Below are 225264 nucleotides of genomic sequence, written 5' to 3' on the forward strand. Positions count from 1 at the left end.
CCCCGGTGGCTCGAGCGGATCCGACGACGGCAGCACGGGCGGCAACGACTCCGACGACACCCCGACCCCCGGCAGCACACCGGGCTCCTGAGCCCCGGGTCGGGACGGAAGCCGTGGGAACCCCCTCCGAACCGGCGTCCGTCGCGACCCGGGCCAACCATCACACGACCACCGCAGGGAGGCACGACATGGTCACGATCACCGCTCCGGCCGGCGCACCGGCAAGCCGCGCACGAGCCCGCCGCCCCAGCGCCGGCGTACGGCGGCGCCGTGCCGAGCTGTGGAGTCTCGGCGCCACCGTCGTCGTCTGGACGACCTGCCTGTACGTCGTGGCTCTGTGGGTCGCCGGCGGAGGTGTGCAGGCGCTGTTCACGAGCCGCGCCGATCTGCTGAACTCGGCCGGCCGCCTCACGGGTCTGGTCGCCTCGAACCTGCTGCTCCTGCAGGTGCTGCTGATGGCGCGCGTCCCGCTGTTCGAGCGCGGATTCGGCCGCGACGGGATGACGCGGATGCACCGGCTCGTCGGCTTCTGGTCGTTCGCGCTGCTCCTCACGCACATCGGGCTGCAGACGCTCGGCTATGCGGCATCCGCCGGGCTCAACCCGCTCGTGCAACTGTGGCAGTTCGTCGTGGACTACCCGGGGATGCTGCTGGCGGCCGCGGGCACCGCGCTCGTCATCCTCGTCGCACTCACCTCGATGAAACGCGCACGGCGCCGGCTGCGCTACGAGTCGTGGCACCTGCTGCACCTGTACGGCTATCTCGGCGCAGGGCTCGCGCTGCCGCATCAGCTGTGGACGGGGTCGGACTTCACGGCCTCCGCCGCGGCCACCTGGTACTGGTGGGGCCTGTGGATCCTGACCGCCGTCGCGGTGATCGCCTATCGCGTGATCGTGCCGCTGGTGCGCTCCCGCCGGCATCTGCTGCGCGTCGCGAGCGTCACCCGGGACGGCGCCGACGGGGTGACCGTGCGGATGCGCGGCGAGGGCATCGCGCGACTCGGCGCGCAGCCAGGGCAGTTCTTCGTCTGGCGCTTCATGGACGGGCCGGGCTGGACGCGAGGGCATCCCTTCTCGCTCTCGGCCGCGCCGACCGGCGACGAGCTGACCATCTCGGCCCGGCTCGTCGGCGACGGAACGTCGCGGCTCGCCGCCCTGCGGCCGGGCACCCGGGTGCACGTCGAGGGTCCCTACGGCGGATTCACCGGCGAGCGCAGGCGAGGTCGGCGGATGCTGATGATCGGCGCGGGCGCCGGCGTCGCGCCCCTGGTGTCGCTGCTCGAGGGAGAGTCGTACGCCCCGGGCGAGGCGGTGATCATCACCCGCGACACCACTCCCGAGGTGGCGCTGCGCACGGATGCGCTGGCCGGGCTGGTGCGCGACCGCGGCGTGCGTCACATCGCCCTGCCCGGACGCCGCGCGCGGTCCGGTGCCGTGTGGCTGCCGGAGTCGCACTCCCGCTGGAACGGTGCCGACGCTCTGCGTCACCTCGCTCCCGATGTGCTCGAGCACGAGGTGTACGTGTGCGGTCCGCCGGACTGGGCGGATGCCGTGCTGCGCGACCTGCGCGCGGCCGGTTTCCCGCCCGAGCGCATCCGCCGCGAGGCGTTCGCGATCTGAGCATCCGGCCCTGTGAACGCGGACGACGACCCTGACGACGAGGAGAAGATCATGGAACGACCGATGAAGCGCATCGCCTACGCGATGCTCGCCACCGTCAGCGGGCTGGTGCTGCTGTTCAGCTACCGCACCTCCACGGGGGCGGAGATCCCGACGGCGAACGCCGCCGCACCGGCCGCGTCGACCGGTACGTCCGGTTCGGGGACGGGGTCCGGTTCGGGGTCGACGCCCAGCGACTCGACGTCCGGCAGCGGCACCGGTTCCGGCTCCACGACCGGGGCTGACGGAACCGGCAGCACGACCGGCACCACAACCTCATCCGGTCTGAAGGACGGCACCTTCACCGGCGATGCGGCGAGCACCCGCTACGGGCCGGTGCAGGTGCAGGTCACGGTGAGCGGCGGGAGCATCGCATCCGTCGACGTGGTCGAGTACCCGAACGAGAACCCTCGCGACCGGCAGATCAACCAGCAGGCCGTGCCGATGCTGGTCAGCGAGACCACCTCCGCGCAGTCGGCGCAGATCGACATGATCTCCGGCGCGACGTACACGAGCCAGGGGTATCAGCAATCGCTGCAGAGCGCGCTCGATCAGGCGAAGTCATGACCGCCCGGCACGTGCAGGTGTGCCCCGTGATGGGCACTGTCGCCAGTGCGCACGTGATCGGCGGAGCCGCCGGTGGTGATGTCAGGGCCGCGATCGAGTCCTGCTTCGACGTGCTGCGCCGCGCAGATCGGGTCTTCTCGATGTACGACCCCGCATCGGAGGTGCGGCGCATCGCCCGCGGCGAGCTGCGGATCGCGGATGCCGACCCCTGGGTGGCCGAGGTCGAGGCGGCCTGCGACGGAGCGGAGTTCGAGACGCGCGGGCTGTTCAGCGCGCATCCGGGCGGCGTCTTCGACCCGACCGGATACGTGAAGGGCTGGGCGACCGAGCGCGCGGCCCGTGAGCACCTCCTGCCGCTGCTGAACGTGCCAGGCGTGCACGCCGTCGGGCTCGACGTCGGGGGCGACCTGCAGGTCTTCACCGCCGAGGAGTCGGACTGGACCTGGAACATCGGCATCGTCGACCCCTCCGATCGCGCTCAGGTGATCGCGACCGTTCCCGTGCGCAACGGCGCCGTCGCGACCTCGGGCGGCGCGGAGCGCGGGGCGCACATCATCGACCCCCGTACGGGCGCGGCCGCCACAGGCATCCGCTCGGCCACGGTCATCGCCGAGAGCCTCACCCGTGCGGATGTCTGGGCCACCGCGATCGTCGCCGCGGGCGCCGACCTGGACTGGCTTCCCCGCGCGACCGGCACATCAGGCCTGCTCGTCGACGCCGCCGGACGCATCCGCCGCTGGGTCGAGGGCGTGACCGTCGAGGTGCAGCCCGCCTGAGCGCGTCGGGTCAGACGGACACGGACTCGCGGATGTCGGCGCGGGTCAGCGGCACGGTCGGCGTGCCGGCGTGATCGTCCGGCAACCGTGGCGGTGCGGATGCCGTCGGCTGCGGGGCATCCTGCGCAACGATCGCCGCGCGGTCGCGGAAGCCGTCGGCGGTCACCCGGTCGAGCTCGACCTGCTTCCGGATCGCGGCGGTCTTCTCGTACAGCGACGGGTCGCCGTAGCTGGTGAGCACCTTCACCAGGACCGGCAGCAGCTCGATCATGAAGAAGAGTGCGGCGATCAGCCAGTGGGCCCAGAAGATCGCGGGCTCCTTGTCGGCCAGGCGGTTCAGGCCGGTGATCTGACTGAGCAGCCCGATCGCCCCGGCGTTGCCCTGCGCGACCGAATCCGCACGCGCGTTGTACGCGGCGAGCGCGTTCTCGTAGGTCTTCTTCGCCGCGGGCAGCTGGTCCTTGGCCTGCCGGCGGTTGGTCGACTCGGATGCCGTGGTGTTGGCCTTCTCGGCCGTCTCAGCGCTGGACAGGTCGCCGTTGGCGGCGCGCAGCTGCGCGGCCAGGGCGTCGTAGGTCTGCTGGGCCTGGGCGAGCTGGGCCTTCGCGGCATCCGAGCTGGAACCCTGGCCGTGCACGCCGGTGCAGCCGGGCACCGTGCCTGCGCCCTCCCCGGTCAGCTCGCACTGGTACAGCGCACGGGCGGAGTCGATCACCTTCTGCTGCTCGGCCATCTTGCCGGTGAGATCGTCGACGGTGGACTTGGCGGCGGCGGTCGAGGCCGAGCCTTTGTCGGTGCCTGCGACGATGCCGGTTGCGGCCTGGTTCTCAAGCGCGGCGACCCGCTTGGTCGCGGCGTCGAGGGCCTTCTTCTCCGGCCCCTTCTCGAGGGCCTTCTGGTCGGACTGCGACTGGGTGATGTTGGTGGACGCCACCTCGCGGGCGATGTCGTTGTGGAACACCTGCAGCACGAGCGGCTCCGCGACGAGGAAGCCGATCAGCGCCGCCATCGCCACGCGCGGGACGGCCAGCGCGATCAGCTTGCCGATGCTGCGCGACGACGACATGGTCGCTGTGAGGAAGCGGTCGAGGTTGAAGATGATCGCCGCCCACACGATCGCGAGCGGTACGGCCAGCAAGATCGCCACCTGCACGCCGGTCGTGAGCGCGAACAGCATCGAGATCGCAGAGACCAGCGCGGTTCCGGCGAGCACGAAGAACATCTGCACGAAGCGGGGCGTCTCGCCCGGAACACGGTCGAGGATCGGGCCGTCGGCACCGCCGAGGATCGCGAGCGTGCGCAGGCGCGAACCCGGTACGCGCTCGCGGCGGGGACGCCGGGCGCGGGCGGGCTCCGGAGCGGGCGCGGACACCGGCTCGGCGGGCATCGGCTCGACGGTCAGCGGCTCGGATGCCGCGGCCTCGTCGACGACCACCCGGCTCGGCCGGGAGGGCTCGTCGAAGAACGGGAAGTCCTCGACGTCGAACGGCTCGGTCTCCTGCGCGTCCTGCACGACCGGGTTGGGCCGCGTGGAGCGGTCTGCCGCGTCGTCGAGGGTGCTCGCGGCGATGCCGGCATCCGCGTCGGGGCCGGACGGCCGGTACTCGCGGGTGAAGAACTCGGGCACCTCGGCAGCCGACGTCGCGTCGTTCGAGCCGTCGCCGTCGACCTCGATGCGGTCCTGCGAGCCCATCCGTCCAGGGCGATGCGCGGAGTAAGACATCCCTCCAGGCTAGGAAACCCCGGCTGAGCGACTCCCGGACGAACCCTGCGAACGGCTCCCAGGAAAGGGATGCGGCGTCGCGGTCACCCTGTCAGGCTGGACGCATGAAGACGCTGCTGCTGGCCCGCCACGCGAAGTCGGACTGGGGCCTGCACGGCCTCGCAGATCAGGACCGGCCACTGAACGGCCGAGGTCGTCGTGACGCCCCGGCCATGGCCGCCCGTCTGCTCGGTGAGGGCATCGCAGTCCAGCGCATCGTGTCGAGCACCGCCGTCCGCGCGCGCAGCACCGCCGACGAGTACGCCGCGGCCTTCGGCATCCCGGTGATCGAGGAGGACGCGCTGTATGCGGCATCCGCCCGCACGATCCTCGAAGTCGCGTCAGCCCTCCCCGACGACATCGACGTGGCGATGCTGGTCGGCCACAACCCCGGAATGACGGACGCCGTCGCCGAGCTGACCGGTGCCTTCGTGGAGTTCCCGACCTGCGCCGTCGCGGAGTGCGCCGTCGACGTCGGCTCGTGGCCCGAGCTCATCGAGGGGTCGGGCCGGATGCTGCGCCTCCGAACGCCCGGGAACGCCTGAGCCTCGCCGCGGCGGAGCGCGCTCAGGCCATCGCCGCCGCGGCGGCCTCGTCCTCGGTGGTCGCGACCAGCTGACCGCAGGCTCCGTCGATCTCCTTGCCGCGGGTGTCGCGCAGGGTGGTCGGGATGCCTGCGTCGTTCAGGCGGCGCACGAACTCGTTCTGCACGTCGATGTCGGACGAGGTCCAGATCGACCCGGGCGTGGGGTTCAGCGGGATCGGGTTCACGTGCACCCAGCCGCGGCCGCGCGCATTGAGCTTCTCCGCGAGCAGGTCGGCGCGCCAGGCGTGGTCGTTCATGTCCTTGATCAGCGCGTACTCGATCGAGACACGGCGGCCGGTCTTCTCGAAGTACTCGCGCGCGGCATCCAGCGCCTCGTCGACCTTCCAGCGCGAGTTGACCGGGATCAACTCGTCGCGCAGCTGGTCGTCGGGGGCGTGCAGCGAGAGGGCGAAAGTCACTGGGATGTTCTCGTCGGCGAGCTTGCGGATCGCCGGGACCAGGCCGACGGTGGACACCGTGATGCCTCGGGCGCTCATGCCCAGGCCGTTCGGCTGCGGCGCGACCATCACGCGCACGGCATCCATCACGCGCTTGTAGTTGGCCAGCGGCTCACCCATGCCCATGAACACGATGTTCGAGACCCGCTCCATGGAGTGGTCGCTCGCCCGCTTGCCGCCCAGCTCGCCGTTCGCGATGGCGCGGTTGGCGCGCACGATCTGCTCGACGATCTCGGCCGTCGACATGTTGCGGGTCAGGCCCGCCTGGCCGGTGGCGCAGAAGGGGCAGTTCATGCCGCAGCCCGCCTGCGACGACACGCACAGCGTGATCCGGCCGGGATAGCGCATCAGCACCGATTCGACCAGGGCGCCGTCATGCAGCCGCCAGAGGAACTTGATGGTGTCGCCGCGGTCGGTGGTGAGCCGGCGCACCTCGGTCATGAGCGGCGGCAGCATCCCGCCGACGAGCTCCTCGCGCTGGTCCGCGGGAAGGTCGGTCATGTGCGCCGGGTCGGAGGTGTAGTGCGTGAAGTAGTGGGTCGACAGCTGCTTCGCACGGAAACCGGGGAGCCCCAGCTCCTTCACCTTCGTGATGCGCTCCTCGGGCGTCATGTCGGCCAGGTGCACGGGCGGCTTGCCGCGCTTGGGGCTCGCGAACTGCAGCAACGGCCGCCCCTCGGCATCCTTCTTCTGCGTCCACCCCTCCGTGGCAGGGCGCACCTGCGTGCGAGCGGGCCCGGTGGTGCGCACGGGCGTGCTGCGGGCAGGCGGGGTCTTGTCGGATGCAGGCATGCATCAAGGGTACGGGGAACGACCCGCGAGAGGGCTGGATGCCCGGTATCCGAGCCTCCGGACTGGCAGGCTGGTCGGCATGGAACCATGGATGTGGATCGTGGCCGTCGTCGTCCTGCTGGTGCTCGTACCGTGGGCCACCAAGGGGATGCGGCCGAAGGCGCCGCAGCCACCGCAGCCGACGGCGTCCATCGCACCTCGCGCCCTGTCTCCCGCGGAGTCCGCCGAGATCGACGCTCTGGTCGCCGGCGACCGGAAGATCGCGGCGATCAAGCGCCTGCGCGAGCTGCAGTCGCTGGGACTGCAGGAGGCCAAGGACGCGATCGACGCCTGGGATCCCGGAACGACGTGGACGCCGGCCGCGGCGGCATCCGCTTCCGCTTCCGCTTCCGCACCAGGGGACGCCCTGACGCCGGCAGCCCGCGCCGAGATCGCCGCGCTCATCGCCGGCGACGAGAAGATCCGGGCGATCAAGCGCTACCGCGAGGAGACCGGCGTGGGGCTGAAACAGGCGAAGGACGCCGTCGAGAACTGGTGAACTCGACTTGTAATTACAAGTCGTTTCGGCGCACAATGGAGCGACGAACGGAGCCCCCATGACCGACCGCCTCTCCCGCGCCCGCGCTGCCGGTGTCCTCGCCGTGCTGCGCGCTCCCTCCCCCGAGTCCGCCCTGGAGGCCGCTGACGCCATCATCCGCGGCGGCATCCCCGGTATCGAGGTCACGTACTCCACACCCGACGCCCCCGCCGTGATCCGCGAGCTGATCGCCCGCCACGGCGACGCGGCGTACATCGGCGCCGGCACGGTCACCACGCCCGAGCAGGCGGCGGCTGCGGCCGAGGCCGGTGCGGAGTTCCTGGTGAGCCCCGGCACACTCCCCGCCCTCACCCGCGCCATGCTCGACACCGGCAAGGTCGTCATGACCGGCGCACTGACGCCGACCGAGGTCATGGCGGCGCTGGAGCTGGGCGTCGACGTGGTGAAGATCTTCCCGGCATCCCTCGGCGGACCGTCCTACCTCGGTGCGCTGCGCGGCCCGTTCCCCGACGCGCCGCTGATGCCCACGGGTGGCGTCAAGCCCGAGAACGTGGCGGACTGGTTCGCAGCCGGCGCCGTGGCCGTCGGCGCGGGCGGGGACCTGGCGAACTCGGCGTCCATCACGGCCGGCGACTGGGCCGACCTCGAGGCCCGAGCCGCCCGCTTCGCCGCCGCACTGGCCGCGGCGCGGGGCTGACCCGTTCTCGCCCCTGCTGAGCTACCTCGCCCCTGCTCATTGACGTCGATGAGCAGGGGCGGCGGCGATCAGCAGGAGCGAGAACGACGGGAGCGCCCTTCAGTCCAGGAAGATGTCCGGGAACAGCCGGTCGTCGGGGGTGCCGGGCACGGCCGCGTACTTCGAGAAGTCGGTCACGCCGTCGGCCTCGAGCACGTCCTCGACGATGAGCGTCTGGCCCGTGTACGAGGCGGCCGGCTTGTTCAGCACCGAGTAGGCGGCGTCCGCGTAGATGTCGGCGGTGCGGCTGGCCGCCATCACCCGGTCCCCGCCGAGCAGGTTCTGCACGGCGGCGGTGGCGATCGTGGTGCGCGGCCAGAGCGTGTTGGCGGCGATGCCGGCATCCGCGAACTCGGCAGCGAGACCCAGCGTCGCCATCGTCATGCCGTACTTCGCCAGCGTGTAGCCGGTGTGGGCTCCCAGCCACTTCGCCGAGATGTTCAGCGGCGGCGACAACGAGAGGATGTGCGGGTTCGGGGCATCCTTCATGACCGGCACCGCCGCGCGCGAGAGCATGAACGTGCCGCGCACGTTGACGTCCTGCATCAGGTCGTACTTCTTGGCGGCCAGGTCGGCGGAGCGCGAGAGGTCGATGACGCTCGCGTTGTTGATCACGATGTCGATACCGCCGAACTCGCCCTGTGTCTTCAGCACGGCCTCGGTGATGTCGTCGTCGCTGCGCACGTCGCCGACGATCGGCAGGGCCTTCCCGCCCGCCGCGCGGATCGCCTCGGCGGCGGTGTGCACGGTGCCCTCGAGCTTGGGGTGCGGGGTGTCGGTCTTGGCGAGCATCGCGATGTTCGCGCCGTCGGCCGCGGCGCGCAGCGCGATGGCGAGGCCGATGCCGCGGCTGCCGCCCGACATCAGGATGGTCTTTCCTGTGAGGGACATGGGTTCTCCTTCGAGCGTGCGTTCAGGTCGGCGAATGGTCACTTCGGGGCCATGCGGATGGCGCCGTCCAGGCGGATGGTCTCGCCGTTCAGGTAGCCGTTGGCGACGATGTGCTCCACCAGCGCGGCGTACTCGTCGGGCCTGCCGAGGCGGGACGGATACGGCACCTGCTGGCCGAGCGAGTCCTGCGCCGCCTGCGGAAGGCCGGCGAGCATCGGCGTCTCCATGATGCCGGGGGCGATCGTGCAGACGCGGATGCCGTAGCGGGCCAGCTCGCGCGCGATCGGCAGGGTCATGGCGTGCACGCCGCCCTTGGACGCGGAGTACGCGGGCTGCCCGATCTGGCCGTCGAAGGCCGCGACGCTGGCGGTGCTGACGATCACGCCACGGTCGCCGTCGTCGGTCGGCTCGTTCTGGGCGATGACGGCGGACGCCTGCGAGATCACGTTGAACGTGCCGACGAGGTTGATGCGGATGATGCGCTCGAACGCGTCCAGATCGGCCGGGTTGCCGTCGCGGTCGAGCACCTTGGCGGGCGGGGCGATGCCCGCGCAGTTGACGACCACGCGCAGCGGTGCGGTCGCCTGAGCGGATGCCACGGCCGCGGCCACCTGCTCGGCGCTGGTGACGTCGGCGGGCGCGAACGTGCCGCCGAGCTCCGCGGCGATCTCGGCACCGGCCGAGTTCGGCAGGTCGATGATCGTGACCTGCGCGCCGGCTGCGGCGAGACGCCGTGCGGTCGCGAGTCCGAGTCCGCTGGCTCCGCCCGTGATGAGCGCGCCCTGTCCCGTGATCTGCATGAGTTCTCCTTCGAACGGCACTGGTTGAATCGAACGGCGGTGTTGACGGAGGTTTCACCGGACGGCGGTTCGCACCGACGGTGATTGCGACTGAGTCTCAGCATACGTGGTTCTGAGTCTCCCCACTGGCGGGATCACCGCAGGAGGGGGATGCTGAGCACATGGAACTCCGTCGGAAACGAGCCTACGACAGCGCTTCAGCCGAAGACGGGTTCCGGGTTCTCGTCGACCGGCTGTGGCCACGGGGCGTGTCGAAGGAGCGTGCCGCGATCGATCTGTGGGCCAAGGACGTCGCCCCCAGCACCGCACTCCGGCACGACTGGCATGCGGCTCCGGACGCCGATTTCGAGGTGAACGCCGATCGTTACCGTGCGCAGCTGGCCGACGAGAGCGCGCCGGCGCTGCAGGCCCTGGTCGATGAGCTCCGGGGCCGCCCCGTCGTCACGCTGGTTTACGCGGTGGCGAACACCGAGCACAACCACGCCGTCGTGCTCGAGGGCGTGCTGAAGTCGCTGCTGGACTGACCGCTACGCTGGCGACGTGCCCCTGCGTGCCGCCACAGAGCTCGACACCGCTGCGCTGACAGCATCCGTGCCCCTCGCCGAGGCGCGCGCGATCGCGCGCGAGGCGGATGCCGCCGGTCCGGCGAGCGCACGCCGGCCCCGCGCGGCCGTCCTGCTGCTGATCGTGGCGATGTTCGGGCTGACGCTGACGCTCTTCGCCCCGATGTCGGCGCGGATGCTGTCCGGCCGACCGGACGCCGCCGACATCGCGTTCGCGATCATCGGAGTCCTCATCCCGCTCGGCATGCTCGCCGTGCCGGTGTGGATCGCCGCACGCTGGCTGGCCGAGGACCGGCGGCGGGTGCGCCTTCGTGGCTTCGCGGCGGCGAACGGCTGGACCTATCGCTTCTGGGCGCCGTCCGGCGGCGCCGTCGGCCCGGCGTTCGAGGCCGGCGGCGACGAGAACCTGTTCGACGTGCTGCGCACCGCCGATCGGGGCGTCGAGTTCGGCCGCTACAAGTCGGTGACGGGCACCGGGCGCAGCCGAACGGTCAGGACCACCGAGTACGCGACCTTCTCGGTCGCGGCCGAGCTGCCGCACATCGTGCTCGACAGCCGCGCCAACGACGGCCCGTTCGGACGCAGCAACCTGGTGCTCGATCCGGTGCGCGATCAGCGCCTCAAGCTCGAGGGCGACTTCGACCGCTCGTTCCGCATGTACTGTCCGACCGGCTACGAGAGGGATGCCCTGTACCTGCTGCCTCCCGACATCATGCAGTCACTGCTCACACACGCCCGCGCGCTGGACGTCGAGCTCAGCGGTTCGACCGTGCGGCTCTACGCCCCGCAGGGCATCATCACGACCGACGGCGACAGCTGGCGGGGACTGCTCGAGACGGTCGAGTCGATCCGCGACATGGCGCGCCAGTGGGCGCAGTGGCGCGATGACAGGCTCATGCCGGAGGACGCGGTCGGTTCGTGGCCCGGTGCACGCCCGCTCGGCGTCGCCCGGCAGGGTCGACGGCTGCGCAGCCGCTTCCCCTGGTTCGCGTTCGTCTTCGGGCTCGTCGGACTCATCGTGTGGCTGATCTCGGTCATCAGCGAGGCGGCCGAGGGCATCGCCGGCTGGATGGGCGGCTGAGCGCGCCCGCGCCGCTGACGGGTCAGGATGGATGCATGTCCATTCCTGCAGCGCCCGTCGACGTCCCTGACCGCGTGCACGACCTGGCCGGTGACGCCCGGCTCGAACCCGTCTGGGCGAACGACATCGGCGGCCTGACCTTCCGCGCGAGCCCGGCCGCCGGGCATCCGTTCTACATCAAGTGGGGCCCACGCAACGACGAGTGGAACCTGCGCGACGAGGCCGAGAGGCTGCGCTGGGCGGGGCACTGGATCCGGGTGCCGGAGGTCATCGACCAGGGTCACGATGCCACCCACGAGTGGCTGGTCACGAAGGCGATCGACGGCGACAGCGCCGTGCACCCGCGCTGGGTGGCGCGCCCCGAGATCGCGGTGCGCGCGGTCGGCGAGGGCCTGCGGGCACTGCACGACGCGCTGCCCGCCGACGACTGCCCGTGGGACTGGGCGGTCGAGAGCCGCATCGCGAACGCCGAGCGCCGAGGCATCCGCGTCCCCGAGCGCTTCCATGACGCCCCGCCGATCGACCGTCTTGTCGTCTGCCACGCGGATGCCTGCTGCCCGAACACCCTGATCGGGGACGACGGCCGCTGGCTGGCGCACGTCGACCTCGGGCTGCTCGGCGTGGGCGACCGCTGGGGCGACATCGCGGTCGCCTCTATGAGCACCGAGTGGAACTACGGACCGGGCTGGGAGGACGCGCTCATCGAGGCGTACGGCCTGGAGCCCGACCGCGAGAGGCTGGCGTACTACCGGGAGCTGTGGAACGCGACCTGAGTCGACCGCCGACGGAGCCCTGTCAGCTCCACACGAAGCGGAAGACCCCCGATGCCACGGCGGCGGCGATCGCGATCACCATGATGGCCACCCCGCCCAGCACCGCGACGGCGTCTCGCGGATGCAGTCGCGAGGGCCGCGACCACGTGCGCGGGAGGCCGGAACCGAAGCCGCGCGCCTCCATGGCCATCGCCAGTTTGGTGCCGCGGCGCACGGCGAACACGAGCAGCACGAACGCCATCGAGAAGAAGCGGCGCAGCGCACCGTGATCACCGACACCGCGCGCCCTGCGGGCCAGCGCCATCGTGCGCCAGTCATCGAGGAACAGTCCCAGCATCCGCGTGCCGGCGAGCACGCCCAGCACGAAGCGGCTCGGCAGGTGAGCGACCTGCGCGAGCGCGTCGCCGAGCTCGGTGGGGTCGGTGCGCCCGAAGAGCAGGATGGTCGGCAGACCCAGCGCGATCACGCGCAGCGTCACGGCGATGGCCAGTTCGATCGATCCCTCGCTGATCGCGGCGACGCCGAATCGCCAGAACACGTGCCCCTCGGGCTCGGCGTACAGCAGCATGCTCAGCCCCGCGATCGGCGAGAACAGCGCGATGGGCAGCAGCCGGCGCAGCACCGTAAGCACTGCAAGGCCGGTGAGGGGAAGGCACAGCAGCTGCAGCGCGATCGCGACCAGCGCGCTGACCGGGTCGATCGATGCGAACAGCGGAACCGAGAGCAGGAGGGCCAGCACGAGCTTGGTCACCGGGTTGACACCATCGAGCCAGGCGGCGCGCGTCGTGCCGGCGAGAGCGGATACCCGGGTCTGCGCCCTCACGACGGTCACCTCGCCCCTCCGGATGCCGCGGCGGCGACGGCCAGTTCCACCCGATGCCCGCCGAGATGCCGCACGACCGACGCGTCATGGCTCACCGCGACCACCGTGCGGCCCGCGACGATCTCCTCCTGCAGCAGCTCGACGATGCCGATCCACCCGCGCCGGTCCTGCCCGAAGGTCGGCTCGTCGAGCACGATCACCTGCGGCGCGGAGGCGAGCACGGTGGCCACCGACAGTCGCCGCTTCTGGCCGCCGCTGAGCGTGAACGGGTTGGCGAGCGCCAGCGAGGCCAGCTGGAGCCGCTCGAGCAGGTCGTCCGCGATCGCGGTGGCCTCGGCATCCGACTTCTTCAGTGCGCGCGGTCCGACCGCGAGCTCGTCGCGCAGCGTGCGGGCGAGGAACTGGTGCTCGGGTTCCTGGAAGACCGTGCCGATGCGGGTGAGCAGCTCGCGCGAGGTCCAGCGCGACGGGCGCCTGCCGGAGCGTCCGGCCAGATCGGATGCCGCGGTCACCGCGCCCTCGAGCTCGGGCAGCAGGCCCGCGAGCGTGAGCGCCAGAGTGGACTTGCCCGCCCCGTTCGGCCCGGTGATGACCGTGGCAGCGCCGCGCGGCACGCTCAGGTCGAGTCCGGTCTGCACCGCGGTGCGCCCGTCGCGGGTCACCGCGAGAGAGGCGGTCTCGAGCACGGCATCCGCTGTCCCGCCGGCGGGCTCCAGGATCGGGAGGGGGATGCCGCGATCGGGCACCCACACGCCGGCATCCGCCAGCACGTCGCCGTAGCGGCCGAAGACCTCCGCCGGCGTCCCGTCCGCGAGCAGACCTCCGTCGGCCGCCAGCACGATCACGCGAGTCAGCAGGTCCGCCCAGATCTCGGTGCGGTGCTCGACGACGACGAGCGTGGCGCCGGTGGCATCCAGGACCCGGCCGACGCTCTCGCGCACCTCCCGCACGCCCTCGGGGTCGAGGTTGGCGGTCGGCTCGTCCAGCAGCAGCAGACCGGGGCGCATGGCCAGGACGCCGGCCAGCGCGAGCCGCTGCTTCTGCCCGCCGGAGAGCATCTTGGTCGGCCGATCCAGTGGGACGTCGAGGCCGACCGCCTCGAGCGCCTCCGCCACACGACCGGGGATCTGCTCGGCGGGGACGGCGAGGTTCTCGCATCCGAACGCGACGTCGTCACCGACCTTGGAGAGCACGACGCCGGCATCCGGGTCCTGCAGCACGAGTCCCATCGCGCCGCGGCGCGCCTCGGGCGCCGCGCCGTCGACGAGAAGAGTTCCGGTGCGCTCACCCTCCTCCGCGTCGCCGAGCACGCCGGCGAGACCGGCGAGCAGCGTCGACTTGCCGGCGCCGGAGGCACCGAGCAGCAGCACGCGCTCGCCGGGCTCGATCGTGAAGGTCGCGTCACTGACCGCGGGAAGGCGCCGGCCCGCATAGCGCCAGCCCCATCCGTCCGCGGTGACGCGAGCCGGAGCCGTCACGCTCAGACCTCCTGGCGTGCTTCCCGGCCGGCGGCGAATCGGCTCAGCGCGCCGGTCGCGGCGAGCGCGCGGACGAGCAGCCAGCCGACGAGGCCGGCCAGCAGCGCGCCCGAGACCGCCAGGGTGCCGAGGTAGATCGCGTTGAACTCGAAGGACTTCAGGAAGTTCGGCGAGGAGCCGTAGAACATCTCGAAGATCCAGGCCGCCGCGCCCGCACCGACACCGGCGAGCATCGCAACGGGCAGCGTGAACCGACGGTAGAGGAACAGCGCGAAGATCAGCTCCGCCCCCAGGCCCTGCACGATGCCGGAGAGCACGGTGGAGACGCCCCACACGTTGCCGATCAGCATCGAGATGATCGCGGCGACCACCTCGACGACCAGCGCGGCACCGGGCTTGCGGATCACCAGACCGCCGATCACGCCGCCGATCAGCCAGATGCCGACGGCGATGCCGCCGAGGCCCGGGGTGACGGCGTCGGCGGCACCGAACCAGGCGCCTCCGACGATGTTCCAGCCCCAGAAGATCAGGCCGGTCGCGACGCCGAGGACGGCTGCCACGACGATGTCGACGACGCGCCAGCGCGGCTGTGCGACAGCGGTGACGCCCTGTGCGGCGGGTGCGGACATGGATGCACTCATCTGAACTCCTCCCTGCGCCGGCATGATCCGGATCAGGTTCGACGGTCGAAGCGCGGGTCGCTTCCTCTCAGCCCGGCACGCCGGACTCCCGTGGTTGTGCCCTCGATTCTAGTCGGTTCGTTCACGGGGATGGTTGGTAGCGTGTATCGGGTGACTGTCTCCCCCGAGTCCACGCGCGCTGCCACGCGCCGTTCGCTGCGCGAGAAGGCGCGCGCGCACGCCGAGCCCGCCTCCGCGACGGCCGCCGCGTCCGCCGACACGACGCCCGCCGGGACGGCGATCATCACGACCACCCCGTTCAGCGGCGATACTGGCGCTGTGGATGCCATCGATGGGACGCCCACGCCCGATGCGGGAGCTGCGGGACCGGCGGATGCCGCACCCGACGCCGTCGCCGAGCCGACCGCGCTCGCGGATGAGCTCTCCGACCTGCTCGATGACCCGACCACTCCCGTACGCGTGATCCCCGATGCCGGCGCCGCGCGAGCAGCCGCATCCTCGTCCGGCGACGCCCTCCCGCCTGCAGAAGCGCTCGCCGACCCCCGGCTGCTGGGCGCCGAGGACGCCGTCCCCGCTCCGACCGCCGATGACTCCGCCTCCCCCGCGATCGCCGATCTGTTCGACGCGCCGGCGAAGGCCGATGCCCCCGAGTTGTTCGACGAGCCCGCTCCCGTGACCGCCGAGGAGCCTTCCCCCCTCTTCCTGAGCGACATCGAGAACGCGCTGGCCGCGGAGGCCGGCACCACCGAGGTCCCCGAGCACCCGGTCGAGGCGCAACCCGACCAGGTGACCGTGTGGGCCGATGAGCAGCATCCGATCACCGCGCTGACCTGGATCGATCCGCGGAAGGTCGGGGCGATGCCGTCGACCGAACCGGAGACTGCTCCCGCGCTGTTCGCCGGGGCCCGCCTCGTTCCCACGGGACGACGGCTCCGGCTGATCCTCCCCCTCGGGATCATCGGCACCCTGTGCGCGAGCTACGTCGGCGGTACGCTGCTCGCTCCGCTCGACAACGTCGCACCGGCCGTGCAGAACGCGCCCGTCGAGATCGCCGCGGCGCCGGCCGCGACCGTGACCTGGCCCGCCACGGGCAGCGCAGCGGTGGCCGTGCTGGGCATGAACCCGGTGGCCTCCACCTCCGACCGCGACCAGATCGCGAGCCTCAGCAAGGTCGCCTCGGTGATGATGGTGCTCGACAAGCTGCCCCTCAAGGTGGGCGAGCAGGGACCCAGCTTCGCGTTCACCAGAGCCGATCAGCGCGACTTCAGGAAATACCGCCGTTCGAACCAGTCCTCGCTGGATGTGCCCGTCGGCGGGAGCCTGACCGAGTACCAGATGCTCCAGGGCGTGCTGCTGGGGTCGGCGAACAACTACATCGACCGGCTCGCCAGGGAGATCTGGGGCTCGGAGGCCGCCTTCGCCGATGCCTCGGCGAAGTGGCTGCGCGACAACGGCATCGAGGGCATCACACTGGAGAACCCCTCCGGGTTCAGCAAGTCGAACGTCGCGACGCCCGAGGCGATGCTGCGGCTCAGCGAGCTGGCGATGCGCAATCCCGTCTTCGCGGAGATCGTCGCCACCCGCAGCGCCGAGATCCCGGGCGTCGGCACCGTGACCAACACCAACAAGATGCTCGACGACCCCGGCGTGATCGGCATCAAGACCGGCACGCTCGACCACTGGAACCTGCTCACCGCCAAAGAGGTGAAGGTGGGCGACACGACCGTGCGCCTGTTCACCTCGGTGCTCGGGCAGGACAGCAGCAAGGATCGGCTCGCCGTCACCCGGGAGCTGCTGGCCGGCATGGAGAAGTCGCTCGCCGATCAGCCGGTGTCGGTCCCGAAGGGCACGGTCGTCGGGAAGGTCACGACCGAGTGGGGCGGCGAGGTGAACGTCGTCACCGACTCCGACGTGCGGGTGGTGCTGTGGAACGGCGCGACCGCCACGGCCACCGCGGATCTCGCACTCGGCTCCAAGACCACGGCCGGCGCGAAGGCCGGCACGCTGAGCGCCAAGGGTCCGGTGAACACGGCAGAGACGACGGTGTCGCTCGCCAAGGAGGTCACCGCGCCGAGCATCTGGTGGCGGCTGACGCACCCGCTCGAACTGTTCGGCATCGACAAGCAGTAGGTCCCGCCACCGCAGACACGAGAACGCCCGCCCCGGAAGGGGCGGGCGTTCTGCACGTGCCGGTCAGGCGCGGCGGCTCAGGTCCGGTCGGACTCGGATGCCGCCGACTCCGCCTCGCGCACGGCCTCGGCCAGCTGCGGGGCGTCCGCCGCCTCGGCGACCGCTTCCTGCGCGGCATCCTCGGCCTCACCCGTCACGACCACCGGAGTGCTGCCGGTGAGGGCTTCCTCGGCGTCGATGTCGGATGCCGCCTGCTCGAACTGCGACTGGTACAGGCGCCAGTAGGCGCCCTGGGCTGCGATCAGCTCGTCGTGGGTGCCCTGCTCGACGATGTCGCCGTGCTCCATCACGAGGATGAGGTCGGCGTCGCGGATCGTCGAGAGACGGTGCGCGATCACGAACGAGGTGCGTCCCTGCCGCAGCGCCGCCATGGCGTGCTGCAGCAGCAGCTCGGTACGGGTGTCGACCGCGCTGGTGGCCTCGTCGAGGATGAGGATCGACGGCTGGGCGACGAACGCGCGGGCGATCGTGATCAGCTGGCGCTCACCCGCCGAGACGTTCGACGCGTCCTCGTCGAGGACGGTGTCGTAGCCGTCCGGCAGCGAGTGCACGAACCGGTCGACATAGGTCGCCGCCGCCGCGGCGACGATCTCGTCGTCGGTCGCGGACTCGTTGCCGTACCGGATGTTCTCGCGGATCGTGCCGCCGAACAGCCACGGGTCCTGCAGCACCATGCCGGTGCGGCGACGCAGGTCCTCGCGCGCCATCTCGGCGATGTTCTGCCCGTCCAGCAGGATCCGGCCCGAGTTCAGCTCGTAGAACCGCATGATCAGGTTGACCAGCGTCGTCTTGCCGGCACCGGTCGGGCCGACGATCGCGACCGTCTGGCCCGGTTCCACCCGGAACGACAGGTCGGTGATCAGCGGACGGTCCTCGCTGTACGAGAAGGCCACGTGGTCGAACTCGATCACGCCGCGACCGCCGTCGACGGTCGGGGCGTCCTCGTCGTCGGGCTCCTGCTCCTCGGCATCCAGGAAGTCGAAGACGCGCTCGGCCGACGCCGTGCCCGACTGCACCACGGCCGCCATGCCACCCAGCTCGCTGAGCGGCTGGCTGAACTGCTGCGAGTACTGGATGAACGCCTGCACGTCGCCGAGTCGCAGGCCGCCATTGGCGACCATCAGACCGCCGAGCACCGCGATGCCGACGTACTGCAGGTTTCCGACGAACGTCATGGCGGGCATGATCACGCCCGACAGGAACTGCGCCTTGAAGCTCGCCTGGAACAGCTCCTCGTTCTCGACCTGGAAGCTGTCGAGCGCGTCCTGCTCGCGACCGAACACCTTGACGAGGGCGTGGCCCGAGAAGGCCTCCTCGACACGGGCGTTCAGGCGGCCGACCTTGCGCCACTGGATGCCGAAGGCCTTCTGCGACCGCGGTCCGATGACGCCGAAGATGACGGCCATGAGCGGCAGCGACACCAGCGCGACCAGTGCGAGCTGCCACGAGATCGAGAACATCATGACCAGCACGCCCACGACCGTGAGCACCGAGGTGAGCGCCCCGGACAGCGACTGCTGCATGGTCTGCGTGATGTTGTCGATGTCGTTGGTGACCCGCGAGATCAGCTCACCGCGCTGCACCTTGTCGAAGTACGACAGGGGCAGGCGGTTGATCTTCGCCTCGACGTCCTCGCGCAGCCTCCACATGGTGCGCACCATGATCACGTTGATCACGTAGCCCTGCAGCCAGCTCAGCAGCGCCGAGACGATGTAGATCGCCATGACCGCCATGATGATCCAGCGCAGCGACTCGAAGTTCACGCCGTCGCCGACCTTGAACGGAGCCATCGCCGCGATCATGTCGGCGAACGTGTCCTGCTTCGCCTGGCGCAGCACCTCGACGACCTGGTCCTGGGTGGTGCCCTTCGGGAAGGCCGTCTTGCCCTCGCCGAGCGTCATGGAGATGAAGCCCTCGTAGACGATGTTCGTCGCCTCACCGAGGATCTTGGGCGCGGCGACGGACAGCACGACGCCGATGGCGCCGAACAGCGACACCAGCGCGAACCACCAGGCCGACGGCTTGAGCAGCCCGATCATGCGCCGGAAGCTCGGGCCGAAGTGATCGGCCTTGCCGGGCGCGGGCCCGTCGAACATGCTGCCGCCGTGCTGGCGGGCCTTCTCGGCCTGCTCGGCCTCCTCGCGCTCGGCCTCGGTCATCTCGACCACGGGCGCGGATGCGGCACGCGCGGCGACCATGCGCTCACGGCGGCTCATCTTCCTGTCCTCCCCGCTCATGCGTCCACCCCCAGCTGAGACACGACGATCTCCTTGTAGGTCTCGTTGGCGGCGAGCAGCTCATCGTGCGTGCCCACGCCGACGACCTTGCCGTCTTCGAGCACGACGATGCGGTCGGCATCCGTGATCGTCGACACGCGCTGCGCGACGACGATCTTGGTCACGTCCGGCAGCTCGCGCCACAGCGCCTGCCGCAGGCGGGCATCCGTGGTCAGGTCGAGTGCCGAGAACGAGTCGTCGAAGACGAGGATCTGCGGCTGGTGCACGATGGCGCGCGCGATCGCGAGTCGCTGACGCTGACCGCCCGAGACGTTCGTGCCGCCCTGGGAGATGTGCGAGTCCAGCCCGTCGGGCATGTCCTCGACGAAGTCGCGCCCCTGCGCGATCTCGAGCGCCTTCCAGAGCTCCTCATCGGTGGCGTCCTCCCGGCCGTAGCGGAGGTTGGACGCGACCGTGCCGGTGAACAGGAACGGACGCTGCGGCACCAGACCGATGCTCTTCCACAGCGAGTCGAGGTCGGCCTCGCGCACATCGACGCCGCCCACGCTCACGGCGCCGCCGGTGACGTCGAACAGGCGCGGGATGAGGGAGACCAGCGTGGTCTTGCCGGAACCGGTGGAGCCGATGATCGCGACGGTCTCGCCCGGCTCGGCACGGAAGCTGATGCCGCTGAGCACGGGCGACTCGGCGCCGGGGTAGGTGAACTCGACGTCGTCGAAGGCGACCGCCCCGGGAGCCGGGAACTCCTTCACGCCGTTCGCCGGGCGGCTCATCGACGCCTCGGCGTCGAGCACCTCGCCGACGCGCTCGGCGGAGACCGCGGCGCGCGGGATCATCATGGCCATGAAGCTGGACATGATGATGCCCATCATGATCTGGCCGATGTACTGCATGAACGCGAAGATCGTGCCGACCTCGGCGTGGCCGGCGTTGATCTCCACGCCGCCGAACCAGATCACCGCGACGATCGTCACGTTGAGCACCAGCATGAACAGCGGGAACATCAGCACGAACAGCGAGCCGATGTTGCGCCCGAGCACCATCAGGTCGGTGTTGACCTCGCGGAAGCGCCGCTCCTCGATGCGCTCGCGCACGAACGCGCGCACGACCCGCACGCCGGTCAGCTGCTCGCGCATGATGCTGTTGACGCTGTCGATCTTGCGCTGGTTGGCGCGGAAGAGCGGCACCATGCGGCCGATGATCAGCACGGCGATGATGAGCAGCAGCGGCACGGAGACGGCGATCAGCCAGCTGAGGCCGATGTCGGTCTGGATGGCGTAGATGATGCCGCCGATGGCGAGCAGCGGCGCGGTGACGAACATCGTCGCGCCCATCATCGCCAGCATCTGCACCTGCTGCACGTCGTTGGTGTTGCGGGTGATCAGCGAGCCGGCGCCGAACTGCGAGACCTCGCGCTCGGAGAAGCCGCTCACGCGCGCGAACACGTCGGCGCGGATGTCACGACCGGCCGACATCGCCATGCGGGCGGCGAAGAAGGTCGCGAGGACCGAGGCGACGATCTGGCCGAGCGAGACCAGCAGCATGAAGCCGCCGCGGGCCCAGATGTAGCCGATGTCGGCCCTGGCCACGCCCTTGTTGATGATGTCGGCGTTGATCTGCGGCAGGTTGAGAGATGCCATCACGCTGGCGAACTGCAGCACCACGACGAGGAGCAGCAGCCACCAGTATCTGGAGAGGTAGCGAACGAGGAGTTTTCCCAGCACAGGCGGACTTCCTTTTGGGATCGGGGCCCGGAGAGGGCCACATGACAGAGTGCCACGAACCGCGGACATTCGTATCCCCCTCAGGGATGACCTTCGCTGAGGGCGAAACAGGCTCCGGGACCGCTCCCACAGGGCCCGTTTTCCTGGATCCGATCGAGAAATCGGTCAGGGTGCCCCGAATAGACTCGCAGGCATGCGAACCGGTTCTGCTGTCCTGCTGGTCTGCGATTATTCGCTGAAGTACCTGGGCGGCGCGCAGACCGCGTTCGTGCGGCAGGCCGAGGCCCTGGGGAGCGAGGGAGTGCCCGTCGTGGTGCTGGCCCCTGACGCCGACGTGCTGACCGCCGACGGCGTCGTGACCGTCGCACCGCCCCGCCGCGGGACGATCCCCGTGCTGGATCTGCCGCTGCTCGGTCGCGCCGGCGACCTGGAGCCGCTGATGGCCGCGACCGTGCGCCGGCACGACGTGGGCGCGATCGTCGTGCACTCGGAATTCGCCCTGGCATCCGCCGCCCTCTCCGTCGGGAAGCGGCTCGGCATCCCCGTGCTGCACACGGTGCACACCTTCTTCTGGCGCGCGCCGGCCGCGTTGGCGCCGTTCGCACCGCTGGTCTCACGCGTGCACAGCGCGCTGACCGGCATCCGCGACGGCGACCGCTACTCCGGCAGCCATCCGTTGAACAACGCCCTGCGCACCATGACGCTGCGCGTCGCTCAGCGCGCCGACATCGTGCTCTCCCCCTCGCGTCACCAGGCCGAGGCGCTGCGGCAGGCGGGCGCAGGTCACGTGGAGGCGTTCTCGAACGTGGCGCAGCCGCTGCAGGCGACCGATCCCGCGGAAGGCGGTCCGCTGCGGCTGCTGTGGGTGGCCCGCTTCGCGCCGGAGAAGCGCGTCGAGGTCGCGCTCGACGCCATGCGCGCCGTCGTCGCGCGGGTGGGCGCGGATCGCGTGCACCTCGACGTCGCTGGCGGCACGCACCGGCCGGTGCCCGGCGTGACGTTCCACGGCCCGGTTCCCGGCGAGCGCGTAGCGGAGCTGATGGATGCCGCGGATGCCGCGCTCATCACCTCGCTCGGCTTCGACAACCAGCCGATGGTGGCGCTGGAGGCCTTCGCGCACGGGCGCCCCGTCATCGTGAGCGACCCGGTGCTGGCGACGGAGTTCGGCGACGCCGCACTGGGAACGTCGACCCCGGATGCCGCAGGACTGGCCGAGCTGATCCTGCGCCTCGAGGCCGATCGCTCGCTGCTGGACGCGCCGCGTGCCGGCGCGCTCGCCTACGCCAGCGGCCGGGTCGCCGCGGCGCACGTGGCGAAGCTGCAGGAGCTCATCGCGTCCGTGCGCGCCTGAGGCGCGCTGCGTCCTTCAGGTCGCTCAGTCGAACAGGGGCACGTCCGGGACGAACTCGCGCGCGCGAGAGCCGGGGTCCGCCGGAAGATCCGCGATCGTGGCGGGGTTCCACTTCGGGTCGCGGTCCTTGTCGATCAGCTGGGCGCGGATGCCCTCGACCATGTCCGGCTGCGTGGCGAACCACATGATGCGGCGGTACTCGCCCTCCAGCGCCTCGCGCACGCTGCGCATCCGGCGCGCCTCGCGCACGGCATCCAGCGTCACGGCCAGCCCGGTCGGGGCGAGCTCCTCCAGCACGGCGAGCGCCGCGGCAGCATCCGGCTCCTCGGACGCCCGCAGCCGCGAGACGATCTCGCCGACGGTGTCGGCCGAGAACGCCTCGTCGATCCAGGCGCGTGCGGCGAGCGCCGGCGACGGGTCGGGGGTCTCGTCGAACAGCAGCACCAGCTCGTTCGGGGTGCCGGGATCGGCCCGCCACGCCAGCGCCTCCCGCAGCGCGTCGAGCCGCTCAGAGGGGACGTAGTGGTCGGCGAAGCCGAGCTGCACGGCATCCGCTCCGGTCATGCTCTGCCCGGTCAGGCCGAAGTACTCCCCCAGCCTGCCCGGCGCGCGCCCCAGCAGCCAGGTGCCGCCGACGTCGGGGGTGAAGCCGATGCGCGTCTCGGGCATCGCGAGCTTCGAGCGCTCCGTGACGATCCGCACCGCCGCATGACCGGCCAGGCCGATGCCGCCGCCCATCGTGATGCCGTCCGCGAAGGCGACGACGGGCTTCGGGTACTCCGCGATCATCGCGTTCATGGCGTACTCCGCACGGAAGAATGCGGCGACATCACCCGGATGCCCTCCGACGAGCTGCTCGTACAGTGCGCGCACGTCGCCGCCCGCGCACAGTCCGCGCTCGCCCTCGCCGTCGATCAGCACGGTCTCGATGTCGGGGTCGTGCGCCCACGCCTTCAGCGCCTCCGTGATGCGCCCGATCATGTCCTGGTCGAGCGCATTGATGGCCCGCGGACGGTTCAGCGTGATGCGCCCGAGGGAGTTCTCGGCGCGGATGAGGACAGTGGCGGCTTCGGCATCGGTCACGCCGTCAGGCTACTCCGCTTGGCGTTTCGCCCCTATTCGGGGGCCGGGATCGCGGTTTCCGGCAAGGTGAGACCCGGATTCACAGGGTTTTCCGAGAAGATAGGGGGAACTGACTGCAACAGGGGGAGACTGTCATGCCTCAGGGACAGGTGCTCGAGTTCAACCGGGTCACGAAGCGCTTCGGCGACGTGACCGCGGTCGCCGACCTGTCCGTGCGCGTCGAACCCGGCGTCGTCACGGCTTTCCTCGGCCCGAACGGGGCCGGCAAGACGACGTCGCTGCGGATGCTGCTCGGCCAGATCCGCCCGTCCTCGGGCACGGCGACGATCGGCGGTTCCGCCTACTCGGAGCTGCGCCAGCCGCTCCGCTCGATCGGCGCCGTCCTCGAAGAGGCCTCGTACCGTCCGCGCCGCACCGCTGCGCGTCAGCTGTCGATCGCGGCGAAGGCGAACGGCATCCCGGCATCCCGCGTCGACGAGGTGCTGCGCCTGGTCGGCCTGCAGGACGATGCCGACACGCGTCTGGGCAGCTACTCGCTCGGCATGCGCCAGCGCCTGGCCGTGGCATCCGCTCTGCTCGGGGACCCGGGCGTGCTGGTGCTCGACGAGCCCGCGAACGGGCTCGACCCCGAGGGCATCCGGTGGATGCGCCTGCTGATGCGTCGCCTCGCCGACGAGGGCCGTACCGTGCTGGTGTCCTCGCACGTGCTCAGCGAGATCGAGCAGGTCGCCGACGATGTGGTGGTGCTGTCGAAGGGTCGCGCGGTGTTCGCCGGCTCGATCGACAAGCTCGCCGATCCGGCCGGCGGCGCCGTGATCGTGGATGCCGAGCACCGCGCGCAGCTGATCACCGCGCTCTCGGCGGCCAAGCTGAACTTCGACGTGCTGCGCTCCGGCGTGACCGTGCGGGACTCGGATGCCGCGACGGTCGGCGCCATCACCGCCGCTGCCGGCGTGCCCCTGACGCTGCTGCAGCAGCGCGGCCCCAGCCTGGAGGACGTCTTCCTCGATCTCGTCTACGGTCGCCGCTCGGACAGCCCGCGCCTGGACCAGGTGGCCAACCCCGTCGCGCACGCACCGCAGGACGAGGCGGCTTCCGCTCCGGCCGCCGGTCTCGCGACCGCAGGTGCCGCCGCGGTGGTCGCCGACGGCGGTCTGGTCGCGGCCGCGGGCGTCGGCTACGGCACGGCACCGGTGGACATCGTCCCCGGTGTGACGGCGGACGCTGACGGTGCCGCCGTGGATGGCGAGTCCGAGACGGATGCTGCTGCCAGCGACACCGCGGACGCTGGCGCCGCCGATACGTCGGCCGAGGACCCCGATGCCGGCGCCGCCGTGGGGGTGCTGCCCTGGAGCGCGCCGGAGTCCGCTGCGCCTGCCGAGGTGACCGACGGCGATGCGGACGAGGACTCCACCGACGAGGGCGTCGCCGCTGCGTCGACCTCGGGTGCCGAAGACACCGCCGCGGAGAGCGCCGACGAGCCGAACGACCGCGAAGACGCCGGCAGCCCTGCGGAGGGCGACGACACCGACGCCGCGACGAACCTCGATGAGGCGGACGACGCGGACGACGCGGAGGACGCCGGCCGCGAGACCGACGTCGACGAGACCGATGCCGACGGTGGCACGGTGGGGGCCGACGAGGCGAACGCCGACGAAGCGAACCTAGACGAGGCGAACCTCGACGAGGTCAGCGAAGTCGAGGACGCCGGTCACGAGACCGACGGCGACGAGACCGACGGCGACGAGACCAGTGGCCACGAGACGGACGCTGACGGCGCTGGCAGTGACTCGGACTTCGACGAGGCGAACGCCGGCGAGGCGAACGCTGACGACGCAGGCGATGCGCGCGATGCCGCCGAGGGCCCCGCGGACGGCGACGGGGGCCTGTCGCACGACGCCGATGACTCGGCGGACGACACCCACTTCGACGGCGACGAATCCGCGAACGCGGAGGACGCGGGCAGCGGACGCTCGGGCGACGCGCCCGACAACGTGATCGAGTCCGGCGACGACAGCAACAACGACTCCCGCGCCCACGACGACTCCGCCGCCCACGACGACTTCGACGCGCACGGCGACGACGACCCGTCCGAGCACGCCGAACACCCGGCATCCGACGGCGACGGCGACGCCTCCGCCCCGGATGACACCGCGACGGACGAGGCACCGGACGAGGACGATGACGCCGCCACGTCGCTGCGCGATGCGGTGGCGGGACTCTGGGCACCGCGCGTCGTGGACAGCGCCGACACCGGCCGAGCAGACGCTGGGGACGAGGACGAGACCGCAACCCGCGAGGATGTCGCTCCCGAGCAGCCCGCCGCACCGGTCGACCCGGCCGACTTCTTCACCGATCCCGACGAGCGTCCCGGCGTCCTGCCGAACGCCACCGGCGCCATCTCGATCTCGCCGCTGACCGACCGGACGACGTTCACGGAGCTGATCACCGGCATCCCGGCATCCGCGTCTCTCGGCGATACCGAGGCTCCCGCGCCGGCCACCGAGGCGATCCCCGTCTTCACGCCGCCCCTGTCGCACGACGAGGACGACGACGAGGGCGTCGTGGACGACATCCCCGAGGACGACCCGCGCCTGGCCGCGATGCGCAGCTCGCTCTCCAGCGCCGCCAGCCGGTTCTTCGACGGCCCCGCGCCCGACTACCCCTACGGCGATGTCCCGAAGCCGGATGCCGCCGATGAGCAGGAGTCAGCGGACGCCGAGCGGTCGGACGATGACAACGGCGACGAGGGCGACGAGAACCGCGAGGGCGACCAGCACCACGGCTGATCGCCGCAGACCGCGGAAGGCTGGGGTCAGGCCGGCCGAGGCCGGATGACGGGACGCTGACGCGGCTTCGTCACGGGCACCGATCCGGTGGCGATCTCGACGACGTCGGCGGGCTCGGCGCTCACCTCGAGGCGCAGCGACTGCATGAGGGCAAGACCGTGGCGAGTGGTGAGGATCAGCCGCTGGTACTGCTCGTCGCCCTCGAGGTCGATGACCACGCTGGGACGACGCTTGCGGATCAGCACGAAATCCGTCGTGCCCGCGCCCTTCCAGGTGCCTGCGGCCAGGATGCCGGGGATGTAGGTTCCGGGTCCGGGGACGCCGCGCAGCCAGGTCCACGCATCGTCGGTGAGCTGCACGCGGGTGATGTGCTCGCGCTCGACGCGCACGTTCTCGCGGTGGAACGTCGACGCGCGCTCGATCGGCGACAGGACCACCTCGAGTCGCGTCTGATCCAGCAGGAGCGTCACCATCACCCCAGTCTGCCAGCGCCGCCCTGCAAGATGCCTGCGACTTGCTCACAAGGCGGCAACGATCCGTTGTGCGGATCGACGAACGAGAGAGCGACCGGACGCGCGGACGACCGGTCGCGCGGAGTCAGGCGGTGGCGGATGCCGCGGCCGCCGCGGCCGCGGGCAGGGCGGCCTCGATCGCGGCGAGCTCCACCTCGTCGTGCGCGGCCGTGAGGAACCACGCCTCGAAAACGCTCGGGGGCAGCGCGATCCCCTGCTCGCGCATGGCGTGGAAGAACGGCGCGTACCGGAACGACTCCTGAGCCTGCGCCTCCGCGTAGGTCTTCGGCGCCTCGGCCGAGAAGGCCACGCCGAACAGGCTGCCGGCGCGCGGCACGGCGTGCACGACGCCCGCATTGGTCAGGGCGCGGTGGAGAGCATCGGCCAGGCGGGATGCCGCGGCGTCGATCTTCGCATACACCTCGGGCGTCGCCAGGCGCAGCGTCGCCAGGCCCGCCGCGACCGAGAGCGGGTTGCCCGACAGCGTGCCGGCCTGATAGACCGGGCCCACCGGCGCCAGCAGGTCCATGACCGAGGCGCGTCCCCCGAGCGCCGCGAGCGGCATCCCGCCGCCGACGACCTTGCCGAAGGTGATGATGTCGGGCAGGTACTGCTCGCCGGCCTCCTGCTGCAGGCCCCAGTAGCCGGCCGGGTGCACGCGGAACCCGGTGAGCACCTCGTCAAGGATCATCAGCGCGCCGTGCGCGTGCGCGGTCTCGGCGATCAGCCTGTTGAAGCCGGGCAGCGGCGGGACGACGCCCATGTTCGCGGACGCGGCCTCGACGATCACCGCGGCGATGCGGTCGCCGTGCTCTGCGAAGACCTCGGCGAGGGCATCCGGGTCGTTGTAGTCGATCACGAGCGTCTGCGCGGCGATCGGAGCGGGCACACCGGCCGAACCGGGCAGCGCGAGCGTCGCGACGCCGGAGCCGGCGGCGGCCAGCAGCCCGTCGGAATGCCCGTGGTAGTGACCGGCGAACTTCACCAGCAGGTCGCGTCCGGTGGCGCCGCGGGCCAGGCGGATGGCTGTCATGGTCGCCTCGGTACCGGTCGACACCATGCGCACGTGCTCGACCGGGCGCGCGTCGCCCGCCTGCACGCGATCGGCGATCAGCTGCGCGAGCTCGACCTCCCCCTCCGTGGGGGCGCCGAAGGACAGACCGCGGGTCGCGGCCTCCTGCACCGCTCGCACGACCTCGGGGTGCGTGTGACCGAGCAGCGCCGGGCCCCAGGACGCGACGAGGTCGATGTACTCCGTGCCCGCGGCATCCGTCACCCTGGCGCCGTTCGCGGATGCCAGGAACCGGGGCGTCCCGCCCACCGAGCCGTACGCCCGCACCGGCGAGTTCACGCCTCCGGGGATCACCGCGCGGGCGGCGTCGAACAGGGTGTCATTGCGGTCGGTCATGGATACAAGCCTACGGATGCCGGCTATGTGCGCGCCTCAGCGGACGCTCCAGGCTGTTTCCCTGATCCACGCTGTTTCGCACAGTGCGAAACAGATCCGGGCGCCACTCAGCGCAGCCACTCGGCCGCTTCGACCGCCCAGTACGTCAGCACGGCGTCGGCACCGGCGCGCCGGATCGACAGCAGCGACTCCAGGATGGCCGCGCGGCGGTCGATCCAGCCGTTCGCGGCGGCGGACTCGATCATCGCGTACTCGCCCGAGACCTGGTACGCCCACACCGGCACGTCCACGGCGTCGCGCACCTCGCGCACCATGTCGAGGAACGCCATCGCCGGCTTCACCATCACGATGTCGGCACCCTCGTCCACGTCGAACAGCGCCTCGCGCACGCCCTCGCGGCGGTTGCCGGCATCCATCTGGTAGGTGCGGCGGTCGCCCTTCAGCTGCGAGTCCACGGCCTCACGGAAGGGACCGTAGAAGGCGCTGGCGTACTTGGCCGAGTAGGCCAGCAGCAGGGTGTCCTGGAAGCCCTCGGTGTCGAGCGCCTCGCGGATCGCGGCGACCTGGCCGTCCATCATGCCGCTCAGGCCGAGCAGCTGCGAGCCGGCCCGCGCCTGCGCGAGAGCCATCGAGCGGTAGCGGTCCAGCGTCGCGTCGTTGTCGACGGCACCCGAGGTGTCGAGGACCCCGCAGTGCCCGTGGTCGGTGAACTCGTCCAGGCACAGGTCGGTCTGCACGACCAGGGCGTCGCCCACCTCGGCGGCGACCGCGGCGGTCGCGACGTTCAGGATGCCCTCGGGGTCGTCCGCACCCGAGCCGTCGGCGTCGCGCACCTCGGGGATGCCGAACAGCATGACTCCGCCGATGCCGGTCTCAGCGGCATCCGCTGCCGCCCGGCGCAGCGAGTCGAGCGAGTGCTGCACGACACCGGGCATGGAGCCGATCGCCGCGGGCTCGGACAGGTCCTCGCGGACGAACATCGGCAGCACCAGCTGCTGCGCCGAGAGCGAGGTCTCGCGCACCAGGTTCCGCACCGGGGCGGACTGGCGCAGCCGGCGCAGCCGGGTCTCGGGGAAGCGGGTCATGAGGTGAACTCGTCCGCCGCGAACTCGTCCGCCGCGTGCGGGAGGGTGAAGTGCGACACCGTCTCGATCAGCGCGTCCACGGTCTGCCGGTCGGCGACGACGGAGATCGGCAGACCCGCCTTCTGCGCGTCCTTCGCGGTACGGGGGCCGATGGCCGCGAGCAGCGTGGAATCGGGGATCTCGGGGAACTGCTCGCGCACCTGACTCGCGACCGAGCCGCTGGTGATCAGGATGGCGTTGATGCGGCCGTTCTCCACATCACGGCGGATGCGGTCGGTGACCGGCACCCCCACCGTGCGGTAGGCGACCACGCTGTCGACGTCGTGGCCGGCGTCGTTGAGCAGGACGGAGAGCACGGGCTTGGCGATCTCGCTGCGCAGCGACAGGACGCGACGGGGCTCCGGCTCGAGGGCGATCATCTGCTCGGCCATTCCCGCCGCCGAGTTGTCGAGCTCCGGGACGAGGGCGACCTCGTAGCCCACCGCGAGCAGAGCGGCCGCGGTGGTCTCGCCGACGGCGGCGATCTTCGTGCGCTTGGGCACCGTGACCCGGTGTGCGAACAGCACGTCCACCGTGGTGGCGCTCGTGACGGTCAGCCAGTCGTAGTGGCCCTCCTGCAGCCGCTCGAGCGCGGCATCCAGAGCATCCTGATCCGTGGTGGGGGCGAAGTTGATCAGCGGGGCCACGACGGGCACTGCTCCCTGCGCTCGCAGGCTCGCGGCGACGCTGTCGCCCCACGGGCCACCACGGGGCACGAGGACGCGCCAACCGTCCAGCGGCTTGGCCGTTTTCGTTTCGGAAGCAGTCATCAGGATCACTCTCGCGGGAGAAGGTCGGCCGCTCCCTGTTCGAGCAGCCGATGGGCTGCAGACATGCCGATGTCACGGATCGCGCGCATCGGGTCTGCACCATCGGCAGCACTTGCTCCGTTGCCACTGCCGTTCCGACGAATATACCCCCCGTTCAGGGACTCCGTGACGTCGATTCCGATCCGGCCCGTTCCGGCCGGCTCGTACACGACGCTGCGGATGCGGATGCTGTCGCCTGTGACCTGCGCGTGGGCGGCCATCGGCGCCTGGCATCCGGCCTCGAGACCGGCGAGGATCGCCCGCTCGACCGTCACCGCGATGCGGGTGTCCTCGTCGTCGAGCTCGGCGAGCGCGGCGAGCAGGTCGGCCGGGGCATCCGACAGGGTCTCGACCGCCAGCGATCCCTGGCCCGGAGCCGTGGGCCACTCGGCCAGGCCGAGGTGCTCCCGGTGCAGGGCGGAGTCCGCCCCGAGCCGGCTCAGCCCTGCGGCGGCGAGGATCACGGCATCCAGCTCCCCCGACGCGACCCGCTCCAGACGCGAGTCGACGTTCCCGCGGATGTCGACGGCCTCCGCGTGCGGCGCGCGGCGGCGCACCTGGGCGATACGGCGCGGAGCGCCGGTGCCGACCCGCGCACCGGCGGGCAGCTCATGCAGCGGGGTGCCGTCTCGCGTGATCGCGACGTCGCGGGCGTCCTCGCGGACCGGTGTCGCGGCGATGACGAGGCCGTCGGGCTGAGCTGTCGGCAGATCCTTCAGGGAGTGCACCAGGATGTCGCACTCCCCCGCCACGAGCGCTTCGCGCAGCCTGTTGGCGAACACCCCGGTGCCGCCGATCTCGGAGAGGGATGCCCGGTTGGTGTCGCCCTCGGACACGATCGGCACCAGCTCGACCGGGCGTCCGATGATCTTCGCGAGGGCGTCCGCGACGTGCCCGGACTGCGCCTGCGCGAGCGCGCTGCGCCGGGTGCCGAGACGGATGGGAGCGGTCACTGCAGCACGTCGGCGATCTCGTCGAGGCGCAGGCGGCGCCCGGTGTAGAAGGGCACCTCCTCCTTCACGAAGCGGCGGGCCTCGGTGTAGCGCAGGTCGCGCATCAGGTCGACCAGCTCGGTCGGGTCATCGGCCTCGAGCGGCAGCAGCCACTCGTAGTCGCCGAGGGCGAAGGCGGCGACAGTGTTGGCGATCACGCCGCGGTGCGCGGCCCCCTTGCGCCCGTGGTCCGCGAGCATCTGCCTGCGGTCGTCCTCGGAGGCGAGGTACCACTCGGGGGTGCGCACGAACGGGTAGAGGCAGAGCCAGCCCTTCGCCTCGACACCGCGGAGGAAGCCGGGCACGTGCGCGCGGTTGAACTCGGCGTCGCGGTGCACGCCCATCACGTTCCACACCGGCAGCAGCGGGCGCAGCAGGTCGGTGCGGCGCAGTCGGCGCAGGGCGCGCTGCAGCTCCTCGGCGGTGTCGCCGTGCAGCCAGACCATCAGGTCGGCGTCGGCCTTCAGACCGCTGACGTCGTAGAAACCGCGCACGGAGACACCGGATTCCTCGATGTCCGCGACGATGGTCTCGATCTCGACGGACTCGGTCTCGGTGACCGGCGCGTCGGGGTTTCGGCGCCAGACGGCCCAGAGGGTGAAGCCTGCAGGGGCGGATTCGGATGGGATGTCTTCACGAACTTCCGGCATGCATCCAGTCTGCCCCTTCCTGAGGGGTGCCGCGTACCTGGAGACCTCGGTCCCTAGCGGGAGACCGCGCGCGCGAGCACCCAGACGACGCCGCCGACAACGGCGGCGACCCCGGCGACGGCCGCGGCCGCGGCGATCGGGTTGCGCCGGGCGAAGGCGCGAGCCTTGAGGATGCCGCGCTCCGACGCCTCCTCGACCCGTCGGGGCACGTTGCCCTTGATCTCGATCGCGGCCAGCGCGGCCTTGAGCTCGGCACGAGCGGATGCCACCGGGTCGACGATGCCGGCGGGAACGGCCGTGCGGGGCAGGGACGCCTTGGGGTCAGAATTCGTCATCGTCGGGCTCCTTCATCAGGCGGACGTCGGTGGCCACGGCCTGTCCCGGGTTCTCCCGCTTCACGACCTTGCGGAAGCGCAGCACGCCCAGCAGGCCGAACACGGCGATGGCCACGAAGAGGAACACGAAGACCGCGAGCGCGGCCAGCCAGGCCGGCCACCACGAGGCCAGGCCGATGATCCCGAAGGCCAGCAGCACGGGGATCGCCCAGAACAGCAGGAACAGCACGATGACGAACCACAGGCTGCCGATCCCGGCATCCTTCGCCGTGCGGGACACCCAGGCCTTGGCGGCGTCGATCTCGGCTGTGACGAGGTTGCGCACCAGCTCGGGCAGATCGCCGAGCAGCGTCAGCAGGCTGTCGTCGGCGCGATCGCGGTATCCGCGGGTCATGTCACTCCGCCTCTGAGGTCTTCTTCTTCGCCGTGCCGGAGGACTTCGCGGTCGTGCTCTTGGCGGCGGTCTTCGTGGCGGTGGTGCGCTTGGCCTCGGCCGCGGCGTCCTTCGCGGCATCCGCGACATCCTCCGCGGCGTCCTTGGCCGCATCCGCGGCCGAGTGGAGCCTCTGCTCGGGCGTGCCCGCGCTGGAGACGGCCTTGACGACGTTCACCGCGCCGGTCCACAGTGCGCCCGGAACGGCCGCCGCCTGCGCCTTGGCGAAGTCCTGTGCGCGCGTGACCTGCTTCTGCACCGGGTCGAGGTGCCAGACCTTGAGCCACTGCGTCTTGATCTGCTCATAGCGCTCCCGCCCTGCGCGGGTGCCGAGCACATAACCTACGCCGAGTCCGACGACGAGTCCGATCTTCCCCTTCATGGGAGCCTCCTGACGTTTGTTGCGGCGTCTTCGCCGAAGGCCGAACCGTCTTGCCCCCGAACGATCGTGTTCCAGGGTAGTCGCATATTCCTGATTAGGCATCTACTCTTGCGCGCAGACGGACTATGGCGTAATGGGGCGTCTTCAGCGATCCCAGAGCAGCTGGCTGCGCAGCCGGTCGGCCTCTTCCGCGGCATCCGGGACGACCTGTGCCAGACCGGTGCCCGCGAGCCAGGCCCCCACCACGGCGAGGCGCGGGGTGTTCCGCACCGCCTCGCGCACCGCGGCACGGCGCTCGGTCGCGCCGATCAGCGAGGTCGGCTGCGACTGCACGAAGCGTGCGCGGTGCGAGGCGCGCAACTGCTCGGGGCGCAGCCGGACGCCGAGCAGAGCGGATGCCTCGGACAGCGCGAGCCGCGCTGCCGCGTCGTCGTCGAGCGGGGCGGTCGCGGCGGCCTCCCCCTGCGTGCCGAAGGAGACGCGCACGACATGGCGGCCGCCCGCGGCGCGACGCAGCCAGCCCCACTTCGCCGTGGAGTGCGTGAGCGCCTTGGCCGTGTGGCTGCCCGGGACGGTGAGCACTCCGCTGCCGCGGGGAGCGGAGTCGAGCTCGGGGGCGTCCAGCAGCAGCGTGACGATCTCGATCTCGGGTGCCGCACCGGGGTCGCTCAGCCCGGTCATGTGCGGGGCGAGCAGGGTGCGCGCGGAGGGCTCCGCGGTGGCGATGACCACGGCGGTCGCGGTGAGAGGCTCGGGTGCGTCCGTGGCCGGGGCATCCGGCGCCGGGACGTCCGGGGAGACGAGGGCGTCGTCGCCGCGCACGGCATCAGGTTCCACGACATCCGGTTCCGAGGCATCCGCCGCGACGGTTCCGAGTTCCTCGAACGCGACCGTCCAGCCCTCTCCGCTGCGATCGAGCCGCACCGCGCGCGTTCCGGTGCGCACGTCCGCGCCGAAGAGCGCCAGCTCGTCGCGGAGCGCGTCGACGATCCGCCCCATGCCGCCGTCGATGCCCAGCACAGCGGCGCCCGGCGTCTTGCCCGCACGGTCGCCCTGCAGGGCGAGCACCGCGCCGCTCAGCGACCCGACGCGCGTGAGGGCGGCGCTCAGGCCGGGTGCGGCGATCTCGACGTCGACGTCTTCGGGCAGTGCGGAGTACACGCCGGCGGTGACCGGGGCGACCAGTCTGTCGCGCACGCGGGCGCCCATGCGCGTCGTGACGAGCCGGCCCAGGCTCTGCTGATGCCCGATGGTCAGCGGCGGGCGCAGCCGGTCGAGGTAGGCCCGCCACACGCCCCGCCAGCCGATGATCGCCCGCACGTCCTCCTGGAACGGATTGGCAGGGATCCCGAGCAGCCCGCCCTTGGGAAGCGGAGCATCCGGTGCTCCGGGGATGCCGCTGAGCCAGGCACCGCCGCCCTCCGGCGGGGCGACCGCATCGGAGAGCCCGAGCTCGTCCACGAGTGCGCGCACGTGCCCGCCGCGAGTCGCGAAGCTCTCGGCACCGGCGTCGACGATGATCCCGTCGAGCTCGGCCGTGCGGATGCTGCCGCCGAGCTGCTCCTCGGCCTCGAGCAGGGTCACCCGCATGCCGACCTTCGCGCACTCGCGGGCGGCGACGAGACCACCGATGCCTCCGCCGATCACGACGACGTGCTGTTCGGCGGCGCGGGCGGCGATGTCGACCGGATGCTCGGAGCTCATGCTCCGATTCTTCCATCCGGCCCTATGCGCGCGGCGCGGCGGCCGGGCAGGACACGTCCGCGAGGGCGGCGCCGCGCGTCAGAGCTCGCCGTGGGCGAGACGGACGATGCGGGTGAGCTGGTCGGGGTCGGTCTCGGGCGGGACACCGTGACCGAGGTTGAGGATGTGGCCCTTCGCGCCGCGCCCGCGGGCGATCACGTCGCGGACGTGCGCCTCGAGCACCGGCCACGGCGCCTGCAGCAGAGCGGGGTCGATGTTGCCCTGCACGGCCACGTCGGGGCCGAGCACGGCGATGGCCTCGTCCAGCGGCATCCGCCAGTCGACGCCCACGGCCGAGGCGCCGCCGTCCAGGCGCATGTCGCCGAGGAAGGGCCCGGTCCCCACGCCGAAGTGGATGCTCGGCAGCCCGATCCCGTCGAGCGCGGCGTGCGAATGCTGTGCGATGTGCGCGCGGTAGTCGGCCGGGCTGAGGGAACCTGCCCAGGAGTCGAACAACTGCACGACGGATGCTCCGGCATCGCGCTGGATCTCGAGGAACCGGCGCGAGATGCGGGAGAGCCAGCCCGCCAGCCGGTCCCAGGACTCCGGGTCGGCATGCATCATGGCGCGGGCGCGCAGGTGCTCCTTGGACGGCCCGCCCTCGATCAGATACGCGGCGAGCGTGAACGGGGCGCCGGCGAAGCCGATCAGCGGGGTCTCCCCCAGCTCCGCGGTGACGATGCGCACGGCCTCCGCGATCGCGGTGCCGTCGAGGTCGGCGGGGTCGATGGCGGTGATGCGCGCTACGTCGTCGGCGGTGCGCACCGGATTCGCGAACACCGGCCCGCGGCCCGGCTCGATCTCCACCTCGACGCCCGCCAGGCGCAGCGGGATCACGATGTCGCTGAAGAACACCGCGGCGTCCACGCCGTGCCGGCGCACCGGCTGAAGAGTGATCTCGGCCGCCAGGTCCGGGGTGAGGCAGGCATCCAGCATCCGCGTGCCGACGCGCAGTTCGCGGTACTCGGGCAGCGAACGGCCCGCCTGACGCATGAACCAGACGGGGGTGCGCTCGACGGATTCACCGGCGAGCGCGCGCAGCAGATCACTCATGCTCCGATCCTTTCACCGTCAACCTATGCGGATCCTCGGTTAGGCACCCCTCAGATGCCGATCACAGATACCAGGCGTACCCTGGACAGGTGCTGCTCTGCGTCACGGCGAGTCACAAGACCGCCTCCTTCGAACTGCTCGAGCGCCTCAGCCGCCATCCCGAGACCGTTGCCCCGACCCTGGTCGAAGCCGGTGCGCAGGGAGCCGTCGTGCTCGCCACCTGCAACCGCTTCGAGGCCTACGTCGAGAGCGACGGGCTCGACACGGATGCCGTGCTGGACGTCGTCGCGCAGGCCACTGGCATCCCCTCCGCCGACCTCGACGGCTCGTACCGCGTGATCGACGACCGCCGCGTGGCCGAGCACCTGTTCGCCGTGGCATCCGGCCTGGAGTCGGTCGTCTCCGGCGAGGGCGAGATCGCCGGCCAGGTGCGCCGAGCACTGACCGGCGCCCGCAAGCAGGGCACCACCTCCCCCGCGCTGGAGCGGCTCTTCCAGCGGGCCAGCCAGGCGCAGCGCAAGGTCAAGAACGTCACGGCTCTGCAGCGCGCCGGCCGGTCGCTCGTGCGGCTCTCGCTGGAGCTCGCCGACAGCCGCATCGCCGACTGGGCCGCCGAGCGCGTGCTGCTGGTCGGCACGGGCGCCTACGCCGCGGTCACTCTCGCGACGCTGCGCGAGCGCGGTGCTGTGGACATCTCGGTCTACTCGCCTTCGGGCCGGGCGGAGCTGTTCGCCAAGAAGCACGGCATCCGGCCGGTGTTCGACGATGACTACGCCGCGATCGCGCAGCGTTCCTCGCTGCTGATCACCTGCACCACCGCCACCGAGCCGGTGCTCGGTCCTGCGCACCTGCAGCGGACCACGGCCGCGCAGGTCGCGGACGCCAAGAACGGATGCCCCGTCGCTTCCCCCGGCTCAGCGCCGCATCTCTCGTCGCAGCTGGTGATCGACCTGGGGATGCCTCGCAACGTCGACCCCGCGGTCGCACAGCTCGAGGGCGTCGCGCTGCTGGACCTCGAGACGATCCGTCTGCACGCACCGCTCGAGGAGCTTCAGGCGACGGATGCCGCACGAGCGATCGTGCACGAGGCGGCCGAGGACTTCCACGCCGTCGGCTCCCGCGCGACCGTCACCCCCGGCGTCGTCGCGCTGCGCACCCACATCTTCGGTCTGCTCGAGGCCGAGATCGAGCGCGCCCGCAACCGCGGCGACGAGGACGGCCTGGTCGAGCAGGCCATGCGGCACCTCGCCGGCGTGCTGCTGCACACCCCGACCACGCGCGCGCACGAGCTCGCGGCCGACGGTCGCGGCGGCGAGTTCCTCAGCGCACTCGAGACGCTGTACGGCCTGGTTCCGGACGCCGGTGAGGCCGCGGAATCCGAGATCGCCTGACGCACGGCATCCGCCCCTCCGACCGCATCTGAGTGACACTGGATGCATGAGCGACGCACTGGATGACGGTCCCTTCTTCCACGGCACCGCGGCGGCCCTGCAGCCCGGCGAACTGCTGACCGCGGGCTTCCCCTCGAACTACCGGCCCGAGATCACGATGAACCACGTGTACTTCACGGCGCTGCGCGACGGAGCGGGTCTCGCCGCCGAGATCGCCGCAGTCGACGGCGACCCGCACGTCTACCTGGTCGAGCCGACGGGCGAGTTCGAGAACGACCCGAACGTCACCGACAAGAAGTTCCCCGGCAATCCGACCCGCTCGTACCGCACGCGCGAGCCGCTGCGCGTGATCGAGGAGGTGCACGACTGGACGCGCCTCACGCCCGAGGCGCTGCAGGAGTGGCGGGACCGGATCGCGGCGATCGTCGAGACCCGCGGCGAGATCATCAACTGACGTGCCCGCTTCTGAAGGACGATCGACGTTCTGAAGGAGATTCCAGGCCACAGCATCCTTCAGAACGTCTGATCTCCTTCAGAGATCAGGGGTCGGCCTGGGAGACTGGTCGCATGGCCCTTCACATCACCGGAGACACCGCCGCCGACGACCTGCTCACGAACAACCCGCTGGCGCTGCTGGTGGGGATGCTGCTCGACCAGCAGGTGCCGATGGAGACCGCGTTCGCGGGTCCGCTCAAGATCCAGCAGCGCACCGGCGCGTCGGATGCCGCCGCCATCGCCGGGATGGATCCGGATGCCTTCCTCGAGGCGTTCAAGCAGACGCCGGCCGTGCATCGCTTCCCGGGTTCCATGGCCACGCGCGTGCAGACGCTCTGTCGGACGCTGGTCGACGACTGGGGCGGGGATGCCGCGGGGCTCTGGACCGCCGGCGACCCCGACGGCGCCGAGGTGCTCAAGCGCCTGAAGAAGCTGCCCGGGTTCGGTGAGCAGAAGGCGAAGATCTTCCTCGCCCTGCTCGGCAAGCAGTACGGCTTCACCGGGGCGGGCTGGCGCGAGGCATCCGCCCCCTACGGTGAGGACGGCTCGTACCGCAGCGTCGCCGACATCGTCTCACCCGAGTCGCTGACCAAGGTGCGCGAGCACAAGAAGGCGATGAAGGTTGCCGCGGCGCGGAGCAATGCGACGAAGGAGCGTTGATGCGTGACGGGGCAAGGTTGAGCGAGCGAAGCGAGTCGAAACCCATCAGGGCGAAGGCCGGCAAGTGAGGCCGACCGGCGGCAGCGTCGCCTCATTCCTGGCGAATGTCACGCCGGCGAAGCGCCGCCGGGATGCCGAGACCCTGACCGCTCTGCTGCAGGAGGTGTCCGGCCGCGAACCCGAGCTGTGGGGCACGATCGTCGGCTTCGGCAGCTGCCACTACCGCTACCCCACCGGCACCGAGGGTGACATGCCGCTGCTGGCGTTCGCACCGCGCAAGGCGGCTTCGACCCTGTACCTCGAATCCACGGCCGCCCACGCCGACGACCTCGCCCGTCTCGGCCCGCACACCACCGGCGTCGGATGCCTGTACCTCAAGGATCTCGAGGACATCGACCTCGACGTGCTGCGCGGCATCCTGACCGCCTCGCTCCGCTGGGCGGAGGGCGGCGGCGACGAGCACGCCGCGCTCACCGTCACCGGCTGACGCGGGCGCCCTCCGGGCGGTTGACCGGGGAATCGGGCGCGCCGCTCTCCTGCAGCGTCACCGCGTTCTGCGCCTGGATCCGCACGTACTCGATCTCGGTGCGCTCCGAGAAGTACGCGATGTGCGGGGTGAGCACCACGTCATCACGGCCGACCAGCGGATGCCCCGGCGACGGGGGCTCGGTGGCAAGCACGTCCAGTGCGGCGCCGCCGAGATGTCCGGCGTCGAGCGACGCGGCGAGCGCGGCGTCGTCGATCAGTGCGCCACGCGAGACGTTGACCAGCAGCGCCCCCTGCGGCATCCCCGCGAGGAACTCAGCGTCGACCATGTGCTCGGTCTCGGGCGTGAGCGGCAGGTGCAGCGACAGCACGTCGGAGGACGCCCGCACGTGCTCCAGGCTCCCGCGCTGAACGCCCAGGGCGTCGAGGTCAGCGCGCACCTCGCCGGTGTCAGGCATGAGAGGGTCGTACCCCAGCACGCGACCGAACAGGGGCCCTGCCTGCCGGGCGAACTCCCTGCCGATCCTGCCCAGCCCGATCACCCCGAGCGTCCTCTCGCTCAGGCGCGGGGGCGCCTTCGGCGCGCGCTCGTTCCAGTCGTCGGGGTTCGCACTGCCCAGGTAGAAGCGCAACTGGCGCAGGCTGTGCAGCATGATCGCCAGTGCGTGGGTCGCGACCTCCTCGGTGGCGGCGCCGGGCACGTTCGTCACCCACACCCCGTTCTCGGTGGCGGCGTCGAGGTCGACGTAGTCGAAGCCCATCGACATCAGCGCGATGATCTCGAGGTTCGGCATCGCCTCGATCATCTCGCGGGTGACGGACGCGTAGCCCGGCAGCAGGGCCACGGCGTCGCGAGCGCCCTCGACGATCAGCTGCGGGTCGCGCGTGCCGAGCACGCGCACCTCGAAGCCGTGCGCCTCCAGCAGGGCGATGCCGGGTGCCGGATCGGTGTCCTCGACGTCGGTGTAGACGGCGAGCGGTCGAACGGTGTCCACGTGCTCTCCTCGTCCGGCGCTCACTCGCCGCGTCCGCGCACGATCGCGCGTGCCATGGCGGTGAGGATCTCGTACGCCACGTGGCTGGCGGCGATGCCCGTGATCTGAGCGTGGTCATAGGCGGGGGCGACCTCGACCACGTCGGCGCCGACGATGTTCAGGTCCGCCAGGCCACGGATGATGCGGAGCAGCTCCCTGCTGGTGAGCCCGCCCGCCTCGGGGGTGCCGGTGCCCGGCGCGTGCGCGGGGTCGAGCACGTCGATGTCCACCGACACGTACAGGGGCCTGTCGCCGATGCGCTGCCGCAGCCGCTCCATGGCGGCAGGAACACCGTGCTCCTCGACGTACTCGCTCGTGATGATCGAGAAGCCGAGGCGCTCGTCGTCCTCGAGGTCGCCCTTGCCGTAGAGCGGCCCGCGCGTGCCGACATGCATCGATGCGGTCCGGTCGATGAAGCCGTCCTCGGAGGCGCGGCGGAACGGGGTGCCGTGCGTGATCGGCTCGTCGAAGTAGGTGTCCCAGGTGTCGAGGTGGGCGTCGAAGTGCACGACGGCGACCGGGCCGTGCTTGGCGCTGATCGCCTTGAGCAGGGGGTACGCGATCGTGTGGTCGCCGCCGATCGTGAGGATCCGGTCGACGCGCTCGCCGAGATCCGTCGCCGCCTCGGCGATCTGCTCGACCGCGGTGTGGATGTTGAACGGATTCGCGGCGATGTCGCCGGCATCCGCCATCTGCACGGCCTCCCAGCCGGAGAAGTCCTGCGCGGGGTTGTACGGGCGCAGCAGCCGGCTGGACGCGCGCACGTGCTCGGGTCCGAACCGCGCGCCCGGGCGGAAGCTCACTCCGCTGTCGAACGGGATGCCGACGACGGCGATGTCTGTCTCGCCGACGTCCTCGATGCGGGGCAGACGGGCGAAGGTGGACAGGCCCGCGTAGCGCGGGGTCTTCGAGGCGTCCGCCGGCCCGATCGGTGTGCTGGTCATGATGCTCCTGTCTCAGAGGGCGAACGTGGACTGGTCGAGGTGGATGACCTGCAGGCCGCCCGCGGTCTGCGCCTGCTGCACGGCCGCGGTGAGCTCGCCGGCGGAGGAGACGTGCCGGCCGGTGCCACCGAACGCCGTCCCGAGCGCGGCCCAGTCGGGCTGCACGAGGTCCACGCCGATCGGCGCGATGCCGGCGTCCGCCTCGTTCTGGCGGATCTCGGCGTAGCCGCCGTTGTCGACCACGATCACGGTGACGTCGAGACGCTGCTCGACGACCGTGATCATCTCCTGCATCGAGAACATCAGGGCGCCGTCGCCGGTCACGGCGAAGACCGGGCGCCCGGGATCTCCGAGGCGCGCGCCGAGAGCCGCAGGCAGGGCGTAGCCGAGGGTGGCGTAGGTCGCCATGTACGGCATCGAGTTCGGCTTCGCCACGCGCAGCACGTTCATCAGACCCCAGTACGCGATCTGCGACGAGTCGGTGGCGACGATCGCGTCGGCCGGGAGGGTCGACGCGATGACCTCGGCGAGAGCCGCGTTCACCGGCGACAGCTCGTGCACCTCGGCGCGCACCGCGTCGAGGGTCTCGGCGACGCGTGCGCCCGTGCGCGCGGGGCCATCGCCCAGTGCGGTCAGGAGCGCGGAGAGGGATGCCGCGGAGTCGCCGACGATGCCCACATCGGCCTTCTGGTTCTTGTCGATCTGGGAGGGGAGCAGGTCGATGCGGATCACGGTGCCGCGGGCGTCGAGCCGGTCGACCCATAGCTCAGCCTCGCCGAGCTTCGAGCCGACCACGAGCAGCACGTCCGCGTCACGGGCGCGGTCGCGCGCGGCGGCCAGGCGCAGGTTCGCCCCGAGCGAGAGCGGGTGGTTCTCGTCGAGCACGCCCTTCGCGTTCGCCGTGGTGACCACCGGCGCGCCGAGGCGCTCGGCCACGGCCCTCAGGGCGGCACCCGCGCGGCGCGATCCGCCGCCCGCGAGGATGACGGGGTCGGATGCGGCGTTCAGCAGCCGAGCCGCCTCGGTGACGGCGTCGTCCGACGGCGCGGCCGCGGGCGGGAACGCCCGCGCGGCGAGATCGTCGGGAGTGATTCCTTCGGCCTCCTGCTCGAGCAGGTCGAGGGGCACCTCGATGTACACCGGGCGGGGGCGGCCGGTCGCGAACAGCGCGAAGGCGTCGTGCACGGCGGTCACGGCCTCGGCGGCGCTCATCACCCGGCGGCCCCACTCCACGACGGCGGATGCCGCGGCCAGCTGGTCCTTGGTCTCGTGCAGCGTGCCGACGTCGGCGAACTCGCTGCCGCGGGCGGGCCCGGGTGACAGGATGATCATCGGACGCGACTCGCAGTAGGCGGTGCCGGCCGCGGACAGCGCGTTCAGCAGGCCCGGGCCGCTCGTGGTCACGACGACGCCGGGCATCCCGGTCTGCAGGGACCAGCCGTCGGCACCGTAGCCTGCGCCCTGCTCGTGACGGGTGGTGACGGGACGGATGCCGAGCGCCGGCAGCGGCCGGTAGAACTCCAGGTTGTGCGTGCCGGGGATGCCGAACACGGTGTCGACGCCATAGCCCCGGAGAGCCTCCATGACCACCCAGCCCGTGGTCCGCTTCGTGACGGTCTCCATGCCGCTCATCCTTCCCCGTCGTTCCGCTCGACCGCGGCCGAGTGCTTGAGGACGCCGTCCACCCAGGTCTCCAGCACCGGGATGGCGGCGATCTCGTCGCCGGCCACCGACAGCGGGTCGGCGCCGAGCACGACGAAGTCGGCCCGCTTGCCGGGGGTCAGGGATCCGAGCTCGTCGTCGCGGCCCAGCGAGGCCGCGCCCTCGAGGGTGTGCCCGCGCAGGGCGTCCTCGGCGCTGATCCGCAGGGAGTCGGGCCCGAGCTTGTGGCCGCGGCGGGTCACGCGCGTCACGGCCGCCTGGATGGCCTCCAGCGGACGGGGCTCGGCGACCGGGGCATCCGACGAGATCGTGACGGGGACGCCCGCCTCGAGGAACTCGCCCAGCGGATTGAACCGCTCACCGGGGGTGCCGATGGCCTGCTCCACGCCCTCGCCCCAGTTGTAGTAGTGCTGGGTCTGGTTCACCGGGCGGATGCCGAGCGCCGCCATGCGCGGGATCTCCGCCTGGTCGGGCAGGCCGCAGTGCTCGATGCGGTGCCGCGCATCGGCGTCGGGGCGGGCGGTGAGCGCCTCCTCCAGCGCGTCGACGACCATCCTGATCGCGGTGGGCGACTGCGCGTGCGTGGCGGTCTGCAGCCCGGCGAGGTGCGCCTTCTTCACGAGCCCGGCGTACTCCTCGGGCTGGTGGTAGAGCTGGCCGGTGCGGCACGGATCGCCGACGTAGCCCTCCGGGAAGTACGCGGTCCATCCCCCCAGGGTGCCGTCGGCGTAGAGCTTGATGCCGGCCGCGGAGAGGAACGCGTTCCCGAACGGACCGGTCAGGCCCAGGTCGATCACCTGGTCGAGCAGGTGCGAGAGGAAGTACATCGACACCCGCAGATCGAGGGCGCCCCGGTCGGCGAGGGCCAGGTAGGCGGCGAACTCGCGCTGCGACACCTGCGCGTCGCCGATGGCGGTCACGCCGCCGGCGAGGAACTCCCGCTGCACGGCGTCGAGCTGCCGCTGGTGCTCGGCGGGCTCGTCCCCGAGGTGGAAGTTCGGGCCGTGGTGCCCGACCTTCACGCCGTGCAGGCCCGTGAGCACGTTGCACGCGGCATCCGAGAGCTCACCGGTGAGCTCGCCGTCCGCGTCGCGGAAGAACTCGCCGCCCTCCGGGTTCGGGGTGTCGCGGGTGATGCCGTACTTCTGCAGCGTGAAGCTGTTCACCACGCCGCCGTGGCCGGAGGCGTTCATGATGTACACCTCACGGTCGGTGGCGATCTCGTCGAGCTCATGACGGGTGGGATGCCGGCGCTCGGCGAGGTTGCGCTGCTCGTAGCCGTAGCCGCGCAGGGGCGCTCCCTCCGGCAGCGTCTGCGCGCGCTCGGTCATGAGCCGTACGATCTCGGGGATGGACCCCGCGCGGTCGGGACCGATGTCGACCCAGGTCAGCATCTGGCCGTACATCAGCGGGTGCGCGTGCGCGTCGATGAAGCCGGGGACGATCGTCGCCCCGGGGTGATCGACGCGCTCGGGCTGCAGACCGGCCGCCTCGGCTGCGGCGTCGACCTCGGCGATCGACCCCACGGCGAGGATCCGGCCGCCGACGGTGAGCATGGCCTCGGCCTGCGGGCGCTGCTCGTCGACGGTGCGGATGGTCTGAGCGGTGATGATCGTCGCGGCGGAGTCGCGGAAGTCGTACGTGGCCAGTCTGCGCATCTCTCAGCCTTCGACGGTGCGGATCGCGGTGGTGCCGCGGGCGATCAGGGACTCGGTGACCGGTGCGTTGTCGGAGTGCTGCGGGGCGAAGTACGCGCCGAACACGGCGAGGATGCACAGCACCCCGAAGAACACGACCGCCGCCCAGAAGCTGCCCGTACCGGCGATCAGCGCGGTCGCGATGGCCGGAGACAGCCCGCCCCACACCGCAGCGCCGACGCCGTACGACAGCGACATGGAGGTGTACCGCGCCTGCGGCCGGAACATCTGCGCCATCAGGGTGGACAGCGGGGCCCAGGCGCCGCTGAGCGTGATGCGCAGCGCGGAGGCCAGCACGAAGATCCAGGCGATCTGGTGCCCCTGGATCACCAGCACGAGCGGTACGAACACGGCGATCGACCCCACCGCGCCGATGTAGATCAGGGTCTTGCTGCCCCACTTGTCGCCGAGCCAGGCCAGCGGCAGGGTGATCAGCAGCTCGACGAACGACGCGATGGTCATGGCCGCGAGGATGGTCTGGCTGTTCAATCCCACCTCGGGCGAGGTCGAGTAGTTCTCCACGAACGTGGTGGCGATGACGTAGCCGCCCGACGACATGGCGATGATGCAGAAGCCGAGCAGCATCGGCCACCAGTTGTTCCGCACCGCGAACAGCACCGGCGTCGACTGCTTGTGCCCCTCGATCTTCGCCTCGAACACGGGGGTCTCCTCGACGCGGTAGCGCACCCAGAAGCCGACGCCGATCAGCACGATGCTGAACAGGAACGGGACGCGCCAGCCCCAGGTCGTGAGAGCCTCGTCGCCGAGCGTGGAGAGCCACCAGAACGCGCCGGTGGCGAGCATCGCGCCGAACGGGTTGCCGACCTGGGTGAACCCGCCGTAGAAGACCTTGAACCGCGGCGGCGCGCTCTCCACCGCCATCAGGCTGGCGCCACCCCACTCGCCGCCGACGGCGAGCCCCTGCACCATGCGCAGCAGCACGAGCAGGATCGGCGCGGCGATGCCCAGCGTGGCGTAGCCGGGAAGGCAGCCCACCAGCACGGTCGCGATGCCCATCATCAGCAGGGTGACGGTCAGCGCCGGCTTGCGGCCGAGCTTGTCGCCGATATGTCCGAAGATGATCCCGCCGAGGGGCCGCATGAAGAACGCGACCGCGTAGGTGCCGAACGACGCCAGTGTTCCGGTGACCCTGTCGACGTCGGGGAAGAACACCTGCGGGAAGACGAGGGCGGCGGCGGTCGCGTAGACGTAGAAGTCGTACCACTCGATCGAGGTGCCGACCATGGCGGCGAAGCCGGCGCGGAGCGCGCGGCGGTGCGAATGCCCCGCCGGCTGGACTGCGGAGGTGGACATACAGGGCTCCTTTGCTCTGTCGAAGGGTAAGCGGCAGTGAGGGGCTGCAGCATCGGGATGAGCCGACTATAGGCCCCTCATCACCGCAGATCCACGTGGCCGGAGGGTCGTTGACCACCGATCTGCGGTATCATCACCGCTGAACGTGTTCACTCGCGGGCCGCCGGCACCTTCTCGCCGACGATCTACTGCTCCGGATCCGCAGATCCGGGGACTTCGCGGATGTTCGGAATCAGGAGGGCGACGTGGTCTCCGATGATGCTCGCGGACGGGCCGACCGGGATGTGGCGGACCTGGACAGCAGGCTGATCCACGCGCTGCAGGCCAACGGCCGGTCCAGCATCCAGGATCTCGCCCGTCTGCTGGACGCACCCCGCGACTACGTGTCCCAGCGTCTTCGCACCCTGACCGACCGCGGCGGGCTGCGGGTGGTCGCGGCGCTCGACCCCGGCTTCGCCGGTCACCACGTGCTCACGCACGCGATGGTGAGCCTCAGCGGCGCCGCTCGACCCGTCGCCGAGCAGATCGCCGAGATCGACGACGCGGTGTTCGTGTCGCTCGTGAGCGGTGCACGTCCGCTCGTCTTCGAATCCCGGCACGGCGATGAGAGCCGGCTGCACGAGATGCTCGACCTGGTGCGCCGCATCCCCACGGTTCAGCAGATCCAGGTCACCACGTACGCCGAGGTGCTCAAGGGCTTCTTCGTCGCCGAGTCGCGCACCGAGATCACGCTCGACAGCCTGGACGAGCGGCTCATCCAGGCGCTGCAGTCCGACGGCCGCGCCAGCTATCAGGTGCTCGCCGACACCGTGCACCTCTCCCCTTCGTCGGCACGGTCGCGCGTGCGCCGGCTCATCGACGCCGGCGTCATCCGCATCTCGGCCATCCCCGCGGGCGGCCTCTCCCGAAGCCGCCTCGCGGTCGGCGTCGGAGTCACGCTGCGCGATGACGCCGAGCCGGTGCGCCGGTACATCGCGGAGCAGCGATCGATCGAGTTCGCGGCCCGGACGCACGGGCTCTACGACTTCATCCTGACCATCGCCGGGTCGTCGTCGGCCGGGGTGCTCTCCGTGCTCGAGGAGCTGCGCTCCCTCCCCCAGGTCGGGGCTCTGGAGAACTGGGCGCACCTCGACATCGTCAAGGAGGACTACGCCCGCTCGCTCGGGCTGGTGGTGCGCTCCGGCTCCGTCGGCACGCCCTGAATCACGCCGCGCCGCACGACGGCCCGCTGAGCGCTCACTCCCCCGAGCTGTACACGCTCGTCGATCCGGCCACCGGCCGGGCGGCCAGCACCATGGCGAGCACGCCCAGAGCACCGACCGCGCAGATGCCGATGAAAGCGGCCAGGCTGATCACGGCGTTCAGCACGTCGGGGCTGTCGGTCAGGACGGGGACGGCGAGCAGGCCCATCGCCAGCAGCCGGGTGGCCACCACGACGGCCAGCGCCCACAGCGGTGCCCAGTTCCACGGCGCGGGCACGACGCCGCTGCGGCCGATCTGCACCACGGCGAGGATCGCCAGCACCAGCGAGACGACCTCCAGCGTCACGACCACCATGCCCGCCAGTCGGACCCGCGCTTCCCAGTCGACCATGTCGGCCATCGGATCCGGCGGCATGAGCAGCCCGTGGATCATCTGCTGGACGAGCAGCCACACCCCGAGCCCCACGAGCACGCCCGTGCCGAGCGGACGGCGCGCCGTGACGCTGCCCGACGGCCCCAGCCCGATCGCGAAGACGATCGCGCCGGCGGCGAAGAACAGGTCGGGGACGATGCCGACCGGCGCGCCGGGAGCCGAGGCGACCCAGAGGTTCAGCAGGGCGGATGCCGCCAGCAGACCGCCACCGAGCATCCAGGTGCGTCGACGCGCACGGGCATCCGTCCCGCCGGCGTCCACGTCGATCATGCCGCCAGGCTACAGCCAGCCATCCACGATTCAGCCGCGCGCGACGCGCTCCGCTTCCTTGGCGGCGACGATCTTGCGCAGCCCGGAGCTGGAGAAGCGGTGGTTCCGGCTGTTGAAGTACAGCTCGATGCCGGCCTCCTCGCAGTACGAACGGCCGGTGAAGTCGCGGTTCTCGTACTCGTCGCCGACGATGCGCACGTCGAGCTTGAAGGAGCGCAGGATGTCCTCGAGGTCCTGCTCGGTGGAGTACGGCACGATCTCGTCGACGTACTCGCAGCCGCGCAGCTGGATGTAGCGCTCCACGACGGTCTGCGTCGGGGCGTTCTTCTCGGGGCGGTCGAGGGTCGGGTCCATCTGCAGGCCGCAGATCAGGTAGTCGCACTGGCGCTTGGCCTCGGCGAGCATCATGATGTGGCCCGCGTGCAGCAGGTCGAAGGTCGAGAAGGTGATGCCCACCCGAGGACCCGGGTTGTAGTCCTGGTGCTTCTTCGTCGTCTCGCCCATGGTCTCCGTCATCGCTTCGCTCCGGTACGCCGATTCACCGAGTCCCCACAACACGGCCACAGGGATTCTACCCGGGTGGGCTGGCACCCTCGGGCAGGCCGATCGCGGCATCCGCCCGCTCGAACTCCGCCAGGGTCAGCGCGGAGCCGCCGTTCCACGTCCGCTCCGCCATGGCCCGCAGCGGTGCGCGAATGCCGTCGGCGACCTCCGCGACGGTCTGCGCACCCGGCTCATCGGACCAGACGGCGAAGCAGCTCCCGCGCAGCGAGTCCAGGTAGGGGTGCAGGATCTCCTGCCTGCCGCCGCCCGGCAGCGCCGGGAACAGTCCGGGATGCCAGTCCGCCGCCCAGATCCGCTCCGCGGTCGGGTACCGGTAGCCGGCGTGCTCGCCGAGGACGTAGTAGAACAGCCCGTCGTTGACATTGACCAGCGGATGCCCCGCGGCGACGGCATCCGCCAGGGGACGCATCTGCCGATGCCAGTTCGTCCACCAGGTCAGCTCGATGCCGGCGTCCAGGCGCACGACGGAGCCGCGCAGCATGCCGTCGTTCCATGCCCGTGCCCGGAAACCGTGTCCGCGCAGGTGCGCGGCGATACGGTTCACGAAGGCGGTGAGCAGGTCGAATCCGTTCGCGTCGGCGCCGTAGCGCGCATGCGCGGCATCGCGCAGTGCCGGATAGTCGTCGATGCGGGCGAAGTCGACGAACTCGTCGCCGCCGAGATGCCAGCGACCGCAGCCCTCGAACACGGGCGCCACGTCGTCGATCAGCCTCTCGGCGAAGGCCACGGCCTGCTCCCGAGTGATGTCCAGCGCATGGTCCGTGCCGGTGATCGCGGCATCCGCCCGTTCCCGGCCCGGCGGCAACCGCAGGTGCGGATGCTGCGCCAGCACCTGCCGCAGATGGCCGGGCATGTCCAGCGAGGGGATCACCTCGACGTGCAGGTCGCGGGCGACGTCGAGGATGCGGGCGGCATCGGCGCGGGTGATGTGCGCGGCCGACACGACCTCGGGGAACGCGGCGGATTCCAGCCGGAACCCCTCGTTCTCGGAGAAGTGCCACTGGAGGGTGTTGATGCCCACGTCGGCCGCTGCGCGCAGCAGGGCGACGATCCACTCGGCCGGGTAGTGCTTGCGGGCGGCGTCGAGATGGACACCGCGTTCGCGGACGGCAGGCGCTCCGGCGACGGAGCCCCGCGGCACGCACCCCTGCGCGCGCAGGTTGTGCAGCAGCTGACGGGTGGCGCGGAAGCCACCCGTCGCCGAGGGGACGCGGATGTCGATGTCGTCTCCGACATCGATCGCGTAGGCCTCGTCGGATGCGACGGCTCCCCCCGGAGTCGAAGCCGCATCCGACGAGGTGATCGGGGCCTCCGCCGACCGCAGGAGGATGCGCGATCCCGTGCCGGGAGGAATGCCCAGTGCGGCGAGCTCGCGCTGCAGGCGGGCCGCCTCAGCGGCCAGGCACTCATCCGCGGCGACCACCTGCGCAGTGCCCGGCCGCCAGGCTCCGCCGCCGAGCCGGACGGTCGACGGATGCGGCAGCGCGTACCAGCGGCGTGCCGCATCCGTCGATGTCATCAGAGCGCCCTGCGGGTCAGCCGCACGCCGGCACGGCGTAGGAGCGGTCGACGGTCATGGCGCCGTCGGGGCCGTCCACGCGCACGGTCACCGAGCCGTCGGCGACCGCGCCGCCCTTGGCCCGCTGCACCGCCACGCGCGTCTCGCCGTCGAAGATGCCGCTGAAGGACCGGCTGCCGATCGAGGAGGTCACGGTCGCGCCCAGTGCGGCCGCGTCGGCGCTGTCGATGCGGACCTTGAGCTTGACGTCGCCGCCCGTGCAGGTCGCGTCCGCGGCGACATCGACGTCGTACCACGGCGCCTTGTACACGGTCGCGTGACCGGTCAGCGGGGTGGTGAACGAAGAGATGTAGCCGGAGTGGTCTCCCGCGGTCAGGTTGTAGGTGACGTATGCACCGAAGCCCTCATCGACGGTGCGCTGCGCGTAGCGCGCGGCGGTGGTGGAAGACGTCGCGGTGAGGTCGATGGCCGCGGCGCCGAACTGCTGCTTCGTCATACCGGGAATCTGCGGCGGGATCCAGCTGCCGTAGTACGGGTTCCACGAGTAGTCGAGGTCGGCGCTCGCGCCGGTGCCCTGCCAGTCGGTGAGTGTGTACGACGGACCGATGTTGTAGAGCGTGATCAGCTTGTCCGGCCCGAGGCGGTCGCGCAGGGCGTCGAGCAGGTAGGCGAACGAGGTGCTGTTCGGCTGCGCGGTGCCGTTCTTGCCGTACTCCGACCATTCGTCGTCGAAGTCGATGCCGTCCAGCCCGTACGTGTCGACGGCGTCGGCGAGCTGGTCGGCGAACGCCGCGGCGCTCTCGCGCGAGGTGAAGTTCGCGAAGCCCGCGCCCTCGTGGTTGCCGAGCACCGAGAGCAGCACCCGGGTGCCGCGCTGCTGCAGCGGACGGATCTGCGTGTCGGCGTTCTGCAGCGTCTCGGTGACGCGGTCGTTCAGGTGCAGGTAGGCCTGCTGCTTCGCGGTGTCGTAGTTGATGTTGGCGGCGAAGATCATCGCCAGGTCGAACGCCGGCCGGCCCGTGCCCTCGAGCGTGTAGTCGGCCACGTTCGCCATGTCGTTGCTGTTGACCTCGACGTAGACGACCCGCTTGGGGTCGGTCTGCCCGGGCTGTTCCCGCGCGCCGGCCGCCGCGGGGACGGCGAGCCCGACCGCGGCGAGGCTGAGCGCGGCGAGCGCCGCGATCCGCGCGGTCCGCCGCGGGGTGGAGTGATCAGTCATGTTCTGTTCTTCCTTTCGTGCGTCTTCGCAGTTCCGGGGGGAGGGACTCAGAGGGTCGGGATGTCGAGCGCGAACAGCTCGAGCTGTCGCAGCGTGACGGGCTCGGATGCCAGGGCGCGCAGCATCCGTGCGGTGACGGGTGCCGTGAGCACGAACGGCGTCGTGCGGTCGGCGGGCAGCGGCTCGCTGTGGGTGGTCTCCAGGTCGTGCCAGAGGATGCCGTCGTCGCTCGCCTGCCAGCGCAGGACACCGGCGGGGGCGTCGCCCGCCCCGGTCACGGTGACGTCGCTGACCGTGACGGGCTCGTCGAACACCCAGCCTGCGGCCTCGCCCGCGGCGAGCGCGACCGCGGTGAGCGGGGCGGCCCCGTCGTCGAAGAGTGCGCCGTGGGTGCGGTCCAGCGCGTGTCCGCCGGCGCCGGTCAGATCCGGATACCAGGGCTCCACCGGCACGGCGGGGCCGTCCCAGAGCGCGCTCGCGGCGGCCTGTGCGGCATCGGCGGTGAACTCCAGCTCGAGCACGGCGTCCGCGCTCCCGCCGAGTGCGTCGACCGAGAGCACGGCACGGTCCAGCGGCGCGCCGTCGAGGGTCGCCGCGACCAGCCACCTGGCATCCGGCCCGGGCCGCCGCGACAGGATCCGCAGCGAGCCGCCGTCGGCACGTCGCGCGGTGATGTCGTCGAACAGCGGGCTGCCGATGCGCAGCTCACCCGAGGCGAGTTCGAGCGGGTAGAGCCCGAGTGCGGCCCACAGCCACCACATGCTCATCTCGCCGTTGTCCTCGTCGCCGGGGAAGCCCTGGCCGATCATCGCCCCGGTGAAGAGCCGCCCGGCGAGGGAGTGGACCAGAGCGCCGGCGCGCCAGGGCTGGTCGCCGTGCACATGCATCCACGGGATGTGGTGCGCCGGCTGGTTCGAGAGCGCGCACATCCCGCTGCGCTGCGCACGGGCCTCGCGCTGCTCGTGGATCACGGTGCCGTAGCTTCCGCCGAAGGCGGGATCGGCCGTCTCGGGCTCCGCGAACAGCCGGTCGAGGTGGGCGCGAAGACCGGCGGGGCCGCCGTGCAGCGCCGCGAGTCCAGGGCCGTCGTGCACGGCCGTGACCGACATCCCCCAGGCGTTGGTCTCGACGTTGTCCCCGCCCCAGACGCGGGGATCGAACGCCGCCGGCGCGAAGCGCCCTTCAGCATCCTTCCCGCGGAAGAACCCGGACGCATCATCGAACAGCTGCCGGTACGAGCGGGCGCGGTTGGCGAAGTAGCGGGCGTGCGCGCGATGCCTCGGGCTGTCGTCGCGGGCGGCCAGCCTCTCGGCGAACCGTGCGATGCCGGCATCCGACATCGCGTTCTCCAGGCTCCAGCTCATCCCCTCCGGGACGCCGTTCGAGACGTACCCGGTGAAGCGCGCCCGGCCGATGCCCTTGCGCCCCTTGCGGGGATCGTCGCTGGGCTCGCAGGCGTCGCGCCAGGCGGTCTCGAACGCGGCGTGCTCGTCGAACGGGACGCTCCACCGCTCGGCATCCGCGAAGATCTGGTCGCTGGAGGTGCCGACCATCGAGTCGACGTAACCCGGAGCGCTCCACCGCGCCATCCAGCCGCCGCGATCCGCCTGCTGCCGCAGACCGTCGAGCATCCGTCCGGCGAGCGGGGCGTCGAAGAGGACCAGCGCGGGCCACGCGGTGCGGTAGGTGTCCCAATAGCCGTTGTTCACGAACAGCTCGCCGTCCGCGACGGGCGCGCCCGTGGCCTCTTCCCCGTGCGGGTCGGCGGGCGTCGTCGGGTCGGCGAAGCGCAGGCGCGGCTCTTCGGCGGTGCCGGTGTTCTCGGCGGTCGTGCTCGGGTACAGGTGCAGGCGGTACAGGGCCGAGGCCAGCTGCGCCCGCGACTCGTCGTCGGCGAGGCCGCGATGCGCGCGCTCGGCCGCATCGAGCGGCGGGATCTCCACCGCGCCGAGCAGCACGTTCCACTCGTCCCGCAGCGCGTCGCGCAGCTGCGCGAACGAGCGCGTCGCGGGCAGCTCCTCCGCGAGCGACCTGCGGGCCTGCTCCACCGAGAGGAACGACTGCGCGATGCGCACCTCGAACCCGCCCCGTGCCTGCAGGAGTCCGTCGGTCGCGGTCACGTCGTCACCGCGCACGATGCCCGCGAAGTAGGCGCGCGGGGCGTTGCCCCAGTCCTCGGATCCCTCCGGAGTCCAGCCGTCGAAGGTCCCGCCGTCGTGCATGCTCACCCGCCCGGCGCCGTCGGGCGACCCGATCTCGAAGCCGACGAGCCCGCCGGCCTCCTCAGCGGTGATCCGGAAAGCGCCGCCGTGCGAGGTCGCCGTCATCTCGACGACGGCGACCTCGCCGTGCGCGGCGCGCACCCGCGCACGGTAATGGTGCGGACGCGCGTGCTCGCCCTCGGGTGCGATGCGCAGCGGCTCGCCGTCGCGGATGCCGAGGAACGGTCGCAGCTGCAGCACGCCGCGGTCTCCGATCCACGGGCTCGGCTGGTGCGAGAACTGCAGCGCGGCGAGCGGCCGGCCGCGCCGGTCGTCGTGGACGGACCAGCGATACGGCCAGCGCGTGTCCGCCGTCCTGGTCGCCGGCGTCAGGAAGCAGAAGCCGTGCGGAGCGGCTGTGATGGGGATCGTGTTCCCGCGGGAGAACCGGTCGCCGGAGTGACTGCCCCGTCGCGTGTCGACCCGATCCGCCGGCGTGAGTGCCGGCCCGCCGTCCGTGGTCGGCGGAGCCAGGGCATCCGTCCTGCTGCCGAGCACCACCTCGACGAAGCCCTCCACGGCGCCGCCGGCGGCCGCGCCCGCGACCAGGTCCGGTGCGCCCAGCACGACCTCGACCCGTGCCGCACAGCCGACCCATGCCTCGAGCGACACCGAGTCGGCGTTCCACTGCTCCGGCATCGACCAGGCCGCATCGAACTGCGCCGCCGCTGTCAGCGGCACGCCGTATCGATCGCGGGCATCCGGGTGCTGACTCAGCCGCTCCTCCGCGCTGCCCGGCCCACGCTCGAACACCACGTCGATCGTGACGGCGAGCGCCGCGTGCGGGGCGTGCGTCGCGTCAGGACCGTCGGCGTAGAACGCCCAGTGCAGCACGGCATCCGGCGCCACCTCGAATCCGCCGGGCAGAGGCATCCGCTGCACCCCGGCGGCGGGATCGAACCGGAACGCGTGCACGCGCCCGCCCAGCACGCCGGCCAGGGACCGGGACGAGGGCGGATCCGCGGGGCCTTCGGCGGGGCTCAGCGTCGCGGACGTCATCCCTTGACGGCTCCCTCTTGCACGCCCTGGAAGAAGAAGCGCTGCATCACCGAGAAGAGCAGGATGATCGGGATCAGCGCCACCATGGTGCCCGCCGCGATCAGGCGCGGGTCGGGCGAGAAGTTGCCGTTCAGGTACGCCATGCCGACCGTGAGCGTGTAGTTGTTCGGGTCGGTGAGCACCATCAGCGGCCACAGGTAGTCGTCCCACTGGCCGATGAAGGTGAAGATCGCCACGACGCTCGCCATGCCGCGCACGTTCGGCCACACGATGTGACGGATCCGCTGCCAGGTGGTGGCGCCGTCGACGGTCGCGGCGTCGAGCACGTCCTGCGGGATCATGCGGCACGCGGTGGCGATCAGCAGCACGTTCATCGCCCCGATCGCGCCGGGCAGGAACACGCCCCACAGCGAGTTCGCCAGACCCAGCGAGTTGATCGTGAGCAGGTTCGCGGTGACCGTCACCTCGCCCGGCAGCAGCATGGTGGAGACCAGGATGCCGAGGGCGATGAACTTGCCGCGGAACTTCATGCACGCCAGCGCGTAGCCGCCGAACACCGAGAGCACGACGTTGGTGATGACCGCGCCGGTGGCGACCAGCAGGGAGTGCCAGGCGTAGGTGTAGACCGGGATCAGGTCGGTGACCTTGATGTAGTTCTCGACCGTGGGGTCGGTGGGGATGAGGTTCGGCGGGAACGTGTAGAGGTCGTCGGCGGGACCCTTGAACGAGGTCGCGAGCTGCCACACGAACGGGCCGATGAACAGGATCAGCACCAGCGTCAGCAGCGCGTAACGGCCGATCAGGCCGCCGACGGTCGGCTTGGTGAAGTCGCCTGAGCCCTTGCGGCGGAACCGGCGGTCGGGGCGGATCCGCTGCTCAGCCGGCTGCGGAGCGGATGCCGCGGGGCGGTCTTCGATGACGCTCATGCCGGCACCTTCGCCTTCTTCTCACGGTTCATCAGGGCGATGGCGACCAGCGGGATGAGCGTCAGCAGGAACAGCGCGACGCTGATCGCGGCGGCGTAGCCGAGGTTGCCGCTCAGGCCCGATCCGACCTGCCGGATCAGCATGACGATCGACATGTTGTAACCACCGGGCCCGCCGGTGCCGTTGGAGAGCACATCCAGCTCGGTGAAGACGCGCATGGCCGACACGGCGACGAGCACCGAGATCAGCAGCATCGCCCCGCGGACACTGGGGATGGTGACGCTGACGAAGCGTCGGAAGCTGCCTGCGCCGTCGAGCATGGCGGCCTCGTGCAGGTCCTTGCCGACGTTGCCGAGGGCCGCGAGGTACACGACCATGTAGTAGCCGAGACCCTTCCACACGGTCAGCAGGATGCTGACGGCCAGCATCCACCAGCGGTCCACCAGGAACGCGACCGGCTGATCCGTGAGGCCCATCCACTGCAGCCCCTCGTTGATGATGCCGCGACTGTCGAACAGCCATCCCCAGATCAGCGCGACCACCACGACCGACGCGATCACCGGGAAGTAGTAGGTGGTGCGGAAGAGGGCGATGCCGGGGATGTTCTTCTCCACGAGAAGAGCCAGCAGCAGGGGCAGCACGGTGAGCAGCGGCACGCAGACGATGACGTAGATCAGGCAGGTGATCAGCGCATACCGGAACTGCTCATCGGTCAGCAGCCGCTCGTACTGCGCGAAGCCGACCCCCTTGACCGGCTGCAGGGGTCGCGCGTCGGTGAAGCTCAGCACGACCGTGTTCAGGAACGGCCAGAGCGAGAACACCAGCACCCAGATGACGGCGGGCGCCAGGAGCAGCCAGGGGGTGAACCATCTGTGCGATCTCATGGCGCGTACCTCTTCGGTGTGCTGGTGTTCTCGGTCATCGGACTCGGGGTCCGGTCACTTGTCGATGCGGTTGTCGTTGGCGTACTTCACGATCTTGTCGAGCGTGTCCTTCGCCGTCGCATCGCCGCGGATGGCGAGCGCCATCTGCTGGTTGAGGTAGTCGGTCATCGCACCGGTCCACTGGAACGGGGTCGACTTGGCCTTCGGCAGTGCGTCGAACATGACCTTCATGGCCTTCGCCTGCGCCGGGTCGACACTGCTCTCGACGGCCTTGACGACGTCCTCCGCACCCGCGGCGGTTCCGGGGGCGAAGCCGACGGCGATCTTGGCGAAGTCGACCTGGTTCTTCTCGTTGGTGACGAACTCCGCGAACGCGAGTGCGGCGGCCTTGTTCTTCGAGTCGGCGGAGACGTTCACGCCCTGGACGAACAGCGGCGGGGTGCCGGGGCGCTGAGTGGCGACGGTGTGCTCGAGCAGGGTGGGCGCCTTGGTGCGCAGGTCGCCGGCGAAGCCGGAACCACCGGTCGAGTAGGCGACCTTGCCCTGCAGGTACATCTCGGCATTGCCGCCGTAGCTGCCCGTCAGCGACTCCGGCGGCATGGCGCCGGCCTTGTAGGCGTCCGCGTACTTCTGCACGATGTCGACGGCCTCGGGAGTGTTGAAGACGAACGTTCCGTCGTCCTTCATGATCGGGATGTCGGCGGCGACGAACGTGTCGAGACCGGGCATGGACGAGACCAGCTGCACCTTTCCGTTCGACTCCTGGGCGACCTTCTTGGCGAGGTCGAGCCAGCCGTCGGTGGTGGTGGGCAGGTCGGCCTCGGTCACGCCGTAGGGCTGCAGCTGCTCCAGGTTCCACCACGACTCGTCGCTGCCGAGGTACCAGGGCAGACCGTAGGTGCCCTCCACGCCGCTGAACTTGCTGTAGGCCTCCCAGCCGCCGGCGTTGTAGACGCTCTTCAGCTTGGGGGCGGCCTTGTCGAGGTCGAGGAGCTTGTTGGCCTTGACCAGCGGGAACGCGATGTCCGGCGGCAGGTTGAGCACGTCGGGCAGGGTGTTCGAGTTGGCCTGGCTGAGGATCTTGTCCTGGTAGCCGTCGCCGGGCTGGTCGATCCAGTCCACCTTGACCTTGGGGTGCTCCTTCTCGAACGCCTTGATGAGCGAGGTGAAGTAGGGCGTGAACTTCTCGTTCTTGAGGGACCAGGTCTGGAACTGAATGGTGCCGCTGAGCTCTCCCGACGTGTCGATGGGGCCGGAACCGCCGGCATCCGGTGTGCCGCCGCCTCCGGTGCAGGCCGTCAGCGCGAGCACCGTCGCCGCGGTGAGGCCGACGGCGAGAGTCGATCGGATCTTCATGGACGTTCTCCTTCGAAGGGGTCCGGCTGCGCACCCGCTGGGGTTCGCATCCATTACTAAACCGCTATAGTGACCATAGCATTGCACAGGAGAGCGACGACGTCCACCTCGAGGGGTGACGCGCTCAGGAAGGCGTCCCCCATGCCAGCACCCACGTCCGCCGACGCACCGCTGCGTTTCGGCGCCAACTACACCCCGTCGAAGGACTGGATGCACTCGTGGCTGTCCCTGGACCTCGACGACGTGCGCCGCGACTTCGAGGGGCTGGCATCGCTCGGGCTCGACCACGTGCGGGTCTTCCCGCTCTGGACCGTGCTGCAGCCGAATCGGACGCTGATCCGCGAGAAGGCGGTCGCGGATGTGCGCGCCGTGGTCGACGTCGCGGCGGAGTTCGGACTGGACGCCGGAGTCGACGTGATCCAGGGGCACCTGTCGAGCTTCGACTTCGTCCCCTCGTGGCTGTTCACCTGGCACGACAAGAATATGTTCACGCATCCGGACGCGCTCAGCGGCCAGGTCGCCCTGGTGGAGACGCTCGGCGCGGCATTGAACGACGCCGGCAACTTCCTCGGGTTCACGCTCGGCAACGAGACCAACCAGTTCTCGGCCGAGACGCACCCGCATCAGTGGCCGGTCACCGAGGCCGAGGCGGCGAACTGGATCACCTCGCTGCTGGATGCCGCCGAGCGCGCGGCCCCCGGCCGCGATCACCTGCACAGCGAGTACGACGCCGCCTGGTACATGGACGGGCACGGCTTCACCCCCGCGCTCGCCTCGCGCCTGGGCGCCATGACCACCGTGCACTCCTGGATCTTCAACGGCACCGCGCAGCGCTACGGCGGCCGCTCGGCGGCATCCGACCGTCATGCCGAGTACATGATCGAGCTCTCCCGCGCCTTCGCGACCGACCCCGCCAGGCCGATCTGGCTGCAGGAGGTCGGCGCCCCGTCGAACTGCCTCACCCCGGAGGAGACGCCGGGCTTCCTGGAGGCGACCGTGCGCTCCGCCGCCCGCACCGAGAACCTGTGGGGCGTCACCTGGTGGTGCTCGCACGACGTGAGCCGAGAGCTCGCGGACTACCCTGAGCTGGAGTACTCGCTGGGCCTGCTGGAGAACGGCGGGGCCGTGAAGCCGATCGGCCGGCGGTTCGCCGAGATCATCCCCGAGCTGCGTGCACGCGGGGTCGCACCGGCGCGCACGACCGGCATCGTGGTCGACGTCGACGACGCCGACGTGCCGGTGAGCCGCGCCGCGCTCAGCCCGGGCGGCGCGGTCTTCCAGGCCTGGGTCGACGCGTGCGAGGCGGGCGTGGACGCGGCGTTCGTCACGTCGAAGGATGCCGCGGATGCCGCGGCGCTGGCGTCCCGCGGCATCACCGAGCTGGTCCGCCCCGACCTGTCGACCGGGGTGGGCGTCTACTCGTCCAACAACACCGTCGTCTCCTGAGTGCGGAGCTCAGCCGCGCGGCGCTCAGGAGTGCGGCGGCGCCGTGCTCTCGCGCACCGTCAGCCTCGGCTGCGGCCCGGTGCGGTCCGGCAGCACCTCGGCGGAATCCAGCTGCTCGATCAGGAAGTCGGCCGCGGTCTCCCCGAGCGTGAACGTGTCGCGGGTGAGGCAGGTGATCGACGGACGGACGAGGCCGGTCACGATCGAATCGTCGAAGGATGCCAGCGAGAGCCCGGCAGGCACGGCGACGCCCATCTCCTGGGTGATGCGGAGCCCCGCGATCGCCATCATGTCGTTGTCGAAGACGACCGCCGTCGGCCGTTCGGCTCGGCTGAGCAGCGTGCGCATGACCGCGGACACCTGCGCCGGCGAGTAGTCGGTCTGGATGACCTCGCCGACGATGTCCCGCTCGGCCATGGTGGCCAGGACGCTGCTGCGCAGCCGGACGTGCTCGTGCTCGGCGGGGCCGGAGATGTAGACGATGCTGCGATGGCCGAGGCCCGCCAGATAGCCGAAGACCGTGCGAGCGGCATCCGCGTCGTCCAGCCACAGCGTGGCGTGCATGTCGTCCGGGGACGGCTGGCCGCCGATCGTGATCGAGGGCAGCCCGAGCGAGCGCAGCAGCCCGGGGCGCGGGTCGTCGACGCGCGGGTCGAGCACGAGGACGCCGTCGACCTGGTTGGACCGGCGCCACCGCCGATACGTGTCCATCTCCTCGGCCATGCTGGGCACGACGACCAGCTGCATGCCGATGCGACGGGCTGCGAGCGCCGACTGCACACCGGCGATCAGGTCGGTGAAGAACGCCTCGGTGCCGAGGGTGCGGGCCGGGCGGTTGACCGCGAAGCCGACGACTCCCGCCCTCGCACCGACCAGCGCACGGGCGGTGGAGCTGGGCCGCCACTGGTGCTCGTCTGCGATCGCCAGGATGCGCTGCCGCGTCTCCTCGCTCACCCCAGGGCGCCCGTTCAGGGCGAAGGACACCGCACCGGGCGAGACTCCCGCCTGTCGCGCGATATCCGCGATGGTGACACGCTTGGACCGTGACATAGACTCACCGTACTAGATCGTTTTAGTATCGGCCGTCCCAGTGAACCCCGCGGCCGATCGCCCTCATTCTTCCATCTGCAAGGAGCCCCCGTGCACGAAGAGACCTCCCTCACCGTCGGCCGCGTGAACCGCGTGCTCACCGAGCGCGTGCGCCCCGCGATCCACTCCTCCCGGGTGCCGCTCGAGATCGCAGCGCACCAGCTGCCCGGCGAGCCGATCGCCCCGGCAGAGGGCCTCGCGCTCGAGTTCGAGCCGTTCACCGCGGGCAGCATGTGGGGGCCCGCCTGGAGCACCACCTGGTTCCGCGTGCGCGGGTCGGTTCCTGCGGACTGGTCCGGCCGGCGGATCGAGGCCCTGATCGACCTCGGCTTCGACATCAACATGCCCGGTTTCCAGTGCGAGGCACTCGCCTACCGCCCCGACGGCACGCCTCTGAAGAGCATCAACCCGCGCAACCAGTGGGTGGCGGTCGAGGCCGAGCCGGGCGGGGCCGTGGAGTTCTACCTGGAGGGCGCCGCCAACCCGGTGCTGCTGGACTACCACCCGTTCCTGCCGACGAAGGAGGGCGACATCCGCACCTCCTCCCCCGAACCGCTGTACCGCGTGCGGCACATGGATCTCGCCGTGTTCGAGGAGGCGGTGTTCGAGCTCGCCCTCGATCTCGAGGTCCTCCTCGAGCTGCAGGCGGAGCTGCCCGAGACCAGCCCGCGCCGCATGCGCATCCTGCAGGCGCTCGACGACGCCCTCGATGTGCTCGACCTGCAGCGCATCGTCGAGACGGCGCCGGATGCCCGCGCCCGGCTGGCCGACGTGCTCGCCTCACCGGCGGATGCCAGCGCGCACCGCATCGCCGCGATCGGTCACGCGCACATCGACTCCGCGTGGCTGTGGCCGGTGCGCGAGACCATCCGCAAGGTGGCCCGCACCACCTCGTCGATGACGACGCTGATCGACGAGCAGCCCGACTTCCTCTACGGCATGTCCAGCGCGCAGCAGTACGCCTGGATCAAGGAGCACCGCCCGGAGGTGTTCGCGCGGGTGAAGGACGCGGTCGCGGCCGGACGCTTCCTGCCCCTGGGCGGCATGTGGGTGGAGTCCGACACGGTCATGCCCACGGGCGAGTCGCTGGTGCGCCAGTTCTCGCACGGCCAGCGCTTCTTCGAGCGCGAGTTCGGCATCCGCTCCAAGGGCGTGTGGCTGCCCGACAGCTTCGGCTACTCGCCCGCACTGCCGCAGCTGATGCGCCGGGCCGGGTTCGAGTGGTTCTTCACGCAGAAGATCTCCTGGAACCAGCGCAACGTCTTCCCGCACCACTCGTTCCTGTGGGAGGGCATCGACGGCTCGCGGATGTTCACGCACTTCCCGCCAATGGACACCTACAACTCGCAGCTGAGCGGCTCGGAGGTCGCCAAGGCCAGCCGGCAGTTCAAGGAGAACCGCAAGGCGACCATGTCGATCGCACCGGTCGGCTGGGGCGACGGCGGCGGCGGCACGACCCGCGAGATGACCGGCAAGGCGGCCCGCATGGCGTCGCTGGAGGGCGCCGCGCAGGTCGAGTGGAAGCATCCGGACGACTTCTTCGACGACGCCAGGGCCGAGCTGACGGACCCCGCCGTGTGGGTCGGCGAGCTGTATCTCGAGCTGCACCGCGGCACGCTCACCAGCCAGCACGCCACCAAGGCGCTGCACCGCTGGGCCGAGCAGGCCCTGATCGAGGCCGAGCTGTGGGCCGCGACCGCGACCGTGCAGTTGGGCGCCGAGTACCCTCACGACGAGCTGGACAGGCTGTGGCAGACCGTGCTGCTGCACGAGTTCCACGACATCCTGCCCGGCACCTCGATCGCGTGGGTGCACCGCGAGGCCGTGGAGGTCCTCTCAGGGGTGCTGTCGGATGCCGAGAAGCTGTCGTCGGAGGCGCGGAAGGCGCTGGCCGGCGAGGGCGACCGCGAGCTGGTGTTCACTCCGACCTCGGTCGGCGGCGGACGGGCGCTGGGCGCCGCACCGGTCGTCCTGAGCACAGCATCCGCCGGCCTCACGGAGTCGCCCGACGGCTTCGTGCTCTCCAACGACCTCGTCACCCTCACCGTCTCGGCCGAGGGCCTGATCACCTCGGCCGTCGACAAGGCGACCGGCCGCGAGGCGATCCCCGCCGGGAAGCCGGCGAACCTGTTCCAGCTGCACCAGGACTTCCCGAACATGTGGGACGCATGGGACATCGACCGGTACTACAAGAACCGGGTCGACGACCTCACGGCGGTCTCGTCGATCTCGGCATCCGTGGTCGACGGCGCCGCCGTCGTGGTGGTCGATCGCGCCTTCTCCGAATCGCGCCTGACGCAGACGATCACGCTGCGCCCGGACTCGCGCACCGTGCTGCTGCAGAACGACATCGACTGGCACGAGACCGAGAAGCTGCTCAAGCTCGCGTTCCCGCTCGACGTGTTCGCCCGCGAGACCCTGGCCGAGACGCAGTTCGGCTTCCAGCGCCGCGTCACGCACGTGAACACCAGCTGGGAGGCCGCGAAGTTCGAGACCTCGATGCACCGCTTCGTGCTCGCGCAGGAGGACGACGGCTTCGGCGTCGCGCTCGTGAACGACTCGATCTACGGCTACGACACCTCCCGCGAGGTGGACGGCGACGACGTCACCACCACCGTGCGCCTGTCGCTGCTGCGCGCGCCGCGCTTCCCCGACCCGGACACCGACCACGGCCGGCACGAGATCGAGGTCGGTCTCGTGATCGGCGCGGATGCCGAGATCGCGACGGCCGAGGGCATCCGCCTGAACGCTCCCGCGCACGTGGTGCGCGGCGCGAACGAGGTGGAGCCGCTCGTCTCGGCGACCGGCGCCGGGATCGTCGTGTCCAGCGTGAAGCTCGCCGATGACCGCTCGGGCGACGTGATCGTCCGCGTGTACGAGTCGCTCGGACACCGCACGACGGGCACGCTGACCGTCGGCTTCGAGCACACCGGCATCCGCGAGGTGAGCCTGATCGAGGACGAGCTGGACTCCCCGCGCACCGGCGGCGAGCTGACGCTCAAGCCGTTCGAGGTGCGCACGCTCCGCATCGCCCGCGCCTGAGGCGCAGCATCCGCTCTCTCGGGAGGAGATCTCACGGGCGGGAGGAGGCGTCCCTCGGATTCCTCCTCCCGAGCCGGAGTTCTCCTCCCGAACGGATCAGACCGCACCGCCCGCCCCGGATGTCACACTTCCGGGACGGGCGGTGTCTTCATGCCGACGGCACGAGAGACGTGCCGGCTGAGGAGCAGCGATCATGAACGAGACCCGCATTCCCGCCATCCCGGTGACCGGCCTGTACGGCGCGGTGGTGAAGGCCGCCGCGAAGAAGATGCTCGGCAAGGTGCCGGACTCCCTCGGGGTGATGTGGCAGCACCGCCCGGTGATGATGGACATGATGAAGTTCGGCGGCCGCACCGAGAAGTGGCGCGAGCTGGATCAGAGCCTCGGCACGCTCGCCAGCATGGCGTGCGCCGCGACGGTGGGCTGCAGCTTCTGCCTGGATCTGCACTACTTCATGTCGCGCGACCACGGCCTCGCCGAGGAGAAGGCGCGCGAGGTGCCGATCTGGCGAGAGTCGACGCGGTTCACCCCGCTGGAGCGCCGCGTGATGGAGTACGCCGAGGCGATGAGCCAGACCCCGCCGGCGGTCACCGACGAGCTCTCCGCCGCGCTGCTCGCCGAGCTCGGCGCCCCCGCCCTGCTCGAACTGGCGGCGAAGGTCGGGTACCTCAACGCCACGGCCCGCATGAACGTCGCCCTCGGCGTCCACTCCGACGGACTCGCGGATGCCTGCGGGCTGGCGCCGCTGGCCACGGCGACGCCCGCGGGGGTAGCGTCGCACTCATGAACGGCTCCCCCGATCCGGCATCCGAGGACCCGTTCGTCGTCCACCGCGGACTGCTGTTCACCGTCGCCTACGAGATCCTCGGCTCTGCGGCGGATGCCGAGGACGTGCTGCAGGAGTCGTGGCTGCGCTGGGCGGATGTCGACCGCGGACGCGTGCACGATCCGCGGGCGTACCTGGTGCGGATCGTCACACGGCAGTCGCTGAACCAGCTGCGGACGGTGTCGCGCCGGCGTGAGGAGTACGTCGGCCCGTGGCTGCCCGAGCCGCTGCTGACCTCTCCCGATGTCGCCGACGACGTGGTGCTCGCGGAGAGCGTCTCGCTCGCGATGCTCACCGTGCTCGAGACGCTCACCCCGACCGAGCGTGCGGTGTTCGTGCTGCGCGAGGTGTTCGACGTGCCCTTCGACGAGATCGCGGATGCCGTGGACAAGACCGCAGCCGCCGTGCGCCAGATCGCGCACCGGGCCCGAGACCACGTCGCCGCGCGACGTCCGCGCATGGAGGTGGACGTCTCCGAGCACGACCGCGTGGTGCGGCGCTTCATCGCCGCACTCGATTCGGGCGACATGCAGGGGCTGATGGATGTGCTGGCGCCGGACGTGGTGTCGACCACCGACAGCGGCGGCCTGGTGCGCCATGCCGCCCGTCGCCCGCTCTTCGGTGCGGACAGGGTGGTGGCGTTCCTGCGCGGCAGCATCGCCAAGCTGGACATCGCCTACCGGGTGAGCGCGATGACCGTGAACGGCCGGCTCGCGGCGCGGATCGAGGTGGGCGGCGTGCTGATGGCGGCGGTGAGCTTCGAGGTCGAGGACGGGCGGATCTCCCGGGTGTTCTCGATGGCCAACCCGCGCAAGCTCGAGGCGCTGGGAGCGGAGACCCTGCTGGTGCGGTGACGTGCTTGTCAGTCTCCGACGGCGCTCGCCCGCCCGGCCCGCCGCTCGCGCCACGCGGCGCCGCTGAAGAACAGCACCAGCGCGAGCACCATCGCGCGCACGATCCACAGCCCGGGCATCCAGGTGATCACGTAGGCGCCGGGCAGTCCGAAGAAGGCCAGGATCAGGTTGCCGTAGGCCATCCGACCGACACCCTCGGCGTTGATGGATGCGGCGGCGATCAGGATCAGCACGCCGACGGCCAGCCACACCAGCGGCATGACGATGGCGCTCGGCTTCGCCCGGCCGCGGATGATCGCCGCCGTCGTGATCCACAGCGCGACGACCGGGCCCAGCCAGAACGCCGCCACCAGGGTGCCGAGCAGCATCGCTGCGGCCAGGAGGAACGGCATCCACAGCAGCATCCACGGCGAGTCCTCGCCGATGAAGTAGTCGGGGCTGCGCAGCACACTCACCGCCAGCGCGGCGAGCACGCCGACCGGCATGACGCACAGCGGCCACCACAGCCAGCGCCGGTCGCCGCCGAACGCCCCGCTCATGCCGGTCCGCGTCGCCACGACGATGCACAGCACCGCCACGCACAGCGCCGGCACCCCGAACAGCATCAGCAGACCGGAGGCTCCGTCGTAGTCGCTCGGCTCGACGAGCACGAGCATCCATGCGACCAGCACGGACAGCGCGGAGACCAGCGCCGCCGGGCGCAGCATCGACGCACGTGCGCGCGTCACCTCAGCATCCGTTTCCCCCACCCGATCACCCTAGCGCGGCACGGTCCTTGCCCAGAATGAAGGATTCGCGCTTCTTTCGCGATAGTTCCCTCGCAAGAGCCCGATTCTCTATCGGATGCTGGATTGAGACCCCCACGCTAGGAGCACTCATGAACGTCACCGACACCCACGATCTCTTCGACAGCGATGCCCTGCTGCACATCGGCCGCCCGCTGTGGTTCGACAAGCACCCCTCGCAGGCCGAGGGCGAGGACTTCTGAGCTCTCGCCCCCGAGCGCTCGACTGACGAGCGCAGACGAAGGCCCCGATTCCCGCGGGGGGAATCGGGGCCTTCGTGTGTCCGACGTCAGGCGCCGCGCAGGCGCTCGGCGAGGTAGGCGTGCAGGTCGTCCAGCGACACGCGCTCCTGGCCCATGGTGTCGCGGTCGCGCACCGTCACGGCGTTGTCGTCGAGCGAGTCGAAGTCGACCGTGACGCAGAACGGGGTGCCGACCTCGTCCTGACGACGGTAGCGGCGACCGATGGCGCCGGCGTCGTCGAAGTCCACGGTCCACTGGCCGCGCAGGCCGTCGGCCACCGAGCGTGCCAGCGGCGAGAGGCGCTCATTGCGCGACAGCGGCAGCACGGCGACCTTGATCGGCGCCAGACGCGGGTCGAGCTTCAGCACGGTGCGGGTGTCGGTGCCGCCCTTCGCGTTCGGCACCTCCTCCTCCTGGTACGCGTCGACGAGGAACGCCATCATCGCGCGGGTGAGACCGAACGACGGCTCGATCACGTACGGGGTGTACCGCTCGCCGGATGCCTGGTCGAAGTACGTCAGGCTCTGGCCGGATGCCTCGGTGTGGCTGGACAGGTCGTAGTCGGTGCGGTTGGCGACGCCCATCAGCTCGCCCCACTCCTTGCCCGCGAAGCCGAACCGGTACTCGACGTCGATGGTGCCGGCGGAGTAGTGCGCGCGGTCCTCCTTCGGGACGTCGAACTGGCGGATGTTCTCCGGGTCGATACCGAGGTCGATGAACCAGTTCCAGCAGGCCTCGACCCAGTGCTCGAACCACTCCTGCGCCTCGGCCGGCGGCACGAAGTACTCGATCTCCATCTGCTCGAACTCGCGGGTGCGGAAGATGAAGTTGCCGGGGGTGATCTCGTTGCGGAACGCCTTGCCGACCTGTCCGATTCCGAACGGCGGCTTCTTGCGCGAGGCGGTGAGCACGTTCGAGAAGTTCACGAAGATGCCCTGCGCGGTCTCGGGGCGCATGTAGTGCAGACCCGATTCGTCGTCGACGACGCCGAGGTAGGTCTTCACCAGGCCCGAGAACGCCTTGGGCTCGGTGTACTGGCCCTTGTTGCCGCAGTTGGGGCACGGGATGTCGGCCAGGCCGTTCTCGGCCTTGCGGCCCTTGCGGGCCTCGAAGTCCTCGATGAGGTTGTCGGCGCGGAAGCGCTTGTGGCAGCTGAGGCACTCCACCAGCGGGTCGGTGAAGGTCGCGACGTGGCCGGATGCCTCCCACACGCGCTTGGGAAGGATGATCGACGAGTCCAGGCCCACCATGTCGCCGCGGCCGCGCACGAAGGTCTGCCACCACTGCCGGCGGATGTTCTCCTTCAGCTCGGTGCCGAGGGGGCCGTAGTCCCATGCAGAACGGGAACCGCCGTAGATCTCACCCGCTTGGAACACGAACCCGCGGTGGCGGGCGAGGGCGATGACCTTGTCAAGACGGGACTGTTCGGCCACGGTGGCTCCAATGGTCGCATGCTGCGGGAAACGCCCGTGATCACGGGCATCCTCATTCTATCCGCGCGGTCTGCGCGGATAATGGCCCCTGACGGATGCCGGTTCCCTCTGTCGGTCGCCGGTGGCAGGGTGGTGCGCATGGAACAGCGCGTGAGCTTCATCACCCTCGCCGTCGCGGACGTGAGCCGCAGCAGGGCGTTCTACGTCGACGGGCTCGGCTGGGAGCCGATCTTCGAGGCCGAGGGCGAGGTGCTGATGCTCCCCGTCGCCGAGCGGCTGATCCTCTCGCTGTGGAACGTGGAGGGTTTCACCGCCGAGATCGGGGAGCCTCCGGCATCCGGCGTCGCCCCGATCACCCTCGCGCACAACCTCGCCACCGAGGCGGAGGTGGATGCGGTGCTCGCCGAGGCCGGTGCGCTGGGCGCCACGGTCTCACCCGCCACCCGTCGCGACTGGGGCGGGTACTCGGGCTACTTCGCCGACCCCGACGGCTTCCGCTGGGAGATCGCGGTCAACCCCGGTGACACCGGCGCGTTCGTGCTGCCGCCGGCGTGACAGGTCACTCGGTGAAGAGGTAGCCGCGGCCGGTCTCGAACCCGGCGAGACGACGACCCTGGGACAGCTGCTGCTCGATGTCCGCGCGCAGGCGCAGACGCCACTCATGGGCGGCACTCGGATCGGTCTCGCGCATGCCCTCGATATCCGTCGGGATCTCGACGGTCGCGACCACGGCGTCGGATGCCGGCGGCTTGGCGATGTCGGCCAGGGCCCACTCCACATCCAGTCGGTCGCTCTCGTCGCCCGCGTCGCCGCCGCCGAAGATGCCGTACTGGTTGACCGTGTAGCCGGTCGCCCGTGCCCCGAGCACCGTGAGGAAAAAGTGCGCGTTGCGGGCGACCAGCGGGTCGAAGGTCCACGTGATGCGACCGACCTCGCGGGAGAAGGCCCACTGGCGCTGGTGCTCCTTGAGCTCGCGACCCCAGCCGCGTCCGCGGTACTCGGGCAGCAGCGCGGTGATGTGCGAGTGCATGGTGCGCTTGCCCGGCTCGCCGAAGAAGGCGATCGAGGCGCCGACCATCCGATCCTCGCCCTCGGAGTCGTCGAAGAGCCCGACGACGTAGTTGCCCGACTGCTGCAGCGCGCGCAGCGTGCCGGCGTCGATGACGCGGTTGGCACCTCGGATGGAATCCAGCAGGCCCTGGGCGTCGATGATCAGTTCAACGGTGTCGAGTTCGCGGATGCTTCGCACGATCCCAGTCTGCCTCAGCTGACGAACTTGATCGACATCGGGTACTGATACCACTCGCCGTTTCCGGCCTTGATCGCGGCGATGATGCTGAACACGATGGTGACCACAGCGACCGCGAGCATGATGAACAGGCCGATGATGACGAGCGACAGGATCGCCCCGACGAAGTAGCCGATCAGCATCGTCAGCTGAAAGTTGAGAGCTGACGCCGTGTGCGCGCGCACGAAAGGGCCGCGGTCCTTCAGCACCAGGTAACCGACCAGCGCCGGGATGAAGTCGAACAGGATGCCGCCGACATGCACCAGCACCGACCACATCTTCTCGTCGGCCGGATTCATGGGCTGCGGCGCGGCCGCGTAGTACGGGCCCGGCGGTGGTGGAGGCACGTTGCTCATGGGCTCACCCTAGCGGCGGCTCAGCGGTTCGGAAACGCCTGCCCGCCGCCCGCGGCGAGCGCGTCGGCGACGATGCGCAGGTGCTCCTCGGCCATCTCCGCCGGCATGGGCGGGAGCATCTCGTCCCAGAACGCGAGCGCGGCCCCGCGCCCCTGCATCATGCCGGCCGGCCGCGCCAGCGCCCACAGGTGCAGGTGCGCGGAGCCGTCGTTCCAGCGGGCGAAGTGACAGCGGGCGACGCCCGGGATACTCTTGACCGCCTGCGAGATGCGCTGCATCAGCGGACCGTACGCCGCGAGCACCTCGTGCGGGGCATCCTCGAGCAGCCAGTGCTCGCGCGGGGAGATCGCCCCGACGAACGGCAGCCCGTTGGCGTCCCAGCCCGAGCGCACCTGCCACAGCTCGTCCTGCCAGATCGTATGCTCGCTCGGCCTGCAGGAGGAGCAGTTCTCCGGTTCGAGCTCACCGCCGCGCGGCTGCTCGGGAACGAGCATCGGCCCGAGCGGGCGCATGGTGATCTGCTCGAACGCCCAGGGCAGGCCCTCGGTGAGGGGACTGGCGTCCATCCGCTCGCCGATCGGCAGGCGGGCATGGAAGGCGGTGTCGGCCGGATGCTGCTCGTACTCGGGTGCGTCGGTCATGCGTCCATGCAATCACGGCCTCCGCGGCGGGCGATCACACGGCCCGCAGCGCGTCCCGGTCCAGCTCACCGATCGAGGTGAGCCCAGCGAGGCCGAGCGTGATGTCGAGTTCGGCCAGCACGTTGCGGATCACCTCGCGGACGCCCCGCTCCCCCGCGATCCCGAGACCGTAGGCGTACGGGCGTCCGAGCGCCACGACGTCGGCGCCGAGGGCCAGGGCGATCGCGGCATCCGCTCCGCTGCGGATGCCGGAGTCGAACACCACCGGGATCCGCCCGCCCACTCGCTCGGCGATCTCCGGCAGCACGGCCAGCGTCGGCACGGATCGATCGATCTGCCGGCCGCCGTGGTTGGACACCCAGACGCCGTCCACCCCGGCATCCGTCGCTCGCTCCGCGTCGTCGGGGTGCACGATCCCCTTCAAGATGATCGGCAGCGACGTCCACTCCCGCGCCCTGGCGAGGTCGTCCCAGGTGAGGGTGGGCGTGGAGAACACGTCGAGGAAGGTCTCGACGGCGGCGCGCGGCAACGGCGAGCGCAGGTTCTCGCGCAGGCTGCGGCTGCCGGTGAGGCCGGCGCCCCTGCGGGCGATCGACACACCGGCGGCGATCGTCCTCGGCGTGACGCGACCGGCGGCGTCCGTGGTCCGGGCCGCCTGGTCGGCCGGGGCGGCACCCGCGCGCTCCCGCACCAGTGCCTGGAACACCGGATCCGACGTGTACTGGGCGATGCCCATCCCGCGGGTGAACGGCAGATACGCCAGATCGAGGTCACGGGTGCGCCAGCCGAGCAGGTGGGTGTCGAGCGTGACGACGACCGCCTCGCATCCGGCCGCCTCGGCACGACCGAGCAGCGACGCGTTCAGCTCATCGGATGCCGACCAGTACAGCTGGAACAGCCGAGGTGCGCCGGGTGCCGACTGCGCGATGCGCTCGACGGGGAAGGATGCCTGGTTCGAGACCGTGTACGGCACGCCGGCGGATGCCGCGGCCCGGGCCACCGCGAGATCGGCCTCCGGATGCACGAGCTCCATCACCCCGAGCGGCGCGAGCAGCAGAGGGGTGGGGCGGGTGCGCCCGAGGAACTCCACGGAGAGATCGCGGGACGAGACGTCCCTCAGCGGCCGGGGCCACACCTGCCAGCGCTCGAACTCGCGACGGTTCGCCGCGACGGTCGCCTCGGAGCCCGCCCCGCCGGCGACGTAGGCGTACGCCTCCTTCGACAGGGCGGCCTCGGCCTCGGCATCCAGCGCGTCGACGCCGACCGGGACGGCGGGACGATCACCGCTGATGCCGGCGCGGAAGATGTCGGACTGAGTGCGGCGCGAGATGCCTCGGGCGGCAGCAGGGTCGTTCGGAGCCACGGTGCTCATGGCGCCCACCCTAGCGGCCGCGGATCGGCCCGGACAGGGCCGCGAATCGGCCTGCACGTAAACTGGAGGGATGACTTCTTCGCCGAGCACCACCGAGCCGACGGCCCCGGAGCACGGATTCTTCGGGCAGCCGCGCGCGCTCGCGAACCTGTTCGGCGTCGAGATGTGGGAGCGGTTCAGCTTCTACGGCATGCAGGGCATCCTGCTCATCTACCTGTACTTCAGCGTCGCCAAGGGCGGACTGGGCATGCCCGAGGCGATCGCCGGCGGCATCGTCGGCGCCTACGGCGGATCGGTGTACCTTTCCACGATCCTGGGCGCCTGGCTGGCGGATCGCCTGCTCGGCTCGGAGCGGGTGCTGTTCTTCAGCGCCATGGTCATCGTCGCCGGGCACGCCGCCCTCGCCCTCCTCCCCGGCTTCGTGGGCGTGGGCGTCGGCCTGGTGCTGATCGCTCTCGGCTCGGGCGGCCTGAAGGCCAATGCCACCTCGGTGGTGGGCACGCTGTACTCCGAGGAGGACACCCGGCGCGACGCCGGCTTCTCGCTGTTCTACCTGGGCATCAACCTCGGCTCCTTCTTCGGCCCCGTGCTGACCGGTCTGCTGCAGTCGACCGTCGGCTTCCACTGGGGCTTCGGCCTCGCGGCGGTCGGCATGACCGCGGGTCTCATCCAGTACAGCTTCGGACGCCGGAACCTGCCGGCCGCGGCCTCCACGGTTCCCAATCCGCTGCCGGCCCGTCGCTATCCGCTGGTGATCGGCATCGCGGTCGTGGCGATCGCACTGATCGTGGTGCTGACGCTCGTCGGCGTGATCCGCCCCGAGAACCTCGCGAACATCGTCATCGTGGGCGCGCTGGTCGCGACGCTCGCGTACTTCACCATCATCCTGTCCAGCCGTCACGTCGACGCGACCGAGCGCTCTCGGGTGTGGGCGTTCGTGCCGCTGTTCATCACGAGCGTGGCGTTCTGGTCGCTGTACCAGCAGCAGTTCACCGTGCTCACGGTGTACTCCGACAAGCGCCTCGACCGCATGATCCTGGGCTGGGAGATGCCGCTGGTGTGGGTGCAGTCGATCAACCCGGTGTTCATCATCGTGCTCTCCGGGGTGTTCGCCGCGCTGTGGACCAAGCTCGGCAAGAGGCAGCCGACCACTCCGATGAAGTTCGCGCTGGGGACGATCGTGATGGGCGGCGCCTTCCTGCTCTTCCTGCCGTTCGCGAACGGAGGCGAGGGCTCGACGCCGCTGCTGGCGATCGTCGGCATCCTGCTGGTGTTCACCGTCGCCGAGCTGCTGCTCTCGCCGATCGGCCTGTCGGCGGCGACCAAGCTCGCGCCCTCGCACTTCAAGGCCCAGATGGTCGCGCTGTTCTTCCTGTCGATCTCGCTGGGCACGGCCATCTCCGGCTGGCTCGTGCAGTTCTACGACCCGCAGAACGAGGTGCCGTACTTCTCGATCCTCGGTGCGATCGCGGTGGTCGTCGGACTGGGCCTGGCGCTGTCGGCCAAGCCCGTGCTGAGGCTCATGAAGGGCGTCAGCTGACGCGGAGGCCTCGTCAGCCCAGCGTGCGGCCGTCCGGGTCGCCGGGGCGCACCGGGCGCAGGCGGGAGGGCGCCGGCCAGGGCAGCGTGAAGCGCTCGGCGGGTGGACGCTGCATGTCGCCGAAGTCGTCGACCTTGACGACGACGCGTCCGGCGGCCGCCCCCTCCGAGGGCGTCACCTCGACGAAGCGCACGCGCAGCGGCTCGGGCGCCTCCCCCTCCAGCATCCAGATGTCGGCGAGCCATGCCAGCCCGACCTGCTCCAGCGCGGCCTCGGCGTCGAGCCAGTCGACGGGCGCGGAGGCGGTACGGCCGAGCACGTCGATCGCGACCCAGCCCTCGCCGTCGGGGCGGATCCAGCCGAGCAGTTCGCCGTCGTCGCGGCGGTGCGGGGTCCAGTCTTCGGGAAGCATGGTTCGACCGTAACCGACGGGCCCACTCGCACCAGCGACCTCAGTGCGTGTACTCCATGAGATCCGTGCCGAGGATGCGGAACGCGTCGTGCGCGCGCAGGCGATGGCTGATCGACAGGTCATCGAAGCACACGGTCAGCGCGTAGGCGATGCCCGCCCGCGGGCCAGCGAGCACTCCGGCCTCGGCGCGCACGCCGCGGTCGCGGCCGGTCTTGTTGATGAACAGCAGGCCGTGCGCGTCGTGATCGTGCGCGAACGGATCGAGTCCTGTCGCCGCGGCGACGAGGCTGAGGTCCTGGTTCAGGCTCAGCCACTCCGACACCTGTGCGCTGACCGCCGCGTCGACGACGGACGCGTTCACGAGAGCGGCGAACAGGTGGGCGAACTCCCGGGTGGTGCCGACCGCCACATGGGGGGCGTCGTCGGGGCCGCGCTTGTCGCGGAAGTGGTCGAGCACGGCGCTGCGCGGCATCCCGAGGCTCACCATGCGGGCGCGCACCTGCTCGTGCCCGACGGCGTCGAGAAGGGCATTGGCGGCGTTCGGGTCACCGGTGGCGGCCGCGAGGACGGCCAGGTCGATCAGCGGCAGCGCAGGCACCCGCAGGTTGCGCCAGAGGCCGGAGCCGGCGACGAATCCCTCGGTGGTGCGGTCAACGATCCGCAGCGGGTCGAGCGTGCCGGCTTCCAGCGCCGCGGCGGTCTCGACGAGCACGGGCACGAAGCCGAGGCCGGCGATCGGCAGCGGCACGTGGTCGTCGCCGGCGAGGATCTTGCGGCCGGTGTCGAGGTCGGCGACGTGCACCGAGACCTGGGCTCCGGACGCCGCGAGCTCCTCGAGCGCACGGAGCGCGGAGCTGAACGACCGGCGGCCGACAGCCGCCCGCCGCGGTGTGCGCCGGCCGCCGCGCTGCGACCGATGCGATGCGGTGGCTACCCCATCGGCGGGCACGCGCGGTGTGCCACGCGAGGGGTCAGGTACCGAAGCGGAGGGGGAGCTCACGCAGGATTCCTCACGGGTGGAGTAGTCATCGGTGACCGGAGATCCGTGCGGGGGAGCGGGATCTTCGACCGACTGGGCTATCGTAACCCCGCCGCCCGGCTGAGCGGACGGCGGGGTCGAAGCATTCACCAGATCGTGACGCGCTGGTCTTCCGGCAGATGCAGGGCGTCCCCCTCGGTCACGTCGAACGCGTCGTAGAACGCGTCGATGTTGCTGAGGATCTGGTTGCAGCGGAACTCGTTCGGCGAGTGCGGGTCGATCGTCAGCAGACGGATCGTCTCGGCATCGCGGCTCTTCTGCTGCCACACCTGCGCCCAGCTCAACAGCAGGCGCTGGACGCCGGTGTAGCCGTCGATCACCGGCGCCTCGGCACCGCCGAGCGACAGCTCGTACGCCTTCAGCCCAATGCCGAGCCCGCCCAGGTCGCCGATGTTCTCGCCGATGGTGAGAGCCCCGTTCACGTGGTTCTCGGCACTCAGCCCGACCGGCACCAGCGCGTCGTACTGCGCGATGAGCGCCTTGGTGCGCTCCTCGAACGCCTCGCGGTCGGCATCCGTCCACCAGTCCTGCAGGCGGCCGTCACCATCGTAACGGCTGCCCTGGTCGTCGAACCCGTGGCCGATCTCGTGGCCGATGACCGCACCGATGCCGCCGTAGTTGGCGGCCGCGTCGCGGTTCGGGTCGAAGAACGGGTACTGCAGGATCGCCGCCGGGAACACGATCTCGTTCATCAGCGGGTTGTAGTACGCGTTGACCATCTGCGGCGGCATGTGCCATTCGTCGCGATCGATCGGACCGCCGATGCGGGAGACCTGGCGGTCGTGCTCGAAGACGGTGGCGCGACGGGCGTTGCCGATCAGGTCGGAGGGGTCGATCTCGACGGCGGAGTAGTCGCGCCATACGTCGGGGTGACCGATCTTCGGGCGGAAGGTGGCGAGCTTGGCCAGCGCCTTCTCGCGGGTCTCCGCGCTCATCCACTCGAGCTTCTCGATGCTCTGCCGGTAGGCCTCGATGAGATTGGCGACGAGCTCGTCCATCGCGACCTTGGATGCCGCGGGGAAGTGCCGCTCGACGTAGATCTTGCCGACCGCGTCGCCCAGCGAGCCCTCGACCAGCGAGACCCCGCGCTTCCAGCGCTCGCGGATCGACGGGGTGCCGGTGAGCTCGGTGCCGTAGAACGAGAAGTTCTCGTCGATGATGTCGTCGGTGAGGAAGCCGGCCAGTCCGTGCACGATCTTGGCGCGCAGCCAGGCCTTCCAGTCGTCCAGGCGCTCCTCGACCAGCAGGCCGCCCAGGCCCTCGAAGAAGCTGGGCTGGTAGACGACGAGCTCGTCGAAGGCGGTGGGGTTGGCCACCGACACGGCGTCCCGCCACGGGGTGAGGTCCACGCCGACCAGCGTCTGGAACTCGTCCCAGGTCTTCAGGTTGTAGGTCTTCACGGCGTCGCGCGAGGCGACGTTGTCCCAGTGGTGCCCGGCGATCGCGTGCTCGAGGCCGAAGGCGCGGTCCGCGGTGCCCGCCGCGTCCGCGACGCCGGCGAGGGTCAGGATGCGCTCGAGGTGGGCGCGGTACGCGGTGCGGGTGCCCTCGAAGCTGTCCTGGCGGTAGTAGCTCTCGTCGGGCAGCGACAGGCCGGCCTGCAGCGCGAACGGCACATAGCGCTCGGGGTTGCCCGGGTCGGGCTCGATGAACACGCCGATGAGTGCGGCGACGCCCTCGCGGTCGAACGCGCCGACCGTGGCGAGGAAGGAGCCGATGCTGTCGATCGAGTCGACCTTCGCCAGCTGCTCGTGCAGCGGCGTGAGGCCGAGCGCGGCGATGCGCTCGGTGTCCATGAAGCTGGTGAACAGGTCACCCACCTTGCGGTTCAGTGTGCCGGGCTCGGCATCCTGCGACTCCTCGATGATCGCGCGCACGTCCTTCTCGGCCTGCTCGGCGAGCAGGTGGAAGGAGCCCCAGCGCGCCTTGTCGGCGGGGATCTCGGCCGACTCCAGCCACGTGCCGTTGACGTGGCGGTAGAGGTCGTCCTGGGGGCGGATGTCGGAGTCGAACTCGCTGATGGCGAGACCCGAGGGCAGAACGTCAGTCATGCGGTCCAGCTTAGGCATCCCCGCGGACATCGAAGAAGACCCGAGGACCGATGAAGCGGCGCCTCGTGCTCAGCGGGCGAGATGGGCGACGATCGCGTCCGGCTCCGTCCCCACCAGCGTCTCGCATGCCTGCGCGAGACGCATCGCGAAGGCCGCGGCGTCGGTGCCGCGCGTGAGCGCGTGCGCGGAGATGCCGTCGATCATTGCGAGGATCTGCCAGGCGACGGCTTCCGGTGCATCGGTGCGGAAGAGTCCGCCGGCGCGGCCGTCCTCGATGATCCCCGAGATGAAGGCCTGCCAGGCGCCCATCTGCTCGTCGATGGCAGCTCCGAGCGCCGCGCTCCCCCGACCCAGCGACCAGGCGTCCACCCACACCAGCGTGATGTCGTCGTGATCGCTGGCGAGCACCGTCGCGATCATGCGCGCCAGCCGGGCCGGCGGATCCTCGACGAGCGCGACCTCGGCTCTCACCTGCTCGAGCTCGGACGCCACGAGCTCGCGGAACGCGCGCGCGACCAGATCGTCCATGCTGTCGGCGTAGTGCGCGACCAGGCCCGGAGCGACGCCTGCCCGCGCGGCGACGGCCCGCAGCGTCAGCGCCGACAGGCCGCTCTCGCGGGCGATCTCGACGGCGGCGCTGTGGATCTCCGCCGAGCGCTGGTGCGGGCTCTTGCGCGTGCGGGTGCGGGTTCCGGGTGTTGACATGGTGACTCCAGTGTAGGAACATTGCGTATTGATCACATGATCAATATGGCTCCACCCGAGGGCCGCACGATTACAAGGAGGTAATCATGACCCTCACGAGCACCCCGGCAGGACTGCATCGCAACCTCAGGCAGCGGCACGTCGTCTTCATCGGACTGGCCTACATGTCGCCGTTCGCCGTGTTCGACACGTTCGGCATCGTGTCCGAGGCGACGAAGGGGCACGTGCCCATGTCGTACATCATCATCACGATCGCCGTGCTGTTCACCGCGTTCAGCTACGCCAGGATGGTGCGCGTCTACCCGTCCGCGGGCTCCGCCTACACGTACACGCGCCGCACGATCGCCGCTCCGGTGGGATTCCTGGTCGGCTGGGCGTCGCTGCTGGACTACCTGTTCCTGCCCATGATCAACGCGCTGCTGGCGAAGATCTACCTCTCGGCGGAGTTCCCCGGGGTGCCGGACTGGATGTGGATCGTCGGCCTGATCGTGGTGATCACGGTGCTGAACATCATCGGCGTCCGTGTCAGCGCGGTGGCGAACATGATCATGGTCGTGTTCCAGGCGCTCCTGGCGATCGTGTTCGTCGTGCTGACGGTGCGGGCGATCCTCTCCGATGACGCGCTCGCGTTCACGTTCGCGCCGTTCTACTCGGTGAGTGCGGACATGGCGAGTCTGGTCGGCGGCGCCTCGGTGCTGGCGCTGGCGTTCCTGGGCTTCGACGCGGTCACCACGCTGTCGGAGGAGACCGTCGACCCGCGTCGCACCGTGCCCCGCTCGATCATGTGGATCGCAGCCCTGGGCGCGGCGTTCTTCGTCTCCGTCACGTACGTGATGCAGACCCTGGTGCCCGACGTCGACGCCCTGAGCGCCATCACCCCCGACATCGAGGGCGCCTCGCCGTACATCGCGCTGTTCATCGGCGGCATCCTGTTCCAGACGATCTTCCTGGCCGGCGCGACGGTGTCGGTGATCTCCTCCGGCCTGGCCTCGCAGCTGAGCGCCTCGCGCCTGCTGTATGCGATGGGACGCGACGGCATCATCGCCCGCAGGCTGTTCGGCTACGTGCATCCGCGGCTGGGCACGCCCGTGATCAACATCGTGCTGGTGGGTGCGATCGCGCTGACCGCGCTGCAGCTCGATCTGAACGCGGCGACCTCGCTGATCAACTTCGGTGCCTTCACGGCGTTCGCGTTCGTGAACCTGTCGGTGATCGCGTTCTGGATCCGCCACCGCCGCACCGAGCACACGCACGGGTCGTCGATCGGTTGGACGCTGATCCCGGGCATCGGGTTCCTGATCAACGTGTGGCTGTGGCTGAGCCTGGACCAGGTTGCGATGACGGTCGGCCTGATCTGGTCGGGCATCGGCGCGCTGTACCTGGTGTGGCTGACGCGGGGCTTCCGCCGGCCGACGCCGGACGTGGCGTTCGAGGAGGCGGAGGACCTGCCGACCGGCGTGGTGCGCGTGGGGGCCTGAGCTGGCGGTCGTGACCGAGCGCCGGTAGCCGCGGACTCAGCCCTGGTCGCAGGCGCGCGGAGCAGCCTTACCCGCCAGCCGGTCCGCGGTCCAGGCGAGCGCATCCGCGATGGCCGGGGAGTGCTGCTCGGCGAGGTCGACGTGGCCGTAGCCCGCGTAGTCGCGGTAGTCGACGTCGCCACCCGCCGCGCATGTCTTCGCGGCGTAGAGCAGCTGCATGTCGGGGTCGACGAGGGTGTCGGCGCCGCCCTGACCGAGCAGAACCGGGGTGTCGGCGGGTGGCGCCGGCGGGATGTTCTTGGTCAGGCGACTGCCGAGGGGACCGGTGTTCGGGCTCTGAGCGAGGATGTTGGGGTCGTCGGAGAGCGCGAGCACCGTGAGCACGGAGACCAGCATATCGGGCGCGGCCAGGCAGCGGCCCGCCATCTGCCGCACGGTGACATCGGCGCCGGCGCGGATGTACTCGTCGAACGCCACGTCCGGGTAGACGTCGCTGTACGCGGAGATCACGAACGAGGCGAAGACGCTGCCGCCCGTCACCTCGGGGAGGTGCTCGACGAGCCCGTTCAGGTCGCTGGCCGGAGCCAGGGCGACCGTGCCCGAGAGAGGGACGTCGGGCGCGTAGTCCTCGGCGATCACGGTCGACCACAGTGCGGCGCCGCCTCCCTGCGAGTGGCCCCAGGCGACCGTCTGGTCCGACAGGCGGGCCCCGTCCAGCTGCCGTGCGGCCCGGACGGCGTCGAGCTCGGCGCGGGCGCTGTCCTGGCCGATCAGGTACGGGTGGGGCCCTTCGGTGCCGAGGCCGATGTAGTCGGTCGCGACCAGAGCCCAGCCGTTGCGGACGATGTCGTCGACCACGAACATCGCCCCGGATCCGAAGGGGTCGGATGCCAGCGACGGCGCGCACGCCTGGGCGAACCCCGTCGTGCCGTGGTGCCAGGCGATGGCGGGGTGATCGCCGTCGGTCTTCGGCGCGACCACGATGCCGGAGGCGACGGCCGCGCTGCCGTCGCCATGGGTGGTCGTGTAGAGGATGCGCCAGCCCACGGCATCCTTCGGAACACCCCGCGTGAACGGCTCGGCGCGGATCAGCTCGCCCGGCTCCCCCGGCACGGTGCGGGGTGCGGCGTAGAAGTCATCGACGACCGGCGTTCCGCCGCGCAGCGCGATGCTCGTGACGACGGCGCCGGCGGCCAGCAGGACCGCGGACACCGCGCCGATCGTGCGCATCCAGCGGCGCACCACGGTGTCGCGACGAGGGGCCCTCGGATGCCGACGGCGCGAGCGCAGCATCCGCCACAGCGCCGCGATACCGGCGATCGCGAGGGTCGCACCGAACACGGCTGCGACGACGAGCAGGGTGATGTCCGGCCACACGATGGCCAGGATGCCGAAGGCGATGCCCGCGAGGCCCAGCAGCACCTCCGCGACCCGGCGGTCGGCGGGCTGCTCCCGACCGGTGACGATCGCGCTGACGCCGATCGCTCCGCGCACGATCAGGGTGACGCCGACGATGATCGCCACGGCCCGCACCGTCAGGCCGGGGAGCACGAGCACGACCACTCCGGTGATCATGAGGGCGATCGCCAGCAGCATCCGAACGCTTCCGCGGCGGACGGCCGGGAACAGCAGCTCCAGCAGCCCGCCGAGCACGAGACCGGCGCCGATCAGCAGCGCGAGCACGCCCAGAGCGGTGGTCGGGCGCACGAACAGCACGACGCCGAGCATGACCGCCACCACGGCGAGCACGGCGATGATCGGCTGCGGGATCCGGCGGGCCAGGCGGATCAGCGCAGGGTCGTCGGCGACGGGCTGATCGGCGGGCGCTTCGGGCGTCATGCGGTCAGCCTAGCCAGGCGCGATCGCCCCTGTTCGGAACCGCCCCGCCGCCGTAAGATGATGCCACGACGTGCGCTCTGCTGGGGATGCGGGCGTCTGCAGGCTGGGGACGCCTGCGGGAATGGGGCCATCGTGCGAGGACTCGCGCATACTCTCGTGCTGACCGGGGCCGCCCGGGCGGAAGACGTCTCCGCTGCGCTCGCGGAGGTCGGCGACGGCGATCAACTCGCGCCCCACCTGGTGCGATCCGGCGCGGTGACGGATGCCCAGGTCGCCGAGGCCGTCGCGCTGGCGACCAACCACCGCTACGTCGACCTGTCGACCTACGACCTCGATCCGGACATCATCGCCCTGGTGCCGGGCAACCTTTGCCGCAGGTACCGCCTGCTCCCGCTGCGGCTGATGCGCGACGAGCTGACGGTCGCGATGCTCGACCCGACCGACATCATCGCGCTCGACGACGTGGCGAGCCTGACCGACCTGCGGGTGACGGCCGTCGTCGCGGCGGCGGACGCCCTGGCGCAGGCCTTCGAGCGCTTCCTGCGCTCGGACGGCGAGCTGACCGACCTGTCGGAGCAGATCGGGGAGTCGTCCTCGGCATCCGACGTCGTCTTCACCGAGCATCTCGACGACCAGGATGCGGATGCACCCGTCGTCCGCTTCGTGAACCTGCTGATCACCCAGGCCATCAACGACCGAGCCAGTGACATCCACATCGAGCCTGGCGAGCACCGGCTGACCGTGCGGTTCCGCATCGACGGCGTGCTGCATGAGATGCAGAGCGCCGACCGCAGCATCCAGGACGGCGTGATCTCGCGTCTGAAGATCATGTCCTCGATCGACATCGCCGAGCGGCGCGTGCCGCAGGACGGGCGCATCACGGTGCTGCACGAGGGGCGCTCGGTCGACCTGCGCGTGGCGACGCTGCCGACGGTGTGGGGCGAGAAGATCGTGATGCGCATCCTCGACAACACGGGCCAGGTGATGACGATGGAGGATCTGCGCTTCGCGCCCACGAACCGCGAGCGCTTCCACGACGCGATCACCCGTCCGCACGGCATGGTGCTGGTGACGGGCCCGACCGGATCCGGCAAGTCGACCACGCTGTACACCGCACTGCGCACGGTCGCGAACCCGCGCGTGAACGTGATCACGGTCGAGGACCCGGTGGAGTATCGCATCCCCGGCATCAACCAGGTGCAGGTGAACCCGCGCGCGGGGCTGACCTTCGCGACCGCGCTGCGGTCGATCCTCCGCTCCGACCCGGATGTGGTGCTGGTCGGCGAGATCCGCGACCGCGAGACCGCGGCGATCTCGGTGGAGGCCGCACTGACCGGCCACCTGGTGCTCTCCACGCTGCACACGAACGACGCTCCGAGCGCCCTGACCCGGCTCACCGAGATCGGCACCGAGCCGTTCCTGGTGGCGACCGCGCTGAGCGCGGTGGTCGCGCAGCGCCTGGCCCGACGGCTGTGCACGAAGTGCCGCCGGCCGTTCGACGGCGACGCCGAGACGCTGCGCCAGGTGGGCATGCCGGAGGAGATGATCGCGGATGCCCAGGTGCACACCGCCGTCGGATGCTCGGCCTGCTCGAACACAGGTTACCGCGGACGCGTCGCCCTGCACGAGGTGATGACCGTGACCGACGAGATCGAGCAGCGCCTGGTGGCACGCGCGACCGGCGCCGACCTGCGCGAGCTCGCGCTGGAGCAGGGCATGGTCGCGCTGCGCGACGACGGCTGGGTGAAGGTGTCCGACGGCATCACCACGATCGAAGAGGTGCTGCGCGTCTCGGTGTGAGGCACTGGACCCGGTCCCGTGGCACCGGTTCCTGAGCGAGCGCAGCGGGACCCAGGATCACCCCTGCTTCGCGATGTCTCCGTACAGCGTGAAGATCGGCAGGTAGAGCGAGATCACCATGCCGCCGATGATCACGCCCAGGCCCACGATCAGCACCGGCTCGATCAGCGAGGACAGCTGCTCGGTGGCGGTCTCCACCTCGTCCTCGTAGAAGTCGGCGATGCTGCCGAGCATCTGCGCGAGGGTGCCGGACTCCTCGCCGACGGCGACCATCTGCGACACCATCGGCGGGAAGACCCCGGCCTTCGCCAGCGGCACGGCGAACGAGCGACCGCCGCGGATCGACTCCTGGATGTCGCGCACGGTCTGCTCGATCTTCCAGTTGTTCGACGCCTGGCCGACGATCGACAGCGCCTGGATGATCGGCACCCCCGCGTCCAGCATCATCGACAGGTTCCGGCTGAACCGGGCGACGGCCATCTTGGTGATCAGCGGGCCGAAGATCGGCAGCCGCAGCTTGACCGGATCGACCACGCGCCGGTAGCCGTCGGTGTAGCGGTTGCGCACCCACCAGATCCAGGCGATCACGATCACCACGACCAGCAGGGGCAGGATCCAGATCATGTTGTGCGAGATCGTCACCAGGATCTGGGTGGGCAGCGGCAGCTGGCCTCCCAGCCCGGCGAACATCTTCTCGAACACCGGGACGATGAAGGTCACCATCACGAGCACGCCGATCAGGGCGATGACGAGCACGACGGCCGGGTAGGTGGTCGCCGAGCGGATCTTGCCGTGCAGCTCGGCCTGCTTCCGGTAGTTCTCGGCGATCGAGTCGAGTGCCGCGCCGAGGAATCCGCCGGACTCGCCGACGCGGACGATCGAGACCATCAGCGGAGGGAAGATCAGCGGATGCCGCTGCAGCGCCGCCGACAGCGAGGAGCCGCTCTCGACATCGGCCGAGACCGTGGTCAGCACGGCCTTGAGCCGCTTGTCCGAAGTCTGATCGGCGAGCACGTTCAGGGTGCGCATGAGCGGAAGGCCCGCGTTGATCAGAGCGGACATCTGCCGTGCGAAGATCGCGAGCGTCTTCGCCGAGACGCCGCGGTTCAGGCTCGGCAGGGTGATCTCCCGGCGCAGACCGGTCTTCTCCACCAGGGCCACCTGCACGGGCATGAGGCCCTGCGCCCGGAGCTTGGCGGTGACGGCGCTGTCGCTGGTGGCATCCATCGTGCCCTTGACCGTCTGCGTGGTGGCGGGATCGATCGCCTGGTACTGCCATTCCTGCATGGTGGCCATCAGGAACCCCACTCCTCGAGCTGCTGCTCGACCGCGTAGTGCGACCAGGACTCGGCATCCAGGTCGGTCGGCCGCACGAACACGCCGTCCAGGGATGCCGGGTCGGTGGCGAAGGTGCGGGCCACAGCGGCCGAGATCGCGCCCTCCCCCACCAGACGCCGCAGATCCTGGTCGAGGGTGTGCATGCCGTCGGTGGCCCCGGCCTGCATGGCCGTGTACAACTGGGCGACCTGGCCCTCTCGGATGAGATTCGCGACGGCCGGGTTGTTGATGAGCACCTCGGTGGCGATCGTGCGGCCGTTCGACTGCGCGCGCGGCAGCAGCGTCTGGCTGATGATGCCCTGCAGGGTGTCGCCCAGCTGCGTGCGGATCTGGTGCTGCTGGTCGGCCGGGAACACGTCCACGATGCGGTTGACCGACTTCGCGGCGCCCTGCGTGTGCAGGGTGGAGAGCACCAGGTGCCCGGTCTCCGCGGCGGAGAGAGCCGTCATGATCGACTCCGGGTCGCGGAGCTCGCCGACCAGGATCACGTCGGGGTCCTGCCGCAGCACGCGGCGCAGCGCCTCGGCGAACGAGTTCGTGTCGCTGCCCACCTCGCGCTGGTGGATGAGCGCGCGGCGGCTGGTGTGGTGGAACTCGATCGGGTCCTCGATGGTGACGATGTGCACCGGTCGGATGCTGTTGATGATGTCGACCATGGCGGTCAGCGTGGTCGACTTGCCCGACCCGGTGGGGCCGGTCAGCAGCACCAGGCCGCGCGGGCGCAGGGCCAGGTCGCGGGCGATGGCGGGCGCGCCGAGCTCTTCGAGTGTGAAGACCCGGTCGGGGATGAAGCGCAGCGCCATGGCGATGGCGCCGAGCTGACGGAACACGTTCACGCGGAACCGGCCGATGCCCTCGGCAGCGTGGGCGAGGTCGACCTCGTGGTGCCGTTCGAAGTCGGCGCGCTGGCCGGTGTTCATCAGCCCGAAGGCGGCGGCGCGCACCCAGTCCTCGCCGACGGCATCCGGATGCCCGGGGATGCCGACCAGGTCGCCGTCGACGCGCATCAGCGGGACGGCGTCGGCGGTGATGTGCACATCGGATGCGCCGGAGCGGGCGCCGATGCGGAGCAGCTCGGTGAGGGTGGTCATCTCACTCGCCTCCAGTGCTCTGCAGGAACGCGATCGCGGTGATCTGCATCTCGAACGCGCCGCCCGACTCGGTGGTGGTCGCCGTGTCGATGGCGATGGCGCGCGGGCCCGCGCGCAGCCCGTCGAGGAAGGCGAACGTGCTGGCGATGTCGGGGGCCGAGATGCGGACGCTGAGCTGCACCTGCTGGCGGGTGGACGCTGCAGGAGCGGGGGTGCCCGTCGCCGGGGTCGCCCCGCTTGCGGCATCCGTCGCCGCGGCGTTCGCGTTCGCCTGCCCGGCGGTGTCCTTGGCCGCGTCGATCGGCGTCCCGGTCGTCGGGGTCGGGGTCGGGGTCGGCGCCGGGGCGGGTGCGGCGGTTGCGGCCGCGGCATCCTTCGCCCCGGTCCGGGCGGCGAAGGTCTCGAGGTCGCCACGGCTGGCATCCGTCACGGTGACCCCGGCGTCGGTCGCCGCGCGGGAGATGCGCTCGAACACCTGATTGAGGAGCTGCTGCTCGGGGATCTGCCCGCGCAGCTGCGTGACGGCACCCTGGATGTCGGTCAGGTGCGCCTTCTGCGTGGTGAGGGAGGCGATCTGCTTCTCGAACCCCGCGTTCGTCGCGGCGACCTGCTCGCGCTGGCTGTCCGCGGAGACCACGCCGCCGATGAGCGGGACGACGCCCACGAGCACGGCGACGACGATCACGGCCGCAGAGATGAGGGCCCCGATGAGGGTGATCAGCTGCTTGGTCATCACTTCTTCCCCTCTGCGGCGAATCGTCCGGTGTAGATGCGCTGATCGAACGAGACGTCGATCGTGTAGGTGTAGTGGCCGTCCTGGGTGGTGCTCTCGACCATCGCGTTCGCGTCGCTGAGCATGATGGCGCCGACGGTGCGCAGCCGCTCGGCGATGGACGCGATGTCGAGCGTGTTGGGGCTGTCGAGCGTGACCGTGCCTTCGAGGCCGACGGCCTTCTTCGCGTCGTCGTCGCTGAGCTTGGTGGCCGCGGGGGCGCCGGGAGTGAGCTCGAACCCGATCAGCGTGACGCCGCCGGGCAGGGCGGATTCGACGGCCGAGCGCACGTCCTGCCAGGCGATGTCGGAGCCCATCGCCTCGGCGAGATAGGCGCGCAGGTCGCGGTCGGCGGCGAGCGCGCCGCTCACCTCGGAGAGTCCGCCGATCTGCTGGACGAGGGTCGTGGTGCGGTTCTGCTCGGCGGCGAGCTGCTGCTGCGCCAGCTGGTTCCACAGCCATGCGCCGGCGACGAGCGCCGCCGAGAGGACCACGGCGGCGATGCCGACCCAGATCCAGCGGCCGGCGAGGGTCTCCCGCTCACGGCGGGCGACCTCGGAGGGCGGCAGCAGATTGACCCGGGGGATGCCGAGCGTCGAAGCGGGTGCGGTGCGGGACATCAGCTGTCCTTTCCGAAGGCCAGGCCGGCGGTGCCCACCAGGTTCATGGCGAGGTCGCCGACCGGTGCGGCGTCCTTGACCGCCGCGACGTCGGTGAGCGAGATGACCCGCACGGGTGCGTCGGCGCGCTCCGCGAGGCCGGTGTGGATGCCTTCGACGGCGGCGCCCCCTCCGGTCAGCAGCACCTGCTGGATGGCGGTGGCGCCGGGGCGGTTCAGATAGAAGGAGAGCGTGCTGCGCAGACGGGCGATCAGGTCCGCGACCGGGCGGCCCCCGACGTCCGCGCGCAGGGCGCCGCGCGGAACGATGCCGGCGGCGCCGACGGCATCCTCCGGGTTGTGCAGCCGTGCCGGGTCGACCGTGTTGGCGATGTCAGTCACGGTCGAGAGCGGGCGGCCGTCGTCGGTGATCGACAGGAGCGCCGAGCGGCGGCGGACCGCAGCCGTCTCGAGGTCCGCCGGAAGGATGCGGACGAACTCAGGGATGCCGTCGCGCATGATCACCACCTGCGTGGTGTGGTCGCCGACGTGGACGACGGCGACGGTGCCCTCGGGGGCCGTGACGCGGGCGGCGCGGGCCAGTCCGAAGGCGGTGAGGTCGACGCTCTGCACCCGGATCTTGGTGCGCGTGAACGCGGCGATGAGCTGCTCGACGGTCTCGGCGACGGCGGCGACCAGCAGGCCGTGCAGCTGATCGCCCTGCTGCGTGGTCGGGTAGTAGTCGAGCACCGCCTGATTGACGGGGACCGGGAGCAGGTCCTGGACCTGGAACGGCAGGGCCCGGCGCAGCACGTCGGGCGGCATCACCGCGGTGCTGTACTCGCGCACGAGCACGCGGCGGCTCGCGATGCCCAGGGTGACGGAGCGGCTCTTGATGCGCGCGCCCGTCCAGAGCTGGCGCAGCGCGACGGCCACGGCGCCCTCGTCGACGATCTCGGAGTCCTTGGCGGCATCCGGTGGCAGCGCCACCTCGCCGTACGCGAGCACACGCGGCGATCTGCCGGTGCTCACCTCGACGGCCCGCACGCTCTCCTCGGTGATCTCCACACCGACACTCGTGCTGCTCATTCCCCTTCTCCCCTTCTCGAGCCCCTCAGCTCATGAGTCCCAGGTACCAGCGGCCCACCGGCTCGCCCACGACGATCCCCACCCACGCGCCCGCGATGATCCACGGGCCGAAGGGGATGGCCGATCTTCGCTTCGCACGGCCGGTCAGCAGCAGGATGCCGCCGAAGATCCCGCCGAGCAGGAAGGCCGCGAAGGCGCCGAAGACCAGGGCTCCCCAGCCGAACCAGCCCAGCACCGTGCCGACCAGGCCGGCCAGCTTCACGTCGCCGCCGCCCATGCCACGCGGGCTGATCAGGCGGACGATGAGGTAGAAGAGGAAGAGTGCCGCGCCGCCGATGAGCGCGCGGAGGAACGGCCACCAGTCGATGCCGGCGGTCGCTGGGCCTGTCGAAGCGTCGCCGCTCACCGGTTCGAGCCCCGCGAGCAGTGTCGTGACGAGCAGCAGTACGACGATCGCCGCCCACCCGGGCAGCACGATCGCATCGGGGAGCCGCTTGACGTCGAGGTCGATGAGCGTGAGCGCCACGCTGAGCGCGGCGAAGACCTCGAGCGTGATCAGGGTGCCCCAGAACTCCCCCGATCCGAACCACAGCGGTCCGTCGACCGGGCGAAGATCAAATGGCTGGCCGAGGGTCACGCCCGCCGCCACCAGCGCGAAGAAGACGGCTGTCAGTGCCTCGACGATCGGATAACGCGGCGAGATGCCCCGCCCACAGCTCGCGCACCTGCCCCGCAGTGCGAACCACGAGACGACCGGAACGTTCTGATACCAGCGGATGCCCGCGTCGCACCGCGGGCACCGGCTCTCCCGCACGAGCGGGATCCCCGCCGGAACGCGATACGCGACCACGTTCAGGAACGATCCGATCGCGAGCCCGAACAGGACCGCGAAGACCGTGATGAAGAGGATGGCGGGGGTCATGGGTTGGGAACCTCACGCTGCACGACTCGCGCGCCCAGCTTCTGCACCAGGGTCGTGTCTCCGCCGACACCGTCATCGCCCTTGATCGTGCAGCCGAGCTTCTCGAGCGCACCAGGCCACGACATGGTGGCGCAGGTGTAGGAGGAACCGGCGTGAAAGTTGGTGGTGTCATTCGAGTAGAGCTGGCCGGAGAAGCTGGCCGTGACGGTTCCCGTCAGACCGCAGGGCGAGTAGACCATCACCTTGAGGTTGCTGCTGACGACCGCGGATGTGCCGAAGCTGTCGTTCTGATTGCCGTTGCCGCAGGTCGGCTTCGGGAAGCCATCGGCGTCGACGTCGGTCAGGCTGGCGTCGGAGTGCACGAGGAACAGCTGATGCGCGCCGTTGCTCGTGGTTCCGGCGAGATCGACCAGCATCCGCTGCCCAGGCGGCACGATGATCGTCACATCACGGGTGAGCTTCGCGCTGGAGGTCAGCTTGATGTCCAGTGCCTTCGTGCAGCCTGTGAAGTCGAGGACGAGGGGTGTGGTTCCTGCACCGACAAGTCCCGTCACGTACGGCGATGCCGTGCCCGAGTTCTGGAGTTTGGAGCAGTCGCCCGGCGTGATGGTCCCCCAGCCCGACGTGTTGTTCAGGTCGAGCCACTTCGTCGCCTGGAGCAGCCAGTCGAGCGGGGGGACGAAGGTCGGTGCGGGGCCGCTGCCGCTTCTCGCGCCGGTCGTCCACGCCGTCGTATCGACGTTCGCCGCCACGGACGAGGTCACAGTGCCGCCGACGGTCGCAGTGCCGCCACCGCCCGCGACGAGGTCGATGCGCTCCTTCGCTGAGATTCGACCGTCGATCGACGGGTTCCCGTTGGAGCTGAAGTTCACGAAGCTGTTCGTCGTGATGTCGCCGTGCGCGCCGGTGCGGGGGTTCGCCGTCACCTTCCAGCTGCTGGAGTTGCTCGATACCGACTTGGCAGCCCAGATGTCGCCCTTGATCGTGCAGTTGTTGCTCATCGAGACCGTGCCGGAGAGCACGTACAGGTCGCCGTCGAGCGTGCCGTCGACCGTGCACGACCAGTTGCCGTTCCGCAGCACCATGTCGCCCGTGTAATGAGAGACACCCTGGGAGACGTTGCCGGAGAAGTAGGTGACGACACCGCCGGGCACACTGCTGAACGACGCCGACCAGCGATACACCGACTGGATCGTCGTCCTGTCGCCGCTCGGGCCCGTCCCAGTCGATTCGATGAGGACGTACGCGGTGTCGGCGGTCGGGCAGGTCGGAGTCAGACCCGTCGTGCTGATCTGGCCGTCGGAGGCCACCGGGTATGCGTTCGCGACGTACTCGGGCGATGTGGACGAAGCCGTCATCCTGCTGTCGGAAGCGCAGCCGTCCGCGATCTGGGACACGACGGCATCCCGCCCCGACTCGGCCGCGATGAAGGCCTGGGTGCTGCTGCGGTTGTCGGCGTTCGCGCTGATCGTGAACATCACCGCCGCGGCGACCGTCGCCGCGATGATGAAGCCGACGAGCATCACGACGACGACCGCCACGAGGATCGCGCCGCGCTCCTCGCTCCCCGCGGTGCGCCGCGCCCACGCCTGCAACCTGCGTTTGATCACCAGCATGTGTTCGCGCCTCCCGTCGAGGGGAACCGACGCGCTGCCGACCCCGTGATGGTCACCGGCGCAGCATCCGTCTTGATGTTGAAGGAGAACGAGACGCGATCACCGCCACTGGCGAAGTACACGCCGCTGCCGCCTGTTGCGACGCCTCCCACTTCATGCCACGGCTTCGGCCAGGACGAGGTGAGCGCTCCCGGTAGCGCCGATGCGCTCGAAGTCATGTACAGCGCATCGTCCGAAGAGCCCGACGGCGCCGTGATCCAGAACGCCTGGCACTGCTTGGCCCCGGCGAGGCTGGTCTGCACGCGAAGCATCCGGCCGCCGTCCGTCACGTCGAACGCCTGAGCGTTGCGCATCGCGCGCTCGATGCTCTGCCCGTACAGCTGACCGCTGTTGGTCGCCTCGGTGGTGGTGGTCACGGTGTCCTGCGCTTTGACGGAGTTGATGAAGATCATGCCGATCGCGACCCCCAGCACGCCGATGAGGAGCACCACGATGATCAGCTCGATGAGCGAGAGCCCGTCGTCATCCCGGAGGTTCATGGCACGAACACCTTGCCGTGCACGCTCGCGATGCTCTTGCCGTCGAGCATCGCCTCGAGCGGAAGGTCGATGAGGTTTCCCGGGGTGCAGCTGAGCGCCTGCCCGTCCTTCAGCCGCACCGTGATCGACCCGTTGCGCCCGTCCGGCTTCGCCACCGCGGCGAGATCGAGCTCGTGCTGGATGTCCGTGCAGGTGGGCTTCTCGTATCCCCGGATCTGCTCGACGACCGCGTTCACCTGCCGGGTGGCCGTGGCGACGCTCGACTGCTCGGCCGAGTAGCGGATGCCGTTCCACAGCGCAGGCAGCAGCGCCATGGCGATGATGGCCAGGAGCACCATTGCGATGATGACCTCGACCAGGCCGAAGCCGTCATCCGCTCGGGAATGCGGAGACATGAGGAGTCCTCAAAGGAGGTTGCCGAAGCGGAGGCCCGAGGAAGGGCCTCCGCTTCGAAGGTCAGGAGTCGATCAGCAGCCAGGGCCGGCCTTGACCGCAGTCACATCCCAGCTGGAACCAGCGACCTTATCGGCCTGCATACAGACCTTGTCGATGGTGGTGAATGTCCCAACGACCGTGACGCTGATGTCGGTCGTCGTCATCTTCGTCGCCACAGATGCCGGGGTAGTCGTGGTGTCAGAATCCGCGAGCGCTGCGGCAGCTGCCGATGCAGCACTGGAAGCAGCCGTAGCGACAGAGTTCTGTTGAGCGGTCTTCTGGATGTTCCCGAAGATCGGAATCGCGATCGCAACCAGGATGCCCAGGATCACGACAACGATGATCAGCTCGATGAGCGAGAAGCCGGCATCCTTGCCCTGCTCCTGCCGCTCAGCCTTCTTTGCCTCGATGAGGCGGTGGATAGTGCCCATGACAGAGTTCCCTCCGGGACGGCGGGTAGGGGAAAGCCCTCTGTGCGCCGGCGCGCCCCAGCAGCGCCTGTCGATTACCGTCAGTCCCGGTCCCCAGAGTTCGGAGCCGCCGCCATCCCAGTATTGAGCGGCTCCTTGAGCACATATTGGACCCACAGCATCCGCTCCACAAGACCCAAAAGTCACGGTCCGGTCACGGCGATGAACTGGACGCCGTCCAGCATCCAACGCCCTCCGCCCGTCGCCGTGGGAGCGCGCCCATCCGCGCCATCTCGGGCGACCTGACAGAAGCGACCTTCCCTGGCTCCCATCGGCGTCGGGAGCGGTGGGCGCGTCCGGTCAGATCGTCGTCACCGACCGAGCCGCCGCCGCGTCACGCCGAGCGCCGCCACCATCCGCGGCGGCGTCGCGGCTGCGCATCCGCCTGCTCCGCAGCATCCGCATCCGCGACCGCCCGCGCAGTGGTGCGACGCTCGCGCCACGCCGCCACCTCGGCGTCGACGTCGCGCGTCTTCGTGACGACCGGCGGGCCGCCGAGCAGCTGGCGACGCGCCTCGATGACACGGCGGTTGAAGTCCTCGAGCACGCCGCGGACGTCCTCCTCACGGCCGAGCCGATCGAGGTCGTCGTCGAGTCCGCGGTCCTCGACGCGCAGCAAGAGCGCAGGCGGGCCGAGACCGGAGAGGTTCTCGGTCTCGATCTTCCTGCGGATCCACCAGTCCGGATCGTGGTGCGTGCCGAGCCCTTCGAGAGGCTTGCCCGCGCCGGGCAGGTCATCGAAGACGCCCTGCCGGATCGCGAGCTGGATCGCCGTCTCGACGAACTCCGACTTGTTCTGCGCATTCAGCACCATCGGCGCCTCGGCGGGCTGCTCGGGCTCGGGCTGCTCGCCCGCGTCCCGCTGCGCTCGATAGCGGGCGGCATTGCTCATCGCGTCGGACATCGGATCACCTCCGGTGCTTCCAGGGTATGCGACGGCCGTGTCGGGAGGCGCAGATAGTGTTCGGATCGGGCTCGGGAGCGGATCCGCCGTAATCGTATCTATGTTCTGATTTTAGATGATTCTTGTCGGCTTAGTGTAGAATAAATGCTTGATAGACGGCGCGAGGCTCCGTATCGTTGTGGTATGTCAGCTCCCCTGGTCAACCTGCACGAAGCCGTCTCGGTCCTCGATGCAGTGTGGGCGGATGCTGACGATGATGACCGGTTGGCTCGGGCCGATCTGATGGCCTTGAATGCGGCGATCGGGTCGGCTCGACGGGCTCTGGATGCCCTCCAGGCACGGGTCGCGGCCGGTATCGCGCATGAGTCGCGTGCGGAGCTGGGGGCGGAGTCGCTGGCGAAGCAGGCCGGGTTCCGGACGCCCGCAGCTCTGATCGCTGCGACGACCGGGGTTTCGACGGGGGATGCTGCGCGGCTGGTGAGGGTCGGGGAGGCGGTGGCGCCCCGGGTGGATCTGGTCGGTGAGCGGATGCCGGCGAAATACCCCGCCGTGGAGGTGGCGCTGTCCGCCGGTGAGGTGGGTGCTGCCGGGGCCGCGGTGATCGTGGAGTTCCTGGACCGTGCCCGCATCGGAGGCGACCGGGACGTCGTCGCGGACGTGGAAGAGCGGCTCGTGGAACGCGCAGTCGGACTGTCCCTGGATGATGTGCGCCGACTCGTCAAACGAGCCGAGATCGTGCTGGAGCAGGACAAGCTCGAAGCACGTGAGGAGGAGCGCCGTGCGTCCCGGTCACTGACCTTCTTCGAACGCGACGGGATGCTGCACCTGAGCCTTGTCACCGACGTGGAATCCGGTGCACCGATCCGCACCGCGATCGACGGATACGTCACCGCCCAGTTCCAGGCACGCAAGGACGCCGAGGCCGCGGCGGTCGCCGCACGCAGGGCGGACGGGGATGCCGGGGCCGATGGCGCCTCGACCGCTCCCGGGGCGGGCCTCACGGGCGCGGGCGGGGTGGATGAGGACCGCCGGACGGTCGCGATGATGCGCGCCGACGCGCTCACCCTGTTCTGCGGGCACGTGATCGGCTGCGAAACCTCCGCCCCCGTCGCAGGCGCGACCGTGATCGTCAGGGTCGACCTCGGCGACCTCGAGACCGGCACCGGGCACGGCACCATCGATGGGACCGACCAGCCGGTCTCCGTGACCGCGATCCGGCGGATGGCCGCCGCCGGTGGTGTCATCCCGTGCGTGCTCGGCTCCGATGGTGAGATCCTCGACCTCGGACGCGAACGACGCCTGTTCACCCGGGCCCAGAAACTCGCCCTCATCGAACGCGACGGCGGGTGCGCACGATGCGGACTCCCACCCCACATGACCAAGGTCCACCACATCAACTGGTGGAAACGCGACACCGGGCCGACAGACCTGTCCAACGGCGTCCTGCTCTGCGAATCCTGCCACCACCGCATCCACGACAACGGGTGGAACATCAGAATCGACAGCCCACCCGGAGCAGGCGCGAGCCAACCCGCCGGCGGCGGCACGGGTCGGCATCACGGCACCGGAGTCAACGTGCACGCGAAAGTCTGGTTCATCCCACCCGCCCACATCGACCCCACCCGCACCCCACAACTCGGCGGACGCGCCCGCTACGACATCGCCGCCTGAGTTCGTGGCCGGCAATCCAGGGACCGGCGACTACGCGACCTCGCCGGCCCAGCACCGAAGCCCGGCTGGAGACGACCCCTCCGCCCGCACGCCATAGGCTCGTGAGGTGGCATCCCCCGCATCCGCTCCCCCGTCGCTGAACCGCGAGATCCTGCACCTCGCCGTGCCGGCACTCGGAGCACTCGTCGCCGAGCCGTTGTTCCTCATCCTCGACGCGGCGATGGTCGGCCATCTCGGCACCACCCCGCTCGCGGGCCTCGGAATCGCCAGCGCCGTCCTGCAGACCATCGTCGGCCTGATGATCTTCCTCGCCTACTCGACCACCCCGGCCGTCGCCCGCCGATTCGGCGCGGGCCGCCCCGGCGACGCCGTCTCCGTCGGCATCGACGGCATGTGGCTCGCCCTCGGCCTCGGCGCCGTCCTCGCGATCGTCGGCGCCCTCACCACCCCCTGGCTGGTCAGCCTGTTCGGCGCCGCCGACACCGTCGCCGTCGAAGCCCGCACCTACCTGACGATCTCCATGTGGGGCCTGCCCGCCATGCTCATCGTCTACGCCGCCACCGGCCTGCTCCGCGGCATGCAGGACACCGTCACGCCGCTCTGGATCGCCGGCCTCGGCTTCGGCGCCAACGCCCTGCTGAACTGGATCTTCATCTACGGCTTCGGCTGGGGCATCGCCGGCTCCGCGTTCGGCACCGTCACTGCGCAGTGGGGCATGGTCGCCGCCTACGTGCTCGTCATCCGCCGTCTCGCCATCCGGCACGGCGCCTCGATGAAGGCGCAGGGCGAAGGCATCCGCGGCACCGCCCGCTCCGGCGGCTGGCTGTTCCTGCGCACCGTCAGCCTGCGCATCGCCCTGCTCGCCACCGTCGCCATCGCGACCGGCATCGGCACGCAGGAGCTCGCCGGCTGGCAGATCGCGTTCACGATCTTCTCCACCGCGGCCTTCGCGCTCGACGCGCTCGCGATCGCCGCGCAGGCCCTGATCGGCAAGAGCCTCGGCTCCGGCGACCTCACCCAGGTGCACCGCGTGCTGCGCCGCACCACCGCCTGGGGCGTGTGGTTCGGCATCCTCGTCGGCGCGCTCGTCGCAGCACTCTCCGGAGTTCTGGGGATCGTCTTCACCGGGGATGCCGCGATCGCCGCCCAGGTTCAGCCGGCGTTGATCGTGCTCGCCGTCGCCCAGCCCATCGCCGGCGTCGTCTTCGTGCTGGACGGCGTGCTGATGGGCGCGAACGACGCCCGCTACCTCGCCATCGCGGGCGGGCTGAACCTGGTGCCGTTCCTGCCGGCGCTGTGGATCATCGCCGCCACCGGCATCGACGGCACCGTCGGCCTGCTGTGGCTGGCCGTCGCATTCTTCGGCGTCTACCTGCTCGCCCGCCTCGGCACCCTCGGCTGGCGCGTCCGCACCGACCAGTGGACGAGGGCGGCCGCTTAGTCAGGCGACCTCGCCCGCCGCCACCGTCTCCGCCAGCATGTGCACGCGCGGCAGGTGGTGGGCGCCGTAGAAGTCCGCGGACACCAGGCGCGCGGCATCCACCTCATCGACAGAAGCGTGCGCGAGCACGGCGAGCACCGCGAGCCCATGCATCCAGCCACCGGCGAGCGTGCCGAGCAGCATCAGGTACGGCACGCTCACGCCGTAGGCGTCGCGGGTCTGGCCGAAGCCGACCACGGATGCCGTCGCCGCACGTGCTGCATCGACAGCCCGCGACAAGCGATCGGCGGTGCGCGCAGCCACCGGGTTATCGACAGCGCGCAGATCGGACACCGTCGCCGAGATCGCGGCGAACAGTTGCTCCGCCGTCGCGCCGCCGTCGCGGATCACCTTGCGGCCGATCAGGTCGTTGGACTGGATCGCCGTCGTGCCCTCGTAGATCGGCATGATGCGCGCGTCGCGGTAGTGCTGCGCGACGCCGGTCTCCTCGATGAAGCCCATGCCGCCGTGCACCTGGATCGCGTCGCTGGTCAGCGCCACGGCATCCTCCGTCGCCCAGCCCTTCAGGACCGGCACGAAGAACTCGGCGAGCGCGCCCGTCCCGTCGGCCTCGGCCCGGTCGAACAGGTCACCCAGGTACACGCCCAGCGCACGCATCGCGAACAGACGGCTCTGCATCGACAGCAGCAGGCGGCGCACATCCGGATGCCCGGCGATCGGCGTGCCCGCCGGACGGTCGAGCACCGCCCCCTGCAGACGCGAATCCGCGTACGCGACAGCCTGCTGATAGGCGCGGTCCGAGATGCCGGTCGCCTGGAACCCCATCCCCGCACGCGCGGAGTTCATCATCACGAACATGCCGGCGAGCCCGCCGCCGACCTCGCCGACGAGATACCCCGTGGCGTCCTCGTAGGCGAGCACGCAGGTCGGGCTGCCGTGGATGCCGAGCTTATGCTCGACGGCCACCGTCGTGACCGCATTGCGCTCGCCCGGGTCACCGGCGGCATCGGGCAGGAACTTGGGCACCACGAACAGCGACAGCCCCCTGGCCCCGGCGGGGGCGTCGGGCGTGCGCGCGAGCACCAGGTGCACGATGTTCTCGGCCACGTCGTGGTCGCCCCAGGTGATGAAGATCTTCTGGCCGCTGACGCCCCACGAGCCGTCGGCGCGCGGCGTCGCCATCGTGCGGATCGCGCCCAGATCGGTTCCGGCGTCGGGCTCCGTGAGGTTCATCGTGCCGGTCCAGGTGCCGGCGACGAGCTTGGTCAGGTACGTCTCGCGCAGCTCGTCGGATGCCGCGGCATCCAGCGCGTGGATCTGGCCCGCCGTCAGCAGCCAGCACAGCGCGAACGCGGCGTTGGAGCCGTTCCAGATCTCGCCGAGACCGGCGCGGATGCTGCCGGGCAGCCCGTCTCCGCCTGCGGACTCGGGCGCCTCGGCGCTGACCCACCCCGCCTCGACGAACGCCTGATACGCCTCGGCGAACCCGGCCGGAAGATGCACCTGACCGTCTTCGAGGCGCGCACCCTCGCGGTCGCCGACGGTCTCGAGCGGAGCCAGCACCGATGCGGCGAACTCGCCCGCACCCGCGATGATCTCGGTGGCGTCCTCGGCGCTGAACGCGCCTCCCGTGCCGCGCGCGACCAGGTCGAGGCCGAACGCCTCGCCGAACAGGAAGCGGTAATCGTCGACCGGCGGGGTGTAGTCGGATGCCATGGCGGACTCCAATCCGTTTGAGACTGAGCGTCAGTTTACGCGAGACTGCGTCTCAAGGGAATCGGATGTTCCTCTCCGGCTCCCGTGAACACGTCCGCAATGCGAAGCACTCGCCGTCCCGGGCATGCACCAGCGCATCGATCGTCTCGTTCAGACGTCGATGCGCTGATGACCTCGGCCTGCGCGGCGGGTGATTCAGCCGGCAGCGACCGCCTCGGCAGGGTGCGGTGTCTGCGACCGCTCGCCCCGGCGATGCATCGCGTAGCCCCACGTCGCGAGCGCGAGCAGCGGGCCCCAGAGCCAGAACGGGAGCATGAGCGCCATCTCCAGCACCCCGGCGACCACCTTCGGCCCCGTCGCGGCCATCACCAGGAAGTCGATCCCGCCGAACGTGAACAGCACCGCGACCAGGCTCGCCGGCACGACCGCCAGCCCGACGGGCACGCGGCGTCCGCCCAGACCCGCCATCCAGCGCGGGAACCGCTCGCCCCACGGCCGCACCAGACCGAGCGTGAGCACGCCGCCGGTCAGCATCCCGAGACCGAGCACCAGCCCCAGCAGCCGCATCGACGGATCGGCGTCGAGCACCTCGGCGTTGGGCGCGAACAGCGGCCACGGCGTGAGCCAGCTGGCACGGGCGATGACGTACGGGGCTGCGCACAGCGCCGCCGTGACGGTGATCGCGACCCGGTGACGCCGCACCCACGCGGCGAACCCGTTGCGCGAGGCGCCGGCGTCGAGCATGGTCCACAGCACGATCGCCGTGGCCGCACCGATGTGCGCGAGAGAGACGAGCATCGCGGGGACGGCCGCCACGAACCCGCCCGAGACCGAGGCGAACAGGGCGGGTGCGTCGAACCCCAGCACGGCCACCGCAACGACGGCGCCGAGAAGCCCGGCCACGACGATGCCGGCCAGCGGGCGACGCAGCACCAGCAGCACGGTCGCCGCGACGATGCCGGCGAGCACCGAGAACGCGAAGAGGTAACCGGCCAGCGGGATGATCCCGCCCGGTGAGGTGAGCGCGACCAGCACGCCCGACAGCACAGCGGCGACGCGCTGCGGCCAGGCGGTGCGCGGTGCGCCGCGGGATGCGGACGCCATCGCGACGACCACCACCGCGACGACGGCGAGACCGCCGGCCAGCCCGACGGTCTGCTCGGCGATCACGCCGAACAGGGTGCCGACGACGCCCGGATCGAGGTCGTCGAGAGCGTCGACCGCCCCGGACAGCAGCAGCCGGAGCAGGCTGACGACGGCGACGGACGCCGCGGCGACAGCAGCCACCGCGAGGACAGGGATGCGGAGTCGAATGTTCATGACTCCATGCTCGAGAACCGGCGGCAGGCTGCCATCGCCCGCGAGGGGCATCCGCTCACCCGCACGGGTGATCTCGCGACGACGGCCTCCGAGCGCGAGGCCGGTCTGCTGACCCATCGCTGCGCGAAGCACGAGCACTGAGCCCTCTCGGCACGACCTCACTGCTGAGGAATCTCCGCTCACCTGCACGGCGAACCGGTCACGGAACCGTGCGGGCGCGACGCCGATGCGATCGCGCATCATCCGGCGGCTGGACCGGGCAAGGTTCCAGCCGCCGTCGGCCCGTCGTCACGCGCCGGGCCGCAGCACGCCGTTCTCGTACGCCCAGATCACCACGTGCACGCGGTCGGGCAGCCCGAGCTTCGCCAGCACCGCCTTCACATGCGTCTTGACCGTGTTCTCGGAGAGGAACAGCCGCTGCGCGATCTGCTCGTTCGAAGCCCCGGTCGCGAGGGCGCGCGCCACATCCTGCTCGCGCGCACTGAGCACGTCGAGCGCCTCGGATGCCGCGATCGGAGTGCCTCCGCGCACGAACCCGAGCAGCGCCCGCGTGGCGCTCTCCGACATGGCCGAGTTGCCCGCGGCGACCGCGATCACGGCATCCGCGAGCTCGGCCGGCGAGACGTCCTTGGTGAGGAATCCGCTCGCGCCGGCGCGGATCGCCTCGTACACGTACTCGTCGAGGTCGAACGTGGTCAGCACGATCACGCGCGCACCGGGCCTCATCCGCAGGACCTCGCGCGTCGCCGCGATGCCGTCGATCGCGGGCATCCGGATGTCCATCAGCACCACGTCGACACCGTGCGCGCGCACGTGCTCGATCGCCTCGGCGCCTCCCGGGACGGCGACGACCGAGGCGATGCGCGGATCGCGCCCCAGGGTCAGCGCGATCGCGTCGCGGAAGAGCTCCTGATCGTCGACGATCAGCACGCGGACACTCATGCCGCCCCCTTCCGGTCGGGCACGACCACCGGGATCCGCGCGGCCAGCACCCACCCGCGCGGCCGCACCGGACCCGCGGCCAGCATGCCGCCGACGGATTCCACGCGCTCGGCCAGGCCGATCAGCCCCGCCCCTGTGCCGAGGCCCGCCTCCGCGGGCCCCGCACCGCCGTCGTCCGTCACGGTCGCGCGCAGCTCGGCATCCGCCCACTCCAGCACCACGTCGATCCGCACCGGATGCCGGGCATGACGCACCGCATTGGTGAGACCCTCCTGCACCACGCGGTGCACGGCGACCACCGCAGGCACGGGCAGCGGCAGACGCGCGCCGCGCTCCTCCAGAGCGACCTCGCAGACCGGACTGCGGATGGCGTCGACCAGCGCCGGCAGATCGTCGAGGGTGGGAGCGGGCGCCCTGGCGGCATCCGGATCCGTGCGCACGACCGATCGCATCCCGCGCAGCGCCTCGCGCCCCGTGTCGGCGACCGTCGCGAGCGCCGCGTCCGCACGCACGGGGTCGTCGCGCAGCAGTGCACGGGCGACGTCGGCCTGCGCGATCATCACCGTCATGGAGTGCGCGACCACGTCGTGCAGGTCGCGGCTGATCCGCATCCGCTCGTCGTCGATCGCCTGACGCACCCGCGCCTGCGTGCGCTCCTCGGCCTGCGTCCTGCGGGCACGCAGCAGCAGACCCACCGCCGCCGCGGCCGTGACGGCGGCGGCGAGCCCCGCGAACGCGCCCATCCGCAGCCCGGCATCGGCCGGAACCCCGGAGACGAACTCGAGAGTGGTCAGCGCGATCAGCCCGGCGCCCAGGATGCCGCTTCCCCAGGCGACCAGCGTCCACAGTCGCGGCGAGCGCGACGCGACCTGGCCCAGGCACAGCAGATAGCCGACGCCCGACGGGTACAGCGCCGCGGAGACAGCCACCGCCGGCGGCAGCACCGCGAGCAGAGCCATGACCGCTGTGGCGACAGCGAAGCCCGCGACCGGATGCCGCACGGCGAGCAGCGGCGCGGCCAGCAGCAGCGCGAGCAGGGCGGCGACCACGACGGTCGGGGCCGTGTCGACGGGCACGCCCAGCTGCACGAGCGCGGCGATGCTGGCGGGAAGCAGCAGCACGATCGCGCCGACCGCGATCAGCACGTCGGGGCGCAGCCAGAACGCCCACCCGGAGGGGCGGGGCGCGGCGGCGGACGGCGTCGACATCGCCCTCATGCTCTCACGCGCCCTGCGCGAGGGGATCACCCGCGCGGGTGAGGTCCGCCCTGCACCGCCGCGGAATCGCGGCGGACCCGATCAGGCCTGCCGGGCGTACCGGCGGCACCACTCGTACATCACGACGGCCGCCGCCGCGCTGGCGTTGATCGATCGGGTCGACCCGTACTGGGTGATCTCGATGTGCCCGGATGCCGCGGCCAGCGCCTCTTCGGAGAGCCCCGGGCCCTCCTGGCCGAACAGCAGCACGCAGCGCTCCGGAAGCTCGGCCCGGTCGACGGGGACAGCATCGCCCACGTTGTCGACCGCGATGATCGGGATGCCCTCGCCGGAAGCCCAGGCGGCGAAGGACTCCACGTCCGGGTGGTGCACGACGTGCTGGTACCGGTCGGTGACCATGGCACCTCGCTTGTTCCAGCGGCGGCGGCCGATGATGTGCACAGTGTCGGCGAGGAACGCATTGGCGCTGCGCACGATCGAGCCGATGTTCATGTCGTGCTGCCAGTTCTCGATGGCGACGTGGAACGGATGCCGCTGCAGGTCGAGATCGGCGACGATCGCCTCCATCCGCCAGTACCGGTACCGGTCGATCACGTTGCGGGTGTCGCCGTGCTCGAGCAGCTCGCGGTCGTACCAGTCCCCGACCGGCCACTCCCCCTGCCAGGGTCCGACGCCGTGCGTCGTGCGCTCAGGCGTCGGGTCGGGGGCGTGCTCTTCCACTCCGCAAGGCTATCGGGCGGCCGCTGGGTCGCAGTTCGTGCCGGATTCCCGGCTGCGCTGGCATCCAGGTCGCGATTCGCCCCGGAATTCGCGCGTCAGAGCGGGACGAACTGCGACCTGGAGATCCGACGGCGCGGAGAGCGGGACGAACCGCGATCTGGCCACCCGACATGACTTTTAGGCATACCGAAAACACGCTAGGATTTCGGTATGCCTAAATCAGCGCGGATCGAGGAGACCGGGGTCGACCAGGAGGTGCCCCGACGCGGCATCCGTGTGCCGTGGACCGGCTTGAGCCTGCTCGGACCGGCGCTCGTCGCCGGCGTCGCGTATCTCGACCCGGGGAACGTCGCCAGCAACATGACCGCCGGCGCGCGCTACGGCTACCTGCTGGTGTGGGTCGTGCTGGCGGGCAACGTGATGGCCTGGCTGATCCAGTACCTGTCCGCCAAGCTCGGCGTCGTCACCGGCAGGAGCCTGCCCGAGGTGCTCGGCGCCCGCATCCGCAACCCGTGGGCGCGTCGCGCCTACTGGCTGCAGGCCGAGCTCGTGGCGATGGCCACCGACATCGCCGAGGTGCTCGGCGGCGCCGTCGCACTGAACCTGCTGTTCGGCATCCCCCTGCTGCTGGGCGGAGTGATCACCGGAACCGTCTCGATCGTGCTGCTGGCCGTGCACTCGCGCCGCGGCGCCCGCCATTTCGAGTTCGTCATCATCGGCCTGATGGCCCTGATCGTGGTCGGCTTCGTCGCAGGCCTGGTGGTCGCCCCGCCGGACCCGGCGGGAGTCGTCGGCGGGATGCTGCCCCGCTTCGCGGACAGCGGCTCCGTGCTGCTGGCGGCATCCATCCTCGGCGCGACGATCATGCCGCACGCGATCTACGCCCACAGCGCCCTGGCCAGGGACCGGTTCCCGGCCACGGTCTCCCGCTCCCACAGCATCCGGACCCTCCTCACCGCCACCCGCTGGGACGTGACGATCGCGATGCTCATCGCCGGCTCCGTGAACCTCGCCATCCTCCTGGTGGCCGCCGCCAACCTGGCGGGGGTCGAGGGCACCGACTCCCTCGAGGGCGCGCACGCGGCGATCACGGCGAACCTCGGCCCGCTCATCGGCACCCTGTTCGCGGTCGGACTGCTCGCGTCCGGCCTCGCCTCCACATCGGTGGGCGCCTACGCGGGCGCCGAGATCATGCACGGGTTGCTCACCGTGCGCATCCCCCTGCTCGCGCGCCGGCTCGTCACGCTGATCCCGGCGCTGGTCATCCTCGGAGTCGGGTTCGACCCCACGCTCGCGCTGGTGCTCAGCCAGGTCGTGCTCTCGTTCGGCATCCCGTTCGCGCTGATCCCGCTGGTCGCGCTCACCGCCCAGCGGCGCACGCTCGGCGAGCACGCCAACCGCCGCCTGACGACGTTCCTCGGCATCCTGTTCTCGGTGCTGATCATCGCCCTGAATGCGGTACTGCTCTGGCTGGTCGCCACGGGCTGACCCGGCCGGCAGCCTGCGGACACGCACTCGCTCCCGTCGCACAGGCACGTGCGACGGGAGCGAGACGCGCCCCAGGCAGAGGACAGCCGATCAGCGGTCGCCGAGGGTCGCCGTCCACTGCGACGCGGCGCCGTCAGCGATGCGGTACCAGGCGTCCGGAACCGCGACCACCGACACCTCGCCGGTGGCGCGCACCTTCGCGTTGGCCGCGTCGGCCTTCACGCCGTTCACGTAGAACGTGACGCCGGCGACGCGAGGCAGCCGAACCTCGTCGTGCGCGGTGCCCGGCCTGTCCTTGAACACCGGCGCCGCAGGCGTGACCGGCGCAGTCAGCACCGGAGCCTTCACCCAGTCGATGTCGCTGGCGAGATAGAACGACGTGTACGCGGGCTGGTTGTACACCGTCTGCTGCCGTGCGGTCTCGACGCGGTACTGCACGTCCTGCATCAGCGTCGCCAGCTTGTGCGACGTCGGCTCGGTGGTTGTGTAGAAGCGCAGCGCGCTCGAGTCCGCGGTGCGCACGAGCAGCTCCTCACGCCAGTCTCCGAGCACATCGGCGACGAGCGACGGGTTGCCCTTCGTGCCGTTGTTGGTCAGCGTGCCGTCCGCGGTCAGCAGCCGGCCGCGCGTCCAATCGTCGATGGTCGGCGTCTGGGTGCCGCTGCCGTTGACGATCTGCGTGGTCAGGTCGCCGGCCCAGCGGATGGACATGTTGGTGCCGGGAGTCGCCGTTGAGAGGATCTCGCCCTTCGCACTCAGCAGTCCGCTGGCATCCGTGCCGCCCGGCATGCTCGACCACACCTCGATGCCCGGCACGTCCAGACGGACGTCGCCGATCATCGCGCGGCCGGTGTCCTTGCCGGAGTACGCACCGAACAGAGCCTCGCCGGTCGCGGCATCGCGCAGCACCGAGCCGTACGGCGCGTACGCGCCGCCCTCGTGCGCCGTCCAGATCTCCAGGCCGGGGCGGGAGGGATCGATGTCCGTCACATGCATGGCGTCACCGTGTCCGAGGCGGACGTCGGCACCGGGGTCGGCGCTGCCCTCGGGGAGGACGTCATGCGAGCTGTACAGCAGGCTGCCGTCGTCGTCGATCGTGGCGGAGCCGTAGACGAGCTCCTGCCTGCCGTCGGAGTCGACGTCGGCCAGGCTCAGCGAATGATCGCCCTGAGTCGTGATGCCGCCGTACACCGGGTCGGTGCCGTCCCGCCCGTGCGGCGAGTCGTTGAACGGGTTCGTCATGGGCACCTGGCCGCTGTCGACCTGCCACCGCTGGGTCAGGCGCTTGCCGTCCCAGTCGAGCGTGGTGATCGTGGTGCGCGTGTAGTAGCCGCGGGCGAAGACGGCCGAAGGATGCTGTCCGTCGAAGTATCCGACGCCCGAGAGGAAGCGGTCGACGCGATTGGCCGGCTCGATGCGGGCCATCGCGTAGTCGCCCCAGAGCAGGCCGTCGTCTCCGCGCTCGGTGGGATACGCGATGGTCTGCAGCTCCTTGCCGGTCGCGCTGTCGAAGACGCTCAGGTACTCGGGACCGTCCACGATGAAGCCCTCGAACTCGCGCAGCAGGTTCTTGGCGCTGCGGCTCGGCGCATACACGTCGATGAACGTGTCGGCGAGCTCCTCGGCATCCGCACGGCTGAGCGGGTACTCGTGCGTGACCGGCATCCCCCACGCCTCCTCGAGCGTGGCGGGCCATTGTCCGGAGCGCACCTCGGGCCGGTCGCTCCAGCCCAGGAACATGTCGACGAGATGCTGCTCGTAGTCGGCGGCGCTGAGACGGTAGTCGTCAGTGTTCGAGTAGCCCGCCTTCACGTCGCTCTTGGGCATGGTGATGTAGCGCTCGGAGGCGATCGAGCCGTCGGCGGCGTAGCGGATCGTCTTGGTCCCCGGCGCGGTCTTCAGCATGGTCTCGGCCCTGCCGTCGCCGTCGAAGTCGTAGACGAGGAACTGCGTGTAGTGCGCGCCGGCGCGGATGTTCACGCCGAGGTCGAGCCGGTTCAGCAGGGTCCCGTCGAGTTCGTAGGTGTCGAGGTAGACGCTGCCGGTGTACCCGCGCTGCGACACGTCCTTGGAGTTGGACGGGTCCCACTTCACGACGTACTCGTACTGCCCGTCGCCGTCGACATCACCCACCGACACGTCGTTCGCGGAGTAGGTGTACGCCTCGCCCTTCGGCGTGACGCCGTCGGCGGGCTTCTGCAGCGGGAGGTCGTAGTGACCCTGCGCCCACACGGTGACCGGATCGGATGCCGCCAGCTCGACGCCGTGCACGACGGGCACGACCGTGTACTCGGACGAGGCCGTTCCGGCGGCATCCGCGTAGTTCGTGCTGTCGGTGACCACCGCGACCCGCTCGCCGTCGCGGTAGACGGCGAAGTCGGGCCCGGCCTGACCGGTGTCGGTCGTGCCGGTGACCTCCGACGCGAGCAGACGCCAGCTGAGGAAGACGCCGTCGCTCGTCGAGACGGCCACCAGGCCGCGGTCGAGCGTCTCCAGCTGCGGCGCGCTGGATCGCGCCTGCGGCGCGGCGGGGGATGCCGACGCGGATGCCGATGCCGATGCCGATGCCGATGCCGATGCCGATGCCGACTGCACTCCGCCGGCGAGCAGGCATCCGACCGCCACCACCGCCAGTGACGTGCGGAAGGGAAGGGATCTGGGATTCATCATTGAAACTCCTCTGGGCTGGGCCCCGTTGGATAGCGCTTTCCGCGCGACCTGAAACTATCGCGCGCAGCGTCGGGGATCAAGAGATTTGAGACGATTCATTACATCGATGTACAAAGGTCGACGTCCGCTTGCCCGAACGTCCCGGGTAGGCTCGAAGCCATGCCCTCCGCCCCCGCCAAGAAGCACCGCGACGACTCGCAGGCCCGTCGCGCGATGCGCCTGTGCACCTGGTTCGCGCTCATCGCCGGCGCGCTGGGCGTGGTGCTCATCGCCTGGCCGCGCCTGCTGCCCGCCGGTGGCCCGTGGGTGCAGCTGGTGCTCGGCGCGATGACGCTGTTCCTCGCCTTCCGCGCGCGGGCGATCGGCACCAGGGGCGTGAACGACTACGACGGCCGCCTGTCGCTGCTGGCCGCGATGGCCGGCTTCGCGACCATGTTCTTCGCCGGCAGCGCCGCCTTCGGCGTGCTCGCCGCGCTGGGAGGGTGACGTGCCCTCCCCCGCGTTCGACGACTATCTGAAGACGGTCTACGCGCACACCGAGTGGCAGGACGCCCCGATCACGCCCTCGCAGCTCGCGACCGCACTCGGCATCGCCCCGTCGAGTGTGACCGAGATGGTCAAGAAGCTCTCGGCCGCAGGGCTCGTCTCCCACCAGCCGTACGGCGCGGTGCGGCTGACGGATGCCGGGCGCGAGCGCGCCCTGCAGATGTTGCGTCGACACCGCCTCATCGAGACCTGGCTCGTGCGCGAGTTCGGCTACGCCTGGCACGAGGTGCACGACGAGGCCGAGGTGCTCGAGCACACCATCAGCGACCGTCTGCTCGAGGGCATCGACCAGCGGCTGGGACGCCCGCGATTCGACCCGCACGGCGATGCGATCCCGGATGCCGAGGGCCGGGTCGACCGGGAGCCATTCGTGCTGCTCGCCGACGCGATCGACGGCCACTCCGGCCGCGTGCTCCGGGTGAGCGACCGGGACCCCGAGCTGCTGCAGGCGCTGGAGGACGCCGGCATCGCCGTGGGCGTGGAGCTCACGGCGTCCCCCGACGGCGTCCGCGTCGACGGCACCGCCACCGCGCTCCCCGACGGCGCCGTCGACGCGATCTGGGTCACCGCCTGACGCGACGCCCCCTCAGGCCGGGGCGCCCTCAGGAATCGGATGCGCGGCCAGCCAGGTGCGCGCGGGGTCGAAGGCGTCGCGCACGCGCCGCATCCGCTGCGCCGTGTCGGGTGCGTACGCGGTGCTCGTGTCGGTGATGCGGTCGAGGAAGTTCAGGTACGGCGCACCGTGAGCCCAGCCGCGCATCGCGTCGGCGATGGCGCAGACCCGCGCGGTCGCCGCGTGGATGAGCTCCGGCACCGGCACGAGGTCGACAGCGAACAGCGCGTACTCCCCCGCGAAGCCGGGCACAGCGGCATCCTGCGTCTCGGCGAGCGCCCCGCCCAGATGCCGCAGCTCGGCGAACAGCGGGGCATCCTGGGCATCCGGTCCGGCCGCGTCGAGCAGAGCCGCGAGTGCGGCGTCGTCGAGTTCACCGAGCATCACGTGATCGCCGACCGCCGGCGACGGGACGGGCGGGTCCATGTGCACGTCGACCAGCCCCGCCGCGGGCATCCGCGCGAACGTGTCCAGCTCGGGGTCGAGCGCGCGCAGCGGTGCGAGGAGATCGGCGGATCGCGCCTCGTCGGCGAGGACGGCGCCGTCGATCACGACCACCGCGCGGCCGCTCAGGAACGGAGGCAGCTCGGGAATCGGGGGGAACCGCATCAGCCGCAGGCTGGTGGTCGCGCAGCGGTCCAGATCACGAGTCCAGTCGCGCCAGGCCTGCAGCACGGCAGATGCCGCCGACATGTCCCACAGCATCATGCCGGCGTGCACCTCGGCGACCAGCAGGAGCTCGATCTCCAGCGCCACCACCGCGCCGAAGCTGCCGCCACCACCGCGCAGCGCCCAGAAGAGCTCGGGCTCGGAGTCGGCGGAGGCGCGCACCAGGTCACCCTCCGCGGTGATCATCTCGAACGCGCGCACATGATGCGCGGCCAGCCCGTGCTCGCGCGCGTAGAACGACAGCCCGCCGCCGAGCACGTACCCCGACACCGACACATCCGGCGAGCTGCCGTGTCGCGCCGCGAGTCCGTGCGCCGCGGCCGCGTCGACCACCTCCCGCCAGATCGTGCCGCCGATCACGCGGGCCACCCTGCGCTCGGCATCGATCGAGACGCCGGTCAGTCGGTGCAGGCGCAGCAGCACGGCATCCGACAGCCCCCGCTCCGCGAGCGGCATCGCGCCGTGGCCGCTCGCCTGCGGGGCGATGCGCAGCCCGAGGGCGGCGACGGCGCCCACGATGCGCGCCGCGTCGGCGATCGTCGTCGGTTCCGCGACGGCGATCGGATGCTGGTCCGCAGCCAGGTTCCAGGGTGTGCGAGCCTCGTCGTATCCGGGGTCGCCGGGCAGGATCAGCCCGGGGATCGCACGCAGCGCGGCAGGGTCCAGGGCAGGCGTGAGGATGGTCATGGCTCGAGTGTGCGCCGCCGGCTGCGCTCCGGACATCCCGGAGAACACGGAGATTCCGGAAGGATCCGGCCCGCGATCGGGCACGGAGAACGGCCGTCGTCCGGCCCCAGCTCCGGACGACGGCCGCGATGCACTCCCGGTCAGCAGTGCAGACTCGGGTTGAACGGGGTGAAGATCCCCGCCGGGTTGTGCTTGCCCACCCACACGTGAAGGTCGTAGTGCGTGGGCATCCCGGGCTCATGACCCGGCATGGGGCCGTCGAAGGGCACCGAGCCGAGCATGGGGTGAGGCTGCCCCACATCGGGCTCGAAGAACTCCGCCGCCCACAGCTCCATCCCGCCCGAGGGCGAGGGGCCGAAGGTGAGCATCGCGGGTGCCGACGGATCGACCACGGCGCCCGGCCGGACCAGCGCCGGGTTCATGAAGTGCACGCCCATCGCGCCGTCAGGCGACTCGGTGCACTCACCGAGCGGCACGTAGCCGGCGTCGAGGGCGCGCTGCACGTCGTGGTACTTCGCGACCGCGGCGCGCACTGTCGCGACGGTCCTGTTGGTGTCGGACGGATTCTGCGCGGGCGCGGCCTGCGCGGGAACCGCGCTGACGAGCGCCAGCACGGCGGCCGCTGCGAGCGCGCCCAGGGTGCGGTTTCGGAACATGTGCTTCTCTCTTCCTGTTGCTGCGATGATCCGTCAGACCGCGGGTGCAGGCCGGCCGGGCATCGCGGGGAGCGGATGCGCGGCGCACATGCGCCGCATCGGGTCGTAGAGCGCGCGCACGCGGTGCAGCCGCTCGATCACCTCGATCTGGAAGGAACCGGCGGCACCTCCTGCGGCCTCCACGAAGTTGAGGTAGGGGGCGCCGTCGGCCCACGGTCGCATCGCCTCGGCGACCGCGCTGACGCGCGCGAGGGCCCCGGGAATCATCTCCGGCACGGGGACCATGTCGATCGCGAGCAGCGTGTACTCGCCGTCGAGGCGCGACAGCGCGGCATCCTCCGGCTCGGCGAGCGCGCCGCCGAGCTGACGCAGCTCCACGATCGCCGGTGCACCGATGGCATCGGGGCCGGCTGCCGCGAGCAGGTCCGCGAGCGCCTCGTCACCGAGGGCTCCGAGCATGAGGTGATCGCTGACGCCCGCCGACGGGACCGGCGGGTCCATGTGCACATCGAGCAGGCCGATGGCCGGCATCCGGGCGAAGGTGTCGAGCTCCGGCTGCAGCTCACGCAGCGGCCCGAGCAGCTCCGCGGCTCGATGGTCCTCCGCGAGCACGGCGCCGTCGATGATGACGAGCGATCGTCCGCTGAGGAAGGGCGGCAGCTCGGGAAGCGGCGGGAAACGCAGCATCCGCAGGCTCGTGGTGACCGCGTGGTCCAGCCCTTCGGTCCAGGACCTCCACGCCGGGAGCACGACGGGCGCCGCGGAGATGTCCCAGAGCAGGAAGCCCGCGTGCACGTCGGCGAGGGGCAGCAGGTCCAGCTCGATCGCGACGACCACGCCGAAGTTCCCGCCGTCGCCGCCGCGCAGAGCCCAGAAGAGACCGGCGTGGGAGTCAGGAGAGGCGTGCACCAGCTCGCCGGACGAGGTGACGACGTCGAAGGAGCGGACGCTGTGGGCGGCGAGCCCGTGCGCGCGACCGTAGAACGACAGGCCGCCGCCGAGCACGTACCCGGCCACCGCGACGTCGCCTGCGCTGCCGTGCAGCGCGGTCAGTCCGCGCGGAGCCGCCGCGGCGATGACATCGCGCCACAGCGTGCCGCCGATCACCCGTGCCGTACGGCGCTCGACGTCGATGTCGACACCGGTGAGCGCGTGCAGCCTCAGCAGCAGTGCGTCGTCGAGGCCGCCCTGAGCGAGAGGCATCGCATTGTGGCCCGTGCTCTGCGGCGCGATGCGCGCACCGGCGAGGGCGGCCGCGCGGACGATGCGCAGCACGTCGCCGAGGTGCTCCGGTGCCGCGATGCCGGCGGGATGCTGGTCGGCGGCGAGATTCCAGGCGAGACGCGCCTGGTCGTATCCGGCGTCGCCGGGTGTGAGGATGCCGTCGATGCCGCGCAGGGCGGATGCGACGGCGCCGGCCGTGTGCGGCGCGGTCTCGATGCGGACGGGGGAGGACATGGTCAAGCTCCTGATGGGATTCGGGGCGCAGCGGATGCCGCGCCGATCGCTCCACTGTGCGGCCCGTGGCATCGGCGCGAACATCCCAGATGAGCGGGCACTCTCATCTCCCAGAAGAATGGGATGTCGCTCCTGCGGACGGCGGGCCATACTGGGGCGATGCTGGGGACTCTCGCGGCCGAGCGCGCCGCAAATGACATAGAAGTGCTCTCGCGTGCGGGCCTGCCCGTGGACGAATTCCTCGACGAGGCCCGCACCGTGCTGGGGACCGTGGTTCCGCACCTCGCCGCGTGCATCGGCACGCACGACCCCGTGACGGAGATGCTCACCAGCGGCCGCAAGTTCGGGGATCTCGCGCTGCACGATGCCTCGGACCCGCTGTTCGCGATCCTGGAGTACGGCGGCGCCGAGAGCACGACCTTCAGCGCGATCACGCAGGCGGTGGGGATGCGCGCCGCGGGGCTGGGTGATGAGGGCTCGTCGGTGCGTCTGGACCGGCTGATCCGCCCGATGTTCGGCTACGACGACGAGCTGCGCCTGGCGTTCCGTGACGGCGCCGGTCTCTGGGGCGGGATCGCGCTGTTCCGCGGCGCGGACGATCGGGCCTTCGACGAGCGGGAGGTGGCCTGGGCGGCCGGACTCTCCGGCGCGTTCGCCCGCGGAGTCCGGGTCGGCACGCTCGCGCAGCTGGGCGGCGCGCCGATGATCGACACCTCGGTCGACGGCCCCGCGGTGGTGATCATCGATGCCGCGGACGAGATCGCGCGGATGAGCTCCGGCGCCCAGCAGCGTCTGCTGCAGCTGGGCGAGGCGGCCGACAGCACCGACCCCATCGGCACGGTCTACGCCCTGGTCACGGCGGCGAGGCGGATGGTCGCGACGCCGGATGCCGCGCTCCCCCGAGCCCGCGTGCGCACGCGCTCCGGGATCTGGCTCGTGCTGCACGCGTCGCCGCTCTCAGCGTGCGACGGCGTGACCGGTGAGGTGGTCGTGACCATCGAGGAGGCGCGTCCATCGGAGGTCGTCGACCTGGTGGTGGCCGCCTTCGCGCTCACTCCGCGCGAACGCGACGTGACGGCGATGGTGCTGCGTGGCGCGGAGACCAGGGACATCGCCGGCACCCTGCACCTGTCCGCCTACACGGTCCAGGACCACCTCAAGTCGATCTTCGACAAGGCGGGCGTCCGCAGCCGGCGGGAGCTGATCACGAAGGTGTACCTGGACCAGTACCTCACCAGGAACGACCAGCCGGTGGGCCCGTCCGGCTGGTACCTGCCGGGCTAGGCTGGTCCCATCGAGAGAGGACGCCGATGACTCAGCAGGACATGCTCTTCCTGGTCATGCTCGTCATCGGCCTGACCGGCCTGACCGTGCTGACCCTGCAGCTGCTCAAGCGCCCCAAGCGCGACCAGAAGGGCGAGTGGTACGAGGGTCCCTGGGACGACGACGACCGTCCGCGGGGCCCCCACAACGGCTGAGCCCGCCGCGACCGGCGCGCATCCCGGCGGACGTCAGTTCGCGTCGTGCTCCACGGCCGCGGCGAACCACGACGTGATGGTCGCAGGATGCGTGATCGCGGTGCCCACGACCACGGCCGTCGCGCCGGCGGCCATGGCATCCGCCGCCTGCTGAGGGGTGTGGATGCGCCCTTCCGCGAACACGGGGAGCGCGGTGGCGCGGACGATCTGCGTGAGCAGCTCGAGGTCAGGGCCGCGCGTGCGCTCCCGTTCGGGGGTGTACCCGGCGAGGGTGGTGCTGATGACGTCCGCTCCGGCGTCCTCGGCGTGACGGGCGTCTTCGAGGCTGCCCACGTCCGCCATCACCAGGGCATCCGTCTGCTCGTGCACCCCGGCGACCACGTCGGCGAGCGACAGGCCGTCCGGTCGCGGGCGGCGCGTGCCGTCCACGGCGACGATGTCGGCGCCCGCCCGGGCGCACGCCAGGGCGGCCTCCAGGGTGGGAGTGATGAAGACCCCTTCGGTCCCGATCTTCCAGAGACCGATGAGGGGCACGTCGACGCAGTCGTCGATCATCGCGATGTCCTCGATCCCCTGGGCGCGGATGCCGGCCGCACCTCCCGCCACCGCCGACAGTGCCATCCGGGTCATGGAGTCGGGTGTGCGCAGCGGTTCGCCGGGGTACGCCTGGCACGAGACGACCAGACGTCCGGCCAGTGCGGTCAGCATCTGCTCCGGGGTCACTTCTCGTGCTCCCTGGTCACCGCGAACTGGAACGAGTACCGATCACCGCGGTACCACGTCTGCCCGTGCTCGACCAGCAGTCCGCGACGGGTCGAGCCGACCCGGGTGACGTGCAGGCAGGCGCCTCCGGCCGCCAGACCCAGCAGGTCGGCGGTCGCGGAATCGGCCGAGACCGCCTGCACCTCCTGCTCCGCCCGGTAGACGTCGAGGTCGCGTGCGGCGAACTGCTCGTAGAGGGAGGCGGTCATGTCGAAGTCCTCCACCTCGAGGAACCGCGCCGGGATCGTGACCTCCTCGAGCGCCATCGGATGCCCGTCCGCCAGACGCAGACGGCGGATCTGCGTGCACTTCTCATCCGCGTCCAGCTGCAGCATCGCCACCGTCGCCGCCGACGCGCGCACCGAGCTCACCGAGAGCACCCGCGACGAGGGCTCGAACCCGCGGCTGCGCATGTCCTCCGTGAAGGACGTGAGCTTCGGCGACTTGGTGAACAGGTCGTTCGAGCCCGCGAAGGTGCCGGAGCCGTGCACGTTGTAGAGGCGCCCCTCGTCGACGAGCCGGCCGATCGCCTGGCGCACCGTCGCACGGCTGACTCCGTAGCGCACCATGAGATCTCGTTCGGAGGGAAGCGGCTCGTGCGCCGACATCGTCGCCACGAGCGACCTCAGGTCGGTGGCCAGCACCTCGTACTTATGCATCCCTCAGCCCTTCACCGCTCCGGACGAAAGTCCACTCACAAGGTAGCGCTGCGCGAACACGGCGAAGAGCACAGGCGGGATCACGGACAGCACGGCGGCTGCGGAGATGTCGCCCCAGCGGATCCCGGTGCTGGTGATGAAGTTCGCGGCCCCCAGCGTGACGGGCGTCGCCTCGGAGGTCGACAGCACCAGGGCGAACAGGTAATCGTCCCAGCTGAAGATGAAGACCAGAACGCACACCGCGACCAGCGTCGGCGCCAGCATGGGGATCACGATCCGCCACAGCGTCGCGAGGATGCCTGCGCCGTCGACGGCGGCGGCCTCCTCGACCTCGATGGGCAGCTCGCGGATGGCGCCGGTGAGCAGGATCAGTGCGAGAGGCACGTTCAGGAACGTGTTCGCGAAGACGAGACCTGCCACGGTGTCGGTGAGCCCGACCAGGTTGAACATCACGAAGAACGGGACGATGAAGAACACCGCGGGCAGAAGCCGGAGTCCGGATGCCGCGTTGACGACCGCGTCCCCGCCGAATCGCAGCCGGATGATCGCATAGGAGGCCGGCACGCTGATGATCAGAACGAGAAGGACCGCGCCCAGCGAGATCAGGATCGAGTTGAGGAAGAAGCGCGGGAAGTCGTAGCCGGCCTGATACAGGACGTTCAGGTAGTGGTCGAGCGTGGGCCCGGACGAGAATCCGAGCGGGTCTCCGGCGATGTCCCCCTCCGTCTTGAAGCTGACGATGAGGGAGTTCAGGAACGGGGCGTTGAGGAGCAGCGCGATGACGGCGGCTGCGACTGCGGCGACGACAGCGCCCGTCGTGTGGCGACGATGACGGCGGAGGGTCTGCTCAGGCATTGCGTCCTCCCGACTGGGTGATGCGCTTGACGATGACGGGGACCAGCGGAAGCACGCAGACCAGCATGACCAGGGCAGCGGCGGCGGCCTTGCCGAAGTCGCCGGAGACGAAGGCGGTCTTGTAGATGTAGATGCTCACCGTGGTCGTCATGCCGCCGGGCCCTCCCGCCGTCAGCACGTAGATGACGTCGAACGTGCGGAGCGCGTCGATCATCCGGAGGAACATCGCGGCGATGAACACCGGGGCGATGACGGGGAGCACCACGCTGCGCAGCGTGCGCCAGTACCCGGCCCCGTCGACCGCGGCCGCCTCGCTGAGCTCCAGCGGGAACGACTGCAGGCCCGCGTAGATGATGAGGAAGGTGAAGGGCGTCCACTGCAGGATGTCGAGGACGATGAGCAGCGGGATCACGGAGCCGGGCGAGAACAGGCTCACACTGACCCCGAGGTGCTCCAGAATGGCCGGGACGGCGCCGATGTCGCCGTTCAGCAGCAGACGGAACATCACACCGAGCATCGCGGGCGCGATCATGATGGGCAGCAGGATGAGCGTGAACCACAGCTTCTTGCCCGGCATCACGCGGTGCATGAGCAGCGCGAGCCCGAATCCGAGCACGACCTCGACGGCGACGACGACGACCGTGTAGAGGACGGTGAAGACCACCGCCTGCACGAAGTCGCCGTCGCGGAACAGCGCTCCGAAGTTCTTCAGGCCGCTGAACGTCTCCTCCGGGGAGTACACGGTCTTGTCCTGGAAGGCGGTCAGTGCGCCGGTCACCAGGGGGTAGGCGACGAAGCACACGGCGAAGATCAGCAGCGGTGCGGCGAGCAGCGCCGCGGTCCATCGGCGCTGGCGCATGGCCTGGGATTGCATTCAGGTCTCCTCGGAGCTGGCTGGGTGGACGAGAGCGGTGCCGGCGGGAGCGCTCGCGCGCCCCCGCCGCACGGTCAGGGCAGCAGGTCCTGCAGCTTCGCGTTCGCCTGCTTCACCGCCTCGTCGGCCGGCTTCTGCCCGACCCACGCCGGGCTGAGCGCGTCGGCCAGCTCCTTGTACGCCTCGAAGGTCTTGGGGAAGACCGGCTCCGCATAGCCCTTGCTGACGGCGTCGATGACCACCGGGAACGCGGCGTTGAGGTCGGTGTTCTGCTTGAGCACATCGGGCATCGCCGGGATGCCGCCGGCCTTGGCATAGGCATCCATCGCCTCCGGGGTGGCGAGGTACTCGAGCCACTTGCGCGCTGCGGCCTTGTTCTTGCCGTACTTGTTGATCGCGACGGCCAGGGCGTGGACGTGCGATGCCCCACCCGGCACGGGAGCGATCGCGATCTTGTCGGCGATCTTGGGCGACTTGGCAGCATCGGCCAGATCGGCGTACGCGGCCGACCACTGCAGCGCCACGGCGACCTGTCCGGACTGCAGGGCCGCCTGCGTCTCGGGGAACTCGGCCTGTGCGCTGTCGGGCGAGGTCCAGCCGTTCTTGTAGATGTCGGCGTACAGCTGCACGGCCTTGCGTCCGGCCTCCGAGTCGATCGTGGCCTTGCCCGAGTCATCGGTCCAGGATCCGCCGTAGCCCCAGAGCACGTCGTTCCAGATCATGGTGTTGTACAGCAGGTCCTTCGCCTGCAGGATCGTGCCGTACTTCGTCGGGGATGCCGGGTTCTCCGCCTGCGAGAAGTACGCGACCGTGGCCTTGAAGTCGTCCATCGACCAGTCCTCGGGCTTCTTCGGGACGAGCGCCTCGCCGACGACCTTCTTCGAGATCTCGGCGTACCTCGCGGTCTGCGCGGGGTCGCTCGCGAGCGCGTCGAGCAGATCGGTGCGGTAGTACAGGAAGTGGTTGGACACGTCCAGCGGCAGCGCGTACAGCTTGTCGTTGTACTTGAGCCCGTCGACGGCGACCGGGAAGTACGCCGAGGTGTCGATCCCGTCGAGCGGGTCGAGCGATGCCGAGAACTGCCCCACGTTGTAGGTGGCCGTGAAGTACACGTCCATGCTGGAGTCCTTCGCCGTCATCAGCGCGACCTCCTTGTTGAAGGTGTCCTCCCGCGAGATCAGGACGTTGTCGACGGTGATCCCGTCCTTCTTGCCCTGACCGGCGTTGTAGGCCTTCACCACCTTCGCCATGGCGTCGCCTTCAGGGCCCGGCCAGGTCACCATCTTCACGACTCCCTTGGCGTCGCCCTCGCTGCCCGTCTTCGGGCCGCAGCCCACGAGCGCGGCGGCAGCCACGGCGCCGACGGTCGCGATCACGACGACTCTCTTGAGCTTTCGCATGCATCCTCCTTGATGACTGGTACGAACCACCTTGTCGGCAAGGTTGACAGAATTCCGCGAGAAGGTCAAGAGCGCACAGCAAGGACAGCAAAGGAAAGGGGAGCCTGGTACATACCAGACTCCCCTTCGCGTCCTGCGCGGTCCCGGCTCAGGACTTGACGGACCCGCTCATCAGTCCGCCGACGAAGTACTTGCCGAGCAGGATGTACACGAGCAGCGTCGGGATCGACGCGATCAGCGCACCGGCCATCGACGCGCCGTAGTTCGACAGCTGAGCGCCCTGCGACAGGTTGACCAGTGACAGCGAGACAGGCCCCTGATTGGCATCCGAGAGGAACAGTGCGAACAGGTAGTCGTTCCACGCCGACGTGAACTGCCAGATGATCGTCACGACGAACCCCGGCAGCGACAGCGGCAGGATGATGCGCCAGTACGAGCCGAGCATGCCTGCGCCGTCCATGCGGGACGCCTCCATGAGCTCCTCGGGCACGCCCTCGTAGTAGTTGCGGAAGATCAGCGTGCAGATCGGCAGACCGTAGATGATGTGCACGAACAGCAGCGTGACGATGCTCGACGGCAGCCCCAGCGAGGTCTTCATCTGCACCAGCGGCACCATGATCGCCTGGTACGGGATGAACATGCCGAACAGGATCAGCGTGAACACGACGTTGGCGTAGGGGAACTTCCAGCGCGAGAGCACGAAGCCGTTCATCGAGCCGAGCATGGCCGAGATCAGGGCTGCGGGGATCGCCAGCAGGAAGGTGCGACCGAGCGGCGCAGCCAGCGCGTCCCAGGCGGTGGCCCAGTTGCCGAAGCCGGTGCTGCCGTCTCCGTCGGCCTGCCACGGCCAGCGTGACGGCCAGGCCCACGAGGTGACGGCGCTGACGTCGGACGGCGGCTTCAGGCTGGTGACCACCAGCACGTACACCGGCATCAGCACGATGACGATGAACAGCAGGAGCAGCACGTACTTGGTGGTGCGGCCGATGCGCGCGCGGGTCCGGTGCGCGGTCGGGATGCTGCCGGCGGTGGTGGCGCGGCGCTCGATTCCGGTTGCGACGGTCACTTGCGTGCCCTCCTCTCGGCGCGGGCCGTGGAGATCAGGTACGGCACGATGAAGATGCACACCAGCAGCAGCAGGACGGTCGCGATGGCGGACGCCTTGCCGTACTCGCCGCCGGTCAGCGCGGTCCACATGTAGGTCGCCGGGACCTCGGTGATGTACACCGGCCCGGTGACGGCCATGATCAGGTCGAAGACCTTCAGCGACATGTGCGCGACGATCACGAGGGCCGACAGGGCCACCGGGCTCAGCTGCGGGAAGATCACGTGACGGTAGAGCTTCCACTCACTGGCGCCGTCCATGCGGGCGGCCTCGCGCAGCTCCTCGGGGATGCCGCGGAACCCGGAGAGGAACAGTGCCATCACGTAGCCGGCGAGCTGCCAGATGGCGGGCATGGCCATGGCGGCCATGCCCCACAGCGGCTGGTTGTACCAGTCGTTCTGCAGGCCGCCGAGTCCGATGGACTCGAGCAGGCGGTTCAGTCCCGAGGCGCGGTCGCCCTGCGCTGAGCTGAGCAGCCACCGCCAGACGACACCGGATGCCACGAACGAGACGGCCATCGGGAAGAGGTAGACCGAGCGGAACACGCCCTCGGCCGTGACGCCCTTGTCCAGCATCCAGGCCCAGAGGAACCCGAAGAGCATGGTCCCGACCATGAAGAACACGGTGAAGATGCCGAGGTTGGCCAGCGAGTGCAGGAACCGCGGTTCGGTGAGCAGGTCGGTGAAGTTCTCAAGGCCCACGAACTCGGATGCCGACAGGGCGGAGTCCCTGGTCATGGCGGTGTAGAAGTTCTGGCCGATCATGACGTAGACGAAGATGCCCAGCAGCACGATCGTCGGCGAGATCAGCAGCAGCGGCGGCCCCCAGTTGCGGATGCCCTTGCGCATCGGCGCCCTCCTTCAGACGGGGATGCGAGCGGGGCGGCGCCGGTGCGCCGCCCCGCTCGGAGGATGGATGTTACTTGCCGAGGCCCTTGGTCTGCGCCTGGACGAGCGCGTCCTGCAGAGCCTTGCCGTCCTTGGTGGAGACGAACTGCCCGATGGCGGAGGTGATGTCGTTCAGCCAGGAGACCTTCACGGCCGCGCCGTGCGCCAGCGAGCTGACCACGGTGTCCTTGGCGAAGGAGGCCATCGCGCCCTGCTGGTACTCGGGGTAGTCGGTCGCGACCGCGTCGGTGCGCGCCGGGATCGAGCCCTTGGCGAGGTTGAACGCCTTCTGCCCGTCGGCGGAGCTGATCGTCTTCAGCCAGTTCTTCGCGCCGCCGGCGTGCGGAGCACCGACCGGAAGAGTGAAGGAGTCGGCGAGGAAGTCGAACGTGCCGTCGGTGCCCGGGGTCGGCCAGGTGGTGTAGTCGGTGCCGTAGGTCTTGTTCTTGGCGTCGAACTCGGCCAGAGCCCAGTCGCCCATCACGTTGTACGCGGCGGTGCCGTCGATGACCATGTCGGTCGCGACCGGCCAGTCCTGACCCGTGCCGTCGGTGTTCGCGTAGCTGAGCAGCGAGGTGTAGTCCTTGATCGCCTTGGTCACCTTGGCGTCGTCGAACTTGGTCTTGCCGTCCCACAGGCCGGTGTAGCCGTCGGCGCCGAGGTCGGCGAGCAGCACGTTCTCGAACAGCTGCACCTGGGTCCAGTCGGTCGCCACCGAGAGCGGGGTCTCGACGCCGGCATCCTTGAGCTTCTTCATGTCGGCGAGCCACGCGTCGATGTCGGCGGGCGCCGTCTTCGGGTCGATGCCGGCCTTGGTCAGCACCGCGTTGTTGACCCACACGACGTTGGCGCGGTGGATGTTGCTGGGCACCGAGTAGATCTTGCCGTCGACGGTCAGGCGGTCGAGCAGCGTCTTCGGGAAGACGTCGTTGAGGCCGTTGTCCTTGTAGAAGGAGCTGAGGTCCTCGATCTTGTTCGCCTCGATGTAGTCGGTGAGCTCGGCACCGGCGTGCGCCTGGAACGAGTCCGGCGGGTTGTCGGCCTTCAGGCGCGAGGCGAGCGCGTTCTTCGCGTTCGAGCCCGCACCACCGGCGACGGCCGCATTGACGAACTTCGTCTTCGGGAACTGCTCGCCGAAGACCTTGACGAGCGCGTCCAGGCCCGTCTTCTCGGAACCGGATGCCCACCAGGTGAACACCTCGACCTGGCTGGCATCGTCGGAGCCGCCCTTGCTGCCGCCGTCGCCAGGGCTGCCGGAGCAGCCTGCCAGGACGAGAGCCGCGACACCGAGACCCGCTACTGCTGCGAGCGCTTTGCGCATGTGATCCTCCATCGGATGAAGACGGCCTGCTGTGCGCGGGCCTTCTGTCATCGAATCTGAAAACGTTGCCAAACGCAACGGGGTCGGGGTCACAACCCGGTAACAGCCCCAGGTGGCGTCTCACCCGAGCCCCGCTCGACCATCCGCGTGCCCAGTACGATGCGGCGATCCGGGCCGACGAGGCCGGCGATCCGGTCGAACAGCAGGTCGGCGGCGGCATCGCCGATCGCCCACGGGTCCTGCGCGACGGTCGTCACCGGCGGACTCATCAGCTCGGCCAGGTCGAAGTCGTCGAAGCCGACCAGGGCTGGATGCGCGTCGAGCAGCCGCAGCGCCTTGAGCACCGCCTTGGTGGTGCGGCTGTTGGTCGTGAACAGCGCGGTGGGCGGGTCGTCCAGAGAGGCGAGTTCGCTCAGCGCCTCGACGCACGCGTCGACGTCGTCGTCGACGGCGACGATGAGTTCGGGACGCGTCGGCAGCCCGGCATCCCGAATGCCCTGCCGGAACCCGGCCTGCCTCCGCTCGGAGGTGTAGCGGCCGGACGTGTGCGCGAGGCAGGCGATGCTGCGATGCCCCGCCTGCACGAGATGGGCCACGGCGGTGGCGGCACCGTGCTCGTTGTCCACGATGACGAGGTCGGCGCTCAGCCCTTGCGGTGGCCGGTCGACGAACACGATCTTCGTGCCGGCGGCCTTCTCCGCCGCGAGGAACGACACGTCGACCTCCTCGTGGGCGACGACGATCAGGCCGTCCAGCCGGCGGCTCAGCATCCTCCGCAGCACCCGCTCCCCCTCGATCGGGTCGTCGCCCCCGGAGGCGACCAGCACCAGCAGGTCGCGTTCCTGTGCGCGCTGCTCGATCGTGAAGACCAGTTCCGAGTAGAACGGGTCGGAGATGCGCGTCACGACGACGCCGATGGTCCGCGCCGACCCGGTGCGCAGCGTGTGCGCGAAGTCGTTGCGGCTGTACCCGAGCTCGGCGATCGCGCGCTCGACCGCCTTGGACTTGGCGCGGCTGACTCCGCCCTTGCCCGCGACGACGCGCGAGACGGTCGACAGCCCGACGCCGGCACGCGCCGCCACGTCCTTCATGGTGGGGCGACCCGCGGCATCCGCGTTCTCGTCGCTCATCTTCGCCATAGTCAGAACAATTTCATGAAAACGTTGCCAAGTCCATGTCGACGGCGCGCCCTAGGCTGGGCCCACGGCGACACGGAGGTGCGGATGGGCGTTCTCGACGAGGGCGAGCGGGTGAAGGCGGCAGATGCCGCGACCTGGCGCGACTGGCTGGAGGCCAACCACGCCACGGCGCCCGGCGTGTGGCTGCTGAACGTGCGCGGCTCCGCGGCGGACGGCATCGACTACGAGGACGCGGTGCGTCATGCCCTCTGCTTCGGGTGGATCGACGGTCCGGTGCGCACCTTCGCCGAGAACTCCGTCGGCCAGTGGTTCTCACCGCGCCGCAAGGGCAGCGGCTGGGCCGCGACCAACAAGGCCCGGCTCGCCGAGCTGGAGGCCACCGGGCTGCTGGCGCCCGCCGGCATCCGCGTGATCGAGGCGGCCAAGGCCGATGGGTCGTGGACCGTGCTCGACGGCCCGGAGGCCGGCATCGAGCCGCCCGAGCTCACCGCGGCGCTGGATGCCGTGCCCGAGGCGCGCGCGGCCTGGGACGGGTTCCCGAAGTCGGTGAAGAAGCTGGGGCTCACGCTGATCGCGACCGCCAAGCGCACGGAGACCCGTGACGCGCGGATCGCGAAGATCGTGGCGGATGCCGCGGTGGGCAAGCGCCCCTGATCACGCGGCGCAGCTCTGCAGATCGGCGCAGCTCCGCGGGCGAAAGCCGCAGAACCGCGAGGTCGTCAAGAACTGCGAGGTCACGGACGCCCGGCGTGGGCGCTACTGCGGGTCGAGGCCCAGGTCGTCCAGGTCGAACGCGGCGAGCCACTGCAGACCCTCGGCCTCGATGGCGGCCTGCGCGCCGGTCTTGCGGTCGACGATCACGGCGACGGCGAGCACCTCGGCGCCCTCACGGCGCAGCACCTCGACGGCCTTGAGGGCGGACTGCCCCGTGGTGGAGGTGTCCTCCAGCACGATCACGCGCTTGCCCTCGACGCTCGCGCCCTCCACCTGACGTCCGCGGCCGTGGTCCTTGGGCTCCTTGCGCACGACGAACGCGTCCAGCGGGCGGTCGGTGCCGACCGAGGCGTGCATGACGGAGTTCGCGATCGGGTCGGCGCCGAGCGTGAGACCGCCGACCGCGGAGATGTCGTGGTCCTTGATCAGGTCGAGCATGATGCGCCCGATCGCGGGAGCCGCGCGGTGGTCGAGCGTCAGCTTGCGCATGTCGACGTAGTACGTGGCCTTCTTGCCGCTGGAGAGCGTGAAGTCGCCGTGGAACACCGCCTCGGCGGTGATGAGGTCGAGCAGGGCCTGGCGGTCGGCGGCGAGATCAGTCACGGGTCCAGTGTATTCGGGGGGTGGTTCCGCCGCGCGTGCGCGATTAGCGTGGCATCCGGAGGTCTCATGTTCTCGTACGATCCCTACGCCGCTCTCGCCGAACTGCGCCCCGTGCCGCCGCTCGAGCTGACCAGCCCCGACCTCGAGGCGGGCGGCGCGATGCCGCTGTTCGCCTGGTCGTCCAGCCGGGGCGGTGAGGACCGGCATCCGACGCTGGAGTGGTCGCAGCCGCCGGCCGGCACGAAGAGCTTCGCGATCTCGTGCTTCGACCCGGACGCGCCGACGGGCTCCGGCTTCTGGCACTGGGCCGCGTTCGATCTGCCCGCCGACCTGCGCCGTCTCGAGGCGGGCGACGGCGATGCCGCGTCCCTTCCCGCCGGCGCGAAGGTGATGCCGAACGAAGCGCGCCTGGAGCGCTACATCGGGTCCGCGCCGCCGGCGGGCACCGGCGTGCACCGCTACTTCTTCGTGATCGACGCGCTGGACGTCGAGAGCCTCGACCTCGACGGCGACGAGACGCCGGGAACGCTCGGATTCCACCGGCACTTCCACACGCTCGCCCGTGGCATCCTGATCGGCACCGCCGACCCGGCAGAGCGCTGAGGGCCGAAGCACCTGTCGGCTCAGAACACGGATGCCGTCAGACGCCGGCCGCGTTCACCGCGGAATGCGCACACCCGCCTCGCGCATCCGAGCCTCGATGAGCAGCACCAGCCGTGTGCCAGCATCCTGCGCGTCGACGCCGAAGTCGCGCAGCATCCCATAGCGCGCAGCGGTGTCGGTGCGTGCTTGCATCCCTGAGACGATCGCCAGCCGGTCCGGGTCGGCGAGATAGTGCGCAGCGAGTTCATCGGCCAGGCCAGGGATGCGAGGATCATCAACCTGCCAGTGGGCAGCCTCGGCGGCGCGACGGCTCATCTCGATGAACTCCGGGTCGCTCATCGCCCGCTCGATGTGGGCGATGTGCTCGTCGAATCCCTCGGGCACGAGCGCCCTGGCGAGAATCATCCCCTCGCGCATCGCTGCGATCTCGTCCGGATCGATGCCCTGCGCCGCCACGGAGTCGAGCACGGCGATCGCCCGCTCGGGCAGCAGCGCTCTGTCGCCTTCCGCAAGGCGACGCAAGGTCTTGCGCCGCTCGATCAGCTCGTCGATCCTGGCCGTCAATCGCCGCTCGACGTCGACGATCTCGGCAGCGAAGTGCTCGTCGTCGGCATCCAGCAGCGGCGAGATCTCACCCAGCGGCACGCCTGCAGCGGCCAGGGTCCGCGCCTGCACGAGTCGCAGCAGATCGGATGCCGTGTAGCGCCGGTAGCCGGAGCTGTCACGCTCCGGCTCCGGCACCAGGCCGAGCCGATGGTAGTGCCGCACGGTCTTCACGGTGACTCCTGCGAACGCCGCGGCTTGGCTGATGGTCACTCCGTCGTGCATGCTCCCATCCTCACGGACGACGGAACATCGCGTCGAACAGTCGCTGCTGACCCTGCTGGAACACCGGAGCAATCGTCATCGCCGGGTCGTCGACGTAGTTGATGCTCGCTGTCAGCACGCGACGAGCACCTGCAGTGGCGTACATCAGTGCAGCGTGGCCGGCCATCCCCCCGTTGTGGCTGAACACGGTGCCGTGCTCGCCGAGGTCCTGCACGAAAAGGCCCAGCCCGTAGCCCGTCTCGGGGATCGGCGTCTCGTGCGCGCGCGTCATCTCCGCGAACTGCGCGGCCGGAACCAGCCCACCGCTGACCAGCGCGGTGATGAACGTCTGCAGGTCGGCGGTCGTCGAGATCATGTCTCCACCACTCGAGACCCACGACGGGTCGTGCCGCGAGACGTCGATCGTGCGCTCGACACCGTCGTCGTCATAGCGGTAGTACGCGTGCGCATACGGCTCGGCGATATCCGGCTCATCGGTCGGCTGCACGGTGCGGGTGAGGCCCAGGGGGCCGCTCACCACTCGCCGCAGTTCGTCGGCCAGCGGATGCCCGGTGATCTTCTCGACGAGCAGACGGAGGATCACGTAGTTCGTGTTCGAGTAGCTCCAGGCCGTTCCGGGGACGAAGCGCAGCGGCTTCGACAATGAGACGCGGGCGAGTTCGGCCGCGGTGTGCGATGTGGTCAGCGAGTCGACCCACACCTTGCCCATCGGCGGTGAGGGCACCGCGAACTCCGGCCCATCCACGGTGTACTCACCGGTGTGGTTGAAGACGCCGCTGGTGTGCTGCAGCAGCATCCGCACGGTGATCCGCTCGTCGATGCCGAACTCGGGCAGCATCCGCGAGACAGGAGCGTCGAGCTCGATCCGTCCCTCGGCGACCAGGGCGAGCACGATCGTCGCGACGAAGGTCTTGGTGTTCGATCCGATGCGCACACTCCCGTCGATCGGCGGCAGTGCATCGCCGTCGAGGGCGGCGCGTCCGGCGGCAGCAGTCCAGTCGCCGTGCTCGTCGCGAATGCGCAGTGTCATTCCGGTCATGCCGGCGGCGACCATGTCGTCGAGGATGCTCTGCAGCTCAGCGCGGTGGGCGGTTGCCTCGGGGGCGAGGGTGGGGGACATGTTCTCTCCGATCGTCATGCGGCCGGGTGCCGGCCGCGGAACGAAGATGAACCCTGACCATAGGTCAAGGTCAAGAACTTTCTTCAGAACCGGCACTGTCGGCGCCCGCCAATAGGCTGGACGCATGCGTCTGGCCACCTGGAACATCAACTCGATCCGCACGCGCGTGGGGCGCGCCGTCGACTTCGCAGTCCGCGAGGACATCGACGTGCTCGCCTTCCAGGAGATCAAGTGCAAGCCCGAGCAGTTCCCCTATGCGCCGTTCGAGGAGGCCGGGTACCACGTCGAGGTGCACGGCCTGAACCAGTGGAACGGCGTCGCGATCGCGAGCCGTGAGCCGATCACCGAGGTGTCCACCTCGTTCGCGGGGATGCCGGGCTTCGCGAAGGGCCACGAGGGTCCGGATGCCCCGCTCGAGGCGCGCGCGCTGGGCGTGACCGTGGGCGGCGTGCGGGTGTGGAGCCTGTACGTGCCCAACGGCCGTTCGCTGGACGACCCGCACATGGCGTACAAGCTGCACTGGCTCGACGCGCTGCGCACCGCGACCGCCGCCGAGATCGCCGCGAACCCGAGCCGCCCGCTGGCGCTGGTCGGCGACTTCAACATCATCCCGTTCGACCACGACAACGGCGACCCCGACATCGTGGTCGGCCGCTCGACGCACGTCTCGCCCGAGGAGCGCGCGGCGTTCTTCGCCCTGGAATCGGCCGGCCTGTCCGATGTGGTCCGCCCGCTCATCCCGGAGGGCTTCACCTACTGGGACTACCAGCGACTCAAGTTCCCCCGCAACGAGGGCATCCGCATCGACTTCGTGCTCGGCTCCGACACCTTCGCAGGAGCCGTCACCGCGGCATCCATCCACCGCGAGGAGCGCAAGGGCGAGCAGCCCAGCGACCACGTGCCGGTGGTCGTGGAGCTCGACCTCGGCGGTCCGGAGGAGGACGACGACCTGCCGATGATCTTCGCGTGAGCATCCGCCTGATCGCGACCGATCTCGACGGCACCCTGCTGGGCGGCGACGGCGCGGTCTCGCTTCGCACGCGCGGGGCGCTGGACGCGGCGCGGGAGGCCGGGATCGCGACGATCCCGGTGACGGCGCGTCAGCCGATCGGGCTGCGGCCGATCGCCGCGCAGGCGGGCTTCACCGACTGGGCGCTGTGCGGCAACGGAGCATACGGTGTGCACCTGACCACCGGTGAGCACCTGTTCGCCGAGGAGATCCCGCCGGCCGTGCAGCAGGAGCTCGCCGACGCGCTGAACAGCGTGCTGCCCGGCCTCGTCTACGCGAGCGTGCGGGATGCCGGAGAGGGCTTCGTCGCGCAGGAGGGCTACGCCGCCCTCGCCAGGCTGAGCGACCACAAGCGCGATCCGGAGACGATGGGCGGTGTACCGCTGGCCGATGTGCTGGCGCTTCCCAGTCTGAAGCTCGTGATCCGGCATCCGTCGGTCTCGATCCCGGAGATCTACGCCGCGCTGCAGTCGCTGGGGCTGACAGGCTTCGAGGCCACGCTGTCGGGTGCGCCCTTCGTCGAGGTGATGGCGCAGGGCGTGACCAAGGCGACCGGCGTCGCTCAGGTGTGCGAGCGGCTCGGCATCGATCGCAGCGAGGTGCTCGCCTTCGGCGACGCGCTGAACGACCTCGAGATGCTGCGCTGGGCGGGCCGCGGCGTCGCCGTCGGGAACGCCATCGACGTGGTGCGGGACGCCGCCGACGAGGTGGCGCCGTCGAACGCCGACGACGGCGTCGCGCAGGTGATCGAGCGGATGCTGGCGGGCTGACGGCGAACCTCGCATTCCATACGCGCTGTGCTGCGTTGCAGAATGGATAGGCATGTGCCACCGTGAACGGGTCCCCGAGCTGGCGCCGATGGTCATCGCCGCGGCCGCCGACATCTCCCGGCGCATGGGCGCCCCCGCTTCCGCACGGAGGTCATTCGCATGACGACGCAGTCCGAATACCCGCAGCCCCCGCTGAGCCTGACCAAGGGCCTCGGCCCCGCGCTGGCGCACGACGACCCGGCGCGGCTCATCGGCAGCTCGCTGTTCGCCGCCGATCGCGACTTCCCGCAGCTCACGCTGAACGGGCCCGCCATCGCGCACAACATCGAGGCGATGATGGGCTACGTCCGCGACCGCGGGGTGTCCATCGCCCCGCACGGCAAGACCGCCATGTCGCCCCAGCTCGCCCAGCAGCAGCTCGACGCCGGCGCATGGGGCATCACCGCCGCGACGCCCTTCCAGCTGCGCGTGTACCGCGCCGCCGGCATGCCCCGGCTGCTGCTGGCCAACCAGCTCGTCGAGCCGGGCGCGATCGCCTGGATCCGCGGCGAGCTCGCGGCCGACCCCGACTTCGAGTGCCTGGTCTACGCGGACTCCACCGCGGGCCTCGACCTGCTCGCCGATCCGGCCGCCGCTGACGCGGACCGCCCGCTCTCGGTGCTGCTCGAGGCGGGCAACCCCGGCGGCCGCACCGGTGCCCGCGACGAGGCCGCCCTGCGCGCGCTGGCGGAGCACGCGGCCCGCACCCCCGGCATCCGCGTCGTCGGCATCGCGACCTACGAGGGCACGCTCGGCGGCGACACCCCGGAGGAGAGCGCCGCGCGGGTGGTCGCCTTCGCCGAGAACCTCGGCGAGATCGTGGGACGCCTCGAGGAGGCGCAGCTGGTCCCCGCGGACTGCACGGTCTCGATCGGGGGCAGCGCGTACTTCGACGCCGCGGTCGACGGCCTGATCTCCGCCGGCATCGCCGCGCACCGGATCCTGCTGCGCAGCGGCGCCTATCTCACGCATGACGACGGGTTCTACTCCCGGCTGACCCCGCTCGCCCGCGGCAACGCCGCCGCGCCCGCGCTGCGCCCCGCGATCACCGTGTGGGCGCCCGTGCTCAGCATCCCCGAGCCCGGCCTCGCGATCGTGCTCTGCGGGCGGCGCGACGTCGGCTTCGATCAGGGGATGCCCGTCGTGCACGGTTCCCGCGGCCGGGACGGCTCCGACCCCCGCCCGTTCAGCGGCACGATCACGCAGCTCGCCGATCAGCACGCGTTCATCCAGTTCGATCCCTCCGGCGACGCACCGCGCGTCGGCGACCTCGTGGAGCTGGGGATCTCCCACCCCTGCACCACGCTGGACCGGTGGGGTCTGGTCCCGCTCGTCGACGACGAGGCGCGCATCGTCGACCTGATCCGGATGCACTTCGCATGACCGGCTCCGCTCCCGACCTCGTCACGATGGGCGAGTCCATGGGACTCTTCTTCGCTCCGCTGGGCATGCCGCTCGTGTCGGGCCCCGCGTTCCATCTCTCCTTCGGCGGTGCGGAGTCGAACGTCGCGATCGGCCTCGCCCGCCTCGGACACGAAGCCCTGTGGGTCGGCCGTCTCGGCGACGACGAGATCGGCAGGTACATCGAGCGGGAGCTGCGCGCCGAAGGCGTGCGCACCCGCGGACTGACCGGTCCGACGCACACCGGCATGATGGTGCGCGCGCAGCGCGGCTTCGGGCGCAGCTCCGTCCAGTACGCACGCCTCGGCAGCGCGGGCGCGCAGCTCGCCGTCGACGATCTCCCGCTGGATGAGATCCGCCGCGCGCGGATCCTGCACCTGACCGGGATCACCGCCGCACTCGGCGATGGCCCGCACCAGGCGCTGGTCGCGGCCGCGCATGCCGCCCACGACGCCGGCGTGCTGGTGAGCCTGGACCTCAACTACCGCGCGACGCTGTGGAGCGCCGAGGAGGCCGGGCCCGCGCTGCGCGAGCTCACCGAGCTCTCGCACCTCGTGTTCGCCACCGCCGACGAGGCGCAGGTGCTGCTCGGCGACGCCCACGACGGCGGGGACGATGCGGCATACGCCCGTCGCATCTCCGCCCTCGGCCCCGCCGAGGTGGTCGTCAAGCGCGGAGCCGACGGCGCCCTGTCGCTGGTGGACGGCGAGGTGTTCGAGCAGAACGTCACCGCCGTCGTCGAACGCGACCCGGTGGGAGCCGGAGACGCCTTCGCGGCCGGCTACCTGCACGGCGTGCTGGTCGATTCCGCGCCGCAGGACCGGCTCGACTTCGCCGGCCGCGTGGCCGCGCACTCCGTCACCCTCCCCGGCGACTGGGAGGGCCTTCCCCGGCTCTCAGACCTGGACGTCGGCGGGCCCGACATCCTGCGCTGACCCGAACCGTCCCGAGAACCGCAACCCGAGATCCAACAGACCCCGACCCGCAACCCCGATCCGCAAGGAGCAGACATGTCCGACACCACCGTCATCCGCACCGACGAGGCCCCGGCCCCCGCGCACGTCTTCTCCCAGGGCCTGCGCAAGGGCAACATGCTGCAGGTCTCCGGGCAGGGCCCGATGGACCCCGTCACCAACAGGTACATCGCCGAGGGTGATGTGCACGCGCAGACCATCCGCACGCTTGAGAACATCCGGGCGATCCTCGAGGCAGGCGACGCCTCCGTCGAGGACGTGATCATGTTCCGCGTGTACCTGACCTCGCAGGACCTGTTTCCCGCGATGAACGAGGCCTACGGCGAGTTCGTCCAGAAGTACGTGCCCAGTGGCTTGCTGCCCTGCCGCACCACCGTGTTCGTCGGCCTCCCTCACCCGGAGATGCTCGTCGAGATCGACGCACTGGCCGTGCTCTGACGCGCTGACCCGCGCCGGTCACGACCCCATCGTGCCGGTGCGCACCTCACCGGGCACCGGCGCGTAGCGCAGCAGCAGGGTGCCGCCGTCGCCGGAGTCCGCGCTGAGCAGCCGCATGTTCGAGGGCGCCGCGCCGTCGGGGAACACCTTCCGGCCCTGGCCGAGCACGACCGGGTAGACCCACAGCTGCAGCTCGTCGTGGAGCTGCTCGGCGAGCAGGGTCTGCACCAGGTCGACGCTGCCGATCACGTGCACGTCCTGATGCTTCTCGCGCAGCGCGGCGATCTCCGACGCCAGATCCGCGCCGATCCGCGTCGAGCCCTGCCAGTCCAACTGGATGTCGGCGTCCCGCGAGGCGACGTACTTCGGGACCCGATCGAACAGCTGGCCGATGAACCCCTCGGGCCCGGTGGTGTGCTGCGGCCAGTAGCCGGCGAAGATGTCGTAGGTGCGGCGACCGAGCAGGAGCGCGTCGAGGGTCTCCATGCCCTTGGTCACGCTCGCGCCGACGGCCGCGCTCGGGTAGCCGGCCTGCCAGCCGCCATAGGGGAAGCCGTCTCTCGTGTCCTCCTCCGCGCCTCCCGGCGCCTGAGCGACGCCGTCGAGGGTGGTGAACAGGTCGATGATGACGCGTCCGGTCATGATGCTCTCCTCATTCGGTGGTTCGATTCGTAGGATGCCCGTCTCACCGGGCTCCGGCATGCATGGCGCCCGGTCAGACGCTACGCCGCGACCGGGTCTATGCGAAAGGTCTCCGCGAAGGAGTCCAGCGTCTTCGCATCGCCCCGTGCGATGTGCACGAGATCCTGGGCGAGTGCCTCCGCCGGCGTGACCCGTCCGCCGATGAGGTGCCGGATGCCGGGGCCGGCGACCAGCACGGCATCCGGATCCGAGTCGGGCATCCGCCCGCCGACCGGCGGCGCCGGAGGAGCGAGCTGCGCGACGGCCAGCTCCCCCGCTCGCACGGTGACACGCAGGGCGACGTCGCCGACATGCAGCTCGATGTCGAGGTCCCGAGCCGACGCCTCACGGAACGACGTGCGCAGCGCCATCGTGAGCGAGTCGGGGGTGACGACGTCGTCCTCGCCGGGGTCCCCCATCGCCTGGAAGCCCCAGCGGCCGATCGCCAGCATGATCGGCTCGAGCGCCCGTCCGTATTCCGTGAGCTCGTAGACCAGGCCGCAGTTGTGCAGCGGCACGCGCCTGACCACGCCACCCTCCTGCAGCTCCTTCAGCCGGGTGGAGAGGATGTTGGTGGGGATGCGGGGCAGCCCCTGCTTCAGGTCGGTGTAGCGGCGGGGCCCCACGAGCAGATCGCGGACGATGAGCAGCGCCCACCGCTCCCCGATCAGCTCGACGGCTGTCGTGACTCCGCAGTACTGGCCGTAGCTGCGCGCCGCCATGTCAGGATGCGGCGCCCTGCTCCGCCATGTAGGCCTCGGGGCCCTTCTCGGCCGCCTCGGGCACCATGTAGAGGAAGCCGAGCGAGTTGCCGTCCGGGTCGTCGATGTCGCGCGAGTACATGAAGCCGTAGTCCTGCGCGGGCTTGGGCTCGGTGCCGCCCGCCGCGAGGGCCTTCTCCATGATCGCGTCGACCTCCTCGCGCGAGTCGCAGGTGAACGACGACGAGACCTGCAGGGACTGGTGCGGGTCGGCGATCGGCTTGTCGGTGAAGGTCGCGAAGAACTCGCGCGTCAGCACCATGAAGTAGATGTCCTCGCTCCACACCACGCAGGCGGCGTTCTCGTCGGTGAACTGCGGGTTGATCTCGCAGCCGAGCGCCGTGTAGAACGCCTTCGCGCGCTCCAGGTCGGAGGTGGGCAGGTTGACGAAGATCTTGGTCATGATGACTCCCTTGTCGATGACGGACCGGCAGTCACCGGCCCCGATGACCTCGATACTTGCAAAAAGCAACCTTGCTTGTCAATAGCAAGTTGCGTCAGTCGCGACGGCGCATCCCGACCAGTGCCAGCGCTCCCGCGCCGACGGTCAGTGCGGCGACCACGATGAGTCCGACACCGGGAACGGATGCCGTGCCCACCGCCCCCGCGACGAGAGGGCCGCCCGCATCGCCCAGTTCACGACCGAGTTCGGCAGACCCCATCGTGCGCCCCATCCGATCCTCCGGGGTGGAGGCCGCGAGGTGCGAGAACGCCACGGGCGTGGCGAGGCCGACGCCGGCACCCACCAGCAGCGCGGTGATGACCAGTGCGACGATCAGCAGCATCCCTCCGCCGGCCTGCATCGCTCCGGACCCCAGCGCGACCCCTCCCGCGACGCCGATGCCCACGGCGATGAGCGCCAGGCCGCCGATCGCACCCCTCCGCACGGACACCCGCCCGCGATCGTGCCAGGCGCCGGTCAGGGGCTGGACGATGCTGGACACGATCGCGAGCACCGTGACCAGCGCCATGCTGGCGATCGTGCCGAAACCGGCCTGCCTGGCGAGCAGCGGCAGGAACCCGACGGCCACGGCGAGCGCGCCGGTGGTCGCGGCGAGCACGAGCGTGGGCACCAGGAACCCCGGCGCCGTGAGCTCGCGGCCGAGATCCGCGAGAGTGACCCGCTTGCGCGGAAGCACCGGCACGGCGGGCACGGCGAACCGCACCCAGGCGGCAGCAGCGAGGCCCAGTGCCGCGAGCGCCCAGAACAGCGCGGGCAGCCCCGCCCACACCACGAGCACCGCGCCGATCAGCGGGCCGAGCGCGTAGCCGAGGCTCTTCCAGGAGCCGTACTTCCCGAAATACGCGCCCCGAGAGGCGCCGTCGGTGAGCCGGGCGACCGCGGCCGACGACGCCGGGGAGAACGCGGATGCCGCGGCGCCCTGCCCGAAGCGGGCCACGATCAGGCCGACCGTGCCGGGGACGAGCGCGCCCACCACGGAGAAGGCGGCGAACGCCAGCAGTCCCGCCACGATCACCGGGCGCACGCCGATGCGGTCGCTGAGCGCTCCGAACACCGGCTTGAGCAGCACCTCCGCGAGGTCGTACAGCGCGAGCGTGAAGCCGAAGGCCAGCAGGGTCCAGCCGATGTCCTCGGTCTCCGCGCCGAGCGCCGCGGCGATGCCGTGGGCGCCGAAAGCCGTCGTGAAGCCGGCGAGATACAGGGGCGCGAGGCGCGGGCGCGTGACGGTCACGCTCGATTCTCGCATCCCGGATGTCGCAGCCAAGGGGCACCCGGCGTCGGCATCCCGCGCGGGATCCGGCATCCCCCGCGCGACGGATGTGCGGCATCCGTGCTCCGCCTACGGTGGGAGGATGCCGGACTCCCCCTTCACGCGCACGCCGACCGAGCGCGACCTGCGCCAGGATCTGCTGCTCGCGGGCGTCATGCTGGTCGGCGGCGTGATCAGCGCCGGGCTCTCCACGGTCGCCGGTCTCTACGGCAAGACGCAGGCGCCGATGTGGACCGCGCTCGTCCTGGTGCTGGCCGTCTCCGCTCCTCTCGCGCTGCGGCGTCGCCACCCTGCCGTCGTCGCCGTGTTCGTGGCGCTGGCGATGTTCGTGGGGGTGACGCTGCGGGTGCCGGAGATGTACGTGACCAACATCTCGATGTTCATCGCGCTGTATACAGTCGGGGCCTGGATGAACGCGCGCAAGGCGGCGACGCTGGTGCGCATCGGCATCATCGCCGGCATGTTCATATGGCTGCTGTTCGTGATGTACCGGGATGCGATCAATGAGGCGGGCAAGGCCGACATGGCCGCGGGACTGTTCTCGCCCTACATCGCCATGATGATGCTCCAGCTGCTGCTGAACGTGCTCTACTTCGGCGGCGCCTACTACTTCGGCGAGCGCTCCTGGCAGGCGGCGGCGCAGCGGCACACGCTCGAGGGACGCACGCGCGAGCTCGAGGCCGAGCGCGAGGTCACCGCCGCGCAGGCCGTCGCGCTCGATCGGGTGCGCATCGCCCGCGAACTGCACGACGTGGTCGCGCATCACGTGTCCGTGATGGGCGTGCAGGCGGGCGCGGCCCGGTTGGTAGCGGAGCAGGATCCGGCAGAGGCGAAGCGGATGCTGGCCGGCATCGAGGATGCCTCCCGGGAGGCGATCCACGACTTCCGGCAGCTCCTGGAGACACTGCGCGCTCCCGGCGACGCCCTCGGTGACGACGCACCCTCGACCTTCGGCCTGAAGGACATCGAACGGCTCGTGCAGTCCTCCCGCGATGCCGGGCTGCCCACCGACTACGCGGTGATCGGCGAGCCGGTCCCCGTCTCGAGCACGGTCGGCGTGAACCTGTACCGCATCGCGCAGGAGGCGCTCACCAACGCCCGCCGTCATGCCGGTGTCGGAGCGACGGCCGACGTGCGGGTGCGGTACGAGCCGGACGCCGTGGAGCTCGAGGTCGTGAACACCGGCCGGGCGATCGGCGCGCTGCGGCCGGGCCTCGGCCAGCTGGGCATGCGCGAGCGGGCCCTGGCCTCCGGCGGCACGATCGAGCTGCTGCCCCGCCCACAGGGCGGGTTCCGGGTCAGGGCGAGCGTGCCTCTCACGAAGACGAAGGAGTCCACCCGATGATCCGCGTGCTGCTCGTCGACGACCACGCCATGCTGCGGGCGGGCTTCCGCACCATCCTCGGCACGCAGCCCGACATCGAGGTGGTGGGCGAGGCCGGCACGGGGGCGGATGCCGTGACCCAGGCAGCCCGCCTGCAGCCGGACGTGATCACGATGGACGTGCAGATGCCCGACATGGACGGCATCGAGGCCACCCGGCGCATCGTCGCGGATCCGGCGGTCACCGCATCCGTCGCGATCGTGACCACCTTCGACCGCGACGAGTACCTGTTCCAGGCGCTGGACGCCGGTGCCGGCGGGTTCCTGCTGAAGAACGCCGGCCCCGAGGAGCTCATCACGGCGGTCCGCGCACTCGCCGCCGGCGACGGCATCCTCGCGCCGGAGGTCACGCGTCGCGTGCTGGCCCGGTTCGCGGCCGCGTCCTCCTCCTCGACGGTTCCCGTCGCAGATTCCGTCGCCGCGGCACCCGGAAAGGCGACGGAAGGTGCGACGGGAGCGCACAGGGTCTCCGTGCTGGCCGAGCCGCTCACCGAGCGCGAGGGCGAGGTGCTCGCGCTGATGGCGGATGCCCGCAGCAACGCCGAGATCGCCGCCGCGCTGTTCATCGGCGAGGCGACCGTGAAGACGCACGTCTCCCGCGTGCTGCAGAAGCTCGGCGCCCGCGACCGGGTGCAGGCGATCGTGCTCGCGCACCGGCACGGGCTGGCCTGACCGCAGGGTTCCGCGCGCCGTCGCACCGGAGCACGCGTCGCGGGCCAGACTCGGGGCCATGAGAAGGCTCTCGCTCAGCCTGACCGGCATCGTCGCCGCGTGGCTGCTCCTGGATCTGTGGCGCCTGTGGACGCCCTCGCTGATCACCCTCTTCGGCCGGGCCGCGGAGACGCCGCCCGAGATCATGGGCCTGTTCGCCCTGGCGGTGATGACCGTGCCGCTGATCGTCGCCGCCTGCCTCCCGCACAGCGGGCCACGGCTGGCCGCGTGGCTGGTCGCCGCCGCGTTCGCCGTGCGGATCGTGCTGCGCATGAACACCACGGGCGGCGACGTGCAGCTGTACGGCAGCTCGCTGGGGGTGATCCTGACGGTGACGGCGCTGTGCGTCTGCGCCGGATCGCTGGGTCGCGCACTCGTGCCGAGCGTGTTCCTCGGCGTCGCCGCGAGCGCCGGCACCCATGCGATGCTCGGCGGGTTCGGCGCGGTCTGGCGCAGCGACGGCTGGGACATCGCGCTGCTCATCGTGCAGGCCGTGCTGGTCGGCGCTGCTCTGAGCGGCGCCCTGCGCCCGCTGCCCATGGACTGCTCACCCGTCGCGGCCCGCACCGGAGTGCTGCTGTTCCCGATGCTGCTGATCGTGCTGCTGGCGCTGAGTGACGTGGGGCGCGCGTCGACGATCGATGCGGTCTGGGGGCCGTCCGTCGTCGTCCTCGGCGCGGGCGCCGCCGCCGTGGTGGCGCTGCTGCCGGCGCCCCGTCGGCGGCCGTGGGGCGCCGCGGTGCTCTTCGCGGGATCGGTGGCGCTGTCGCTGCTGCCGGAGACGACGGCAGCGGCCGCGGCCGGTGGCCTGACCCCGTGGGCGCTGATCGCGTTCGCGGTCGGGCCTGCCGCAGCATCCCGCCTGCTGCTGTTCGCGGGGCCGGGGCGGTCCGCCCGTCGCACGGCTCTCGCCGCCGGCGCCGGAGCCGTGCTGTGGACCGCGCTCTTCTTCGCGTACTACGCGGGCTACGACCTGGGCTATCGCGCGGATGCCGTGCTGGTCGCGACCTGCGTGCTGATGGCGGCCTGGGTGCTGGCGTACCGCCCGGGCGGTCCGGTCGGAGACGCGCAGACCCGGGCATCCGAGCAGCGGATGGACGACTCCGGCGCCCGGGCGGTCGCGGGAGTCGCGGTGGCGACCGTGGTGGCGACCGGACTCGCGGCGATCGCCCCTGCCGTCACGATCCCCGCGGTGCCCGCGAACGCCGAGGCGGGCGACGGGCTCACGGTCGCCGCCTACAACCTGCGGATGGGTTACGGCGAGAACGGCACGTTCGATCCGATCGGCGTGGCCGAGCAGATCCGCGCCTCCGGTGCGCGCGTCGTGCTGCTCAGCGAGGTGGACCGCGGCTGGCTGCTCAACGGCGGGCAGGATCAGCTGGCGATCCTCTCCCGGATGCTCGGCATGCAGGCGGTCTTCGGTCCCGCGGGCGATCAGATCTGGGGCGACGCGATCCTCACCGACCTGCCGCTGAGCGACGTGTCGAAGACGCGGTACCCGATGTTCGACGCCCTGACGGGAGCCGGGATCACGGCGGCGACGGTGACCTGGCACGACCGTCCGGTGCGCATCCTCGCGACGCACCTGCAGCCCGATGGGAATGAGACGGACGCGACCGTCCGCCAGGCGCAGCTGTTCTCCGATGCTCTCGCAGCCGGTGATGGCGCGGTCATCGGGGGCGGCGACCTGAACACGACGCGCGGCTCGGACGCGTGGCGTGCGCTGCTGGCATCCGGTGCGCAGGACGCATTCGCGGATGCCTCGGATCAGCCCGAGATCGACCACCTGCTCGCCTCCGGCCTGGCTGCGGAGAATGCCGAGGTCGTCGACTCCCCGCTGTCCGACCACCCGATGATCGTCGCGACCTTCAGGTAGCCCCGACACGCCGGATGCCCCGGGCCGTGAGGCGCCGGGGCATCCGATCGTCGCGCCCTTCGGCGCTGCTGCGAGGTCAGGCGTGCTTGCGAGCGGCCTCGACGCGGGCGATCAGCGTCAGGAACGACTGCAGGTAGAAGCCGAGGAACTCCCTGGTGCTCTCGACCGTGACGTTGCCGTCGGCGTCGATGAGACCCGGGGTGAGCTGGATGAAGCCCTCGGGCTGACCCATGGTCACGGCGTTGTAGTGGCCGAGGATGGCGCGCAGGTGCTGCTGCGCGGCCGCGGTGGCGATGCCGCCGCCCGAGGCGCCGATGACGGCGACGGGCTTGCCGTCGAAGGAGGCCTGGCCGTAGGGGCGGGCCGACCAGTCGAGGGCGTTCTTCAGCACGCCGGGGATCGAGCGGCTGTACTCGGGGGTCACGATGAGGACGCCGTCGACATCGGCGATGGCCTGCTTGAAGTCGAGGGCGACCTGCGGGAAGGAGCCGTCGAGGTCGGGCGAGTAGAACGGAAGGTCCTTGATCGCGATCTCACGGAACTCGACGCCCTCGGGAGCGAGCTTCGCCAGGGCCTCGGCCAGAGTGCGGTTGATGGAGGTGCTGGAGATGCTGCCGACGATGTAGCCGATGGTGGTCATTGGGGATCCTTCTCGAAAGATGCAGGGGTACGGCGGGGTTCAACCCGTCGCACGTGGACTCTATTCCGCCGCATATAAAAATCCTCTGAGAGCAGCCGCTAGCCTCGGATCATCCCGCCCGATGAGGAGCCGATGACCGCCACCACCCGCCGACCCCTGTCGCGTCCTGTCACCGCCGGCGTCGTGACCGCCCTCGTCGGCTTCACGAGCTCGTTCGCCGTCGTGCTCACCGGCCTGGACGCCGTCGGCGCGAATCCGGCGCAGGCGGCGAGCGGCCTGCTCGCGTTGAGCCTGACCATGGGCGCGGCCTGCATCGTGCTCGCCTGGCGGTACCGGATGCCGATCACCGCGGCGTGGTCGACGCCGGGCGCCGCCCTGCTCGCGACGAGCAGCGCGGCAGACGGCGGCTGGAGCGCCGCGGTCGGGGCGTTCCTCGTGGTCGCCGCGCTGATCCTGTTGACCGCGCTCGTGCCGAGGCTCGGGACGCTCATCGCCGCAATCCCGCCGTCCATCGCGCAGGCCATGCTCGCGGGAGTGTTGCTGCCGCTCTGCGTCGCGCCCATCAGGGGGATCGTGGAGAACCCGTGGGGCGTGGTCCCGGTGGTGGTCACGTGGCTGCTGTTCGCCCGTCTCGCACCCCGCTGGGCGGTTCCGGCCGCCTTCGTCACGGCCACGGTCGTGGTCGTGATCGGCATCGCCCGCACGGGCACCGCGGTGGACCCGGCGGTGCTGCTCCCCTCGTTCCGCCTCACCGCGCCGACCTTCACCGTCGGATCGATCGTGGGCATCGCCCTGCCGCTGTTCATCGTCACCATGGCCTCGCAGAACGTACCCGGCATCGCCGTGATGCGCAGCTTCGGCTACGAGGTGCCGTGGCGACCCGCGATGCTCGTCACCGGGATCGGCTCGGCGCTGGGTGCTCCCGCCGGAGGTCACGCCATCAATCTCGCCGCCATCAGTGCCGCGCTGGCGGCGGCACCGGATGCCGAGCCCGACCCTGCACGACGGTGGATCGCCGGCGTCTCGACCGGAGTGTCCTACCTCGTGCTCGGCGGGTTGTCGGCGGTGTTCGCGGCGCTCGTGCTCCTCGCGCCCACCGCGGTCATCCCGGCGGTGGCCGGTCTCGCCCTGTTCGGCGCCTTCGGCTCGGCCGTGCAGCAGGCCATCGACGACCCGGGCGAGCGGATGCCCGCCGTGATCACGTTCCTGGTGGCCGCGTCCGGCGTCGCGCTCCTCGGCATCAGCGCGGCGTTCTGGGCGCTGATCGCCGGGCTCGTCGTGCGCGGCGTGCTGCACCTCGGGCGACGCTGACGCCGCGTGCTCCGCCGCGGGGATGACGGCGTCAATCCACCGCAGGGGGGATGCTCCCACCGGGCGCGGTTCGTAGCGTGGAGGCATGACAGGCGAACTGCACCTCGAGGGCATCTCCAAGAGCTACGGCTCGCGGACCGTGCTCGATGACATCCGTTTCGACGTCGCGCCGGGCCGGCTCACCGGCTTCGTCGGCGGCAACGGAGCCGGCAAGACGACCACCATGCGCATCATCCTGGGCGTGCTGGCCTCGGACGGCGGCACCGTCACCCTCGACGGCGCGCCGGTCACGACCGCCGACCGCCGGCGCTTCGGGTACATGCCCGAGGAGCGCGGCCTGTACCCGAAGATGAAGGTGCTCGAGCAGGTGGTCTACCTCGCCCGCCTGCACGGCTTCGGCAAGGCGGATGCCACGGTGCGCGCCACCGCGCTGCTGCAGGAGCTCGGGCTCGGCGAGCGCCTGAACGACCTGATCGAGTCGCTGTCGCTGGGCAACCAGCAGCGCGCGCAGATCGCCGCGGCGCTGGTGCACGACCCCGAGGTGCTCATCCTGGACGAGCCGTTCTCCGGCCTGGACCCGCTCGCGGTCGACGTGGTCGCCGACGTGCTGCAGCGCCGGGCCGCGCAGGGCGCCTCCATCCTGTTCTCCTCGCACCAGCTCGATGTCGTCGAGCGACTGTGCGACGACCTGATCATCATCGCCGGGGGCACGATCCGCGCCGCCGGAACCCGCGAGCAGCTGCGCGCCCAGCACTCCACGCTGCGCTACCAGCTCGACTCCGCGGGAGACGCGGGCTGGCTGCGCGGCGAGCCGGGCGTCACCGTCATCGACTTCGAGGGCGGATCGGCGCTGTTCGACGTCGACACCCCCGACACTGCGCAGCGCGTGCTGCGCGAGGCCGTCGGCCGCGGCGAGGTATCGAACTTCGCACCCCAGCATCCGTCCCTCGCCCAGATCTTCAAGGAGGTCATCCGATGAGCACGCAGGCGCCCTCGGCGACGCAGCCGAGCAAGAACACCTCGTCCCTGGTCTGGCTGGTCGCCGAGCGCGAGATCGGCTCCAAGCTGCGCAGCAAGGCCTTCCTGATCTCGACCGGAATCCTGCTGCTGGTCGCCCTGGCCGGCGTGCTGATCGGCGGGTTCTCCAGCAAGTCGCCGACCCCCGACACGATCGCCGCGACCTCTCAGACCGCGAAGGTCGTGGAGGCTCTGCCGAACGTGAAGGTGACCGAGGTCGCCGACCGCGCGGCCGCCGAGAAGCTCGTGCGCGATGACGAGGTCACCGCTGCGGTGCTCCCCGGAGACGGTCCGACCGGCGTCGTCGTCCTCGCCAAGAAGGACACCCCGAACAGCCTCGTCATGTCGTTGTCCGTCTCGCCGAAGGTGGAGATCCTCGAACCGGCCACGACGAACTCCCTGCTGCGCTACCTGGTCGCGATCGGATTCGGGGTCGTGTTCCTGATGGCGGCGTCCACGTTCGGGGCGACGATCGCCCAGAGCGTCGTGGAGGAGAAGCAGACCCGAGTCGTCGAGCTGCTGATCTCGGCGATCCCGACCCGCGTGCTGCTCGCCGGCAAGGTGCTCGGCAACACGATCCTCGCGATGGCGCAGATCGTGCTGCTCGCGGCGATAGCGGTGATCGGGCTGATCGTCACCGGGCAGAACGAGGTGCTCGCCGGCATCGGCGCACCCGTACTGTGGTTCGCGGTCTTCTTCCTCTTCGGCTTCATCCTGCTCGCGTCGCTGTACTCGGGCGCCGCGGCGATGGTCTCCCGGCAGGAGGACATCGGCTCGACCACGATGCCGCTGATGATGCTCGTGATGGCCCCGTACATCCTGGTGATCGTCTTCAACGACAACCCGCTGGTGATGACGATCCTGTCGTACATCCCGTTCTCGGCCCCCGTCGCGATGCCGGTGCGGCTGTTCGTCGGCGAGGCGCAGTGGTGGGAGCCGCTGCTGAGCCTGGTGCTGCTGCTGGCCGCCTGCGTGGGCGCCATCCTGGTGGGAGCGAAGATCTACGAGAACTCCCTGCTGCGGATGGGCGCCAGGGTCAAGCTCGGCGAGGCGCTGCGCGGCTGACCGGATGCTTCGACAGGCTCAGCACCCCAATGGGGCGCTGAGCCTGTCGGCATGTCGGGAATATGCACGCGCATAGAGTGGTTGTGGCAGCAGGACGATGAGGTCCGACAGAATCCGCACCACCCGAAAGGCCTCATCCAGATGAGCACTCCTGTCCTCGACCGCACCGCCCAGACCGAGCACCCCGTCCTCGACGTACTGGCCGACCGCTGGAGCCCCCGCGCGTTCGACACCGAGGCCCCGATCGACGAGGCCAAGCTCGCCTCGGCTCTCGAGGCCGCCCGCTGGTCGCCCAGCGCGAACAACTCGCAGCCGTGGCGCTTCATCGTGGCCCGTCGTGGCACGGCGCTGCACGAGGGCATCCATGCCGCGCTGATGGGCTTCAACCAGGCCTGGGCCGGCAACGCGGCCGTGCTGATCGTGGCGGTCGCCGAGACGGCCACCGAGGACGGCACCCCCATCACCCACGCCGTCTACGACCTCGGCCAGTCGATCGCGCACCTCTCGGTGCAGGCGCATCACGACGGCCTGCTCGTGCACCAGATGAGCGGCTTCCTGCCCGAGCAGATCCGCGAGCTCGCCGGCCTGGAAGAGCGCTTCGCGCCCATGACCGTCCTCGCCCTGGGCGAGCTCGGCGACATCGACGCGCTGCCCGAGGTGCTCGCGCAGCGCGAGACCGCCCCGCGCGTGCGCCGCCCGATCGGCGACACGGTGCTGCTCAGCGCCTGACCCGCTGCCGGGCACGCCCCAGACCAGGAGGATCGCCGAGAACAGGATGCTGTGCGCAGCATCCGTCCTGTTCTCGGCGATCCTCCTGTTTCCAGCGACACCCCGTGCCCGCGTCACCTCGGCCGGTGCTCCGTCCTCATCAGGGCATCCGCCGCGCGCACCAGGGCGAGGTGCGAGAACGCCTGCGGGGTGTTCCCGACCTGGCGCTCCTGTACCGGGTCGTACTCCTCCGACAGCATCCCGACATCGTTCCGCAGCGCGCACAACCGGTCCATCAACTCCTGCGCCTCGTCGTCGCGACCGGTCACCGCGTACTGTTCCACCAGCCAGAACGAGCAGGCCAGGAACGGGCTCTCGTCCCCCGCGAGGCCATCGACGCCCGTGCCGGTGCGATACCGGTGCAGGAGGCCGTCGTGCATCAGCGTCTGCTCGATGCGCTCGACGGTCTTCAGCATCCGCGGGTCATCCGGCGCGCAGAACCCCACCTGCGGCAGCAGCAGCAGCGACGCGTCCACCTCGCTGCTGCCGTAGTACTGGGTGAAGTACCCGTCCGTCACGCCGCCACGGTCGATCTCGGCGCGCAGCCGGTCGCGCAGCTCACGCCAGCGCTGCACCGGGCCGTCCAGACCGAACTCCTCCACTGCGCGCACGCCGCGGTCGAACGCGGCCCACATCATCACGCGGGAATGCGTGAACATGTGCGGGTCGCCGCGGATCTCCCACAGCCCCTGATCCGGCCGCTCGAGCTGCTCCGAGGCGAAGCGCAGCAGCTGCCGCTCCAGCGGCCAGGAGAACTTCGACTCCTCCAGGCCCGCCGAGCGCGCGGCCGAGAGCGTCACCAGCACCTCACCCACCACATCGGCCTGGTACTGCGCGGCGGCGCCGTTGCCGATGCGCACCGGCGCGGATGCCGCGAAGCCCGGCAGCCAGTCCAGCTCGCGCTCCGTCAGATCGCGCTCCCCGGCCAGTCCGTACATGATCTGCAGATCGGCCGGGTCACCCGCGACCGCCCGCAGCAACCACTCCCGCCACCTGTCGGCCAGAGCGAGGAAACCGTGGTCGAGCAGCGCCTCCAGCGTGAGCGCGGCATCCCGCAGCCACACATAGCGGTAGTCCCAGTTGCGCTCACCACCGAAGTCCTCGGGCAGTGACGTCGTCGCCGCTGCCGCGATGCCGCCCGTCTCGTGGTTGGTGAGCGCACGCAGGATCAGCAGAGACCGCACGACCACGTCATGATGCCGGCCCTCGTGCTCGATCGTGTCGGCCCACCCCTGCCACCACGCCTTGGTACGCTCCAGCTCGGCGTCCACGTCGAGCGGCTCCGGCACGTCCAGGTGCGAGGGGAACCACGTCAACTGCAGATCCCGCACCTCCCCAGCCGCGACCGTGAGGTCGCCCCGGTGCTCATGATCCACGGGCTTCACCGCCGCGCCGCGCAGCGCGAGGGCATCCGGCCCCGCCATCGCCACCAGCTGCGGGTGGTGGGCGGTGCCGGTCTGCCGCACCCACGGCATCGCCCTCGCATAGTCGAAGCGGATGCTGATCCGCTGCTCGAGGTGCATCGTGCCCCGCACGCCGACGACACGGCGGACGACGTCGGTGCGCCGGATGTCGACGCCGGCGTCGGGGTCGATGGGCATGAGGTCGTGCACCTCCGCCACGGCATCCGCGCTCTCCCACCGCGTGATCAGCACGAAGGTGTCCTCGTCATAGCGGCGCGTCACCGTGGCATCCGGATCGGTGGGGCGAAGCGACCACCTGCCGTGCGAGTCGTCGCCGAGAAGCCCGCCGAACGTGCTGGCGGAGTCCAGGCGCGGAAGGCAGAGCCAGTCGATGCTCCCCTCCCTCGACACCAGCGCCGCGGTGCGGCAGTTGCTCAGCAGTGCATAGTCCTCGATCCGCATGGCCACGCCCCGCAGTCTCGCACTCGCGCCATGCCGAATCCACCCTCTTGCTTTCAGGGGACGTGGGACTAGCGTCGATCTCATGCCGACCACCACGCTCTACATCCTCGGCGCCTCCGGCGACCTCACCTCCCGTCTGCTGCTGCCCTCGCTGGCGTCGCTGCTGTGCAAGGAGCCGAAGCGCCGCGTCCGGCTGCGCGGTTCGGGCACCGAGGACTGGGATGCCGGCACCTGGCGCTCGGCCGTCGAGAAGGCGTTCGCCGATTCGCCGCAGGCGCTGGAGCACGTCGACATCGCCGACTACGTCAAGGCCGACGTGACGGATGCCGACGACGTCGCCTCGCTGGTGAAGGGCCTCGGCCCCTCGACGGTGCTCTACTTCGCCCTGCCACCGGCCGTCACCGCAGCCGCGATCGACGCGATGGAGGGCCTCACGCTGCCGGAGGGCACCATCCTGGCGATGGAGAAGCCGTTCGGCGAGGACGAGGCCTCGGCTCGCGAGCTGAACAGCAAGCTGCTGGCGCTCGTGCCCGAGCAGCAGATCTTCCGCGTGGACCACTTCCTGGGCAGGTCGACGCTGCTGAATCTGCTGGGCGTGCGCCTGGCGAACCGCATCTGGGAGCCGGTGTGGCGCGCCGAGCACGTGCAGCAGGTGCTGATCCGCTTCGACGAGAGCGTGGCCCTCGAGGGCAGGGCCCGGTACTACGACAAGGCCGGCGCCATGATCGACATGATCCAGAGCCACCTGCTGCAGGTGATGGCCCTGGTCGCGATGGATCCGCCCTCCACCCTCGGCGAGCGCGACCTGCGCGATGCGAAGGCGGCCGTGCTGCGCGCCACGCACGTGATGGGCGACGACCCCGCGACCGCCTCGCGGCGCGCCCAGTACACGGCGGGCACGCAGGGCGACCGCGAGCTGCCCTCCTACCGCGACGAGGAGGGCGTCGACCCGGACCGGCAGACCGAGACGCTGGCCGAGGTCACCTTCGAGATCGCCAGCGACCGCTGGGCGGGCGTGCCGTTCGTGCTCCGCTCCGGCAAGGCGCTGGATCGCAAGCACTCCGAGATCGTGGTCACCTTCAAGCCCGTGCGGCATGTGCCGCCGGGGCTGAACGGCACCCCCGTCGACGGCGGCAGGCTGACGTTCTCGCTCGGGCCGGACGAGATGCATCTGCGCCTGCACGTCACCGGCGGCGACGATCCGTTCGCGCTGCGGAATGAGGACCTGGTCGCCGACCTCGGCGAAGGCCAGCAGCGGTCCTACGAGGAGGTCCTGGACGAACTGCTGGACGGGGACGTGGCGCTCTCGGTGCGCGCCGACGAGGCCGAGGAGTGCTGGCGGATCATCCAGCCGATCCGGGATGCCTGGGCGGCGAAGGCCGTACCGCTGGAGGAGTATCCCGCCGGTTCGACCGGCCCGGATGCCTGGGCCACCTCGCACGAGTCCTGACAGACGGCGGATCGCCCCACCCACAGGGGCAGTACTGACGGAATGGGCGCATCCGTCCTCCCCGGATGACGGACGCCCCTACGATCGGCTCCATGACAGCGCTTCCGCGCCGAACCCGCGCCGGTTACGCGCTGGGCGGCATCGCCTCGGGCACCTACGGCACCGTGCCCGGGCTGATCCTGATGCCCTTCCTCACCGACCTGCTCGGCGTGCAGGCGGCGATCGCCGGCATGATCGTCTTCGCGCCGAAGGCGTGGGACTTCTTCCTCAACCCGCTCGCGGGCCGCATCAGCGATCGGTCACGGCATCCGCGCGACCGGCGGCGGCCGTTCATCCTGCGCGCCGGCATCCTGCTCGCGATCGCCTTCCTGGTGATGTTCTTCGGGCCCGCGGCGCCCCCGGTGGCCGCGGCGCTGTGGGTGCTGCTGCTGTTCCTGACCACCGCGACCGTATACGCGTTCTTCCAGGTGCCGTATCTGGCGATGTCGGCCGAGATCACGGACGACTACGACGAGCGCACCCGGCTGATCACCTGGCGGGTGATCGTGTTCACGCTCGCGATCCTCGTGTCGGGTGCCACGGCCCCGCTGCTCGTGGAGACGTTCGGGGGCGCGACCGGGTACCGCGTCATGGCGGGAGCGATGGCCGTGCTGATCCTGATCGGAACGGTCGGCGTGTGGTGGGGAACGCGCGGTGTGCCCCTGACCAGGAGCGAGACAGCCGGCGGCCGGCTCTTCGAGCAGCTCGGCGTGGTGCTGCGCAACCGCGATGCCCGGATGCTGATCCTCACCTTCGTGCTGCAGGCCGTCGCGATCGGGATGGTGCTCGGCGGGGTCGTGTACGTGGCCCGCCACGTGACGCATGATCCGGGGATCGCCACCCTCGCGTTCGTCTGCTTCGTCGCTCCCGCGGTCGTGCTCACGCCGGCGTGGTCGGCGCTGGCGCGTCGCGTCGGCAAGCGCCGGGGCTTCGCGGTCGCCACGGTGGTCGAGACCATCGGATTCATCGGGCTGCTCGGCGCCCGAAGCGGGGAGTCGGTGCCGCTGCTGGTCGCCGCGGGGATCGTGGGCGTCGGCTATGCCGGCGGGCAGCTCTTCCCCCTGGCGATGCTGCCCGACCTCGCCGCTGACGATGCGAAGCGGAGCGGCACCAACCGGATCGGGATGATCTCGGGCGTCTGGTCCGGCTTCGAACTGCTCGGCTACGCGCTGGGACCAGCACTGCTGGGGCTGGTGCTCAGCGTCGGCGGGTATGTCGCGTCGACCGGCGACGGCGTCGCCCAGTCCGGCACCGCGCAGTGGGCGATCGTGCTGGGAGTGTCGGTGATCCCCGCGGTCCTGTGCGCGATCAGTCTCATCCCGCTGTCGCGCTACCGCCTGGACGATGCGATGCGCTCGGCGGCCTGACGGGCGTTCACCAGGCCAGCGGCACGCGTCCGCGGGTGCGCCCCGCGGCGTCGAGCAGGTGCCCGTTGCGCTTGATCCCGCGCAGCACCGTCCATCGATCGACCACCTCGATGCCCTCACCCCAGTCGCGCTCGATGCCGGTCAGGGCCGTCAGCGTGCGGGCCCGCACGCACACGAACAGCGGCGCGGGACCCACCAGCACGCCCACCCGGTGGGTCTGCGCGGTGTGCTGGGCGCGCACGGCGGCATCGTCGACGTCGTCGGCCCTGGCCCACAGCACGGCTCCGCGCCGGTAGCCGGCTGCGGGCATCGCGAGGTCGCAGCCGAGGCGCAGGAGACCTGCGGCGATGGAGCGGTCGACCGTGCGCCGTGCCGTGGCCTCCGAGACGCCGAGCGCTCTCGCGAGCGTCGCCGCGGGCATCCGCGGGTCGTCGTCCAGCGCCTCCGCGATCTCCGCGACCACCTCGGGTCGCGGAGCCCTGCTGCCGTCGTCGTCCCGCCGCTGGCGCATGACGCGCTGCTGGCTGCGGGAGAGCACCGCGAGCCGCCAGGAGGAATCCTCGGCCGCGATCGAGGCGGCGACGTCCATCCGCAGCACGGCGGCACCGGCCTCCTCGAGCTCTCGCACCCGGTCGCCGAGCACGGCCAGTCCACTCGATGCGGCGACGAGCACGAGGAACCCGGCGGAGGTGTCGTCGATCCCGAGGGCCCAGGGCATGCCGGCGATCCGCTCGATCACCTCGTCCTCGGCTCCCCGGTCGAGCAGTACCATCGCCACGTCGGTCGTCGTCGACCAGCGCTCCGGGGTCGGCCACGCGGTGAGCCACGCCAGCGACTCCTCGCTCATCGCCTGCCAGTGCCTCGCGACCGTCGCGGCATCCGCGCCGACGGTCGTGGCGATCTTCGTCCACGGCGCCCTGGCATCGATCTGCAGGGCGTGCACGATGGCGAGGTCGAGCTCGCCCAGCGACTCCGTCTCAGGGATGTCCATGTGACGAATCGTATGCATTCTCTCGCCCGGGATGATGGATCCGCCTCAGCAGGTCGAAGATCCTCACGTTCTGCATAGCCTCGGCACATGAGCATGACGCGCGAATCGATGTCGACGACCATCGCCGACCTCGTCGGGATGGCCCCGCGCGCCACCGGCACCCCCGGCGGGCGAGCGGCAGCCGATTATGTCGAGCACCGATTCGCCGCCGCCGGGCTGCAGACGCAGGTGCTCGAGGTGCCGTCGTACTCCTGGCGGGCGGTGCAGTGCGGCATCCGCGTCGGGGATGCTGAGGTCGCCTGCGCACCGATCCTGCACTCCGGGCTCGCGGCGCACGACTGGACCGGAGACGCGGAGCACCGGATCGACGCCCCCGTCGTCGACATCGGCACCGACCGGGTGCGCCGGCACGACGTGCGCGGCGCGATCGTGCTGTTCGACCTGACCTTCGACATGACCGTCGCGCACTCGCTGCCTCTCACCCTTTACCTGCACGACCCGGGCCGGCGCGTGCTGCGGCGCGACGTGCTCGGCGGCCGCAACCCGTACGTCACCTCGCTCGCGCGGACCATGCGGGATGCCGCGGCGGCGGGCGCCGCCGGCGTGATCGGAGTGCTGCGCGACTACCCCGACTCGCGGAACTATCACAACGAGTACTACCGCCGCACGCTGTTCCCCCTGCCGGGCGCCTGGGTCACGCGGGCCGAGGGCGCGCGGCTGCGCGACCTGCTGCGAGCGGGCGGATCGCGCGCGCACCTGACGCTGGACGTCGAACGCCGCGAGGTCACCTCGCGCAGCGTGATCGGGGTGCTGCCCGGGCGGACGACCGATGCGATCATGATCCAGTCGCACCACGACTCGATCGGCCCCGGCGCCGTGGAGGACGCCTCGGGCACCGCCGAGGTGATCGCCCTGGCCGAGCACTACGGCGCGGCGGCGAGCGCGGGCGCCGTCCGCGAGAAGACCCTGCTGTTCGTCACCTTCGACACGCACTTCACCGGCTATCAGGCGCACCGCGCGTTCGCCGCGCAGCACGTGCTCTCGCGCGACGCCCCCTGGAACATCGTGCTGAACGCGACGATCGAGCACATCGGGCTGCGCTCCGTGGAAGGCGCGGACGGCGGTTTCGCGTCGACGGGTGAGACCGAGCCGCGCGGCATCTTCGTGAACGTGAACCCCGCATTCACCGCACGCATCGCCCGCGCGGTCCGGCGGCACCGCTTGCACGGCACGAGCCTGATGGGCGCGGGACCGCTCGAGTTCTTCGCCGGCGGCATCCCCACCGACGCCTCGTTCACGTTCGTGAGCGGGGTGCCGACGGTCAGCCTCGTCTCAGGGCCGCTGTACCTCTACGACGACGCCGACACGATCGACCGCATCGACGTGGAGCAGCTGGAGCCGGTCGCGCGCTTCTTCGCCGACCTCGTCGATGACGCGGATCGGCGTGACGGACGACTGCTCGGGTGGATTCCGGCGCGGATCAGGCGGATGCTGCCGCGGGGGCGCTGGTGATCGGCCGGACGGTCTCGTTCCCCGCCCGGAGCATCGACGGAACGGAGCAGGAGCAGACCGGCATCCTGCATCTGCCGCCGACGGCCGCACCGCACGCCGGCTTCCCGATCGTGGTCTTCGGCCACATGACCACGGGCGGCGCCGCCTCGGCCGCACCGAGCGCGGGCGGCCCGGGGCATGCCGAATGGCGGCGGATGTCGCAGGGCGACGTGCTCTGCGAGGCGCTCGTCGGCCGCGGCATCGCGGTGCTGCGCCCCGATTACGAGGGCATCGGCGGTCCGGGCGTCCACCCCTACCTGATCGGCGCCTCACTCGCGGAGTCGATGCACGCGATGATGCGTGCCCGCCGCTCGTTCGACGAACGGCTCGGAGACCTCTGGGTCGCCGCGGGTCACTCCGAGGGCGCGGTCGCCGCGCTGCACGCGTCGGCGCTTCCCGAGCCGGATGCCTCCTCCCGATTGGTGGGCACGGCGGCGTTCGCGCCCGTGACGCGGATGGATCTCAGCATCCGCTGGGCGACGCGGATGGCGGTGCGATTCCCGGGCTCCGGCGTCGTGTCGGCGCTGGTCGCGCTCATGCTGCGCGGAGGCGCCACCGCGGACGAGCGGATGCGGGAGCTGATCGCAGCCGACGGCCTGAGCCCCGCGGCGAAAGCGCGATGGCATGACCTGGATCGTCTCTGCCTGACCGAGCTGGCGGGCCCTGCGTCGTGGGGCGCGCTCGCCCCGGGACGGATCGGCGGAGCCTCCGGCGACGAGCTCTTCGCCCGGCTGTTCGCCTCGTTCCGGGCGAACGACGTCACGGGTCTGACGGACTTCCGCGCCCCGGTCCGGATCGACGCCGGCCGGGTCGATGAGGTCGCCCCGGCGTTCCTGTCTGCCCGGATGCTGCGCACGTACCGCCGCGCGGGAGTCGACCTCACCGCGCGGTGGTGGCCGACGCACCACTCGGGTGTGATGCACGCCAGGCATGCGCCCTCCCAGGCGGCCGCCTGGATCGCGGACCGGTTCGCCTGAGATCCGCGCCCGTGCACAGGCTTCCGCTCCCCGTCGCTGGGGAGCAGGGAGCGGAAGCCGGTGTCAGGCCTGCGTGCTGAGCGCCAGTCCCGAACCGTCGGCGGCCACGTCCACCCGGACGGTGTCCCCGTCGTGCACGCTGCCCGAGAGCAGCGCGGTCGCGAGGCGGTTCTGCACCTCGGTCTGGATGAGGCGTCGCAGCGGACGGGCGCCGAACACCGGGTCGTAGCCGCGCTCGGCCAGCCAGGACCGGGCATCCGGGGTGACCGCCAGCGTGAGCCGGCGATCGCCGAGGCGCCGCTGCAGGGCATCCACCGACAGCTCCACGATCTGCGCCAGGTCGTCCTGCGACAGCGCCGAGAACATCACGATGTCATCGAGACGGTTCAGGAACTCGGGGCGGAACGACTGCCGCACCAGCGCCATCACGGCATCGCGCTTGTCGTCGGGCGACATGACGGGGTCGATCAGGATCGGCGAGCCGATGTTGCTGGTCAGGATCAGGATCACGTTCGAGAAGTCGACCGTGCGGCCCTGCCCGTCAGTGAGGCGGCCGTCGTCGAGCACCTGCAGCAGCACGTCGAACACCTCGGGGTGCGCCTTCTCGACCTCGTCGAGCAGCACCACCGAGTAGGGGCGCCGGCGCACGGCCTCGGTCAGCTGACCGCCCTGCTCGTAGCCGACGTATCCCGGAGGGGCGCCGACCAGCCGCGAGACGGAGTGCTTCTCGCCGTACTCCGACATGTCGATGCGCACCATGGCGTGCTCGTCGTCGAAGAGGAACTCGGCGAGCGCCTTGGCGAGCTCGGTCTTGCCGACACCGGTGGGGCCGAGGAACAGGAACGAACCCGTGGGGCGACCGGGGTCGCTGATCCCGGCGCGCGAGCGCCGCACGGCATCCGACACCGCCTTGACGGCGTCCTTCTGCCCGATCAGGCGCTTGCCCAGCTCGTTCTCCAGGTGCAGCAGCTTCTCGCTCTCGCCCTGCAGCAGCCGACCGACGGGGATGCCGGTCCATGCGGCGATCACGGCGGCGATGTCCTCGTCGGTGACCTGCTCGTTGACCATCCGGCCCTCGTCCGAGACGGCGGCCTCGGTCTGCTCGGCCTCGGCGATGTCGCGCTCCAGGCGCTTGATCGTCTCGTACTCGAGCTTGGACGCCTTGGTGTAGTCGGCGTTGCGCATGGCGAGGTCTCGCTGCGTGATGGCGTCGTCGAGCTGCTTCTTCAGCTCACCTACCCGGTTCAGTCCCGACCGCTCGCGCGCCCAGCGCTCCTCGAGGGCGGCGAGCTCCTTCTCGAGGCCGATCAGCTGCTCGCGCAGGGTGGCCAGGCGCTCCTTGGAGGCGGCGTCCTTCTCGCGCTTGAGGGCGAGCTCTTCGAGCTTCATCCGGTCGACCTGGCGCTTGAGCTCGTCGATCTCCACCGGCGAGGAGTCGATCTCCATCTTCAGCCGCGACATGGCCTCGTCGATCAGGTCGATGGCCTTGTCGGGCAGCTGCCGGCTGGGCAGGTAGCGGTTGGAGAGCGCAGCGGATGCCACCAGGGCGCTGTCCGAGATCGTCACCCCGTGGTGGGCCTCGTAGCGTCCCTTGAGTCCGCGCAGGATGGCGATGGTGTCGCCGACCGAGGGCTCGCCGACGTACACCTGCTGGAAGCGGCGCTCCAGCGCGGCATCCTTCTCGATGAACTCCCGGTACTCGTTGAGCGTGGTCGCGCCGATCATGCGCAGCTCGCCGCGGGCGAGCATCGGCTTGAGCATGTTGGATGCCGCGACCGACCCCTCCCCGCCGCCGGCGCCCATGAGCACGTGCAGCTCGTCGATGAACGTGATGACCCTGCCGTCGGACTCGGTGATCTCCTTGAGCACGCTCTTCAGGCGCTCCTCGAACTGCCCGCGGTACATGGCACCGGCGACGAGGGCGGAGATGTCGAGGCTCACCAGTTCCTTGTCCTTGAGGGATTCGGCGACGTCTCCCGCGACGATGCGCTGAGCGAGCCCTTCGACCACGGCGGTCTTCCCGACGCCGGGCTCCCCGATCAGGACGGGGTTGTTCTTGGTGCGCCGGGTGAGCACCTGGCTCACACGGCGGATCTCGCTGTCACGGCCGATCACAGGGTCGAGCTTGCCCTGGCGGGCGCGATCCGTGAGGTTGATGCCGAACTGCTCGAGGGCGCTCTGCTGCTCTTCGTTGTTCTGTGCGGGGTTGGTCATTCGTTCCTCCTGAGGAGCCTCTCCTTCAAAGTTGAGTGGTGATGACTCAAGTTTAGCCACAGTTCCCGTCCTGAGTAAAGCCTTCCTTTTGCGGACATACAGTCGTATGGTTTGGGTTATACAGACGTATGGAGGCACTGTGTCGAAGATCATCGGACTCATCGGGATGCTCGCCCCGCTCGCCGCCCTGGCCGTGCTGATCGTGTACCGCCGTCGCGCTCCTTTCCCGGCCGCGATCGGGATGACGGGCGCGATACTGGCGAGCCTGGGCACCGTCGCCGAGTTCCTCAGCGCACGCGTCGCCTGGCTCGGAGGCGAAGGGATGCAGGGCGTGCTCGAGCGCCTGGAGGGCTGGGGGCTCGCCCGCTTCGGCCTGGTGACGGGCGGGCTTCTTCTGCTGCTGATCGCCGCCTGTCTCGGTCACGGTCGCGCTGTTCCGCGATTCCCGCTCGCGCTCGCCGGGGCGATCGCCGCCACCCTCGGCATCGCGATGCGCCTCGTGCCGCTCGACCTCGGCGACCTCGACGGCGCCACGCGCTTCTTCGCCACGATGGCCCTCGAGACCGCCCAGTTCGGCATGCTCGGCGCCGGGACCCTGCTCGTCGCGATCGCCGTCGTCAGCGGTCGCGACGACTCCCCTGAGCCCCTGAACGGCGTGGTCCGCATCGCGCGGCGGGCGTACGCGGAGCTGCAGCGTCAGCGCACTGCGCAGCGGCCGGGGCGGCAAGACGGCGCACGTCGGTAGCATCGAAGGATGTCCCGCGAGAGCATGCTCGATCACGTCGTCGACGTGATCTCCGCCGACGGGATGGCGGGCCTCAGCATCCGCGCCGTCGCCGCCCGCGCCGGGGTCGCGATCGGCACCGTCCAGCACTGGTTCCCCACGAAGCAGGCCATGCTGCTGGCGGCGATGGACCGCGTCGCGCAGATCGCGGAGCAGGCCTCGGACGCGCGGCTCTCGCAGGCCGACCCCGACGACCGGGTGCGGGCCGTGGCCCAGCTGCTGGTGCCCACCGATCCCGCGAGTGCCGTCTCGCGCGTCTGGGTCGCGTTCGCCGCGTACGCCGTGGCGGATGCCGAAGTGCGCACCCGCTACGAGCAGCTCTGGGCCCGCACGCACGCGGGCGTCGTCGGGCTGCTGGCCGCCGCGGCTCCGCGGGCGGCAGCATCCGCTCTGGACGATGCGGCCAGCGAACTGCTGGCCCTCGCCGACGGCCTGACGATCGCCGTGCTCGACGAGCCAGGCCGGATGCCGCCGGCACGCGCCGCCGCGATCATCCGCCGCCGGGTCGACGCGCTCCTCGCTGAGCTCGGCGGCTGAGCTCAGCCGAGGTTCGCGGCGATCACGTCCCAGATGTCGTCGGCGACGGCGCGCTTGGAGCCGGAGGCCTTCGCCAGCACGGCTCCGCCCTCGCCGATCACCTGCACGGCGTTCTCGGAGGCCTCGAAGCCGCGTTCCCAGCCGACCTCGTTCACGACCAGCAGATCCACGCCCTTCCGCTCGCGCTTGCGGCGGGCACGGGCGATCATCTCCTCGCGGTCCTGCGGGGTCTCCGCGGCGAACGCCACGACGATCTGACCGGGATGCCGGCGGGCGGCGAGGCCCGCGACGATGTCCTCGTTCTGCACCAGCTCGATGCTCTCCAGCAGGCCGGACTCCTTGGTGAGCTTGCCGTCGGCGACCTCGGCCGGGCGATAGTCGGCGACCGCGGCCGCCATCACGATCACGGCGGCGTCCTCGGCCGCCCGGCGCATCGCGTCGCCGAGCTCGGCGGCGGTGCCGGCGTGCTCGACGCGGATGAGCGGATGCCGCGCGGCATCCGCCATCACCGCACCGTCGATGTGCGCGGCGACCAGCACGACATCGGCGCCGCGGTCGGCGGCGGCGAGCGCGAGCGCCACGCCCTGCCTGCCGCTGGAGCGATTGCCGAGGAAGCGCACCGGGTCGAGCGGCTCGCGGGTGCCCCCGGCCGAGACGACGACGCGCAGGCCGTCCAGGTCGCGGTCGCCGATCAGCGCGAGCGCCCGCTCCGCGATCTGCTCGGGCTCCAGCATCCGCCCCGGCCCCGAGTCACCGCCGGTGAGCTCCCCCTCGGCGGGGCCGAGGATCGCGACGCCGCGCTCTCGCAGGGTGTCGATGTTCGCCTGGGTGGCGGGATGCCGCCACATCTCGGTATGCATGGCGGGGGCGATCGCGACGGGCGCGGTGGTGGCGAGCAGGGTGGTGCCGAGCAGGTCGTCGGCCAGGCCCGCGGTCATCTTGGCGATCGTGTTGGCGGTCGCCGGCGCGACGATCACGAGCTCTGCCGCCTGGCCGAGCGCGACGTGCCGCACCTTCGCGACGTCCTCGTGCACGCTCGTGGTCACCGGGTTGCGGCTGATCGCCTCCCACGTGGGCAGTCCGACGAATCGCAGCGCGTCCTCGGTGGGGATGACGGTCACGTCGTGCCCGTCCTTGATCAGCAGGCGCACCAGGTGCACCGCCTTGTATGCGGCGATGCCACCGGTGACTCCCACGACGATGTTCACCCCTCGATTCTGCCCCAGCGCGTGCGGAGCCGGGCGCTCCGGGCCGCCCTAGACTCGTGCACGTGTGCACCGTGGTGATCGATGTGGCGGATGCCGGGGCCCGGCTGCTGGCCGTGCGCGACGAGGACCCGCAGCGCGCGTGGGACGACCTGGGCGAGTGGTGGCCGGACGCGTACCCGGGTGTCATCGGCATCCATGACCGCCGTGCGGGCGGGGCCTGGCTGGCGCTCGACCCGCAGACGCACCGGCTGGCCGTGCTGCTGAACCGCGCTGACGTGCTGGACCTGCCCGAGGCCGATGTGCTCTCGCGCGGTTCGCTCGCGCTCGAGTCGGTCGCCGGGCGATCGCCCGAGGCGCCCCTGCGGATGCACGGATTCAATCTGCTCGAGGTGACGCCGACCGGCTCGCGGGTGCTGCACTGGGACGGCGGCACCCTGCGCGAGACACCGGTGACGCACGGCGTGCACATGATCGCGCACGACGACCTGGACGACCCGCGCACCGCCCGCATCGAGGCCTGGTTGCCGCACTTCGCCGAGGCCAGGCCGGATGACGAGGGCTGGGCCGGTCGCTGGGTGGAGCTGCTCGCACGCAGCGCCGAGCTGGACCCCGACGACGACCGGGCGATCATCCGCGACAACAACGCGCACGGATACCCCACCGAGTCGCTGCTTTACTGCACGGCGGAGGTGTCGGCGGATGCCGCGAGCGTGCGCTCGCACGTGCTGGCCGAGCCGGGCCACTGGGGCTGACGGGTTTTCCCGCGGGTACGGATGCACGGCCCGGGAACACGTGCACGACCTGACCGCCGAATCGATCGTGCATCAGTTCCCGGATCGTGCAGGCGTGCCGGAAGGATGCCGACCGGCTCTAGGCCGGTACGGGCTCGAGCATCCGCTCGTCTCGGCAGGAGAACCGCGCACGGTACGCGGTGGGCGTGGTGTCGAGCACGCGGGCGAAGTTCTGCCGCAGCACGGCGGCGGACCCGAAGCCGCACTCCTCGGCGATGCGGTCCAGTCCGAGGTCGGTGCGCTCCAGCATCCGCTGGGCGTGGATCACCCGCTGCCGTGTGAGCCAGGATGCCGGGGTCGCGCCGAACTCCGCCTTGAACCGGCGAGCGAAGGTGCGCGCCGACATGTGCGCGTGGCCCGCGAGCTGATCGATGGAGAGCTCGTCGCGGATGTTCTGCACGGCCCAGTCGGCGACGGATGCCAGCGATCCGCTCGCCACGACGGGGAGCGGGCGGTCGACGTACTGCGCCTGCCCGCCGTCGCGCTGCGGCGGCACCACCATGCGGCGGGCGATGCGCGCGGCCATCTCCGCACCCAGCTCGATGCGCAGCAGGTGCAGGCAGGCGTCGATCCCCGCCGCGGTTCCGGCGCTGGTGATGATGCGCCCGTCCTGCACGAAGAGCACGTCGGGGTCCACGTCGATCTGCGGGTACATCTCGGCCAGGACGTGCGCGTACATCCAGTGCGTGGTCGCTCGACGCCCGTCGAGCACCCCGGCGGCGGCGAGCACGAACGATCCGCTGCACACGCTCATCACCCACGCGTCGCGGGCGACGGCATCCCGCGCCAGGTCGATCAGCCGGGGGTCCATGGAGCCCCAGTACTCCCTCGGCATCGGGCAGAAGATCACCAGGTCGGCCTCATAGGCGAACGAGAGGTCGTTCTCGACCTCGACGGAGAACCCGATCTTGGAGCGGACGAGGCCCGGCTCCGGAGCGACCACGCGGAAGTCGAAGTTCGGCACCCCGTCATCCGAGCGGTCCAGCCCGAAGGCCTCGCACGCCACCCCGAACTCGAAGGGCGCGAAGCCGTTGTCGATCACGCAGGCGACGGTCTTCATGGGTCCTCCTCGACGACACGCGATGTGGCAGTAATCCTACGCTCACTGTCTTCACTGCCACTCGTGACAGTTTAGCGCCGACCATAGCATTTCTGCCATGTTCATCGTCGTCGTCCTCTCAGCCCTGGGCCTCTGGGCCGTCATCGCCACGATCGTCGAGCTGCGCCGGGACGGATTCCGCCGGACGCCGACCGACTGGACCCGCGTCGCGGAGAGCGAGCGCACGGCGCGCGGGGAGTCAAGTCCCGCACACCTCTGACCGCACGCCCCGTAGTCTCTTGCGCATGAGCGATCCGCAGCAGCCTCAGCCCGCACAGCCGAACCAGCCGCCGTACGCGCAGCCGGCGCCCACGCAGTCCCCGTACGCGCAGCCCGCCACGAGCCAGGGCTATCCCGCGCCCGCCGGCTACCCGCAGGTAGCAGGCCCGCAGCCCGGCTACGGCGTCGCCCCGGCATCCGGCCCCGGCTCTCTCGGCCGCACGGCGTTCATCATCGCCCTGGTCACGGCGGCGCTGGGCCTGCTGTTCGTGATCCTGTCGCCGATCATCATCGCCGGCATGCGCGGGCAGTACGGCCTCTACGAGGTCATCTCCCTGGTCCGCTCGGTGCTGGGTCTCGCCCTCGGAGTGACCGCCCTCATCCTGGGCGTCATCGCCGCGCGACGTGGTTCCCAGCCCGTGCTTGCCGGAATCGCGATCGGCGTCGGCGGCGTCGAGGCACTGGGAGTCGTGTTCTCGCTGCTCTCGAACCTGATGTACGGCGTGCTGCTATGACCCCGCGGGCGTCTCGCGCAGCGTCTTGAGCTTCTTCTTCGTCAGCCGGCTGGAGATGAACAGCCATGCCCACACGAGGAACGCGAGCACCCCGATCACGGCACCCCAGATGCTCGCGCCGCTGAAGCCGTAGGCCTCGGTGTCCATGATCCGGTCGGCCGCGTGCACCGACCCCGACGCCCCGGTCTGGATCCACAGCGTCAGCAGGTTGGGCGTCGCCAGCAGCACAGCGACCACGACCAGCACCACCTTCACCCACGCAGGCGATCGGTAGGCGAGCAGCAGCAGCACCATCAGCGGCACCAGCGTGAAGCAGAACCCCACGATCAGCCCCACCAGGATCGCCCGCCCGGCGTCGTTCTGGGCGAAGTCCCCGATGAAGCGGGACCAGCCCACCGGCACGAAGTTCACGATCAGCACCACGGCGATGGCCGCGACGACGATCCCGATCCCGCCCAGGATCAGCACGCGCTTCCACTTGATGGCCTTGAACGCGTCGGCCCACAGGGCCAGCCGCTCACGGAACGTCGGACGCGTGGACCCGGCGGCCACTGCACCCAGCTGCGACCGCGGCGTTCCGGCGTCCGACGCCAGCCCCTGCGACGATCCCTGCACTTCCTCGGACATGCCCATCCCCCGGTTCCGCCGTCGTCGGCGACGGCACGACCCATCGTAGGCGCAGGCCATCGTCGGCGCAGGCATCGCAGAGACGTACGACGCCGTTATCGCAGAGACGTACGGCGCCGCCTCACTCCGGAAGCGGCTCGTCCCGGTACAGCGCCTCGAAGGTGTCGAGCGTGCGGTTGATGTCGTGCACGGCCACGCCGTCGAGCGAGGCCTTCTGCATCCGCTCGTACTCCTCGGGCGCGGCGGTCAGGACGCGAGTGAGCTTGTCGACCAGGTCGTCGACGTTCCCCGGCTCGAACAGGTAGCCGTTCTCGCCGTCGTGCACGAGGTGGGGCAGGGCGACGGCGTTCGCGCCGACCACGGGGAGGGCGGATGCCATGGCCTCCATCGTCACGATCGACTGCAGCTCGGCGATCGAGGCGATCGCGAACAGGGATGCCCGGGAGTACAGCTCGCGCAGCTGCTCATCGGTGACGCGGCCGTGGAAGGTGACGCGATCGCTCAGTCCGAGCTGGGCGGTGAGCGCCTCGAGCGCCTTGCGCTGGTCGCCGCCGCCGGCGATGTCGAAGTGCACGTCGAGCGCGGGGTCGAGCTTCGCGAGAGCGTGCAGCACGACATCGACCTTCTTCTCGCCGGTCAGGCGCCCGACGAACAGGATGCGGTTCTGCTCGCGGGGGCCGATCACGGGCGTGTAGTTGCGGCGGTCGATGCCGCAGCTGATCGGCACCACGCCCTTGATGTCGATCGTGTGCTCGAGGAAGTCGGCGGCCTTGCGCGTGGGGGTCGTGACCGCACGGGTCATGTCGAAGGTGCGCTTGGCGTCGTCCCAGGCCAGCTTGAGGATCGGCCGGTTGAGGAAGTCCGGCATTGTGGTGTGGTCGAGGATGTTCTCGGCCATCACGTGGTTGGTGGCGATCACCGGGATGCCGCGCTGGTGGGCGATGCGGGTGAGCCCGCGGCCGATCACGATGTGCGACTGGATGTGCACGACGTCCGGCTGCACCTCGTCGAGCACCTTGCGGGCGTAGTGCTTGGATCGCCACGGCCAGACGAACCGCAGCCAGTCGTGCGGCAGCCAGCGCACGGCGGGCAACCGGTGCATGGTCAGCGGCTCGCCCTCGATGATCTCGGTGTGGGTGGCGGAGCGACGGTAGGCGGTGTTCGGCGCGACGACGTGCACGTCGTGGCCGCGCTGGACGAGGCCTGCGGCGAGGCGCTCCGCGAAGCGGGCGGCGCCGTTGATGTCGGGCGCGAAGGTGTCGGCGCCGATGAGGATCTTCAGGGGACGTCCGGGAGTCAAGGAAGGATGCTGCCTATCTGTAGCTCAGGGGTCGCGGCGTCGTGCGCCGGCCCGCTCGGGCGCAGTAACTCTACCCGAGGGGGCTGGGCCGGGCCGGGAGGCCAGCCGTTCCCAGCGGATGCCGTGCGATCGGCCGTACGGTGGTGGCATGCGCCTGATCTCCTCCGCCGACCCGTCGCTGTGGATCCCCGTCACCGGGTCGCTCGGATTCACCGGCCGGCGACACCGCAAGGCCGCGATCCGGATGCTGATGGCGCAGGCCAACAGTGCGATGGGACGCGACGGCCGTCCGGGATCGCGCGTGGGCGCGTGGCTGGCGAGCCAGGCGATTCCGCTGGCGATGCGCAAGGCCGACGGCCGTGTGCTCGCCTGGACGTGGAAGGCCGAGCCCGAGCTGGTCGTGGCGATGGCGAACGTGCAGGAGCTCACCCCGCAGCTGCGCACCATGCGGGCGATGATGCCCATCGAGTACGACGACACCGAGAGCTTCCCGACCCCGCTCGGGGTGGGCGAGAAGCTGCTCATGCCGATGCCCGAGAACCCGGCGTCGCCGCCGTCGGCGACCTACACCTGGGACACCGGCACGCATCTGATCACGCTCACCGCGGTGTGCAGCGACCGCGAGCGGTTCGGCACGCTGGAGAAGCAGCTCGACGACCTGGCCCGCAGCATCCGCATCGCCGCCGACCTGACCGGCGGCGAGTCGAACATCCTGCAGCTCCCGCCGGCCTGACTCACCCCCGGGAGTACTCCGCGATCACGACGCCCGAGTCGAAGCGGGTCACCGCATCGGGCATCATTCCGGTCGGGGCGTAGGAGCGATCGCCGAACAGCCGGATGCCGTCGCCGAGCAGCACCGGGCTGATCTTCAGCACGAGGTGGTCGATCTCGTCGATGAGCGCGCCGGCGAGCGATCCGCCGCCGCAGAGCCAGATCCCGCGGCCGTCCTCGGCCTTCAGCTCGCGCACGACGTCAACGGGGTCGCGGTCGGTGAACTCGACGGCCTCGGCGCCGTCCGGGGCGTCGTGCGAGCGGGTGAAGACCACCTGCCTCAGGTGGGAGTACGGGTCGGGGAGCATGGGCAGGCCGACGGCGTAGGTGTTCCAGCCCATCACGACGGTGTCGAAGGGGCTGCCGTCGGCGGGCACGCCGGCGCGGTCGGCGAGCACCGTCGGAACGGTGCCGCGGTACTTCTCGCCGATGACGTCCATGTGGTCGCCCTCGGCGAGGAACCGGTCGAACTCTCCGTTCGGTCCGGCGATGAAGCCGTCCACGGAGACGGCGACGAAGTAGGTGAGTTCTCGCATCTGATTCCAATCACGACATGTGCAGTGGTTTGAGACTACAACAGGTGAAGTGGTTGCGCTAGTCTCGGATCATGGCGAAGAACGAGGCGCGACGCAACGCGCTGGCCGACGCGGGCATCACCGTGCTGGCCAGGGAAGGCTCTCGCGGACTCACGCACCGCGCGATCGATGCCGAGGCCGGTGTGCCCGTCGGCACGACATCGAACTACTTCCGCAGTCGCGAGAAGCTCATCGCCGGGCTCGTCGAGCGCATCGGCATCCGCCTCTCCCCCACTCCGGAGGACCTCGCCGCGCGGGCATCCGACGCCCCGACCCGCGAGCTGTTCGCCGACTACGTGCGCGACATCGTCCGGCGTCTCACCACGCACCGCGACGTGACGCTGGCGCTGTTCGAGCTGCGGCTCGAGGTGGCGCGGCGGCCCGAACTCGCCGCGGCCATGCGGGAGTGGCAGCATCAGGCGCTGGACGGCGACGTCGCCTTCAACGAGGCCGCCGGGCTTCCCGGAGGGCGCCGCGAGATCACCCTGTTCCACTATGCGATCGACGGCCTGGTGTTCGACCGGCTCACCTCCCCCATCGACCCCGGCACCTCCACCGACGACATCGTCGACGACCTGGTCGCGGGACTGCTGCGCTGACCGGAGCGCTTGCGACGAAGAACCCGCCCCCTGCGCGGACGCGGGAGGCGGGTTCTCGATGGACGACGCGGATCAGATCGTGACGTCGCCCACCAGGTTGACCTTGATCCCCAGGCCGTCGAACATGGCGGCCTTCGCGATCAGCGCCTTGTCGGCTGTCTCGGCGTCGGGCGCGTAGACCAGCTGCGCGTGGTTCGCCTTGTGACGGGCCATGAACTGGTCGCGGCTCTGGCCGTGCAGCACGACGTGCGCGATCGGCCACTCCGGGTTGGTCGCGTCCTTGCGGCGCTGGGTCTCGGCCTCGGGGAGCTCCACGACGGATGCCCGGAAGATGTCGGCCTGCAGGATGCCGTCGGCGATGAACACTCGGGAGAGCACGACCTCGCCGGGCTTGGAGACGCCGTTGATGGTGGCGCCGCCCGCGGGGAAGAACACATGGCCCTGGCGCCATCCCTCGGCCTTGTCCCAGCCGCCCAGGTGCGAGGCGGGCACCGAGCCGGAGATCTCGTACACCCAGACGAACTCGCCGTCGTGCTCCTCGCCCCAGCGCACGTCGTGCAGGGTGTTGTCCGGCACCAGACCCATCGCCCGCCACACCCGGTCGGTGATCAGCGCGTCGACCGCCACGCCCTCGTCGGCCTCGTTGAAGTGCGGGAAGGCGCGGCCCTCGTGCAGCACGCGGGAGCCGTCGCGCGAGGTCACCGGGGGGCGCTCGGTGGAGTTCAGGATGCCCTCGGCCAGGTCGGAGGCCGGCACGAGGTCCTTCAGGCCCTGCTGGTACTGGATGCCGACAGCGTCGAGCCCGAAGTCGTCGGCGATGCGGAGGGCGGCGATGTACATCTTCAGCTGCCACTGCACCTGCTCGCGGGTGAGCTCGGTGGCGGCATCCTCGCCGTACTTGAAGGTCATGCCGTGGTCGACCAGCCAGTCGTAGGCGGCGTCGGCCTCGGCCTCGGTCACCTCGAGCATCTCGGCGTACAGCGCCGACTGCGACAGGCGCTCCTTGTAGATGCCGATGGTGTTGAGCAGCTCATCGTCGAAGATCGCGTTGTACATGCCCATGCAGCCCTCGTCGAACACGCCGATGATGGCCTTGTCGGCGAGCAGCTCGGCGGCGAGCGCCTGACCCAGCTGCTTCTCGGCGGAGTCCGGAAGCTCGGGCAGGGCGCGCACGTGCGAGGCGTCGTGCGTGATGCGGCCGGTCTCGGTCCACTCGCGGATGCCGCCGGTGAACCAGTCGTCGGTGAAGTCCACCGACCAGGTGGTGGCGTACTCCTTGCCCATCTTGGTGAGGCCCGCGTTCAGTCCGAGCAGTCCCACCAGGCCCGGCCAGTCGCCGGCGAAGTTCGCGACGGTGAGGATCGGGCCCTGGTGGGTGCGCAGACCGGCGAGCACGTGATGCGAGTACTGCCAGTTCGCGATGGCGACGACGAGCGGGGCATCGACCGGGATGCTCTTGAACACCTCCATGCCCATGCGCTGACTGGAGATGAAGCCGTGCCCGGTGGCGGGGTCGACGCCGAAGGGCCGGATGACCGACCAGCCGAGCCCCTCGAGCACGCCGGTCACACCGGTCTCGAGCTCGACCTGAGTGGGCCAGCCGGCGACGTTCGCGGACTCGCGCAGGTCGCCGGAGGTGATCAGGTAGGCGGTCTTCGGCGCCGCCTCGGGGCGGGTGACCGGGGTGGGGAGGGTGTAGCTCATGGGATTCTCCGTTGTGGGTGTGAGGTTCAGGTGAGAGTCAGGGTGCGGGTCTCTCCCGCATCGAGATGGATGCCGCGACCGGCGACCTCGCCGCGGAGCCGCAGCTCGTCGAGGTCGAGCGCCCCGCCGTGGAGCCGCAGGGTGATCACGTCGTCACCGATCTCGACGCCGCCCCATCCGGTTGCGGTGGTGAACAGGAAGCGGGCGTCCCCCGGCAGCACCGGATCGAACGAGAGCGTGCGTGCGCCGGCATCCCACTGCGCGCCGCTGGCGCCGATCAGCAGCCCCCAGGATGCGAGGGAGCGGGCGTAGTGGTTGCCGCACTCGATCTCGTTCCACGGGCTGCGGTGCGCCCCGTCGTAGCGCGCCCGCAGCGTGCGCTCGATGCGCAGCGCGTCGTCGTACCGCCCGGCGAACAGCAGCGAGACCGCGACCTGGTGCTCGATACCCGTCCACACCTCGTCCGCGTAGACGAACGGGAGGGCGGGGCGGCCACCTTCGGGCCAGGACGCCAGCAGCAGACCGCCCTCATCGTTCAGCGCGTACACCCTCTGGGTGCTCTCGTGGTCACGCAGGTCGCCGCGGTGGTTGTGCTGCACGATCGCGTCCAGCGCGGAGCGCACATGGGCTTCGGGCAGCAGGTACCCGAGACCGCCCAGGAAGGCGTGGAACTGGCCGAGCAGCTGATCCGACAGCACGCCGTCGCCGTACTGGTAGCGGTGGGCGTCGACGTCGTCGATCACCTGCCGGTAGTACTCGCCGTTCCACAGCACGCCCTCGATCGCGGCCGCGACGTGGTCGGCGCGCAGTGCCCACTCCTGCGCGCGAGCCGTGTCGCCGAGATGCCCCGCCATGCGAACACCGGCGCGCAGCGCGGCGAGGTGGATGATGTTCGAGAGCGGCTCGACACCATGGAACTCGATGTCGTAGGTGTTGTGCATCTCGCCGTCGAGCAGCCCGTCGCCGTCGTGATCCCATTCGCGCGCGGCGTAGTCGAGGGTGCGCGCCGCGGCGGGCCACAGCTCCCGGAGGAACTCGTCGTCGCCACAGAAGCGCCACTCGCGGTGCAGGCGCAGGAAGGTGCCGAGCTGCCCGTCGACGGCGGGGCCGATGAACCAGCGGGGAGCCCCGAAGATCCTGTTGCCGCGGAACTTCTGCGCGCCGCTCTCATCGGTCTCGAGCAGGTACTCCGCCCGACGGGCGCTGCGCTCCAGGCCGGGGAACAGCCAGGCCGCGGTCTGCGCGTACGACCAGACGTGGGTGCAGGTGCCCTCGCAGGAGCCGCCGTGGTCGAACGACCCCTCCCAAGCGGCGAAGACCGGTCCGTCGCCGAGCTCGGGGGTGGGCGATTCCAGCACGAAGCAGGTGGTCGAGCGGAGCGCGGCGATGTTGGCGCCGACCGCATCGGCGAGCACGGGGTCGAGGGACCCGCCGTAGAGCTCCTCGACGAAGGCGTCGGTCGCGCCCTCCAGAGCGGGCAGGTCCCGGTGCAGCTGCGCCGCCGCGGCCCAGGCATCCGGCCAGCGCACCGCGTAATGGTTGCGCACGATGGGACCCAGCTCGTCGCGCAGGTCGGGCGCCCCGTCTTCCAGAGCGTCATCGAAGATGATGTGCCCGTGCCATCCCCGCCGGCGGTTGGGGAAGCTCCAGGCCAGCACGAACTCGAAGTCGCGTTCCTCGCCCGGCGCGAGCGTGTGCACGATGCCGAGCGATCCGGTGCGCACGCGGGGCAGCTTGGCGAGCATCTGCTCCTCGGTGAGCGCAGGCGCGTCCGGATCGGCATCCCTCTCGGCGAACAGCCCTCGGGGCTTGTCCTCCAGCGTCAGCCGCGCTTCGGGCGCGAGCAGGCCGTCATCGGCCAGGTCATTCCAGAACAGCCGCGCACCGTCGGGCCAGTAACTGGTGACCCACTGCGGCTTGACGGTCGTCGACGAGTCGGTCGTCGTCAGGCTCATGGTCCCATAGCCGGGGTCGTCGTGATCGAGGTCGATGTCGAAGTCGAGACCGCGGATGCCGTCGCTCTCGCGCCAGCGCACCGACTGCGTGCCGCGCATGCCCCAGGGCGCGTCCGGCCCCGGCGCGCCGCGGCCGGCGGTGTGGCTCATGCTGCCGACCACGGTGACGGTGACGGGTGCGTCACCGGGATTGACGACCCGGTAGCGCAGCACGGCGGCGGGGATGCCGGAGGCGTCGGCGTCGAGCGGCACGAGCGGCGTGAACGCGTGCAGCGACACGGTCACGGGGAGCGTCGCGTCCGTGAAGTCGATGTCGACGACGGGATACTCGCCATGCAGGCCGGCGGAGTCGAGCCGCGGAAGGCCGGCGAGCTCGTCGAACCCGTAGCCCGCATCGCGGTCATGACGTCCGCTGCTGCGTGCCTCGAGCACGCGGGTGGCCGAGGGGCCGCCCTGCGGGGCGGCGTGGATCGCGAAGAAGGATCGAGGGTTGAGGCGTCCCTTGTCGGGCAGGTTCTCGAACTCCCAGTCGCGCAGCTCGCCACGTGCGCCGAGCGACACGTTGCCCGTGCCGATTCCACCGAGCGGGAACGCCACGCTCTCGGCGGTGTGCGGGATGCGGCGGGCGCGGCGGCTCATCGGTCGCCGTCCCGATGTGCCTCGTCCCGGTGGGCCGCGTCCCGCTGCGACTCCGCGAGCTCATGCACGACCTCGGCGGTGCCCGCGTAGAGGCGCAGGTAGCGGTCGAACAGTTCGTCGTAGGCTGCACGACGGGCCGGGTCCGGCTCGATGCGATCCACGACGGGGTTCCAGTCCTCGATGCGCGGCGCGGCACCGGCAGGCGCGACAGCGGTTGCAGCGAGGAACGCGGCACCGTAGCTCGCGCCGATCGTCGTGGCCGGCACCTCCTGCACGAGCCCCGTTGCATCCGAGACGATCTGCAGCCAGAGGCGCCCCTGCGTGCCTCCGCCGACGGCGACGATGCGGCGGATGTCCGCCCCCGCCTCGCGCATGGTCTCCACGTTGTGTCGCACGCCCAGTGCCGTGGCCTCAAGAGCGGCGCGGTACAGGTCACCACGCCCATGACGCAGCGTGAGCCCGGCGATCACGCCACGGGCATCGGGATCCTGGATGGGAGTGCGCTCGCCCGCGAAGTACGGCAGGAGCAGCAGCCCGCGCGCCCCGACGCCGGAGTCGGCCGCCTCGGCGAGCAGCTGCGGGTAGTCGGCATCCGTCAGGTCCTTGAGCCAGGCCGTGAGCGCGCCCGAGGTCGACATGCCGCCCGCGAGGTTCCGGGTGCCGGCGAAGGCGCCGGCCGTGGTCCACATCGAGGGCGTGCGCAGCGTCTCGGCGACGGTCGCCACGAGGAACATCGTGGTGCCGTACATCAGCATCAGGTCGCCGATGCCGTGCGCTCCGGCGCTGACCGCCTCGGTCCACGCGTCGATCGTGCCCGTGATCACCGGTGTCCCCTCGGGGATGCCGGTGAGGGCGGATGCCTCGGCCATGACCGCACCCGCGATGTCCCCTGCCCAGGTCAGCGGGGGTGCCTCGATCCGGTCGGCGTAGGCATCCCACCAGGGCGCGTGCCAGCGCTCGCCCTCCACGTCGTAGAAGGGGGAGACCTGGCTGGCGGACTGGTGGTCGAGCACGTAGGCCCCGGTCAGCCTGCGCACGAGCCAGGAGGCGGGCATGAACAGCCGCTTCGCCCGAGCCCAGGCATCCGGATCCTCCTCCGCGACCCAGACGATCTTCGCGCCGCCGGCCTGCGAGGTGAGCGACGAGCCCCCGACACGGGTGATCTCGTCCTCGCCGAGCTCGGTGGTGAGGCGGGCGATCTGCGCGGTGGAGCGCGTGTCCACGCCGTAGAGGATGGCGGGGCGCACCGGCTCGTCGTTCTCGTCGGCGAGCAGGATGCACGGGCCCATCCCGCTGACGCCGACGCCCGCGACCTCGGCATCCGGAACCGAGGTGAGGAGCTCCCGCGAGATCGCGACGAACTCGTCCCACCAGACTCGGCCGTCCATCTCCACCCAGCCGGTGCGGGGCCGATCGACATCGTGCGCACGCGTCGCGGTGGCGAGGATCGACCCGTCCTCGGCTGCCAGCACGCCCTTGGTGCTGGATGTGCCGATGTCGACCCCGAGGGTGCAGCGCATGTGGTCCTCCTCGGCCGATGCTGTGTTGTCCCGCGACCTCAGCGTACGCGAAATCGATTTCATGACGCAACCGGATACATGGACGCATCACAGGGGAACGGGCCGAGAATCCCGCGCTTCGCGCTCCCGAGCGTCAGCGCGAAGCTCTGGCGGCGCGCACTTCGTTGCGCAGCACGACGGTGCGCGCGGGCTGCTGATCGCCGCGGATGCGCTCCAGCAGCATGCGTGCGGCGGTGACGCCCATGTGCCGCGCCGGCAGGCGCACCACGGTGACCGCGCTGGGCGAAAGGGTGGTGAACGGAAGACCGCCGATCACGGCGACTCCGATCGCGGGTGGGGTCAGCGCATGCTCGGTGAGCACCTGGATCGCACCCACCCCGATCAGGTTGTTGCCCGCCACGACCGCATCGGGCGGCTCGGGCAGCGCGAGCAGTCGCTCCATGGCATCGCGACCGCCGTCGACCCGGAAGGACGAGAACGTGAGCAGATCGACCGGCGGCTCGATCCCCGCCGCGCGGTGCGCGACCCGCCAGCCCTCGGCGCGGTCGCTCGACGTCTCGATGTGCTCAGGGCCGCCGATGTACGCCACGCGCCGATGGGTCTTGAGAAGGTGCTCGGTCGCCATGCGCCCGGCATCGCGGTTCGCCATCACGACGCCGTCGATGTCGTAGCCGGTGCTGCGGTCCACGGCCACGACCGGCCTGCCGGTGGCGAGGATCTCGTCGAGACTCGTGTGATCGGATGCCGCGGCGAGGATCACGCCCGACATGTTCTCGGCCATGGCGATGCGCAGGTAGGTCGACTCCTTGTCGACCTGGGAGTCGCTGTTGCAGAGCACGACCGAGTAGCCGGCTTCGCTGGCCACGTCCTCCACACCTCGGGCCATCTCCGTGAAGTAGGGGTTCTCGATGTCCGGGATCACCAGGGCGATCACCTCGGAGCTCTGCCGGCGCAGTGTGCGGGCGGCGCGGTTCGGCGTGAAGTTCAGCTGCTCGGCCGCATGGCGCACCGCCGTCGTCTTCGCATCGGAGACTCCGACGCCGTTGAACACGCGCGACACCGTGGCCGGCGAAACCCCCGCCAGCTGCGCGACGTCATAGATCGTGGCCACGTGTCTCCTCGCATGAAACCCTGTGACGACAGGGTAGCGCGTTGAAATCGATTGCAACAGACGCGGCGAATAGGTACTGTGACGGAACACCCACACGCCGACACGAGGAAGTGCACGCATGCCCGATCTCAACTCCATCGCCGCCCTGCGACAGGTGCAGACACGTTCGATCTCACCGGAGAACTTCGACGGCACGGCCGGCGGCGGCGGGCGCGCCACCGAAGGGACCGGCGCCGACTGCGCCCGCGACCTCGGCCCCGGCTGGAAGATCTCGCCCAGTGTCGACATCAAGGCGGGCGAGACCTTCGAACTCGCCTCCATCGAGGGCGCTGGGAAGATCACGCACATCTGGATCACCACCCACACCGACAACTGGCGCACCCTGATCCTGCGGGCGTTCTGGGACGGCGCGGACGAGCCCGCGGTCGAGGTGCCGTACGGCGACTTCTTCTGCAACGGGTGGGGCGTCTTCGCGCAGGTGAACTCGCAGGCCATCGCCGCGAACCCGCACGGCGGCTTCAACTCCTACTGGCCGATGCCGTTCCGCGACGGGGCGCGCCTCACGATCGAGAACACCTCGGTCGTCGACGTTCGGGTGTACTACCAGGTGACTTACGAGATCGGCGGCGACCATTCGAACGACGCCTACTTCCACGCGCAGTGGCGGCGATCCAACCCGCTGGAGGAGCTGACGCCGCATGTGATCCTGGAGGGCATCGAGGGCGAGGGGCACTACGTCGGCACCTACATCGCCTGGGGCGTGAACTCGAACGGATGGTGGGGCGAGGGCGAGATCAAGTTCTACCTCGATGACGACACCGACCACCCGACGATCTGCGGCACCGGCACCGAGGACTACTTCGGCGGCGCCTGGAACTTCGACATCCCGGGCAAGGGCTACACCGAGTTCTCCACGCCCTACCTCGGCATGCCTCAAGTGATCCGCCCGGACGGGCTGTATGTGTCGCAGCAGCGCTTCGGCATGTACCGCTGGCACCTGCAGGACCCGATCCACTTCGCCACGGGCATCCCGAAGGTCGACATCCAGGCGCTCGGCTGGCGCAGCGGATGGCGCTACCTCCCGCTGCGCGACGACATCGCGTCGACCGCGATGTTCTACCTCGACCGCCCGACCGCGCGCCGCCCGAAGAGCCCGTCCGCGGACGACATGGAGGTCCACCTAGGAACGGCCCCGGTGCCCGACCTCGGCGCGACTCCTCCGCGGGTGTGACCATGACGCACGCGACCTACCCCTCACTGTCCGGCCGGCTCGTCGTCGTCACCGGCGGCGGGCGCGGCATCGGGCTGCAGACCGTGCGCCGGTTCCTGGAGCAGGGTGCCCGCGTGGTGGTGCTCGACCTCGCGATGACCGCGGACGATGTGGATGCGGACTTCGTGAAGGTGGACGTGACGGATCCCGAGGCCGTGACGGCGGCGGCATCCGACATCGCCGATCGATTCGGCACCCCGGATGTCGTGCTCAACGCCGCCGGCATCGTGCGCTCTGCGAGCGCCGAGGACATGTCGGCCGACGACTGGCGGCAGGTGGTGGACATCGACCTGTCCGGCACGTTCTACGTGTGCCAGGCGTTCGGCCGACTCATGCTCGAGGCGGGTCGCGGGTCGATCGTGAACATCGCGTCGATGAGCGGCATCATCAGCAACTTCCCGCAGAAGCAGTCCAGCTACAACGCGGCGAAGGCCGGCGTCATCCACCTGACGAAGACCCTCGCAGGCGAGTGGGCCGCCCGCGGCGTGCGGGTGAACTCGGTCTCGCCCGGCTACATCGGCACGGACCTGACCGGAGCTCTGCTGGAGCGCGAGCCCGAACTGGGCGTCGTGTGGCGGGAGCGGACGCCGATGGGAAGACTCGGCACCCCCGACGAGGTCGCCTCGGTGATCCTGTTCCTCGCCTCCGACGAGTCGAGCTTCATGACGGGCTCCGACGTGATCGCCGACGGCGGGTACACGGTCTGGTGACATGAACCGCCGGCCGGCTTCGATCGCGAGCCTCGCAGTGAGCGCCGCGCTGCTGGCCGGATGCTCCGCGGCATCCGCTCCGATCGAGGCCGTGACCGTCGCGGATGCGCCGACCGCGATCGGCGTCTCGGACGGTGATCTGTGGCCGAGCTGCTGGTCGGACGACGGTGCGCTGTACGCCGCGAACGGCGACGGCGCGGGCTTCGGCAGCACGTTCAGCGACATCGTGATGAACCGGATCACCGGAACCCCGGCATCCGACGACCTGGAGGGCGAAGGGCTCGTGTCCGGCGACGCCCTCGGCCAGGTCTGGACGGATGCAGAGGGGTACACCCGCAAGCCGACCGGGATGCTGTGCACGGGCCGCGCCCTGTACCTGGCCGTCCAGGATCTCGCACCCGACTTCAACGCGGCCCCGAACGCGACGATCGCCCGCAGCGACGACCACGGCAGGACGTGGAGTTGGGACCACTCGGCGCCGATGTTCGAGGACGGCGTCTTCACCACCGTCTGGTTCGCCGACTACGGCGAGGATGCCGAGCGCCGTCCCGACAAGGATTACGTCTACGCGTACGGACTCGACGGCAACTGGCGCGACTCGTTCACTGATATCGTGCCCGACCCGACCGAGCTGTTCCTCGCACGCGTCCCCGTCGCCTCGGTGCAGGACCGCTCGACGTGGGAGTTCTACGCAGGCGCACCGGGCGCCTCCGAGGCCACCTGGGCGCACGACATCGCTGCGAAGAAGCCGGTGCTCGTCGACGACCGGCGCACCGCCCACGGAATGAGCGTGATCTCGCAGGGCGGGGTCACGTACCTGCCGAAGCACGACCGCTATCTCTACACCTCGTGGACCGAGTACACGTTCGAGTTCTACGAGTCACCGCAGCCCTGGGGACCGTGGACGCCCGTGCTCTCCGAGGACTTCGGCACGTACCCGTGGCAGGCGGATCGCATCGGCGGCTACGCGACGACCGTGCCGTCGAAGTTCGTCTCGGATGACGAGAAGACGGCCTGGGTGCAGTCGAACGTCTGCCCCTGCGCGCCGGCGGGCGTCACGTCGTACTGGTTCGGGCTGAGGCAGATGACGCTCCCGGGCTGAGCGCCCGGGTCCGCTGAGACGTCGCCGCACGGCGACCTGAGAAAGGAGAGGCAATGACGCCCCTGAAGAGAATCGTGGCGGGTGCCGCCGCGGCATCCCTCGCGACCGTCGCGTTCGCGGTGGCCGCAGCACCACCACCGGCGGAGGCGACCACGGCACGCACACCGGCGACCGTCGTCGAGAAGCTGACCGGGCCTGATGCCCCGAACAACACCTGGGGTCGCTGGGACATCAAGGCCACCGATCTCGGCATCATGTGGGACGACGGCGCAGGGCATGTGCTCACGGCTTTCGGCGACACGTTCGGCAACTCCTGGACCGGCCCCGGCGGCGGCGCGCCGCCCAACGGCAACTGGCGCAGCAACGTGCTGGTGCGCTCCAGCGACGGCGACCTCGCCGACGGGATGCTGTTCGACTGGGCGGCCCAGGGGCCGCAGGGCGTCGCACGCGAGATCATCCCGTCGAAGAAGATCAACGGTGTCGAGATCACCACGATCCCCACGACCGGCATCTCGGTCGGCAAGCGGCAGTACCTCGGGTTCATGTCCGTGAAGCAGTGGGGCCCGCCGGGTGTGTGGGACACGAACTTCGCCGGCATCGCGTACTCGGATGACGGCGGGGGCACCTGGAAGGTGTCGGACACGCGGTGGGAGAACGCCGACGGACACGACCCCTTCCAGATGCAGGCCTGGGTGCAGAAGGGCGGCACGATCTATGTCTTCGGCACGCAGAACGGGCGCAACGGCCCAGCATCCGTGGCCAAGGTGCCCGCGTCGAAACTGCTGGACAAGTCGGCCTTCCGGTACTGGAACGGCACGGACTGGAGCCGGAAGGAGTCCGACGCCGTTCCGGTGATGGATGCTCCGATGAGTGAGATGTCGGTGCAGTACGACGCCTACAGCAAGCGGTTCCTGATGATGACGCTGTCGGGTGAGGACATCATCATGCGCACCGCGACCGCCCCGGAGGGCCCGTGGACTCCCGCGCAGACCGTGGCGAGCTCCACCGACTACCCCGCTCTGTACGGTGGGTACTTCCACCCGTGGAACAAGGACGGCGAGATCTACTTCACGATGTCGCAGTGGAATCCGTACAACGTCTATCTGATGCGCCTGCGCATCGACCGCGACGGGAACATCATCGACCCGAACCTGGTCACGGATGCGAGCTTCGAGCGCTCCACGACGCTCGGCGACGGAACGAACGGCACCTGGGCGGCGAAACCGAACTCGGGCATCGACAACGCCCCGGCCGCCGGCTTCACCGGGGACCACCGCGCGTTCGTCCGGTACAACAGTGGATGGCGGGACATCTGGCAGGACGTGGCCGTCGAACGCGGTGCGAAGTACCGGCTGACCGGGTTCCTGCGCACCTCGGTGAACAGCGACAACGGGTTCTTCGGCGCCCGGACGCTGGACGGCGTCCCGATCGGCGAGATCAACTTCCACTCCGTCGGCGCCTGGACCCGGTTCACCGTCGAGTTCGATGCGGGCGACCGCGACGCCGTGCAGGTCTTCGGCGGCGTGTGGACCAACAGTGGCGACATCTGGATGCAGCTGGACGACGTCTCGCTGACGAAGGTCCGCTGAGCATGACGCGGTGGGAGGGCCGCGCGGGCCCTCCCACCGCACCCACGACGCAGAAGGAGCAGATCATGACGCAGAGGTTCGCGTTCCACGTGGTGACAGACAAGCCGATGCATGTGGGTCAGCAGATCGTGTTCGACGAGGTCAATCGAAGCGGGGTCTGGCGCCGTGTGCAGGAACGCGCCCCTGAGGTCGCTCGGATCTATGCGGATGCCGCATCCGACAGGCCGGTTGAGTTCGATCACCATCTCGCCGTCGCCTTCCGAGAATTGGCCATGGAAGACGTGCGAGCAGAGGAGTTCCCCGATTATCCGTCGAGGCGCAGCAGCCTCTACGTATCGGGGACACTGGCGGATGCCGAGGGATGGTGCTCGCTCTTCGTCGACTGGGGCCGCCCGACTTATCAGATTGTGCGCCTCACGATCGACGGTCGATGGTTCAGCGGCGACGCGCGCAACTGCTTCGTGGGCACGGCGGATCGAGCGACGAATCTTGACCTCGCCAGAAGATACTGGTCGAACGCCGAAAAAGCCGGCGACGGCCAACCGATCTTGGAGACGCTGGTCGACGGGAGGATCGAAGTCGTGGAGATCATCCGCACCGTGAACGCGAACCTTTCCCCGTCGGCGTCAGAGGAGCAATGAGGATGACCGACTCGAAGCGCACGCGGGGCCTGATCCTGAATGGAGCATCTGGCGTCGGAAAGTCGCGCACACTGCAGGAACTCGGGGCGCTGCTCGGCGAGAAGGCCGTGGCACACGCGCTCGTCGATCTCGACTTCCTGACACTGTCGTGGCCCCGACCGCAGGACGATCCGTGGGGCGGACAGGTCGCGCGCGAGAACCTGGCCGCGGTGACCTCGAACTACCGGAGAAACGGCATCGAGCGCGTCGTGGTCGCTCACGTGTACACAGATAGGACTCATCTGGACGGCTGCCGAGCAGCTCTCGGAGCGGCATCCGCCGACGAGGCACCGTTGATCCGGCTGCGAGCCTCGCGCGCTGTGGTCGAACAGAGACTCCGCGCCCGGCACGCCGCGGACGCCCCGTGGGAACTGGACGGGTTCCTCGCCGGGCACGACGCCCTCACCCACGCCCTCGATGCGGCGGACCTCGACGATCACATCATCGATGTCGATGGCCTGGACCCTCGAGCGGTCGCCGAGCGCGTCATCGAAGCGGCAGGATGGTGACGGCATGACGGACATCTCCCTTGCGGATGCGGAGCCCGCAGACATCACCGGGCTCGCTGACGCGTTCCGCGACTGGCCCAAGCCGGCCGCGCTCTTCGAGCACTACCTCGATGAGCGGCGAGCCGGCCGGATCGACGTGCTGGTCGCGCGACGGGACGAGAGCCCGGCCGGATACTGCCTGATCATCTGGGAATCCGCATATCCTCCCTTCCGAGAAGCGGGCATCCCGGAGATCTCCGACCTCAACGTCCTGCACGCGCACCGCGGTGCAGGGCTCGGTCGCCGGCTGCTCGACGAGGCGGAGAGGTGCATCGCGACGAGAGCGGGCACCGCCGGCCTTCGCGTGGGTCTGTATGCCGATTACGGCATCGCGCAGCAGATGTACGCGCGCCGGGGGTATCTGCCCGATGGCCGCGGCGTCAGCATCGACGGGGAGCCGGTGCCGCCGGGCACCATGATCGCGCTCGATGACGAACCGGTCCTCGCACTCACCAGGGCACTGAGATGACGCCGACTGTCCCTCGTGTGGTCTTTCGAGCGCTTCGCGGCGGAACCCCCGATACCGGTGCCTGATCGGGATGGTTCGGGTCCGCCGGGCCGGCTCTGCCTGAGCCGGCCCGGCGCACGTGACGTCGCAGTTACGCCAGGCCCTGCACCCGGAACTGCTCGGAGTGGTACACGCTGCTGTTGCCGGTGTTCCACTGACTGACGCTCAGATGCAGGTCGCCCAGAGTGGACCCGGGGATGATGTAGCCGCCGTAGAGCTGCGCGACGTGCGTGGCATCCTCCGACCCCCAGCTGCCGCCCCACAGCAGGGTCGTCTTCGCAGCCGTGTAGAGGTTGTCGGTCGGCGTGTTCAGCACCATCGCGTCGATCCGGTAGTCGGCCGCGTTGAACCACGTGAGGATCCACTTGCCGCCCAGCGGTCGCAGGCACATCTCGCCGAACTTGCCTGGCAGCACCTCGGTGGCGGGCTTCCCCCAGCCCCACGACCCATTCGCGAATCCCCACGGCTCATAGGCGGACAGCTGCGTCATCTGGCTCGATGCCACGCGGTACAGCACGATTCCCTTGTCACGCTGGAACCCCGTCCCGTAGCTGTAGACGTAGCCGTCGTTGCCCAGACCCCAGGTGATGCACTGGAAGCGCCCGCCCGCCATGTCCGCCGGGAACTTCAGCCCGGTGTGGAACCAGGTGGCTCCGCTGTCGTCGGATGCCCACAGCTCGGTCCATCGCACCATGCCGAATTCCGGACCGTTGACGATGGCATGCAGGTACATCCGCGATCCGATGGTGATGACATCCGAGGGGATGACCGTCTTGAAGTAGGCGTCATGCGGGTAGTACCAGAGCTGCGGGGCCACGCCGGTCGTCGCTGTCCCGGCGCCGGCGCATCCGTTGAACGTCACGCCCGCCGTCAGATTCGTCGTCGACGAGTACAGGGCCACGGGTGAGCGCCAGTTCGCACCGCCGACGTGATCGGCCCAGGTGTCGCCGAACACGAAGAGCAAGCGCCCGTCGGGGGTGCGCGCCGGGATGCCCAGGTCGGTCGCCCCGACGCCGTACTGCACGCTCGTCTGGGTGCCCGCCAGCACCTTCAGCCGAGTGACGGTCAGGGGCCCGGCGGCCGACGCAGCCGGTGCGGCCGTGATGCCGACGGCGGATGCCGCGCCCACCGCCCCCGCAGCGAGAGCACCCTGCAGCAGTGCGCGACGACTCATCCATGGTTGGCGGTACTGCTCGGTCATGCTCGACTCCTTCGTCGTGAGGTCGGCTTCAGCGGCCTCTTGGTTCGGCCGACGCTACGTCGGCCAGGTTCTCCCTCGCCCATGCCTCGATCTGCTCGGCGACCTCTCCGGCCGAGAGTGCATCGGTGTCCAGCACCGTCACCGGCCAGCGCGGATCGTCCCCGCTCAGCGTCTCCCAGCGCGACCAGTCCATCGCCACCGGCGTGTCCACGCGGATGACCTCCGGCGCGTGCTGCGGATCCTCCGAGTGGCGCCGGAACCACTGTCCGAACCGCAGGTGGTGTACGAGCGAGTCGGCTGGTTCGCCCCGGCCGATCAGGCGCGCCTCCTGCACCTGCGGTGATGCCGCCAGCACGCAGATCGCGATCCCGTCGAGCTGCTCGGCGGACGGCACGGCGAGCAGCTCACCGGGCGGCACCTGGCCGAACAGCAGCACGTGCTCGCCCCGCGACTGGGCCTCGAGGGCGAAACGGACCCACCGCTCGGTGGCGTCGTGACGCCAGGCCGTGTCCGCGCCATCGGGCACGCCGATCGAATCGAACTCGACGCGGATCACGGGAGTCCCGAAGTCGACCTCGCGCAGCAGATCGAGGGCGGTCGACTTGCCCGTCCCGCTCGCGCCCGTCACCGACAGCAGCATCCTGGTCCTCCGCTCACTTGAGTCCGGCCATCTTGATGTTCCCGATGATCTGGCGCTGGAAGATGAGGAAGAGGATCACGACCGGAGCCGCGGCAAGGACCGATCCCGCCATCAGCAGGCCGAGCTCGGTGCTCCGCTCGGAGCGGAACGTGGCGAGATACTGCTGCACCACGAAGCGCTCAGGGGTCGTGATCGTCATGATCGGCCACACGTAGGAGTTCCAGTAGGCCAGGAAGGCGGTGATCCCCATCACGACGAACGGCGGCTTCGACAGGGGCAGGAAGATGCGCCAGAAGATCTGGAAGCGGCCGCATCCGTCGAGCATGGCCGCCTCCTCCAGGCTGGCCGGGATGTTCAGATAGAACTGCCGGATGAAGAACACCGCTCCCGCGCTCGCAGCCCCCGGGATCACGAGCACCGCGAGCGTGTCGAGCATCGACAGGCGCGTGACCACGATGAAGCTCGTCAGCAGGATCGTCATGCCCGGGATGAACATGGTCGTGATGACCGCAACCCACAGCGTGCGCTGGAACCGGAAGTTGAGGCGCGCGAACGCGTACGCCGCGAGCGAGTTCACGGTCAGGCTCAGCACCGTGAAGAGCACGGCGCCGAGGAACGTCCACAGCATCGTTCGCGTGAACGTCGGGTCGGCGAGGATCTGCGCGTAGTTCTGCCAGCGCCACACCTCGGGGAAGAACTGGAACGGCGTCGAGACGACCTCGGTCTTGGACTTGAAGCCCGCGATCACCATCCAGGCGAGCGGGAAGAGCGCGGCGACGAGGAAGATCAGGCCGACGACGACCTTTCCGGCCAGCGCGAGCCAGCCGCCCGACGTCCGCGGCAGTTTCGACCGGCCGGAGGGCTCCTTGCCCGCGAGCACGATACGGGTGGTCTCACCCTGCATGACGGCCATCAGTCGACCAGCCTCTCGGAGTTGACGAACTTGAACACGAGGGCCGAGACGGAGCCCAGGACGACGAACAGCAGCAGTGCTGCAGCGATCGAGTAGCCGACGTTGATGTCGTTGCGGAAGTGGTTGAAGATGAACAGGTTCGGCAGTGTGGTCGAATCCAGGGGCCCGCCGCCGGTCATGACGAGGGGGAGCTCGAACTGCTGGATCGCCGCGACGAACCCGGTCACGAGCAGGTAGAGGAAGACGTTCTTCATCTGCGGGATGGTGATGTAGAAGGTCTTCTGCCACCAGCCGGCGCCCTCCATCGCCGCCGCCTCGTAGTACTCGGTCGGGATGTCGACCATCGCGGCGACCATGATGAGCGAGGTCAGGCCCATGCCCAGCCAGACGGCCGGAATCGCGATCGCCAGGAGCGCCCAGGCGGGATCGCCGATCCACGCGATCGGATCGATGCCGAAAGCGCCGAGGAAGGCGTTGAGCAGACCGCCGGAGTAGTCGTAGATCAGCACGAAGATGATCGACGTGATCACGCCCGAGATGATGGTCGGGACGTAGATGCTGACCTTGAGGATGCTGGCGAAGCGGCGCGACACCGCGACGACCAGGCTGGAGAACAGGTACGCCAGCACGAGCATCGGCGGCACGGTCATCAGCACGAACACGAAGCCACGGCCGATCGTCGCGATGAACAGGGGGTCGCTCAGCACGTCGGTGAAGTTCTTGAACCCGACGAACACGGGCTCCTTGTAGAAGCTCCAGTCCTGGAAGGACAGGAACCCCGCGTAGAAGGCCGGCCAGATCACGAAGATCCCCAGCAGGATCAGCACCGGCGCGAGCATCAGCAGCGCGAGCTTGGTGTCCCTGTAGCGGTAGCGGTCATGGCGCTGACGCTGTTGGCGCCGCACGCCCCTCTCGGCGGTGGTCATCGGTGGTCCCGTCCTGTCGGCATGGTTCCGGGAGCCGGCGCCAGTCGGCCGGCTCCCGGATCTCGGATGTCAGTTCTTCGGCGCCTTCTCGGGCAGCTTCTCGCGATCGATCACGGTCTGGATCGCCTTCTCGGCCGTCGCGATCGCGGCATCCGGTGTGGCAGCGCCCTTCATCACCGACTCCATCGCGGTGCCGACGGCGAGGGACACGTCCCACGGGTAGGTCGGCTCGGGGATGGCGGTCGGGGCGATGTCATCGACGACGACTTTCGACCAGGGCGCCTTCGCGGCGGCCTCGTCCTTGGCGACGGCATCCTGCACCGACTTGCGGACCGGGACCTTGGTGAACTGGGTATCCACGAAGAACGGCACGAGGTTGGCGGTGTCACCGGCGAGAGCCCACTCCAGGAACTTGCCCGCGGCCTCGGGGTTCTTGCTCTTCGCGTCGATCACCCACTTGAAGTTGCCGAGGGTGGTCGCCGTGCGGCCGTCGGCGCCGGAGGCGTTCGGGAACGCGCCGACGCCCGTGTTGGTCAGCATGTCCTTGTAGTCGGAGCCGATCTGCGACATCATCCACGAGCCGGACACCTTGAAGGCGACCTTCTTCTCGCCGAAGTCCTTGCCGCCGACGTACGCGTCGAGCGCCTGCTTGGCCATGTAGCCCTTGTCCCAGAGCTCCTTGTACTTCAGCATCAGGCTCTTGTAGCCGTCGTTGTTGATGTCGGGCTTGGTCCAGTCGTCGGTCAGCGCGGTGTGACCGGAGAAGTTGTACTGCTGTCCGACCGTGGACCAGGCGAAGGTCACGGCGTCGGATGCCGGGGAGATGCAGTACGTGCCCTTGGCGAGCGTCGGCTGGATCTTGGCGCAGTCCGCGAGCAGCTCGTCCCAGGTGGTGGGACCGGCCTCGGCGTCGACGCCGGCCTTGGTCAGCATCTCCTTGTTCCAGAACAGCACGGTCTGCGCCTCGAGCAGCAGCGGATACGCGTAGTACTTGCCGCCGATCTCGGAGACGGGCTTCGCCGCATCGATGATCTCGTCGAGCTTGGACTGATCGACGACCTTGTTGAGCTCGTAGAGCTGACCGGCGTTGACGGCGTCCTGGATGCTGCCGGAGTGCGTGTAGATGTCGGGAGCCTTGCCTGCAGCCTGCGCCGCCTTCATCTTCTGGTCCCACGCGTCGGCCGGAACCTCGGTGTCGACGACCTTGATCTTGTCCTGCGAGGCGTTGAACTTCTTGACGATGTCCTTGTACCAGGCGTTCTCCACCGGGGTGAAGGTGCGGTGCCAGAACTGCACCGTGGTGGCGCCGCCGCTGCCGCCGTCGCCGTCCCCGGCGCCCTGGCCGGGAGTGCTCGAACCGCAGCCGGCGAGAAGGCCGACCGCTGTGACCGCGCCGAGGGCGGAGAGGATCATCCGCCTCTTGCGAGAAGTGTTGATTGCCATTGGTTCCTCCTCAGGAACACGAATCGTCGTCGAATCGGGGCTGTGTTCGGCTGGTGCCGAGGGACACGGGCGGGCGAACGGGCCGCGCCGACCGGGTAGAGGTCACGTTAGACGAAATCGATTTCAAGCACAAGGGACTCCCTCAAGGCGCTCTGCGATCGAGTCGGGCGGAGAACCAGAAGACGTTGTACGGACCCCAGAGCGACAGCGTGAAGTACACGCTGCGCCCGTCGGCGGAGGTGTACCGCGGGTTCAGATAGGGCGAGTAGAGACCTGGGTAGTCGCTCGCCGACGCCAGCTCGATCGGCTCACCCCAGGGACCCCACGGCGTCGTCCCCTCGCGGATGTAGGCGTTCCCGGCATCCGAATAGGTCATGATCCAGCGGTCGAGATAGGCCGACCACATCACCGAGAGCTCGCCGATCGTGCCCTCGAGCACAGTCACCGCGTCGGTCATGTCCGCACTCCAGTGCGGCTGCGCGCCGTCGGCTCCTGCGAAGTACTCGTAGCCCGACTGCGATTCCACGGCGCTGCGCTCGGACCGCACGCGCATGAGTTGGACGCCGCCGAACCTGCCGGAGCGGATGCCCCAGATGTACACGTAGTCGGTGCCGCCGTCCGTGACGTGAGCCGTCGCGAACTGGACGAAGTTCGAGTCGCCCGGCCAGCGCACCCCGGGAACCGGATGCCAGCTGTCCCCGCCGTCGGAGGATGTGATCAGCGCGGAGTAGTTCGCATCCCAGGCCCCGGGGTCACCCCAGTGGGACACGGACATGTACGAGACGTACATGTCGTCGCCGACGGTGAATCCGTACGTGGGGATCTTCGTCACCTCGCCGCCGATGTCATTGGAGTCGTGGTCCCCTTCGACGAGCGCCGCGGCCAGGCCGATGTCATCCACGTGCCAGCCGTCGAAGGTGATGCCGTCGGTCGGATCGTCGTCGGTCGTCCACGCCGCGACATTCGAGCGCCAGAACCCGCCCTGGCCGCCGACCGAGTCGGGATCCCTCTCGCCGAAGGTGTCACCGAAGAGGAAGAAGGTCCGCTCGCCGACGTTCACCATCGAACCGAGATCGGTGCCCGCCACACCCACCGAGGCGGTGTCGTTCATGGCGCCGGGTCCGGTGAGCTGCGCGATCTCGGTGACGTCGGAGATGCCCGCGAGCACGAAGGGCTTGTCGGGGTCCGGATCCACCGCGACCGGCCCCTTCGCAGAGCAGGCGCCGAGCGCAAGAACGGATGCTGCGACGACGACCGTCGCGAGCGCTCGCCGAGGTGACGTGAGATGGCCCATGATCCTCCTTGATCTGGCCACACTCTACTGAAATCGATACCATTGCGAAATCGATTTCAATGCGGAAGGAGATCCGATGGGCTTGGCTGAGCGGTTCACGGAGGCGGCACCGGCGACGGCGGACGGCATCTGGCTGCGACCGGCGGGGGTCGCGGATGCCGAGCCGCGCTGGGGGCACGCCCACGGCATGCAGATCGGCATCCATCCGATCCCGGGCCCGCGCGGACTGCTGCGGGTGTTCACCCCGTACCTGGATCACCCGCGCGAGCGGCTCGTGAACTTCATCGCGGTGGAGCCCATCCCGCGAGGTGAGGACCGACGGGGATATTCCGAACTGGAGCCGAGTTCACTCGACCCCGGCGAGAACGGAAAGCGATTCTGGTCCGGTGACGAACCCGAGGGCCTCGCCGCACCGGGGGACCCGCTCGCACCGGGCCGCGGCGTGGTCGAGACGATCGACGGCGTCGAGACGCTGACCGTGTGGATCGGGGTGGAGCGGTTCGACAACGGGGCGGACGTGCGGGTGCGCGTCCGATTCCGCGCGGACCGCCCGCGCGAGGTGGAAGTGGCCGGATTCGAGAACGAGGGATCCGCACCGCTGCAGCGCCTGGTGCTCACCGCGACCATGGGCAACTGGGCGCGACTGCGCCGGCTCGAGCTGGCCGACCGGACCGTCACTCCGGCCGAGCTCTGGCCCGGGTTCGAGGGCACCGGCTTCACCGAGCACGGGCGGTTCGGACTGGCCGAGCTGCGCCGGGAGGGTCGGACGGCGGTGGTCAGCGCGATCGGCGACGAGGAGGAGCCGTGGTCGGTCGCCTATGCCGACGACACCGCGGAGCACTGGCGGTTCGTGGGTCTGCGGTCACGACAGACCTGGCGCGTCGACGACCCGCACCCCGAACTCGAGACCCTCGTCAATGCTCGGTGGTCGTACTGGGCGAGCGCCTCCGAGATACCGGGCGGGCCGGCGTTCGAGAACTTCGAGATATCCGAGCCCTTCCGCCAGGGCGCGAGCTTCCGCTTCGCCGTCGATCCACTGGACTGACGCCGGCGAGAGACCCCGTTCGACATGAGAAACCACCCCGCGCATGATCTCTCATGCGCGGGGTGGTCTCTCGAGGGGCGGAGCCGTCTCAGGCGTATGCGGCCACCACGCGCGCGACGGCCTCGCGCTCGGCATCCGTCGGCTCGTCCAGCGCCATCCGGCAGTAGGAGTCCGCGACGCCCAGCACCCGATAGCCCTCCTTCATGCGCGCCATGTCGCCGCCGATCAGGGCAACGACATCGTCGACAGCCGCCTGGGCGGCGGCGATCGCCGAGGCGTCCCCGGAGCGGCCGGCATCCGCCAGCGCCCGGAACGGCTGCGGCGTGACCGAGGAGACGCCCGAGATGACCCCCTGCGCGCCGGCGTCGACCGCGGCGATGAGATCGCGGTCGGCTCCCGTGTAGAGCTCGAAGTCCGCGGGCACGGCGGCGCGGTAGGCGGCCAGCTCGTCGAGCGACAGCTCGCTGACCTTCGCGCCGACCACGTTCGGCAGCCCGGCGAGCCGCACCAGCAGCTCGGGTGACACCGGGTTCCCGCTGCGCGCCGGGTAGATGTACACGTACAGCCGCCCGTCGCCCACGGCATCCGACACCTGCCGGAAGTAGTCGAACACCGCGTCGTCCGAGGCGCGCAGGTAGTACGGCGTCAGCGCCGCGAACTCGGTCGCGCCCAGCTCCCGGGCGACGCGGGTGAGTCGGACGGCCTCGAAGGTGCTGGGGCGTCCGACGTGCACGACGACCCGCATCCGGTCCTTCAGCTCGTCCAGCGCCGCCGAGACGAGTGCGGTGAACTCGTCGAGGTCGACGGCGGGGAACTCGCCGGTCGTGCCGAGGACGAACGCGCCCTCATTGCCGGACTTCCCGACGTAGCGGAAGATCGCGCGCGACCCCTCCAGATCGAGCGATCCATCGCGCCCGAAGGCCGTGGGGATCGCGGTGAGGATGTCGTAGCGGGTCACTTCTCGTTCTCCTTGTCGGTGCGGCGCGCACGACGCGCGCCCTTCTTCTCGATGTTGCGCACGGTGGACGTGAGCAGTTCGGGGTCCTGCGCGAGCTCCTCGCGGGCGTGCTCGATCTGCTCGATGCTGGACGTCGGCAGGATCGACTCCTCGAGCGAGGCGCGCTGCTCGCGCGGCTTGCGGGCGGCGCGGATCGCCGGCAGGGCGATGGAGAGCACGGCGAGCAGCAGCAGCGCGATCGCGATGGGGCTGACCACCGAGAAGAACGGCTTGGTCGGCAGGATGGCCATCGTGCGGGCGAGGTTCTCCTCCGCGAGCGGGCCCAGCAGCAGGCCGAGGACGACGGGGCCTGCCGGCACCTGCATCCGCTTGAGCAGCACGCCGACCACGCCGAAGACGAGCATCGTGATGACGGTCGACAGGCTGTTGGAGGTGGCGTAGGTGCCGATGATGCAGAAGATCAGGATGCCGCTCCACAGGTACTGCTGCGGCACGTCGAGCAGCTTGACCATGCCCTTCATCCGCACCAGGCTCAGGCCGAGCGAGAGCAGCGTGGCGAGGAGCATGATGCCGACGATGGAGACGACCAGGTCGGGACGGTTGGTGAAGAGCGTCGGGCCGGGGGTGATGCCCCAGATGATCATCGAGCCGATCATCACCGCCATGACCGAGTCACCGGGGATGCCCAGCGCCATGGTCGTGGTGAGCGAGCCGCCGAGCGTCGCGCTGGAGGCCGTGTCGGACGCCGCGACGCCCTCGATCGAGCCCTTGCCGAAGCGCTCCGGATGCTTGGATGCGCGGCGCGCCTGCTCCCAGCCGATGAGCCCGGCGATGTCGCCGCCGGCTGCGGGGATCAGGCCGACTCCGAGACCCACGCCACCCGAGATCGCGGTGGCACGACCGGTCTGCTTCATCTCGCCCCAGGTCGGCCACCAGCGGCCGAGGCTGGAGATCGGCCGCACCCGGTTCTTGCGGTGGGTGAGCAGCTGATCGAAGAGCTCCGCGATGCCGAAGAGGCCGATGATCACGGCGATGAAGTTCACGCCCTCCACCAGCTCCAGCGATCCGAAGGTGAAGCGCTGGTCGGCCGTGGCGGCATAGGTCCCCACGGTGCCCAGCATCAGGCCGAAGAGACCGGCGAGGATCCCCTTGACCATCGACTTGGACGAGATGCCGATCATGATGGCGATGCCGAAGATCACCAGGGCGAACAGCTCGGGAGAGCGGAAGTAGTCGCGGGCGAAGCTGGCGATGGGGACGGCGGCGACCGAGAACAGCACGAGGGATGCCAGGATGCCGACGGCCGAGACGATCGCGGAGACGGTCAGGGCGAGTCCCGCCTTGCCCTGCTTGGCCATCGGATACCCGTCCAGGGTCGTCGCGATGGACGCGGGCGTGCCCGGGGTGTTGATCAGGATGGACGGCACGCGGTCGCCGAAGTTGGCGGCGACGTAGATGGTGAGCATCACGGCGAGGCCCTGCACGGGCTCGAGTGTCATGGTGAAGCCCGCTGCGAGGGCGACGGCCATGGTGGCCGTGATGCCGGGGAAGGCGCCGACCATGAAGCCGAGCACGAGACCCACGCCCATGTTCAGCAGGATCTGGACGTCCAGCAGGGCGTTCAGGCCCTCAGCGAAAGCGTTCACAGGGGAATCCTCAGCAGCATGCCGAACACGACGTAGACGAACGCCGTGACCGCGACGGTGTAGATGATCAGGCTCAACCAGCGGCGGTGGCCGTAGACGAGCATCAGGGAGGCCATCAGCAGGCCTGCAGCGATCGGGAAGATCTCGATGCGGTAGCCCATCAGCACCACCGACCCCAGCGACCAGAGCGCGACGAAGGCGCAGGCGATCGCCAGCGTCGCGGCCATGCGCAGCAAGCCGCCGGGCTGGATGCGCTCGATGTCCTCGCGGCTCGGCGCGGGCCGCGAGATCGCGATGACGAGCAGGATGACGGCGAGGGCGACGGCCGCGACACCGAGCACTGTGGGCCAGAACCGGGCATCCATCTGCCCGGCCGCGGCCTCGCGGCGCAGCGGGATCTGCGTGGCCAGGAACAGGTAGCCGGCGGCGAAAGCGAGCGCGACGACGGCGAACGCGATCTCGAGCCCGCGCGACGGTGCCGCGCTCTGGTACTCGTCCTCGACGGGGGTGTCGGTGGTCGACATGGGTGTCCTCTCGAGAGGCCGGGACCGGGCCCGTGGACCCGGTCCCGGGGCACTCAGCCCAGCAGGTCCTTGAACAGGGTGAACTGGTCCTTCACGAACGAGGTCCACTCGGCCGAGTCGCGGTACACGACCAGGTTTCCGGCCTCCGTCTGGAACTTCTGGTAGCCGTCGGATTCGACGGCCTTCTTCACGGCGTCCTCGAGGGTCTTGTGCACGTCGTCCGGCAGGCCCTTGGCGGTGTAGATGCCGCCCCAGCCGCCGAACTCGACCTTCTCGCCGATGGCCTCCTCGACGGTGGGGACGTCCTTCGCGTCGGGGTGGCGCTCATCGTGCATGACGGCGAGGATCTTCACGGCATCGCCCTGCGCGAGCGCCTCACCGAGACCCGAGACCGCGGCGACCGTCTCGCCGGAGGCCGCGGCGCCGACGGCGGTGGCGCCGCCGTCGTACGGGACGGGCGAGAACTGGGCGCCGGTGGCGTCGGCGAGACCGACGGTCGCGGCCTCCCAGATCGAGCCGGCACCGGAGTTCGCGACCGTCACAGCACCGGACTTCGCCTTGGCGACGAGCGCTTCGAGCGAGTCGATGCCGCTGTTCGCGCCGACGGTGATCACGCCCGGTGCGAGCATGATCTGGCCGAGCAGATCGTAGTTCTCGGGCAGCACCTTGGCGCCCTGGGTGGTGTTGAGCATCGCGATCTCGACGGGCGCGAAGCCGATGACGTAGCCGTCGGCCTTCTGGCTGCCGACGTACTCCATGGCGAGGGCGCCGGCAGCGCCGGGCATGTTCTCGGGGACGACGCTCACGTCGAGGATCTTCTCGAGCTCGGTGGCGAGTGCGCGCGAGGAGAGGTCGGAGCCGCCGCCCGGGTTCGCCTGGATGATCAGGCGGATGTCCTTCTCGGGGAAGGCCGACTCGGCACCTCCCTCTTCGACCTTGGTGCAGCCCGCCAGGACGAGAGCGGTTGCGGTGACGGCGACGATGGCTGCGGCCGCTCGGGACATGCGGATGCGGGGCATCTTTGCTCCTCGGTGCTGGTCGACCGTGTTGTCGACGCTGGCGAGCGTAGCAGTGTTCACTGTTAACAGTCAACACCGAGACGTCGACCACGCATCCCGGTGAATCGACTCAGGGCGTCTGCTGCGGGAGCTCGCTGAGCATGCGGTCGCGGGCGCCGTCCAGGTGCGCCGTGAGCACCTCGGCCGCGCGCGCGGCATCGCCGCTGCGCATGACGTCCATCAGCACGACGTGGTCGCCGGCGGAGTCGTGCAGATCGTCGTCGTGGTTGATCGTGACGTCGAGCAGTGCCGTGAACGTCGGCAGGTACTGCTTCCAGGCGCCCTCGAGGCGGGCGTGGTCGGCGAGCACGTAGATCTGCGAGTGGAAGTCGAGGTCGGCCTCCACGAAGGCGGCATGGTCACCGGCATCCGCTGCCTCCGCCATCCGCTGGACGGCGTCCGCCATCGTCCGCCAGCGAGCGTCGTCCGCCACGCGGATCGCCCGCGACAGCGCGAGCTGCTCGAGCGCACCGCGCAGGCTGTAGAGCTCATCCACGTCTTCGCCGGTCAGCCCGACGACGAAGACGCCCCGGGGCCGCTGGATGCGCACCAGCTTCTCGAAACTGAGCTGGGTGAGCGCGTCGCGCACCGGTCCCCGACTGACGTCGAACTCCTCGGCGAGCGCCTCCTCGGTGATCCGCTCCCCCGGAGCCAGCACGCCGCGGACGATGCGCTGCCGCAGCACGTTCGCGATCTGCGCGCCCAGAGACTCGCCTCTTCTGACTGTGTCCGACACCGGCACTCCCCTTGTTGACTGTTGACAGGGTACATCCTCCGTCAAGGGGTCTAGGATCGACGAGGAATCCTTCCCCGAGCACCAGGAAGCGAGGTGGTTCATCATGTCGAGTGACAGTCACAGTCGCAGACACGTCATCCCCTCCGCTTCCGCACCGCTCGGCTGAGCGGCGGCGTCTGCTGCGACGCGCGCCACGGCGTTCCCGTAACCCCGCTCAGTGCGGCGGTGCCTTCCTAAGGCACGCCCATGACTCCCACCCAGCTTCAGACCGTCTCCGAGGCCGCCGACGAGATCCGTCGCCTCATCGCCCAGGGTGATCTGCCCGGCGCATCCGCCGTGCTGACCCCTCTCGCCGTTCCCGAGGTCGTCGAGCTCGTCGACCGGCTCCCCAACGACGACGCCGCGATCGTGTACCGCCTGCTCGCCAAGACCCGCGCCCTCGCGGTGTTCGAGGCCCTCTCCCCCGGCACCCGCGGCGACCTGGTGCAGGCGCTGCGAAACGTCGAGATCACTGCGCTGTTCGCCGAGATGGATCCGGATGACCGCGTCTGGCTGCTCGACGAGCTGCCGGCTTCGGTGGCACCCCAGCTGCTGCGCGGCCTCACCCGGCAGGAGCGCGACCTCACCTCCGGCATGCTCGGCTACCCGCAGGACTCCATCGGGCGCCGCATGAGCCCGGAGTTCGTCACGACGCATCCGCAGCTGACCGTCCGCGAGACGTTCGCGCGCATCCGCGCCGCGCTCGACAGCGCCGAGACCGTGTACACCGTGCCCGTGACCGACGCCCGGCGTGTGGTCGGGGTCGTCAGCCTGCGCGATCTGATGTCGGCGGATGAGGACGCCGTCATCTCCGACGTGATGAACGAGCCGCACGTCGCCGAGGTGACGGAGAACGCCGAGACAACGGCCCGCCGAGCCACCGACTACAGCCTGCTGGCCCTTCCGGTCGTCGACGGCGAGCAGCGGCTGGTTGGCATCCTCACCATCGACGACGCGGCGCGCATCCTCAAGCAGGAGGAGAGCGAGGATGCCGCGCGCCAGGGCGGCGTGGAGCCGCTGCGCCGCTCGTACCTGGGGACGCCCATCCGTCAGCTGGTGCGCTCGAGGGTCGTGTGGCTGCTCGTGCTCGCGGTCGGCGCGACCCTGACCGTGCAGGTGCTGGACACCTTCGAGGCGACGCTCGCGCAGATGACCGTGCTCGCGCTGTTCGTTCCGCTCCTGATCGGCACGGGCGGGAACACGGGCAACCAGGCGGCGACCACGGTGACGCGCTCACTCGCGCTGGGCGAGGTCAGCCCGCGCGACGTGCTGCGCGTGCTCTCCCGCGAGATCAGGGTCGGATTCTGCCTGGGGCTCCTCCTGGGCACGCTGGGATTCGTGATCGCGGGCCTGATCTACGAATGGCACGTCGGCCTGGTGATCGGCCTCACCCTGGTCGCGGTGTGCACGGTCGCGGCATCCGTGGGCGGGATGATGCCCCTGGCCGCCCGCGCGATCCGCGTCGACCCGGCCGTGTTCTCCAACCCGTTCATCACGACGTTCGTCGACGCGACGGGTCTGGTGATCTACTTCCTGATCGCGAAGACCGTGCTGGGCCTGTGAGGCTCAGGCCCGTCGGCCCTACGCTGGGCGCATGCCATCGTCCTCACCGCCGACGCCCGCACTCTGGGTGAGTCTGGCTCTGCCATCGGATGCTGATCTCAGCGCCGAACTCGCGGAGCTGCTGAGCGGACTGCGGATTCCCGCCGCAGTCCGCCACACCCGGTTGTTCGGGACCGGCACGATGGCGATGGTGCCGGCGGATGCCGAGATGTCGGTGCTTGCGATGACGGAGGGGTATGGTCCGGAAGTCGGTTGGGTGCATACCGACGAGGCCCTGCTCATCACAGCCCTCGACGCGCTGGCGGGGCCGGGAACCCTTATCGATGATCAGCCGTTCACCGCAAGAAGGGGTGCCTTGCGGTCGGATGACTTGATGCCGACGCCCGACTCGCCTGCCGCCGTGAGCCGGGAAAGGCCGGAGAGCCCGGACATACTGGCGAGCTCGGCACCGGTCACCGTCGTCGCGTGGACGACGCATCAACGCCGTGATGAGATCGCGATGATGGGCGCACGGCTCAGCATGGTGTTCGACTCCGTCGACGCCGGTCCTCTCGGCATCGCGCTGAAGCCGGCCAATCCCGGCCGCGTTGCGGAGGCGATGGCCCGCGAACTGTGGCGGGCTCACGATGGAATCGCCGTGTGGCGTGCCGGTGACGAGGCTGCAGCGGCTTTCGTTCAACGCGGCGAGACAGCGTTCGCCGCGTGGGATGCCCGCTGGATCGTGGTCGATCCGAGTCGACCTGGGCAGCTCGTTGGCGGCAGGCCTTTGAGCGCGCGACTCCGTGACGCGACGTCTCGTGACCACGATCCGGCCGCCTGGATCAAGCAGTTCCGCCTCGACGAGGGGCGAGCGACCCGCCTGCGGGCGCTGTTCCGACGTGAACCGCATCGCGAAGTGCTTTCCGAGCTGATGACGACGCTCGCTCTCCCTCACGACTGGTTGCGCCTGCTGTCGGATGCTCCGGACGACACGGACAGGATCGAGCCGCGCTCCGAGCGGCAATTGATCAGCTCCGAGCCACAGCGGATGATGAACGACGGCACTGCCGAGCCGCAGATGCCGTTCCGCCACCGGCATCCGCGGCGCTGGCTTGCACTCGCCCTCTGCGGGATCATCGCATTCGCGGCATACGGCACAACACGCGTCTTGAGCGGAGCCGGGACCGGATGGGGCCTGGTCGTCGGCAGCGCGATCTGTCTCATCCTTCTGGTGTTGGACGATGCCTTCGCCCGCGCATGGAGAGGCGCGCCTGACGAATCACGCAAAGACCCGGACGCCACCGGCTGATCGATGGCCGCCGATCTTCGCCCCTGCTGAGCTACCTTGCCCCTGCTGACACACGTGAACCAGCCGGGGCGAGGTAGGTGAGCAGGGGCGGGAAGGCTTGCGCTCAGGCCCCGCCGCGCGGGGCCTCGTCATCGGCATCCGCGTCACCCTCCGGCGCGGTCAGGGTGCGCGGATGCCACAGCACCACCTCGGTGGAGCGGCGGATGCGCCGGCCGGATGCCAGCGAGACGATCGACCCGGTCGCCCCGGCGGCGAAGACGCGAACGCCGGGGCGGCTCTCCCGCTCGGCGCGCAGAGCGCCCTCGAGCTCTGTGACGCGGGAGCGCAGCATCCGCACCTCGTCCTCCAGGTCGAGCAGACGGGCGATCGCCGGGAGGCTCATCCCCTCGCTCGACAGCTGCGCGACCTCGCGGAGCTGCTCGATGTCGCGCATCGAGTAGCGCCGCGAGCCGCCGCGCGTGCGGCCGGGCACCACCAGGCCGATGCGGTCGTACTGCCGCAGCGTCTGGGGGTGCATGCCGGCCAGCTCGGCAGCGACCGCGATCGCGAAGACGGGGGACTCGGCATCCATGTCAGGCCTTGGCCTTCGCCATCATCTCGGCCCGCGGGTTCTCCGTCGGCTCGAGTTCATGGAAGCGCTGCAGCGCCTCCTTCGCGGCGTCGTCGAGGTGCGAGGGGACGGCGACCTGCAGCTCTGCCAGCAGGTCGCCCGTGCCCTTCTTCGCAGAGGCGATGCCCCGGCCCTTGACGCGCAGCACGCGCCCGGAGGGCGTACCCGGCGCGACCCGCAGCTTGACCGTCTCGCCGCCCAGGGTGGGCACCTCGATGGTCGCGCCGAGCGTCGCCTCGGTGAACGTGACGGGCACCGTCAGCCGCAGGTTCAGCCCGTCGCGGGTGAACACCGGATGCGGGCGCACCGTGACCTGCACGACGATGTCGCCGGGCTCCCCGCCGTCGGGCGAGGGGCGGCCGCGGCCGCGCAGACGGATCTTCTGGCCGTCGGCGACGCCCGCGGGCACCTTGATCTTGAAGGGCTTGCCGTCCTCGGCCTGCAGGGTGATGGTCTCGCCCTTGGCGGCCGTGACGAAGTCCAGGGTGGTGCGGGCCGTGACGTCGGCGCCCTTCTGAGGGCCGCCGAAGCCACGGAATCCGCCCGACGACTGCCCGAACCGGCCTCCGCCGAACGAGCCGCCGCCCTGGTTGAACATCGAGAAGATGTCGTCGAAGTCGGCCTGACGGCCGCCGCCCTGCCCGAATCGGCTGAACACGTCCTCGAAGCCGCCCGCGCCACCGCCGCCGGGCGCGGTGAAACGCGCCCCCGAGCCCATCGCGCGGATCTCGTCGTACTCGCGACGCTGCTCGGCATCGCTGAGCACGCTGTACGCCTCGCTGATCTCCTTGAACTTCGCCTCGGCCGCAGCATCACCCGGGTTGGAGTCCGGGTGGTACTTCCGCGCGAGCTTGCGGTACGTCTTCTTCAGTTCCGCATCGGAGATGTCCTTCGAGACGCCGAGCGTCTTGTAGAAGTCCTTGTCGAACCAATCCTGGCTGGCCATCGATCACCTACTCCGCAGGAACGGCGACGACGACCTTCGCCGGACGCAGCTCGACATCGCCCAGCCGGTAGCCGACCTCGACGACCTCGAGGATGGTCGAGGTGGTGGCACCAGGGGTGGGCTGCTGGAAGATCGCCTCGTGCTGCTGCGGGTCGAACTCCTCGCCCTTCTCGCCGTAGGCGACGACGCCGAGCTTCTCGACCACACCGCGCAGCTTCTCGGAGATCACGGCGAAGGGAGAGCCCTCCTCCAGATCGCCGTGCTGCTGCGCGCGATCGAGGTCGTCCAGCACGGGGAGCAGGCCCTTGGCCACCTCGCCCTTGGCGCGGGCGATCTCGACATGGCGCTGCTCCTCGGTGCGACGCCGGTAGTTGGCGTACTCCGCGGTCAGGCGCTTCAGGTCGTTGAGCAGGGCGTGCTCGGCATCCACGATTCCGGCATCCGAGCCGTCCTCGCTGGACGCCTCGGGCGTCTGCTCGGCGTTCAGGATGTCATCCACCGTGAAGTCGTCATCCGAGCCCTCGGCTGCGGAGGCCTCGGCGGAGTCCTGGTTCACCTGCGGCTCGGGGCCGGATGCCGCAGCATCCGACCCCGCACCCTCAGGCTGAACCTCGTCGTTCTCGTCGAAGTTCTTGTCCGTCATGGTTACTTCTTCTCGTCCTCGTCGTCCACGACCTCGGCGTCCACCACGTCCTCATCGGACCCGGCGTCGGCGGAGGCGCCTGCGTCACCAGCGGCGGCGCCGGATGCGGCATCCGCCTGGGACTGAGCGTAGATGGCCTCGCCCAGCTTGCCCTGCGACGCGTTGAGCTTGTCGAACGCGGCCTTGACCGCGTCGTCGTCCTCGCCGGCGAGAGCCGTCTTCAGAGCGTCGACGTCGCCCTGCACCTCGGACTTGACGTCCTCGGGCAGCTTGTCCTCGTTCTCTTTGATGAGCTTCTCGATCGAGTACGCGAGCGACTCGGCCTGGTTGCGCTGCTCGAGGGCCTCGGCGCGCTTCTTGTCCTCGGCCGCGTTCTCCTCGGCCTCGCGCACCATGCGCTCGATGTCGTCCTTCGACAGCGACGAGCCGCCGGTGATGGTCATCGACTGCTCCTTGCCGGTGCCCTTGTCCTTGGCGGACACGTGCACGATGCCGTTGGCGTCGATGTCGAAGGTGACCTCGATCTGCGGGATGCCGCGGGGAGCCGGGGCGATGCCGGTCAGCTCGAAGGTGCCGAGCGGCTTGTTGTCGCGGGTGAACTCGCGCTCGCCCTGGAAGACCTGGATCGACACCGACGGCTGGTTGTCGTCGGCGGTGGTGAAGGTCTCGCTGCGCTTGGTCGGGATGGCCGTGTTGCGGTCGATGAGCTTGGTCATGCGGCCGCCCTTGGTCTCGATGCCGAGGCTCAGCGGGGTGACGTCGATCAGCAGGACGTCCTTGCGCTCGCCCTTCAGGACACCGGCCTGCAGGGCGGCGCCGACGGCGACGACCTCGTCCGGGTTGACGCCCTTGTTGGCTTCCTTGCCGGTCTCGCGCTTGACGAGCTCGGCGACGGCCGGCATACGGGTCGATCCACCGACGAGCACGATGTGGTCGATGTCGCTGACCTTGATGTTCGCCTCGCGGATGACATCCTCGAACGGCTTCTTGGTGCGGTCGAGCAGGTCCTTGGTCAGGTCCTCGAACTTGGCGCGGGTGAGCGTCTCGGACAGGGACACCGGACCGGACTCGGTCAGGGACAGGTACGGCAGGTTGACCGAGGTGCTGGTCGAGCTCGACAGCTCCTTCTTGGCCTGCTCCGCAGCCTCCTTCAGACGCTGCAGGGCGATCTTGTCACCCGAGACGTCGACGCCGGTCGAGTCCTTGAACTGCTTGATCAGGTAGTCGACGACGCGCTGGTCCCAGTCGTCACCACCGAGGCGGTTGTCACCGGCGGTGGCGCGCACCTGGATGGTGGAGAAGTCGTCGTCCTTGCCCACCTCGAGGAGGGAGACGTCGAAGGTACCGCCACCGAGGTCGAAGACGAGGATGAGCTCGTCCTCCTTGCCCTTGTCCAGGCCGTAGGCCAGAGCAGCGGCGGTGGGCTCGTTGATGATGCGCAGCACGTTCAGGCCGGAGATCTCGCCGGCCTCCTTGGTGGCCTGGCGCTCGGCGTCGTTGAAGTACGCGGGGACGGTGATGACGGCATCCGTCACGGTGTCACCGAGGTACGCCTCGGCGTCGCGCTTGAGCTTCATCAGGATGCGCGCGGAGATCTCCTGCGGCGTCCACTTCTTGCCGTCCACGTCGAACGACCAGTCGGTGCCCATGTGGCGCTTGACCGACGAGATGGTGCGGTCGACGTTGGTGACGGCCTGGCGCTTGGCGGTCTCGCCGACCAGCACCTCGCCGTCCTTGGTGAATGCGACCACCGAGGGGGTGGTGCGGAAGCCCTCGGCGTTGGCGATGACCTTGGGCTCGCCGCCCTCGAGGACGCTGACGACGGAGTTGGTGGTTCCGAGGTCGATTCCGACAGCACGTGCCATGTGATTCTCCTTGTTGTTGAAGCGGTGAAGTTGAGTGAGTTCGTGGGCGACTCAAGAAAACCTGAGTCGCGATGACTCAAGTGTAACCGCGACACCGGATGCTGTCAAGAAAGTTGATAGAGGTCGACTCAGGTTTGAGTGGATGCGCTGTCCGGCCCCCTCAGCGCTCGCGCACGCGATCGAGCAGCCGGTTGAGCGTCGCGGGCGTCCGCTCCAGCGGCACCGCATCGATGACATCCGCCGCGAAGCGGGACTTGCGGCCGGCGGCGGTGCCCGCGAACCGGTGCAGCTGCTCTTCGATGCTGCGCACGCGCTGCGCCGGCTGCCGCTGGAACCGGCGGAACCGTGCCCGCTCCCGGGCATCGAGGGCCTCGAGAACCAGCTCGGCTCCGGCGGCGCGGATGACCTCGTCTTCCAGGTCGCGCTCGCAGCCGAAGAACCCGAGGGGCTCGAGCGAGTCCATGTCGGCGGCGCCCCGTGCACCCCGGCCTGCATCATCGAGCATCCCCAGGTCGGCGAGGACCCGCTGCACGTATCGCTGCTCAGCCGCATCGTACAGACCGAGGACCCGAGCCGACGCGCCCCGCAGTGCAGTCAACGCCTTGCGCAGGTTCGTGATGCCGTCGAGCTCCCGCAGTTCCACTCCGTCGAGCGGGCCGGTCCCTGCCTGCGACTCCGCGCGGCGACGCGCGAGTGCCTCGATCGCGAGCCGGTCGCTCCGGCCCTCGACCAGCACGACGATGAGTGCCGCAGACCCCGCATCAGCACCCGGCATGGCGAGACGTCCGTCGATTCAGCTCAGCGCGTCGATGGCAGCGGCATCCAGCGTCAGCACGACCTCCTGATAGGACGCGATCATGCTGAGCACCTCCTCACGATGTCCCTCTCGCCAGAGCGCGCTGCCGTAGAACCGGTCCTCCTGCTCGTCGCGATGCGCGAGCGAGTCGAAGGCGCGCATCAGCACGTAGGAGACGTCGTCGTGCTCGCTGGGCGCGTAGCGCACCACGCGGATGCCCGAGTCGACGAGCTGCGGCATGACCTTGGTGTGGAAGAGGTCGTGGAAGCGCTCGCGCGTGCCGGGTTCGAGCACGTAGGAGCGGATCTCGAGAACGGGCACGGTGACTCCGATCGTGAGGGCTGGCAGGCGCTGGCCATCCTCGCACGCGCGGGGCGGCGGCGCGAGGGTGCCGCGATACCCTGGTCACCTCCCCACTCCCGAGAGATCCCAGGGCATGAGCGCGACCGCATCCTCCTCCATCCGCCCCGAAGACGCCAAGCTCGGCTGGCGCGCGAACATCGCCTACGGCTTCCAGCACGTGCTCACCATGTACGGCGGCATCATCGCACCGCCGCTGGTGATGGGGCAGGCGGCGGGGATGTCGCAGGCCGATCTCGGGATGCTGGTGGCCTGCTCCCTGTTCATGGGCGGCCTGGCCACGCTGCTGCAGACTCTCGGCATCCCGTTCTTCGGCTCCCGGCTCCCGCTCGTGCAGGGCGTCTCGTTCTCGGGCATCGCGACCATGCTCGCGATCCAGGGCGATGGCGGCATCCAGGCGGTGATGGGCGCCGTCATCGTGTCGTCACTCATCGGCATCCTGCTCGTCCCGCTGTTCGCGATGGTGCTGCGCTTCTTCCCTCCGGTCGTCACGGGCACCGTGATCACCTCGATCGGTCTGTCGCTGATGCCGGTGGCCGCCGGGTGGGCGATGGGACCGGATGCGAAGGATCCGGCGTTCGGGTCTCCGGGAAACGTGGGACTGGCCGCCGCGACGGTGGTGATCATCATCGTGCTGACCAAGCTCGGCACGCCCTCGATCGCGCGCCTGAGCGTGCTGCTGTCGCTGGGCATCGGCACGATCCTCGCTGTGTTCCTGGGTGCCGCGGACTTCTCCGGCGTGGCGGACGGTCCCGTCTTCGCGCTGCCGACGCCGTTCGCGTTCGGCCTGCCGACCTTCGACGTGGCGTCGATTCTGTCGATGATGATCGTGATCCTGGTGACGTTCACCGAGACCACCGCCGACATCCTGGCCGTCAGTGAGGTGGTCGGCACGAAGACGGATGCCAAGCGCATCACCGACGGCCTTCGGGCCGACATGGTCGCCAGCGCCGTGTCCCCGGTGTTCAACTCGTTCACGCAGAGCGCGTTCGCGCAGAACGTGGGACTCGTCGCGATCACCGGAGTGAAGAGCCGCTTCGTGGTGGCGACCGGCGGCGTGATCCTGATCGGGCTGGGCGTGCTGCCGGTGCTGGGGCGAGTCATCGCCGCCGTCCCGACGCCCGTGCTCGGCGGGGTGGGCATCTTCCTGTTCGGGTCGGTCGCGGCCAGCGGCATCGCGACCCTGGCGAAGGTGGACTACCGCAACAACCTCAACCTGATGATCGTGGCGGGCTCACTGGGCGTCGGCCTGCTCCCGCTCATGCACCCGGGCTTCTACGCCGGCTTCCCCGACTGGTTCTCGGTGATCTTCAACTCCGCGATCAGCTCGACCACCCTCACCGCGGTGGTGCTGAACATCGTCTTCAACCACTGGGTGCGACGGTCGAAGAACGACGGCCGCAGCGAGTTCGCGGCGGCCGCCGAGCATCCGAAGGCCGAGAAGTCCGAGGACTGATCACTTCCCGCCGGGAGGACCGATCAGCAGCAGGATGCTGAAGATCGCGGCGACCGCGACGAGGATCAGCAGCGCGAGCACCCACGGGCGGTGCAGGAACCAGCGCATCGTCCGGTCGTACCAGGTGCGGTCGCGCGGGTCGTCGGTCTCGGTGAGTCGCCAGTCGCCCTCGAGGCGCCGGCTGCGGTGCAGCCAGATCTCGGCGGGGATGGTCGCGTAGGGGACGATCGCGCTGGCGATCGCGGTGATCGCGACGCCCACGTGCCAGCGCTGATGGAAGGCGAGAAGCACGGCCGTCGCACCGTAGGAGAGGAAGACGAAGCCGTGGATGCCGCCGGCGATCGTCACGAGCACCGGTGCCGCGCCGACCGCGCGGGCGATGAGCGCGCCGATCAGCAGGGTCCAGGTGATCGCCTCGGCGATCGCGAGCGCGCGGAACAGTCGGGCAGGGCTGCGGAACATGGATCTCCTCGGGTCGATCTGCTTCCACGCTAGGCGACCGATGCCTTCCGTCCCCTGGAATTCCGGCCCTGAGGGGCCTCTGTGGCAGGAAGATCATCCGAAAGGTGGAGACCGCGGCGCGCCCCGGGGGTCAGAGGTGCTCGTCCGGGCGCTCTTCGGCTCCGATCTCCGCGCGCATCACCCAGCGCCACTTGGCGATCCTCCGGTCGCGGACGAAGCCGAACTGCGTGTACAGCTCTTCAGGTCCGGTGTGCAGGTACGCCCCACGCTGCGGCTTGCGGTCCGTCAGCTGCTCCGGGTACGCCTCGACGACTCCCCCGCCCGCCTTGCGGATCTCCTCCAGCGCCGCAGCCACTGCCACCCGTGCCACACCCTGCTCGCGCCGCTTCGACGCGGTGAAGATGCAGCCGATGCGCCACGTGGGCGCGGGGGCGCCGGCGGCCTCGTACGTGCGCAGGTTCTGGATGTTCGGCAGCTCGGCAGGTGACCCGAACTGGCACCACCCCACGCAGTCGGCCCCGTCGTACACCAGGATCTGGTGCACGGTGCCGGCCTGGACGTGCGCCTGCTTCGCCGCCCGGTTGACCTCCGCGGTCTGCCCCGGCCTGCCGACGCCCTCCGGGTGGAAGCCCATGCACCAGCATCCGCCCCACACGCCGTTGCTGGCTTCGACCAGTGCGGCGAAGTCGGGCCAGGTCCGGGCATCCAGCAGTCGGGTGGTGAACCGATCCTCCATCGCACGGCCTCCGATCCGTGCGACCAGACTGACACGCCGGCGCGCGCTCGGCCAGGGTCTGTGGTGCTGACGTTCCCATCACGAACGGGTAACAGATCAGCATCCGCCCGTCGCCTCGCGGACGACGTCACCCCTAGACTCGACCACGCACCCGGGAAGCGCCCGGAGGATGCAAGCGGAAGGAGCCCACGATGAACACCGTCATTGTCGCGCCCACCGCCGTCGACATCCTCATCCTCGAGGCCGCCCGCTCCTGATCCGCGAGTGGCCTCCCGTCCGGAGCCACTCCCGTGAACACTCAGATCCCCGCGTCCTTCGACGCCTCCCCCTTCGACGTGACCCTCGCCTTCGCCGACACCGTGCTGCAGGAGAACCAGCGCTGGTCGACCTGGCCGGCGACCATGCCCACCGAGCGCGGACCGCTGCCCCGCCCCGATTGGGTGGTGACCAGCGCCGCCGCGGTCGACACCGAACTCGGCATCCTCAAGACCGGCAAGGAGGCAGACGTCTTCCTGATCGAACGCGCCGTCCCCGACGACCCCGACCAGCGCACGTTGCTCGCGGCCAAGCGCTACCGCGACAGCGATCATCGCAGCTTCCAGCGCTCCTCGGTGTACACCGAGGGGCGGCGCACTCAGAACACCCGCGACGCCCGCGCCCTGGCGAAGAAGTCCGCGCACGGCCGCGAGGTCGCTGCCGCGCAGTGGTCGTTCGCGGAGTTCGCCGCGCTCAGCCGGATGCACGAGCTCGGCGCGCCGGTGCCGTATCCGGTGCAGGTGGACGGCACCGAGATCCTGATGGAGTTCCTCGGCGACGGCCAGGCCGCGGCGCCCCGGCTCGCGCAGGTGCGATCGGATGCCGTGGATCTCGCCGACCTGTTCGATCAGATCGTCGACCTCATGCGCATCTTCGCCGCCGCGGGCTTCGCGCACGGCGACCTCTCCGCCTACAACCTGCTGGTGCACGAGGGCTGTGTGCGGGTGATCGACCTGCCGCAGATCGTCGACACGGTCGCGAACCCGCAGGGCCTGGACCTGCTGCACCGCGACTGCGTGAACATCTGCGACTGGTTCACCCGGCGCCGCCTCGAGCGCGACCCGGAGGAGCTCTTCGCCGAGTTGCTCGCGGCGTCGTTCGGGTGAGGCCGGCGCCCGCGGATGCCGACCACGGCATCCCGCACGGCGCGCCGTCACCGGCCGTTCACCGGTGGCGGCCAGACTTCGAAGCATGAGCGACGATCACTCCGCGGCGGGCACACCCATCAACACCGCCGCGATGACCGCATTCGGGCGCGAGCACGACGACGTGGCGCCCGCCTCCCGCAGGAAGGTCATCTCGTGGGCGATGTGGGACTGGGCCCTGCAGCCGTTCAACACCGTCATCCTCACCTTCGTCTGGATCGCCCTGTACCTGACCTCGCGGATGTTCCTGGACCCCGACGTGCGCGCCTCGGGACTGCTCGCAGACGGCAGCTACATGAACTGCAACAAGTCGGAGTACCTCGGCTCCGCGTACTGCAGCGGCCTGACCGACCTCTCGGAGTGGTGGGGCTGGGCGAACTTCGCGGCCGGCATCGTGATCCTGCTGCTCGCGCCCGTGCTGGGCCAGCAGGCCGACGCACGGGGCAACAAGAAGAAGTGGGTGATCGGAGCGACGATCGGCGTCGCGCTGCTGCAGTTCGCGCTCTTCTTCGTCGAGGCCGACCCGAAGTTCTTCTGGTTCGGCGCCTTCGCCGTGGCGATCGCTGCCGTGATCAGCGAGATCGGCAACGTCAGCTACTACGCGATGCTCTCCGAGGTCTCCACCCCCAAGAACGTCGGCCGCATCTCCGGCCTGGGCTGGGGCCTGGGCTACATCGGCGGAGTGGTGGCGCTGATCGTCTGCATCCCCGTGCTCTTCCTGATCGGGCAGGACAAGCCGCTCGCCTTCAAGCTGGTCGCGGTGATCTGCGCGGTGTGGACGATCGTGTTCTCGATCCCGCTGTTCCGCAACGTGCCCGAGTCCCCGGCATACGCGAGCTCCGAGAAGGTCGGCTTCTTCCGCTCCTACGTCGTGCTGGCGAAGAACATCGGAAAGCTGTTCCGGGACAACCGTCCGACCTTCTGGTTCATGCTCTCGGCCGCCGTCTACCGTGACGGCCTGGCCGGCGTCTTCGCCTTCGGCGCCGTGCTCGCGGCGCAGGGCTTCGGCTTCTCGTTCCTCGAGGTGATCGTGTTCGGCCTCGCCGCGAACCTCGTCGCCGGAGTCTCGACGCTGCTCGCCGGCCGCATCGACGACGCGATCGGCCCCCGCCGGCTGATCGTGATCGCGCTCTCCGGCCTGGTCGTCATGGCGTTCATCGTCTTCGCGCTCAAGGACTACGGGACCATCGTCTTCTGGATCTGCGGCCTTCTGCTGTGCGCCTTCGTCGGCCCCACCCAGGCCGCCAGCCGCAGCCTGCTCACCCGGCTCGCTCCACCGAGCCAGCAGGGCGAGATCTTCGGTCTGTACGCCACGACCGGTCGCGTCGCCTCGTTCCTGTCCCCGCTGGCCTGGTCGCTGTTCCTCGCCTGGTTCGGCGGGATCGTGTACGGCGTGCTGGGCATCGGGCTGATCCTGCTGATCGGCCTGGTGCTGCTGCTGTTCGTGCGCTTCCCGAAGGACGTCGGGGTCTGAGCCTCCGCGGCGTCTTCCGTCAGACCGGCAGCGCGCTCAGGGTCGACGCATCCGCTCCGGCCTGGAGCAGGAGGTCGCGCATGCCCCGGGCCGCGAGCGCGTAGGGACGGTCGCTGCCGTAGAGCAGCGAACGGGCGTTGGCCTGCTCATACAGGGCCGGCAGCGCGAACGCCAACTGCTCGATGCCCTCGTCATCCAGGTCCAGCGATCCGTCGCCGGCGGCCGTGCGCACCTGGATCTCGAGGTACCCGTACCACTGCTCGATCGCCGAGCGGACGGCATCGCGCACCGGCCCGGGCTTGGAGTCGTAGTCGGCGGAGATCGCGGCGAAGAAGCAGCCTCCGGCGAAGACGCGGCTGCGGGAGTACTCGATCACGTTGCTCATCAGCGCCACCAGACGCGGAAGTCCGCGTGGCCGACTGCGCGCGGGCTCGACGACCACCGAGATGAACACGGCACGGCCGGCGTCGACGGTGGCGAGCTGCAGCCCCTCCTTGTTCTGGAAGAGCCCGGCGATGCTGCTCTTGCTGCGTCCGGATGCCTCGGCGAGGCGCCCGATGCTCAGCCCGTCCAGCCCCTCCACCGAGGCGAGGTCGGTCGCATGCGCGAGCACTGTGTGGCGAGAGGCGTCGCCGCGCAGGCGCCGCCCATCTGCGACCTGCTGCTCGGCGACCGGATCGGACATGCCCCTAGTCTACGAACGATCGTTCGGATACTCTATGTACGATCGTTCGTATAGTCAGGAGTTCGGCATGACTTCGTTGAGAGACACCCTCGTGAGCGGCATCCGCCGGATCGACGCCGTGTCGCCCGCCGCCACCGGCCGCGTCGCGAACGCCGCGTTCTTCGCCACGACCCGCCAGATGAAGGTACGCGAAAGCGACCGCGTCACCCACGACGCGGCACGACGCGAGACCATCCGGGTCAGCGGAGCGGATGTCGCGACCTACCACTGGGGATCGGGCGCGCGCGCCGCTCTGCTCATGCACGGCTGGGACGGGCGCGCCTCCCAGTTCGCGACGCTGGTGCGCGACCTGGTCGCCGAGGGGTGGCGCGTCGTGTCCTTCGACGCGCCCGCGCACGGCGACTCCTCGGGGAAGCGCACCGACGCCAGGGACTGGGTCGCCGCGGCCCAGCAGCTCGCCGCATCCGAGGGCCCTTTCGAACTCGTCATCGGCCACTCCTTCGGCGGATTCGCGTCTCTCGCGGCGGTCCGAGAGGGCGTACAGGCACGCCGGGTGATCACCATCTCGGCGGCGGGATCCGTCCAGGCGTTCCACGACGAGTTCGAACGGATGCTGCGGCTGTCACCCCGCGCGAGCGCGGCGTTCGAGCGCGCCTTCCATCGCCGGCTCGGCATCTCACGCGAGGAGGGCGTCGCCCGCTTCGACTCCGTGGCGCACCCCCTGCCACCGGAGGTGGAGCTGCTCATCGTGCACGACGAGGACGACCCCCGAGTCACGATCGAGAACGCGCACGCCCTGCATCGGGCGCACGGCGAACGGGCTCGCCTTCTGGTGACTCAGGGACTCGGCCACAACCGCATCCTCGGGGCCGATCATGTGCTCGACGCGGTGATCGCGTTCGCCGCGGACGGACCTCACGGCATCGATCGAGCGGATGCGAGCGAGCAGCGCGGGGTGCGCGGCGCCTGAGTCAGGACCCCCAGTTGTCGGCGAGCTTCGTCAGCAGCCGGGCGAGTTCAGCACTCTCCTCCTCGGTGAAGGCGGCGAGCGCACGGCCGAGCGCTTCGCGCCGTTCGCCACGCATGCCCCGGAACATGCGCGTGCCCTCGTCGGTCAGAGCGATGCGGGTGCGCCGGGCATCCTCCGGGTCGGCCTCGCGTCGGACCCAGCCGCGATCGACGCCCTGCTGCACCAGTCGTGACGCGCGCGGCTGATCGACGCCGATCGCGTCGGCGAGGCCGCTCACGCTGAGCGGCTCGGATGCCTGCGCCAGCGCGTCCAGCATCCTCAGCACAGCCGGGGCGCCACCGTGACGCATCCCGGCATCTGCCACCCACGGACCGCGTCCATGAGGACGAATGCCGTGCGGACCGTGCTCGCGCCCTCCGCGGTCGTGCGGATGCTGGTGCGGACCGCGCCGGCCGCGGAGGCGCGCCAGCGCGGCGGCGATGGCGTCGGCGGGATCCGGTTGCGCGTCGTTCATGCATCCGATTTTACATGCGACTTGACATGCATCGACATTGCATGTCACACTGCATGTACATGCAACATGACATACAAAGGATTCCCATGAACACCACTGATGACAACACCCGCCCTTTCGGCTACTGGATCACAGCGGTCGACCGCCTGATGCGCGCCGAGTTCGCCACCGTCTTCGAGGACGAGGGCATCACCCGCCGCGACTGGCGGATGCTGAACCGCATCGACGGCACGGTCCCCGACGGCCGCCCCGTCCATCCGCGCAAGCTGCACCGGCTCATCGAGCTCGGCTGGGTCGAGCGCACCCGCGAGGGCTTCGGCCTCACCGACGCCGGCACTCTGGCCAAGCAGCGCCTGGGCACCGCCGTCGACGAGCTGCGCGCCCGCGTCGCCGGAGCCGTCTCCGCCGAGGAGTACGCGACCATGACGGCCGCCGTCGAGAAGATCGCCCGGGAGTTCGGCTGGGAAGAGGGCAAGCGCCTCCCCCGCAGCGGCCGACGCGAACACGGCCCCGCCTCCCGGTTCGGACACCGCCACGGCGTCCCCGGTCATCGCGGCTCCGATCGCGGCCACGGCTTCGGCCACGGGCGCCATTCCGGAGAGCACGGCTTCGGCCACGGCCACGGCTTCGGCGAGCACGAGTCCGAGAACCGCCACGGTTTCGAGCGTCGCGCCGACGCCGACGCCCACGGCCACGGCCACCGCCACCACGAGATGGGCCGGGGCTTCGCTCGCGGCCACCACCGTCACGGCATCCCCGCGACACACATCCACATCCACACGCACGGCTGAGCCGTGCTGCCACCCGCGTCGAGCCACCACCGAATCGCCGAGCCACCACGCACATGGCAGCGTCTTCCGTGGTGGCTCGACGTCTGCGTGGTGGCTCGGCGTCGGTTCGCAGCACGGAATAGTCACGCGCACAGGCAGGTTGCCCTGTTCATGAGCAGTCCTGTCCTGAGCATCCTGCCCACGCCCATATCCTTGCCGTCGAACGACGCGCTGGAACGGGTGCTCGGCGAGGTCGCGATCAGCATCCGCTCGCAGCATCGCATCCTGTCCGACACCGACCAGGCCGTCGTCCTCGACGGCCTCTCCCTCGTGTACGTGCTGCGCGGCGGCATCGGGACGCCGACGGATGCCGGGCTGCCGGACGACCTTCGCGCCGGCGATGCCCTGCTCGTCGCCGACCGCTCGCTGACTCTGCGCATCCCGGCGGGTTCCGGGGTGCTCGTGTCGCGGCTCGCGTGGGCAGACAGCGCCGCGCATCTCGGTGCGCTGCTGCCCGACACCGCCTGGATCCGGCGCTTCGACGAACTCGAGCCCGCCGCGGCGGCACTCGCCCACCACATGGGTGGCGACGCGCCGTCCGTCTGCGAGCGCAGCGGCGACCTCGTCATCTGCCGGATGATGGCGACCACGCTTCTGCAGTCCGTGATCCGCGCGTGGTCGAGTGTCGGCTGCGCCCCGCAGGGCTGGCCGTCGCGGTCGAACGACCCGTTCCTGGATCGCGTGGTCAGCGCGATCGACTCCGACCCGGGCCGTGAGTGGACCGTCGAACAGATGGCATCCGTCAGCGCTCTGTCCCGCACGGTTTTCGCGGAGCGCTTCCGTCTCGCCTTCGGCATCTCCCCCGCGCAGTACGTCGCGGAGGTGCGGATGCGGGCGGCCCGCGCCCTGCTCATCGACGGCCGTGGCGTGAGCGAGGTCTCCCGCGAGCTCGGCTACGGCTCAGACGAGGGCTTCAGCCGTGCGTTCCGGCGGCACACCGGGATGACGCCGTCGGCGTTCCGCATGCGCGGCGCCCTGGCATCCGCCTGATCCGCCACCCTGCTCGCACCGTGTCCCAGAAACGGCGGGTGCTGCCGCGTCTGAGCCGCCCCTTCTGAGACCCGGCTCGCAGCGCGTCCCAGAAGGGGCACGTCCGGCCGACTCGCACCCGCCTCTTCTGGGACACGCCCCCGCCGTGCCCCTCTGGCGCGGCGCCCCGCCGTGCCCCCTCCGGCGCAGCGCCCCGCGGCTCAGCGCCCCCGACGGCCCGAGATGCCGAACAGCACCGCCCCCACGGTCAGCATCGCGGCGCCCACGGCGTACGCGAGCTCGATGCCGATGGCGTCCACCAGCATCCCGCCGACACCCGCGGCGAGCATGATCGCGGCCTGGAACCCGACCACCACGAGCCCGCCGCCCGCCTCCAGGCGGTCGGGCATCCGGTGCCCCACCCAGGTGTTCACGATCAGCAGCCACGAGGCGAAGAAGAAGCCCCAGACGAACGCGACGACCCCGACGGTCCAGAGCGACCCGGCGCCCAGGATGATCACGAGCACCGCCACCGCGATCACCAGCGGCGTGACCACCGCCAGCACGCGATAGGTGCGGTCGATTCCCGCGCCGATCACGAGGTTGCCGATGAACCCGCCGATCCCGAACACCGCCAGCAGCACGATGATCGTGCCCTCGTCGATCGCGACGCCGTCGGTCTGCACCCGCTCCAGCGCGAGCCGGATGTAGGTGTACGCCAGCGCGTGCCCGAAGATCACCAGCACGTGCCCCACGACCCCGAGGCCGATGCCCGGGCGGCGCAGCGTCTCGACGAGCACCGAGATCCGCGCGGCGTTCTCGGCCGGAACCGACGGCAGCAGGGTGCGCAGGCCGATCGCGAGCAGCGCGGTGGCGCCGGCCGCGATCCCGAACACGCCGCGCCAGTCGAGCAGCTCGCTGAGCATGACGCCCACGGGAACACCGGCGACCGTCGCCAGCGACGTGCCGGCCGAGGTGAACATCACCGCACGCCCGAGCCGCTCGGGTCCCGCGATGCGCGCGGCCACCGTGATCGACATGGTCCAGAAGCCCGAGAGCGCGGCACCCAGCAGCACCCGCGCGACGAGCATGAGTGCCAGGCTGGGCGCGATCGCGACGACGAGGTTGGAGATCGCGGCGAGCACCGCCATCCACACCAGCAGCGTGCGCCGGTCCAGCCGGGGCAGCGCCAGTCCGATCGTGGGCGCGACGATCAGCCCCGCGAGCGCGGTGACGGTGACCAGCTGCCCCGCCTGCCCGGGCGTCACGCCCAGCTCGGCGGCGATCTCGGTGAGCACACCATTGGGCAGGAACTCGGCGCTCACGAGCAGGAAGCTCATGGCCATCATCGTCAGCAGCGCGGCGTACGGCATGCGCCGCACCGTCTCGGTGACGGTCGGCAGGGGTGCGGTCGTGGTCATGTTTCCAGGGTTCCCGAAGAGCGGATGCCGCACCCGACCACGCGTCCGGAGCATCCGACCGTTCGTCCGGGAGCGCGCGGTGCGCTCCGTGCTCGGGCCACTCAGCGCAGGAGCGTCGAGATCATCACCACGGCGCCGACCAGCAGCGCCCCGAGGACGCCGTAGATCGCGATCGTCAGACCGCGGTAGCCGCCGGACGTCGCCCCCGAGGGCGGCGGCACCACGGCCGGGTCGGGGTCCGGCGCGGTCAGCCGCGGATCGGGTGCGGGTGCCGATGGAGAGTCGAGAGAATCGGATGCTGCGCGTCGGGTGGCCCGGGTGACCGACGGCGCGCCCTCAGGAACCCGTGGTCCGGATCCGGCCGGGTAGTCCCGATCGGAACGCCACGCTGGCCGCGCCACCGGCGGGTCGTCCGGCGGAGGCGGCGGGATCACCGGCTCGGTCAGGAACGACTCCGGCAGCACCGGGTCCGGGATCAGCGGCTCACGTTGATCCAGCTCCGGGACATCGGCATCCGGGATCTCGAGGTCGGGGACGACCGTCTCGGCCTCCGGGATCTCCAGATCGGGGACCGCGGCGTCCGCCGCTCCGGCACCCACCACCCCGGCATCCGCACCCTGGAGCTCCGGCGCAACCGGATCCGGCGCAGCCGCGCCCGACACATCAGCATCCTGTGCGACAGCATCCGGAACCGCCGTGCCCGTCGCATCAGCCCCCGGCTCCGTCGCCCCGCCGGCACCGGAACCTTCCCCCGACGGCGGCGCGGCGCCCTCGGCTCCGCCCGCCTTCGCGGCGTCCGGCTCCTGCGCGCCCTCGTCGGGATCTGCCATGTCAGCCTCCGATCGCTCCCGCATCGGTCGTGCCCACGTCGGTGCGGTGGAAGTTCAGGAACGAGCGGGATGCCGTGGGTCCCCGCTGTCCCTGGTAGCGGTTGCCGTACGGCCCGGAGCCGTACGCGTTCTCGGCCGGCGAGGTGAGCCGGAAGAAGCAGAACTGGCCGATCTTCATGCCGGGCCACAGCTTGATCGGCAGGGTCGCGACGTTCGCGAGCTCCAGGGTCACGTGCCCGGTGAAGCCGGGGTCGACGAAACCGGCCGTCGAATGCGTGATCAGGCCCAGGCGCCCGAGCGACGACTTGCCCTCCAGTCGCGCGGCGACGTCGTCGGGCAGCGACACCTGTTCGAAGGTCGCACCCAGGGCGAACTCCCCCGGGTGCAGGATGAACGGCTCGTCCGGGGCGACCTCGATCAGCCGGGTCAGCTCCGGCTGCTCCACCGAGGGATCGATGAACGGGTACTTGTGGTTGTCGAACAGCCGGAAGTAGCGGTCCAGCCGAACGTCCACGCTCGAGGGCTGCACCATCTCCTCCTCGTAGGGGGACAGCCCGATGCGGCCCGATGCGAGTTCTGCCTTGATGTCGCGGTCGCTGAGAAGCACGTCTTCAGCGTAACGGTGCTGTTGCCGGACCGCAGAGCTGTGTCCGAACGCTGGCATCCGTGTTACCCAGCCGTGGATCAGGCGTTGCGCGGGTCTCCGTAGCTTGATTCCTACGAGCTTCCCCCCCACCGCTCGGCCAACCACCTCAACGAGAAGGAACCCGATGAACGACAGCATCACCGCTCAGACCGAGACCCCGACCCGCTCGCGCAAGCGCCTGATCGTGCCGCTCGCCGGCCTGCTCATCGCCGCCGCGATCACCGTCGGATCCGGCGCCGACTTCGTCGCCAATTCCGTCAACGCGGCCAACGCCTTCAGCACCGGCACCCTGACGCAGAGCAACTCCAAGTCGGGCAGCGCCATCTTCAACGCCGCCAACCTCAAGCCGGGCGACACGCTCAACGGCACCGTGACCATCACCAACTCGGGCAGCCTGCCGGCCGACTTCACCCTCACCGAGAACGCCACCAACGGCTTCGTCACCAAGGCCGACCTGGGCCTCGTGATCACCCGCGCCGGCTCCGGAACCCCCGTGTGGTCCGGCACCTTCGGCGACCTGACCGCCGCCGGCCCGCTGAAGCTCGGCACCTTCGCTCCCGGCGAGGCCCGCGACTACACCTTCAGCACCACGCTCGTGCAGTCCGCGAGCAACGCCGAGCAGGGCAAGACCGCCTCGGCGACCTACACCTGGAACTCGACGCAGACCGCTGCGAGCACGACCAACCAGTGACCAGTGATCGGGGCGCAACCCCCCCCCGCGCCCCGATCACTCTGAAACCGGTCACCCGAAGACCGGAAGAGAGGACGAGCATGAGCGCCACGCAGAGGACACGACGATTCGCGAACTCGCTGATCACGATCGTCGCGATCATCGCGATGGGGATCGTGGCACTCATGCTCGTCCCCGGCCTGCTCGGCCTGGACCGCTACGTCATCACGGGCGGATCCATGTCTGGCACCTTCGAGCGCGGCACCCTGGTCTTCGAACGACAGGTGCCCGTCTCGGACCTGAAGGTCGGCGACGTGATCACGTACCTGCCGCCGTCCGACTCCGGCGTCACCGAGCTGGTGACCCACCGCATCCAGTCGATCACCGAGGACGCCTCGGCCGCGAACGGCCGGGTCTTCCACACCAAGGGCGATGCGAATGCCAGCGCCGACCCGTGGACCTTCACCCTCGCATCCCACACGCAGCCCCGCGTCGTGGGATGGGTGCCCGCCATCGGCTGGGCCTTCATCGCCCTGTCGATGCCGATCGTGCGGATGCTGGTCATCGGCGTTCCCGCGGCACTCATCGCCCTGCTGTTCCTGCGTGACCTCATGAGGGGGCTGCGAGGGAGCCGCCCGCGTCAGAGCGTCACCGCCTCGGAGCCCGTCACCACCACGGCATCCACCACCGTGGTCCTCGAGACCACCGCCACCTCGTGACAGCCCGCTGCTGACGCAGCCGCCCGTCCCGAACACGGCAGCCCAGCACCGAACACGGCAGCACAGTCCCGACGCGATCGCGCCGGGACTGTGTCCGCGTTGAGGCACGCCTGTAGCCGGGCTGTAACCGGCTGCCTCGTAGCGTCGTGAGTAAGACATGGAAGGAGCAGCAGCGATGATCAGCACCGCACTGCGGAACACGGCCCTGGCCGTGCTGGCGTGCATCCTCATCGCCGCCTCCGCACTGAACAGCGCGCAGTTCTCCTCGGCCATGTACACGGCGCAGTCCGCGAACGGCTCGAGCACGGCATCCGCCGCCGCCGACTGGACGCCGCCGACCGTCGCGGTCGTCGACCCCGGCGCTCCACTGAAGGGCGCCGTGACGATCACCGCGAACGCGGCCGACGGCGAGACCGGCGTCGCGAGCGTCGTGCTGCAGAAGCAGGTCACCGGCTCCGGCGCCTGGGTCACGCTCTGCACCACCACCGCCGCTCCCTACAGCTGCGCCTGGAACACCGTCGCCGACGCCGACGGCTCCTACGACCTGCGCGCGATCGCGATCGACCGCGCGGGCTACTCGACGACCTCCGCCTCGGTGCGCGTGCTCGTCAGCAACGCCTTCGGCATCATCATGACCGACCCGGGTGACGTGCTGCGCGGCAGCGCCTCCCTGGTGGCCACCCTGCAGAACGCGAACCTGCTCGGGCTGTACAACATCCGCTTCGAGTACTCCGCCGGCGGCACGGGCGCCTGGACGCAGATCGCCGGATGCCTCAGCATCCTGGGATCGGCGAACTGCACCCAGACCTGGTCGACGACCGGCGTGGCGAGTGGCACCTACGACCTCCGCGCTGTCGCGAGCCCTGTGCTGAACCCGTCGGCGGTGGTCTACTCGGCGGTGTTCACCGACGTGATCGTCGACAACACCCGGCCCGCCGTCACGATGACCGACCCGGGCTCGCCCCTCAGCGGCACGGTCACCCTCGCGGCATCCGCTTCCGACGCCGACTCCGGCGTCGCCACGGTCGTCATCCAGTACGCACCGAACGGCAGCTCCACCTGGACCACCGCGTGCACGCTGACCGGCGCTCCGTACTCCTGCCGGTTCAGCACCACCGCCCTCGCCCGCGGCACCTACTCGTTCCGCGCGATCGCGACCGACGTCGCCGGCAACACGACCACCTCCGCCAGCGTCACGAACCGCCAGGTCGACAACACGATCTCCTCGGTGTCGCTGGCCGACCCGGGCGCATACCTCGAGGGCACCGAGACGCTCACCGTCGATGCCAACTCCACCGCGGGCGTCACCTCGGTCACCACCCAGTACGCCCCCACGGGCGCCTCGACGTGGACGACGATCTGCGCCACGTCCCAGTCGCCGTACACCTGCACCTGGGACACCACCTCGCTGCCCGACGGCCTGTACGACCTGCGTGCAGTGCTCGTCGACGGCACGGGCAAGGTCACGATCTCCACGCTGGTCACCGGTCGGCGCATCGACAACACCCCCGTGCGCGGCGCCGACGTGCAGACCGCGAACACCACCGGCATCGTCGGACGGCTGGACACCGGCGACACGATCACCTACACGTACAGCAAGCAGATGGCCCTCGGGAGCATCCTGCCCGGCTGGAGCGGCGCGGCGACCCCGGTGACCCTGCGGCTGCGCGACGGCGGACTGCTGGGGACCGGCGCGGCCGGCGACACGATCGATGTGCTGACGGGCAGCACCCCCGTGGCGCTCGGCACGGTCAACCTGCGCGGCGACTACGTGAAGTCGGGCAAGACCTCGACCTCCAACGGCACCATGGTCGCCACCACGTCCACCGTGAACGGCTCGCCCGTCACCGTCGTGACCGTCACCGTCGGAACGCTGATCAGCGGCGGCGCCCTGCGCACCGTGTCGACGGCGTCCACCATGATCTGGTCACCCTCGGGCGCGGCCACCGACCTCTCGGGCTCAGCATGCTCGACGGCCCCGGTCTCGGAGACCGGCGCCGCGGACAGGGAGTTCTGATGATGCACACCGGCATATCGGATGACGACGACCTTGATAGCCTCGACCACGTGGGACGACACATCCTGGTCGTGGAGGACGACGACGGCATCGCGGTGCCGCTGATGCGCACGCTCGATCGCGAGGGATACGTCGTCGAACGGGTCGCCGAGGGCGCGGCCGCGCTCGAGCGCGCGGGTGCCGACGTCGACCTGGTCGTGCTCGACCTCGGGCTGCCCGACATGGACGGCCTGGACGTGTGCCGACGGCTTCGAGAGCAGGACTTCGAGGGCGGCATCGTCATCCTCACGGCCCGCGACGGCGAGCTGGACCGCGTCGTCGGCCTGGACGTCGGCGCCGACGACTACATCGCGAAGCCGTTCGCGCTGGCCGAACTGCTCGCCCGGCTGCGCGCGCTGCTGCGCCGCGCCAGTGCGGTCGCGAAGGAGAAGCCGGCGGATGCCGTTCGCGCCGCGACCCCGGCATCCGCCCTGCTGGTGGATGTCGAGTCCCGCCGTGCGACCACGGCCGGGCGGGAGGTGCCGCTGAGCACCAAGGAGTTCGACCTGCTCGCCCAGCTCGATGCGCGTCGAGGAGTCGTCGTGACGCGGGAACGGCTGATGGACGAGGTGTGGGACGAGAACTGGTTCGGCTCCACGAAGACCCTCGACGTGACGATCGCCCGGCTGCGGCAGAAGCTGGAGGAGTCCGGCGCCGATGTGCGGATCACCACCCTGCGCGGCGTGGGCTTCCGTCTCGACGACGGGGCGCCGGATGCGTAGAAGGCTGATCTTCGCCTTCGTCAGCATGGCGGTGATGATCATCGCCCTGTACGGCGTTCCGCGTGCTGTCATGACGGCGGAACTCGTGCAGTCCTCGCAGACTCAGCGCGTCGACCGGATGGCGATTCTGCTCTCGGCCCTGGTGTCCGAGCGCGAGCGCGTCGGTCCCGTGACGGCCGATCTGTTCAAGTCGCTGCTGCGCCCGGAGGACGGCGTCACCTATGTCGGCGCCGACGGCGACACCCTGCACGTCGGCGCGACCGCAGACGGCGATGACCTGCAGAAGACCGTCGAGGTGAAGGACGGCGGCACCCTCACGGTGACGCGCTCGGGCAGCTATGTCACGCAACTGGTCAGCGACGCGGTGACGCCGGTGATCTGGATCGGCGTACTGCTGCTGTTCGTCTCGGTGATCGGCGCGTTCCTGCTCGGGCGCAACCTCTCGCGTCCCTTCGTCAAGCTCGCCGGCACCGCGCGCGATCTCGGCGCCGGCGGCCTGAGCTCGGAGCCCGAGAAGTACCGCTTCCCCGAGGCGGCGGCCATCGACCGGGCGCTGCGCGACAGCGCCGACACCCTCGAGCGCCGCATCCGCCGTGAACACGAGTTCGCGGCCAACGCCTCGCACCAGCTGCGCACGCCGATCACGGCCGTGCGGCTGGAGCTGGAGGACCTGTCGCTGTGGGGCGAGACTCCGCCGGTCGTGCGCGAACAGCTCGAGCATGCCGTGCAGGAGATCGACCGTCTGGCGGATGCCATCACGCAGCTGCTGGCGCTGGCACGCGGCGAGGCGGCCGCCGAGTCGGCCTGCGCACCTCTTGCGCAGACGATCCACGGGGCGGCCGAACGATGGCGGCAGCACGCGAACGCCACCGGGCGCAGCATCCGCACGGACGACCTCGACGACGCGCTCGGCTCGGCGCCCGCCGCGGCGTCGCAGATCCTCGACGTGCTGCTGCACAACGCGATCAAGCACGGCCGCGGCACCATCACGATCACTGCAGTGCGTCGTGCCGAGTACGTCACCGTGCAGGTGGCCGACGAGGGCCCGCGGCCCAGCGGCAACTCGATCTTCCAGCGCCGGCCGGAGCAGCGCACCGCCACCTCCGGTGAGGGCATCGGCCTGGCGCTCTCGGCTGAGCTCGCGGAGTCGCTCGGCGGGCACCTGCTGCTCGAGGGCGACGAGACCACCCGGTTCTCGCTGATCCTGCCCGCCCGCGACTGAGGCCGGCGGCTCAGGCCGGCGGCTCTGGCCGGCGGCTCGGGTCGTGCCGGCGAGCCCCCACTCTTTCTGGGACACGGCCACGAGCATGTCGCAGAAAGGGTGGGTCTGCGGTGCCCCGACCCACCGCTTCTGGAACATGGCTGCACGCCGGTCACGGAAGCTGCGGGTCCGGGGCATCCGCACCCGCATCAGGTGAGACATGGCCTGGACGGGCCCGAAGCACCCTGAGGCCGGCGGCTCAGGCCGTGCCGGCCAGTCCCCACTCGTATGCGAGGATCACCACGTGCACGCGATCGCGGGCATCCAGCTTCGCCAGCACCCGCCCGACGTGCGTCTTCACGGTCGACTCACTGAGGAAGAGGCGCTCGGCGATCTCGGTGTTGCTCAGGCCCTGCGCGATGGCGTGGAACACGTCGCGCTCGCGCTCGGTGAGCTCGGCGAGTGGATCGGATGCCGTCGCCGGCACCGCGGATGCCAGATGCGGCGCGAGCTGATCGAGCAAGGCCCGCGTCGCGCGAGGGGCCAGGGCGCCGTCGCCGCGGTGCACGGCACGGACGGCGGCGACCAGCTCGGTGCGCTCGGCATCCTTCAGAAGGAAGCCGCTGGCTCCGGCGCGGATCGCGCCGAACGCGTACTCGTCCAGATCGAACGTCGTCAGCACGAGCACCCTGACCGACGGATGCTGCCGCACGATCTCCGCGGTCGCGGCGATGCCATCCATCCCCGGCATCCGCACGTCCATCAGAACCACGTCGGGTTCGAGGGCGGCGGACTGCGCAAGAGCCGCAGCGCCGTCGCCGGCCTCGCCGACCACCACGATGTCCGGCTCCGCCTCGAGCACCAGGCGGAAGCCGATGCGGATGAGCGCCTGGTCGTCGACGAGCAGCACGCGGATCGGGTCGGTCATGGTTCCTCCTGCGAGTGCTCCTGGATCTCCGAGTCCGCGGACGGACTGGGAGCGATGTGCGGCAGCTCGGCGCGCAGCATCCAGCGCCCTCCCCCGGCCGGAGCGGAGACGAGGATGCCGCCGAGCAGCGCGGCGCGCTCGGCGAGTCCTCGCAGTCCGAAGCCGCCCTCGGCGGCGGCATCCGGGGCGCCGTCGTTGACGATCTCGATGACGATCGGGGCGGCGTCGTAGTCGATGCGCACGTCGATGGCGTGCGTCGAGGGCGCATGCCGCATGGCGTTGGTGACGCCCTCCTGCACGATGCGCCCGATCGCGAACCGCAGGGCGGGCGCCGTGTCGGGTTCGCCCTTGACGGTGAGGGATGCGGTGAAGCCAGCGGTCCGCGCGGCGGCCACCGTGTCTGCGGGGCTGGCGGGCTCGAGCGGGGCGAGCGGGGCATCCGCATCGCCGTCGCGCAGCACGCCCAGCATGGAGCGCATCTCGGCGAGCGCGTTGCGCGCGGTGGTGGCGGCGGCTGCCGAGGCATCCCTCGCCCGATCCCGGTCGGAGGTCGCCGCGGCGCCCTCCGAGAGCGCGACGACGACGGTCAGGGAGTGCGACACGATGTCGTGCATCTCGCGGGCGATCCGGTCGCGCTCGGCGGCGGCGGCCAGCTGGGCCTGCTGATCGCGCTCGACGAGCAGCTGCCGTGAACGGTCGATGATCGCCTCGACGTAGCGCTTGCGATTGCCGACGTTGATGCCGATGAGCGCGGCGATCAGCCCGGGCACCGCGACGGAGAGCACCGCGTTGACCGCGGCCTGCAGGTCGAAGCCGCCGAACCCGAACCAGGCGAACGCCAGACCGGCGATGACGAGGGTGCCGGCGCCGAGGCCGATCCAGGCGGCCCGCACGGAGCGGTACACCGCGAGCGCATACAGCGCGAGGGCGAACAGCGGTGCGCCCGCCGATCGCATCACGAACAGCAGTGTCACGTCGGTGGCGATGGCGGCGACGAGGACCGCGACCGGCCAGCGGCGCCGCCACACCAGCAGCACGCTGGATCCGACCACCATCAGCACCGCGAACACGACCTCGGCGGGCGGCGCCGGGGGTGTGCCGGGCGCAGGGATCGTGCTGGTGCCGACCGAGACGAGCAGGCACAGTACGGCGATGAGGATGTCGGCGAACAGCGGATGCCGCGCCCAGAAGCGCCGTATCACGCCGGGCGGACGCGGCAGCCGCAGCTCCTCGTCCCGGGGGACGGCGGAGCTGCGGCTGAGGGTCACGCTGTCGACTCTACTTTTGGGTCCCTGAGCCTGTCGAAGGGCTCACACATCCCGTCCGCGCACGACGGCCCAGGCGGCAAGCAGCGCAGCGGCGGGCCATGCGGCGAGCGTCACCCAGCCCTCGGGCACGGTGAGCGCGGCGCCGTCGAACGGCAGGATCACGTTCTGCGTGGCGGCGGCGGGCAGGTAGTGGCCCAGGTTCGTGATCCACTCCACGTCGTGCAGCCACATCCCGAGCATCGAGACGATGATCGGCAGCACGAACAGGATGCCGACCGTCACGGCGATCGCGCCCGCGCCGGAGCGCAGCAGGAAGCCGAGGCCGACGCCGAGCAGGGCGAACAGCGCCATGGTGGCGGAGGCAGCGAGGATCGGGACGATCGTCTTCGACGGGTCGGACCAGTCCAGCGCGATGTCCTTGGACGCGGCGAGCGGGCTGATGCCCGCGGCGGCGACGCCGAAGATGATCAGCGACACCACGAACATGAAGGCGCCGAGCACGGTGGCCTTGGCGGCCAGCACCGACCCGCGCACCGGGTCAGCCGTGAAAGTGGAGCGGATCATGCCCGTGGAGTACTCGCCGGTCACCGAGATGACCCCGAGGATTCCGGCGAGCATCATCGTGAACTGCACGGGCGAGACGACCGCCATCACCATGTTGTCGACCGGGGCCGACATCGCGGAGGTCGCGATGAACGCGATGCCGATGGTGATCGCCGCGACGATGACGACCGACCACCACGTGCCGCGGACGGTGATCAGCTTGATGAACTCGCTGCGCAACTGGCGCAAGAAGCTCAGCCGGCCTGCGGGCGCGGGGATGTGGGTGGCGCGAGCCTGGATCGCGGTCATGCGAGTGCTCCTTCGAGCGGGGCGTCGGTGTGCGGGACGGCCCGGGTGCGGTATTCGACGGCGTCGCCGGTGAGGGCGAGGTAAGCGTCCTCCAGCGAGCCGCTGGTGGGGGTGAGCTCGTGCACCGGGATGCCGCGCTCGGCGGCGATGTCGCCGATGCGGGATGCCGGCAGGCCGGTCACGTCGAGGGTGAACGGATCGGCGGTGACGATCTCGACGTCGCGTCCGGCGACGGCATCCGCCAGTTCCGCGGCTCTCGGGCTGCGGACGTGCACGCGGGCCGTGGTCCAGGCGCGCACGAGGTCGGGAAGGGCGGCGTCGGCGAGCACCTTGCCGCGGCCGAGCACGATCACGTGATCGGCGGTCTGGGACATCTCGCTCATCAGATGGCTGGAGAGCAGCACGGTGCGGCCCTCGGATGCCGCGTGGCGGACGAACTCGCGCACCCAGCGCACGCCCTCGGGGTCGAGTCCGTTGACCGGCTCGTCGAGGATGAGCGTGTGCGGGTCGCCGAGCAGCGCCGCCGCGATTCCGAGACGCTGCCCCATACCCAGCGAGAAGCCGCCGGCGCGCTTGCGGGCGACCGAACCGATGCCGGTGATGTCGATCACCTCGTCGACGCGGGAGTTCGGGATGCCGTGGGTGGCGGCCATCGCGCGCAGGTGGTTGCGGGCGCTGCGCCCGGTGTGGACCGCCTTCGCATCCAGCAGCACGCCCACCTCGGTGAGCGGTGCCCTGAGCTTGCGGTAGTCCTGCCCGTTGATGGTCACCCGGCCCGTCGTGGGCCTGTCCAGCCCGACGATCATGCGCATGGTGGTGGACTTGCCCGCGCCGTTCGGCCCCAGGAATCCCGTGACGCTCCCCGGCCGCACCGTGAAGGACACGTCGTCCACGGCGACCTTGTCTCCGTACCTCTTCCCGAGGCCCTCTGCTGTGATCATGTCTTCGACGCTATTTCCGCGGGTGCCTCTGCCGCGTCCGCCCGGAGGATGAAACCTGTGCGGGGCCTATGGCACTTTGGTGCCATAGGCCCCGCGTCGGGATCGGGCCCGCGGGTTTGTTATGCTGGCCAGGCGCCGCAAGGCGTGCGGGGCTGTAGTTCAATGGCAGAACTTCTGCTTCCCAAGCAGACAGCGCGGGTTCGATTCCCGTCAGCCCCTCCACGCGAAGGCCTCCACTGATGTGGGGGCCTTCTTCCGTCAGTGCGGGAACGCCGCCAGCTTCACGCCGAAGCCGATCAGCACCGTTCCGGTGATCCGGTCGATGATCCGCACCGCGCGCGGGCTGCGCAGCCAGCGCGAGACGACAGCCGTCGCGAGGATGATCGCCGCGAACCAGATGATCGACAGCAGCGCGTGCACGGCGGCGAGTGCCACGCCCATCAGAGCGGGCGAGGTGCCGGCCGGGATGAACTGCGGGATCGTCGCCAGGTAGAAGACGCCCACCTTCGGGTTGAGCAGGTTGGTGCCGAAGCCGGTGAGCCAGGCCCGGCCGAGTGACTCGGTGGTGCGCATCGCGGGGAGGTCGTGTGCGGCGGCATCCGCTCCTCGCCGGAACGACTTCCAGATCAGCGAGCCGCCCAGCCAGATCATGTACCCGGCGCCGGCGAGCGTGAGCACCCGGTAGGCGAGCTCGGATGCTGCCAGCAGGGCGGATGCCCCGATCGCCGCCGCCACGCCCCAGACCAGCGCGCCGCAGCAGATGCCGATCGCGGTCGCGAACCCGTACCGGTGGCCGCGGGTCAGGGCGCCGCGCAGCACGAGCGAGGTGTCGATGCCCGGGACGATCGTCAGCAGGGCCGCCACGAGCGCGAAGGCGAAGAGCGGCTGCACCTGGATCACGGATCGATCCTAGTTCTGCGACGACCACGGCCCCGCCGGTATAGCGTTGCCCCATGTCGTACGTCGTCGATTTCACGAACGTGTCCACCGTCGGGCTGGAGTCATCGCCTGTCGTCGAGGCGCTGGCCGGTCTTCGCGCCAACGAGGCGCGCTACTTCCACAACAAGTACGAGATCGACTTCACCACCGAGCCCGCCGAGGGCACCGACACCCTCGCGTGGGTCACGAAGATCCTCGCCGACGAGCGCGGCATCGTCATCTCCTCCCCCGCGCTCGAGGTCGCCGAGCCACCGGTCCCGGGCATCCGCTGGGCGTACGTCTTCTACGAATCGGGGCTGGCGATCAACGTGCTCTACGAACTCGTCGAGGGCGGCAAGCACGCCGTGGGATTCAAACTGTCCGACGGCATGGAGGTGCCCGACGAACTCGGCGCGTTCAAGTTCGCGCGGCAGAAGTCCAAGCTCGCCGGGACCATCCGCGGCTCGTACTTCGTGATCAAGGGCGAGTACTGAGCGGCCGCACCGCTACTCCGGCATAACCCAGAACGACGGGTCTCCTGGGCGCAGTGCGACGTGCTCGGTCGAGACGAGATGCGCTCCGGATGCCGTGGTGAACCCCTCCCCGAAGTCGGCCATCAGCCGACGATGCGCCCAGGTGAACGCCGGGCGGGCGACGGGCGAGAGCCGTCTCATCCATGGCTTCGACACGGCGACGAGCCAGAGGAAGCGCACCGTCGCCTCATCCCCCGCCGCTTCGGCGACCGCGCGGCCGCGGCCGACCAGATCGCCGGAGACCTCGGCATCCACGGATCGCCGGGACTCGATACCCGTGACCCGGATCTCGTAGCGCAGGCGGTACCCGAACGGCGTGCGCACCGTGTGCCGGTAAACGGACCCCGCAGCCGGTGAGTCGCCGTCCGCCGGCTGCTCCCCCTCGGACAGCACTTCGGAGACCTCGAGACACCTCCACCAGAGGATCCAGCGCTCGACGTCGCTGAGCACTCGCCACACGCTTTCCGGATCACCGGTGATCCGGAACGTGCTGACGAAGTGGTACTTCGCGCTCATGGTCTCCCCGCCTGCGTGATGAACCGAACCTACTCCGGGTGTCATAGAGCTCAGAGGAACGCGGCCCCACCTGCGGAGTCGAATCCGCGCAGGCGTGCGTAGTCGTCGAGCGAGCGCAGCGCCGCCCAGGCGACCACGGCGCTGGAACGCGGCCGGTCGGCCGACGGCGTGTTCATGACCACGGCGCGCACCTCGCCGAGCGCGCCCGCCGCGCGGATCTCGTGGCGGGTCTGCACGGCATCCGGATCGGCCACGATCCGCGCGGTCGCGAAGTCCCAGGCATCCGCGGCGAGCGCGAGCGAGGCTGCGACGTTGGCGGATGCCGGGAAGCGCTGCGCCACGTCGCCGGCGGGCCCGTCGGCCAGCACGAGTTCGGTGGTGCGGCTGCGCAGGTCGGCCTTCAGCGCCTCGGGCATCCACGGCTGGATCAGGGATGCCGGCAGCTTGCGGCTCTCGATCGACACCTCGCGGAGCGGACCGGCGGCACGCAGGGCGCGCACCTGATCGAGTCCTCCGATCGCGCCCGTGCAGACGATCAGCCGACCGGCCGCAGATCCCAGAAGCCGGTCGCGAAGCGCAGCATCCGCCAGCGCACCGACCGACAGCAGGATCACGTCGACCCCGGCATCGAGCAGGCCGGGCACGCGTTCGCGCACGGCCTGCTGGGTCGCCGCCTCGACGATCACGTCGACGTCCGCAGCATCCGGCAGCGCGGAGTGCCGCCCGAACGACCCGACCACCCGGTACGGGCGGGAGTCGTGCACGACAGCCCGCAGCACCGAGTTGATGTGCCCGTCGCCGAGGAACCCGACCCGCAGCTCAGTCATGCCTTCGACCTTACGACGCCGACCGCACGGATGAGGGATCACCCACCAGCACGCCCCGTCAAGGGCAGGCCCGGAACAGGTATCCGCTTTCGTGCGGCATCCGCAGGTCGTGGTCGCGCAGGATCATGCTCACGCCCGACGGCCGATCCGCGCATGCCGCGGCGAAGTCCTCCGCACCGAGCTCGTCGGTGTACTCGATGTCGAGCACCACGTCGTACGCCTCGGCGTAGTCCGCGCACTCGTCGAACTCGGCGCACGACTCCGTGACCGCGAAGTCGTACCCGATCTCCACGAGCCGCGCAGTCGACTCGGCCGTGTTCTTCTGGGCGATCGCCAGGCCAGCCGCGTGAGCGATGCGCGCGTACTCCGCGGCGAGCGCGAGGTTGTCGTCCTCCGACAGCTTCCCCTCCGAGCGGCTGAAGGAGTCCAGGTTGTCGATCTCGACCGCCGCGTACCCGGCGTCCGCGCAGCCGACGATCCACGGCTCCACGATCTCGGCGAGCGCCGTGCGCTTCGCCTCCGTCGATGTGTCCAGGATGAGCTCGTCCGGCCAGCCCGGATCGGCGAGCGGCTCGCCGTCGACCTGCACCACCAGCTCCGGATGCCGCTGCGCGAGCTTCTCGGATTCCGCGGGCTGCGTCTGGAACCCGTTCACGTAGCAGATGTCGTAGCCCACGCCCGCCGGGGCTGCCAGTCGGTCACGCGCGATCACCGTCGCACCGTCAGGCGGCGGGTAGGCGCCGCCCAATTGATAGTCGAACCCGGCGCCCGCCTCGGGCAGCTCGACACCGGCGCGGACTGTGTCGCCGTCCGCACTCCCGCCGGCACAGCCTGCGAGCGCCAGCAGTGCGAAGACCGCCACCACAGGCCTCCCTCTCATCCGACGGCCTCTTCGAGCAGCTCCCGGCTCACCGTCGAGAGGTCACGCGGCGCACCCCGCCACAGTGCCGTGATCGGGCGACGCACGGCGTCACCGCGCAGGGGGATCTGCACCAGTCGCCCCAGGCGCACATCGTCGGCGACGGCGAGGCCCGAGAGCACGGCCGGCCCGATACCCTCGGCCGCGGCCGATCGCACGGCTGCCGACGTCGACAGCACGGCCACCGGTTCGGCCGGCATCCGTCCGAGGCGGGAGACCACCGCGTCCTCCCAGGTGCGCCGCGTCCCGCTGCCCTCCTCCCGCACGACCAGGGAGGCGTCGGCAACCTCATCCATCCCGACGTCCGCCCTCGTGGCCCACGGGTGCTGCGGTGCCACGACGACGACCAGGGCGTCGAGCCGGATCGCGGTCGTCGCGAGCCCCTCCGGCAGCGAGGTCGACTCGATGAATCCCAGGTCCGCGGCCCCCGAGCGCACGAGCGTCTCGACCTCGACGCTGTTGGCGTTCAGCATCCGCACCTGCGTGGGGGCGCGGCCGGAGCGCACCTGCCGCTCCCGCAGCGCCACGAGCCACCGCGGCAGGAGGTGCGCCGCGACGGTCTGGCTGGCCGCGACGGTCAGCTCCCGGCTGTGCTCGCCGCGCAGCGTCTCCATCCCGGTGCGGAACCTCTCCGCCGCGGCCAGCACCTCCTCCGCCCACGCGGCCACGGTCTCCCCCGCCGAGGTCGGCTCCACGCCCCGCGGTGAGCGCCGCAGCAGCTCGAGCCCGAGCCGCTGCTCGAGCCCTCGCAATCGCGCCGACGCAGTCTGCTGCGTCACGCGCGCCTCGCGCGCGGCCGCTGAGATGGACCCCTCCCGCACGGCCGTGGCGAGCAGCCGCAGTGCGCCGATGTCGGGATCGTCGATCATGCCGCCCCTCACAGTTCTGGCCTGTACCCCTACCGACGATAGCCCCTACCCCCGGCGGACGGCGGATCAGCAGGATGGAGGGGTGCAGCTCTCCCCCGTTCAGACCCTCCCCTCCCGACTCGCCCGGCGCGGCGTCGACGTCTTCCCCGGAGTCATCCTCACGGCCGCGATCGCCCTGGTCTCCACCGGCATCGGTGCGATCCTCCCCGTGCTCGGCTCGGCGGTTCCGGCCATCATCATCGGGGTGTTGCTGTCGATCGTCCGGCCCCGGATCATGGCGGGGCGGGAGCGGATGGATGCCCGCCTCGAGCCCGGAATCGCGTACTCCGGCAAGTTCCTGCTGCAGCTCGCCGTGGTCGTGCTGGGCGTGCAGCTGTCGATCGGCGCGATCGCGAAGGTCGGCCTGGAGTCCTTGCCGATCATGCTCACGACCCTCATCGTGTGCCTCGTGGGCGCATGGCTGCTGGGGCGGGTGCTGGGCACCGAGCGGCGCCTGACCACGCTGATCGGCGTCGGCACGGGCATCTGCGGGGCATCCGCGATCGCCGCCGTCTCGCCCGTGATCGGCGCAGCGAGCGCCGAGGTCGCCTACGCCGTCTCGACGATCTTCCTGTTCAACATCCTCGCGGTGCTGATCTTCCCCCTCGTCGGGCACGCGCTGAACCTCGACCCGCACACGTTCGGCCTTTTCGCCGGCACCGCCGTCAACGACACCAGCTCGGTGGTCGCGGCGGCCGGGGTGTTCGCCACCACGGCGCTCGGCTTCGCCGTGGTCGTCAAGCTCGTGCGCACCCTCATGATCATCCCGATCAGCATCGGGCTGTCGATCATGGAGGCCCGCCGCAGCGCGGACGGCCAGAAGCTGACCGGCCGGCGCATCGCGAAGCTCGTGCCCTGGTTCCTGATCGGATTCGTCGTGGTGGCGCTGATCAACTCCACCGGCCTGATCCCCGATGCCCCGCGACAGGTGCTCGTGCACGCGAGCGTGTTCCTGATCGCGATGGCGCTGGCCGGCATCGGCCTGTCCACCGACATCCCGGCGCTGCGCCGCGCCGGCTGGCGTCCGCTGGCACTCGGCGGGATGCTGTGGATGCTGGTGACGCTCACCGCCCTCGCGACGATCGCCGCGACCGCCGCGCTGCGCGGCTGAACGCTCTCCCGCGCGCCGCCGTCACACCCGCAGTGCGTCGCGCACTGCGATCGCACGGCGCATGTCGGCCATGATCGGATCGAAGAAGCGCTCCCGATAGCGAGCCTCGCTCACCGCCGAGAACACGAACGGAAGCGTCGCGATCACCGAGAGCAGGGCGGCGGCCTTCAGCAGATTCACCGTGAGCGGCAGCGTCGCCGACGCCACCTCGATGCGCACGACCTCCAGCGGCATGGATGCCGACCCGGCACCCACCCACAGCTCCACCACGCCGTACGGGATCGCGATCGCACCGATCACCACCAGCAGCATCCAGAGCAGCGCGGCGAAGAAGACCGCCTGCAGCACCTGCGCCACCGCCATCACGAGAAGCAGGTTGATCCGCTGAGCGCGGTGCAGCGGACGGTGCGGGGTGTCCTCCTGCATCCGCCCCTCGGCCGGAGTACCGACGACGAGCGCCAGCCGGTGCTCATGCCCCTGCACGTGCATGTCCTCGTCGAGCTCCTTGGCGCACACGCTCAGCACGACCACCACGGCGAGGGCGCCGACGACGAGGGCCAGCGTCCAAATGGACCGCCACCCGAGAGCGGATGCCATCTGCCACACCTCGCCCGAGAAGAACGCGAAGACCACGAGCATCAGGATCACCGGGAGCGCGATCGATGCCATGTAGCCGATCGCCGAGACATTGCGCACCGCCAGACGCGACGCCCACGTGAGCAGGGCGCCTCCCCCCATGCCCGTGAAGAGCACGCAGCCCAGCACCAGCGCCAGCGCCGACAGCACCGGTCCCACCGTGGCATCCGGTGTCATGAGGTACCCGCCGACGATCAGCCCGGCCAGGCACAGCACGACGGCGGCCGTCGCCACCGTCGCGCCGACCGGTGGTCGCAGCCGGCGCAGGAGTCCCCGCAGCAGGGCGTAGGCGGTCCACGCGATCGCCAGCGCGATGCCGATCAGCACGAGCACGCTCGCGAAGATCGCCCACTCGTCGGTGCCGAAGAACTCGACCGCGACCTCGATCGCATCGTCGACGAGGTCCTGCAGCAGGAACCGCGCGATCGTCACCGACGCGATCAGCGGCGCGACCCGCCGCGGCAGGTCGGTGAACCATCTGCGCAGCGGCACGAAGGTCGGCAGCCCCATCAGGCGGAACCACAGGTCGGCGCCGCGCTGGTCCGCGCGCGTGCGCGGCGGCGTGCTCACAGCCACCCCTTGCGCTTGAACACCAGGTACAGCCCGCCTCCGAATGCGACCATCGCCGCGATCGCCAGCGGATAGCCGAACGTCCAGTGCAGTTCGGGCATCACGCGGAAGTTCATGCCGTAGATCGCGCCGATCAGCGTCGGCGCGAACAGGATCGCCGCCCAGCTGGAGATCCGCTTCATCTGGTCGCCCTGACGGATGCTCTCCTCCGTCATCCGCTTCATCTCGTCGTTCTGCCGTCGGGCGACGATGGTGGATGCCACGGTCAGGGCGTTGTCGAGGATCGAGCGGAAGCTCGCGGAGCGCTCTGCGACGCGGATCGCGTGGTCGTGCACGTCCCTCAGGTAGCGCTGCACCTCCTCGTCGGCGGCGTACTTCACGCCGCCCCGCAGCAGCGCCTCGATCATCGAGGTCAGCGGCTGCACGGCGCGCTGGAAGTCGATCACTTCGCGACCCAGTTCGTAGATGCGCTGCGTCGCGTCGACGTCCTCGACGAACAGCTGGCTCTCGATCTCGTCGATGTCGTTCTCGAGACCGGCGAGCACGGGCGCGTACTGGTCCACGACCTCATCGAGGATCGCGTACAGAACGGCCTCCGGTCCGCGGGCCAGCAGCTCCGGGTCGGACTCGAGGCGATGCCGCACCCTGCCGAGGTCGGGCGCTTCGGCGTGACGCACGGTGACCACGAAGTCGGGGCCGACGAAGACGTGCACCTCGCCGAACTCCACCTCCTCCTCGGCGTCGAGGTAGCGGGCCGGGCGCAGCACGACGAACAGGTGCTCGCCGTAGCGCTCGATCTTGGGCCGCTGGTGGCCCACCAGGGCATCCTCGACCGCCAGCTCGTGCAGTCCGAACTCGTTCGCGACCGAAGCCAGCTCTTCGCCGTCGGGACGGTACAGCCCGATCCAGCCCATCCCGCCACGGGAGCGCATCAGCTCGAACGTCTCGTCCAGGCTGGCCGGGTTCTCCGTGCGGACCCCGTCCACGTAGATCCCGTTGTCGATGATCGCCATGCGGTTCCTCCCGGCCCGACGGTATCACCGCGGGCTACTCGCCTCCGCGCGCCTCACGCGCTCGGATGCGCCACACACGCTCGGGAGGAGAACTCCGCGTCGGGAGGAGGAATCCCGCAGGATGCCCCTCCCGAGCACGAGTTCTCCTCCCGAGCCGGAGGCGACGGTCAGCTGCGGCGCTTGCGCGCGGCGATCACGATGACCACCACGATGGCGATCAGCAGCACGACGCCCAGGCCGATCAGCAGCGGCCAGGGAGCGGACTCCGTCTCCGCGGACTCGGCGGGCGCCTGGGGGCTCGCGGGGGCCGTGGGCTGTGCGCTCTGCGAGGGCGCGGTGCTCGGCGTCGGCTCCTCGGCCGCGGCGACCGAGAACGAGTACTCGCCGGACGTCGGGTGGCCGTCGCTGGAGACGACCTTCCACGTCACGTCGTACGCGCCGTTGGGCATGCCCGGCTTCAACGGCACGGTGACGGTGTCGGCGGCCACGGTCGGTGCGCCCGCCACCCAGTCGGTGCCCTGCTCGTCGACCACGGTCATGGCCGTGCCGCTGTTGTCGGAGAGAGCCAGCAGGTTGTTGGAGAACGTGAGCACGACCTGGTCGGGCGCGGTGGTGAGCTGCTCGTCGGCGGCGGGCGTGCTCGACACGATCTGGTCGTGAGCGGATGCCGGGGCGGCGATGGCCAGGACGGCGGCGACGGCCACGGCGGCCCCCACCAGTGCGGTGCGGATGCGGAACATGGGAAACCTCTCTTCGGATGCCGCTGAGCGGCGTCTGCGTCTGTACTGGCGCGGGTGAGCGCCGGATGCCGCGAGCGCGGCGGATACACGCCGGAACCGCACAGGGCGGAAGGCGGCGGCATGGGGTGTCAGACCAGACGCGGCGGCCCCCGTCGGCGCAGCGAGCCCAGATGCACCTCGCGCACGCACGGCGCGGTGAGCACCGCCCACCGGCGCCGGACCGGCGTCACGATGCGCATCGCGTCGACCGCCGGCACGGCGCGGGCGAGCCAGGTCGCCACGGCGCGCGCCACGGTCAGCAGCGCGCGGAGGATCAGCTCGCCCCGGTGCAGCGCCGCGATCGTCAGAGCGGCGGCGACAGCGTGTCCGAGCCACATCGCCGCATCCTGCGGCAGGAGCGGCGGGGCGTCGCCCCCGAACGACAGCGGCACGGCGCCGTGCACGTGGGGACGGAGGCCGCCCTGCGGAGTGATGCTGCCCAGCATGAAGAGCACGTGGAAGAGCAGCTGGGAGATGATCACCGACGCGCTCAGCCTCAGCATCGACAGCCGATGCCCCGCCAGCAGGGTGCACGCCGTCAGCGACAGCAGCCACGGCACGGCGATGCCCAGCATCCCGGGCATGTCGCCGCCGACCCAGACATGCGAGGCCAGTGCGACGAACGTCGCGATCGTGGCGCCGACGAACCCGCGCAGCAGCGGGACTCTACGTGAGGGGCGCACCCCTCCATCTTTTCACGCGCCCAGCGAGAGCCGCCGCGCGATCAGCCGGCCTTGCAGATGGCGCCGTCGGTGATGGCCTTCGCATACTGCTCGGCGGTGAAGGGCAGGCCGAAGTCCGGAGCGGTCTCGCCCTTCGCGGCCGGCGCCTTCGACGCGATCGCGGCGAGCTCCCACGCCAGGTAGGCTGCGAAGCCGCCGCCGGCGCTGGAATCGTTCAACGTGACAGCCACGGTGAAGCCGGTCGCAGGGTCGGAGTACGCGGCGGTCGCGTATCCGGGGACCCAGCCATGCTGGCCCACCATCGATCCGACAAGATACGCGCCGCCGGTGGCCTGGAACCACGCCGGCGCGTTCGCCGCGGCCGGCAACGGCTTCTCGAAACGGCCCGGCTTGGCGTCCTTGTCGCGCAGTGCCTGGCGCGCCTCGGCCTGTGCGTAGCGGCCCAGGTCCTCGATCGTGGACACAGCGCCGGAGTCGGTGAAGCCGATGCTCGAGGAGCTCTTGGTGATGTCGACCGGTGCGGCGCAGTTGTAGCCGCCACCCTCCGCGGGCGGCAGATACGCGCCCTTCAGCGCCGGCGAGGGCTCGGGCTCCGCGGCCGCCGGAGACGGCAGCGACGTCGATTCGAGGCCCAGCGGGGTCGTCACGTACTTCTTGATGAGCTGTGAGGCGGTCAGCCCCGACTCGCGCTCGAGGGCGAGGCCCAGCATCAGGTAGTTCGCGTCGGAGTCGCGGTACGCCGTGTGAGCGGGACCGCGCTGCTGGCCGAGACCGAAGCTCGCCAGCTGCAGCGGCGCCCACTGGCGATCGGGGGTGTTCAGCCAGTACGGCTTCGCCGTCTCGGCCGAGGACCCCACGCCGCTCGTGCCGTTGCACAGGTCGAGCAGGGTGATGTCGCCCAGGTCCGCGACGCCGGAGACGTACTTCGGTACCTTGGCGTCGAGCTTGATGTCACCGGCATCCGCCATGCCGTACAGCACGTCGCAGGTCATCATGCGGGTCACCGCCGCGATGCGGAACGACATGTCCTTGGTGACCTTGGTCTTGTCGCCGGCGGCCTGGGTGCCGACGCCCGTCACCCACTGGCCGCTCCATGGCACCCACACGCCTACGATCGCGCCTGATGAGCCGGTGGCGGTCATCGCCTGCTGGACTGCGGTCTGCAGCTGCGCGGTCATGTCGTCGGGAAGCGGCCCCGCGGCCTGC

General features: G+C 70.2%; 215 protein-coding genes, 1 tRNA gene and 1 riboswitch (2 of these 217 cut by a window edge). Of the genes, 83 read left to right on the plus strand and 133 right to left on the minus strand.

The features are described 5' to 3' along the window. The 4 genes from MIAR_RS16010 to MIAR_RS16025 all read left to right on the plus strand — a co-directional run. Window positions 1-91, plus strand: the end of a protein-coding gene (locus MIAR_RS16010; protein ID WP_285637966.1) for a hypothetical protein. The gene continues 515 nt to the left of window position 1, outside the view; the window shows 91 of its 606 coding nt (coding positions 516-606); the start codon falls outside the window, past its left edge; its stop codon occupies window positions 89-91. Window positions 92-188: 97 nt separating this feature from the next. Beyond that, a complete protein-coding gene (locus tag MIAR_RS16015) occupies window positions 189-1619 on the plus strand; it encodes a ferredoxin reductase family protein (RefSeq protein WP_285637968.1) in 1431 nt (476 codons plus the stop codon). A 51-nt stretch (window positions 1620-1670) separates the two neighbouring features. Continuing rightward, window positions 1671-2225, plus strand: coding sequence for an FMN-binding protein (locus MIAR_RS16020; RefSeq protein WP_344289539.1), 555 nt, complete (start codon window positions 1671-1673; stop codon window positions 2223-2225). Further along, entirely contained in the window at window positions 2222-3001 is a 780-nt protein-coding gene (locus MIAR_RS16025; protein ID WP_285637970.1) for an FAD:protein FMN transferase, read from the plus strand. The genes MIAR_RS16020 and MIAR_RS16025 overlap by 4 nt, the downstream gene beginning before the upstream one ends. Before the next feature lie 10 nt (window positions 3002-3011). Here MIAR_RS16025 and MIAR_RS16030 read toward each other — a convergent pair whose 3' ends face one another. Beyond that, the gene (locus MIAR_RS16030) at window positions 3012-4724 is read right to left on the minus strand and encodes a DUF4407 domain-containing protein (protein WP_285637972.1); all 1713 of its coding nucleotides are present in this window, start codon (window positions 4722-4724) and stop codon (window positions 3012-3014) included. 104 nt (window positions 4725-4828) lie between these two features. Between MIAR_RS16030 and MIAR_RS16035 the strand changes: the two genes are divergently transcribed. Continuing rightward, complete coding sequence (locus MIAR_RS16035; RefSeq protein ID WP_285637974.1) at window positions 4829-5308, plus strand: SixA phosphatase family protein; 480 nt, start codon at window positions 4829-4831, stop codon at window positions 5306-5308. A 22-nt stretch (window positions 5309-5330) separates the two neighbouring features. Here the strand turns inward: MIAR_RS16035 and rlmN are convergent, their stop codons facing one another. Then, a complete protein-coding gene (rlmN, locus tag MIAR_RS16040; protein ID WP_285637976.1) occupies window positions 5331-6599 on the minus strand; it encodes a dual-specificity RNA methyltransferase RlmN in 1269 nt (422 codons plus the stop codon). 79 nt (window positions 6600-6678) lie between these two features. On the opposite strand from rlmN, the gene MIAR_RS16045 reads away from it, so the two are divergent. After that, the gene (locus MIAR_RS16045; protein WP_285637978.1) at window positions 6679-7137 is read left to right on the plus strand and encodes a ribosomal protein L7/L12; all 459 of its coding nucleotides are present in this window, start codon (window positions 6679-6681) and stop codon (window positions 7135-7137) included. 58 nt (window positions 7138-7195) lie between these two features. Further along, on the plus strand, window positions 7196-7834 hold the full coding sequence (locus MIAR_RS16050) for a bifunctional 4-hydroxy-2-oxoglutarate aldolase/2-dehydro-3-deoxy-phosphogluconate aldolase (RefSeq protein WP_285637979.1): 639 nt from the start codon (window positions 7196-7198) through the stop codon (window positions 7832-7834). Window positions 7835-7933: 99 nt separating this feature from the next. Here the strand turns inward: MIAR_RS16050 and MIAR_RS16055 are convergent, their stop codons facing one another. Next, on the minus strand, window positions 7934-8764 hold the full coding sequence (locus MIAR_RS16055) for an SDR family oxidoreductase (protein ID WP_285637980.1): 831 nt from the start codon (window positions 8762-8764) through the stop codon (window positions 7934-7936). Window positions 8765-8802: 38 nt separating this feature from the next. Beyond that, window positions 8803-9564 carry an SDR family NAD(P)-dependent oxidoreductase gene (locus MIAR_RS16060; RefSeq protein WP_285637981.1) on the minus strand — a complete coding sequence of 254 codons (762 nt, stop codon included), beginning with the start codon at window positions 9562-9564 and terminating at the stop codon, window positions 8803-8805. A 161-nt stretch (window positions 9565-9725) separates the two neighbouring features. Between MIAR_RS16060 and MIAR_RS16065 the strand changes: the two genes are divergently transcribed. The 3 genes from MIAR_RS16065 to MIAR_RS16075 are packed head-to-tail and all read left to right on the plus strand — an operon-like array spanning window position 9726 to window position 11981. After that, window positions 9726-10088, plus strand: coding sequence for a DUF488 domain-containing protein (locus MIAR_RS16065; RefSeq protein WP_285637982.1), 363 nt, complete (start codon window positions 9726-9728; stop codon window positions 10086-10088). A 16-nt stretch (window positions 10089-10104) separates the two neighbouring features. After that, complete coding sequence (locus MIAR_RS16070) at window positions 10105-11208, plus strand: hypothetical protein (RefSeq protein ID WP_285637984.1); 1104 nt, start codon at window positions 10105-10107, stop codon at window positions 11206-11208. Between the two features lie 35 nt (window positions 11209-11243). Beyond that, entirely contained in the window at window positions 11244-11981 is a 738-nt protein-coding gene (locus MIAR_RS16075) for an aminoglycoside 3'-phosphotransferase (protein WP_285637985.1), read from the plus strand. A 22-nt stretch (window positions 11982-12003) separates the two neighbouring features. On the opposite strand, the gene MIAR_RS16080 is transcribed toward MIAR_RS16075, so the two are convergent. From MIAR_RS16080 to MIAR_RS16090, 3 genes are all read right to left on the minus strand, one after another. Beyond that, window positions 12004-12813 (minus strand): energy-coupling factor transporter transmembrane component T family protein, encoded by an 810-nt coding sequence (locus MIAR_RS16080; protein ID WP_285637987.1) that lies wholly within the window; start codon window positions 12811-12813, stop codon window positions 12004-12006. Continuing rightward, window positions 12810-14282: an ABC transporter ATP-binding protein gene (locus MIAR_RS16085; RefSeq protein WP_285637989.1), complete on the minus strand. Its 1473-nt coding sequence runs from the start codon at window positions 14280-14282 to the stop codon at window positions 12810-12812. Before MIAR_RS16085 ends, MIAR_RS16080 begins: the two co-directional genes overlap by 4 nt. Before the next feature lie 2 nt (window positions 14283-14284). Next, window positions 14285-14923, minus strand: a complete 639-nt coding sequence (locus MIAR_RS16090; protein WP_285637991.1) for an ECF transporter S component — start codon at window positions 14921-14923, stop codon at window positions 14285-14287. Further along, window positions 14914-15025, minus strand: a riboswitch (TPP riboswitch). Its footprint overlaps the gene before it by 10 nt. 48 nt (window positions 15026-15073) lie before the next feature. On the opposite strand from MIAR_RS16090, the gene MIAR_RS16095 reads away from it, so the two are divergent. After that, window positions 15074-17053 (plus strand): D-alanyl-D-alanine carboxypeptidase family protein, encoded by a 1980-nt coding sequence (locus MIAR_RS16095; RefSeq protein ID WP_285637993.1) that lies wholly within the window; start codon window positions 15074-15076, stop codon window positions 17051-17053. A 77-nt stretch (window positions 17054-17130) separates the two neighbouring features. Here the strand turns inward: MIAR_RS16095 and MIAR_RS16100 are convergent, their stop codons facing one another. After that, the gene (locus MIAR_RS16100) at window positions 17131-19311 is read right to left on the minus strand and encodes an ABC transporter ATP-binding protein (RefSeq protein ID WP_425561619.1); all 2181 of its coding nucleotides are present in this window, start codon (window positions 19309-19311) and stop codon (window positions 17131-17133) included. A gap of 35 nt (window positions 19312-19346) precedes the next feature. Continuing rightward, window positions 19347-21074, minus strand: a complete 1728-nt coding sequence (locus MIAR_RS16105; RefSeq protein ID WP_285637997.1) for an ABC transporter ATP-binding protein — start codon at window positions 21072-21074, stop codon at window positions 19347-19349. Between the two features lie 193 nt (window positions 21075-21267). Here MIAR_RS16105 and MIAR_RS16110 point away from each other — a divergent pair, with 193 nt between their 5' ends. Beyond that, window positions 21268-22425, plus strand: coding sequence for a glycosyltransferase family 4 protein (locus tag MIAR_RS16110; protein WP_285637999.1), 1158 nt, complete (start codon window positions 21268-21270; stop codon window positions 22423-22425). A 24-nt stretch (window positions 22426-22449) separates the two neighbouring features. Here the strand turns inward: MIAR_RS16110 and MIAR_RS16115 are convergent, their stop codons facing one another. After that, the gene (locus tag MIAR_RS16115; RefSeq protein ID WP_285638001.1) at window positions 22450-23508 is read right to left on the minus strand and encodes an enoyl-CoA hydratase/isomerase family protein; all 1059 of its coding nucleotides are present in this window, start codon (window positions 23506-23508) and stop codon (window positions 22450-22452) included. A gap of 134 nt (window positions 23509-23642) precedes the next feature. Here MIAR_RS16115 and MIAR_RS16120 point away from each other — a divergent pair, with 134 nt between their 5' ends. After that, window positions 23643-26297: an ATP-binding cassette domain-containing protein gene (locus tag MIAR_RS16120; protein ID WP_285638003.1), complete on the plus strand. Its 2655-nt coding sequence runs from the start codon at window positions 23643-23645 to the stop codon at window positions 26295-26297. A gap of 26 nt (window positions 26298-26323) precedes the next feature. On the opposite strand, the gene MIAR_RS16125 is transcribed toward MIAR_RS16120, so the two are convergent. The 11 genes from MIAR_RS16125 to hemE all read right to left on the minus strand — a co-directional run bounded on the left by MIAR_RS16125 (window position 26324) and on the right by hemE (window position 35738). Continuing rightward, window positions 26324-26770 carry a hypothetical protein gene (locus tag MIAR_RS16125; RefSeq protein ID WP_285638005.1) on the minus strand — a complete coding sequence of 149 codons (447 nt, stop codon included), beginning with the start codon at window positions 26768-26770 and terminating at the stop codon, window positions 26324-26326. Between the two features lie 124 nt (window positions 26771-26894). Continuing rightward, window positions 26895-28217, minus strand: coding sequence for a glutamate-1-semialdehyde 2,1-aminomutase (hemL, locus tag MIAR_RS16130; RefSeq protein ID WP_285638007.1), 1323 nt, complete (start codon window positions 28215-28217; stop codon window positions 26895-26897). Window positions 28218-28324: 107 nt separating this feature from the next. Next, a complete protein-coding gene (gene hemB, locus MIAR_RS16135) occupies window positions 28325-29302 on the minus strand; it encodes a porphobilinogen synthase (protein WP_285638010.1) in 978 nt (325 codons plus the stop codon). Continuing rightward, window positions 29299-30111, minus strand: coding sequence for a uroporphyrinogen-III synthase (locus MIAR_RS16140; protein WP_285638012.1), 813 nt, complete (start codon window positions 30109-30111; stop codon window positions 29299-29301). The genes hemB and MIAR_RS16140 overlap by 4 nt, the downstream gene beginning before the upstream one ends. A gap of 5 nt (window positions 30112-30116) precedes the next feature. Continuing rightward, window positions 30117-31103: a hydroxymethylbilane synthase gene (hemC, locus tag MIAR_RS16145; RefSeq protein ID WP_285638013.1), complete on the minus strand. Its 987-nt coding sequence runs from the start codon at window positions 31101-31103 to the stop codon at window positions 30117-30119. Then, window positions 31100-31792 (minus strand): hydrogen peroxide-dependent heme synthase, encoded by a 693-nt coding sequence (gene hemQ / locus MIAR_RS16150; protein WP_285638014.1) that lies wholly within the window; start codon window positions 31790-31792, stop codon window positions 31100-31102. The genes hemC and hemQ overlap by 4 nt, the downstream gene beginning before the upstream one ends. A 53-nt stretch (window positions 31793-31845) precedes the next feature. After that, the gene (locus MIAR_RS16155) at window positions 31846-32127 is read right to left on the minus strand and encodes a hypothetical protein (protein ID WP_285638016.1); all 282 of its coding nucleotides are present in this window, start codon (window positions 32125-32127) and stop codon (window positions 31846-31848) included. After that, on the minus strand, window positions 32114-32521 hold the full coding sequence (locus MIAR_RS16160) for a phage holin family protein (protein ID WP_285638018.1): 408 nt from the start codon (window positions 32519-32521) through the stop codon (window positions 32114-32116). The genes MIAR_RS16155 and MIAR_RS16160 overlap by 14 nt, the downstream gene beginning before the upstream one ends. Window position 32522: 1 nt before the next feature. Continuing rightward, complete coding sequence (locus MIAR_RS16165; protein WP_285638021.1) at window positions 32523-32942, minus strand: hypothetical protein; 420 nt, start codon at window positions 32940-32942, stop codon at window positions 32523-32525. Window positions 32943-33086: 144 nt separating this feature from the next. After that, a complete protein-coding gene (locus MIAR_RS16170; protein ID WP_285638024.1) occupies window positions 33087-34646 on the minus strand; it encodes a protoporphyrinogen/coproporphyrinogen oxidase in 1560 nt (519 codons plus the stop codon). Between the two features lie 78 nt (window positions 34647-34724). Beyond that, a complete protein-coding gene (gene hemE / locus MIAR_RS16175) occupies window positions 34725-35738 on the minus strand; it encodes a uroporphyrinogen decarboxylase (RefSeq protein WP_285638026.1) in 1014 nt (337 codons plus the stop codon). An 89-nt stretch (window positions 35739-35827) separates the two neighbouring features. On the opposite strand from hemE, the gene MIAR_RS16180 reads away from it, so the two are divergent. The 4 genes from MIAR_RS16180 to MIAR_RS16195 all read left to right on the plus strand — a co-directional run bounded on the left by MIAR_RS16180 (window position 35828) and on the right by MIAR_RS16195 (window position 38771). Next, window positions 35828-37129, plus strand: coding sequence for a glutamyl-tRNA reductase (locus MIAR_RS16180; protein ID WP_285638028.1), 1302 nt, complete (start codon window positions 35828-35830; stop codon window positions 37127-37129). A gap of 46 nt (window positions 37130-37175) precedes the next feature. Beyond that, entirely contained in the window at window positions 37176-37583 is a 408-nt protein-coding gene (arr, locus tag MIAR_RS16185; RefSeq protein WP_285638030.1) for an NAD(+)--rifampin ADP-ribosyltransferase, read from the plus strand. A 113-nt stretch (window positions 37584-37696) separates the two neighbouring features. Next, window positions 37697-38284: an HhH-GPD-type base excision DNA repair protein gene (locus MIAR_RS16190; RefSeq protein ID WP_285638032.1), complete on the plus strand. Its 588-nt coding sequence runs from the start codon at window positions 37697-37699 to the stop codon at window positions 38282-38284. A gap of 64 nt (window positions 38285-38348) precedes the next feature. Continuing rightward, a complete protein-coding gene (locus tag MIAR_RS16195) occupies window positions 38349-38771 on the plus strand; it encodes a DUF1801 domain-containing protein (RefSeq protein ID WP_285638034.1) in 423 nt (140 codons plus the stop codon). On the opposite strand, the gene MIAR_RS16200 is transcribed toward MIAR_RS16195, so the two are convergent. From MIAR_RS16200 to MIAR_RS16220, 5 genes are read right to left on the minus strand one after another with little or no spacing between them, the layout of a single operon-like run. Next, on the minus strand, window positions 38761-39765 hold the full coding sequence (locus MIAR_RS16200) for a C-terminal binding protein (RefSeq protein ID WP_285638036.1): 1005 nt from the start codon (window positions 39763-39765) through the stop codon (window positions 38761-38763). The two genes, MIAR_RS16195 and MIAR_RS16200, sit on opposite strands and share 11 nt — an antisense overlap. A gap of 20 nt (window positions 39766-39785) precedes the next feature. Beyond that, window positions 39786-40748 (minus strand): agmatinase, encoded by a 963-nt coding sequence (gene speB, locus MIAR_RS16205; protein WP_285638038.1) that lies wholly within the window; start codon window positions 40746-40748, stop codon window positions 39786-39788. Between the two features lie 12 nt (window positions 40749-40760). Continuing rightward, the gene (locus MIAR_RS16210; protein ID WP_344289554.1) at window positions 40761-42371 is read right to left on the minus strand and encodes a thiamine pyrophosphate-binding protein; all 1611 of its coding nucleotides are present in this window, start codon (window positions 42369-42371) and stop codon (window positions 40761-40763) included. A gap of 5 nt (window positions 42372-42376) precedes the next feature. Beyond that, window positions 42377-44068 carry an amidohydrolase gene (locus MIAR_RS16215; protein ID WP_285638042.1) on the minus strand — a complete coding sequence of 564 codons (1692 nt, stop codon included), beginning with the start codon at window positions 44066-44068 and terminating at the stop codon, window positions 42377-42379. Between the two features lie 3 nt (window positions 44069-44071). Next, a complete protein-coding gene (locus MIAR_RS16220) occupies window positions 44072-45421 on the minus strand; it encodes an MFS transporter (RefSeq protein ID WP_285638044.1) in 1350 nt (449 codons plus the stop codon). Window positions 45422-45666: 245 nt separating this feature from the next. Here MIAR_RS16220 and MIAR_RS16225 point away from each other — a divergent pair, with 245 nt between their 5' ends. Then, a complete protein-coding gene (locus tag MIAR_RS16225) occupies window positions 45667-46623 on the plus strand; it encodes an Lrp/AsnC family transcriptional regulator (protein WP_285638046.1) in 957 nt (318 codons plus the stop codon). Window positions 46624-46657: 34 nt separating this feature from the next. On the opposite strand, the gene MIAR_RS16230 is transcribed toward MIAR_RS16225, so the two are convergent. From MIAR_RS16230 to MIAR_RS16265, 8 genes are read right to left on the minus strand one after another with little or no spacing between them, the layout of a single operon-like run. Then, window positions 46658-47326, minus strand: coding sequence for a hypothetical protein (locus tag MIAR_RS16230; protein WP_285638048.1), 669 nt, complete (start codon window positions 47324-47326; stop codon window positions 46658-46660). 30 nt (window positions 47327-47356) lie between these two features. After that, window positions 47357-47842 carry an adenylyltransferase/cytidyltransferase family protein gene (locus MIAR_RS16235; RefSeq protein WP_285638050.1) on the minus strand — a complete coding sequence of 162 codons (486 nt, stop codon included), beginning with the start codon at window positions 47840-47842 and terminating at the stop codon, window positions 47357-47359. A 55-nt stretch (window positions 47843-47897) separates the two neighbouring features. Beyond that, window positions 47898-49409 carry a family 20 glycosylhydrolase gene (locus tag MIAR_RS16240; protein ID WP_285638052.1) on the minus strand — a complete coding sequence of 504 codons (1512 nt, stop codon included), beginning with the start codon at window positions 49407-49409 and terminating at the stop codon, window positions 47898-47900. 16 nt (window positions 49410-49425) lie between these two features. Beyond that, a complete protein-coding gene (locus tag MIAR_RS16245; protein WP_285638054.1) occupies window positions 49426-50628 on the minus strand; it encodes an endo-beta-N-acetylglucosaminidase H in 1203 nt (400 codons plus the stop codon). Between the two features lie 47 nt (window positions 50629-50675). Beyond that, window positions 50676-53888 carry a glycoside hydrolase domain-containing protein gene (locus MIAR_RS16250; RefSeq protein ID WP_285638056.1) on the minus strand — a complete coding sequence of 1071 codons (3213 nt, stop codon included), beginning with the start codon at window positions 53886-53888 and terminating at the stop codon, window positions 50676-50678. Beyond that, the gene (locus MIAR_RS16255; protein WP_285638059.1) at window positions 53885-54814 is read right to left on the minus strand and encodes a carbohydrate ABC transporter permease; all 930 of its coding nucleotides are present in this window, start codon (window positions 54812-54814) and stop codon (window positions 53885-53887) included. Before MIAR_RS16255 ends, MIAR_RS16250 begins: the two co-directional genes overlap by 4 nt. After that, window positions 54811-55698, minus strand: coding sequence for a carbohydrate ABC transporter permease (locus MIAR_RS16260; protein ID WP_285638061.1), 888 nt, complete (start codon window positions 55696-55698; stop codon window positions 54811-54813). The genes MIAR_RS16255 and MIAR_RS16260 overlap by 4 nt, the downstream gene beginning before the upstream one ends. A 54-nt stretch (window positions 55699-55752) precedes the next feature. Next, entirely contained in the window at window positions 55753-57054 is a 1302-nt protein-coding gene (locus tag MIAR_RS16265; RefSeq protein ID WP_285638063.1) for an ABC transporter substrate-binding protein, read from the minus strand. A 141-nt stretch (window positions 57055-57195) separates the two neighbouring features. Between MIAR_RS16265 and MIAR_RS16270 the strand changes: the two genes are divergently transcribed. Then, complete coding sequence (locus MIAR_RS16270; protein ID WP_285638064.1) at window positions 57196-58500, plus strand: glycoside hydrolase 5 family protein; 1305 nt, start codon at window positions 57196-57198, stop codon at window positions 58498-58500. Window positions 58501-58524: 24 nt separating this feature from the next. Here the strand turns inward: MIAR_RS16270 and MIAR_RS16275 are convergent, their stop codons facing one another. Then, window positions 58525-59550 carry a LacI family DNA-binding transcriptional regulator gene (locus tag MIAR_RS16275; RefSeq protein ID WP_285638066.1) on the minus strand — a complete coding sequence of 342 codons (1026 nt, stop codon included), beginning with the start codon at window positions 59548-59550 and terminating at the stop codon, window positions 58525-58527. Window positions 59551-59640: 90 nt separating this feature from the next. On the opposite strand from MIAR_RS16275, the gene MIAR_RS16280 reads away from it, so the two are divergent. The 3 genes from MIAR_RS16280 (at window position 59641) to MIAR_RS16290 (ending at window position 64311) form a co-directional block, all read left to right on the plus strand. Then, entirely contained in the window at window positions 59641-62631 is a 2991-nt protein-coding gene (locus MIAR_RS16280) for an alpha-mannosidase (protein WP_285638068.1), read from the plus strand. A 193-nt stretch (window positions 62632-62824) separates the two neighbouring features. After that, window positions 62825-63418, plus strand: coding sequence for a carboxymuconolactone decarboxylase family protein (locus MIAR_RS16285; protein WP_285638070.1), 594 nt, complete (start codon window positions 62825-62827; stop codon window positions 63416-63418). Then, window positions 63415-64311, plus strand: a complete 897-nt coding sequence (locus MIAR_RS16290; RefSeq protein WP_285638072.1) for an RNA polymerase sigma-70 factor — start codon at window positions 63415-63417, stop codon at window positions 64309-64311. Before MIAR_RS16285 ends, MIAR_RS16290 begins: the two co-directional genes overlap by 4 nt. A gap of 8 nt (window positions 64312-64319) precedes the next feature. Here MIAR_RS16290 and MIAR_RS16295 read toward each other — a convergent pair whose 3' ends face one another. Then, window positions 64320-65039: a hypothetical protein gene (locus MIAR_RS16295; protein WP_285638073.1), complete on the minus strand. Its 720-nt coding sequence runs from the start codon at window positions 65037-65039 to the stop codon at window positions 64320-64322. Window positions 65040-65385: 346 nt separating this feature from the next. Next, window positions 65386-66771, minus strand: coding sequence for a glycine--tRNA ligase (locus tag MIAR_RS16300; RefSeq protein ID WP_285638074.1), 1386 nt, complete (start codon window positions 66769-66771; stop codon window positions 65386-65388). Between the two features lie 138 nt (window positions 66772-66909). On the opposite strand from MIAR_RS16300, the gene MIAR_RS16305 reads away from it, so the two are divergent. After that, entirely contained in the window at window positions 66910-67326 is a 417-nt protein-coding gene (locus tag MIAR_RS16305) for a VOC family protein (protein WP_285638076.1), read from the plus strand. A 4-nt stretch (window positions 67327-67330) separates the two neighbouring features. On the opposite strand, the gene MIAR_RS16310 is transcribed toward MIAR_RS16305, so the two are convergent. Genes MIAR_RS16310 through MIAR_RS16325 form a run of 4 tightly spaced genes read right to left on the minus strand, consistent with a single transcriptional unit; the run spans window position 67331 to window position 70428 of the window. Further along, window positions 67331-68020: a GNAT family N-acetyltransferase gene (locus MIAR_RS16310; RefSeq protein WP_285638078.1), complete on the minus strand. Its 690-nt coding sequence runs from the start codon at window positions 68018-68020 to the stop codon at window positions 67331-67333. Window positions 68021-68034: 14 nt separating this feature from the next. Next, window positions 68035-68415, minus strand: a complete 381-nt coding sequence (locus tag MIAR_RS16315; RefSeq protein WP_285638080.1) for a DUF4870 domain-containing protein — start codon at window positions 68413-68415, stop codon at window positions 68035-68037. A gap of 20 nt (window positions 68416-68435) precedes the next feature. Then, a complete protein-coding gene (locus tag MIAR_RS16320; RefSeq protein ID WP_285638082.1) occupies window positions 68436-69056 on the minus strand; it encodes a hypothetical protein in 621 nt (206 codons plus the stop codon). Between the two features lie 34 nt (window positions 69057-69090). Next, window positions 69091-70428, minus strand: coding sequence for an alpha-hydroxy-acid oxidizing protein (locus MIAR_RS16325; protein WP_285638084.1), 1338 nt, complete (start codon window positions 70426-70428; stop codon window positions 69091-69093). A 70-nt stretch (window positions 70429-70498) separates the two neighbouring features. On the opposite strand from MIAR_RS16325, the gene MIAR_RS16330 reads away from it, so the two are divergent. Beyond that, window positions 70499-71968, plus strand: a complete 1470-nt coding sequence (locus tag MIAR_RS16330) for a peptide MFS transporter (RefSeq protein ID WP_285638086.1) — start codon at window positions 70499-70501, stop codon at window positions 71966-71968. 13 nt (window positions 71969-71981) lie between these two features. Here MIAR_RS16330 and MIAR_RS16335 read toward each other — a convergent pair whose 3' ends face one another. The 4 genes from MIAR_RS16335 to MIAR_RS16350 all read right to left on the minus strand — a co-directional run bounded on the left by MIAR_RS16335 (window position 71982) and on the right by MIAR_RS16350 (window position 76175). Then, window positions 71982-72380, minus strand: a complete 399-nt coding sequence (locus MIAR_RS16335) for a hypothetical protein (protein ID WP_285638088.1) — start codon at window positions 72378-72380, stop codon at window positions 71982-71984. A gap of 40 nt (window positions 72381-72420) precedes the next feature. Beyond that, the gene (locus MIAR_RS16340) at window positions 72421-73380 is read right to left on the minus strand and encodes a serine hydrolase (protein ID WP_344289566.1); all 960 of its coding nucleotides are present in this window, start codon (window positions 73378-73380) and stop codon (window positions 72421-72423) included. Between the two features lie 125 nt (window positions 73381-73505). After that, the gene (locus tag MIAR_RS16345) at window positions 73506-75470 is read right to left on the minus strand and encodes a M13 family metallopeptidase (protein WP_285638090.1); all 1965 of its coding nucleotides are present in this window, start codon (window positions 75468-75470) and stop codon (window positions 73506-73508) included. Between the two features lie 69 nt (window positions 75471-75539). Beyond that, window positions 75540-76175, minus strand: coding sequence for a TetR/AcrR family transcriptional regulator (locus MIAR_RS16350; RefSeq protein ID WP_285638092.1), 636 nt, complete (start codon window positions 76173-76175; stop codon window positions 75540-75542). Between the two features lie 86 nt (window positions 76176-76261). Here MIAR_RS16350 and MIAR_RS16355 point away from each other — a divergent pair, with 86 nt between their 5' ends. After that, window positions 76262-77653: an APC family permease gene (locus MIAR_RS16355; protein ID WP_285638094.1), complete on the plus strand. Its 1392-nt coding sequence runs from the start codon at window positions 76262-76264 to the stop codon at window positions 77651-77653. Window positions 77654-77689: 36 nt separating this feature from the next. Here the strand turns inward: MIAR_RS16355 and MIAR_RS16360 are convergent, their stop codons facing one another. After that, the gene (locus tag MIAR_RS16360) at window positions 77690-79492 is read right to left on the minus strand and encodes a lipase family protein (RefSeq protein ID WP_285638096.1); all 1803 of its coding nucleotides are present in this window, start codon (window positions 79490-79492) and stop codon (window positions 77690-77692) included. Window positions 79493-79624: 132 nt separating this feature from the next. Here MIAR_RS16360 and MIAR_RS16365 point away from each other — a divergent pair, with 132 nt between their 5' ends. Continuing rightward, on the plus strand, window positions 79625-81292 hold the full coding sequence (locus MIAR_RS16365; RefSeq protein ID WP_285638097.1) for a GspE/PulE family protein: 1668 nt from the start codon (window positions 79625-79627) through the stop codon (window positions 81290-81292). A 57-nt stretch (window positions 81293-81349) separates the two neighbouring features. Here the strand turns inward: MIAR_RS16365 and MIAR_RS16370 are convergent, their stop codons facing one another. From MIAR_RS16370 to MIAR_RS16420, 11 genes are all read right to left on the minus strand, one after another. Continuing rightward, entirely contained in the window at window positions 81350-82588 is a 1239-nt protein-coding gene (locus MIAR_RS16370; RefSeq protein ID WP_285638098.1) for a type II secretion system F family protein, read from the minus strand. Next, a complete protein-coding gene (locus tag MIAR_RS16375) occupies window positions 82588-83721 on the minus strand; it encodes a type IV pilus twitching motility protein PilT (protein ID WP_285638099.1) in 1134 nt (377 codons plus the stop codon). The genes MIAR_RS16370 and MIAR_RS16375 overlap by 1 nt, the downstream gene beginning before the upstream one ends. A 1-nt stretch (window position 83722) precedes the next feature. Continuing rightward, the gene (locus MIAR_RS16380; protein WP_285638100.1) at window positions 83723-84454 is read right to left on the minus strand and encodes a hypothetical protein; all 732 of its coding nucleotides are present in this window, start codon (window positions 84452-84454) and stop codon (window positions 83723-83725) included. Further along, window positions 84454-85113, minus strand: a complete 660-nt coding sequence (locus tag MIAR_RS16385; protein ID WP_285638101.1) for a PilN domain-containing protein — start codon at window positions 85111-85113, stop codon at window positions 84454-84456. Before MIAR_RS16385 ends, MIAR_RS16380 begins: the two co-directional genes overlap by 1 nt. Beyond that, window positions 85113-86180 (minus strand): type IV pilus biogenesis protein PilM, encoded by a 1068-nt coding sequence (gene pilM / locus MIAR_RS16390; RefSeq protein ID WP_285638103.1) that lies wholly within the window; start codon window positions 86178-86180, stop codon window positions 85113-85115. The genes MIAR_RS16385 and pilM overlap by 1 nt, the downstream gene beginning before the upstream one ends. A 25-nt stretch (window positions 86181-86205) precedes the next feature. Beyond that, on the minus strand, window positions 86206-87102 hold the full coding sequence (locus MIAR_RS16395; RefSeq protein ID WP_285638105.1) for a prepilin peptidase: 897 nt from the start codon (window positions 87100-87102) through the stop codon (window positions 86206-86208). Next, the gene (locus MIAR_RS16400) at window positions 87099-88718 is read right to left on the minus strand and encodes a hypothetical protein (RefSeq protein ID WP_285638107.1); all 1620 of its coding nucleotides are present in this window, start codon (window positions 88716-88718) and stop codon (window positions 87099-87101) included. The genes MIAR_RS16395 and MIAR_RS16400 overlap by 4 nt, the downstream gene beginning before the upstream one ends. Further along, window positions 88709-89257: a prepilin-type N-terminal cleavage/methylation domain-containing protein gene (locus MIAR_RS16405; protein ID WP_285638109.1), complete on the minus strand. Its 549-nt coding sequence runs from the start codon at window positions 89255-89257 to the stop codon at window positions 88709-88711. The genes MIAR_RS16400 and MIAR_RS16405 overlap by 10 nt, the downstream gene beginning before the upstream one ends. Continuing rightward, on the minus strand, window positions 89254-89652 hold the full coding sequence (locus MIAR_RS16410) for a type IV pilus modification PilV family protein (RefSeq protein ID WP_285638111.1): 399 nt from the start codon (window positions 89650-89652) through the stop codon (window positions 89254-89256). Before MIAR_RS16410 ends, MIAR_RS16405 begins: the two co-directional genes overlap by 4 nt. A gap of 72 nt (window positions 89653-89724) precedes the next feature. Continuing rightward, window positions 89725-90123 carry a type II secretion system protein gene (locus MIAR_RS16415; RefSeq protein ID WP_285638113.1) on the minus strand — a complete coding sequence of 133 codons (399 nt, stop codon included), beginning with the start codon at window positions 90121-90123 and terminating at the stop codon, window positions 89725-89727. Window positions 90124-90496: 373 nt separating this feature from the next. Next, the gene (locus MIAR_RS16420; protein ID WP_285638115.1) at window positions 90497-91066 is read right to left on the minus strand and encodes a DnaJ family domain-containing protein; all 570 of its coding nucleotides are present in this window, start codon (window positions 91064-91066) and stop codon (window positions 90497-90499) included. Window positions 91067-91249: 183 nt separating this feature from the next. Here MIAR_RS16420 and MIAR_RS16425 point away from each other — a divergent pair, with 183 nt between their 5' ends. Both MIAR_RS16425 and MIAR_RS16430 read left to right on the plus strand, forming a co-directional pair. Beyond that, a complete protein-coding gene (locus MIAR_RS16425; protein ID WP_285638117.1) occupies window positions 91250-92737 on the plus strand; it encodes an HNH endonuclease in 1488 nt (495 codons plus the stop codon). A gap of 106 nt (window positions 92738-92843) precedes the next feature. Then, window positions 92844-94178 (plus strand): MATE family efflux transporter, encoded by a 1335-nt coding sequence (locus tag MIAR_RS16430; RefSeq protein WP_285638119.1) that lies wholly within the window; start codon window positions 92844-92846, stop codon window positions 94176-94178. On the opposite strand, the gene MIAR_RS16435 is transcribed toward MIAR_RS16430, so the two are convergent. Both MIAR_RS16435 and MIAR_RS16440 read right to left on the minus strand, forming a co-directional pair. After that, on the minus strand, window positions 94179-95894 hold the full coding sequence (locus MIAR_RS16435; protein ID WP_285638120.1) for an acyl-CoA dehydrogenase family protein: 1716 nt from the start codon (window positions 95892-95894) through the stop codon (window positions 94179-94181). Between the two features lie 195 nt (window positions 95895-96089). Beyond that, window positions 96090-97214 carry a hypothetical protein gene (locus MIAR_RS16440; protein WP_285638122.1) on the minus strand — a complete coding sequence of 375 codons (1125 nt, stop codon included), beginning with the start codon at window positions 97212-97214 and terminating at the stop codon, window positions 96090-96092. Between the two features lie 6 nt (window positions 97215-97220). Here MIAR_RS16440 and MIAR_RS16445 point away from each other — a divergent pair, with 6 nt between their 5' ends. Continuing rightward, window positions 97221-97355 carry a hypothetical protein gene (locus tag MIAR_RS16445; RefSeq protein WP_285638124.1) on the plus strand — a complete coding sequence of 45 codons (135 nt, stop codon included), beginning with the start codon at window positions 97221-97223 and terminating at the stop codon, window positions 97353-97355. Window positions 97356-97502: 147 nt separating this feature from the next. Here MIAR_RS16445 and MIAR_RS16450 read toward each other — a convergent pair whose 3' ends face one another. From MIAR_RS16450 to MIAR_RS16460, 3 genes are all read right to left on the minus strand, one after another. Beyond that, the gene (locus MIAR_RS16450) at window positions 97503-98156 is read right to left on the minus strand and encodes a response regulator (RefSeq protein ID WP_285638126.1); all 654 of its coding nucleotides are present in this window, start codon (window positions 98154-98156) and stop codon (window positions 97503-97505) included. Further along, window positions 98153-99364 carry a sensor histidine kinase gene (locus tag MIAR_RS16455; RefSeq protein ID WP_285638128.1) on the minus strand — a complete coding sequence of 404 codons (1212 nt, stop codon included), beginning with the start codon at window positions 99362-99364 and terminating at the stop codon, window positions 98153-98155. The genes MIAR_RS16450 and MIAR_RS16455 overlap by 4 nt, the downstream gene beginning before the upstream one ends. Before the next feature lie 90 nt (window positions 99365-99454). Continuing rightward, window positions 99455-100093, minus strand: a complete 639-nt coding sequence (locus MIAR_RS16460; protein ID WP_285638130.1) for a TrmH family RNA methyltransferase — start codon at window positions 100091-100093, stop codon at window positions 99455-99457. A gap of 210 nt (window positions 100094-100303) precedes the next feature. On the opposite strand from MIAR_RS16460, the gene MIAR_RS16465 reads away from it, so the two are divergent. Beyond that, window positions 100304-101581 (plus strand): Nramp family divalent metal transporter, encoded by a 1278-nt coding sequence (locus MIAR_RS16465; protein WP_285638132.1) that lies wholly within the window; start codon window positions 100304-100306, stop codon window positions 101579-101581. A 90-nt stretch (window positions 101582-101671) separates the two neighbouring features. On the opposite strand, the gene MIAR_RS16470 is transcribed toward MIAR_RS16465, so the two are convergent. Next, window positions 101672-104248 (minus strand): rhamnogalacturonan lyase, encoded by a 2577-nt coding sequence (locus tag MIAR_RS16470; protein WP_285638553.1) that lies wholly within the window; start codon window positions 104246-104248, stop codon window positions 101672-101674. A 162-nt stretch (window positions 104249-104410) separates the two neighbouring features. On the opposite strand from MIAR_RS16470, the gene MIAR_RS16475 reads away from it, so the two are divergent. Then, a complete protein-coding gene (locus MIAR_RS16475) occupies window positions 104411-104737 on the plus strand; it encodes a hypothetical protein (protein ID WP_285638134.1) in 327 nt (108 codons plus the stop codon). 1 nt (window position 104738) lies between these two features. Continuing rightward, entirely contained in the window at window positions 104739-105371 is a 633-nt protein-coding gene (locus MIAR_RS16480) for a metal-dependent transcriptional regulator (RefSeq protein WP_285638136.1), read from the plus strand. A 12-nt stretch (window positions 105372-105383) separates the two neighbouring features. Here the strand turns inward: MIAR_RS16480 and MIAR_RS16485 are convergent, their stop codons facing one another. The 3 genes from MIAR_RS16485 to MIAR_RS16495 form a co-directional block, all read right to left on the minus strand. Then, window positions 105384-106766: an FAD-binding oxidoreductase gene (locus MIAR_RS16485; protein WP_285638138.1), complete on the minus strand. Its 1383-nt coding sequence runs from the start codon at window positions 106764-106766 to the stop codon at window positions 105384-105386. A gap of 140 nt (window positions 106767-106906) precedes the next feature. Beyond that, a complete protein-coding gene (locus MIAR_RS16490) occupies window positions 106907-107422 on the minus strand; it encodes a hypothetical protein (protein ID WP_285638140.1) in 516 nt (171 codons plus the stop codon). Between the two features lie 33 nt (window positions 107423-107455). Continuing rightward, on the minus strand, window positions 107456-108880 hold the full coding sequence (locus MIAR_RS16495) for an FAD-binding oxidoreductase (RefSeq protein WP_285638142.1): 1425 nt from the start codon (window positions 108878-108880) through the stop codon (window positions 107456-107458). A 159-nt stretch (window positions 108881-109039) separates the two neighbouring features. On the opposite strand from MIAR_RS16495, the gene MIAR_RS16500 reads away from it, so the two are divergent. Both MIAR_RS16500 and MIAR_RS16505 read left to right on the plus strand, forming a co-directional pair. After that, window positions 109040-110164 carry a helix-turn-helix transcriptional regulator gene (locus MIAR_RS16500; protein WP_285638144.1) on the plus strand — a complete coding sequence of 375 codons (1125 nt, stop codon included), beginning with the start codon at window positions 109040-109042 and terminating at the stop codon, window positions 110162-110164. A 26-nt stretch (window positions 110165-110190) separates the two neighbouring features. Continuing rightward, window positions 110191-110358, plus strand: a complete 168-nt coding sequence (locus tag MIAR_RS16505) for a hypothetical protein (protein WP_285638146.1) — start codon at window positions 110191-110193, stop codon at window positions 110356-110358. A gap of 33 nt (window positions 110359-110391) precedes the next feature. Here the strand turns inward: MIAR_RS16505 and MIAR_RS16510 are convergent, their stop codons facing one another. The 9 genes from MIAR_RS16510 to MIAR_RS16550 all read right to left on the minus strand — a co-directional run bounded on the left by MIAR_RS16510 (window position 110392) and on the right by MIAR_RS16550 (window position 119351). Next, the gene (locus MIAR_RS16510) at window positions 110392-111066 is read right to left on the minus strand and encodes an N-acetylmannosamine-6-phosphate 2-epimerase (protein WP_285638555.1); all 675 of its coding nucleotides are present in this window, start codon (window positions 111064-111066) and stop codon (window positions 110392-110394) included. A gap of 11 nt (window positions 111067-111077) precedes the next feature. Further along, on the minus strand, window positions 111078-111779 hold the full coding sequence (locus tag MIAR_RS16515; protein ID WP_285638148.1) for a GntR family transcriptional regulator: 702 nt from the start codon (window positions 111777-111779) through the stop codon (window positions 111078-111080). A gap of 3 nt (window positions 111780-111782) precedes the next feature. Then, window positions 111783-112634 carry a carbohydrate ABC transporter permease gene (locus MIAR_RS16520; RefSeq protein ID WP_285638150.1) on the minus strand — a complete coding sequence of 284 codons (852 nt, stop codon included), beginning with the start codon at window positions 112632-112634 and terminating at the stop codon, window positions 111783-111785. Beyond that, a complete protein-coding gene (locus MIAR_RS16525; protein ID WP_285638152.1) occupies window positions 112627-113508 on the minus strand; it encodes a carbohydrate ABC transporter permease in 882 nt (293 codons plus the stop codon). The genes MIAR_RS16520 and MIAR_RS16525 overlap by 8 nt, the downstream gene beginning before the upstream one ends. Before the next feature lie 74 nt (window positions 113509-113582). Further along, a complete protein-coding gene (locus MIAR_RS16530; RefSeq protein WP_285638154.1) occupies window positions 113583-114908 on the minus strand; it encodes an extracellular solute-binding protein in 1326 nt (441 codons plus the stop codon). A 148-nt stretch (window positions 114909-115056) separates the two neighbouring features. Then, complete coding sequence (locus MIAR_RS16535) at window positions 115057-115974, minus strand: carbohydrate ABC transporter permease (RefSeq protein ID WP_285638156.1); 918 nt, start codon at window positions 115972-115974, stop codon at window positions 115057-115059. Then, on the minus strand, window positions 115971-116861 hold the full coding sequence (locus MIAR_RS16540) for a carbohydrate ABC transporter permease (protein ID WP_285638158.1): 891 nt from the start codon (window positions 116859-116861) through the stop codon (window positions 115971-115973). The genes MIAR_RS16535 and MIAR_RS16540 overlap by 4 nt, the downstream gene beginning before the upstream one ends. A 70-nt stretch (window positions 116862-116931) precedes the next feature. Continuing rightward, a complete protein-coding gene (locus MIAR_RS16545) occupies window positions 116932-118221 on the minus strand; it encodes an ABC transporter substrate-binding protein (protein WP_285638160.1) in 1290 nt (429 codons plus the stop codon). An 89-nt stretch (window positions 118222-118310) separates the two neighbouring features. Then, entirely contained in the window at window positions 118311-119351 is a 1041-nt protein-coding gene (locus tag MIAR_RS16550) for a LacI family DNA-binding transcriptional regulator (protein ID WP_285638162.1), read from the minus strand. Window positions 119352-119444: 93 nt separating this feature from the next. Here MIAR_RS16550 and MIAR_RS16555 point away from each other — a divergent pair, with 93 nt between their 5' ends. Further along, window positions 119445-120014, plus strand: a complete 570-nt coding sequence (locus MIAR_RS16555) for a YdeI/OmpD-associated family protein (protein ID WP_285638165.1) — start codon at window positions 119445-119447, stop codon at window positions 120012-120014. Between the two features lie 102 nt (window positions 120015-120116). On the opposite strand, the gene pyrE is transcribed toward MIAR_RS16555, so the two are convergent. Beyond that, entirely contained in the window at window positions 120117-120677 is a 561-nt protein-coding gene (gene pyrE / locus MIAR_RS16560) for an orotate phosphoribosyltransferase (RefSeq protein ID WP_285638167.1), read from the minus strand. Window positions 120678-120743: 66 nt separating this feature from the next. Between pyrE and MIAR_RS16565 the strand changes: the two genes are divergently transcribed. Further along, window positions 120744-121280, plus strand: coding sequence for a YbhB/YbcL family Raf kinase inhibitor-like protein (locus MIAR_RS16565; RefSeq protein WP_285638169.1), 537 nt, complete (start codon window positions 120744-120746; stop codon window positions 121278-121280). Window positions 121281-121334: 54 nt separating this feature from the next. Here MIAR_RS16565 and MIAR_RS16570 read toward each other — a convergent pair whose 3' ends face one another. Beyond that, a complete protein-coding gene (locus MIAR_RS16570) occupies window positions 121335-122108 on the minus strand; it encodes a MerR family transcriptional regulator (protein WP_285638171.1) in 774 nt (257 codons plus the stop codon). 10 nt (window positions 122109-122118) lie between these two features. Then, window positions 122119-123228, minus strand: a complete 1110-nt coding sequence (locus MIAR_RS16575; RefSeq protein WP_285638173.1) for a serine hydrolase domain-containing protein — start codon at window positions 123226-123228, stop codon at window positions 122119-122121. A gap of 124 nt (window positions 123229-123352) precedes the next feature. Between MIAR_RS16575 and MIAR_RS16580 the strand changes: the two genes are divergently transcribed. The 5 genes from MIAR_RS16580 to MIAR_RS16600 all read left to right on the plus strand — a co-directional run bounded on the left by MIAR_RS16580 (window position 123353) and on the right by MIAR_RS16600 (window position 127859). Further along, window positions 123353-124198 (plus strand): exodeoxyribonuclease III, encoded by an 846-nt coding sequence (locus MIAR_RS16580; RefSeq protein ID WP_285638175.1) that lies wholly within the window; start codon window positions 123353-123355, stop codon window positions 124196-124198. Further along, window positions 124195-125007 (plus strand): HAD family hydrolase, encoded by an 813-nt coding sequence (locus MIAR_RS16585; RefSeq protein ID WP_285638177.1) that lies wholly within the window; start codon window positions 124195-124197, stop codon window positions 125005-125007. Before MIAR_RS16580 ends, MIAR_RS16585 begins: the two co-directional genes overlap by 4 nt. Window positions 125008-125166: 159 nt before the next feature. Further along, window positions 125167-126429: an alanine racemase gene (locus tag MIAR_RS16590; protein ID WP_285638178.1), complete on the plus strand. Its 1263-nt coding sequence runs from the start codon at window positions 125167-125169 to the stop codon at window positions 126427-126429. Continuing rightward, a complete protein-coding gene (locus tag MIAR_RS16595; RefSeq protein WP_285638179.1) occupies window positions 126426-127382 on the plus strand; it encodes a sugar kinase in 957 nt (318 codons plus the stop codon). Before MIAR_RS16590 ends, MIAR_RS16595 begins: the two co-directional genes overlap by 4 nt. 75 nt (window positions 127383-127457) lie before the next feature. Further along, window positions 127458-127859: a RidA family protein gene (locus MIAR_RS16600; RefSeq protein ID WP_285638180.1), complete on the plus strand. Its 402-nt coding sequence runs from the start codon at window positions 127458-127460 to the stop codon at window positions 127857-127859. An 18-nt stretch (window positions 127860-127877) separates the two neighbouring features. On the opposite strand, the gene MIAR_RS16605 is transcribed toward MIAR_RS16600, so the two are convergent. From MIAR_RS16605 to MIAR_RS16620, 4 genes are all read right to left on the minus strand, one after another. After that, entirely contained in the window at window positions 127878-128501 is a 624-nt protein-coding gene (locus MIAR_RS16605) for a dihydrofolate reductase family protein (RefSeq protein ID WP_285638181.1), read from the minus strand. A gap of 80 nt (window positions 128502-128581) precedes the next feature. Continuing rightward, the gene (locus tag MIAR_RS16610) at window positions 128582-129262 is read right to left on the minus strand and encodes a winged helix-turn-helix transcriptional regulator (RefSeq protein ID WP_285638183.1); all 681 of its coding nucleotides are present in this window, start codon (window positions 129260-129262) and stop codon (window positions 128582-128584) included. Window position 129263: 1 nt separating this feature from the next. Continuing rightward, window positions 129264-129704, minus strand: a complete 441-nt coding sequence (locus tag MIAR_RS16615) for a VOC family protein (RefSeq protein WP_285638185.1) — start codon at window positions 129702-129704, stop codon at window positions 129264-129266. A 94-nt stretch (window positions 129705-129798) separates the two neighbouring features. Beyond that, window positions 129799-130995, minus strand: a complete 1197-nt coding sequence (locus tag MIAR_RS16620) for an MFS transporter (protein WP_285638187.1) — start codon at window positions 130993-130995, stop codon at window positions 129799-129801. Here MIAR_RS16620 and MIAR_RS16625 point away from each other — a divergent pair. The 3 genes from MIAR_RS16625 to MIAR_RS16635 are packed head-to-tail and all read left to right on the plus strand — an operon-like array spanning window position 130985 to window position 135004. After that, window positions 130985-132379: a sensor histidine kinase gene (locus MIAR_RS16625; RefSeq protein WP_344289590.1), complete on the plus strand. Its 1395-nt coding sequence runs from the start codon at window positions 130985-130987 to the stop codon at window positions 132377-132379. The genes MIAR_RS16620 and MIAR_RS16625 overlap by 11 nt on opposite strands. Continuing rightward, window positions 132376-133089: a response regulator gene (locus MIAR_RS16630; RefSeq protein ID WP_285638189.1), complete on the plus strand. Its 714-nt coding sequence runs from the start codon at window positions 132376-132378 to the stop codon at window positions 133087-133089. The genes MIAR_RS16625 and MIAR_RS16630 overlap by 4 nt, the downstream gene beginning before the upstream one ends. A 58-nt stretch (window positions 133090-133147) precedes the next feature. Further along, complete coding sequence (locus MIAR_RS16635; protein WP_285638191.1) at window positions 133148-135004, plus strand: endonuclease/exonuclease/phosphatase family protein; 1857 nt, start codon at window positions 133148-133150, stop codon at window positions 135002-135004. A 76-nt stretch (window positions 135005-135080) separates the two neighbouring features. On the opposite strand, the gene MIAR_RS16640 is transcribed toward MIAR_RS16635, so the two are convergent. Next, a complete protein-coding gene (locus tag MIAR_RS16640) occupies window positions 135081-135644 on the minus strand; it encodes an NADPH-dependent FMN reductase (protein WP_285638192.1) in 564 nt (187 codons plus the stop codon). Window positions 135645-135776: 132 nt separating this feature from the next. Here MIAR_RS16640 and MIAR_RS16645 point away from each other — a divergent pair, with 132 nt between their 5' ends. From MIAR_RS16645 to MIAR_RS16660, 4 genes are all read left to right on the plus strand, one after another. Beyond that, on the plus strand, window positions 135777-136955 hold the full coding sequence (locus MIAR_RS16645) for a benzoate/H(+) symporter BenE family transporter (RefSeq protein WP_285638193.1): 1179 nt from the start codon (window positions 135777-135779) through the stop codon (window positions 136953-136955). Between the two features lie 85 nt (window positions 136956-137040). Beyond that, window positions 137041-137934 carry an ABC transporter ATP-binding protein gene (locus MIAR_RS16650; RefSeq protein ID WP_285638194.1) on the plus strand — a complete coding sequence of 298 codons (894 nt, stop codon included), beginning with the start codon at window positions 137041-137043 and terminating at the stop codon, window positions 137932-137934. Then, on the plus strand, window positions 137931-139037 hold the full coding sequence (locus tag MIAR_RS16655) for an ABC transporter permease (protein WP_285638195.1): 1107 nt from the start codon (window positions 137931-137933) through the stop codon (window positions 139035-139037). Before MIAR_RS16650 ends, MIAR_RS16655 begins: the two co-directional genes overlap by 4 nt. A gap of 141 nt (window positions 139038-139178) precedes the next feature. Beyond that, the gene (locus MIAR_RS16660; protein ID WP_285638196.1) at window positions 139179-139766 is read left to right on the plus strand and encodes a nitroreductase family protein; all 588 of its coding nucleotides are present in this window, start codon (window positions 139179-139181) and stop codon (window positions 139764-139766) included. Window positions 139767-139879: 113 nt separating this feature from the next. On the opposite strand, the gene MIAR_RS16665 is transcribed toward MIAR_RS16660, so the two are convergent. Continuing rightward, window positions 139880-141670: a glycoside hydrolase family 15 protein gene (locus MIAR_RS16665; protein ID WP_285638559.1), complete on the minus strand. Its 1791-nt coding sequence runs from the start codon at window positions 141668-141670 to the stop codon at window positions 139880-139882. 82 nt (window positions 141671-141752) lie between these two features. Between MIAR_RS16665 and MIAR_RS16670 the strand changes: the two genes are divergently transcribed. Together MIAR_RS16670 and MIAR_RS16675 are read left to right on the plus strand one after the other, a co-directional pair. After that, the gene (locus MIAR_RS16670) at window positions 141753-143120 is read left to right on the plus strand and encodes a glucose-6-phosphate dehydrogenase (RefSeq protein ID WP_285638197.1); all 1368 of its coding nucleotides are present in this window, start codon (window positions 141753-141755) and stop codon (window positions 143118-143120) included. 92 nt (window positions 143121-143212) lie between these two features. Beyond that, window positions 143213-144526 carry an MFS transporter gene (locus MIAR_RS16675; RefSeq protein WP_285638198.1) on the plus strand — a complete coding sequence of 438 codons (1314 nt, stop codon included), beginning with the start codon at window positions 143213-143215 and terminating at the stop codon, window positions 144524-144526. A gap of 7 nt (window positions 144527-144533) precedes the next feature. On the opposite strand, the gene MIAR_RS16680 is transcribed toward MIAR_RS16675, so the two are convergent. Beyond that, window positions 144534-145517 (minus strand): AsnC family transcriptional regulator, encoded by a 984-nt coding sequence (locus tag MIAR_RS16680; RefSeq protein ID WP_285638199.1) that lies wholly within the window; start codon window positions 145515-145517, stop codon window positions 144534-144536. A gap of 87 nt (window positions 145518-145604) precedes the next feature. Between MIAR_RS16680 and MIAR_RS16685 the strand changes: the two genes are divergently transcribed. Together MIAR_RS16685 and MIAR_RS16690 are read left to right on the plus strand one after the other, a co-directional pair. Then, the gene (locus MIAR_RS16685; RefSeq protein ID WP_285638201.1) at window positions 145605-147029 is read left to right on the plus strand and encodes a M28 family metallopeptidase; all 1425 of its coding nucleotides are present in this window, start codon (window positions 145605-145607) and stop codon (window positions 147027-147029) included. Then, entirely contained in the window at window positions 146981-148045 is a 1065-nt protein-coding gene (locus MIAR_RS16690) for a lipase family protein (protein WP_285638203.1), read from the plus strand. Before MIAR_RS16685 ends, MIAR_RS16690 begins: the two co-directional genes overlap by 49 nt. A 63-nt stretch (window positions 148046-148108) precedes the next feature. On the opposite strand, the gene MIAR_RS16695 is transcribed toward MIAR_RS16690, so the two are convergent. Continuing rightward, window positions 148109-150259 carry an ATP-dependent Clp protease ATP-binding subunit gene (locus MIAR_RS16695; RefSeq protein ID WP_285638205.1) on the minus strand — a complete coding sequence of 717 codons (2151 nt, stop codon included), beginning with the start codon at window positions 150257-150259 and terminating at the stop codon, window positions 148109-148111. A gap of 139 nt (window positions 150260-150398) precedes the next feature. Between MIAR_RS16695 and MIAR_RS16700 the strand changes: the two genes are divergently transcribed. Continuing rightward, window positions 150399-151004 carry a hypothetical protein gene (locus MIAR_RS16700; protein ID WP_285638207.1) on the plus strand — a complete coding sequence of 202 codons (606 nt, stop codon included), beginning with the start codon at window positions 150399-150401 and terminating at the stop codon, window positions 151002-151004. A 9-nt stretch (window positions 151005-151013) separates the two neighbouring features. After that, window positions 151014-151580 carry a TetR/AcrR family transcriptional regulator gene (locus tag MIAR_RS16705; RefSeq protein WP_285638209.1) on the plus strand — a complete coding sequence of 189 codons (567 nt, stop codon included), beginning with the start codon at window positions 151014-151016 and terminating at the stop codon, window positions 151578-151580. 2 nt (window positions 151581-151582) lie between these two features. Here the strand turns inward: MIAR_RS16705 and coaBC are convergent, their stop codons facing one another. Next, entirely contained in the window at window positions 151583-152788 is a 1206-nt protein-coding gene (gene coaBC, locus MIAR_RS16710; protein WP_285638211.1) for a bifunctional phosphopantothenoylcysteine decarboxylase/phosphopantothenate--cysteine ligase CoaBC, read from the minus strand. Window positions 152789-152850: 62 nt separating this feature from the next. Between coaBC and MIAR_RS16715 the strand changes: the two genes are divergently transcribed. After that, window positions 152851-153540, plus strand: coding sequence for an NRDE family protein (locus MIAR_RS16715; RefSeq protein ID WP_285638212.1), 690 nt, complete (start codon window positions 152851-152853; stop codon window positions 153538-153540). Between the two features lie 118 nt (window positions 153541-153658). Here the strand turns inward: MIAR_RS16715 and MIAR_RS16720 are convergent, their stop codons facing one another. After that, on the minus strand, window positions 153659-154639 hold the full coding sequence (locus MIAR_RS16720) for a GlxA family transcriptional regulator (protein WP_285638213.1): 981 nt from the start codon (window positions 154637-154639) through the stop codon (window positions 153659-153661). A 97-nt stretch (window positions 154640-154736) separates the two neighbouring features. On the opposite strand from MIAR_RS16720, the gene MIAR_RS16725 reads away from it, so the two are divergent. Together MIAR_RS16725 and MIAR_RS16730 are read left to right on the plus strand one after the other, a co-directional pair. Beyond that, window positions 154737-154898, plus strand: a complete 162-nt coding sequence (locus tag MIAR_RS16725) for a hypothetical protein (RefSeq protein WP_285638214.1) — start codon at window positions 154737-154739, stop codon at window positions 154896-154898. 25 nt (window positions 154899-154923) lie between these two features. Then, window positions 154924-155412: a hypothetical protein gene (locus MIAR_RS16730; protein ID WP_285638215.1), complete on the plus strand. Its 489-nt coding sequence runs from the start codon at window positions 154924-154926 to the stop codon at window positions 155410-155412. On the opposite strand, the gene MIAR_RS16735 is transcribed toward MIAR_RS16730, so the two are convergent. Together MIAR_RS16735 and MIAR_RS16740 are read right to left on the minus strand one after the other, a co-directional pair. Then, complete coding sequence (locus MIAR_RS16735) at window positions 155407-156039, minus strand: hypothetical protein (RefSeq protein WP_285638217.1); 633 nt, start codon at window positions 156037-156039, stop codon at window positions 155407-155409. The two genes, MIAR_RS16730 and MIAR_RS16735, sit on opposite strands and share 6 nt — an antisense overlap. Window positions 156040-156160: 121 nt before the next feature. Beyond that, a complete protein-coding gene (locus tag MIAR_RS16740) occupies window positions 156161-157339 on the minus strand; it encodes a glycosyltransferase (RefSeq protein WP_285638218.1) in 1179 nt (392 codons plus the stop codon). Between the two features lie 148 nt (window positions 157340-157487). Between MIAR_RS16740 and MIAR_RS16745 the strand changes: the two genes are divergently transcribed. Then, window positions 157488-158072, plus strand: coding sequence for a hypothetical protein (locus MIAR_RS16745; RefSeq protein ID WP_285638219.1), 585 nt, complete (start codon window positions 157488-157490; stop codon window positions 158070-158072). Window position 158073: 1 nt separating this feature from the next. Here the strand turns inward: MIAR_RS16745 and MIAR_RS16750 are convergent, their stop codons facing one another. Then, complete coding sequence (locus MIAR_RS16750; protein WP_285638220.1) at window positions 158074-158646, minus strand: dihydrofolate reductase family protein; 573 nt, start codon at window positions 158644-158646, stop codon at window positions 158074-158076. Between the two features lie 71 nt (window positions 158647-158717). On the opposite strand from MIAR_RS16750, the gene MIAR_RS16755 reads away from it, so the two are divergent. After that, window positions 158718-159284 carry a TetR/AcrR family transcriptional regulator gene (locus MIAR_RS16755; RefSeq protein ID WP_285638221.1) on the plus strand — a complete coding sequence of 189 codons (567 nt, stop codon included), beginning with the start codon at window positions 158718-158720 and terminating at the stop codon, window positions 159282-159284. Between the two features lie 72 nt (window positions 159285-159356). On the opposite strand, the gene MIAR_RS16760 is transcribed toward MIAR_RS16755, so the two are convergent. The 4 genes from MIAR_RS16760 to MIAR_RS16775 all read right to left on the minus strand — a co-directional run bounded on the left by MIAR_RS16760 (window position 159357) and on the right by MIAR_RS16775 (window position 166213). Beyond that, on the minus strand, window positions 159357-160988 hold the full coding sequence (locus MIAR_RS16760) for a fucose isomerase (RefSeq protein WP_285638222.1): 1632 nt from the start codon (window positions 160986-160988) through the stop codon (window positions 159357-159359). Between the two features lie 26 nt (window positions 160989-161014). Next, window positions 161015-163582 (minus strand): GH116 family glycosyl-hydrolase, encoded by a 2568-nt coding sequence (locus MIAR_RS16765; protein ID WP_285638224.1) that lies wholly within the window; start codon window positions 163580-163582, stop codon window positions 161015-161017. Further along, window positions 163579-165102, minus strand: a complete 1524-nt coding sequence (locus tag MIAR_RS16770; protein ID WP_285638226.1) for an FGGY-family carbohydrate kinase — start codon at window positions 165100-165102, stop codon at window positions 163579-163581. Before MIAR_RS16770 ends, MIAR_RS16765 begins: the two co-directional genes overlap by 4 nt. A gap of 133 nt (window positions 165103-165235) precedes the next feature. Further along, window positions 165236-166213 (minus strand): LacI family DNA-binding transcriptional regulator, encoded by a 978-nt coding sequence (locus MIAR_RS16775; RefSeq protein WP_285638228.1) that lies wholly within the window; start codon window positions 166211-166213, stop codon window positions 165236-165238. Window positions 166214-166331: 118 nt separating this feature from the next. On the opposite strand from MIAR_RS16775, the gene MIAR_RS16780 reads away from it, so the two are divergent. The 7 genes from MIAR_RS16780 (at window position 166332) to MIAR_RS16810 (ending at window position 172581) form a co-directional block, all read left to right on the plus strand. After that, window positions 166332-167444, plus strand: a complete 1113-nt coding sequence (locus MIAR_RS16780; RefSeq protein ID WP_285638230.1) for a glycoside hydrolase family 172 protein — start codon at window positions 166332-166334, stop codon at window positions 167442-167444. 2 nt (window positions 167445-167446) lie between these two features. Then, window positions 167447-168193 (plus strand): SDR family NAD(P)-dependent oxidoreductase, encoded by a 747-nt coding sequence (locus tag MIAR_RS16785; protein ID WP_285638232.1) that lies wholly within the window; start codon window positions 167447-167449, stop codon window positions 168191-168193. Window position 168194: 1 nt separating this feature from the next. Next, window positions 168195-169295: a DUF4185 domain-containing protein gene (locus MIAR_RS16790; protein WP_285638234.1), complete on the plus strand. Its 1101-nt coding sequence runs from the start codon at window positions 168195-168197 to the stop codon at window positions 169293-169295. Between the two features lie 53 nt (window positions 169296-169348). Further along, complete coding sequence (locus MIAR_RS16795) at window positions 169349-170884, plus strand: glycoside hydrolase family 183 protein (protein ID WP_285638236.1); 1536 nt, start codon at window positions 169349-169351, stop codon at window positions 170882-170884. Between the two features lie 65 nt (window positions 170885-170949). Further along, window positions 170950-171525, plus strand: coding sequence for a DUF2441 domain-containing protein (locus MIAR_RS16800; RefSeq protein WP_285638238.1), 576 nt, complete (start codon window positions 170950-170952; stop codon window positions 171523-171525). Between the two features lie 2 nt (window positions 171526-171527). Then, on the plus strand, window positions 171528-172073 hold the full coding sequence (locus MIAR_RS16805) for a hypothetical protein (protein WP_285638240.1): 546 nt from the start codon (window positions 171528-171530) through the stop codon (window positions 172071-172073). A gap of 4 nt (window positions 172074-172077) precedes the next feature. Further along, window positions 172078-172581 (plus strand): GNAT family N-acetyltransferase, encoded by a 504-nt coding sequence (locus MIAR_RS16810; RefSeq protein ID WP_285638242.1) that lies wholly within the window; start codon window positions 172078-172080, stop codon window positions 172579-172581. A 130-nt stretch (window positions 172582-172711) separates the two neighbouring features. On the opposite strand, the gene MIAR_RS16815 is transcribed toward MIAR_RS16810, so the two are convergent. The 6 genes from MIAR_RS16815 to MIAR_RS16840 all read right to left on the minus strand — a co-directional run bounded on the left by MIAR_RS16815 (window position 172712) and on the right by MIAR_RS16840 (window position 179037). Then, window positions 172712-173821: a glycoside hydrolase family 183 protein gene (locus MIAR_RS16815; protein WP_285638244.1), complete on the minus strand. Its 1110-nt coding sequence runs from the start codon at window positions 173819-173821 to the stop codon at window positions 172712-172714. A gap of 28 nt (window positions 173822-173849) precedes the next feature. After that, window positions 173850-174461 (minus strand): DEAD/DEAH box helicase family protein, encoded by a 612-nt coding sequence (locus MIAR_RS16820; protein ID WP_285638246.1) that lies wholly within the window; start codon window positions 174459-174461, stop codon window positions 173850-173852. Window positions 174462-174474: 13 nt separating this feature from the next. After that, window positions 174475-175374, minus strand: coding sequence for a carbohydrate ABC transporter permease (locus tag MIAR_RS16825; RefSeq protein WP_285638248.1), 900 nt, complete (start codon window positions 175372-175374; stop codon window positions 174475-174477). Then, complete coding sequence (locus MIAR_RS16830) at window positions 175374-176300, minus strand: carbohydrate ABC transporter permease (RefSeq protein WP_285638250.1); 927 nt, start codon at window positions 176298-176300, stop codon at window positions 175374-175376. Before MIAR_RS16830 ends, MIAR_RS16825 begins: the two co-directional genes overlap by 1 nt. Before the next feature lie 69 nt (window positions 176301-176369). Beyond that, the gene (locus tag MIAR_RS16835; RefSeq protein ID WP_285638252.1) at window positions 176370-177743 is read right to left on the minus strand and encodes an ABC transporter substrate-binding protein; all 1374 of its coding nucleotides are present in this window, start codon (window positions 177741-177743) and stop codon (window positions 176370-176372) included. 142 nt (window positions 177744-177885) lie between these two features. Further along, a complete protein-coding gene (locus tag MIAR_RS16840; RefSeq protein ID WP_285638254.1) occupies window positions 177886-179037 on the minus strand; it encodes a glycoside hydrolase family 183 protein in 1152 nt (383 codons plus the stop codon). 76 nt (window positions 179038-179113) lie between these two features. Between MIAR_RS16840 and MIAR_RS16845 the strand changes: the two genes are divergently transcribed. After that, the gene (locus tag MIAR_RS16845) at window positions 179114-180082 is read left to right on the plus strand and encodes a hypothetical protein (RefSeq protein WP_285638256.1); all 969 of its coding nucleotides are present in this window, start codon (window positions 179114-179116) and stop codon (window positions 180080-180082) included. 88 nt (window positions 180083-180170) lie between these two features. Here the strand turns inward: MIAR_RS16845 and MIAR_RS16850 are convergent, their stop codons facing one another. The 5 genes from MIAR_RS16850 to MIAR_RS16870 are packed head-to-tail and all read right to left on the minus strand — an operon-like array spanning window position 180171 to window position 185004. Then, complete coding sequence (locus tag MIAR_RS16850; RefSeq protein ID WP_285638258.1) at window positions 180171-181040, minus strand: dihydrodipicolinate synthase family protein; 870 nt, start codon at window positions 181038-181040, stop codon at window positions 180171-180173. Beyond that, on the minus strand, window positions 181037-182686 hold the full coding sequence (locus MIAR_RS16855; RefSeq protein ID WP_285638260.1) for a tripartite tricarboxylate transporter permease: 1650 nt from the start codon (window positions 182684-182686) through the stop codon (window positions 181037-181039). Before MIAR_RS16855 ends, MIAR_RS16850 begins: the two co-directional genes overlap by 4 nt. Then, window positions 182683-183210, minus strand: coding sequence for a tripartite tricarboxylate transporter TctB family protein (locus tag MIAR_RS16860; RefSeq protein ID WP_285638262.1), 528 nt, complete (start codon window positions 183208-183210; stop codon window positions 182683-182685). Before MIAR_RS16860 ends, MIAR_RS16855 begins: the two co-directional genes overlap by 4 nt. A gap of 53 nt (window positions 183211-183263) precedes the next feature. Next, window positions 183264-184289 carry a tripartite tricarboxylate transporter substrate binding protein gene (locus MIAR_RS16865; protein WP_285638264.1) on the minus strand — a complete coding sequence of 342 codons (1026 nt, stop codon included), beginning with the start codon at window positions 184287-184289 and terminating at the stop codon, window positions 183264-183266. A gap of 49 nt (window positions 184290-184338) precedes the next feature. Continuing rightward, window positions 184339-185004, minus strand: coding sequence for a GntR family transcriptional regulator (locus MIAR_RS16870; protein ID WP_285638266.1), 666 nt, complete (start codon window positions 185002-185004; stop codon window positions 184339-184341). A gap of 246 nt (window positions 185005-185250) precedes the next feature. Here MIAR_RS16870 and mgtE point away from each other — a divergent pair, with 246 nt between their 5' ends. Next, complete coding sequence (gene mgtE / locus MIAR_RS16875) at window positions 185251-186606, plus strand: magnesium transporter (RefSeq protein ID WP_285638268.1); 1356 nt, start codon at window positions 185251-185253, stop codon at window positions 186604-186606. A gap of 31 nt (window positions 186607-186637) precedes the next feature. Beyond that, window positions 186638-187894 carry a hypothetical protein gene (locus tag MIAR_RS16880; protein WP_285638269.1) on the plus strand — a complete coding sequence of 419 codons (1257 nt, stop codon included), beginning with the start codon at window positions 186638-186640 and terminating at the stop codon, window positions 187892-187894. A 103-nt stretch (window positions 187895-187997) separates the two neighbouring features. On the opposite strand, the gene MIAR_RS16885 is transcribed toward MIAR_RS16880, so the two are convergent. The 6 genes from MIAR_RS16885 to MIAR_RS16910 all read right to left on the minus strand — a co-directional run bounded on the left by MIAR_RS16885 (window position 187998) and on the right by MIAR_RS16910 (window position 193075). Then, a complete protein-coding gene (locus tag MIAR_RS16885; protein WP_285638270.1) occupies window positions 187998-188465 on the minus strand; it encodes a heat shock protein transcriptional repressor HspR in 468 nt (155 codons plus the stop codon). 1 nt (window position 188466) lies between these two features. Then, window positions 188467-189450 carry a DnaJ C-terminal domain-containing protein gene (locus tag MIAR_RS16890; protein WP_285638272.1) on the minus strand — a complete coding sequence of 328 codons (984 nt, stop codon included), beginning with the start codon at window positions 189448-189450 and terminating at the stop codon, window positions 188467-188469. Window positions 189451-189457: 7 nt separating this feature from the next. Continuing rightward, window positions 189458-190093, minus strand: a complete 636-nt coding sequence (locus MIAR_RS16895; protein ID WP_285638274.1) for a nucleotide exchange factor GrpE — start codon at window positions 190091-190093, stop codon at window positions 189458-189460. 2 nt (window positions 190094-190095) lie between these two features. Continuing rightward, on the minus strand, window positions 190096-191958 hold the full coding sequence (gene dnaK, locus MIAR_RS16900; protein ID WP_285638276.1) for a molecular chaperone DnaK: 1863 nt from the start codon (window positions 191956-191958) through the stop codon (window positions 190096-190098). 160 nt (window positions 191959-192118) lie between these two features. Next, window positions 192119-192733 (minus strand): ATP-dependent endonuclease, encoded by a 615-nt coding sequence (locus MIAR_RS16905; protein WP_285638278.1) that lies wholly within the window; start codon window positions 192731-192733, stop codon window positions 192119-192121. A gap of 18 nt (window positions 192734-192751) precedes the next feature. After that, a complete protein-coding gene (locus MIAR_RS16910; protein ID WP_285638280.1) occupies window positions 192752-193075 on the minus strand; it encodes an NIPSNAP family protein in 324 nt (107 codons plus the stop codon). A gap of 115 nt (window positions 193076-193190) precedes the next feature. Here MIAR_RS16910 and MIAR_RS16915 point away from each other — a divergent pair, with 115 nt between their 5' ends. After that, entirely contained in the window at window positions 193191-194570 is a 1380-nt protein-coding gene (locus MIAR_RS16915) for a nucleobase:cation symporter-2 family protein (protein ID WP_285638282.1), read from the plus strand. Here MIAR_RS16915 and MIAR_RS16920 read toward each other — a convergent pair whose 3' ends face one another. Continuing rightward, on the minus strand, window positions 194571-195032 hold the full coding sequence (locus tag MIAR_RS16920; RefSeq protein ID WP_285638283.1) for a DUF3817 domain-containing protein: 462 nt from the start codon (window positions 195030-195032) through the stop codon (window positions 194571-194573). It abuts the gene before it with no gap. A gap of 130 nt (window positions 195033-195162) precedes the next feature. Next, on the minus strand, window positions 195163-195768 hold the full coding sequence (locus tag MIAR_RS16925; RefSeq protein ID WP_285638285.1) for a GNAT family N-acetyltransferase: 606 nt from the start codon (window positions 195766-195768) through the stop codon (window positions 195163-195165). A gap of 290 nt (window positions 195769-196058) precedes the next feature. Between MIAR_RS16925 and MIAR_RS16930 the strand changes: the two genes are divergently transcribed. Together MIAR_RS16930 and MIAR_RS16935 are read left to right on the plus strand one after the other, a co-directional pair. Then, window positions 196059-196910, plus strand: a complete 852-nt coding sequence (locus MIAR_RS16930) for a serine protein kinase RIO (protein WP_285638287.1) — start codon at window positions 196059-196061, stop codon at window positions 196908-196910. An 85-nt stretch (window positions 196911-196995) separates the two neighbouring features. After that, a complete protein-coding gene (locus MIAR_RS16935; protein WP_285638289.1) occupies window positions 196996-198423 on the plus strand; it encodes an MFS transporter in 1428 nt (475 codons plus the stop codon). 19 nt (window positions 198424-198442) lie between these two features. Here the strand turns inward: MIAR_RS16935 and MIAR_RS16940 are convergent, their stop codons facing one another. After that, entirely contained in the window at window positions 198443-199108 is a 666-nt protein-coding gene (locus tag MIAR_RS16940; protein ID WP_285638292.1) for a TetR/AcrR family transcriptional regulator, read from the minus strand. Window positions 199109-199175: 67 nt separating this feature from the next. Here MIAR_RS16940 and MIAR_RS16945 point away from each other — a divergent pair, with 67 nt between their 5' ends. Further along, on the plus strand, window positions 199176-200078 hold the full coding sequence (locus MIAR_RS16945; RefSeq protein ID WP_285638294.1) for an alpha/beta fold hydrolase: 903 nt from the start codon (window positions 199176-199178) through the stop codon (window positions 200076-200078). Between the two features lies 1 nt (window position 200079). On the opposite strand, the gene MIAR_RS16950 is transcribed toward MIAR_RS16945, so the two are convergent. Continuing rightward, the gene (locus MIAR_RS16950) at window positions 200080-200592 is read right to left on the minus strand and encodes a MarR family winged helix-turn-helix transcriptional regulator (RefSeq protein WP_285638296.1); all 513 of its coding nucleotides are present in this window, start codon (window positions 200590-200592) and stop codon (window positions 200080-200082) included. 86 nt (window positions 200593-200678) lie between these two features. On the opposite strand from MIAR_RS16950, the gene MIAR_RS16955 reads away from it, so the two are divergent. Together MIAR_RS16955 and MIAR_RS16960 are read left to right on the plus strand one after the other, a co-directional pair. After that, entirely contained in the window at window positions 200679-201383 is a 705-nt protein-coding gene (locus MIAR_RS16955; RefSeq protein ID WP_285638298.1) for a hypothetical protein, read from the plus strand. Between the two features lie 150 nt (window positions 201384-201533). Further along, window positions 201534-202412, plus strand: a complete 879-nt coding sequence (locus MIAR_RS16960; protein ID WP_285638300.1) for an AraC family transcriptional regulator — start codon at window positions 201534-201536, stop codon at window positions 202410-202412. 200 nt (window positions 202413-202612) lie between these two features. Here the strand turns inward: MIAR_RS16960 and MIAR_RS16965 are convergent, their stop codons facing one another. The 3 genes from MIAR_RS16965 to dcd form a co-directional block, all read right to left on the minus strand. After that, a complete protein-coding gene (locus MIAR_RS16965) occupies window positions 202613-203812 on the minus strand; it encodes an MFS transporter (RefSeq protein WP_285638301.1) in 1200 nt (399 codons plus the stop codon). Window positions 203813-203913: 101 nt separating this feature from the next. Next, window positions 203914-204642 carry a hypothetical protein gene (locus MIAR_RS16970; RefSeq protein ID WP_285638303.1) on the minus strand — a complete coding sequence of 243 codons (729 nt, stop codon included), beginning with the start codon at window positions 204640-204642 and terminating at the stop codon, window positions 203914-203916. A gap of 1 nt (window position 204643) precedes the next feature. Further along, window positions 204644-205249 carry a dCTP deaminase gene (dcd, locus tag MIAR_RS16975; RefSeq protein WP_285638305.1) on the minus strand — a complete coding sequence of 202 codons (606 nt, stop codon included), beginning with the start codon at window positions 205247-205249 and terminating at the stop codon, window positions 204644-204646. Window positions 205250-205412: 163 nt separating this feature from the next. On the opposite strand from dcd, the gene MIAR_RS16980 reads away from it, so the two are divergent. The 5 genes from MIAR_RS16980 to MIAR_RS17000 all read left to right on the plus strand — a co-directional run bounded on the left by MIAR_RS16980 (window position 205413) and on the right by MIAR_RS17000 (window position 210677). Further along, window positions 205413-205979, plus strand: a complete 567-nt coding sequence (locus MIAR_RS16980; protein ID WP_285638307.1) for a TasA family protein — start codon at window positions 205413-205415, stop codon at window positions 205977-205979. A gap of 80 nt (window positions 205980-206059) precedes the next feature. Then, a complete protein-coding gene (locus MIAR_RS16985; RefSeq protein ID WP_285638309.1) occupies window positions 206060-206677 on the plus strand; it encodes a signal peptidase I in 618 nt (205 codons plus the stop codon). A gap of 175 nt (window positions 206678-206852) precedes the next feature. Next, window positions 206853-208694, plus strand: a complete 1842-nt coding sequence (locus MIAR_RS16990) for an Ig-like domain-containing protein (protein WP_285638311.1) — start codon at window positions 206853-206855, stop codon at window positions 208692-208694. A gap of 50 nt (window positions 208695-208744) precedes the next feature. After that, window positions 208745-209455 (plus strand): response regulator transcription factor, encoded by a 711-nt coding sequence (locus MIAR_RS16995; protein WP_285638313.1) that lies wholly within the window; start codon window positions 208745-208747, stop codon window positions 209453-209455. Then, window positions 209448-210677, plus strand: a complete 1230-nt coding sequence (locus tag MIAR_RS17000; RefSeq protein WP_285638315.1) for a sensor histidine kinase — start codon at window positions 209448-209450, stop codon at window positions 210675-210677. Before MIAR_RS16995 ends, MIAR_RS17000 begins: the two co-directional genes overlap by 8 nt. Before the next feature lie 238 nt (window positions 210678-210915). Here MIAR_RS17000 and MIAR_RS17005 read toward each other — a convergent pair whose 3' ends face one another. The 4 genes from MIAR_RS17005 to MIAR_RS17020 are packed head-to-tail and all read right to left on the minus strand — an operon-like array spanning window position 210916 to window position 214645. Beyond that, window positions 210916-211584 carry a response regulator gene (locus MIAR_RS17005; RefSeq protein ID WP_285638317.1) on the minus strand — a complete coding sequence of 223 codons (669 nt, stop codon included), beginning with the start codon at window positions 211582-211584 and terminating at the stop codon, window positions 210916-210918. Then, window positions 211581-212852 carry a sensor histidine kinase gene (locus MIAR_RS17010; RefSeq protein WP_285638319.1) on the minus strand — a complete coding sequence of 424 codons (1272 nt, stop codon included), beginning with the start codon at window positions 212850-212852 and terminating at the stop codon, window positions 211581-211583. Before MIAR_RS17010 ends, MIAR_RS17005 begins: the two co-directional genes overlap by 4 nt. A gap of 42 nt (window positions 212853-212894) precedes the next feature. Continuing rightward, window positions 212895-213704: an ABC transporter permease gene (locus MIAR_RS17015; RefSeq protein ID WP_285638321.1), complete on the minus strand. Its 810-nt coding sequence runs from the start codon at window positions 213702-213704 to the stop codon at window positions 212895-212897. After that, window positions 213701-214645 carry an ABC transporter ATP-binding protein gene (locus MIAR_RS17020; protein ID WP_285638323.1) on the minus strand — a complete coding sequence of 315 codons (945 nt, stop codon included), beginning with the start codon at window positions 214643-214645 and terminating at the stop codon, window positions 213701-213703. Before MIAR_RS17020 ends, MIAR_RS17015 begins: the two co-directional genes overlap by 4 nt. 148 nt (window positions 214646-214793) lie before the next feature. Between MIAR_RS17020 and MIAR_RS17025 the strand changes: the two genes are divergently transcribed. After that, window positions 214794-214867: transfer RNA gene (locus tag MIAR_RS17025), tRNA-Gly, on the plus strand. A gap of 36 nt (window positions 214868-214903) precedes the next feature. Here MIAR_RS17025 and MIAR_RS17030 read toward each other — a convergent pair. Next, window positions 214904-215545 (minus strand): LysE family translocator, encoded by a 642-nt coding sequence (locus MIAR_RS17030; RefSeq protein ID WP_285638325.1) that lies wholly within the window; start codon window positions 215543-215545, stop codon window positions 214904-214906. Window positions 215546-215598: 53 nt separating this feature from the next. On the opposite strand from MIAR_RS17030, the gene MIAR_RS17035 reads away from it, so the two are divergent. Beyond that, a complete protein-coding gene (locus MIAR_RS17035) occupies window positions 215599-216057 on the plus strand; it encodes a DUF8821 family protein (protein WP_285638326.1) in 459 nt (152 codons plus the stop codon). Window positions 216058-216069: 12 nt separating this feature from the next. On the opposite strand, the gene MIAR_RS17040 is transcribed toward MIAR_RS17035, so the two are convergent. From MIAR_RS17040 to MIAR_RS17055, 4 genes are read right to left on the minus strand one after another with little or no spacing between them, the layout of a single operon-like run. After that, window positions 216070-216612: an SRPBCC family protein gene (locus MIAR_RS17040; protein WP_285638327.1), complete on the minus strand. Its 543-nt coding sequence runs from the start codon at window positions 216610-216612 to the stop codon at window positions 216070-216072. Window positions 216613-216662: 50 nt separating this feature from the next. Further along, on the minus strand, window positions 216663-217439 hold the full coding sequence (locus MIAR_RS17045) for an aspartate dehydrogenase domain-containing protein (protein ID WP_285638328.1): 777 nt from the start codon (window positions 217437-217439) through the stop codon (window positions 216663-216665). Between the two features lie 58 nt (window positions 217440-217497). Then, complete coding sequence (locus tag MIAR_RS17050; RefSeq protein WP_285638329.1) at window positions 217498-218301, minus strand: endo alpha-1,4 polygalactosaminidase; 804 nt, start codon at window positions 218299-218301, stop codon at window positions 217498-217500. A 14-nt stretch (window positions 218302-218315) separates the two neighbouring features. Further along, window positions 218316-219227: a LysR family transcriptional regulator gene (locus MIAR_RS17055; RefSeq protein WP_285638331.1), complete on the minus strand. Its 912-nt coding sequence runs from the start codon at window positions 219225-219227 to the stop codon at window positions 218316-218318. Window positions 219228-219309: 82 nt separating this feature from the next. Here MIAR_RS17055 and MIAR_RS17060 point away from each other — a divergent pair, with 82 nt between their 5' ends. Then, entirely contained in the window at window positions 219310-220377 is a 1068-nt protein-coding gene (locus MIAR_RS17060; protein WP_285638332.1) for a YeiH family protein, read from the plus strand. Between the two features lie 21 nt (window positions 220378-220398). On the opposite strand, the gene MIAR_RS17065 is transcribed toward MIAR_RS17060, so the two are convergent. The 5 genes from MIAR_RS17065 to MIAR_RS17085 form a co-directional block, all read right to left on the minus strand. Then, window positions 220399-221583 (minus strand): hypothetical protein, encoded by a 1185-nt coding sequence (locus tag MIAR_RS17065; protein ID WP_285638334.1) that lies wholly within the window; start codon window positions 221581-221583, stop codon window positions 220399-220401. Further along, on the minus strand, window positions 221580-222596 hold the full coding sequence (gene corA / locus MIAR_RS17070) for a magnesium/cobalt transporter CorA (protein ID WP_285638336.1): 1017 nt from the start codon (window positions 222594-222596) through the stop codon (window positions 221580-221582). The genes MIAR_RS17065 and corA overlap by 4 nt, the downstream gene beginning before the upstream one ends. 167 nt (window positions 222597-222763) lie before the next feature. Further along, on the minus strand, window positions 222764-223336 hold the full coding sequence (locus MIAR_RS17075; protein ID WP_285638338.1) for a copper resistance CopC family protein: 573 nt from the start codon (window positions 223334-223336) through the stop codon (window positions 222764-222766). A gap of 128 nt (window positions 223337-223464) precedes the next feature. Further along, window positions 223465-224058, minus strand: a complete 594-nt coding sequence (locus MIAR_RS17080; protein ID WP_285638340.1) for a hypothetical protein — start codon at window positions 224056-224058, stop codon at window positions 223465-223467. A gap of 41 nt (window positions 224059-224099) precedes the next feature. After that, on the minus strand, window positions 224100-225264 hold the 3' portion of the coding sequence (locus MIAR_RS17085) for a serine hydrolase domain-containing protein (protein WP_285638342.1). Its footprint extends 119 nt past the window's final position; only the last 1165 of its 1284 coding nucleotides appear in the window; the start codon falls outside the window, past its right edge; it ends in the stop codon at window positions 224100-224102.

The sequence above is a fragment of the Microbacterium arabinogalactanolyticum genome (genome assembly GCF_030268005.1).
Taxonomy (GTDB): Bacteria; Actinomycetota; Actinomycetes; order Actinomycetales; family Microbacteriaceae; genus Microbacterium; species Microbacterium arabinogalactanolyticum.

What these genes read in the sequence shown, in the direction of transcription:
- MIAR_RS17020 (WP_285638323.1), bottom strand. Translation starts at nt 214,645, where the DNA reads ATGATCACAGCAGAGGGCCTCGGGAAGAGGTACGGAGACAAGGTCGCC.
- MIAR_RS16540 (WP_285638158.1), bottom strand. Translation starts at nt 116,861, where the DNA reads ATGCGCAAGGGCATCCGCAACTGGGGGCCGCCGCTGCTGCTGATCTCG.
- MIAR_RS16395 (WP_285638105.1), bottom strand. Translation starts at nt 87,102, where the DNA reads ATGACCCCCGCCATCCTCTTCATCACGGTCTTCGCGGTCCTGTTCGGG.
- speB (WP_285638038.1), bottom strand. Translation starts at nt 40,748, where the DNA reads ATGACCAGCACACCGATCGGGCCGGCGGACGCCTCGAAGACCCCGCGC.
- MIAR_RS16220 (WP_285638044.1), bottom strand. Translation starts at nt 45,421, where the DNA reads ATGTCCACCTCCGCAGTCCAGCCGGCGGGGCATTCGCACCGCCGCGCG.
- MIAR_RS17075 (WP_285638338.1), bottom strand. Translation starts at nt 223,336, where the DNA reads ATGTTCCGCATCCGCACCGCACTGGTGGGGGCCGCCGTGGCCGTCGCC.
- MIAR_RS16165 (WP_285638021.1), bottom strand. Translation starts at nt 32,942, where the DNA reads ATGAAGGGGAAGATCGGACTCGTCGTCGGACTCGGCGTAGGTTATGTG.
- hemL (WP_285638007.1), bottom strand. Translation starts at nt 28,217, where the DNA reads ATGACCGACCGCAATGACACCCTGTTCGACGCCGCCCGCGCGGTGATC.
- MIAR_RS16015 (WP_285637968.1), top strand. Translation starts at nt 189, where the DNA reads ATGGTCACGATCACCGCTCCGGCCGGCGCACCGGCAAGCCGCGCACGA.
- MIAR_RS16785 (WP_285638232.1), top strand. Translation starts at nt 167,447, where the DNA reads ATGACGCACGCGACCTACCCCTCACTGTCCGGCCGGCTCGTCGTCGTC.
- MIAR_RS16885 (WP_285638270.1), bottom strand. Translation starts at nt 188,465, where the DNA reads ATGGATGCCGAGTCCCCCGTCTTCGCGATCGCGGTCGCTGCCGAGCTG.
- MIAR_RS16695 (WP_285638205.1), bottom strand. Translation starts at nt 150,259, where the DNA reads ATGACCAACCCCGCACAGAACAACGAAGAGCAGCAGAGCGCCCTCGAG.
- MIAR_RS16285 (WP_285638070.1), top strand. Translation starts at nt 62,825, where the DNA reads ATGAACGAGACCCGCATTCCCGCCATCCCGGTGACCGGCCTGTACGGC.
- MIAR_RS16600 (WP_285638180.1), top strand. Translation starts at nt 127,458, where the DNA reads ATGTCCGACACCACCGTCATCCGCACCGACGAGGCCCCGGCCCCCGCG.
- MIAR_RS16935 (WP_285638289.1), top strand. Translation starts at nt 196,996, where the DNA reads ATGAGCGACGATCACTCCGCGGCGGGCACACCCATCAACACCGCCGCG.
- MIAR_RS16520 (WP_285638150.1), bottom strand. Translation starts at nt 112,634, where the DNA reads ATGCCTGAGCAGACCCTCCGCCGTCATCGTCGCCACACGACGGGCGCT.
- MIAR_RS16610 (WP_285638183.1), bottom strand. Translation starts at nt 129,262, where the DNA reads ATGGCGGCGCGCAGCTACGGCCAGTACTGCGGAGTCACGACAGCCGTC.
- MIAR_RS16965 (WP_285638301.1), bottom strand. Translation starts at nt 203,812, where the DNA reads ATGACCACGACCGCACCCCTGCCGACCGTCACCGAGACGGTGCGGCGC.
- MIAR_RS16990 (WP_285638311.1), top strand. Translation starts at nt 206,853, where the DNA reads ATGATCAGCACCGCACTGCGGAACACGGCCCTGGCCGTGCTGGCGTGC.
- MIAR_RS16645 (WP_285638193.1), top strand. Translation starts at nt 135,777, where the DNA reads ATGACCGCCACCACCCGCCGACCCCTGTCGCGTCCTGTCACCGCCGGC.
- MIAR_RS16735 (WP_285638217.1), bottom strand. Translation starts at nt 156,039, where the DNA reads ATGTCCGAGGAAGTGCAGGGATCGTCGCAGGGGCTGGCGTCGGACGCC.
- MIAR_RS16810 (WP_285638242.1), top strand. Translation starts at nt 172,078, where the DNA reads ATGACGGACATCTCCCTTGCGGATGCGGAGCCCGCAGACATCACCGGG.
- MIAR_RS16765 (WP_285638224.1), bottom strand. Translation starts at nt 163,582, where the DNA reads ATGAGCCGCCGCGCCCGCCGCATCCCGCACACCGCCGAGAGCGTGGCG.
- MIAR_RS16355 (WP_285638094.1), top strand. Translation starts at nt 76,262, where the DNA reads ATGACCCTCACGAGCACCCCGGCAGGACTGCATCGCAACCTCAGGCAG.
- MIAR_RS17000 (WP_285638315.1), top strand. Translation starts at nt 209,448, where the DNA reads ATGCGTAGAAGGCTGATCTTCGCCTTCGTCAGCATGGCGGTGATGATC.
- MIAR_RS16655 (WP_285638195.1), top strand. Translation starts at nt 137,931, where the DNA reads ATGAGCACGCAGGCGCCCTCGGCGACGCAGCCGAGCAAGAACACCTCG.
- mgtE (WP_285638268.1), top strand. Translation starts at nt 185,251, where the DNA reads ATGACTCCCACCCAGCTTCAGACCGTCTCCGAGGCCGCCGACGAGATC.
- MIAR_RS16605 (WP_285638181.1), bottom strand. Translation starts at nt 128,501, where the DNA reads ATGACCGGACGCGTCATCATCGACCTGTTCACCACCCTCGACGGCGTC.
- MIAR_RS16055 (WP_285637980.1), bottom strand. Translation starts at nt 8,764, where the DNA reads ATGTCCCTCACAGGAAAGACCATCCTGATGTCGGGCGGCAGCCGCGGC.
- MIAR_RS16630 (WP_285638189.1), top strand. Translation starts at nt 132,376, where the DNA reads ATGATCCGCGTGCTGCTCGTCGACGACCACGCCATGCTGCGGGCGGGC.
- MIAR_RS16320 (WP_285638082.1), bottom strand. Translation starts at nt 69,056, where the DNA reads ATGACCGACGCACCCGAGTACGAGCAGCATCCGGCCGACACCGCCTTC.
- MIAR_RS16835 (WP_285638252.1), bottom strand. Translation starts at nt 177,743, where the DNA reads ATGGCAATCAACACTTCTCGCAAGAGGCGGATGATCCTCTCCGCCCTC.
- MIAR_RS16570 (WP_285638171.1), bottom strand. Translation starts at nt 122,108, where the DNA reads ATGCACGACGGAGTGACCATCAGCCAAGCCGCGGCGTTCGCAGGAGTC.
- MIAR_RS16270 (WP_285638064.1), top strand. Translation starts at nt 57,196, where the DNA reads ATGCCAGCACCCACGTCCGCCGACGCACCGCTGCGTTTCGGCGCCAAC.
- MIAR_RS16385 (WP_285638101.1), bottom strand. Translation starts at nt 85,113, where the DNA reads ATGTCCCGCACCGCACCCGCTTCGACGCTCGGCATCCCCCGGGTCAAT.
- MIAR_RS16915 (WP_285638282.1), top strand. Translation starts at nt 193,191, where the DNA reads ATGAGCGCGACCGCATCCTCCTCCATCCGCCCCGAAGACGCCAAGCTC.
- MIAR_RS16410 (WP_285638111.1), bottom strand. Translation starts at nt 89,652, where the DNA reads ATGTCTCCGCATTCCCGAGCGGATGACGGCTTCGGCCTGGTCGAGGTC.
- MIAR_RS16640 (WP_285638192.1), bottom strand. Translation starts at nt 135,644, where the DNA reads ATGACCACCATCGGCTACATCGTCGGCAGCATCTCCAGCACCTCCATC.
- MIAR_RS16890 (WP_285638272.1), bottom strand. Translation starts at nt 189,450, where the DNA reads ATGGCCAGCCAGGATTGGTTCGACAAGGACTTCTACAAGACGCTCGGC.
- rlmN (WP_285637976.1), bottom strand. Translation starts at nt 6,599, where the DNA reads ATGCCTGCATCCGACAAGACCCCGCCTGCCCGCAGCACGCCCGTGCGC.
- MIAR_RS17005 (WP_285638317.1), bottom strand. Translation starts at nt 211,584, where the DNA reads ATGACCGACCCGATCCGCGTGCTGCTCGTCGACGACCAGGCGCTCATC.
- MIAR_RS16030 (WP_285637972.1), bottom strand. Translation starts at nt 4,724, where the DNA reads ATGTCTTACTCCGCGCATCGCCCTGGACGGATGGGCTCGCAGGACCGC.
- MIAR_RS16755 (WP_285638221.1), top strand. Translation starts at nt 158,718, where the DNA reads ATGGCGAAGAACGAGGCGCGACGCAACGCGCTGGCCGACGCGGGCATC.
- MIAR_RS16335 (WP_285638088.1), bottom strand. Translation starts at nt 72,380, where the DNA reads ATGCTTCCCGAAGACTGGACCCCGCACCGCCGCGACGACGGCGAACTG.
- MIAR_RS16815 (WP_285638244.1), bottom strand. Translation starts at nt 173,821, where the DNA reads ATGACCGAGCAGTACCGCCAACCATGGATGAGTCGTCGCGCACTGCTG.
- MIAR_RS16830 (WP_285638250.1), bottom strand. Translation starts at nt 176,300, where the DNA reads ATGACCACCGCCGAGAGGGGCGTGCGGCGCCAACAGCGTCAGCGCCAT.
- MIAR_RS16550 (WP_285638162.1), bottom strand. Translation starts at nt 119,351, where the DNA reads ATGAGCGACGAGAACGCGGATGCCGCGGGTCGCCCCACCATGAAGGAC.
- MIAR_RS16060 (WP_285637981.1), bottom strand. Translation starts at nt 9,564, where the DNA reads ATGCAGATCACGGGACAGGGCGCGCTCATCACGGGCGGAGCCAGCGGA.
- MIAR_RS16435 (WP_285638120.1), bottom strand. Translation starts at nt 95,894, where the DNA reads ATGGCATCCGACTACACCCCGCCGGTCGACGATTACCGCTTCCTGTTC.
- MIAR_RS16035 (WP_285637974.1), top strand. Translation starts at nt 4,829, where the DNA reads ATGAAGACGCTGCTGCTGGCCCGCCACGCGAAGTCGGACTGGGGCCTG.
- MIAR_RS16110 (WP_285637999.1), top strand. Translation starts at nt 21,268, where the DNA reads ATGCGAACCGGTTCTGCTGTCCTGCTGGTCTGCGATTATTCGCTGAAG.
- MIAR_RS16940 (WP_285638292.1), bottom strand. Translation starts at nt 199,108, where the DNA reads ATGTCCGATCCGGTCGCCGAGCAGCAGGTCGCAGATGGGCGGCGCCTG.
- MIAR_RS16020 (WP_344289539.1), top strand. Translation starts at nt 1,671, where the DNA reads ATGGAACGACCGATGAAGCGCATCGCCTACGCGATGCTCGCCACCGTC.
- MIAR_RS16985 (WP_285638309.1), top strand. Translation starts at nt 206,060, where the DNA reads ATGAGCGCCACGCAGAGGACACGACGATTCGCGAACTCGCTGATCACG.
- MIAR_RS16685 (WP_285638201.1), top strand. Translation starts at nt 145,605, where the DNA reads ATGAGCATGACGCGCGAATCGATGTCGACGACCATCGCCGACCTCGTC.
- MIAR_RS16665 (WP_285638559.1), bottom strand. Translation starts at nt 141,670, where the DNA reads ATGCGGATCGAGGACTATGCACTGCTGAGCAACTGCCGCACCGCGGCG.
- MIAR_RS16425 (WP_285638117.1), top strand. Translation starts at nt 91,250, where the DNA reads ATGTCAGCTCCCCTGGTCAACCTGCACGAAGCCGTCTCGGTCCTCGAT.
- MIAR_RS16555 (WP_285638165.1), top strand. Translation starts at nt 119,445, where the DNA reads ATGGGCGTTCTCGACGAGGGCGAGCGGGTGAAGGCGGCAGATGCCGCG.
- MIAR_RS16330 (WP_285638086.1), top strand. Translation starts at nt 70,499, where the DNA reads ATGACTTCTTCGCCGAGCACCACCGAGCCGACGGCCCCGGAGCACGGA.
- MIAR_RS16840 (WP_285638254.1), bottom strand. Translation starts at nt 179,037, where the DNA reads ATGGGCCATCTCACGTCACCTCGGCGAGCGCTCGCGACGGTCGTCGTC.
- MIAR_RS16465 (WP_285638132.1), top strand. Translation starts at nt 100,304, where the DNA reads ATGCCTAAATCAGCGCGGATCGAGGAGACCGGGGTCGACCAGGAGGTG.
- MIAR_RS16525 (WP_285638152.1), bottom strand. Translation starts at nt 113,508, where the DNA reads ATGCAATCCCAGGCCATGCGCCAGCGCCGATGGACCGCGGCGCTGCTC.
- MIAR_RS16675 (WP_285638198.1), top strand. Translation starts at nt 143,213, where the DNA reads ATGACAGCGCTTCCGCGCCGAACCCGCGCCGGTTACGCGCTGGGCGGC.
- MIAR_RS16215 (WP_285638042.1), bottom strand. Translation starts at nt 44,068, where the DNA reads ATGCGCAGACTGGCCACGTACGACTTCCGCGACTCCGCCGCGACGATC.
- MIAR_RS16635 (WP_285638191.1), top strand. Translation starts at nt 133,148, where the DNA reads ATGAGAAGGCTCTCGCTCAGCCTGACCGGCATCGTCGCCGCGTGGCTG.
- MIAR_RS16400 (WP_285638107.1), bottom strand. Translation starts at nt 88,718, where the DNA reads ATGCTGGTGATCAAACGCAGGTTGCAGGCGTGGGCGCGGCGCACCGCG.
- MIAR_RS16780 (WP_285638230.1), top strand. Translation starts at nt 166,332, where the DNA reads ATGCCCGATCTCAACTCCATCGCCGCCCTGCGACAGGTGCAGACACGT.
- MIAR_RS16025 (WP_285637970.1), top strand. Translation starts at nt 2,222, where the DNA reads ATGACCGCCCGGCACGTGCAGGTGTGCCCCGTGATGGGCACTGTCGCC.
- MIAR_RS16445 (WP_285638124.1), top strand. Translation starts at nt 97,221, where the DNA reads ATGCTCGAGAACCGGCGGCAGGCTGCCATCGCCCGCGAGGGGCATCCG.
- MIAR_RS16090 (WP_285637991.1), bottom strand. Translation starts at nt 14,923, where the DNA reads ATGAGTGCATCCATGTCCGCACCCGCCGCACAGGGCGTCACCGCTGTC.
- MIAR_RS16800 (WP_285638238.1), top strand. Translation starts at nt 170,950, where the DNA reads ATGACGCAGAGGTTCGCGTTCCACGTGGTGACAGACAAGCCGATGCAT.
- dnaK (WP_285638276.1), bottom strand. Translation starts at nt 191,958, where the DNA reads ATGGCACGTGCTGTCGGAATCGACCTCGGAACCACCAACTCCGTCGTC.
- MIAR_RS16290 (WP_285638072.1), top strand. Translation starts at nt 63,415, where the DNA reads ATGAACGGCTCCCCCGATCCGGCATCCGAGGACCCGTTCGTCGTCCAC.
- MIAR_RS16455 (WP_285638128.1), bottom strand. Translation starts at nt 99,364, where the DNA reads ATGTCGACGCCGTCCGCCGCCGCGCCCCGCCCCTCCGGGTGGGCGTTC.
- MIAR_RS16255 (WP_285638059.1), bottom strand. Translation starts at nt 54,814, where the DNA reads ATGAGCGTCATCGAAGACCGCCCCGCGGCATCCGCTCCGCAGCCGGCT.
- MIAR_RS16325 (WP_285638084.1), bottom strand. Translation starts at nt 70,428, where the DNA reads ATGAGCACCGTGGCTCCGAACGACCCTGCTGCCGCCCGAGGCATCTCG.
- MIAR_RS16045 (WP_285637978.1), top strand. Translation starts at nt 6,679, where the DNA reads ATGGAACCATGGATGTGGATCGTGGCCGTCGTCGTCCTGCTGGTGCTC.
- MIAR_RS16970 (WP_285638303.1), bottom strand. Translation starts at nt 204,642, where the DNA reads ATGGCAGATCCCGACGAGGGCGCGCAGGAGCCGGACGCCGCGAAGGCG.
- MIAR_RS16360 (WP_285638096.1), bottom strand. Translation starts at nt 79,492, where the DNA reads ATGACGCCCGAAGCGCCCGCCGATCAGCCCGTCGCCGACGACCCTGCG.
- MIAR_RS16950 (WP_285638296.1), bottom strand. Translation starts at nt 200,592, where the DNA reads ATGAACGACGCGCAACCGGATCCCGCCGACGCCATCGCCGCCGCGCTG.
- MIAR_RS16760 (WP_285638222.1), bottom strand. Translation starts at nt 160,988, where the DNA reads ATGAGCTACACCCTCCCCACCCCGGTCACCCGCCCCGAGGCGGCGCCG.
- MIAR_RS16210 (WP_344289554.1), bottom strand. Translation starts at nt 42,371, where the DNA reads ATGGAGACCGTCACGAAGCGGACCACGGGCTGGGTGGTCATGGAGGCT.
- MIAR_RS17045 (WP_285638328.1), bottom strand. Translation starts at nt 217,439, where the DNA reads ATGACTGAGCTGCGGGTCGGGTTCCTCGGCGACGGGCACATCAACTCG.
- MIAR_RS16580 (WP_285638175.1), top strand. Translation starts at nt 123,353, where the DNA reads ATGCGTCTGGCCACCTGGAACATCAACTCGATCCGCACGCGCGTGGGG.
- MIAR_RS16265 (WP_285638063.1), bottom strand. Translation starts at nt 57,054, where the DNA reads ATGAAGATCCGATCGACTCTCGCCGTCGGCCTCACCGCGGCGACGGTG.
- MIAR_RS16140 (WP_285638012.1), bottom strand. Translation starts at nt 30,111, where the DNA reads ATGACTGCTTCCGAAACGAAAACGGCCAAGCCGCTGGACGGTTGGCGC.
- MIAR_RS16530 (WP_285638154.1), bottom strand. Translation starts at nt 114,908, where the DNA reads ATGCGAAAGCTCAAGAGAGTCGTCGTGATCGCGACCGTCGGCGCCGTG.
- MIAR_RS16345 (WP_285638090.1), bottom strand. Translation starts at nt 75,470, where the DNA reads ATGACTGACGTTCTGCCCTCGGGTCTCGCCATCAGCGAGTTCGACTCC.
- MIAR_RS16845 (WP_285638256.1), top strand. Translation starts at nt 179,114, where the DNA reads ATGGGCTTGGCTGAGCGGTTCACGGAGGCGGCACCGGCGACGGCGGAC.
- MIAR_RS16705 (WP_285638209.1), top strand. Translation starts at nt 151,014, where the DNA reads ATGTCCCGCGAGAGCATGCTCGATCACGTCGTCGACGTGATCTCCGCC.
- MIAR_RS16065 (WP_285637982.1), top strand. Translation starts at nt 9,726, where the DNA reads ATGGAACTCCGTCGGAAACGAGCCTACGACAGCGCTTCAGCCGAAGAC.
- MIAR_RS16490 (WP_285638140.1), bottom strand. Translation starts at nt 107,422, where the DNA reads ATGTTCCGAAACCGCACCCTGGGCGCGCTCGCAGCGGCCGCCGTGCTG.
- MIAR_RS16565 (WP_285638169.1), top strand. Translation starts at nt 120,744, where the DNA reads ATGTTCTCGTACGATCCCTACGCCGCTCTCGCCGAACTGCGCCCCGTG.
- MIAR_RS16945 (WP_285638294.1), top strand. Translation starts at nt 199,176, where the DNA reads ATGACTTCGTTGAGAGACACCCTCGTGAGCGGCATCCGCCGGATCGAC.
- MIAR_RS16820 (WP_285638246.1), bottom strand. Translation starts at nt 174,461, where the DNA reads ATGCTGCTGTCGGTGACGGGCGCGAGCGGGACGGGCAAGTCGACCGCC.
- MIAR_RS16250 (WP_285638056.1), bottom strand. Translation starts at nt 53,888, where the DNA reads ATGACGTCCGCGACGCTGAGCCCCGCCGAAGGCCCCGCGGATCCGCCC.
- MIAR_RS16375 (WP_285638099.1), bottom strand. Translation starts at nt 83,721, where the DNA reads ATGACCACCCTCACCGAGCTGCTCCGCATCGGCGCCCGCTCCGGCGCA.
- MIAR_RS16260 (WP_285638061.1), bottom strand. Translation starts at nt 55,698, where the DNA reads ATGAGATCGCACAGATGGTTCACCCCCTGGCTGCTCCTGGCGCCCGCC.
- MIAR_RS17040 (WP_285638327.1), bottom strand. Translation starts at nt 216,612, where the DNA reads ATGAGCGCGAAGTACCACTTCGTCAGCACGTTCCGGATCACCGGTGAT.
- MIAR_RS16475 (WP_285638134.1), top strand. Translation starts at nt 104,411, where the DNA reads ATGCCCTCCGCCCCCGCCAAGAAGCACCGCGACGACTCGCAGGCCCGT.
- MIAR_RS16790 (WP_285638234.1), top strand. Translation starts at nt 168,195, where the DNA reads ATGAACCGCCGGCCGGCTTCGATCGCGAGCCTCGCAGTGAGCGCCGCG.
- MIAR_RS16485 (WP_285638138.1), bottom strand. Translation starts at nt 106,766, where the DNA reads ATGACCATCCTCACGCCTGCCCTGGACCCTGCCGCGCTGCGTGCGATC.
- MIAR_RS16590 (WP_285638178.1), top strand. Translation starts at nt 125,167, where the DNA reads ATGACGACGCAGTCCGAATACCCGCAGCCCCCGCTGAGCCTGACCAAG.
- hemB (WP_285638010.1), bottom strand. Translation starts at nt 29,302, where the DNA reads ATGACCCGCTTCCCCGAGACCCGGCTGCGCCGGCTGCGCCAGTCCGCC.
- MIAR_RS16120 (WP_285638003.1), top strand. Translation starts at nt 23,643, where the DNA reads ATGCCTCAGGGACAGGTGCTCGAGTTCAACCGGGTCACGAAGCGCTTC.
- MIAR_RS16470 (WP_285638553.1), bottom strand. Translation starts at nt 104,248, where the DNA reads ATGAATCCCAGATCCCTTCCCTTCCGCACGTCACTGGCGGTGGTGGCG.
- MIAR_RS16920 (WP_285638283.1), bottom strand. Translation starts at nt 195,032, where the DNA reads ATGTTCCGCAGCCCTGCCCGACTGTTCCGCGCGCTCGCGATCGCCGAG.
- MIAR_RS16895 (WP_285638274.1), bottom strand. Translation starts at nt 190,093, where the DNA reads ATGACGGACAAGAACTTCGACGAGAACGACGAGGTTCAGCCTGAGGGT.
- hemQ (WP_285638014.1), bottom strand. Translation starts at nt 31,792, where the DNA reads ATGCCGGAAGTTCGTGAAGACATCCCATCCGAATCCGCCCCTGCAGGC.
- MIAR_RS16235 (WP_285638050.1), bottom strand. Translation starts at nt 47,842, where the DNA reads ATGACGGAGACCATGGGCGAGACGACGAAGAAGCACCAGGACTACAAC.
- MIAR_RS16415 (WP_285638113.1), bottom strand. Translation starts at nt 90,123, where the DNA reads ATGGGCACTATCCACCGCCTCATCGAGGCAAAGAAGGCTGAGCGGCAG.
- MIAR_RS16450 (WP_285638126.1), bottom strand. Translation starts at nt 98,156, where the DNA reads ATGAGTGTCCGCGTGCTGATCGTCGACGATCAGGAGCTCTTCCGCGAC.
- MIAR_RS17015 (WP_285638321.1), bottom strand. Translation starts at nt 213,704, where the DNA reads ATGACCGCGATCCAGGCTCGCGCCACCCACATCCCCGCGCCCGCAGGC.
- MIAR_RS16510 (WP_285638555.1), bottom strand. Translation starts at nt 111,066, where the DNA reads ATGCTGACCGCACTGGCCGGACGTCTGGTCGTCTCGTGCCAGGCGTAC.
- MIAR_RS16240 (WP_285638052.1), bottom strand. Translation starts at nt 49,409, where the DNA reads ATGACATCGACGGATGCGGCACGCCGCTGGTACGCGCTGCCGCATCCG.
- MIAR_RS16495 (WP_285638142.1), bottom strand. Translation starts at nt 108,880, where the DNA reads ATGTCCTCCCCCGTCCGCATCGAGACCGCGCCGCACACGGCCGGCGCC.
- MIAR_RS16750 (WP_285638220.1), bottom strand. Translation starts at nt 158,646, where the DNA reads ATGCGAGAACTCACCTACTTCGTCGCCGTCTCCGTGGACGGCTTCATC.
- MIAR_RS16860 (WP_285638262.1), bottom strand. Translation starts at nt 183,210, where the DNA reads ATGTCGACCACCGACACCCCCGTCGAGGACGAGTACCAGAGCGCGGCA.
- MIAR_RS16500 (WP_285638144.1), top strand. Translation starts at nt 109,040, where the DNA reads ATGCTGGGGACTCTCGCGGCCGAGCGCGCCGCAAATGACATAGAAGTG.
- MIAR_RS16275 (WP_285638066.1), bottom strand. Translation starts at nt 59,550, where the DNA reads ATGTCACGGTCCAAGCGTGTCACCATCGCGGATATCGCGCGACAGGCG.
- MIAR_RS16955 (WP_285638298.1), top strand. Translation starts at nt 200,679, where the DNA reads ATGAACACCACTGATGACAACACCCGCCCTTTCGGCTACTGGATCACA.
- MIAR_RS16305 (WP_285638076.1), top strand. Translation starts at nt 66,910, where the DNA reads ATGGAACAGCGCGTGAGCTTCATCACCCTCGCCGTCGCGGACGTGAGC.
- MIAR_RS17035 (WP_285638326.1), top strand. Translation starts at nt 215,599, where the DNA reads ATGTCGTACGTCGTCGATTTCACGAACGTGTCCACCGTCGGGCTGGAG.
- MIAR_RS16100 (WP_425561619.1), bottom strand. Translation starts at nt 19,311, where the DNA reads ATGGTCGCCGCGCGTGCCGCATCCGCGCCCGTGGTCGAGATGACCGAG.
- MIAR_RS16405 (WP_285638109.1), bottom strand. Translation starts at nt 89,257, where the DNA reads ATGAACCTCCGGGATGACGACGGGCTCTCGCTCATCGAGCTGATCATC.
- MIAR_RS16370 (WP_285638098.1), bottom strand. Translation starts at nt 82,588, where the DNA reads ATGGCCACCATGCAGGAATGGCAGTACCAGGCGATCGATCCCGCCACC.
- MIAR_RS16595 (WP_285638179.1), top strand. Translation starts at nt 126,426, where the DNA reads ATGACCGGCTCCGCTCCCGACCTCGTCACGATGGGCGAGTCCATGGGA.
- MIAR_RS16680 (WP_285638199.1), bottom strand. Translation starts at nt 145,517, where the DNA reads ATGGACATCCCTGAGACGGAGTCGCTGGGCGAGCTCGACCTCGCCATC.
- MIAR_RS16825 (WP_285638248.1), bottom strand. Translation starts at nt 175,374, where the DNA reads ATGGCCGTCATGCAGGGTGAGACCACCCGTATCGTGCTCGCGGGCAAG.
- MIAR_RS16440 (WP_285638122.1), bottom strand. Translation starts at nt 97,214, where the DNA reads ATGAACATTCGACTCCGCATCCCTGTCCTCGCGGTGGCTGCTGTCGCC.
- MIAR_RS16545 (WP_285638160.1), bottom strand. Translation starts at nt 118,221, where the DNA reads ATGCGCAAAGCGCTCGCAGCAGTAGCGGGTCTCGGTGTCGCGGCTCTC.
- pilM (WP_285638103.1), bottom strand. Translation starts at nt 86,180, where the DNA reads ATGAGCAGCACGAGTGTCGGTGTGGAGATCACCGAGGAGAGCGTGCGG.
- MIAR_RS16515 (WP_285638148.1), bottom strand. Translation starts at nt 111,779, where the DNA reads ATGCATAAGTACGAGGTGCTGGCCACCGACCTGAGGTCGCTCGTGGCG.
- MIAR_RS16745 (WP_285638219.1), top strand. Translation starts at nt 157,488, where the DNA reads ATGCGCCTGATCTCCTCCGCCGACCCGTCGCTGTGGATCCCCGTCACC.
- MIAR_RS16770 (WP_285638226.1), bottom strand. Translation starts at nt 165,102, where the DNA reads ATGCGCTGCACCCTCGGGGTCGACATCGGCACATCCAGCACCAAGGGC.
- MIAR_RS16350 (WP_285638092.1), bottom strand. Translation starts at nt 76,175, where the DNA reads ATGTCAACACCCGGAACCCGCACCCGCACGCGCAAGAGCCCGCACCAG.
- MIAR_RS16160 (WP_285638018.1), bottom strand. Translation starts at nt 32,521, where the DNA reads ATGACCCGCGGATACCGCGATCGCGCCGACGACAGCCTGCTGACGCTG.
- MIAR_RS16660 (WP_285638196.1), top strand. Translation starts at nt 139,179, where the DNA reads ATGAGCACTCCTGTCCTCGACCGCACCGCCCAGACCGAGCACCCCGTC.
- MIAR_RS16050 (WP_285637979.1), top strand. Translation starts at nt 7,196, where the DNA reads ATGACCGACCGCCTCTCCCGCGCCCGCGCTGCCGGTGTCCTCGCCGTG.
- MIAR_RS16230 (WP_285638048.1), bottom strand. Translation starts at nt 47,326, where the DNA reads ATGATCGACGTGGACGCCGGCGGGACGGATGCCCGTGCGCGTCGACGC.
- MIAR_RS16125 (WP_285638005.1), bottom strand. Translation starts at nt 26,770, where the DNA reads ATGGTGACGCTCCTGCTGGATCAGACGCGACTCGAGGTGGTCCTGTCG.
- corA (WP_285638336.1), bottom strand. Translation starts at nt 222,596, where the DNA reads ATGGCGATCATCGACAACGGGATCTACGTGGACGGGGTCCGCACGGAG.
- MIAR_RS16245 (WP_285638054.1), bottom strand. Translation starts at nt 50,628, where the DNA reads ATGACTGATCACTCCACCCCGCGGCGGACCGCGCGGATCGCGGCGCTC.
- MIAR_RS16650 (WP_285638194.1), top strand. Translation starts at nt 137,041, where the DNA reads ATGACAGGCGAACTGCACCTCGAGGGCATCTCCAAGAGCTACGGCTCG.
- MIAR_RS17055 (WP_285638331.1), bottom strand. Translation starts at nt 219,227, where the DNA reads ATGATCGACGATCCCGACATCGGCGCACTGCGGCTGCTCGCCACGGCC.
- arr (WP_285638030.1), top strand. Translation starts at nt 37,176, where the DNA reads ATGAGCGACGCACTGGATGACGGTCCCTTCTTCCACGGCACCGCGGCG.
- MIAR_RS16380 (WP_285638100.1), bottom strand. Translation starts at nt 84,454, where the DNA reads ATGACCAAGCAGCTGATCACCCTCATCGGGGCCCTCATCTCTGCGGCC.
- MIAR_RS16420 (WP_285638115.1), bottom strand. Translation starts at nt 91,066, where the DNA reads ATGTCCGACGCGATGAGCAATGCCGCCCGCTATCGAGCGCAGCGGGAC.
- MIAR_RS16670 (WP_285638197.1), top strand. Translation starts at nt 141,753, where the DNA reads ATGCCGACCACCACGCTCTACATCCTCGGCGCCTCCGGCGACCTCACC.
- MIAR_RS16960 (WP_285638300.1), top strand. Translation starts at nt 201,534, where the DNA reads ATGAGCAGTCCTGTCCTGAGCATCCTGCCCACGCCCATATCCTTGCCG.
- MIAR_RS16925 (WP_285638285.1), bottom strand. Translation starts at nt 195,768, where the DNA reads ATGGAGGATCGGTTCACCACCCGACTGCTGGATGCCCGGACCTGGCCC.
- MIAR_RS16805 (WP_285638240.1), top strand. Translation starts at nt 171,528, where the DNA reads ATGACCGACTCGAAGCGCACGCGGGGCCTGATCCTGAATGGAGCATCT.
- MIAR_RS16905 (WP_285638278.1), bottom strand. Translation starts at nt 192,733, where the DNA reads ATGCCGGGTGCTGATGCGGGGTCTGCGGCACTCATCGTCGTGCTGGTC.
- MIAR_RS16505 (WP_285638146.1), top strand. Translation starts at nt 110,191, where the DNA reads ATGACTCAGCAGGACATGCTCTTCCTGGTCATGCTCGTCATCGGCCTG.
- MIAR_RS16725 (WP_285638214.1), top strand. Translation starts at nt 154,737, where the DNA reads ATGTTCATCGTCGTCGTCCTCTCAGCCCTGGGCCTCTGGGCCGTCATC.
- MIAR_RS16170 (WP_285638024.1), bottom strand. Translation starts at nt 34,646, where the DNA reads ATGAGCTCCGAGCATCCGGTCGACATCGCCGCCCGCGCCGCCGAACAG.
- MIAR_RS16615 (WP_285638185.1), bottom strand. Translation starts at nt 129,704, where the DNA reads ATGACCAAGATCTTCGTCAACCTGCCCACCTCCGACCTGGAGCGCGCG.
- MIAR_RS16730 (WP_285638215.1), top strand. Translation starts at nt 154,924, where the DNA reads ATGAGCGATCCGCAGCAGCCTCAGCCCGCACAGCCGAACCAGCCGCCG.
- MIAR_RS16315 (WP_285638080.1), bottom strand. Translation starts at nt 68,415, where the DNA reads ATGAGCAACGTGCCTCCACCACCGCCGGGCCCGTACTACGCGGCCGCG.
- MIAR_RS16795 (WP_285638236.1), top strand. Translation starts at nt 169,349, where the DNA reads ATGACGCCCCTGAAGAGAATCGTGGCGGGTGCCGCCGCGGCATCCCTC.
- hemE (WP_285638026.1), bottom strand. Translation starts at nt 35,738, where the DNA reads ATGAGTGATCTGCTGCGCGCGCTCGCCGGTGAATCCGTCGAGCGCACC.
- MIAR_RS16720 (WP_285638213.1), bottom strand. Translation starts at nt 154,639, where the DNA reads ATGAAGACCGTCGCCTGCGTGATCGACAACGGCTTCGCGCCCTTCGAG.
- MIAR_RS16575 (WP_285638173.1), bottom strand. Translation starts at nt 123,228, where the DNA reads ATGTCCCCCACCCTCGCCCCCGAGGCAACCGCCCACCGCGCTGAGCTG.
- MIAR_RS16075 (WP_285637985.1), top strand. Translation starts at nt 11,244, where the DNA reads ATGTCCATTCCTGCAGCGCCCGTCGACGTCCCTGACCGCGTGCACGAC.
- MIAR_RS16980 (WP_285638307.1), top strand. Translation starts at nt 205,413, where the DNA reads ATGAACGACAGCATCACCGCTCAGACCGAGACCCCGACCCGCTCGCGC.
- MIAR_RS16880 (WP_285638269.1), top strand. Translation starts at nt 186,638, where the DNA reads ATGCCATCGTCCTCACCGCCGACGCCCGCACTCTGGGTGAGTCTGGCT.
- MIAR_RS16155 (WP_285638016.1), bottom strand. Translation starts at nt 32,127, where the DNA reads ATGACGAATTCTGACCCCAAGGCGTCCCTGCCCCGCACGGCCGTTCCC.
- MIAR_RS16190 (WP_285638032.1), top strand. Translation starts at nt 37,697, where the DNA reads ATGGCCCTTCACATCACCGGAGACACCGCCGCCGACGACCTGCTCACG.